This is a genomic window from Mesorhizobium sp. P3_A8, from assembly GCF_056402995.1.
This window is the reverse complement of the sequence record NZ_JBFUGI010000004.1, coordinates 225050-449420: the sequence shown is the minus strand read 5'-3', so window position 1 is coordinate 449420 and position 224371 is coordinate 225050. Positions and strand designations below refer to the sequence as shown.

The 224371-nt window shown below is 61.4% G+C and carries 228 protein-coding genes, 2 tRNA genes and 1 pseudogene (2 of these 231 cut by a window edge); 115 read left to right on the top strand and 116 right to left on the bottom strand.

Annotated elements, in window-relative coordinates:
• Positions 1–504: the 3' end of an MFS transporter gene (locus AC1DX4_RS12930; protein ID WP_477220677.1), read on the top strand. It extends 1383 nt beyond the left edge of the window; only the last 504 of its 1887 coding nucleotides appear in the window; its start codon lies beyond the left edge, outside the window; its stop codon occupies positions 502–504.
• Positions 505–585: 81 nt separating this feature from the next.
• On the opposite strand, the gene AC1DX4_RS12925 is transcribed toward AC1DX4_RS12930, so the two are convergent.
• Entirely contained in the window at positions 586–777 is a 192-nt protein-coding gene (locus AC1DX4_RS12925; protein WP_258583893.1) for a DUF2735 domain-containing protein, read from the bottom strand.
• 316 nt (positions 778–1093) lie between these two features.
• Between AC1DX4_RS12925 and AC1DX4_RS12920 the strand changes: the two genes are divergently transcribed.
• Positions 1094–2134 carry a glutamine synthetase beta-grasp domain-containing protein gene (locus AC1DX4_RS12920; protein WP_477220676.1) on the top strand — a complete coding sequence of 347 codons (1041 nt, stop codon included), beginning with the start codon at positions 1094–1096 and terminating at the stop codon, positions 2132–2134.
• Between the two features lie 117 nt (positions 2135–2251).
• On the opposite strand, the gene AC1DX4_RS12915 is transcribed toward AC1DX4_RS12920, so the two are convergent.
• Positions 2252–3415 (bottom strand): DmpA family aminopeptidase, encoded by a 1164-nt coding sequence (locus AC1DX4_RS12915; protein ID WP_477220675.1) that lies wholly within the window; start codon positions 3413–3415, stop codon positions 2252–2254.
• Between the two features lie 32 nt (positions 3416–3447).
• A complete protein-coding gene (locus AC1DX4_RS12910) occupies positions 3448–4050 on the bottom strand; it encodes a TetR/AcrR family transcriptional regulator (RefSeq protein WP_477220674.1) in 603 nt (200 codons plus the stop codon).
• 147 nt (positions 4051–4197) lie between these two features.
• Here AC1DX4_RS12910 and AC1DX4_RS12905 point away from each other — a divergent pair, with 147 nt between their 5' ends.
• Positions 4198–5619: an APC family permease gene (locus AC1DX4_RS12905; RefSeq protein WP_477220673.1), complete on the top strand. Its 1422-nt coding sequence runs from the start codon at positions 4198–4200 to the stop codon at positions 5617–5619.
• Positions 5620–6290: 671 nt separating this feature from the next.
• Here the strand turns inward: AC1DX4_RS12905 and glnA are convergent.
• Both glnA and AC1DX4_RS12895 read right to left on the bottom strand, forming a co-directional pair.
• The gene (gene glnA / locus AC1DX4_RS12900) at positions 6291–7700 is read right to left on the bottom strand and encodes a type I glutamate--ammonia ligase (RefSeq protein WP_477220672.1); all 1410 of its coding nucleotides are present in this window, start codon (positions 7698–7700) and stop codon (positions 6291–6293) included.
• Positions 7701–7761: 61 nt separating this feature from the next.
• Positions 7762–8100, bottom strand: a complete 339-nt coding sequence (locus tag AC1DX4_RS12895) for a P-II family nitrogen regulator (protein WP_006205430.1) — start codon at positions 8098–8100, stop codon at positions 7762–7764.
• A 357-nt stretch (positions 8101–8457) separates the two neighbouring features.
• Here AC1DX4_RS12895 and AC1DX4_RS12890 point away from each other — a divergent pair, with 357 nt between their 5' ends.
• The gene (locus AC1DX4_RS12890; RefSeq protein ID WP_477220671.1) at positions 8458–9996 is read left to right on the top strand and encodes an NAD(P)H-hydrate dehydratase; all 1539 of its coding nucleotides are present in this window, start codon (positions 8458–8460) and stop codon (positions 9994–9996) included.
• Complete coding sequence (locus AC1DX4_RS12885) at positions 9993–11999, top strand: hypothetical protein (protein WP_477220670.1); 2007 nt, start codon at positions 9993–9995, stop codon at positions 11997–11999. Before AC1DX4_RS12890 ends, AC1DX4_RS12885 begins: the two co-directional genes overlap by 4 nt.
• A 40-nt stretch (positions 12000–12039) precedes the next feature.
• On the opposite strand, the gene AC1DX4_RS12880 is transcribed toward AC1DX4_RS12885, so the two are convergent.
• The 3 genes from AC1DX4_RS12880 to AC1DX4_RS12870 form a co-directional block, all read right to left on the bottom strand.
• Positions 12040–13572: an acyl-CoA carboxylase subunit beta gene (locus AC1DX4_RS12880; RefSeq protein WP_477220669.1), complete on the bottom strand. Its 1533-nt coding sequence runs from the start codon at positions 13570–13572 to the stop codon at positions 12040–12042.
• A 121-nt stretch (positions 13573–13693) separates the two neighbouring features.
• The gene (locus AC1DX4_RS12875; protein ID WP_477220668.1) at positions 13694–14002 is read right to left on the bottom strand and encodes an addiction module antidote protein; all 309 of its coding nucleotides are present in this window, start codon (positions 14000–14002) and stop codon (positions 13694–13696) included.
• Positions 13999–14289, bottom strand: a complete 291-nt coding sequence (locus tag AC1DX4_RS12870; RefSeq protein WP_477220702.1) for a type II toxin-antitoxin system RelE/ParE family toxin — start codon at positions 14287–14289, stop codon at positions 13999–14001. Before AC1DX4_RS12870 ends, AC1DX4_RS12875 begins: the two co-directional genes overlap by 4 nt.
• Before the next feature lie 445 nt (positions 14290–14734).
• Between AC1DX4_RS12870 and AC1DX4_RS12865 the strand changes: the two genes are divergently transcribed.
• Entirely contained in the window at positions 14735–16159 is a 1425-nt protein-coding gene (locus AC1DX4_RS12865) for a DEAD/DEAH box helicase (RefSeq protein ID WP_477220667.1), read from the top strand.
• Between the two features lie 106 nt (positions 16160–16265).
• Here AC1DX4_RS12865 and AC1DX4_RS12860 read toward each other — a convergent pair whose 3' ends face one another.
• Positions 16266–17240, bottom strand: coding sequence for an alpha/beta hydrolase (locus tag AC1DX4_RS12860; protein ID WP_477220666.1), 975 nt, complete (start codon positions 17238–17240; stop codon positions 16266–16268).
• A gap of 93 nt (positions 17241–17333) precedes the next feature.
• Positions 17334–18155, bottom strand: a complete 822-nt coding sequence (locus tag AC1DX4_RS12855) for an SDR family oxidoreductase (RefSeq protein WP_477220665.1) — start codon at positions 18153–18155, stop codon at positions 17334–17336.
• Positions 18156–18481: 326 nt separating this feature from the next.
• Here AC1DX4_RS12855 and AC1DX4_RS12850 point away from each other — a divergent pair, with 326 nt between their 5' ends.
• The gene (locus tag AC1DX4_RS12850) at positions 18482–19516 is read left to right on the top strand and encodes a cysteine synthase A (protein ID WP_477220664.1); all 1035 of its coding nucleotides are present in this window, start codon (positions 18482–18484) and stop codon (positions 19514–19516) included.
• Positions 19516–20259, top strand: coding sequence for an alanyl-tRNA editing protein (locus AC1DX4_RS12845; protein WP_477220663.1), 744 nt, complete (start codon positions 19516–19518; stop codon positions 20257–20259). Before AC1DX4_RS12850 ends, AC1DX4_RS12845 begins: the two co-directional genes overlap by 1 nt.
• A 51-nt stretch (positions 20260–20310) precedes the next feature.
• Here the strand turns inward: AC1DX4_RS12845 and AC1DX4_RS12840 are convergent, their stop codons facing one another.
• Together AC1DX4_RS12840 and AC1DX4_RS12835 are read right to left on the bottom strand one after the other, a co-directional pair.
• Positions 20311–21168, bottom strand: coding sequence for an alpha/beta fold hydrolase (locus AC1DX4_RS12840; protein WP_477220662.1), 858 nt, complete (start codon positions 21166–21168; stop codon positions 20311–20313).
• A gap of 51 nt (positions 21169–21219) precedes the next feature.
• The gene (locus AC1DX4_RS12835) at positions 21220–22158 is read right to left on the bottom strand and encodes an Lpg1974 family pore-forming outer membrane protein (RefSeq protein WP_477220661.1); all 939 of its coding nucleotides are present in this window, start codon (positions 22156–22158) and stop codon (positions 21220–21222) included.
• Between the two features lie 221 nt (positions 22159–22379).
• Here AC1DX4_RS12835 and AC1DX4_RS12830 point away from each other — a divergent pair, with 221 nt between their 5' ends.
• Positions 22380–23582 (top strand): cytochrome P450, encoded by a 1203-nt coding sequence (locus AC1DX4_RS12830; protein WP_477220660.1) that lies wholly within the window; start codon positions 22380–22382, stop codon positions 23580–23582.
• A gap of 9 nt (positions 23583–23591) precedes the next feature.
• Here the strand turns inward: AC1DX4_RS12830 and AC1DX4_RS12825 are convergent, their stop codons facing one another.
• The 3 genes from AC1DX4_RS12825 to AC1DX4_RS12815 are packed head-to-tail and all read right to left on the bottom strand — an operon-like array spanning position 23592 to position 25711.
• On the bottom strand, positions 23592–24398 hold the full coding sequence (locus AC1DX4_RS12825) for a Stf0 family sulfotransferase (protein ID WP_477220659.1): 807 nt from the start codon (positions 24396–24398) through the stop codon (positions 23592–23594).
• A 15-nt stretch (positions 24399–24413) separates the two neighbouring features.
• Positions 24414–25280, bottom strand: a complete 867-nt coding sequence (locus AC1DX4_RS12820) for an alpha/beta fold hydrolase (RefSeq protein ID WP_477220658.1) — start codon at positions 25278–25280, stop codon at positions 24414–24416.
• Complete coding sequence (locus tag AC1DX4_RS12815) at positions 25280–25711, bottom strand: hypothetical protein (protein WP_477220657.1); 432 nt, start codon at positions 25709–25711, stop codon at positions 25280–25282. Before AC1DX4_RS12815 ends, AC1DX4_RS12820 begins: the two co-directional genes overlap by 1 nt.
• A 195-nt stretch (positions 25712–25906) precedes the next feature.
• Between AC1DX4_RS12815 and sseA the strand changes: the two genes are divergently transcribed.
• From sseA to AC1DX4_RS12795, 4 genes and pseudogenes are all read left to right on the top strand, one after another.
• Complete coding sequence (gene sseA / locus AC1DX4_RS12810) at positions 25907–26788, top strand: 3-mercaptopyruvate sulfurtransferase (protein WP_477220656.1); 882 nt, start codon at positions 25907–25909, stop codon at positions 26786–26788.
• A 5-nt stretch (positions 26789–26793) separates the two neighbouring features.
• Positions 26794–27357 (top strand): GNAT family N-acetyltransferase, encoded by a 564-nt coding sequence (locus tag AC1DX4_RS12805; RefSeq protein WP_477220701.1) that lies wholly within the window; start codon positions 26794–26796, stop codon positions 27355–27357.
• 116 nt (positions 27358–27473) lie between these two features.
• The gene (locus tag AC1DX4_RS12800; protein WP_477220655.1) at positions 27474–28031 is read left to right on the top strand and encodes an OmpA family protein; all 558 of its coding nucleotides are present in this window, start codon (positions 27474–27476) and stop codon (positions 28029–28031) included.
• A 183-nt stretch (positions 28032–28214) separates the two neighbouring features.
• Positions 28215–28681: pseudogene (locus AC1DX4_RS12795) on the top strand (DUF1203 domain-containing protein).
• A 218-nt stretch (positions 28682–28899) separates the two neighbouring features.
• On the opposite strand, the gene ald reads toward AC1DX4_RS12795, so the two are convergent.
• Positions 28900–30015 (bottom strand): alanine dehydrogenase, encoded by a 1116-nt coding sequence (gene ald / locus AC1DX4_RS12790; protein ID WP_477220654.1) that lies wholly within the window; start codon positions 30013–30015, stop codon positions 28900–28902.
• 156 nt (positions 30016–30171) lie between these two features.
• Between ald and AC1DX4_RS12785 the strand changes: the two genes are divergently transcribed.
• Positions 30172–30645 carry an Lrp/AsnC family transcriptional regulator gene (locus AC1DX4_RS12785; protein ID WP_013531467.1) on the top strand — a complete coding sequence of 158 codons (474 nt, stop codon included), beginning with the start codon at positions 30172–30174 and terminating at the stop codon, positions 30643–30645.
• On the opposite strand, the gene AC1DX4_RS12780 is transcribed toward AC1DX4_RS12785, so the two are convergent.
• Both AC1DX4_RS12780 and AC1DX4_RS12775 read right to left on the bottom strand, forming a co-directional pair.
• Positions 30642–31052 (bottom strand): hypothetical protein, encoded by a 411-nt coding sequence (locus AC1DX4_RS12780; RefSeq protein WP_477220653.1) that lies wholly within the window; start codon positions 31050–31052, stop codon positions 30642–30644. The genes AC1DX4_RS12785 and AC1DX4_RS12780 overlap by 4 nt on opposite strands.
• 190 nt (positions 31053–31242) lie before the next feature.
• Positions 31243–31893, bottom strand: a complete 651-nt coding sequence (locus tag AC1DX4_RS12775) for a 5-formyltetrahydrofolate cyclo-ligase (protein WP_477220652.1) — start codon at positions 31891–31893, stop codon at positions 31243–31245.
• A 164-nt stretch (positions 31894–32057) separates the two neighbouring features.
• On the opposite strand from AC1DX4_RS12775, the gene AC1DX4_RS12770 reads away from it, so the two are divergent.
• Positions 32058–33323, top strand: a complete 1266-nt coding sequence (locus tag AC1DX4_RS12770; RefSeq protein ID WP_477220651.1) for an NAD(P)/FAD-dependent oxidoreductase — start codon at positions 32058–32060, stop codon at positions 33321–33323.
• A 150-nt stretch (positions 33324–33473) separates the two neighbouring features.
• Positions 33474–35453: a bifunctional 2',3'-cyclic-nucleotide 2'-phosphodiesterase/3'-nucleotidase gene (locus tag AC1DX4_RS12765; RefSeq protein WP_477220650.1), complete on the top strand. Its 1980-nt coding sequence runs from the start codon at positions 33474–33476 to the stop codon at positions 35451–35453.
• 74 nt (positions 35454–35527) lie between these two features.
• On the opposite strand, the gene AC1DX4_RS12760 is transcribed toward AC1DX4_RS12765, so the two are convergent.
• Positions 35528–35842 (bottom strand): hypothetical protein, encoded by a 315-nt coding sequence (locus AC1DX4_RS12760; RefSeq protein ID WP_477220649.1) that lies wholly within the window; start codon positions 35840–35842, stop codon positions 35528–35530.
• 211 nt (positions 35843–36053) lie between these two features.
• Positions 36054–37310, bottom strand: a complete 1257-nt coding sequence (locus AC1DX4_RS12755) for a class I SAM-dependent methyltransferase (protein ID WP_477220648.1) — start codon at positions 37308–37310, stop codon at positions 36054–36056.
• Between the two features lie 331 nt (positions 37311–37641).
• Between AC1DX4_RS12755 and AC1DX4_RS12750 the strand changes: the two genes are divergently transcribed.
• Positions 37642–37776, top strand: coding sequence for a hypothetical protein (locus AC1DX4_RS12750; protein ID WP_258583856.1), 135 nt, complete (start codon positions 37642–37644; stop codon positions 37774–37776).
• 165 nt (positions 37777–37941) lie between these two features.
• Positions 37942–38232: a Dabb family protein gene (locus AC1DX4_RS12745; protein WP_477220647.1), complete on the top strand. Its 291-nt coding sequence runs from the start codon at positions 37942–37944 to the stop codon at positions 38230–38232.
• Here AC1DX4_RS12745 and AC1DX4_RS12740 read toward each other — a convergent pair.
• From AC1DX4_RS12740 to AC1DX4_RS12725, 4 genes are read right to left on the bottom strand one after another with little or no spacing between them, the layout of a single operon-like run.
• Positions 38202–39212 carry a glycosyltransferase family 2 protein gene (locus AC1DX4_RS12740; protein ID WP_477220646.1) on the bottom strand — a complete coding sequence of 337 codons (1011 nt, stop codon included), beginning with the start codon at positions 39210–39212 and terminating at the stop codon, positions 38202–38204. The genes AC1DX4_RS12745 and AC1DX4_RS12740 overlap by 31 nt on opposite strands.
• A complete protein-coding gene (locus AC1DX4_RS12735) occupies positions 39209–40222 on the bottom strand; it encodes a GNAT family N-acetyltransferase (RefSeq protein WP_477220645.1) in 1014 nt (337 codons plus the stop codon). The genes AC1DX4_RS12740 and AC1DX4_RS12735 overlap by 4 nt, the downstream gene beginning before the upstream one ends.
• Positions 40215–41192 (bottom strand): hypothetical protein, encoded by a 978-nt coding sequence (locus AC1DX4_RS12730; RefSeq protein WP_477220644.1) that lies wholly within the window; start codon positions 41190–41192, stop codon positions 40215–40217. Before AC1DX4_RS12730 ends, AC1DX4_RS12735 begins: the two co-directional genes overlap by 8 nt.
• The gene (locus AC1DX4_RS12725; protein WP_477220643.1) at positions 41189–42523 is read right to left on the bottom strand and encodes a glycosyltransferase family 4 protein; all 1335 of its coding nucleotides are present in this window, start codon (positions 42521–42523) and stop codon (positions 41189–41191) included. Before AC1DX4_RS12725 ends, AC1DX4_RS12730 begins: the two co-directional genes overlap by 4 nt.
• Positions 42524–42725: 202 nt before the next feature.
• Here AC1DX4_RS12725 and AC1DX4_RS12720 point away from each other — a divergent pair, with 202 nt between their 5' ends.
• Together AC1DX4_RS12720 and kdsA are read left to right on the top strand one after the other, a co-directional pair.
• Positions 42726–43610 (top strand): VOC family protein, encoded by an 885-nt coding sequence (locus AC1DX4_RS12720; protein ID WP_477220642.1) that lies wholly within the window; start codon positions 42726–42728, stop codon positions 43608–43610.
• Complete coding sequence (gene kdsA, locus AC1DX4_RS12715) at positions 43607–44452, top strand: 3-deoxy-8-phosphooctulonate synthase (protein ID WP_477220641.1); 846 nt, start codon at positions 43607–43609, stop codon at positions 44450–44452. The genes AC1DX4_RS12720 and kdsA overlap by 4 nt, the downstream gene beginning before the upstream one ends.
• 124 nt (positions 44453–44576) lie before the next feature.
• On the opposite strand, the gene AC1DX4_RS12710 is transcribed toward kdsA, so the two are convergent.
• On the bottom strand, positions 44577–45134 hold the full coding sequence (locus AC1DX4_RS12710; RefSeq protein ID WP_477220640.1) for a hypothetical protein: 558 nt from the start codon (positions 45132–45134) through the stop codon (positions 44577–44579).
• Between the two features lie 195 nt (positions 45135–45329).
• On the opposite strand from AC1DX4_RS12710, the gene AC1DX4_RS12705 reads away from it, so the two are divergent.
• Together AC1DX4_RS12705 and AC1DX4_RS12700 are read left to right on the top strand one after the other, a co-directional pair.
• On the top strand, positions 45330–45533 hold the full coding sequence (locus tag AC1DX4_RS12705; protein WP_195174839.1) for a dodecin family protein: 204 nt from the start codon (positions 45330–45332) through the stop codon (positions 45531–45533).
• Between the two features lie 83 nt (positions 45534–45616).
• Positions 45617–45982 (top strand): PRC-barrel domain-containing protein, encoded by a 366-nt coding sequence (locus tag AC1DX4_RS12700; RefSeq protein ID WP_477220639.1) that lies wholly within the window; start codon positions 45617–45619, stop codon positions 45980–45982.
• Between the two features lie 57 nt (positions 45983–46039).
• Here the strand turns inward: AC1DX4_RS12700 and AC1DX4_RS12695 are convergent, their stop codons facing one another.
• Positions 46040–46165: a hypothetical protein gene (locus AC1DX4_RS12695; RefSeq protein WP_477220638.1), complete on the bottom strand. Its 126-nt coding sequence runs from the start codon at positions 46163–46165 to the stop codon at positions 46040–46042.
• 200 nt (positions 46166–46365) lie between these two features.
• Between AC1DX4_RS12695 and eno the strand changes: the two genes are divergently transcribed.
• The 12 genes from eno (at position 46366) to AC1DX4_RS12635 (ending at position 56908) form a co-directional block, all read left to right on the top strand.
• Positions 46366–47640, top strand: coding sequence for a phosphopyruvate hydratase (eno, locus tag AC1DX4_RS12690; protein ID WP_477220637.1), 1275 nt, complete (start codon positions 46366–46368; stop codon positions 47638–47640).
• 158 nt (positions 47641–47798) lie between these two features.
• Positions 47799–48122 carry an FtsB family cell division protein gene (locus AC1DX4_RS12685; RefSeq protein ID WP_477220636.1) on the top strand — a complete coding sequence of 108 codons (324 nt, stop codon included), beginning with the start codon at positions 47799–47801 and terminating at the stop codon, positions 48120–48122.
• 192 nt (positions 48123–48314) lie between these two features.
• Complete coding sequence (gene pdhA, locus AC1DX4_RS12680) at positions 48315–49352, top strand: pyruvate dehydrogenase (acetyl-transferring) E1 component subunit alpha (protein ID WP_477220635.1); 1038 nt, start codon at positions 48315–48317, stop codon at positions 49350–49352.
• Positions 49353–49367: 15 nt separating this feature from the next.
• Entirely contained in the window at positions 49368–50768 is a 1401-nt protein-coding gene (locus AC1DX4_RS12675) for a pyruvate dehydrogenase complex E1 component subunit beta (RefSeq protein WP_477220634.1), read from the top strand.
• A 4-nt stretch (positions 50769–50772) separates the two neighbouring features.
• Positions 50773–51066, top strand: coding sequence for a DUF5076 domain-containing protein (locus AC1DX4_RS12670; protein WP_477220633.1), 294 nt, complete (start codon positions 50773–50775; stop codon positions 51064–51066).
• 9 nt (positions 51067–51075) lie between these two features.
• Positions 51076–52449: a pyruvate dehydrogenase complex dihydrolipoamide acetyltransferase gene (locus tag AC1DX4_RS12665; RefSeq protein ID WP_477220632.1), complete on the top strand. Its 1374-nt coding sequence runs from the start codon at positions 51076–51078 to the stop codon at positions 52447–52449.
• A 14-nt stretch (positions 52450–52463) separates the two neighbouring features.
• Positions 52464–52877: a hypothetical protein gene (locus AC1DX4_RS12660; RefSeq protein WP_477220631.1), complete on the top strand. Its 414-nt coding sequence runs from the start codon at positions 52464–52466 to the stop codon at positions 52875–52877.
• 4 nt (positions 52878–52881) lie between these two features.
• Positions 52882–53520, top strand: a complete 639-nt coding sequence (locus tag AC1DX4_RS12655; RefSeq protein ID WP_477220630.1) for an SGNH/GDSL hydrolase family protein — start codon at positions 52882–52884, stop codon at positions 53518–53520.
• A gap of 15 nt (positions 53521–53535) precedes the next feature.
• Positions 53536–54981 carry a dihydrolipoyl dehydrogenase gene (gene lpdA, locus AC1DX4_RS12650; protein WP_477220629.1) on the top strand — a complete coding sequence of 482 codons (1446 nt, stop codon included), beginning with the start codon at positions 53536–53538 and terminating at the stop codon, positions 54979–54981.
• A gap of 99 nt (positions 54982–55080) precedes the next feature.
• Positions 55081–55338, top strand: coding sequence for a GlsB/YeaQ/YmgE family stress response membrane protein (locus tag AC1DX4_RS12645; RefSeq protein WP_477220628.1), 258 nt, complete (start codon positions 55081–55083; stop codon positions 55336–55338).
• Positions 55339–55475: 137 nt separating this feature from the next.
• Positions 55476–56441: a lipoyl synthase gene (lipA, locus tag AC1DX4_RS12640; RefSeq protein WP_477220627.1), complete on the top strand. Its 966-nt coding sequence runs from the start codon at positions 55476–55478 to the stop codon at positions 56439–56441.
• Between the two features lie 8 nt (positions 56442–56449).
• On the top strand, positions 56450–56908 hold the full coding sequence (locus AC1DX4_RS12635) for a type II toxin-antitoxin system RatA family toxin (RefSeq protein ID WP_475450858.1): 459 nt from the start codon (positions 56450–56452) through the stop codon (positions 56906–56908).
• Positions 56909–57030: 122 nt separating this feature from the next.
• Here AC1DX4_RS12635 and AC1DX4_RS12630 read toward each other — a convergent pair whose 3' ends face one another.
• Together AC1DX4_RS12630 and AC1DX4_RS12625 are read right to left on the bottom strand one after the other, a co-directional pair.
• Complete coding sequence (locus tag AC1DX4_RS12630) at positions 57031–57519, bottom strand: CinA family protein (protein ID WP_477220626.1); 489 nt, start codon at positions 57517–57519, stop codon at positions 57031–57033.
• The gene (locus tag AC1DX4_RS12625) at positions 57516–58739 is read right to left on the bottom strand and encodes a bifunctional 2-C-methyl-D-erythritol 4-phosphate cytidylyltransferase/2-C-methyl-D-erythritol 2,4-cyclodiphosphate synthase (protein ID WP_477220625.1); all 1224 of its coding nucleotides are present in this window, start codon (positions 58737–58739) and stop codon (positions 57516–57518) included. Before AC1DX4_RS12625 ends, AC1DX4_RS12630 begins: the two co-directional genes overlap by 4 nt.
• A 232-nt stretch (positions 58740–58971) precedes the next feature.
• Between AC1DX4_RS12625 and dusB the strand changes: the two genes are divergently transcribed.
• From dusB to hflX, 8 genes are all read left to right on the top strand, one after another.
• Positions 58972–60000 carry a tRNA dihydrouridine synthase DusB gene (gene dusB / locus AC1DX4_RS12620; RefSeq protein WP_477220624.1) on the top strand — a complete coding sequence of 343 codons (1029 nt, stop codon included), beginning with the start codon at positions 58972–58974 and terminating at the stop codon, positions 59998–60000.
• Positions 59997–61139, top strand: a complete 1143-nt coding sequence (locus AC1DX4_RS12615) for a two-component system sensor histidine kinase NtrB (protein WP_477220623.1) — start codon at positions 59997–59999, stop codon at positions 61137–61139. Before dusB ends, AC1DX4_RS12615 begins: the two co-directional genes overlap by 4 nt.
• Positions 61136–62596 carry a nitrogen regulation protein NR(I) gene (ntrC, locus tag AC1DX4_RS12610; protein ID WP_027045043.1) on the top strand — a complete coding sequence of 487 codons (1461 nt, stop codon included), beginning with the start codon at positions 61136–61138 and terminating at the stop codon, positions 62594–62596. Before AC1DX4_RS12615 ends, ntrC begins: the two co-directional genes overlap by 4 nt.
• A gap of 151 nt (positions 62597–62747) precedes the next feature.
• Positions 62748–65033, top strand: coding sequence for a sensor histidine kinase NtrY-like (locus AC1DX4_RS12605; RefSeq protein WP_477220622.1), 2286 nt, complete (start codon positions 62748–62750; stop codon positions 65031–65033).
• Complete coding sequence (gene ntrX, locus AC1DX4_RS12600; protein WP_095091615.1) at positions 65023–66384, top strand: nitrogen assimilation response regulator NtrX; 1362 nt, start codon at positions 65023–65025, stop codon at positions 66382–66384. The genes AC1DX4_RS12605 and ntrX overlap by 11 nt, the downstream gene beginning before the upstream one ends.
• Before the next feature lie 97 nt (positions 66385–66481).
• Entirely contained in the window at positions 66482–67345 is an 864-nt protein-coding gene (locus AC1DX4_RS12595) for a D-amino-acid transaminase (protein WP_477220621.1), read from the top strand.
• A gap of 145 nt (positions 67346–67490) precedes the next feature.
• Positions 67491–67736, top strand: a complete 246-nt coding sequence (hfq, locus tag AC1DX4_RS12590; RefSeq protein ID WP_006202172.1) for an RNA chaperone Hfq — start codon at positions 67491–67493, stop codon at positions 67734–67736.
• Complete coding sequence (hflX, locus tag AC1DX4_RS12585; RefSeq protein ID WP_477220620.1) at positions 67737–69128, top strand: GTPase HflX; 1392 nt, start codon at positions 67737–67739, stop codon at positions 69126–69128.
• A gap of 55 nt (positions 69129–69183) precedes the next feature.
• Here hflX and mazG read toward each other — a convergent pair whose 3' ends face one another.
• Both mazG and AC1DX4_RS12575 read right to left on the bottom strand, forming a co-directional pair.
• On the bottom strand, positions 69184–70008 hold the full coding sequence (gene mazG / locus AC1DX4_RS12580; protein ID WP_477220619.1) for a nucleoside triphosphate pyrophosphohydrolase: 825 nt from the start codon (positions 70006–70008) through the stop codon (positions 69184–69186).
• An 80-nt stretch (positions 70009–70088) separates the two neighbouring features.
• Positions 70089–71273 carry an amino acid aminotransferase gene (locus AC1DX4_RS12575; RefSeq protein WP_477220618.1) on the bottom strand — a complete coding sequence of 395 codons (1185 nt, stop codon included), beginning with the start codon at positions 71271–71273 and terminating at the stop codon, positions 70089–70091.
• 185 nt (positions 71274–71458) lie between these two features.
• Between AC1DX4_RS12575 and AC1DX4_RS12570 the strand changes: the two genes are divergently transcribed.
• The 6 genes from AC1DX4_RS12570 to AC1DX4_RS12545 all read left to right on the top strand — a co-directional run bounded on the left by AC1DX4_RS12570 (position 71459) and on the right by AC1DX4_RS12545 (position 76081).
• Positions 71459–72052: a histidine phosphatase family protein gene (locus AC1DX4_RS12570; RefSeq protein WP_477220617.1), complete on the top strand. Its 594-nt coding sequence runs from the start codon at positions 71459–71461 to the stop codon at positions 72050–72052.
• A gap of 107 nt (positions 72053–72159) precedes the next feature.
• Entirely contained in the window at positions 72160–72693 is a 534-nt protein-coding gene (locus tag AC1DX4_RS12565) for a sigma-70 family RNA polymerase sigma factor (protein WP_477220700.1), read from the top strand.
• A complete protein-coding gene (locus AC1DX4_RS12560; protein WP_477220616.1) occupies positions 72690–73463 on the top strand; it encodes an anti-sigma factor family protein in 774 nt (257 codons plus the stop codon). Before AC1DX4_RS12565 ends, AC1DX4_RS12560 begins: the two co-directional genes overlap by 4 nt.
• A 23-nt stretch (positions 73464–73486) precedes the next feature.
• Complete coding sequence (locus AC1DX4_RS12555; RefSeq protein ID WP_477220615.1) at positions 73487–74203, top strand: Bax inhibitor-1/YccA family protein; 717 nt, start codon at positions 73487–73489, stop codon at positions 74201–74203.
• Positions 74204–74373: 170 nt separating this feature from the next.
• Positions 74374–75258, top strand: coding sequence for an aldose 1-epimerase family protein (locus tag AC1DX4_RS12550; protein ID WP_477220614.1), 885 nt, complete (start codon positions 74374–74376; stop codon positions 75256–75258).
• 43 nt (positions 75259–75301) lie between these two features.
• Positions 75302–76081 (top strand): pyrroline-5-carboxylate reductase, encoded by a 780-nt coding sequence (locus AC1DX4_RS12545; protein WP_477220613.1) that lies wholly within the window; start codon positions 75302–75304, stop codon positions 76079–76081.
• Between the two features lie 7 nt (positions 76082–76088).
• On the opposite strand, the gene AC1DX4_RS12540 is transcribed toward AC1DX4_RS12545, so the two are convergent.
• Positions 76089–76994, bottom strand: a complete 906-nt coding sequence (locus AC1DX4_RS12540) for an agmatinase (RefSeq protein ID WP_477220612.1) — start codon at positions 76992–76994, stop codon at positions 76089–76091.
• 237 nt (positions 76995–77231) lie between these two features.
• On the opposite strand from AC1DX4_RS12540, the gene AC1DX4_RS12535 reads away from it, so the two are divergent.
• Positions 77232–77993 (top strand): GNAT family N-acetyltransferase, encoded by a 762-nt coding sequence (locus tag AC1DX4_RS12535; RefSeq protein ID WP_477220611.1) that lies wholly within the window; start codon positions 77232–77234, stop codon positions 77991–77993.
• Between the two features lie 10 nt (positions 77994–78003).
• Here the strand turns inward: AC1DX4_RS12535 and AC1DX4_RS12530 are convergent, their stop codons facing one another.
• From AC1DX4_RS12530 to AC1DX4_RS12500, 7 genes are all read right to left on the bottom strand, one after another.
• The gene (locus tag AC1DX4_RS12530; RefSeq protein ID WP_477220610.1) at positions 78004–78825 is read right to left on the bottom strand and encodes an MBL fold metallo-hydrolase; all 822 of its coding nucleotides are present in this window, start codon (positions 78823–78825) and stop codon (positions 78004–78006) included.
• 3 nt (positions 78826–78828) lie between these two features.
• Entirely contained in the window at positions 78829–79623 is a 795-nt protein-coding gene (locus tag AC1DX4_RS12525) for a TatD family hydrolase (protein WP_477220609.1), read from the bottom strand.
• Positions 79623–81176 (bottom strand): methionine--tRNA ligase, encoded by a 1554-nt coding sequence (metG, locus tag AC1DX4_RS12520; protein WP_477220608.1) that lies wholly within the window; start codon positions 81174–81176, stop codon positions 79623–79625. Before metG ends, AC1DX4_RS12525 begins: the two co-directional genes overlap by 1 nt.
• A 139-nt stretch (positions 81177–81315) precedes the next feature.
• Positions 81316–82371 (bottom strand): DNA polymerase III subunit delta', encoded by a 1056-nt coding sequence (locus AC1DX4_RS12515; RefSeq protein ID WP_477220607.1) that lies wholly within the window; start codon positions 82369–82371, stop codon positions 81316–81318.
• The gene (gene tmk, locus AC1DX4_RS12510) at positions 82368–83042 is read right to left on the bottom strand and encodes a dTMP kinase (protein WP_477220606.1); all 675 of its coding nucleotides are present in this window, start codon (positions 83040–83042) and stop codon (positions 82368–82370) included. The genes AC1DX4_RS12515 and tmk overlap by 4 nt, the downstream gene beginning before the upstream one ends.
• Before the next feature lie 82 nt (positions 83043–83124).
• Positions 83125–84291, bottom strand: coding sequence for a D-alanyl-D-alanine carboxypeptidase family protein (locus tag AC1DX4_RS12505; protein WP_477220605.1), 1167 nt, complete (start codon positions 84289–84291; stop codon positions 83125–83127).
• An 83-nt stretch (positions 84292–84374) separates the two neighbouring features.
• On the bottom strand, positions 84375–85592 hold the full coding sequence (locus AC1DX4_RS12500) for a septal ring lytic transglycosylase RlpA family protein (protein WP_477220604.1): 1218 nt from the start codon (positions 85590–85592) through the stop codon (positions 84375–84377).
• A gap of 299 nt (positions 85593–85891) precedes the next feature.
• On the opposite strand from AC1DX4_RS12500, the gene AC1DX4_RS12495 reads away from it, so the two are divergent.
• From AC1DX4_RS12495 to AC1DX4_RS12475, 5 genes are all read left to right on the top strand, one after another.
• Entirely contained in the window at positions 85892–86050 is a 159-nt protein-coding gene (locus tag AC1DX4_RS12495; protein WP_477220603.1) for a hypothetical protein, read from the top strand.
• 57 nt (positions 86051–86107) lie between these two features.
• Entirely contained in the window at positions 86108–86251 is a 144-nt protein-coding gene (locus AC1DX4_RS12490) for a hypothetical protein (protein WP_477220602.1), read from the top strand.
• 253 nt (positions 86252–86504) lie between these two features.
• A tRNA-Ser gene (locus AC1DX4_RS12485) sits at positions 86505–86594 on the top strand.
• A gap of 408 nt (positions 86595–87002) precedes the next feature.
• A complete protein-coding gene (locus tag AC1DX4_RS12480; RefSeq protein WP_477220601.1) occupies positions 87003–87470 on the top strand; it encodes a hypothetical protein in 468 nt (155 codons plus the stop codon).
• 89 nt (positions 87471–87559) lie between these two features.
• Entirely contained in the window at positions 87560–87895 is a 336-nt protein-coding gene (locus tag AC1DX4_RS12475; RefSeq protein ID WP_477220600.1) for a hypothetical protein, read from the top strand.
• Positions 87896–87901: 6 nt separating this feature from the next.
• Here AC1DX4_RS12475 and AC1DX4_RS12470 read toward each other — a convergent pair whose 3' ends face one another.
• The 10 genes from AC1DX4_RS12470 to AC1DX4_RS12425 all read right to left on the bottom strand — a co-directional run bounded on the left by AC1DX4_RS12470 (position 87902) and on the right by AC1DX4_RS12425 (position 97367).
• On the bottom strand, positions 87902–88393 hold the full coding sequence (locus tag AC1DX4_RS12470; protein WP_477220599.1) for a hypothetical protein: 492 nt from the start codon (positions 88391–88393) through the stop codon (positions 87902–87904).
• Positions 88390–88710 carry a hypothetical protein gene (locus AC1DX4_RS12465; RefSeq protein ID WP_477220598.1) on the bottom strand — a complete coding sequence of 107 codons (321 nt, stop codon included), beginning with the start codon at positions 88708–88710 and terminating at the stop codon, positions 88390–88392. The genes AC1DX4_RS12470 and AC1DX4_RS12465 overlap by 4 nt, the downstream gene beginning before the upstream one ends.
• Positions 88694–89113 carry a hypothetical protein gene (locus AC1DX4_RS12460; protein WP_477220597.1) on the bottom strand — a complete coding sequence of 140 codons (420 nt, stop codon included), beginning with the start codon at positions 89111–89113 and terminating at the stop codon, positions 88694–88696. The genes AC1DX4_RS12465 and AC1DX4_RS12460 overlap by 17 nt, the downstream gene beginning before the upstream one ends.
• Position 89114: 1 nt before the next feature.
• Positions 89115–89357, bottom strand: coding sequence for a hypothetical protein (locus AC1DX4_RS12455; RefSeq protein WP_477220596.1), 243 nt, complete (start codon positions 89355–89357; stop codon positions 89115–89117).
• A 1-nt stretch (position 89358) separates the two neighbouring features.
• A complete protein-coding gene (locus tag AC1DX4_RS12450; protein ID WP_477220595.1) occupies positions 89359–90108 on the bottom strand; it encodes a hypothetical protein in 750 nt (249 codons plus the stop codon).
• Between the two features lie 626 nt (positions 90109–90734).
• Positions 90735–92852, bottom strand: coding sequence for a VapE domain-containing protein (locus AC1DX4_RS12445; protein ID WP_477220594.1), 2118 nt, complete (start codon positions 92850–92852; stop codon positions 90735–90737).
• Between the two features lie 169 nt (positions 92853–93021).
• Positions 93022–93216 (bottom strand): helix-turn-helix transcriptional regulator, encoded by a 195-nt coding sequence (locus AC1DX4_RS12440; protein ID WP_477220593.1) that lies wholly within the window; start codon positions 93214–93216, stop codon positions 93022–93024.
• A 252-nt stretch (positions 93217–93468) separates the two neighbouring features.
• A complete protein-coding gene (locus tag AC1DX4_RS12435) occupies positions 93469–94767 on the bottom strand; it encodes a tyrosine-type recombinase/integrase (protein WP_477220592.1) in 1299 nt (432 codons plus the stop codon).
• A 218-nt stretch (positions 94768–94985) separates the two neighbouring features.
• Positions 94986–96500, bottom strand: coding sequence for a TadE/TadG family type IV pilus assembly protein (locus AC1DX4_RS12430; RefSeq protein ID WP_477220591.1), 1515 nt, complete (start codon positions 96498–96500; stop codon positions 94986–94988).
• A 324-nt stretch (positions 96501–96824) separates the two neighbouring features.
• On the bottom strand, positions 96825–97367 hold the full coding sequence (locus AC1DX4_RS12425) for a DnaJ domain-containing protein (protein WP_477220590.1): 543 nt from the start codon (positions 97365–97367) through the stop codon (positions 96825–96827).
• Positions 97368–98779: 1412 nt separating this feature from the next.
• Here AC1DX4_RS12425 and AC1DX4_RS12420 point away from each other — a divergent pair.
• From AC1DX4_RS12420 to rimO, 8 genes are all read left to right on the top strand, one after another.
• Positions 98780–98941, top strand: a complete 162-nt coding sequence (locus AC1DX4_RS12420; protein WP_477220589.1) for a hypothetical protein — start codon at positions 98780–98782, stop codon at positions 98939–98941.
• Between the two features lie 925 nt (positions 98942–99866).
• Complete coding sequence (locus tag AC1DX4_RS12415; protein ID WP_477220588.1) at positions 99867–100403, top strand: DnaJ domain-containing protein; 537 nt, start codon at positions 99867–99869, stop codon at positions 100401–100403.
• Between the two features lie 358 nt (positions 100404–100761).
• Entirely contained in the window at positions 100762–101559 is a 798-nt protein-coding gene (locus AC1DX4_RS12410; protein WP_477220587.1) for a sterol desaturase family protein, read from the top strand.
• A gap of 138 nt (positions 101560–101697) precedes the next feature.
• Positions 101698–102504 carry an alpha/beta fold hydrolase gene (locus tag AC1DX4_RS12405; protein WP_477220699.1) on the top strand — a complete coding sequence of 269 codons (807 nt, stop codon included), beginning with the start codon at positions 101698–101700 and terminating at the stop codon, positions 102502–102504.
• A 69-nt stretch (positions 102505–102573) separates the two neighbouring features.
• Positions 102574–103272, top strand: coding sequence for a DUF2161 domain-containing phosphodiesterase (locus AC1DX4_RS12400; protein WP_477220586.1), 699 nt, complete (start codon positions 102574–102576; stop codon positions 103270–103272).
• A gap of 56 nt (positions 103273–103328) precedes the next feature.
• On the top strand, positions 103329–103736 hold the full coding sequence (locus tag AC1DX4_RS12395; RefSeq protein ID WP_181173525.1) for a DUF930 domain-containing protein: 408 nt from the start codon (positions 103329–103331) through the stop codon (positions 103734–103736).
• A gap of 191 nt (positions 103737–103927) precedes the next feature.
• Positions 103928–104614: a TerC family protein gene (locus tag AC1DX4_RS12390; protein WP_477220585.1), complete on the top strand. Its 687-nt coding sequence runs from the start codon at positions 103928–103930 to the stop codon at positions 104612–104614.
• A 165-nt stretch (positions 104615–104779) separates the two neighbouring features.
• Positions 104780–106093 carry a 30S ribosomal protein S12 methylthiotransferase RimO gene (gene rimO, locus AC1DX4_RS12385; protein WP_477220584.1) on the top strand — a complete coding sequence of 438 codons (1314 nt, stop codon included), beginning with the start codon at positions 104780–104782 and terminating at the stop codon, positions 106091–106093.
• Positions 106094–106167: 74 nt separating this feature from the next.
• Here the strand turns inward: rimO and AC1DX4_RS12380 are convergent, their stop codons facing one another.
• From AC1DX4_RS12380 to AC1DX4_RS12345, 8 genes are all read right to left on the bottom strand, one after another.
• Positions 106168–107235, bottom strand: a complete 1068-nt coding sequence (locus AC1DX4_RS12380) for a BMP family ABC transporter substrate-binding protein (RefSeq protein WP_477220583.1) — start codon at positions 107233–107235, stop codon at positions 106168–106170.
• A 50-nt stretch (positions 107236–107285) separates the two neighbouring features.
• Positions 107286–108206, bottom strand: a complete 921-nt coding sequence (locus AC1DX4_RS12375) for an ABC transporter permease (RefSeq protein ID WP_477220582.1) — start codon at positions 108204–108206, stop codon at positions 107286–107288.
• Positions 108206–109336 (bottom strand): ABC transporter permease, encoded by a 1131-nt coding sequence (locus AC1DX4_RS12370; RefSeq protein ID WP_477220581.1) that lies wholly within the window; start codon positions 109334–109336, stop codon positions 108206–108208. The genes AC1DX4_RS12375 and AC1DX4_RS12370 overlap by 1 nt, the downstream gene beginning before the upstream one ends.
• Positions 109333–110910: an ABC transporter ATP-binding protein gene (locus AC1DX4_RS12365; RefSeq protein WP_477220580.1), complete on the bottom strand. Its 1578-nt coding sequence runs from the start codon at positions 110908–110910 to the stop codon at positions 109333–109335. Before AC1DX4_RS12365 ends, AC1DX4_RS12370 begins: the two co-directional genes overlap by 4 nt.
• A 133-nt stretch (positions 110911–111043) precedes the next feature.
• Positions 111044–112021, bottom strand: a complete 978-nt coding sequence (locus AC1DX4_RS12360; protein WP_477220579.1) for a quinone oxidoreductase family protein — start codon at positions 112019–112021, stop codon at positions 111044–111046.
• A 27-nt stretch (positions 112022–112048) separates the two neighbouring features.
• Positions 112049–112855 carry a phosphatidylcholine synthase gene (pcsA, locus tag AC1DX4_RS12355; RefSeq protein ID WP_464614770.1) on the bottom strand — a complete coding sequence of 269 codons (807 nt, stop codon included), beginning with the start codon at positions 112853–112855 and terminating at the stop codon, positions 112049–112051.
• A 38-nt stretch (positions 112856–112893) separates the two neighbouring features.
• Positions 112894–113508, bottom strand: coding sequence for a DUF1326 domain-containing protein (locus AC1DX4_RS12350; RefSeq protein ID WP_477220578.1), 615 nt, complete (start codon positions 113506–113508; stop codon positions 112894–112896).
• A 14-nt stretch (positions 113509–113522) separates the two neighbouring features.
• Entirely contained in the window at positions 113523–114410 is an 888-nt protein-coding gene (locus AC1DX4_RS12345; RefSeq protein WP_477220577.1) for a DUF2182 domain-containing protein, read from the bottom strand.
• Positions 114411–114522: 112 nt separating this feature from the next.
• Here AC1DX4_RS12345 and AC1DX4_RS12340 point away from each other — a divergent pair, with 112 nt between their 5' ends.
• Together AC1DX4_RS12340 and hspQ are read left to right on the top strand one after the other, a co-directional pair.
• Positions 114523–115737 (top strand): UbiH/UbiF family hydroxylase, encoded by a 1215-nt coding sequence (locus AC1DX4_RS12340; protein WP_477220576.1) that lies wholly within the window; start codon positions 114523–114525, stop codon positions 115735–115737.
• Between the two features lie 149 nt (positions 115738–115886).
• Positions 115887–116210 carry a heat shock protein HspQ gene (hspQ, locus tag AC1DX4_RS12335; protein ID WP_027027770.1) on the top strand — a complete coding sequence of 108 codons (324 nt, stop codon included), beginning with the start codon at positions 115887–115889 and terminating at the stop codon, positions 116208–116210.
• 109 nt (positions 116211–116319) lie between these two features.
• Here the strand turns inward: hspQ and AC1DX4_RS12330 are convergent, their stop codons facing one another.
• Positions 116320–116949, bottom strand: coding sequence for an invasion associated locus B family protein (locus tag AC1DX4_RS12330; RefSeq protein ID WP_477220575.1), 630 nt, complete (start codon positions 116947–116949; stop codon positions 116320–116322).
• A 232-nt stretch (positions 116950–117181) separates the two neighbouring features.
• On the opposite strand from AC1DX4_RS12330, the gene AC1DX4_RS12325 reads away from it, so the two are divergent.
• A complete protein-coding gene (locus AC1DX4_RS12325) occupies positions 117182–119002 on the top strand; it encodes an extracellular solute-binding protein (RefSeq protein ID WP_477220574.1) in 1821 nt (606 codons plus the stop codon).
• A gap of 16 nt (positions 119003–119018) precedes the next feature.
• Complete coding sequence (locus tag AC1DX4_RS12320) at positions 119019–119699, top strand: DsbA family oxidoreductase (protein ID WP_477220573.1); 681 nt, start codon at positions 119019–119021, stop codon at positions 119697–119699.
• 28 nt (positions 119700–119727) lie between these two features.
• Here AC1DX4_RS12320 and AC1DX4_RS12315 read toward each other — a convergent pair whose 3' ends face one another.
• Positions 119728–120162 carry a hypothetical protein gene (locus AC1DX4_RS12315; protein WP_477220572.1) on the bottom strand — a complete coding sequence of 145 codons (435 nt, stop codon included), beginning with the start codon at positions 120160–120162 and terminating at the stop codon, positions 119728–119730.
• 275 nt (positions 120163–120437) lie between these two features.
• Between AC1DX4_RS12315 and AC1DX4_RS12310 the strand changes: the two genes are divergently transcribed.
• The 3 genes from AC1DX4_RS12310 to mgtE all read left to right on the top strand — a co-directional run bounded on the left by AC1DX4_RS12310 (position 120438) and on the right by mgtE (position 124734).
• Positions 120438–120839, top strand: coding sequence for a DUF6252 domain-containing protein (locus tag AC1DX4_RS12310; RefSeq protein WP_477220571.1), 402 nt, complete (start codon positions 120438–120440; stop codon positions 120837–120839).
• A gap of 372 nt (positions 120840–121211) precedes the next feature.
• Positions 121212–123098 carry an ABC transporter ATP-binding protein/permease gene (locus tag AC1DX4_RS12305; protein ID WP_477220570.1) on the top strand — a complete coding sequence of 629 codons (1887 nt, stop codon included), beginning with the start codon at positions 121212–121214 and terminating at the stop codon, positions 123096–123098.
• A 271-nt stretch (positions 123099–123369) separates the two neighbouring features.
• A complete protein-coding gene (gene mgtE / locus AC1DX4_RS12300) occupies positions 123370–124734 on the top strand; it encodes a magnesium transporter (protein WP_477220569.1) in 1365 nt (454 codons plus the stop codon).
• A 146-nt stretch (positions 124735–124880) separates the two neighbouring features.
• Here mgtE and AC1DX4_RS12295 read toward each other — a convergent pair whose 3' ends face one another.
• The 4 genes from AC1DX4_RS12295 to rpiA all read right to left on the bottom strand — a co-directional run bounded on the left by AC1DX4_RS12295 (position 124881) and on the right by rpiA (position 128950).
• A complete protein-coding gene (locus tag AC1DX4_RS12295) occupies positions 124881–126044 on the bottom strand; it encodes a serine hydrolase domain-containing protein (RefSeq protein WP_477220568.1) in 1164 nt (387 codons plus the stop codon).
• 40 nt (positions 126045–126084) lie between these two features.
• Complete coding sequence (gene gor, locus AC1DX4_RS12290) at positions 126085–127473, bottom strand: glutathione-disulfide reductase (RefSeq protein ID WP_477220567.1); 1389 nt, start codon at positions 127471–127473, stop codon at positions 126085–126087.
• Between the two features lie 120 nt (positions 127474–127593).
• On the bottom strand, positions 127594–128232 hold the full coding sequence (locus AC1DX4_RS12285; RefSeq protein WP_477220566.1) for a DUF2059 domain-containing protein: 639 nt from the start codon (positions 128230–128232) through the stop codon (positions 127594–127596).
• Positions 128219–128950, bottom strand: a complete 732-nt coding sequence (gene rpiA / locus AC1DX4_RS12280) for a ribose-5-phosphate isomerase RpiA (RefSeq protein WP_477220565.1) — start codon at positions 128948–128950, stop codon at positions 128219–128221. The genes AC1DX4_RS12285 and rpiA overlap by 14 nt, the downstream gene beginning before the upstream one ends.
• Before the next feature lie 151 nt (positions 128951–129101).
• Here rpiA and AC1DX4_RS12275 point away from each other — a divergent pair, with 151 nt between their 5' ends.
• On the top strand, positions 129102–129785 hold the full coding sequence (locus tag AC1DX4_RS12275) for a phosphoglycolate phosphatase (protein WP_477220564.1): 684 nt from the start codon (positions 129102–129104) through the stop codon (positions 129783–129785).
• 138 nt (positions 129786–129923) lie between these two features.
• Positions 129924–129998 (top strand) — tRNA-Val (locus AC1DX4_RS12270).
• Between the two features lie 104 nt (positions 129999–130102).
• Here AC1DX4_RS12270 and AC1DX4_RS12265 read toward each other — a convergent pair.
• From AC1DX4_RS12265 to AC1DX4_RS12250, 4 genes are all read right to left on the bottom strand, one after another.
• Entirely contained in the window at positions 130103–131110 is a 1008-nt protein-coding gene (locus AC1DX4_RS12265) for a hypothetical protein (protein ID WP_477220563.1), read from the bottom strand.
• Positions 131111–131251: 141 nt separating this feature from the next.
• On the bottom strand, positions 131252–132331 hold the full coding sequence (locus AC1DX4_RS12260; protein ID WP_477220562.1) for an MrcB family domain-containing protein: 1080 nt from the start codon (positions 132329–132331) through the stop codon (positions 131252–131254).
• 368 nt (positions 132332–132699) lie between these two features.
• Positions 132700–133044, bottom strand: coding sequence for a hypothetical protein (locus AC1DX4_RS12255; RefSeq protein WP_477220561.1), 345 nt, complete (start codon positions 133042–133044; stop codon positions 132700–132702).
• A gap of 170 nt (positions 133045–133214) precedes the next feature.
• Positions 133215–133388: a hypothetical protein gene (locus AC1DX4_RS12250; protein ID WP_477220560.1), complete on the bottom strand. Its 174-nt coding sequence runs from the start codon at positions 133386–133388 to the stop codon at positions 133215–133217.
• A 59-nt stretch (positions 133389–133447) separates the two neighbouring features.
• On the opposite strand from AC1DX4_RS12250, the gene AC1DX4_RS12245 reads away from it, so the two are divergent.
• On the top strand, positions 133448–133741 hold the full coding sequence (locus AC1DX4_RS12245; protein ID WP_477220559.1) for a hypothetical protein: 294 nt from the start codon (positions 133448–133450) through the stop codon (positions 133739–133741).
• 556 nt (positions 133742–134297) lie between these two features.
• Here the strand turns inward: AC1DX4_RS12245 and AC1DX4_RS12240 are convergent.
• The 3 genes from AC1DX4_RS12240 to AC1DX4_RS12230 form a co-directional block, all read right to left on the bottom strand.
• Entirely contained in the window at positions 134298–135164 is an 867-nt protein-coding gene (locus tag AC1DX4_RS12240; RefSeq protein WP_477220558.1) for an ATP-dependent DNA ligase, read from the bottom strand.
• A 109-nt stretch (positions 135165–135273) separates the two neighbouring features.
• Positions 135274–135849 carry a hypothetical protein gene (locus AC1DX4_RS12235; RefSeq protein WP_477220557.1) on the bottom strand — a complete coding sequence of 192 codons (576 nt, stop codon included), beginning with the start codon at positions 135847–135849 and terminating at the stop codon, positions 135274–135276.
• Positions 135846–136886 (bottom strand): hypothetical protein, encoded by a 1041-nt coding sequence (locus AC1DX4_RS12230; RefSeq protein WP_477220556.1) that lies wholly within the window; start codon positions 136884–136886, stop codon positions 135846–135848. The genes AC1DX4_RS12235 and AC1DX4_RS12230 overlap by 4 nt, the downstream gene beginning before the upstream one ends.
• 304 nt (positions 136887–137190) lie before the next feature.
• Here AC1DX4_RS12230 and AC1DX4_RS12225 point away from each other — a divergent pair, with 304 nt between their 5' ends.
• Positions 137191–138549: a hypothetical protein gene (locus AC1DX4_RS12225; RefSeq protein WP_477220555.1), complete on the top strand. Its 1359-nt coding sequence runs from the start codon at positions 137191–137193 to the stop codon at positions 138547–138549.
• 32 nt (positions 138550–138581) lie between these two features.
• Here AC1DX4_RS12225 and AC1DX4_RS12220 read toward each other — a convergent pair whose 3' ends face one another.
• Both AC1DX4_RS12220 and AC1DX4_RS12215 read right to left on the bottom strand, forming a co-directional pair.
• Positions 138582–139274, bottom strand: coding sequence for a DUF7002 family protein (locus tag AC1DX4_RS12220; protein ID WP_477220554.1), 693 nt, complete (start codon positions 139272–139274; stop codon positions 138582–138584).
• Positions 139267–140868 (bottom strand): adenylosuccinate synthetase, encoded by a 1602-nt coding sequence (locus tag AC1DX4_RS12215; protein WP_477220553.1) that lies wholly within the window; start codon positions 140866–140868, stop codon positions 139267–139269. The genes AC1DX4_RS12220 and AC1DX4_RS12215 overlap by 8 nt, the downstream gene beginning before the upstream one ends.
• A 188-nt stretch (positions 140869–141056) precedes the next feature.
• Between AC1DX4_RS12215 and AC1DX4_RS12210 the strand changes: the two genes are divergently transcribed.
• A complete protein-coding gene (locus tag AC1DX4_RS12210) occupies positions 141057–141614 on the top strand; it encodes a hypothetical protein (RefSeq protein WP_477220552.1) in 558 nt (185 codons plus the stop codon).
• A gap of 165 nt (positions 141615–141779) precedes the next feature.
• On the opposite strand, the gene AC1DX4_RS12205 is transcribed toward AC1DX4_RS12210, so the two are convergent.
• From AC1DX4_RS12205 to AC1DX4_RS12165, 9 genes are all read right to left on the bottom strand, one after another.
• Positions 141780–142532: a recombinase family protein gene (locus tag AC1DX4_RS12205; RefSeq protein WP_477220551.1), complete on the bottom strand. Its 753-nt coding sequence runs from the start codon at positions 142530–142532 to the stop codon at positions 141780–141782.
• 155 nt (positions 142533–142687) lie between these two features.
• A complete protein-coding gene (locus AC1DX4_RS12200) occupies positions 142688–143416 on the bottom strand; it encodes a competence protein CoiA (RefSeq protein ID WP_477220550.1) in 729 nt (242 codons plus the stop codon).
• A gap of 38 nt (positions 143417–143454) precedes the next feature.
• Positions 143455–143892, bottom strand: a complete 438-nt coding sequence (locus tag AC1DX4_RS12195) for a terminase small subunit (protein ID WP_477220549.1) — start codon at positions 143890–143892, stop codon at positions 143455–143457.
• A 231-nt stretch (positions 143893–144123) separates the two neighbouring features.
• A complete protein-coding gene (locus AC1DX4_RS12190) occupies positions 144124–145671 on the bottom strand; it encodes a DUF3987 domain-containing protein (protein ID WP_477220548.1) in 1548 nt (515 codons plus the stop codon).
• Positions 145668–146201, bottom strand: a complete 534-nt coding sequence (locus tag AC1DX4_RS12185) for a hypothetical protein (RefSeq protein WP_477220547.1) — start codon at positions 146199–146201, stop codon at positions 145668–145670. Before AC1DX4_RS12185 ends, AC1DX4_RS12190 begins: the two co-directional genes overlap by 4 nt.
• 385 nt (positions 146202–146586) lie before the next feature.
• Entirely contained in the window at positions 146587–146817 is a 231-nt protein-coding gene (locus tag AC1DX4_RS12180) for a hypothetical protein (RefSeq protein WP_477220546.1), read from the bottom strand.
• A gap of 83 nt (positions 146818–146900) precedes the next feature.
• Positions 146901–147557: a hypothetical protein gene (locus tag AC1DX4_RS12175; RefSeq protein WP_477220545.1), complete on the bottom strand. Its 657-nt coding sequence runs from the start codon at positions 147555–147557 to the stop codon at positions 146901–146903.
• Positions 147554–148882, bottom strand: a complete 1329-nt coding sequence (locus tag AC1DX4_RS12170; RefSeq protein WP_477220544.1) for a tyrosine-type recombinase/integrase — start codon at positions 148880–148882, stop codon at positions 147554–147556. Before AC1DX4_RS12170 ends, AC1DX4_RS12175 begins: the two co-directional genes overlap by 4 nt.
• A 243-nt stretch (positions 148883–149125) precedes the next feature.
• Positions 149126–149584 carry a hypothetical protein gene (locus AC1DX4_RS12165; RefSeq protein ID WP_477220543.1) on the bottom strand — a complete coding sequence of 153 codons (459 nt, stop codon included), beginning with the start codon at positions 149582–149584 and terminating at the stop codon, positions 149126–149128.
• On the opposite strand from AC1DX4_RS12165, the gene AC1DX4_RS12160 reads away from it, so the two are divergent.
• From AC1DX4_RS12160 to AC1DX4_RS12150, 3 genes are all read left to right on the top strand, one after another.
• The gene (locus AC1DX4_RS12160) at positions 149583–149840 is read left to right on the top strand and encodes a PepSY domain-containing protein (protein ID WP_477220542.1); all 258 of its coding nucleotides are present in this window, start codon (positions 149583–149585) and stop codon (positions 149838–149840) included. The genes AC1DX4_RS12165 and AC1DX4_RS12160 overlap by 2 nt on opposite strands.
• Before the next feature lie 147 nt (positions 149841–149987).
• Positions 149988–150728: a lysozyme inhibitor LprI family protein gene (locus AC1DX4_RS12155; RefSeq protein ID WP_477220541.1), complete on the top strand. Its 741-nt coding sequence runs from the start codon at positions 149988–149990 to the stop codon at positions 150726–150728.
• Between the two features lie 118 nt (positions 150729–150846).
• Positions 150847–151323, top strand: a complete 477-nt coding sequence (locus tag AC1DX4_RS12150; RefSeq protein ID WP_477220540.1) for a hypothetical protein — start codon at positions 150847–150849, stop codon at positions 151321–151323.
• An 83-nt stretch (positions 151324–151406) separates the two neighbouring features.
• Here AC1DX4_RS12150 and AC1DX4_RS12145 read toward each other — a convergent pair whose 3' ends face one another.
• Positions 151407–153302 (bottom strand): L,D-transpeptidase family protein, encoded by a 1896-nt coding sequence (locus tag AC1DX4_RS12145; RefSeq protein ID WP_477220539.1) that lies wholly within the window; start codon positions 153300–153302, stop codon positions 151407–151409.
• 210 nt (positions 153303–153512) lie between these two features.
• Positions 153513–154259: a 3-oxoacyl-ACP reductase family protein gene (locus tag AC1DX4_RS12140; RefSeq protein ID WP_477220538.1), complete on the bottom strand. Its 747-nt coding sequence runs from the start codon at positions 154257–154259 to the stop codon at positions 153513–153515.
• Between the two features lie 100 nt (positions 154260–154359).
• Here AC1DX4_RS12140 and AC1DX4_RS12135 point away from each other — a divergent pair, with 100 nt between their 5' ends.
• Together AC1DX4_RS12135 and AC1DX4_RS12130 are read left to right on the top strand one after the other, a co-directional pair.
• Positions 154360–154974 (top strand): TetR/AcrR family transcriptional regulator, encoded by a 615-nt coding sequence (locus AC1DX4_RS12135; RefSeq protein WP_477220537.1) that lies wholly within the window; start codon positions 154360–154362, stop codon positions 154972–154974.
• A 146-nt stretch (positions 154975–155120) separates the two neighbouring features.
• A complete protein-coding gene (locus AC1DX4_RS12130; protein ID WP_477220536.1) occupies positions 155121–155516 on the top strand; it encodes a rhodanese-like domain-containing protein in 396 nt (131 codons plus the stop codon).
• Positions 155517–155529: 13 nt separating this feature from the next.
• Here the strand turns inward: AC1DX4_RS12130 and AC1DX4_RS12125 are convergent, their stop codons facing one another.
• Positions 155530–156435: an alpha/beta hydrolase gene (locus tag AC1DX4_RS12125; RefSeq protein WP_477220535.1), complete on the bottom strand. Its 906-nt coding sequence runs from the start codon at positions 156433–156435 to the stop codon at positions 155530–155532.
• Positions 156436–156482: 47 nt separating this feature from the next.
• On the opposite strand from AC1DX4_RS12125, the gene AC1DX4_RS12120 reads away from it, so the two are divergent.
• Positions 156483–156935 (top strand): MarR family winged helix-turn-helix transcriptional regulator, encoded by a 453-nt coding sequence (locus AC1DX4_RS12120; protein ID WP_477220534.1) that lies wholly within the window; start codon positions 156483–156485, stop codon positions 156933–156935.
• A 16-nt stretch (positions 156936–156951) separates the two neighbouring features.
• On the opposite strand, the gene AC1DX4_RS12115 is transcribed toward AC1DX4_RS12120, so the two are convergent.
• Together AC1DX4_RS12115 and AC1DX4_RS12110 are read right to left on the bottom strand one after the other, a co-directional pair.
• A complete protein-coding gene (locus tag AC1DX4_RS12115) occupies positions 156952–157563 on the bottom strand; it encodes a pyridoxamine 5'-phosphate oxidase family protein (RefSeq protein ID WP_477220533.1) in 612 nt (203 codons plus the stop codon).
• A 63-nt stretch (positions 157564–157626) separates the two neighbouring features.
• A complete protein-coding gene (locus tag AC1DX4_RS12110) occupies positions 157627–157980 on the bottom strand; it encodes a gamma-butyrobetaine hydroxylase family protein (protein WP_027045107.1) in 354 nt (117 codons plus the stop codon).
• Positions 157981–158182: 202 nt separating this feature from the next.
• On the opposite strand from AC1DX4_RS12110, the gene moaA reads away from it, so the two are divergent.
• From moaA to AC1DX4_RS12050, 12 genes are all read left to right on the top strand, one after another.
• Positions 158183–159178: a GTP 3',8-cyclase MoaA gene (gene moaA / locus AC1DX4_RS12105; protein ID WP_477220532.1), complete on the top strand. Its 996-nt coding sequence runs from the start codon at positions 158183–158185 to the stop codon at positions 159176–159178.
• A 55-nt stretch (positions 159179–159233) separates the two neighbouring features.
• Positions 159234–159707: a hypothetical protein gene (locus tag AC1DX4_RS12100; RefSeq protein ID WP_477220531.1), complete on the top strand. Its 474-nt coding sequence runs from the start codon at positions 159234–159236 to the stop codon at positions 159705–159707.
• Between the two features lie 119 nt (positions 159708–159826).
• Positions 159827–160186 carry a hypothetical protein gene (locus AC1DX4_RS12095; protein ID WP_477220530.1) on the top strand — a complete coding sequence of 120 codons (360 nt, stop codon included), beginning with the start codon at positions 159827–159829 and terminating at the stop codon, positions 160184–160186.
• 303 nt (positions 160187–160489) lie between these two features.
• Entirely contained in the window at positions 160490–161410 is a 921-nt protein-coding gene (locus AC1DX4_RS12090; protein ID WP_477220529.1) for a DMT family transporter, read from the top strand.
• 43 nt (positions 161411–161453) lie between these two features.
• Entirely contained in the window at positions 161454–162080 is a 627-nt protein-coding gene (gene mobA / locus AC1DX4_RS12085) for a molybdenum cofactor guanylyltransferase MobA (RefSeq protein WP_477220528.1), read from the top strand.
• Positions 162077–162586 carry a molybdopterin-guanine dinucleotide biosynthesis protein B gene (gene mobB, locus AC1DX4_RS12080; RefSeq protein WP_477220527.1) on the top strand — a complete coding sequence of 170 codons (510 nt, stop codon included), beginning with the start codon at positions 162077–162079 and terminating at the stop codon, positions 162584–162586. The genes mobA and mobB overlap by 4 nt, the downstream gene beginning before the upstream one ends.
• 158 nt (positions 162587–162744) lie before the next feature.
• Positions 162745–163530 carry an ABC transporter substrate-binding protein gene (locus AC1DX4_RS12075; RefSeq protein ID WP_477220526.1) on the top strand — a complete coding sequence of 262 codons (786 nt, stop codon included), beginning with the start codon at positions 162745–162747 and terminating at the stop codon, positions 163528–163530.
• A gap of 82 nt (positions 163531–163612) precedes the next feature.
• Positions 163613–164332, top strand: a complete 720-nt coding sequence (locus AC1DX4_RS12070; RefSeq protein ID WP_477220525.1) for an ABC transporter permease — start codon at positions 163613–163615, stop codon at positions 164330–164332.
• Positions 164329–165150 carry an ABC transporter permease gene (locus tag AC1DX4_RS12065; protein WP_477220524.1) on the top strand — a complete coding sequence of 274 codons (822 nt, stop codon included), beginning with the start codon at positions 164329–164331 and terminating at the stop codon, positions 165148–165150. The genes AC1DX4_RS12070 and AC1DX4_RS12065 overlap by 4 nt, the downstream gene beginning before the upstream one ends.
• Before the next feature lie 103 nt (positions 165151–165253).
• The gene (locus AC1DX4_RS12060) at positions 165254–166123 is read left to right on the top strand and encodes an NAD(P)-dependent oxidoreductase (RefSeq protein WP_477220523.1); all 870 of its coding nucleotides are present in this window, start codon (positions 165254–165256) and stop codon (positions 166121–166123) included.
• Positions 166124–166129: 6 nt separating this feature from the next.
• Entirely contained in the window at positions 166130–166834 is a 705-nt protein-coding gene (locus AC1DX4_RS12055) for a DNA alkylation repair protein (RefSeq protein WP_477220522.1), read from the top strand.
• A gap of 105 nt (positions 166835–166939) precedes the next feature.
• The gene (locus AC1DX4_RS12050) at positions 166940–167506 is read left to right on the top strand and encodes a DUF3299 domain-containing protein (RefSeq protein ID WP_477220521.1); all 567 of its coding nucleotides are present in this window, start codon (positions 166940–166942) and stop codon (positions 167504–167506) included.
• A 6-nt stretch (positions 167507–167512) separates the two neighbouring features.
• On the opposite strand, the gene AC1DX4_RS12045 is transcribed toward AC1DX4_RS12050, so the two are convergent.
• The 4 genes from AC1DX4_RS12045 to AC1DX4_RS12030 all read right to left on the bottom strand — a co-directional run bounded on the left by AC1DX4_RS12045 (position 167513) and on the right by AC1DX4_RS12030 (position 169996).
• Positions 167513–168004 (bottom strand): Lrp/AsnC family transcriptional regulator, encoded by a 492-nt coding sequence (locus AC1DX4_RS12045; protein WP_006205209.1) that lies wholly within the window; start codon positions 168002–168004, stop codon positions 167513–167515.
• Positions 168005–168112: 108 nt separating this feature from the next.
• Positions 168113–168787: a uracil-DNA glycosylase family protein gene (locus AC1DX4_RS12040; protein WP_477220520.1), complete on the bottom strand. Its 675-nt coding sequence runs from the start codon at positions 168785–168787 to the stop codon at positions 168113–168115.
• Positions 168727–169338: a glutathione S-transferase gene (locus tag AC1DX4_RS12035; protein ID WP_477220519.1), complete on the bottom strand. Its 612-nt coding sequence runs from the start codon at positions 169336–169338 to the stop codon at positions 168727–168729. Before AC1DX4_RS12035 ends, AC1DX4_RS12040 begins: the two co-directional genes overlap by 61 nt.
• 34 nt (positions 169339–169372) lie before the next feature.
• A complete protein-coding gene (locus tag AC1DX4_RS12030; RefSeq protein WP_477220518.1) occupies positions 169373–169996 on the bottom strand; it encodes a thermonuclease family protein in 624 nt (207 codons plus the stop codon).
• Between the two features lie 76 nt (positions 169997–170072).
• Between AC1DX4_RS12030 and AC1DX4_RS12025 the strand changes: the two genes are divergently transcribed.
• Both AC1DX4_RS12025 and AC1DX4_RS12020 read left to right on the top strand, forming a co-directional pair.
• A complete protein-coding gene (locus AC1DX4_RS12025) occupies positions 170073–171593 on the top strand; it encodes a sensor histidine kinase (RefSeq protein WP_477220517.1) in 1521 nt (506 codons plus the stop codon).
• 52 nt (positions 171594–171645) lie between these two features.
• Positions 171646–172173, top strand: coding sequence for a GNAT family N-acetyltransferase (locus AC1DX4_RS12020; protein ID WP_477220516.1), 528 nt, complete (start codon positions 171646–171648; stop codon positions 172171–172173).
• 20 nt (positions 172174–172193) lie between these two features.
• Here AC1DX4_RS12020 and AC1DX4_RS12015 read toward each other — a convergent pair whose 3' ends face one another.
• Complete coding sequence (locus tag AC1DX4_RS12015) at positions 172194–173192, bottom strand: nicotinate-nucleotide--dimethylbenzimidazole phosphoribosyltransferase (RefSeq protein WP_477220515.1); 999 nt, start codon at positions 173190–173192, stop codon at positions 172194–172196.
• A gap of 197 nt (positions 173193–173389) precedes the next feature.
• On the opposite strand from AC1DX4_RS12015, the gene AC1DX4_RS12010 reads away from it, so the two are divergent.
• Positions 173390–173620 (top strand): DUF1289 domain-containing protein, encoded by a 231-nt coding sequence (locus AC1DX4_RS12010; RefSeq protein ID WP_477220514.1) that lies wholly within the window; start codon positions 173390–173392, stop codon positions 173618–173620.
• A 108-nt stretch (positions 173621–173728) separates the two neighbouring features.
• Positions 173729–174436, top strand: coding sequence for a TIGR02281 family clan AA aspartic protease (locus AC1DX4_RS12005; protein ID WP_477220513.1), 708 nt, complete (start codon positions 173729–173731; stop codon positions 174434–174436).
• A gap of 103 nt (positions 174437–174539) precedes the next feature.
• Here AC1DX4_RS12005 and dusA read toward each other — a convergent pair whose 3' ends face one another.
• The 6 genes from dusA to AC1DX4_RS11975 form a co-directional block, all read right to left on the bottom strand.
• Entirely contained in the window at positions 174540–175538 is a 999-nt protein-coding gene (gene dusA / locus AC1DX4_RS12000) for a tRNA dihydrouridine(20/20a) synthase DusA (protein WP_477220512.1), read from the bottom strand.
• Positions 175539–175919: 381 nt separating this feature from the next.
• Positions 175920–176906, bottom strand: a complete 987-nt coding sequence (locus tag AC1DX4_RS11995; RefSeq protein WP_477220511.1) for a 2-hydroxyacid dehydrogenase — start codon at positions 176904–176906, stop codon at positions 175920–175922.
• Positions 176907–176934: 28 nt separating this feature from the next.
• Positions 176935–177891 (bottom strand): cyclase family protein, encoded by a 957-nt coding sequence (locus AC1DX4_RS11990; protein WP_477220510.1) that lies wholly within the window; start codon positions 177889–177891, stop codon positions 176935–176937.
• Positions 177888–178940 (bottom strand): ABC transporter permease, encoded by a 1053-nt coding sequence (locus AC1DX4_RS11985; protein WP_477220509.1) that lies wholly within the window; start codon positions 178938–178940, stop codon positions 177888–177890. Before AC1DX4_RS11985 ends, AC1DX4_RS11990 begins: the two co-directional genes overlap by 4 nt.
• Positions 178937–180463 (bottom strand): sugar ABC transporter ATP-binding protein, encoded by a 1527-nt coding sequence (locus AC1DX4_RS11980; protein WP_477220508.1) that lies wholly within the window; start codon positions 180461–180463, stop codon positions 178937–178939. The genes AC1DX4_RS11985 and AC1DX4_RS11980 overlap by 4 nt, the downstream gene beginning before the upstream one ends.
• Before the next feature lie 101 nt (positions 180464–180564).
• Entirely contained in the window at positions 180565–181686 is a 1122-nt protein-coding gene (locus AC1DX4_RS11975; protein WP_477220507.1) for a substrate-binding domain-containing protein, read from the bottom strand.
• A 203-nt stretch (positions 181687–181889) separates the two neighbouring features.
• Between AC1DX4_RS11975 and AC1DX4_RS11970 the strand changes: the two genes are divergently transcribed.
• A complete protein-coding gene (locus AC1DX4_RS11970) occupies positions 181890–182912 on the top strand; it encodes a LacI family DNA-binding transcriptional regulator (protein ID WP_477220506.1) in 1023 nt (340 codons plus the stop codon).
• Positions 182909–183937 (top strand): CobW family GTP-binding protein, encoded by a 1029-nt coding sequence (locus AC1DX4_RS11965; protein WP_477220505.1) that lies wholly within the window; start codon positions 182909–182911, stop codon positions 183935–183937. Before AC1DX4_RS11970 ends, AC1DX4_RS11965 begins: the two co-directional genes overlap by 4 nt.
• Before the next feature lie 26 nt (positions 183938–183963).
• Here the strand turns inward: AC1DX4_RS11965 and AC1DX4_RS11960 are convergent, their stop codons facing one another.
• Positions 183964–184332 carry a hypothetical protein gene (locus tag AC1DX4_RS11960; RefSeq protein WP_477220504.1) on the bottom strand — a complete coding sequence of 123 codons (369 nt, stop codon included), beginning with the start codon at positions 184330–184332 and terminating at the stop codon, positions 183964–183966.
• A gap of 403 nt (positions 184333–184735) precedes the next feature.
• On the bottom strand, positions 184736–185176 hold the full coding sequence (locus AC1DX4_RS11955) for an Lrp/AsnC family transcriptional regulator (protein WP_091582685.1): 441 nt from the start codon (positions 185174–185176) through the stop codon (positions 184736–184738).
• A 136-nt stretch (positions 185177–185312) separates the two neighbouring features.
• Here AC1DX4_RS11955 and rocF point away from each other — a divergent pair, with 136 nt between their 5' ends.
• The gene (gene rocF, locus AC1DX4_RS11950; RefSeq protein WP_477220503.1) at positions 185313–186245 is read left to right on the top strand and encodes an arginase; all 933 of its coding nucleotides are present in this window, start codon (positions 185313–185315) and stop codon (positions 186243–186245) included.
• 2 nt (positions 186246–186247) lie between these two features.
• Positions 186248–187303, top strand: coding sequence for an ornithine cyclodeaminase (locus tag AC1DX4_RS11945; protein ID WP_477220502.1), 1056 nt, complete (start codon positions 186248–186250; stop codon positions 187301–187303).
• 72 nt (positions 187304–187375) lie between these two features.
• On the opposite strand, the gene AC1DX4_RS11940 is transcribed toward AC1DX4_RS11945, so the two are convergent.
• Entirely contained in the window at positions 187376–189421 is a 2046-nt protein-coding gene (locus AC1DX4_RS11940) for an SPFH domain-containing protein (protein WP_477220501.1), read from the bottom strand.
• Between the two features lie 304 nt (positions 189422–189725).
• Positions 189726–190631, bottom strand: coding sequence for a LysR family transcriptional regulator (locus AC1DX4_RS11935; RefSeq protein WP_477220500.1), 906 nt, complete (start codon positions 190629–190631; stop codon positions 189726–189728).
• A 120-nt stretch (positions 190632–190751) separates the two neighbouring features.
• Here AC1DX4_RS11935 and AC1DX4_RS11930 point away from each other — a divergent pair, with 120 nt between their 5' ends.
• From AC1DX4_RS11930 to AC1DX4_RS11915, 4 genes are all read left to right on the top strand, one after another.
• Positions 190752–192086, top strand: coding sequence for an amidohydrolase family protein (locus tag AC1DX4_RS11930; protein ID WP_477220499.1), 1335 nt, complete (start codon positions 190752–190754; stop codon positions 192084–192086).
• 67 nt (positions 192087–192153) lie between these two features.
• Positions 192154–193353, top strand: coding sequence for an arabinose transporter (locus AC1DX4_RS11925; RefSeq protein WP_477220498.1), 1200 nt, complete (start codon positions 192154–192156; stop codon positions 193351–193353).
• A 57-nt stretch (positions 193354–193410) separates the two neighbouring features.
• Positions 193411–194181: an SDR family NAD(P)-dependent oxidoreductase gene (locus AC1DX4_RS11920; RefSeq protein WP_477220497.1), complete on the top strand. Its 771-nt coding sequence runs from the start codon at positions 193411–193413 to the stop codon at positions 194179–194181.
• A 105-nt stretch (positions 194182–194286) separates the two neighbouring features.
• Positions 194287–194652, top strand: a complete 366-nt coding sequence (locus tag AC1DX4_RS11915) for a YybH family protein (protein ID WP_477220496.1) — start codon at positions 194287–194289, stop codon at positions 194650–194652.
• Positions 194653–194773: 121 nt separating this feature from the next.
• Here the strand turns inward: AC1DX4_RS11915 and AC1DX4_RS11910 are convergent, their stop codons facing one another.
• The 8 genes from AC1DX4_RS11910 to AC1DX4_RS11875 form a co-directional block, all read right to left on the bottom strand.
• Positions 194774–195076, bottom strand: a complete 303-nt coding sequence (locus tag AC1DX4_RS11910) for a DUF982 domain-containing protein (protein WP_027051844.1) — start codon at positions 195074–195076, stop codon at positions 194774–194776.
• 112 nt (positions 195077–195188) lie between these two features.
• Entirely contained in the window at positions 195189–196169 is a 981-nt protein-coding gene (locus AC1DX4_RS11905; protein WP_477220495.1) for an ABC transporter ATP-binding protein, read from the bottom strand.
• A gap of 8 nt (positions 196170–196177) precedes the next feature.
• Positions 196178–197137 carry an ABC transporter ATP-binding protein gene (locus tag AC1DX4_RS11900; RefSeq protein WP_477220494.1) on the bottom strand — a complete coding sequence of 320 codons (960 nt, stop codon included), beginning with the start codon at positions 197135–197137 and terminating at the stop codon, positions 196178–196180.
• Positions 197134–198105, bottom strand: coding sequence for an ABC transporter permease (locus AC1DX4_RS11895; protein ID WP_477220493.1), 972 nt, complete (start codon positions 198103–198105; stop codon positions 197134–197136). The genes AC1DX4_RS11900 and AC1DX4_RS11895 overlap by 4 nt, the downstream gene beginning before the upstream one ends.
• Positions 198105–199121 (bottom strand): ABC transporter permease, encoded by a 1017-nt coding sequence (locus tag AC1DX4_RS11890; protein ID WP_477220492.1) that lies wholly within the window; start codon positions 199119–199121, stop codon positions 198105–198107. The genes AC1DX4_RS11895 and AC1DX4_RS11890 overlap by 1 nt, the downstream gene beginning before the upstream one ends.
• Positions 199122–199160: 39 nt before the next feature.
• Positions 199161–200822 carry an ABC transporter substrate-binding protein gene (locus AC1DX4_RS11885; protein ID WP_477220491.1) on the bottom strand — a complete coding sequence of 554 codons (1662 nt, stop codon included), beginning with the start codon at positions 200820–200822 and terminating at the stop codon, positions 199161–199163.
• A gap of 18 nt (positions 200823–200840) precedes the next feature.
• The gene (locus AC1DX4_RS11880) at positions 200841–201737 is read right to left on the bottom strand and encodes a proline iminopeptidase-family hydrolase (protein ID WP_477220490.1); all 897 of its coding nucleotides are present in this window, start codon (positions 201735–201737) and stop codon (positions 200841–200843) included.
• A 55-nt stretch (positions 201738–201792) separates the two neighbouring features.
• A complete protein-coding gene (locus AC1DX4_RS11875; protein ID WP_477220489.1) occupies positions 201793–203301 on the bottom strand; it encodes a leucyl aminopeptidase in 1509 nt (502 codons plus the stop codon).
• 264 nt (positions 203302–203565) lie between these two features.
• On the opposite strand from AC1DX4_RS11875, the gene AC1DX4_RS11870 reads away from it, so the two are divergent.
• Together AC1DX4_RS11870 and AC1DX4_RS11865 are read left to right on the top strand one after the other, a co-directional pair.
• On the top strand, positions 203566–204468 hold the full coding sequence (locus AC1DX4_RS11870) for a LysR substrate-binding domain-containing protein (RefSeq protein WP_477220488.1): 903 nt from the start codon (positions 203566–203568) through the stop codon (positions 204466–204468).
• A gap of 202 nt (positions 204469–204670) precedes the next feature.
• A complete protein-coding gene (locus AC1DX4_RS11865) occupies positions 204671–206128 on the top strand; it encodes an NCS1 family nucleobase:cation symporter-1 (RefSeq protein WP_477220487.1) in 1458 nt (485 codons plus the stop codon).
• Between the two features lie 165 nt (positions 206129–206293).
• Here the strand turns inward: AC1DX4_RS11865 and AC1DX4_RS11860 are convergent, their stop codons facing one another.
• The 5 genes from AC1DX4_RS11860 to tpiA form a co-directional block, all read right to left on the bottom strand.
• On the bottom strand, positions 206294–206833 hold the full coding sequence (locus AC1DX4_RS11860) for a DUF1697 domain-containing protein (RefSeq protein WP_477220486.1): 540 nt from the start codon (positions 206831–206833) through the stop codon (positions 206294–206296).
• Positions 206834–206856: 23 nt separating this feature from the next.
• Entirely contained in the window at positions 206857–208494 is a 1638-nt protein-coding gene (locus AC1DX4_RS11855; protein WP_475450740.1) for a CTP synthase, read from the bottom strand.
• A gap of 183 nt (positions 208495–208677) precedes the next feature.
• Complete coding sequence (locus tag AC1DX4_RS11850) at positions 208678–209805, bottom strand: L,D-transpeptidase (RefSeq protein WP_477220485.1); 1128 nt, start codon at positions 209803–209805, stop codon at positions 208678–208680.
• Positions 209806–210016: 211 nt separating this feature from the next.
• Positions 210017–210490: a preprotein translocase subunit SecG gene (secG, locus tag AC1DX4_RS11845; protein WP_477220484.1), complete on the bottom strand. Its 474-nt coding sequence runs from the start codon at positions 210488–210490 to the stop codon at positions 210017–210019.
• Positions 210491–210657: 167 nt separating this feature from the next.
• Entirely contained in the window at positions 210658–211428 is a 771-nt protein-coding gene (gene tpiA, locus AC1DX4_RS11840) for a triose-phosphate isomerase (RefSeq protein WP_477220483.1), read from the bottom strand.
• Between the two features lie 143 nt (positions 211429–211571).
• On the opposite strand from tpiA, the gene AC1DX4_RS11835 reads away from it, so the two are divergent.
• Genes AC1DX4_RS11835 through AC1DX4_RS11815 form a run of 5 tightly spaced genes read left to right on the top strand, consistent with a single transcriptional unit; the run spans position 211572 to position 216977 of the window.
• Positions 211572–213464, top strand: a complete 1893-nt coding sequence (locus AC1DX4_RS11835; protein WP_477220482.1) for a SurA N-terminal domain-containing protein — start codon at positions 211572–211574, stop codon at positions 213462–213464.
• Positions 213461–214471 (top strand): anthranilate phosphoribosyltransferase, encoded by a 1011-nt coding sequence (gene trpD / locus AC1DX4_RS11830; protein ID WP_477220481.1) that lies wholly within the window; start codon positions 213461–213463, stop codon positions 214469–214471. The genes AC1DX4_RS11835 and trpD overlap by 4 nt, the downstream gene beginning before the upstream one ends.
• A 3-nt stretch (positions 214472–214474) precedes the next feature.
• Positions 214475–215287 carry an indole-3-glycerol phosphate synthase TrpC gene (trpC, locus tag AC1DX4_RS11825; RefSeq protein WP_477220480.1) on the top strand — a complete coding sequence of 271 codons (813 nt, stop codon included), beginning with the start codon at positions 214475–214477 and terminating at the stop codon, positions 215285–215287.
• Between the two features lie 2 nt (positions 215288–215289).
• Entirely contained in the window at positions 215290–215772 is a 483-nt protein-coding gene (gene moaC, locus AC1DX4_RS11820; RefSeq protein ID WP_477220479.1) for a cyclic pyranopterin monophosphate synthase MoaC, read from the top strand.
• Entirely contained in the window at positions 215772–216977 is a 1206-nt protein-coding gene (locus tag AC1DX4_RS11815) for a molybdopterin molybdotransferase MoeA (RefSeq protein ID WP_477220478.1), read from the top strand. The genes moaC and AC1DX4_RS11815 overlap by 1 nt, the downstream gene beginning before the upstream one ends.
• A gap of 45 nt (positions 216978–217022) precedes the next feature.
• Here AC1DX4_RS11815 and AC1DX4_RS11810 read toward each other — a convergent pair whose 3' ends face one another.
• Complete coding sequence (locus tag AC1DX4_RS11810; RefSeq protein ID WP_477220477.1) at positions 217023–217853, bottom strand: alpha/beta hydrolase; 831 nt, start codon at positions 217851–217853, stop codon at positions 217023–217025.
• A 314-nt stretch (positions 217854–218167) separates the two neighbouring features.
• Between AC1DX4_RS11810 and AC1DX4_RS11805 the strand changes: the two genes are divergently transcribed.
• Positions 218168–219793: an AMP-binding protein gene (locus tag AC1DX4_RS11805; protein WP_477220476.1), complete on the top strand. Its 1626-nt coding sequence runs from the start codon at positions 218168–218170 to the stop codon at positions 219791–219793.
• Positions 219790–220626: a tryptophan 2,3-dioxygenase gene (gene kynA, locus AC1DX4_RS11800; protein ID WP_027044534.1), complete on the top strand. Its 837-nt coding sequence runs from the start codon at positions 219790–219792 to the stop codon at positions 220624–220626. Before AC1DX4_RS11805 ends, kynA begins: the two co-directional genes overlap by 4 nt.
• Positions 220627–220630: 4 nt before the next feature.
• On the opposite strand, the gene kynU is transcribed toward kynA, so the two are convergent.
• Positions 220631–221878: a kynureninase gene (kynU, locus tag AC1DX4_RS11795; RefSeq protein ID WP_477220475.1), complete on the bottom strand. Its 1248-nt coding sequence runs from the start codon at positions 221876–221878 to the stop codon at positions 220631–220633.
• Positions 221879–222045: 167 nt separating this feature from the next.
• Here kynU and AC1DX4_RS11790 point away from each other — a divergent pair, with 167 nt between their 5' ends.
• Both AC1DX4_RS11790 and lexA read left to right on the top strand, forming a co-directional pair.
• Complete coding sequence (locus tag AC1DX4_RS11790; RefSeq protein WP_477220474.1) at positions 222046–222780, top strand: GntR family transcriptional regulator; 735 nt, start codon at positions 222046–222048, stop codon at positions 222778–222780.
• Positions 222781–223161: 381 nt separating this feature from the next.
• Positions 223162–223899: a transcriptional repressor LexA gene (gene lexA, locus AC1DX4_RS11785; RefSeq protein WP_477220473.1), complete on the top strand. Its 738-nt coding sequence runs from the start codon at positions 223162–223164 to the stop codon at positions 223897–223899.
• On the opposite strand, the gene AC1DX4_RS11780 is transcribed toward lexA, so the two are convergent.
• Positions 223893–224371, bottom strand: partial view of a ComEC/Rec2 family competence protein gene (locus AC1DX4_RS11780; RefSeq protein ID WP_477220472.1) — the 3' end only. The gene runs 1972 nt beyond the window's last position; only the last 479 of its 2451 coding nucleotides appear in the window; its start codon lies beyond the right edge, outside the window; it ends in the stop codon at positions 223893–223895. The genes lexA and AC1DX4_RS11780 overlap by 7 nt on opposite strands.

The following is a 224371-nucleotide window of genomic DNA, read 5'->3' as shown; positions in this document are numbered from 1 at the left end:
GTCGCGGCCAATCCCGAACTGAAGCTCGACGCGGCAGCTATCCGCGCCGGCGAAAAGACCGCGGTGCCTACCGAGCAGGCAATCAAGGACAAGGTGCTGACGAAGGACGAAGCCGCCGGCGCCACCGAGGTGACCGTCTACAGCGTTCCGGGATCGGGTGCGTTCTCGATGTTTGCCGACCCTGCCCAGGTCAACTGGGCCAAGGTCATCGGTATCCTGTTCATCCTCGTTCTCTACGTGACCATGGTTTACGGGCCGATCGCGGCGATCCTGGTCGAGATGTTCCCGACCCGCATCCGCTACAGCGGGATGTCGCTGCCCTACCACATCGGCAATGGCTGGTTCGGCGGTCTGCTGCCCGCGATCGTGTTCGCGTTCAGCGCCTACAAGGGCGATATCTACTATGGCCTGTGGTATCCGGTGGTGATCGCGGCGATGACGCTGATCATCGGCATGATCTTCGTCAAGGATACGCTTGGCACCGATCTGCACTCGAAGGAGTAGCCGACGGATCATCGGTCAACAAGAAAGCCCGGCGTGATCGCTCACGCCGGGCTTTTCGTGTCTGAGACCTGAAGAAGCGGATCAGCTCTTGCGCTGATTTTCTTCCTCGACGGCCGCTTCGTGATACCAGCCGTCAAAATCGGCGTGCGTGTTGCGCAACGAGGCCAGCTCTGCCGCGAATTTCGCCTTAACGCCTAAATTTGAGGCAGAGTTGCGCGCTGCCAGAGGGAACATCAGAATTTTTGCCGACGGACGGGAGTGGACGACTTCCATGAGCGGTCTCCTTTCTTCTTCTTGAGCTTTTCGATTCAGCTTTCCCAGAAGATAGGTCCTGCGAGTCATTTAGGCAATATGCCTACGAAAAGATCATTAAATGCCTAATATTTATGCATTATCTGGGTTTGATCGATATGGACCCAGTGATGAGACGGCTGAGTAAATTCAGCGCAATATCGTGGCCATTTTGCCGCACCCGTCGACACCGGAGTGGCACACGAATTGCATTTTATCAATCGGCAGCGCCGGCTGCTGACGGCAGACGCGTGTCGACGCCGTTTGGTGTTCGGTGAACAAGCAACGAGAGGCTAGAATGACGAAATACAAGCTCGAGTACATTTGGCTCGATGGGTACACCCCGGTCCCCAACCTTCGCGGCAAGACGCAGGTCAAGGAATTCGCCGAATTCCCGACGCTGGAAGAGCTGCCTCTGTGGGGCTTCGATGGTTCCTCGACGATGCAGGCCGAGGGCCACAGCTCCGACTGCGTCCTGAAGCCGGTCGCGGTCTATCCGGACCCGACCCGCACCAATGGCGTGCTGGTCATGTGCGAAGTCATGATGCCGGACGGCGTCACGCCGCATGCCTCCAACAAGCGCGCAACCATCCTCGACGACGAGGGTGCCTGGTTCGGTTTCGAGCAGGAGTATTTCTTCTACAAGGATGGCCGCCCGCTCGGCTTCCCGGAGACCGGCTATCCCGCACCGCAGGGCCCGTACTACACCGGCGTTGGCTACAAGAACGTCGGCGATGTCGCCCGCCAGATCGTCGAGGAGCATCTCGACCTTTGCCTCGCCGCCGGCATCAACCATGAAGGCATCAACGCCGAAGTGGCCAAGGGCCAGTGGGAATTCCAGATTTTCGGCAAGGGCTCCAAGAAGGCCGCCGACCAGATGTGGATCGCCCGCTACTTGCTGCTGCGGCTTACCGAAAAATACCGCATCGACATCGAGTTCCACTGCAAGCCGCTCGGCGATACCGATTGGAACGGCTCGGGCATGCATGCCAACTTCTCGACCGCCTATCTGCGCGAAGTCGGCGGCAAGGCGTATTTCGAATCGCTGATGGCGCAGTTCGACAAGAACCTGATGGACCACATCGCCGTCTACGGTCCGGACAATGACAAGCGTCTGACCGGCAAGCACGAGACCGCGCCATGGAACAAGTTCAGCTATGGCATCGCCGACCGTGGTGCGTCGATCCGTGTGCCGCACTCCTTCATCAAGAATGACTACAAGGGCTATCTGGAAGACCGCCGCCCGAACTCGCAAGGCGACCCCTACCAGATCGCTTCGCAGATCCTGAAGACCATCTCGGAGGTTGCGACCGACGCGAAGGTCTCGGCCGCCGCCTGATTGTTTCGCGGCGCGGATCGCAAGGTCCTCGCCGCAACCGGAACTCGATAACAAAAGCCCTGGCGGGAAGTCGCCAGGGCTTTTTCGTGCTTGTGAGGGCTGGTCCGTCTGCCGATGTCAGTCGGCGATGACGCCACGCGCCTTGAGCGCCGCCAAAACCTTGGCATGCGGCAAGGCAGGGCTGCGGTTGCCGTCGCGGCCGGTCATGTCGCTGTTGGCGACCAGCGCGTTGAGCACGGCCTCCTCGGTCGCCTGCACGACGGCTGCATAGAAATCGTCCATGCGCCCCCAGGGGATGAAGTCCATGCGGCTGTAGCTCTCCTCGCTCGCTGGACCTTTCGGGAAGCGACCGTTGAGCGCGTCGCGGTTGGCGGTCGAGAATGCGAGAAAGATGTCGCCGGAGAAATGCGAGCCGGTGGTGCCGGTCCGCGCCAGGCCGAGCGGCACGCGCCTGGCCAGCGCCTTGCATTGGCCAGGCAAGAGTGGCGCATCGGTGGCGATGATGCCGATGCAGGAGCCAGCGCCCGTCGGGCCGTCGCGAAAATACGACTCCATCGGGTTGTCGTCTGCCAACTGGTCACCCAGCGGTACGCCGGCGATGGTGAGTTCACGGCGCGAGCCGAAATTGGCCTGCAGGAAGACGCCGACCGTGTAGGAGCGATGGCCGTCGTCGACGATCCGCGAGGCCGTTCCCGAGCCGCCCTTGAAGGCATAGCAGTTCATGCCCGTGCCGCCGCCGACCGAGCCTTCCTCGATGCGCCCGCTCGCGGCATTGTCGATCGCGGCAATAGCGTGATCGACCGTGACATGCGAGCCGTTGATGTCGTTGAGATAGCCGTCCCAGGTTTCGGCCACCACCGGCAGCAGCCATTGCTTCGCGACGTCGGGCTTGTTCTGGGCCACCCAGTCGATGACGCCGCGGTGGCAGGGGCCGATCGCATGGGTGTTGGAGATCAGGATCGGCAGGCTGATGCTGCCGGCCTCCTCGATCCACGATGCGCCGGTCATCTCGCCATTGCCGTTGAAGGAATGATAGCCGGCGGCGCAGGCGACGCCGACGCCGTCATGGCCGAACGGCAAAATGGCCGTCACGCCGGTGCGCACCGGTCCTTGTCCATCGAGCTTGCCTTCACCCTTGATGATCGTGGAGTAGCCGACCAGGACACCGTCGACATCGGTGATGGCATTGGCGGGGCCGGGCGTCCCTTGCAAGGGAATGGCGAGCGCGCGGGCCCGCGCCTTGCCCGCTGGCGTGGTGGTGTGGGTCGGCAATTGGTCCATGCTTGGGGTTTGCTCCGTTGATGTAAGCCGGCTCAGCGAAGGCTGGAGCCGGTCGCAAGCTCGGCGTAGCTGGTCAGGATTGCCAAGGCCGAAGATTGATCGACTGCAGGCACAACGTTGACGAGATGCAGCCCCAGGCCGTCCTCGAGCACCACCAGGCTGCGCGCGATCGTCTCGCTGGTCGCCGCCAGTTTGAAGATGCCGGTGGCCGCGCCCGCTTCCAGGATGCCGACATAGATCGACACCTGCCGCTCGAACAGCGTGATCTGGCGGGCGGCATAGCTCGGATCCGAACGCGAATACGCGCCGAGCTCGAGCAGTAGACGGCAGAGCTGGTCGTCCGTGTCGGTTGGCAGTCCGTTCTCGATCATCGTTTTCAGCCGCAGCCTGGGATCGGCGATCTCGGCGACCGACGCCGCGCGTATCGTGCAAAACCGCTCGACAGCCTTGCGCTGCACATCGTCCAGCAGGTCCTTCAGGCCGGGATAATAGTAGAGCAGGGCGCTCGAACTCATCCCTGCTTCATTAGCGACGTCGCGCAGCGTGACGCCGGCAAGGCCGCGCCTGGCGATCATCGATTCTGCCGCCGCGACCAGGGTAAGGCGGCGATCGGTCTGAGTTTTGGGTCGTCCCATTTCTGTTTCCTGAATGTAGTTCAGTTTAAAACTGGCGTACGAAATTTTGCAAGCACCGATGCCCCATATTTGTTGACGATATCTGACTCCATCGATAGGTTTCGCCGCGGAGAGTAATTTTTATCATATTAAAAAAAGGGGAGGACGATGTCTACAAACGAAGCAACAACAGGGGCGGCCGCCAAGGCTGCGCCAACCGCCAAGGGACTGGACCGGGCGCTCAATGCGCTGGGTACGCTGATGATCGTGCTGTCGGCCGTGACACCGGCATCCTCGGTGTTCATCATCGTGCCGGGCGTCATCGCGCTGGCCGGCACCGGCTCATTCCTGAGTTTCGTCATTGCCGCCGTCATCGGGCTGTTCATGGCTTTCGTCTATGCCGAACTGTCATCGGCCTATCCGATGGCCGGCGGCGAATACACCATGATCGGCCGCACGCTCGGCCGCTTCTGGGGCTTTGTCACGCTGGTGCTGGTGTTCGTCTCGATTGTGCTGATCGTTGCCGTCATCGCGCTCGGCGTCGGCACCTATCTCGGTGTGCTCATTCCCAATCTCAGCCCGCAATGGGTCGGCGTGGTGACGATCGCGCTGGCCGGCACGGTCGCGGCAATGCGCATCAAGCTCAATGCCTTCGTCACCGGCATCTTCCTCGGCATCGAAATGTTGGCTCTGTTGGTCCTGACCGGGCTCGGCTTCGCTCATGTCGAGCGGCCGTTGTCGAGCCTGTTCACGTCGCCGCAATTGCTCGATGCCACCAACACGCTGGTGCCGGCGTCGGCCGGGGTCATCCTTGCGGCCACCGCTGTCTCGCTCTTTGCCTATAATGGCTATGGCGCGGCCGCCTATTTCGGCGAGGAGACGCAGGACGCCAAACGCAACATCGGCAAGGTTGTTGTCTGGGCGCTGTTGATCACCGTCGCCGCGGAACTGATACCGCTGACCGCCGTGCTTCTGGGTTCGCCCGACCTGGCGGGACTGCTCGCAGCGCCCCAGAAAATAGAATACTTCCTCGAAGCGCGTGGTGGCCATGCGCTGACGGTGATGATCAGCCTTGCCATCGCGGTCGCCATTTTCAACGCGGTCATCGCTATCATCCTGCAGGCGGCGCGGCTGCTGTTCAGCTCCGGCCGCGACAAGACCTGGTTCGGCCCGATCAATGCCGCGGTCGCTTCCGTCCATGGCAGCTACGCCTCGCCATGGATCGCCACCATCGTCGTGTCGGTGCTGGCGGCGGTCGCCTGCTTCATCGACATCAACCTTTTGCTGGTGGTCAGCGGCACGTCGCTGGTGGTGATCTATGCGCTTCTGTGTGTGGCGGCGTTTGCCGGGCGCCGCAACGGCACCACGGCTGGCGGACACTACCGCATGCCCTTGTTTCCGGTGCCGGCCATCCTCGCCTTCGTGGCGCTGGTCTATGTCGCCTATCAGAACCTGCTCGACGCCGCCTTCGGCCGCCCGAGCCTGATCGCGACGCTGCTGATCATGGTCGTGGCGGCGATCTACTATGTGCTGGTGCTCGCCAGGCGAACGGACTGGAACCTGCACGGCCCGGACGAACTTGCCGGATAGGCGTCACCCTCCGACGATCTGTCCGTGCGAGAACCCCGGCCTTCGTCGGGGTTCTTTTTGCCATGCTGGCCCGGCGGACCGAATTCCCCCAAAAAAAGTCAGGTTGAAAAGGATCCGACAAATTCACCAGGCTGAGAGGCTTTTGGTTGACACCAATAGCCGCCACGGGTGGCATGCTGTTCCGCGTTCCCCGAAAAAGCCCGGAAAACGGCCTGTTTCAGCTCGTCCGTACACCAATGATCAGTTATATAAGCCCCTGTTCATACATCGAAATTGGCGTTCGATACCTACGGCCCGCGGCGTTGACAGATTGCACCGCAGCATGCGTATTCGGGCCTTGGGGTTACGCCAAAGCGATGCTGTTCGAACGGGGCGGGGTTTCTTGAACGACGGCATTGGCGGGGGCGCCGGACGAGCGGGCATTGCAGCCTGAGGCAGTGTGCCGCTCGCTCCTGGCTTTTTGGCGCGCTCAAAATGCCCACCCGTTTGCCGTGATTTGCGGCTTCTGCCTGCGGCCACGGCCCCAGCTATAAACGGTCCTTAAAATCAGAAGAGATTGCCAGCTTGCTGTGTGGCCGGCGCGCGCTATCCATCGCAAGAGCCGTGGGCAGCAAAAAGCCCTTGAAGGCGGAAATCCTTCAAGGGCTTTTCGACGCTATCCGTCCGGGATCTTAGACCGAATAGTACATGTCGTACTCGACCGGATGCGGGGTCATTTCGAAGCGCATCACCTCAGCCATCTTCAGTTCGATGTAGCTGTCGATCTGGTCGTCGTCGAAGACGCCGCCAGCCTTCAGGAAGCCGCGGTCCTTGTCGAGGCTCTGGAGGGCTTCACGCAGCGAGCCGCAGACGGTCGGGATCTTCTTCAGCTCCTTCGGCGGCAGGTCGTAGAGGTCCTTGTCCATCGGCTGCCCCGGATGGATCTTGTTCTTGATGCCGTCGAGACCGGCCATCAGCAAGGCGGAGAAGGCGAGGTAGGGGTTCGCGCCCGGATCGGGGAAGCGAACCTCGACGCGCTTGGCCTTCGGCGACGAGCCGAACGGGATGCGGCAGGAGGCCGAGCGGTTGCGTGCCGAATAGGCGAGCAGCACCGGCGCTTCATAGCCAGGCACCAGGCGCTTGTAGGAGTTGGTCAGCGGGTTGGTGAAGGCGTTGATCGCCTTGGCGTGCTTGATGACACCGCCAATGAAGAAAAGGCAGCTCTCCGACAGGCCGGCATATTCATTGCCGGCGAAGGTCGGCTTGCCGCCCTTCCAGATCGACATATGGACATGCATGCCCGAGCCATTGTCGCCGAAGATCGGCTTCGGCATGAAGGTTGCCGTCTTGCCATAGGCGTTGGCGACCTGGTGCACGACGTATTTGTAGATCAGCATCTTGTCGGCATTGCGCACCAGCGCGTCGAACTTGATGCCAAGCTCATGCTGCGCTGCGGCCACCTCGTGGTGATGCTTTTCGACGCGCACGCCCATTTCGGCGAGCACGGTCAGCATCTCGGAGCGCATGTCCTGCGCGCTGTCGATCGGCGGCACCGGGAAATAGCCGCCCTTGACGCGCGGGCGGTGGCCGAGATTGCCGGTCTCGTAGTCGGTGTCGTCATTCGACGGCAGTTCGGTGGAGTCGAGCTTGAAGCCGGTGTTGTAGGGATCGGCCTTGTACTTGACGTCATCGAACACGAAGAACTCGGCTTCCGGGCCGACATAGATGGTGTCGCCGATGCCTTCGGCCTTCATGTAGGCCTCGGCCTTCTTGGCCGTGCCGCGCGGGTCGCGGTTGTAGGATTCGCCCGAGACCGGGTCGAGGATGTCGCACAGGATGACCATGGTCGACTGCGCGAAGAACGGGTCCATGTGGACGGTGTCAGGATCGGGCATCAGCACCATGTCGGACTCGTTGATGGCCTTCCAGCCGGCAATCGAGGAGCCGTCGAACATGACGCCATCGGCAAACATGTCTTCCTCGACCTCGACGACATCCATCGTCACGTGCTGCAGCTTGCCCTTCGGGTCGGTGAAGCGCAGGTCGACGAATTTCACGTCGTTGTCCTTGATCTGCTTCATGATGTCTTTGGCTGTCGTCATGTCATGTATCCCTGTTTGATGACGTTTTTTGATGGATGACGTTTCTCAGAGGATGGCCGCGTCAGACGGCGTCCATGCCGGTTTCGCCGGTACGGATGCGTACGACTTCCTCGATATTGGAGACGAAGATCTTGCCGTCACCGATGCGGCCGGTCTGGGCCGCCTTGCGGATGGCTTCGATCGCGCCTTCGACCGCGTCGTCGCCGAGCACGACCTCGATTTTCACCTTGGGCAGGAAATCGACGACGTATTCGGCGCCACGGTAGAGTTCGGTATGGCCTTTCTGGCGTCCGAAGCCCTTGGCCTCGGTGACGGTAATGCCTTGCAGTCCGGCCTCCTGAAGCGCTTCCTTCACTTCGTCCAGCTTGAATGGCTTGATGATCGCTTCGATCTTTTTCATGTAAAAAGTGGCCTCCACTGCCAAAAAAACGGGTTGTGAGCCCCCGCTTGCGCCTCAATCAAGCACGAACTGTGCCAATCCGAGGGATTCGAAGCGGTCTCATACGATTTCGAAGCCATGCCGCACCTGGATGCAAATTCGCGTCATTCACTGCAACGGATGCGGCATGGGCTGCAAGAGCCTATACAGTGCCGTCATTTGCATCCGCGCAAAAACCAGGCAAGCTGCTCATATAATGGGCAATCTTGCGCCTGCGACGTGCATCCTGACGGTCTGGCGTCGGATCGCAACAACTCCTCCCCGTTTGCGTCGAGCCGAAAACTGGACAATGCTTGATCGAATGCGGATCGGCAATCCATGAGCGATGAACTTCTTACTTCCGCCGAAATGGGCGAGGCGGATCGGCTGACGATTGCCGCCGGCCCGCTCAACGGTTATGGCCTGATGCAGCGCGCCGGCGAGGCGGTAGCAGCGGTGGTCCTGGCGCGCTATCCCGCGGCGAGCCGCGTGCATGTGCTGTGCGGTCCTGGCAACAATGGCGGCGATGGCTATGTCGTGGCGCGCCTGCTGGCCGAAGCTGGCGTCAATGTCGCCGTATGGGCCGAGGGCAAGCAGAAGCCTGGGAGCGATGCGGCACTGGCTTCCGAGGCCTGCAACCTGCCGGTCAACCATCTGAATGATTTTCATCCTACAAAAGGCGAGGTCGTTGTCGACGCGCTTTATGGCGCCGGACTTTCGAAGAACCTCTCTCCTTACGCTCAGGCGGCTTCAGGAATTTGCGGAGCGGAGCAGGTACCGGTCGTGTCGATCGATTTGCCATCGGGCGTGTCCGGTGACACCGGATGGACCAGGGCCTATTTCCAAGCCGCAGTGACGGTGACTTTTGTACGGAAAAAGCACGGCCATCTGTTGATGCCAGGGCGCAGCCTGTGCGGCGAGATCATCGTCGCCGACATTGGCATACCGAATACGATCGTCGACCGGCTTAAGATCACGACATTTGAGAACACGCCGGACCTCTGGCTGCGATGGCACTTCCCGAGAACGGCGACCGACACACATAAATACAAACGCGGCCATGTGGGCGTTTTTTCCGGCGGACCATCGGCAACCGGTGCGGCGCGGCTGTCGGCGATGGCGGCGGCCAGAACGGGGGCAGGGGCGGTGACCGTGCTATCGCCCGCCAACGCCATGCACGTCAACGCTACGCATCTGACCTCGATCATGCTGCGCGCGGTGGATACTGTGGCTGACGCAGGCGAGTTCATTGACGAAAAGCGGCATACGGCGTTCGTTCTCGGCCCCGGATTTGGAGTCGGCGAAAAAACCCGCGATTTTGCCTTGCGGTTGCTCAAGCAAGACGAAGCCTACGATTTCGAACGCATGGGCTTGTTTGGAGGCATTGTACTCGACGCCGACGGTCTGACTTCGTTTCGCGACGCTCCAGATGCTCTTTTCGAAGCGGCACATCGAACCTTCGCACCTGCCTTGGTGCTGACGCCGCATGAGGGCGAATTCGCCAGGCTTTTTCCCGACATTGCCAAATCGAAGAAGCAGTCCAAGCTCGCCAAGGCCCGCGCCGCCGCAGCGCGTGCCAATGCAGTCATTGTCTACAAGGGCGCCGACACGGTGATCGCGGCGCCCGACGGCCGGGCGGCGATCAACGCCAATGGTGCGCCGTGGCTTGCTACAGCCGGCTCGGGTGACGTGCTGGCGGGCGTCGTTGCCGCACTACTGGCGCAGGGCATGCGGGCTTTCCAGGCTGCCTGTGCCGCCGTCTGGATCCATGCTGAAGCCGGCAGCCGGTTCGGGCCAGGATTGATTGCCGAGGATCTGCCGCTGGCCCTGGTGCCGGTGCTGCGCGAATTGATCGAAAGCCAGCCGGACCTTCGATGAGACGACTTGCTCTCCTTCTCACCACGCTCGTCATGGTCACCCTAGCGGCACAGTCGGCGAATGCCGCCGAAAATCCGGTGATGATCGTCGATGATCCGGCGGTGCTCGCCGCCCTCGATGCCAAGGGCTTTGGCTTCGCCGGCATTTTCGACGTCGATGGCGAGGACAACCTGAAGACACTCTATGACAAGGCGCCGGCCTATCATGCGATCGTCGATACCGTGGCATCAGACATCGCCGCGCTGCGCGCCGAGATGAAGGCCGGCGGGCGCACGCTCTATGAGGTGACCGACGGCAATGTCGGCCGCATCATGGACATGCGCTGGCTGAAGACCGGGGCGGCGCGCTTCCGGCTGGTCGGCGTCGTCAACCGGCTCGACCGGCATGATTTCGCTGCCCTGGAGGGCGACAAGAGCTGTGGCGAGGTGCGTTTCATCTATCGCCTGGCCTATAGTTTCAAGAAGGGCGGCAAGGTTCTGGCCTCGCGGCTGCCGTTCAACTTCAACGCCGTCTACAGTGCGGCAGCCGATGCCGATGGCGGCTGCGTCGGCGTAGCCGGGCGCTGGACGCCGCAGCTTGACGAGACCGTCGATGCCGGCTGGCTGACCGGCGGGCCGCTGGAGCGGGCCGGGCTCACCTTCAAGCAGCTCGAACTCAATGCGCAAGTGGTGCGCTTTCCCTCCGGTCAGGAGACTGAATTCGGTGGGCAGGCGGCCTATCTCATGCGGATCTTCGGCATCGAAGGCGCTGCGGTCAGCGAGAAGCCGCTGGAGAACACGCCGGACACAGCGCGGCTCTCGCAAGACGCGGCGCTGAAGAAAGAGCTCGCCGATTATGTCAGCGCCAACGTCGCGGCGATCGATCTCGGAGTCTACGAAATCCCCGACGCATTTCTGGCGAAAAAAATCATCTCATGGTCGACGTTCGGCAGCGCAAGACAGGCCAATCATCCGTTTACGCAATTATTCCAACCCAAGGAATTCGCATCGCTCGATTATTCCTCGCCGAAACTTGTGCGCACGCCGGAGGCGCTGGTCGAGCGCTTGGACAATGGCGCTTGCCAGGGCTGTCACCAGGCGGGTTCCACCGCCGGGTTCCACTTCATCGGCCTCGATGACAAGACGACATCGCCGCTCAACCGCATCGAAGTCGGCATCTCGCCGCATCTCCATGCCGAAATCCCCCGGCGCCAGGCCTGGCTGCGCGCAACGCAGGACGGCAAGCAGCCGAACCGCTACCGGCCGCTGTCCTTCGCGCCGCCTGCGACGTGGACCGATACCGGCGATGTCGATTACGTGCCGGCCGAGATGGCGATGCCATGCCTGATGCCGGACGACGCCAAGCGTTTCGGCGCGACCTGGCAATGCGGTGGCGGCACCGTCTGCACGCCGCTGGCGACAGCATCAGGCGTGCGCACCACGCTGGCGCAATGTCTGTTGCCCAAGGACAGCCCAAAAATGTTCTCCGGCCATCCCTGCCTGACCGGGTCGATTGCCAGCAATGCGACGCAGCCTTTCAATGACCGCTACAGCATCACGGGGCAGTTCGCGGCCTTTGCGCCGGATGTCTCGCGCGCCGCCTACACCTGCCGTCCGCCGAAGATCGGTGTGCCTGCAGGCATCGCCTATCGCGGTTGTGACGACAAGGACCGTGCCTTCACGGCCTTCAAGCCAGGCAAAGCGATGCCTTCCGAAATCTGCGGGATGGTCGGCGGAAAAAAATTCGACATCTGCGTGGCGACCAACAATTTCGACCAGTGCCTTGGCGGCGCCGTCAATCGCGGCAACCGGCCGGCCTGTGATGCCGAGCATTTCTGCCGCGAGGATTATATGTGCCAGTCAATGCCACCCGACACGCCGGGCATTTCGAAAGTGAAAGGCATCGGCTTTTGCTCGCCGACCTATTTCATTTTCCAGATGCGCATCGACAATCACGCAACACCTTGGGCGAGCCCTACCAGCGCCTCCAAGGACGCGGGATTCGGCGCGGCGGAGGAGAAGTGAGGGCCCGACAGCTACCTCTGACAGACGCCCATCGGCCGCCTCACAGCGGGATGTTGTCGTGCTTCTTCCAGGGGTTCTGCATGTCCTTGTTGCGCAGCATCCTGAGCGCGCGCGCAATGCGGCGGCGGGTCGAGTGCGGCATGATCACGTCGTCGACATAGCCGCGCTCGGCGGCAACGAATGGCGATAGGAAGCGATCCTCGTAAGCCTTTGTATGGGCTGCGATTTTTTCCGCGTCGCCGATGTCCTTGCGGTAGATGATCTCGACCGCGCCCCTGGCGCCCATCACCGCGATCTGCGCCGTCGGCCAAGCATAGTTCATGTCGCCGCGCAGATGTTTCGACGCCATCACGTCATAGGCGCCGCCATAAGCTTTTCTGGTGATGACGGTGATCTTCGGCACGGTTGCCTCGGCATAGGCAAAGAGCAGCTTCGCACCATGCTTGATCAGCCCGCCATATTCCTGCGCGGTGCCGGGCAGGAAGCCTGGGACATCGACGAAGGTGACGATCGGGATCGAAAAACAGTCGCAAAAACGCACGAAGCGCGCCGCCTTGCGGCTGGCGTCGGAATCGAGCACGCCGGCCAGCACCATCGGCTGGTTGGCGACGAAGCCGACCGTGCGGCCCTCGACGCGCCCGAATCCGGTGACGATGTTTTTGGCAAAGCTCTGCTGGATTTCGAAGAAGTCGCCTTCATCGGCGACCTTCAGGATCAGTTCCTTGATGTCGTAAGGTTTGTTGGCGTTGTCGGGGATCAGCCGGTCCAGCGACGGATCATGGTCGGTGACCGACTGGTAGCATTCGATCTCAGGGGTTTCCGATGTGTTCGATGCGGGCAAGAAATCGACCAGCCGGCGCATCTGCAACAGTGCCTCGACATCATTGTCATAGGCGCCGTCGGCGATCGAGGATTTCGTCGTGTGCACGGAGGCGCCGCCAAGGCTCTCGGCCGTCACCGTCTCATTGGTGACGGTCTTCACCACATCCGGCCCGGTGACGAACATGTAGGAGGTATCGCGCACCATGAAGATGAAGTCGGTCATGGCAGGCGAATAGACGTCGCCGCCGGCACACGGGCCCATGATCACCGAAATCTGCGGAATGACGCCGGAGGCCAGCACGTTGCGCTGGAAGATTTCGGCGTAGCCGCCAAGCGCCGCCACGCCTTCCTGGATGCGCGCGCCGCCGGCGTCGTAAATGCCGATGATCGGCGCACGGTTGCGCAGCGCCATCTCCTGCACCTTGATCACTTTTTCGGCATGGGCTTCCGACAGCGACCCGCCGAACACTGTAAAATCCTTGGCGAAGAGGTAGACCGGACGGCCATTGACCGTGCCCCAACCGGTGACGACACCATCGCCGGCGATCTTGGTCTTCTCCATGCCGAAATCGGTCGAGCGGTGCTCGACATACATGTCGAATTCCTCGAAGGAGCCTTCATCGAGAAACACCTCGATGCGCTCGCGCGCGGTGAGCTTGCCCTTCTTGTGCTGAGCGTCGATGCGCGTCTGGCCACCACCCATGCGGGCGATGTCGCGCCGGCGCTCGAGTTCCTTGAGTACATCCTTCATGGCCGATCTCCCGAGCAGGCTGCATTTCGTGGTAATGGCACCCGCAGGAGAGTGCAAGCGCAGCGGATCGATGCTCAAACGCTAGTCAACCCACGAACGCCTCAAGCAACTTGTTGGCGTATTAACCGGCTAGCCTGGGCTCTGCAGATACGGCCTCCGCCGTCAATCTGAGCCCGAGCGCCTTCATGACGCCAAGCAGCGTTGACAGCTTCGGATCGCCCTTGTCGCTCAGCGCTTTGTATAGCGCCTCACGCGTGACGCCGGCATCTTTGGCGATCGATGTCATGCCTCGTGCCCTGGCAACGTTGCCGAGTGCATGGGTGATGATGGCAGGATCACCGTCTTCGAATGCCGCTTCGATATAGGCAAAGATAGCTTCCTCACTGTCGAGGAATTCAGAAGCGTCCCATTTGGTTGTATCGATGATCATTTGACCCCCTTCGCCATGCTGATGGCTTTTTTGATGTCAGCTTTTTGCGATGACTTGTCGCCGCTGCAGAGCAGAATGATAATCGTGTTGCCGATCTTTACGAAATAGACGCGGTAGCCTGGGCCATAGTCGACCCGCAATTCCCCGATGCCATCGAAAAACTTGGCATCGCCGAGATTGCCAAGCTCAACGCGGTCGATCCGAATCTGAATGCGCGCCTTGGCCCGGGTGTCCTTGAGAGACTTGAACCAGTCGGCGAACTCGGCAGTTTTGCGAACTTCGATCATCGGCATTTGTAATCCAAAGTTCACAATCAATCAAATGAAATGTGAATTGTAGTTCACGGATTGCTCATATGCGTGTGCGTCGCCCGTCGGGTATGACGACGAACTCCCTTCATATCAGCTTATCAAGGGCCGTTTTGCTGCGCTGCAACATGACGCCCCTTGCATTCGGGGGCGAACTCAGCCATATGCAGCCCATAGGCGCTTGGGCCGGGAGATTCCGGCCTTCTCGACAAATGAGACTGGTTGCGTCTGTTTTCCCTCTTCCCGACAAATCGGTAAGGCGGCGAAAAAGCCCCGTGGCATGACGCCTGCGGGCACGACAGCGCAGCCGAGTGGACGTTGACGTCCGCCCGCCTTGTCGTTTCATATCAAATTTTTCGACGGCAGGTTGCGCCCTGCCGCCATCGATGTTTGCGGCCACGGAGCCGCGTGAAAGAAGATTATTTTGACCAACGAAAACACATTGCCCGGCAACGTCACTACGGAACTCACCGGTTTCGCGGCGCTGGGAATTACGGGTGCGCTGCTCAAGGCCACCCACAATGCCGGCTTCAGCGAACCGAAGCCGATCCAGATGCAGGCGATCCCGCCGCAGCTGGAAGGCCGTGACATTTTCGGCATCGCGCAGACCGGCTCCGGCAAGACCGCGGCCTTTGCGCTGCCGATCCTGTCGAAGATCATCGCGCTCGGCACCAAGCGGCGCGCCAAGACGGCCCGTGCGCTGATCCTGGCGCCGACGCGTGAGCTTGCCGTGCAGATCGAAGACACCATCAAGATCCTAGCAAAAGGCCAGCATGTCTCCACCGCACTCGTGCTGGGCGGCGTCTCGCGCTTCAGCCAGGTGAAGAAGGTTGCGCCCGGCGTCGACATCCTCATTGCCACACCCGGCCGGTTGACCGACCTGGTGCGCGAGGGCGACCTCATACTCTCCGACACCAAATGGCTGGTGCTGGACGAGGGCGACCGCATGCTCGACATGGGCTTCATCAACGACGTCAAGCGCATCGCCAAGGCGACCGCGCCTGATCGCCAGACGGCGCTGTTTTCGGCCACCATGCCGGACGAGATCGCGGAACTGGCCAAGGGCCTGTTGAAGAACCCCGTCCGCATCGAAGTCTCGCCGCACAGCACCGCGGCGGTCGAAATCTCGCAGGGCGTCGTCTTCGCCCGCACCAAGCAGAAGCGCCAGGTGCTGTCGACGATGCTCGCCGACGAGGCGATGAAGTCCGTCATCATCTTTTCGCGCACCAAGCATGGCGCCGACCGGGTGACTAAGGACCTCGAGCGCGACGGCTTCAAGGCCGCCGTCATTCACGGCAACAAGTCGCAGAACGCCCGTCAGAAGGCGCTCAACGATTTCCGTGAGGGATCTGTGCGCATTCTGGTCGCGACCGACATTGCCGCACGCGGCATCGACGTCCCCGGCATCAGCCATGTCGTGAACTTCGACCTGCCCGACGAGGCCGAAAGCTACGTCCACCGCATCGGCCGCACCGGCCGCAACGGCATGGACGGCATTGCGATCACGCTTTGCGATCCTTCGGAAAACAGCAAGCTGCGTCAGGTCGAGCGCATCATCCGCACCAAGCTGCCGATCGTTGCCGACCATCTCGGCAGCCCCGATCCGCAGCGCAATCCGGCTGAAAAGAACGAGCGCTTCGAGCCCGCCAATGATCGCAACGACCGTAACGGCCGTCGCGACGGCAGGCGGCCGGGCGGAGAGAACAAGGGCAACGGCTTCGGCAAGAAGCGCTTCGGCGACAAGCCGGCCTTCGCCGGTGAGCGCAAGCCGGAAGGCGGCAAGCCAGCCTTCAAGGGCAACAACAAGCGCCGCTTCGGCGGCAAGCGGCCGGCGGCGCGGGCTGCGTAAGCCAGACCGCGTTGTCATCAGCCAAGCCTTTGGGCCTGGCTGGTTGCCGTGATTGATAAGAAGAGGGCGGCTGAAGCGATGCTTCGGTCGCCCTTTCGTTTGACCCTTACTTCGCCACCGCCTCGACCCAGACGGCGATTCTCTGCGCCAGGAACGCCGTGGTCGATGGCGACAGCACATCGCCGGCAATGACATGGTTGTCCGGGTCGCCGGTGCTTTCGATGGGCACCAGCTCATGCGCGCCACCCCAACGCCCGGCGATCTCACGTGTGCGGTCGGGCCGGACCACCCTGTCCATATCCGAGAAGATGAACAAAGCCGGGATGGTTGCCTTCTCCACCGGCGCCCCATAGGCAAGTTCCGTCAGCGCCTGCATCGGCAGCGTCGCGGCAACCGGATATTTGGTGGTCCAGAATTTTTCGTGCAGTGCGTTGCGCGCCACGAAGCTGCGCTCCTTGCCGATGACGAGTTCGGCGATCTGTTTACCCCACGGCATGGTCAGGAGCTCGGCGCCGGAGGCCTTGACGCCGAAATTGGGTGAGATGAACGCGATCGCGGCCACGCCATCCGATGCGCCCGGCTGCGTTGCCGCCCATACCGCCAGCGAGCCGCCGGTCGAGGTAGAGATGACGATCACCTTGTCACCGATCGCCCGGCCGATGGCGAGCGCCTCCTCATAATCGTTGATCCAGGCATTGACGCTGCCTTGCGTCATCGCCGCGCCGTCCTGCCCGTGGCCGGTGAGACGGGTGTAGAACAGGTTGGCGTCAAGCTGGTCGGCCACCTCATCGGGCAGGGGGCGGACCTCGCCCTTCGAAGCCGAAAAGCCGTGGATGTAGACGATCGACAGCGGCGTCCTGGCGTGCACCATCGGGTTGGCCCAGACGATCTCCTTCTCCAGCCCGTCGCGGATACCGGGAACGGCGGCTTCCACCTTTGCCACATAGGCCTGCGGATCGTCACCGATGACGGAAGGATCGAAACGGATCGTGGTGTCGACGGGAACGCGGGGACCAAGGACGAAGGCCAGAGCAAGGACGGCGATCAGGCCCAGCACAGCAAGCACGATCCGTCGCCCCATCGCAGACTCCACGCAACAACAACGAACCTATGGCGGCGGCCATGAACAGGCAACGGCCGCTTAGGCAGCCAACCCACCAATCCTGTGCGCATCCTATTCGTTGGGCAGCTTACGCTCGTAATGCAGCGGTCGGGCCTTCCAACTGGTCATCAAGATGATCACCCATCGGGTGACCGGCCTCGGCAACAGGCTGAGAAATTTCAGCGGCCAGCTCGTCCGGTACGGAAAGGTGACTTCGAAGCCGCCGGATTTGATTGCCTTCACCATACGGCGTGTCGCTCGACTGACCGGCATCAGGCCTGGCATTGGCAGCATGTTCTTTTCGGTCAGCGGCGTGTCGACAAACCCGGGGTTTATCACCTGGACTCGGATGTTCATCTTGTCGAAATCATACTTCAGCGACTCGGCCAGGATGTTGATTGCCGCCTTGGTGCCGCCATAGGCGGCAGTGGTCGGCCAGCCGAAATAGGCGGTGACCGATCCGACCAGCACGACATGGCCGCGCGCCCGCACGCGCATATATTCCACGACCGGCACCAGCCCGTTGATGATGCCGAAATAATTGACCTCGAAGGAGCGGCGAAAGTCCTTGACGACGAGAGCCTCTCCAGGCGTCGAAATGTAGTTTCCGGCATTGAAGACGGCGAGAACGATGGGGCCGAGTTCCTTCTCGATCGCGGCCACCGTCTTTTCCATGCGCGGCGCGTCGGTGACGTCGCAGGGAAATGCCGTGACGCTGCCCGGCATCTGCGCGGTCTCGACGATGAGCGTGTCGATAGGATCGTCGTCCAGCGCCGTTACCGCCACCGCATAGCCTTGAGACGCCAGGTCCCTGGCCAGCGAGCGGCCAATGCCGCTCGAGCCGCCCGTGACCCAGGCGACGCCGTGTTTCGGATCGGCCCGATAGAGTGTCATGCTGCGCCCTGCCGAGTTTGTTGGTGCCTTGCTCTAGAGCGGTTCACCGTTTCACGGAAACGTTGAACAGCTCTATTCTTTGTTTGGAGCAATTCCGGACGGAAAACCGCTACGCACTTTTCCTGGAATTGCTCTAGCGGTGAAGAAATCGAATGAAAAGAGTGCTTTTCGACGTTGGGTGCAAATGAACTGTAGGATATTCGTCCGCTCGCGAGGACGCCCATGCACCGTGGTGCCGGAAATGCGACTGGACCAGACGAATTCTTGCCTTGAAACCGAAGCTTCGGGTTTCTAGGGTTTCGGCGTACGCACACAAGGAATCCTGAATGCCCCGTTCTGTGATCGACGCGATCGGCAACACGCCTCTGATCCGCCTCAACAAAGCTTCCGAAGAAACCGGTTGCGAGATCCTGGGCAAGGCCGAATTCATGAATCCGGGGCAATCGGTCAAGGATCGCGCCGGCCTGTTCATCATCCGTGACGCCGAACAGCGCGGCCTGTTGAAGCCGGGCGGCRTCATCGTCGAGGGAACGGCCGGCAACACGGGCATCGGGCTGACGCTGGTCGCCAAAGCGCTGGGCTACCGCACTGTCATCGTCATCCCTGATACGCAGAGCCAGGAAAAGAAGGACACGATCCGGTTGCTCGGCGCCGAGCTGATCGAGGTGCCGGCGGTGCCCTACAAGAACCCCAACAATTACGTGAAATTGTCGGGACGGCTGGCCGAACAGATGGCCAGGAGCGAGCCGAACGGCGCCATCTGGGCCAACCAGTTCGACAATGTCGCCAACCGCGACGGCCATATCCGCACCACGGCGCAGGAAATCTGGGCCCAGACCGGCGGCAAGGTCAACGGTTTCGTCTCGGCGGTCGGTTCCGGCGGCACGCTTGCCGGTGTTGCCATGGGGCTGAAGGCCAAGAGCAACAATGTGAAGATCGCGCTTGCTGATCCGCTTGGGGCCGCGCTCTACAGTTTCTACACCAGCGGCGAATTGACGTCCGAGGGCAGTTCGATCACCGAAGGCATCGGGCAGGGGCGCATAACCGCCAACCTCGAAGGGTTCACGCCGGACTTCTCCTTCCAGATCAGGGATGAGGACGCGCTGCCGATCGTCTTCGACCTGATCCAGGAAGAGGGCCTTTGCGTCGGCGGTTCGACCGGCATCAACATTGCCGGCGCCATCCGGCTGGCCAGGGAATTGGGCCCCGGCCACACCATCGTGACCATTCTTTGCGACTATGGCACGCGCTATCAATCGAAGCTGTTCAACCCGGAATTCCTGCGCGAGAAGGGCCTCCCGGTGCCGGGCTGGATGGAGCTGAAGAGCAAGATTTCGGTGCCTTTCGAAAAGGTCGCGTGATGGCGCACAAGACCGAAGCGCTGTTTCGCGACGATGCTTATCTCAGCACGGCGGATGCGACAGTCATTGCCATCAATGATCGTGGCGGCATCATCCTCGACCGCACGATCTTCTACGCCACCTCGGGTGGCCAGCCGGGAGACGCCGGCTATTTCGAGCGCGCCGATGGCAGCCGCATCGCCATCGCCGCCACCATTACCGGTGAAACCAAGGACGAGATCATCCATGTGCCGGCGCCGGAACAGGCGGCCTTTGCGGTTGGCGAGAAGGTGAAACTCGCCCTCGACTGGGAGCGTCGGCATCTCCTGATGCGCATGCATGCGGCCTGTCACCTGCTTACAGTCGTTTGCCCGTTTCCAATCACGGGTGCTGCTGTTTCCGAGGACGACAGCCGTGTCGATTTCGACATTCCGGACGCCAGCTTCTCGAAGGAAGAGGTGACCGCGGGCCTGATGGATTTGGTGCGCGCCGATCATCCGATTTTCACCAGGCTTATCAGCGACGAGGAACTCGCCGCGAACCCTGGCCTGGTCAAGTCCAAGAACGTCCGGCCGCCGGTCGGCACCGGCAAGATCCGCCTGGTCTGCATCGGTGAGAATGGCGCGGTCGATAGCCAGCCCTGCGGTGGCACGCATGTGAAAAGCACTGGCGAAATCGGCGAAATCCACATCGGCAAGATCGAAAAGAAGGGCCGTGAAAACAGGCGCTTCCGCATTCGCTTCGGCCCGATGCCGGCGGTTTGACGTCAGACAGCACTCGGCTTTCTGTAGTTGCTCAGGCGATCCTGAGACACCTTACGCAAGGTGGCGGAAACTGGAAAGTGGTCGCTCCACCCACGCTTCGATCTGCTCGGTGACAAACTTGGCTGCCTGATGGTGGATAAAGTGACCGGCGCCGGGCAGCGCCACCAGTGCGGTCACGTTATCGACCTCGCGAAAGGTCCCATCGAAAGCGCTGACCGGAACATAGGGATCGTCGGTGCCAAACAGCACCAAGGTCGGCGCCTTGACGAGTGGCAGTTGCCCCAGGCTCGGCACCTTGCCGAGCGGTATGTTAGCCCTGTAGTAGCCCAACATTGCTTCCGGACTGGATCGCCTGAGCGAGTCTGTCAGCGCCTGCCGGTCCTGCGGATCTGCGACCCAGGTGGCGAGCTCGTCGATGTCCAGCATCTGGGCTGCGCCCGGAGCCTGAAAGTGGCGTATGTATGCGATGATCTCGGCATTGGCAGGATCGGCAATGGAGTTCAGATGATTGCGCGGGTGCGGCGTCGAAAGCAGGACCAGATGGCGCACGACTTGCGGCGCGCGTATAGCCAACCACCACGCAATGATGCCGCCCCAGTCGTGGCCGACAATCGCGGCCTGGGTCAGCTTCTCCGCTGCAAGAACGGCCAGCACGTCGTTGACCAGGTCTGTCAGCACGTAGTTGCCATAACCTTGCGGCGCATCGCTTTGCCCAAAACCCCGCAGGTCGGGCGCGATCACGCGGTAGCGGCCGCAAAGCGCTTCCATCTGCCGACGCCAGCCCATCCCGTGATCCGGAAAGCCGTGCAGAAACACAATCGGCGGGCCTGAGCCCGCCGCCGTGTAGTGCAGTTTGACCGTGCCGTTTACGGCAAACTTGGATTCAAACGCCACTTCCCGTTCAGTCAATTGCAATCCATTCGACGCTGCAGTCCGAACCGAGTAGCCCGGACGGCTGGGCTACATCTTGACTTCGAGGCGCAGGAACGGCCCGTTGAACGTTTGGCTGCTTTTTTCGGAGAACTCAAGCAGGTTGTGCCACTGCTCGACCCGGTAGCCCGCAGTGAACGTCGTGTTGTCCCACGGCCTGAAGGTCACGCCACCGGAAAGGTCGATATTCGTTACAACCTCGCTGGAATGCTGGCTAATGCTGGCACTCTGAGTTTGATCGACCGGATCGCCGGGGGCTGGGGTCGGATCGTGCTCGGTTGCGGTGAAGCTGAGCTTGTCAGTCCGGCGGCCCCACATGGCCGAGCCAGAAACCGCCCCTGTCAGACCCCATGTCTCACCCAACGGATAATAGACTTCAGCCCCGACGCGCGGGCCGATGCCGTAGAATTCGGACGAACCAAGCTTGTCGACGCTGCCAGCCTTATCCGTCGCCGGATCAGTCGGCGTAATGCCCTCGTGGAGATCCAGCTTTTCTTTCGAGTGCAGCAAGCGCAGGCCGCCGAAGAAGCGGATATCGGCGCTTTGTGCCTGGACGTGCTTGCCGATGTCGAAGTCCAGCGTCTGGAAATTGTAGCTGTTGCCGAACGACAGGTCGACGGCACCGCTACCTGTTGGGACATTAAAACTGAAGTCGTTGTCCTGTCCGGCATGGATGGCGCCAGCAAGCCGCCAGTCGACATCCGGAGAAATCGCTTTGGTCAGAGCGACCGACCCATAGAGATCACCAAAGCCGTTGTTTTCACCCAATTTGTCGGTGGTGTCACCAAGCTTGTCGACGTTGGACTGATAGACTGCGCCTTCGAAGGCAATCTTGATGCGGGAATCGACCACTGCCGGATCGATCACCTGCGCATCGGCGGCATGGGCCGCAACCACACCAACAGATGTCACCGAAGCAGCAGACGCCGCAACAGTAGCAAGAAGCTTGCTTGAAACGTAATTTCGCATTTTTTCCCCGCCTGGAATCGAACTGAATAGGTATTAGCCCACTCGCACATTACCGCAGCGGTACCTGACGAGATAGCTGTTATAATAATTTGCCCGGGCAGTGTTACGTCTTTGCCACAGACGGCTTTTTATCCCTGCGAATCAAATAAGATAGCGGCGGGTTTTGTAGTCGAAATATCAGCGCGACGCCTTGTGGCGTTCGGGGTTGCCGAGGAGCATTGATGGACAGTCAGACGCAAATCGAAAGCGTTCTCAACAACCTTGTCTATGCGCTTTTTGCCCAAAGCGGGCAGATGGAAACGAATAGAAAGACTGGCAACCTCGGCAACATGATTGTCTTCGACAATCCGGAAGCCGTAGACACCATCGTCAAGGCGCCGGAGCTCTTCCGCAAGAACTTCTCGCTGATTTCGGCACTCGGTTTCAGCCGCTTCAACACCAATGGTGAGGATTGGTCGGTTCGGCGTGCCATCACCCAGGACACCTACCTGGCGGCAGCCAGGCCGGCGCAGCAGCGTCCCATGGCGGAACTCTACGCCGCCGCCCTTACCGGGAGTGACGCAACGCTGCCTGCCATCCAGCAAGCTTTGTTCTCGGCATCGATGACGATATTTTACCGTGCTTTCGGCCTGGTTCCCGACATGGCAGCGACGCTCTTGCTGCTCGACAGGGTCCGCGACGTGCTGAGGCGCCTCCAATATTATTCCTGGGTGTCGCCGACAAGCGCCGAGCGCGCGAATGTTATTCAGGACGCCCGCGCGGTGGTTGCCGAGTTCACATCGCTGCTGATGGCGGACCCACGGGCGGCGGCCGAGATGGACCGCTTCAGGGATCTGGCTTCCGACCTGGAGGGCTTCTCGCCGGTAGAGGAGTTCGTCATGAACTTCTTCGCTGGCGTCGAGACGACGGTGACCACCGCGCTTTGGGTGATCGACCGGCTGGGGGCCAACCAGCCGGTGCAGGAGCGTATCCATGCGGAGGTTCTCTCGGGCGAGGCGCAAACGCCGTACACCGACTGCATGATCAACGAGACGTTGCGTTATTTCCCTCCGATACCGTTCCTGACCCGGGAAGTCGGCGCCGATACGGTTCTCGACGGCCAGAAGCTCCATGCCGGGCAACTGATCATGGTATCGATCGTCGGCGTGCACCAGAATCCGGCCTTCTGGTCAAACCCGCGTGTCTTCGACGCCAGCCGGAAGGAATTCCTCGAGAACAGCTTTGATCGACGGGCCTTTATTCCCTTCCTTACCGGACCGCGCATGTGTGGTGGCGCGCGTCTCGGTCGGCTGGAAGTCAGGGAGGCGGTCCTGGCTATTGTGCGCCAGTTCGCTTTCAGCCGGGCCGACGATGTGATCCGGTTCGACTACGCGCTGGCGTTGCGCCCGGCGCAGGGGTCTTCGGTCGGTGTTTCGCGTCGATGAAACGCCAGGTCAGGTATGGTCCTGCCAAAACCGCCTGACATAGTCCCCAAATTGTCTTTTTATCATGGTCTTGAGCTCGGCATCATGCGCATAGCGCGTGCTTGCCGAGATGGCTTTTGATTTCAGCTCGAAGCCAGAGAACCAGTTGCTCATTGTGGCGGAAGCGTTTTCCTGCTGGTTCGCGATAAAGTCCTCATAGCAGACCTCCGCCACTCTGCGCCGATCAAGCGTGTTCAGGTAATTTTTCCACCTGATCTCGCTGTCGAGAATGTACTGGGCGGTATCCCTGACCACCCTTTCGGTCAAAATTGTCACCGTGGGAATTCCAGGCAGCGTCGCCTGGCTGTCGAACGGTTGGCCCGTATGCAGCATCGAGAGCAGGCTTATGGTCTGATCGACCTTGTTTCTCCTGGAGAGGAAGACATAGAACGAGTTGCCGTCGTCATCGCCGATCGAACTGCGCGCGAATGGCAGGTTTTCAAAGAAGATCTTGGCGGCAAATACGCCGTTCTCAGTCCTTTTTGCCAGGAGACAGCGACCATAGGCGGACGCCTGCTGATTGAGTTTTTCAAGGTCAATGGTGTCGTCTGCCGACCACCGTCTCATCAGCGGCAACGCATATTGCCACTGAAAATACTCCGTGGGTATTCCGAAGCCGAACTGCTGCAGGACCTGACAATAGGAATGCCCAGCCGTTCGCGGAGTCGTGCAAATCAGGATTTTGGCTGGGCTTTCGGTAGAGCTTCGGCGATCATGGGTCGCGGCGATATAGTCACTGTACAGATCGTCGAAATGCATTTCCGGAACCAACCCCACCACGACATCCAGTTTTCAGGTAGCAGACAGGAACCCCAGGATGAGCAGAGCCTGGTCCAGTGTCATGAGTGATGGCGGATCGCCGGCATCGAGGTTGTCGACAAGCCACAGATCAGGCCGTGCCAGCCGTGTGCGCTCGATAGCCTGCCGGTCAATGACCTGACTGTCGCGGCCGTACATCAGCAGGATGCGGGCGTCGATCTTGGCGGCGATTGGGAAAAGATCGTATTCGCGGCCGGCCAGGGCGCCGAAATTTCCCGTCGTGGCAGGGTCATAGGCAAGCCGGAAGCCATCGGGGCCGGCGGCGATCCTGTTCTCGACATAGCGGTTGAACACGGCGTCCTCGACCGGGCCCATGGCAGCTCTGGTGCCGCTTAGATAGTCCTTGGCCGCCGCGCGGGTTTCGAACGCAAGCGTACTTTCTCCGAGGACTTCGTCTCTCATCGCGTCGACCTTCGGCCCGCCGAGCATGGGGACGTCGTTGAGAATGATTCGAGTGGCCTTGGAGCGGGTCATCTGCAGAAACAGCAGCAAAATCGTGCCGCCCCAAGACGTGCCGATAAAGTGGTTCTCCGTACCGGCGAACTCGCCGAGCGCGCGCAGGCATTTGGAGTAGACATTGATGTCGTAGCCCGACCCCAGATAGGCGCTGCGCCCGCGCCCCAACAGATCGGGACAGATAACCAGGAAGCCATTGCGGCACAGGAAGGTGGCGAGATAATCGAAGTCGGCTCCATTGCCGGTGAAGCCGTGCAGGCAGAACACCGTTGCGCGCGGCGTGCCGGCCGGCCGCCAGATGCGCACGAACATCGCGGCATAGCGGTCATCCAGCCGGATGAGGATCTCTTGCGTCAGTGCCTCGGCGGGCGCGACCGTATCCATCAGGCGTCGCGCTTGCGGACGGCACGCTTGACCGAGCCGCGGTTATCGATGAAGTCGCGCTTCCAGAATACCGACTTGTCCAGGTTGATGCGCTTGGCTTCCTTGATCATCGGCAGGATGTGGGACGAAGACCGTGTCGCCAGTACCGTCACCGCAGTGGCGTCGCCGCCGGGGAAGGGGTTGAGCGGCCCGCCATTCGTCGCCCAGGCCTCGGCTATCTCGCGGCTGGTCTGGATCCAGCCGACGTAAGCAACGATGGAGTCGTCGATCGAGCCGATCATATGGGTCTGCTGATCCAGCTGGTAGCGCAGTGTCTTCACCATCAGGCCGAATTCGTAGCCGTCAAAAGGCGGATAATGCGCGATGAAGTTGCAAACAAGCCCAAGCGAAACCGGATTGCTGGGAATACGCGAAAACAGAAGATTGCTCATGCCGAGATTGTTGACCCCGCCCACCCCAGATCATAACGATCAATCCGTACTCGCCACGAAACACGAAAACAATCGGAATTAGCGGACCGCCGCGGCTGGCCGCGCCGCGTATTCAAAGCGAATGTCGTGCGCTCTGAACGCATTCGAATTGCCAAGCCAAACAAAATTTTGCGAAGACGAAGCAGGAGATCAAGAATGGCCCAGGACAGCCCTTTCACAGTCGACGCGGATTGGCTGCAGACGCGCCTCGGCGAGCCGGGCCTGACGATCATTGACACGTCCTGGTATCTCCCGGCACAAAAACGCAACGCGCGTGCGGAATATGAGGCGGCGCATATTCCGGGCGCCCGATTCCTGGATCAGGACGCGGTTTCGGATCCCGAGGCCGCTTTGCCGCACACGCTGCCATCACCTCAGCATTTTGCCCGATATGTCGGCGCGATGGGTGTTTCGGCCGACGACACCATCGTCGTTTATGACGGTCCGGGGTTCTTCTCGGCGCCCCGGGCATGGTGGATGTTCCGCATCATGGGCGTTTTCCAGACCTATATTCTGGATGGCGGCTTCGACGGCTGGAAAGCGGCCGGCCGGCCGGTAACGGCCGAGCCGACGAAGATCGCGCCGAGCGTGTTCCATGCCGATTTCGACGCCGGTCGCGTCGCCAGCTTGGCCGACATGCGCCGGATCGTCGAGACCAGCGCCAGCCAGATTGCCGATGCCCGTGGACCCGGCCGCTTCACCGGTGCCGAGCCCGAGCCCCGTGCGGGCATCCGCTCCGGCCATATGCCGGGCGCGCGCAATGTGCCTTATTCCGCGCTGTCGGAAAACGGCATGCTGTTGTCGAAGGACCGTTTGCGGAGGGTGATCGAGGAGGCCGGCATTGACCTGTCGAAGCCCGTCGTCACATCTTGCGGCTCAGGGGTCACCGCAGCGGTGATCACTCTGGCGCTGGAGACGCTTGGCCACACTGACAACAGGCTCTATGACGGCTCATGGACCGAGTGGGGCGGGCTCTCCGACACGCCCGTCGTGACTGGCCCAGCGAAGACCGGCCCCAATACGACCGGCAAGGAATGAAGACGATGGAAAACGGCGTGCTGCAGGACATTGAAGTCACGGTGACTTTTCTCGAAATGCATGCCCCTCCTGCCGTCTCGCCGCCAGTGCCCTACAATCGCCAGGTCGCGCTGCTGAAAACCAGGGAAATTCCCTTGCATTTCTACCGCTATTTGATGGACCGGGTCGGGCGCAAATGGCATTGGGTAAATGTTCTCAGGCTGAATGACGACGAGCTTTCAGCCGGCATCCACCGTGAGGATCGCGACATCAGGGTGCTCTATCTCGACGGCGCGCCCGCCGGCTTCTTCGATCTCAAGCCGCATCTGCCTGATGAAGTCGAGCTCGCCTATTTCGGCATGATGGAACATGCCACCGGGCAAGGCATTGGCCGCTGGTTCCTGGGTTCGGCGATTTCAGCCGCCTGGTCGCACGGGCCGAAAAGGGTGACGGTGCAGACCTGCACGCTTGACCATCCGGCGGCTCTGCCGCTCTACCAGAAGCTCGGTTTCAAACCGGTCGCGCAGAAGAAAGAGGTCGTGCATCCGCTGGCTTTCGCCGAGCGCTCGGCCAGCGTCATGCGGCCCTGATTTCAGCCGGAATCCGACACCAGCGCGAACCTGAACCACTCGTTCATCGGCGCTTCAGCCTGCCTTTGGCATGTTGCCGGCATCATCAATGCGGCAGAGGCCGAAGGAGAAAAGACATGCTGACACGCCGTACCCTTGCCGCCGCGCTGATTGCAGCGATTGCCATGCCGAGTCTTGCCGCCGCCCAGGCGACGACGCCTTCGGCCGCGACGATCGAGCGCAAGCTCGAAGCCGCACCCCGGGTGAAGTTGCGGCCGAATGAGCGCGTCACCATCCGAGAATTCAAGCGCCGGCCCGATCTGCGCCGCATGGCGCGCTCGATCGACATCCAGTCGATCAATTTCGCCTTCGGCTCGGCCGCCATTTCCAATTCGCAGTACGACAAGATCGAGACCATCGCCGATGCACTACAACGCATCCTGCGTCGCGATCGCGGTGCTCGTGTGCTGATCGAGGGGCATACCGATGCCGTCGGCTCCTTCCAGTCGAACCAGATCCTGTCCGAACAGCGCGCCGCCTCGTTGAAGCGCACGCTGGTGCGTGAATTCGGCGTACCCGGCTATGCCTTGGAGACGGTGGGTTACGGCGAGGAGTTCCTCCTAGTGCCGACGCAGAACGAAAACTGGCAGAATCGCCGGGTGACACTGCGGCGCTTTGACGACTTCATCCGCTGATTTGGGGCTCGGCCGGTATTTTATTAGCCGGCTTATTTCACTGAGTTGGCGCTGCTGATTTTATCTATATGAGGGACTGACCGCCGACATCGGATCGGTCCCTCGATCCCCTTGGCAGGAATCGGGTGGGAGGCATTGGCCTGTGCACGTAATTTCCGGTCGACAACACCGGAGGTTTTCACGATGTCCATTCAGTTCAAGGCGCTTCCCACCGAACATGTCAGAGCCCTGCAGCGTGGCGGATCCGATGCTTACGGCCACACGCCCGAGCGGAAGATCTCTGACGGCGACGGCATGCCTTGCCGGCATTGTCTGAGGAACATCGCAGACGGCGATGCCTACCTCATTCTCGCCTATCGGCCGTTCCCGAACCTTCAGCCCTATGCCGAAACCGGGCCGATCTTCCTGCATGCCGAAGAATGTGAGCGCGCCGCGAGGCCGAGGCGCTTCCCGAAATTCTTGAAAGCCCGGACTATATTGTGCGCGGCTATGGCGGGGATGACCGCATCGTCTATGGCAGCGGCGGGGTCATCCCGACCAAGGCAATTGCAGCGCGGGCCGAGACGCTGTTCGAACGTGACGACATCGCCTACGTGCATGTCCGCTCGGCGCGCAACAACTGCTACCAGTGCCGGATTGAACGGGCCTGAACCGCAAGGGATTGCGGTCAGGGAGCCTGTCGTACTCCCGTCGCATAGATGCGGTAGAAAGCGAGTGTCGATCGATTGGCCGACCGCGGATGAACCGGCGGCAATCTCGATATCGAGGAAGCGGGGCTTTGGCTCCGCTTTTTTGTTGCCTGTGCTTAGGCAAGAAAAAACCCGCCGGCATGGCCGGCGGGCTGACGGGAGAAAGAATCCAGACGAAATCAGGCGGCCAGAACAGCTTTCGGCTCGACCAGTTCGTAGCCGAGCGCATCTGCAACCGCCCGGTTGGTGATCTTGCCCTTGTGGACATTGAGGCCATTGCGCAAATGATGGTCGTCGATCAGCGCCTTGAGGCCCTTGTCGGCGAGCTGCAGGCCGTAGTGCAGCGTCGCATTGTTGAGGGCGTGGGCCGAGGTGACGGGCACGGCGCCTGGCATATTGGCGACGCAATAGTGGATAACGCCATCGACCTCGTAGGTCGGCTCGGCGTGAGTCGTCGCATGCGAGGTCTCGAAGCAGCCACCCTGGTCGATGGCGACGTCGACCAGCACCGAGCCTTTCTTCATGCCCGACAGCATCTCGCGACTGACGAGCTTGGGTGCCGCGGCGCCCGGGATCAGCACGGCGCCGACGACGATGTCGGCCGAGAAGCATTCTTCCTCAAGCGCCTCGACGGTCGAATAGCGGGTGTGGACACGGCCGGCGAACAAGTCGTCGAGCTGGCGCAGGCGCGGGATCGAGCGGTCGATGATGGTGACGTCGGCGCCAAGACCGGCGGCCATGCGGGCCGCGTGCAGACCAACGACGCCGCCACCGAGCACGGTGACCTTGCCGGGCAGCACGCCGGGCACGCCGCCGAGCAGCACGCCACGGCCGCCATTGGCCTTCTGCAGCGCCGTGGCGCCGGCCTGGATCGACAGCCGGCCGGCGACTTCCGACATCGGCGCCAGCAGCGGCAGGCCGCCGCGATCGTCGGTCACGGTCTCGTAGGCGATCGCGGTCACGCCCGAAGCGAGCAGGCCCTTGGTCTGTTCCGGATCCGGAGCCAGGTGAAGATAGGTGTACAGGATCTGGCCGTCACGCAGCTGCACCCACTCATTGGGCTGCGGCTCCTTGACCTTGACGATCATGTCCGACTTGGCGAACACGTCGGCGGCGGTCTTGGCGATGGTGGCGCCGGCGGCACGATAGGCGTTGTCATCGGCGCCGATGCCGGCGCCGGCGCCGGTCTCGACCAGCACTTCGTGGCCGTGCGCCACATATTCGCGGACCGCGCCTGGCGTAAGGCCGACGCGATATTCGTGGTTCTTGATTTCCTTGGGGCAACCGACGCGCATTGTCTTCTCCTGATCCGGGCCCTTTGGGCTCACTCCCTGTATTGGTGAAGTGAACCATGAATCGGCTCGCAAGTGTTTGCGAATGCGCTTGCGCGGACGGGCAGGTTTCGATAATTGTTGCGCGAAATAGCAAGATATTCGCAGGATTCACGAAAAATGCCGCTCGACAGGATCGATATCGCCATTCTCGAGGCTTTGCAGAAAGATGGCAGGATACCCAATGCGGCACTCGCCGAGAAGGTCGGCCTGTCGCAGTCGGCCTGTTCGCGCCGGCTCGACAATCTCGAGAAATCCGGAACCATTCGCGGCTACCACGCCCGGCTGTCGAATGCGGCACTCGGTCATCAGATGACGGCGATCGTCCATATATCGCTGTCGGGCCAGTTCGAGAAAACGCTGTCGGATTTCGAGGCGGCGATCAAGCGCTGCCCCAACGTGCTGTCCTGCCACCTGATGTCGGGCGAATACGACTACATCCTGCGCATCGCGGCCAAGGATCTCGTCGACTATGAGCGCATCCACAAGGAATGGCTGTCGGCGATGCCGCATGTGACGAAGATCAACTCGTCATTCGCCTTGCGTGAGATCGTCGACCGTACGGCGATGGGCATGAAGCCGGAAATGGCTTAGCGCCAAAGGCACACCCGGACGTCCTTGCCTATATAGCATGCGCCTTCGCGGCGAAGTGCTTCCCAACGTTCATCACCGTGCGTTTCGTCGATTTCGGAGTTGCTGTAGCCGGCCCAAACATCACCGTCCTTATAGACATCTGCCCAGTAATCCCGGGACATTTCACCGGCCCCACTATGCGTATCAGGATAGTCGATACCTGCAAAAACCTGCCGAGGCCCCTGGATATTAAAATCGCCACCCGCCTCGATTTGATAGGAGCATCTTCCGGATATGCGGGTCTGACCGCTGACAACAAGCAGGCAACGGCCCCATTTGTAATCGCTCGGCAAACGATGTGGTTTCGCATGCGCAGGCGACAAGGAAAACGCGATGGCGAGGGCAGCTACTGCAGTTCGTCCGATCATCTTTTCACCCGTTGTGAAACAGCCAGTCTAAGAGCGACCGTTGGATCCACCGAAAGCGCATGTCGAAACGGTCCGCCGCAGGATAGTCCGCTTGAAGGTCAGATTATTTATCGACCAAGTCGGATTTTTGTCACGTGACATCTGCGCTGCCGCTCGGCGGAAGTATGGATAATTTTCCGGAAACAGGCTCTCAGGCCTCGGTGACGACCAGATCCATCGGAATGTCATGCGGCTGCGGGTAAATGGTGGCGATGCGCTGCAGTTCGTAGCCGACGCCTATGACCAGCGGCTTGAACGGCATGGCGGCCAGCGTGCGGTCGAAGAAGCCGCCGCCATAGCCCAAGCGATAGTTTGCCGGATCAATGCCGACGATCGGCGAGATGACGATGTCGGGCAGCACCGGATCGCCCTCGGCCGGGATCGGGATATTCCAGATGCCTTTTTCCAGCCGGTCGCCGGATTTGTAGGCTCGGAAGATCAGCGGTTGCCCTTTCTCGACGACGATAGGCAGCGCCGTGCGGCCGCCGCGCTCATTGACGGACGCCATCCATGGCCGCAAATCCGGCTCGCCGCGAAACGGCCAATAAAGACTGACCATGCGGCCGCCGATCTCGCCGATGATCGCGTCGAGGCCCTCAGCAATGCGCTGCGACATCACCGTTCGCGCGTCGGCTGAAACGGCGAGGCGAGCCGCGATCAGGCGTTCGCGCTCGGCCTTGCGCCAGCGCCGGACATCAGTCCAGTCGGATAGCGGCGCCCGGAATTCCGGATCGAGTTCATGCATGAAGCAGGGCGGCGAGGAATACTGCGCCGGACCCTGGTCGTCATGATCGTTGGCCATGCTTTACCTCATAAGCGTGTTCGATAACGCTATACCTCGCGACACGATACATCTTGTGCGTTCACGACATAAGACGACGAGTCCCGGGCACTGTCCTTCTGTTGCTGCATTGCACAAAAATACCTACATCCAGGATAGGCAATCTTACCGCTGGGGTGAATGAGATGAATGAAGCCAGCCATCATGTCGTCGTTGTCGGCGCGGGGTTCGGCGGCTTCGAACTCACCCGCGGGCTGTCAGGCGCTCCGGTGCGCATCACCATGATCGACAAGCGCAACCATCATCTTTTCCAGCCGCTGCTCTACCAGGTGGCGACGACCGCGCTGGCAACCTCCGAAATTGCCTGGCCGATCCGCCATCTCCTGCGCCAGCGCAAGGATGTGACGACGCTGCTGGCCAACGTCATCGGCGTCGACCGCGCCGGCAAACGCGTATTGCTCGACGACGGCAGCGCCGTTGCCTACGACACGCTGGTGCTCGCCACCGGCGCACGCCATGCCTATTTCGGCCACGACGAGTGGGAGCCTTTCGCGCCAGGTCTGAAGACGCTGGAGGACGCCACCACCATCCGGCGGCGCATTCTCCTGGCCTTCGAGCAGGCGGAGCGGGAAACCGATCCCGCCAAGCGCCAGGCGTTGCTGACCATTGCGATCGTCGGCGGCGGGCCGACTGGCGTGGAACTGGCCGGCACCATCGTCGAACTGGCGCACGACACGCTGCGCGGCGAGTTCCGCAACATCGATACGCGGCAAACGCGCGTGGTGCTGATCGAGGCCGGTGACCGCGTCCTTGCCAATTTCGCGCCAAAACTCTCCGATTATGCCAACAAGGCGCTTGAGCGGCTCGGCGTGACGGTCGAACTCGGCCGCGCCGTCACGCGCTGCGATGCCGAAGGCGTCGTCTTTGGCGACAAGCAATTGGCGGCCAAGACAATCCTGTGGGCTGCCGGTGTTGCCGCTTCGCCCGCCGCCGAATGGCTGGGAGCGAAGGCAGACCGCGCGGGCAGGGTGCTCGTCGAGCCTGACCTCAGCGTGCCCGGCAGTCCGGAGATTTTTGTCATCGGCGACGCCGCCCTTGTGCTGCTGTCCGATGGACGGCCGGTCCCTGGCGTGGCGCCTTCCGCCAAGCAGGAGGGCCGACATGTCGCGGCGACCATCAAGGCCAGGCTCGGCGGCGACAACACCGCGCGGCCGTTTCACTACAAGCATGCCGGCGACTTGGCGACGATCGGCAAACGCGCCGCTGCGATCGACTTCGGCTGGATCAAGCTGACGGGTTGGCTCGCCTGGTGGCTCTGGGGCATCGCGCACATCTATTTTCTGATCGGCTTCCGCAACCGGCTTGCGGTTTCCCTGAGCTGGCTATGGATCTACGTCACAGGCCAGCGCAGCGCCCGGCTGATCACCCAGGGCGACGACGACAAGACCTGACTTTTCTTCACTGTCGCATTCATCCGCGCGTCATCTGTCGCTGATCGACTGATGTCCGGATGCGCGCGACTTCTTGAGTGGACTTGAGCCGATTTCAGCGCCAAGTTCGCTTCGGGGCAGGGCGTGTCACGTTGTCTATGAGGAGAAAACATGTCGCAACTGCTCCATCCAGTCTCCCGCCGCGGTTTTCTTGCGGGTGCCGCAGCCACAGGGGCGCTGATCGTGCTTCATCCCTTCTCCGCCCGTGCGCAAGCCAACCAGGCGCATCTTCGCATCATGGAAACCACCGACATCCATGTGAATGTGCTGCCTTATGATTACTACGCCGACAAAGCCAACGACACGATGGGCCTGTCGCGCACGGCGTCGCTGATCGACGCGGTGCGCAAGGAAGCCGTCAATTCGATGCTGATCGACAATGGCGACCTGCTGCAGGGCAACCCGATGGGCGACTACATCGCCTACGAGAAGGGCCTGAAGGATGGCGATGTGCATCCGATCATGAAGGGCATGAACCTGCTCGGCTACGAGTGCTCGACGCTCGGCAACCATGAGTTCAACTACGGCCTGTCCTTCCTGGACAAGGCGCTGGCCGGCGCCAATTTTCCGTTCGTCTGCGCCAATCTGATCCGCGGTACCGAGCTCGCCGCCAACCCGCGCGACGACAAGCTCTATCTCAAGCCCTATGTGATCCTCGACAGGAAGATCAAGGACGGTTCGGGCGCCGAGCAGCCGATCAGGATCGGCATCATCGGTTTCGTGCCGCCGCAGATCATGGTCTGGGACCTCAAGAACCTCGAGGGCAACGTCAAGACGCGCGACATCGTCGAGGCGGCCAAGGCCTGGGTGCCGCAGATGAAGGAGGAGGGCGCCGACATCGTTATCGCGCTCTCGCATTCCGGCATCGACGTCAAGCAGGGCGACATGATGGAGAACGCCTCGTTCTTCGTCGCCGGCGTTCCCGGCATCGATGCCGTGTTCACCGGCCACCAGCATCTGGTGTTCCCCGGCAAGAAGGATTTCCAGTCGCTCGAGGGCGTCGACACGCAAAAAGGCACGCTGCAGGGCAAGCCCGCCGTCATGGGCGGCTTCTGGGGTTCGCATATGGGTCTGATCGACCTGATGCTGGAGCGCGACGGGTCGAAATGGAAGGTCGTTTCCGCGACCTCCGAGGCGCGGCCGATCTTCGAGCGCGTCGACAACAAGAACAAGCCGACTGTTCCCGACGACAAGCGCATCATCGCCGCCCTCGAGCAGGACCACCAGGCGACCCTGGCCTATGTGCGCCGTCCTGTCGGCAAGACTTCGGCGCCGCTCTATTCCTATTTCTCGCTGGTTGCCGACGATCCGTCGGTGCAGGTCGTCAGCCAGGCGCAGACCTGGTACTTGAAGGACATTCTCAAGAGCACGCAGTGGAAGGATGTGCCGCTGCTGTCGGCCGCCGCTCCCTTCAAGGCCGGTGGACGCAACGGCGCCGACTACTACACCGACGTGCCGGCCGGCGACATCGCCATCAAGAACGTCGCCGACCTCTATCTCTACCCGAACACCGTGCGCGCCGTCGAAATCACCGGTGCGCAAGTCAAGGAATGGCTGGAAATGTCGGCCGGCATCTTCAACAAGATCGAGGTCGGGAAGGCCGACCAGGCGCTCATCAACACCGATTTCCCATCCTACAATTTCGACGTCATCGACGGCGTCACCTACAAGATCGATGTGTCGCAGCCGCCGAAATACGATGCCAAGGGCGGCGTGGCGAATGCCGGCGCCAATCGCATCGTCGACTTGATGTTCGGCGGAAAGCCTATTGATCCCAATCAGAAATTCGTCGTTGCGACCAACAATTACCGGGCCGGCGGCGGCGGCAATTTCCCTGACATCAATGCCTCGAAGATCATTTATGAGGCACCGGACACCAACCGCGACGTCATCGTTCGCTACATCGTCAGCCAGGGCACCATCAACCCGTCCGCCGATGACAACTGGTCGTTCGCGCCGCTGCCGGGCACCAGCGTCGTGTTCGAGACCGGCGTCAAGGCGAAGGACTTCATTGCCGATGTGAAGTCGCTGAAGATCGAACCGGCGGGCGAGGGCGAAGCCGGTTTTGCCAGATACCGCATCCTGCTCTGATACGGCTTCACACTTTCCAGGGTCCGCGTCGCGACAGTGATGCGGACCATGTTCAACGCAGAACCCGCGCGGCTTCAGTTGGTTGCAGGCACCGGCGTCAGCGGCAAGGCTGTCGCGGGGGCTTGCGGGCTGACTGGCTGCGTCGGCTCGAGCGATATACCCGTCGGGTCGCTGGGCACGGTCAAGGGCGTCATCCCGGCCGGGGCATGCACCCCGTGGATGGTCGAGGTCGGTGTGTCGTCGATGAGATCGCTCGCACCCGGCGTCAAGGTTGGGCTGATGCTGTGGCCCAGCGGATCGTTCATGACGGTGGGTGGAGCTATGCGCCGTGCGTCGGCTGCGGATATGGCGGCAAGCAAGATGGCAATGGCGGCAACGGTTCGCTTCAAGGAAGCCTCCTATGGTCAGAGGCGCTCGGCGTAGGGGATTGGGCGCGGGCGTCGGATGCGGCAGAACGCCGGCCAAGCGCTCACGGTTGCATCACGTTGGCATCAGGAAATCGCGATCGAAAGGGCGAAGCGCGCCAACCGGCAATCGACCCGGTCGTCATGCCCAGCAGTGCTGCCTTGCACCGGCAACGAAATCGAAGAGCGTATCGACCTACGCCTTGTAGACCACCTGGCGCACGTCGATGTAGCTGGCGCGGAAGCCGGCCTCGCAATAGTGCAGGTAGAACTCCCAGAGCTTCTTGAAGCGATCGTCGAAGCCGAGCGGCACGATCTTCTCCCACGACGCCCAGAAGCGCTGCCGCCATTCGGCGAGCGTGCGCGCATAGTCGTCGGGAAACACGCGCTCACGCAGATGCGCAAGGCCATGATCCGCGCCGAGCGTCTTCAGGATCGACGGTGTCGGCAGCATGCCGCCCGGGAAAACGTAGCGCTGGATGAAATCCGGCCTGGCGCGATAGGTGTCGTAGGCAGCCTCGTTGATGGTGATGATCTGCAGGCCCGCTGTGCCGCCGGGCCTCAGGCAGGCCTTCATCTTCGAGAAGAACACCGGCCAGTATTTCTCGCCGACCGCTTCGAACATCTCGATAGACGCAATGCGGTCGTAAGTCCCTGTTTCGTCGCGGTAATCCTGCAGCTTGATATCGACCTTGTCGGCAAGCCCGGCCTTGGCGATGCGTGCCTTGGCGAAATCGTGCTGTTCGCGGCTGATCGTCAGTCCGGTAACGCGGCAGCCGATTTCGCGTGCCGCGAATTCGGCAAAGCCGCCCCAGCCACAACCTATCTCCAGCACATGGTCCTTTCTGCCGATACCGATATCCCTGGCCAGTGCCCGATATTTGGCGGCCTGGGCGCTTTCCAGGTCATTGGCGCCATTCGCGTAAAGCGCCGAGGAATAGGTCATGCTCGGGTCGAGCCACTCCTTGTAGAAAGCGTTGCCGAGATCGTAGTGCGCCGAGATATTGCGCTTCGAGCCGGTGCGTGTGTTCTCGTTGAACCAGTGGCGGATACGCTGGACGGTGTTGATGAGCCAGCTGGCACCGCCGGCGACGCGTTCGCCGATCGCCGAATTGACCACGAACAATTCCAGGAAGCTGGTGACGTCGGGGCTTTCCCAATCGCCGTCCATATAGGATTCGGCAACGCCGATGGTGCCGCCGGAAAAGGCGCGGCCTGGCAGGCGCCAGTTCTTGAGCACCAGTTCGGCGTCCGGGCCAGGCCCCTTGCCGCCGACGAGAACGGCGCGACCATCCGGCATCCTGACCTTGAGCGTACCACGCGGCAGGTTCATCGCCGCCGACAGCACCATGCGCGCCTTGGCCGGCAGGCCTTTGACGATCTCGGCGAAATTGAACTCGTCGAGCCTGACCGCTTCGCCCGGCGCTACGCTGTGATGTTCTCCGTCTGCCATTTCATGCCCCTGGATTTCCGTGGTACCGGCGCAATTGCCGAACCACGGTTCTCTTGGATCATCCGCCAGGTTCGAACACCCTTGCCTGGTCCCGTTGGCGCACGGATTAGGCTACAGGCGGGTCGAACGAAAGCGCGCGCCCGTTAACCGGAGCTTCCGCGCTTTCCCAGCGAATGCCAATCACAATCTTCCACGTCATGAGGGGGAACTTCAAGAGGCAGGCTGTTAGCTGGGCTGTGCCACGTTGCGTTCGGCATTTTCGTCGGGGCGCTGCTGCCCAAAATCAAAAAACGTCTATGGCTGCAGTCGCGCTTGTGCGATAGCTTTAGCCATGCGTTATGTAGTCGTCATTGCCGCCATCGCGTTCTTCCTGATCTGGGACGGCCTCTACAATCAGGGCCGGTATCTCGACATATCGGTCAGGGAGCTCTCCCATGCCGTGCGCTACGTCACCGGCAAGGCATAATATCCCCTTCAGAGATAGCAGCCCGGCGCTTCTGCGAGGTCTTCGTTGCGAGATGAGGTCCGGCCCCATCCGGGGCGCGTCGCAAGGACGCGTGGCGCCATGAACGGTTGACGCGAGGGGACCGCCGTCACTAAAGACCCCGACATTCAGATCGAGGAGGCGGGATTGATCCGGCATATCGTTTTCTTCAGCGCGCGGCGCAAGGAGGATGTGGAGGCGGTGCGCACCGGGCTGCTGGCGCTCGGCAACATTCCGCATTCCAGTCTCTTCGAGGTCACTTTGAACACCAAGGTCGACCCGCTGTCGGATGAAGTTGATGTCGTCGTCTACGCCGAGTTCGCCGATGACGCGGCACTGGCCGCCTACAAGGCGCATCCGCTTTATGCGCAGACCACCAGCAAGGTCAAACCATTGCGCGAACTGCGCTATTCCGCCGATGTGGTGGCAGGCAGCTGATCCAGCGCCTGAGGCAGCTGATCCAGCGCCTGCGGTTGCTGACCGAGCGCCTGCTCTAGCATGTGCCGTTTTCGACGCCCCATGAAATAGCCCGGCAGCACGTGGAGGCCGCCAGGCAGATGGTTGGCCTGCCGCCAGGCCTTCAACTCGGCCAGCGCGACGCCGAAATGGCCCTGCGCCGCCGCTTTCAGCGTGCCGCGCACCGTCAGGTAGCTGAGGATCGACCCATAGCCGATTGATCGATAATCGGGACAGCGGCCGACGAAATCGTCCAGACCCTTGATATAGCCGGCATGGTTGCGCGAGATCGAGTTCGCCGATCGGTATTTCCACACGTCGGTGGCGGTGCCGAAGGCGATGCGATGCCGCCTCGCCAACCGCAGCAGCAACTCACGATCCTGATGTCGGCGCAGGTCCGGATCATAGCCGCCGATCGCGTCAAAAGCCGTGCGGCGAACCGTGACGGTCGAATTGGTCAATGGAATGCAATGGCAGAGCAGGAGCTGCCGCAGTTTCTCTCCACCGGGCGTCATGCCAGGCAAGCGGTGGATGCGTTCACCGCTGTCCGAAATGTCGCTGAAGCCGTCTATGCTGCAGTCGATATCGGGGTTCTCATCGAAGAAGGCGATCAGCCGGTCCAACCGTCCGGGGCGGAAGGCGTCGTCCGAATCGAGAAAGGCGATGAGCGGCGCGGTGGACAGGGCCGCACCTTCATTGCGGGCCTTGTTGGCGCCGGCCGGCAACGGCATGCGGCGCCATTTCAGGCGCACATCGTCGAGCGAGGCCAGATAGCTGTCGGTCCCGTCCGCCGACCCGTCGTCTATCACCACCACCTCGATATCCATTCGGAGGCTGCCGAGGACGGACGCCAGCGTGCGTGGCAGGCTTTCGCGGCGGTTTTTCGCTGGAACCACGACGGCAAGGCGCGGCGTGACTGCGCGCCCGATTTCCCTGGGAAAGGATGCTGGAAGGACTGTCACAGGCGAAACTCGTGCATGGTGGTGCGGATGCAGCCGAAGTCGGCCTTGAAGGGTTCGTCGCCGATGGTGAAATCGAAGGCTGTGCCGCCCTCGGCAGCCCAGGCCGCCATGACCCGGTCGAGCGCTACGCGACCGGGGGAATGACGGGCGTGGGAGACGTAGTTGCAGGCCAGCAGAATGTAGCGGAAGCAGTCGCCGTCGACCAAGCCGAAGACAAAGGCAACCGGACCATCCCTGGAGGCGAGGCGCCAGGTTCTTGCAAGCCCGGAGCGTGCGCCGTTGGTGGCGACATCGATGTAGAATTCGAGACCATGCGCCGTCTGCAGCGGATCGTCGGGAAAGCGACCGGCGCGGAAGTCGCGCGCGGCAACCATGGCCTGACGCACACCGTCCGGGTCGACCAATTCCAGCGTCAGCCCACCAGCCTCGGCAAGCCTGTGCGCCTTCCGGTCAAGTCTGGCGGCGTCCCGGCAACCGAGATTCGCCCTGCGCCATTCAGCATAGGGATTGCCGTAGCGCACGGCGTGCGCGCCGAAGTCGAGCGGGGAAGGCTCGACCCCCAGCAGAGAACGCCATTGATGCAGATGGCTATGGTGGACAGGTCCGATTCGCAAATCCGCATGAAGCCCAACGACATCGCGAAAATGCCGCGCGGTTTGCGCGCCAAACCCTATGCCTCTGGCCACGACAGGGCAGGCATAATCGGTGACGCCCAAAAAGGCATACTCGATCGACCCCACACCATCACCGCTCTTGCGGCGGACCAGGGGAACCAGCAGCTGCGGGTCGCCCTCGTGGTCCCGGCCTATGACCACCAGCGGCTCGACATCATGGGCCGGAGCGATGTTGCGATAGAAGGCCGAAAGCCAGTCGGGATGCTGGAAGGCCGATGCCGATGCGCTGGCATACAGCCGTCGATACGCCTCGGAACCGAAATCGAAGCGATCGGTCGCCTCAAGCAGGATCGGCCGTTTGGAAAGCGGATGCTCCGGTGCGGCGAGGTCAAGCACGTTTCAGCCCCGTGAAAAGACGTCTGAACGCCTGTTGCGGGAGAAGCGCGGGATCGTCGAGGCCGATGCGGGGTCCAACCGGCAAGTCGACGGCGCGCAAGGCGGCGTACAGTCGGTCCTCCGAAAGTCTCTGGGTTTCGACCCGTTGGGGGAGTGTTTCCTTATAGATCGTGCTGTGGGAACCGTGCGCCGGATTGGTGTTGATCTCAAAGATCTGCGGATGCCCGTCGACCAGCGAGAAATCGGCACGCCCGTAATCGATGCCGGCAAGGTCGAAAGCCCGGCGCAGCACGTCTTCATACAGATTGCCTTCGACAAAGCGGCGCTCGTTTTCGAGGAATGTCTCCAGCTTCGGATGGGCGAGGAGTCTCTGTTTGTCCTGCACGTCCTTGGCCGCCCAACGGAAATCGACGGCATTGTGATGGGCGATCAGCCGATGGCCGACGCGGTAGGTGGCAAAGCGCTGCCAGACGCCGGGGCTGACCTCCTGTCCGGCATATTCGATCACCAGCTTGCCGGCCAGCGGTATGCCGTTGACCTTCATCCGGCTCAGTGTTGCCTCAAGCGCCGGCTGGTCCGCGATCAACTCGAGCCCGGCCGAGAGGTGGTCGAACTCGTTGCGGATGAAGACGGGAAAGGAGTTCGGGCGTGGCCGGCTTTCGCAACGCCATGCCGAGAAGCGGTTGATACCCGCCGCATTCAAGGCTTTCAGCAGATCATGGCGGCCAAGCACATGGGCGGGATGGTTGAGAATGCGGGCGCCGCCGTCTTCGAGCCGGTTGGCGACCCTGGCAGCGAGTGTGATCTCGAAGTTCGAAAGCCGCTCATGATCCGTAAAGACCCAGGTGCCGGAGCGCAGTTCCCTCTGCCGGAAGAGGCGCTCGTAGCTCCAGTGGCGTGCATTGCCCAACTGATGAACCAGGTGCCGAACGGTATAGGCGTGGCTGCGCGTGGTGACGAAATTAATCAAGCGCCGTCCGGCGAACCGCCGTCCTCCTGCAGCGCCAGAATTCTTTTCGAGGAGCGCGACCCGGTCTTCGAACTCGTGAGAACCGACGCATAGAGGGCAAGGTTCAGTGTGACCGCGCGATCCAGCGAGAAATCTCGTACGCGCCGGCGCCCTCTTGCAACGAGCATTTCGCGTGCGCGGCCGTCGGCAAGCATCTGAAGCGTTCGCTCGACAAGCTCTTCGCTTCGTCCTTCGGGCACGAGCGCCAATGCTTCCGGACGACCGGCCACGTCAGTTACGCCGCCGACGGCATAGGCAACCGTCGGCACGCCGGCTGCCATCGCTTCGAGCAGGACGCTGCCGAACGCTTCACGTCTTGAGGGCAGGATCATGAGGTCGGATATCTTGAGCGCCTTCTTGACCTCGGCCGGTGAGACAAATCCGGTGATGGTCCACCAACCCTGTCGCGAGATCGCGGCGAGCGCCGCTTCAAGCTTGCCTCGATCGGGGCCATCTCCGCAGATGAGAAGGAACACGCCTTTTTCGGACAGGCGCTCGACAAGAGCGGGCAAATCCTGCCAACCCTTTTCTGCACTGATACGGCCGATAAAACTGACGATTGGTCGCCTGTCCGGGATGCCGTGATCGCCGCGAAAGACCCGAAGCGCCTCTGGAGCGATCGGGCGCTGGAAAGCTTCAAGGTCGACGGCGTCGGGGATCACGTCGACGCGCGAGGCATGAAACCCCAACGCGCCCGCCGCGCTCCGGCCATATGACTCGGTCAGCGCAACCACCCGGGTTGCCGACTTCAAGGCCATCCGTTCGATCCAGCGAGTGACGTCATATGGTTTGCCCTCGAGCCGGAGCGCATCCCGAAACCCGGACCACAAAGGCGTGTTCATCGAAACGACAAGCGGTATCTTCAGTCTGCCGACAATGATGGCGATGATCCTGCACCAGATCGAATGGTTGAAATGGATGTGGACGACATCGTAGCGACCCCGGGCGCGAAGCAGCTCCGGTATCGCGCCCAGAAACCAGCTGAAGCAGAGCATTGGGCCGGCGAGGAACGCGGGCAGCCAGAAACCTGTGCATTTGACCCGCATCGCTGGGGATAGTTGCACGTGCCTCGGGCTGCCGGGAATATAACTGGTCAGGATCGTCTGGCTTGCGCCGGCCTTGTCCATGCCTTGCGCGATCGTCCATGTCTGGTTCTGCAATCCACCGACCGGATCGAACGCAACCGGCCAGTTGCCGGGTCGGTAGAAATGCGGCGTGATCCGCAAGATCCTGAGCATGCTGTTGCCCGTCATCCGTCGTTCCAGCCATGCACGCAGGGCAGTGAGCGCCATTCGACGTCGAATCGCGACGCCGTGACAATCGTCCAAGACGGAATTCGCAGCATCCCCCATGCGGGGGATATTGTTACGTCAAATCCCGCGGCGGCAGAAGAGAAAACGCGCGACCATTTCTGGTGGCAGTGCGCCGCCGCTGGCGGCGAGGATCGCAATCACGTCTTGAACCGTGTTGCGGAATGATGCACATCGCGCCTCAATGACCAAAACAACAGCAGCTGGCATTCATCCGCTCGATCATCTGGTGCTGCCGACGCAGAACCTCGATGTGGCGCGAGCCCGGCTCACTTCGCTTGGCTTCGTCGTTGCCCCGACCGGCATCCATCCCTTTGGAACGGAAAACTGCTGCGTTTTCCTCGCCGACGGCACTTATCTGGAGCCGCTCGCAATCGGTAATGAACAGGCAGCGATCAAGGCCAGCGCCGAGGGGAATGTCTTCGTCGCGCGCGACCGCCTCTATCGCGAAAGCCGCGGCGATGAGGGATTTTCCGCGGTCGTTCTCGGCACGGACAATGCCGACACCGATCATGCGCGCTATGTCGAGGCCGGCCTGTCGGCAGGAGACACGCTGAGCTTTTCGCGCGCTTTCACCGACACGGCGGGCAAAAGCGACCTGGCGTCGTTCAAACTGGCCTTCGCCTCGGCCGGCGGCGCAACTGATGCGTTCCTCTTCGCCTGCCAGCGGATCAACGCACCGAAAGTGGACCGTACGGCTTTGCAGACCCACGCCAATGGCGCCACGGGCATTGTGGAGGTGGTGGCGGTCAGCGACCAGCCTGCCGAACAGATCAGGCTGATCTCGGTGGCGGTGAACGATCCTGCCGCCGACGGCGAGGCGTTTCTCCTGCCGAATGCAACCTTGAGCGTGCTTGATCCCAAATCCTTCACCGCCCGCTTTGGCATTCCGGCCGGGTCATCGACGAAACTTCGCTTCGCGGCGATCGTCTTTGCCGTCCGAAGCATCGATGTCACATCACGGCTGCTTGCAGCCAATTCCATCCAGCACGATATAGCGGGCAATGACATTGTCGTGCAGCCGGCATCCGGACAGGGCGCGGCTTTCATCTTCCGGGAGATCCCATGAACAAGCCCCTGATGCCCAATTCGGCCGTAACTGTCGGCAATGTCGTGTTCGACAACAATGCGGCTTTGGCGCTGATCGCCGGCCCGTGCCAGTTCGAATCGCGCCAGCATGCCTTCGACATGGCCGGCGCGCTGAAGGAACTGACCGGCAAGCTCGGCATCGGCCTCGTCTACAAGACGAGCTACGACAAGGCCAATCGCACCTCGCTGTCGGCAACGCGCGGCGCCGGCATGGATGCGGCACTTCCGGTCTTCGACGAACTGCGCAAGGAATTTTCGCTTCCCATTCTGACCGACGTCCACACTGAAGAACAATGCGCGATCGTCGCGCCGCATGTCGATGTGCTGCAGATTCCGGCCTTCCTGTCGCGCCAGACCGATATGCTGGTTGCCGCCGCGAAAACGGGCAAGGTGATCAACGTGAAAAAAGGGCAGTTCCTCGCACCCTGGGACATGAAGAACGTGGTCGCCAAGATCACCGGGTCCGGCAACGCCAATGTCTTGACCACCGAGCGTGGCGCATCCTTCGGCTACAACACGCTGGTGTCGGACATGCGCGCGCTGCCTGTTATGGCGGAAATCGGCGCGCCGGTGATCTTCGACGCCACGCATTCGGTGCAGCAGCCGGGCGGGCAGGGCGGTTCCTCGGGTGGCGAGCGGCGCTTTGTCGAGACCTTGGCCCGCGCGGCTGTCGCTGTCGGTGTCGCCGGCGTGTTCATCGAGACCCATCAGGATCCGGACAATTCAACGTCTTCCGATGGCCCGAACATGCTGCCGCTGAAGGATATGCCGGCTCTGCTCGAGAGGCTGATGGCATTCGATCGCATTGCCAAGGGCCGCTAAAGCGCCCTGAGGAACGCTGCAAGCGCCTGCATGTCAGTTGTTCTGGCCTGACCGCTTCATGACCGCCTCACGTCGATCGCGAAGACCGCATAATAGTCGACGCCCGGCATCGGCGCGGTGACGGTCAGGATCCAGCGCACATTGCCATGCTGGCGCTCGTAAACCGGCGGGCCGTTCGCGGGCAGGGCATCGGCCGGGATTGCAAAGGCGAAGGGGATGCCCACGCTCGACTGCACGGAACCACGCGGCACGGCGAGCTTTCCTCGTATCTGAGCTCTTCCTTGTAGGTCGATTTGTCCCCCGCGGTCGTATTCACGGCCGGTCCGCCGACGCGGTAGGTTCTGATACATCGCAATTTGACGACATAGTCACCGGAAGGAGCCAGATCGCGGCTCGACCGCAGCCGGCCTTCGAAGCGTCCGCCGGGTTTTGCCGGCCCCGCCTCCAGCGTCGTTGCGCCGAACTTGCGCACGCGCAATGTGTCACGCATCGCCTTCAGCAATGCGTAGAGCCCGATGACGGCAAACACGACCGGGACGAAGACCAGTGGATTGAATTCGCGGTCGTTAACGTTGAAGTTGAGGGGCAGCTCGAAATACCAGGGGATCAGGACGGCGATCAGCACCATGGCGCCGGCAAAGAAGTAGCCGCTGGACGCATTCGCGGCATTGGCATCGACCACAGGTGCCGGCGGCTGCGCCGCTGCTGGCTGCTGACTGCGCCTTCGGGCCATTGCCGCCTCACAAAACGACCGGACGCTCTCTCAATGCCACGCTGGACGGCGGCATGACAATGGCCCCGGCGGGGCCGCGCTTGTGGAAGCCATAGACCGGCTGTACGCTTGGCCGGCAAATGAGCTTTTTGGCAGGAGGAAGCCATGTCCGTCGCCCGCGTCACCGAAATCACCTCGTCGTCGAAGAAGAGCTTTCAGGACGCCATCGAAAAGGGAATCATGCGCGCATCGAAGACCCTGAAGAACGTCGAAGGCGCCTGGATCCAGGATCAGAAGATCGTCGTCGAGGACGGCAAGATCGCGGCCTATCGCGTCAACATGAAGGTCACCTTCATCCTGGCGGAATGACCTTCTGCCATCGAAAAAGTCGGGAACTTTCGATCCCGCACCTCATTGTCAAAGCAGAGTTCAACGACAACGAGGAGCAGATCATGACAACTCAGACAGGTCACACCGAAGCCATTGCAGCTTCGCGCGTCATCGGTACGTCGGTCTACAACACCGAAGGCGATAGCATCGGCAGCATCGAGGACATCATGCTCGACAAGACGTCTAACGGCATCATGTTCGCGGTGATCGGCTTTGGCGGCTTTCTCGGCATCGGCGAGAAGTATCACGCCGTTCCATGGGCAAGTCTCGATTATGACGAGGACAAGGGCGGCTATGTCGTGCCCTTCTCGAAGGAGCAGCTGAAGGCAGCGCCTGCTTATTCGATCAACGAACTGGCCGGCGCGGACGGCGAGACCGCGCGTGACGCGTCCTATGAATATTACAAGGTCACGCCCTACTGGCACTGACGCGACTACAAAAAGAAGGGCCTCGTTTCGACGAGGCCCTTTTGATTCAAGGCAATGCTATTCGCTGATGTGCAAGGCCGGCAAAGGCGCGAAAGCCTTCGGTGGCGATTGCTGAGTATCGCACGACGTCAGGAACGCCGCCGCGATCAGGAACAAACTCACGATACCGCTCAACTCGGACATGGCGAAACTCCTCCTGTTTCGCCCCGCGCGGCAATAGCCATAACCCGGAACGCGTGTCCGAGTGGCATGACTTATGATGACAGAAATTTGCGCTTCGTGAATCGGGCCGCCGGCACTATTCGGCCATGGCCGGATTGCCTTTTGCGTCGCTTTGGCTAAGACGGGCGCGACCTTTCGTCAGATCAATCGGGGACATCGCAATGACCGCCATCATCGACATTGTCGGACGTGAAATCCTGGACAGCCGTGGAAACCCGACCGTCGAGGTCGATGTCGTGCTCGAAGACGGCTCGATGGGCCGCGCCGCGGTGCCGTCGGGCGCCTCGACCGGCGCCCACGAAGCCGTCGAGCTTCGCGACGGCGGCGCCCGCTATCTCGGCAAGGGCGTGCTCAAGGCCATCGAGGCGGTCAATGGCGAACTGTTCGAGGCGATCGGCGGCATGGAAGCCGAAAACCAGATCCATATCGACCAGACGATGATCGAACTCGACGGCACGCCCAACAAGAGCCGGCTCGGCGCCAACGCCATTCTCGGCGTTTCGCTGGCGGTGGCCAAGGCCGCGGCGGATGCCTCTGGCCTGCCGCTCTATCGTTATGTCGGCGGCACCAAGGCGCACATCCTGCCGGTGCCGATGATGAACATCATCAATGGCGGCGCCCATGCCGACAACCCGATCGACTTCCAGGAATTCATGATCCTGCCGGTCGGCGCGCCAACGCTGCGCGAAGCCGTGCGCTGGGGTTCGGAAATCTTCCACACGCTGCGCAAGAAGCTGAAGGATGCCGGCCACAACACCAATGTCGGCGACGAGGGCGGCTTTGCCCCGAACCTGAAGAGCGCACCGGTGGCGCTCGATTTCATCATGGAATCAATCGAAAAGGCCGGCTTCAAGCCGGGCGAGGAGATCGCGCTCGGCCTCGATTGCGCCGCGACCGAGTTCTTCAAGGACGGCAATTATGTCTATGAAGGCGAGAAGAAGACGCGTGATCCCAAGGCGCAGGCCAAGTACCTCGCCAAGCTCGCGGCCGACTATCCGATCATCTCGATCGAGGACGGCCTCGCCGAGGACGACTGGGAAGGCTGGAAGTACCTGACCGACCTGATCGGCAAGAAGACCCAGCTGGTTGGCGACGACCTGTTCGTCACCAACACGGCGCGGCTGCGCGACGGCATCCGCATGGGCGTTGCCAATTCGATCCTGGTCAAGGTCAACCAGATCGGCTCGCTGACCGAAACGCTCGACGCCGTCGAGACCGCGCACAAGGCCGGCTACACCGCCGTCATGTCGCACCGTTCGGGCGAAACCGAGGATTCGACCATCGCCGATCTCGCCGTCGCCACCAATTGCGGGCAGATCAAGACCGGTTCGCTGTCGCGCTCCGACCGCATGGCCAAGTACAACCAGCTGATCCGCATCGAGGAAGAACTCGGCAAGCAGGCACGCTACGCCGGCAAGTCGGCGATCAAGGGCTGATCCGAAATACCTACTCGGACATTGTGCGAAGGGCGGGATCATTCCCGCCCTTTTTCATTTCGCGGGTCGCGAGGGCCAGTCTCCGTAACCGTCCGTTAAGCACAATGAGGTGAAAAAGGGTCCGGGTCGTTTGAGTTTGCGGCCATGGGGAATCGGTCATGTGGACGCGTCAGCACAAGCAGAGAAACACCGGGCGGCTGATCATTCCCTCGCTTTGCGTCCTGTTCCTGGCCTATTTCGGCTTTCACGCCTATCACGGCGAATTCGGCATCAATTCGAAATATCAGCTGGAAGCCCAGACGGTTGCGCTGCAGGCCCAGCTCGATGCCGTCAAGGCGCGCCGGATGGAGCTCGAACGGCGCGTCCGGCTCATGCATGACGGTACGCTGGAGAAGGACATGCTCGACGAGCAGGCGCGCAGGGCGCTCAATCTGTCCCAGGCTGATGAAATCACAATCATGTTGCCGGCTTCTGCGAAATAACTGACTTTCAGTTAATCGCCAATATTTTCAATGATTTTAATCGCTTAGGCGCATGCCAGCTATGCAAATTCGTCATGGCGCAACGCTCTGACGCGTGTTAGCCTTGCATAAATCGGTGGGGAGAGCTGATCTTCCCAGGGCAGATTTCATTCTGCCCTAATGTCCGCAAAGAGACGCAACAGGGAGTGATGCATGGCCACCGCAGCCAGAAAAGCGCCTGCCAAATCGAAATCCGACGGCAAATCAGGGCTTTCCGCGCCCAAGCCTACTGAATTCACCAAGGACGAAGAGCTTGCCGCCTACCGGCATATGCTGCTTATCCGTCGCTTCGAGGAAAAGGCCGGCCAGCTCTACGGCATGGGCTTTATCGGCGGCTTCTGCCATCTCTATATCGGCCAGGAAGCAGTCGTCACCGGCATGAAGATGGCGCTGATCGACGGCGACCAGATGATAACAGCCTATCGCGACCATGGTCATATGCTGGCGATGGAGCTTTCTCCGCGCGGCGTGATGGCCGAACTGACCGGACGCCGCGGCGGCCTGTCGAGGGGCAAGGGCGGCTCCATGCACATGTTCTCCAAGGAGAAGCATTTTTACGGCGGCCACGGCATTGTCGGCGCGCAGGTGTCGCTCGGCACGGGCTTGGCCTTCGCCAACCGCTACCGTGACAACAACAATGTCTCGCTGACCTATTTCGGCGATGGCGCCGCCAACCAGGGCCAGGTCTATGAAAGCTTCAACATGGCCTCGCTATGGAAGCTGCCGGTGATCTACATCATCGAGAACAACCGCTACGCCATGGGCACCTCGGTATCGCGCTCGTCGGCGGAAACCAATTTTTCGCATCGCGGCGCCTCGTTCAAGATTCCCGGCATCCAGGTCGACGGCATGGATGTGCGCGCGGTCAAGGCGGCTGCCGATCTTGCCACCGAATGGTGCCGCGCGGGCAACGGGCCGATCATTCTCGAAATGCAGACCTATCGCTATCGCGGTCACTCGATGTCCGACCCGGCGAAATACCGCTCGAAGGAAGAAGTGCAGAAGATGCGCTCCGACCATGACCCGATCGAACAGGTCAAGGCGCGGTTGACGCAGAAGAAGTGGGCGACCGAGGACGAACTGAAGACCATCGACAAGGAGGTGCGCGACATCGTCGCCGATGCCGCCGAGTTTGCCCAGAACGATGCAGAGCCGGATCCGTCCGAGCTCTGGACCGATATCGTATTGTAAGGGAGGGCGAGGAACATGCCGATCGAAATTCTCATGCCCGCTCTCTCGCCGACCATGGAAGAGGGCAATCTTTCCAAGTGGTTGAAGAACGAAGGCGACAAGGTCGTCGCCGGCGATGTTCTCGCCGAGATCGAAACCGACAAGGCGACGATGGAAGTCGAAGCCGTCGATGAAGGCACGATTGGCAAGATCGTGGTGCCTGCCGGTACCGAAGGCGTCAAGGTCAACGCGGTGATCGCCATCTTGCTGCAGGAAGGCGAAAGTGCCGCCGATGCCGGCAAGGCTGCGGCGCCCGCGAAGGCAGAAGCGTCGGCAAAGGCGGAAGCCCCGGCCGCGGCTGAAGACGCCACTCCGGCGGCTAAGCCGGCTCCTGTCGCAGCTGCTCCGAAAACGGAAATCGCCGCCGATCCGGACATTCCGGCTGGCACCGAGATGGTCTCGACCACGGTGCGCGAAGCGCTGCGCGATGCCATGGCCGAGGAAATGCGCCGCGACGGCGATGTCTTCGTCATGGGCGAGGAGGTCGCCGAATATCAGGGCGCCTACAAGATCACGCAGGGCCTGTTGCAGGAATTCGGACCTCGGCGTGTCGTCGACACGCCGATCACCGAGCACGGTTTTGCCGGTGTCGGCGTCGGTGCGGCGATGGCCGGGCTGAAGCCGATCGTCGAATTCATGACCTTTAACTTCGCCATGCAGGCGATCGACCAGATCATCAATTCGGCCGCCAAGACGCTCTATATGTCCGGCGGCCAGATGGGCGCACCGATCGTGTTCCGTGGACCGAACGGGGCTGCGGCCCGCGTCGCCGCCCAGCACTCGCAGTGCTATGCCGCCTGGTACAGCCACATTCCGGGCCTGAAAGTCGTGATGCCTTACACGGCCGCCGACGCCAAGGGCCTGCTCAAGGCAGCGATCCGCGATCCGAACCCGGTCATCTTCCTCGAGAACGAAATCCTCTACGGCCAGTCCTTCGACGTGCCGAAGCTGGATGATTTCGTGCTGCCGATCGGCAAGGCGCGCATCCACAAGGCGGGCAAGGACGTCACCATCGTTTCGTTCGGCATCGGCATGACCTACGCGGTCAAGGCTGAGGCGGAATTGCGCGGCATGGGCATCGACGCCGAGATCATCGACCTCAGGACCATCCGCCCGCTCGACCTCGACACCATCATCGCTTCGGTCAAGAAGACCAACCGGCTGGTCGTGGTCGAAGAAGGCTATCCGCAGAGCTCGGTCGGCGACCATATCGCCAACCAGGTCTCGCAGCGCGCTTTCGATTTCCTCGACGCGCCGGTGATCACCATTGCCGGCAAGGACGTGCCGATGCCTTATGCGGCCAACCTCGAAAAGCTGGCATTGCCGAATGTCGGCGAGGTCATCGAGGCGGTCAAAGCCGTCGCGTATCGAGGCTAACGAGATGGCGCGCGAACTCGAAGTTCCCGCAGCGGTAGCCGAGAGTAGCGAATTTGATGAAGTACTCCGCGTCTGGATTGGTTCGGACGCGGTTGTCACGATGCAAGACCTCTTTGGATCAAATGCTCACAACTGGGGCATGGTGCTCGCCGATGTCGGGATGCACATAGCCTGGATGAGACTGGAACAAGATGGCATCCCTGAAATCGAGACGCTTCAGGCATTGGAAGACGGCTATCGCGGCAGAATGTCGGATCAGTTCAATATCCAGCACCGTTCGCTGACAGGACGGAACTGAGGAGGAAAAATGCCAATCAACATTACCATGCCGGCGCTCTCGCCCACGATGGAAGAGGGCAATCTTTCCAAGTGGTTGGTCAAGGAAGGCGACAAGGTTTCGCCGGGCGATGTCATCGCCGAAATCGAGACCGACAAGGCGACGATGGAGGTCGAGGCCGTCGATGAAGGCACGGTGGCGAAGCTCGTCGTTCCCGCCGGCACCGAAGGCGTCAAGGTCAATGCCCTGATCGCCGTGCTTGCCGCCGAGGGTGAGGATGCGGGTGCTGCGGCGAAGAGCGGCGGCGACGCCGCGCCGGCAAAAGCCGAGGCTCCGAAGGCTGAAGCTCCCAAGGCTGAGGCGCCAAAGGCCGAGGCACCGAAGCCTGTTGCTGCGGCCGCACCCAAGGCCGAGGCGGCTCCGGCCGCCAATGGTCATGCGGCTGGCGAGCGCACTTTCGCCTCACCACTGGCCCGCCGTATCGCCAAGGACGCCGGCGTCGATGTTTCCGCCGTGACCGGCACCGGCCCGCACGGCCGTGTAGTGAAGGCCGATGTCGATGCCGCGATCGCCGGCGGCGGCGCCAAGGCAGCACCCGCGGCCAAGGCTCCTGCCAGTGCGCCGGCTGCTGCTGCCGCTCCCGCCGTGAAGGCGATGTCGGATGATCAGGTGCTGAAGCTGTTCGAGCAAGGCTCCTACGACCTCGTCCCGCACGACAATATGCGCAAGACCATCGCGCGGCGCCTCGTCGAGGCCAAGACCACCATCCCGCATTTCTACCTGACGCTCGACTGTGAGCTCGACGCGCTGCTGGCGCTGCGCACGCAGATCAATGCGGCAGCCCCGGTGAAGAAGACCGATAAGGGCGAGGCTCCGGCTTACAAGCTGTCGGTCAACGACATGGTCATCAAGGCGATGGCGTTGGCCCTGAAGGCGGTGCCGGATGCCAATGCCTCCTGGACCGAGAGCGCCATGGTCAAGCACAAGCACGCCGATGTCGGCGTTGCCGTGTCGATCCCCGGCGGTCTGATCACGCCGATCATTCGGCATGCGGACGAAAAGACGCTGTCGACCATCTCCAACGAGATGAAGGATCTGGCCAGCCGCGCCCGCAGCCGCAAGCTGAAGCCCGAAGAATACCAGGGCGGCACCACGGCGGTGTCGAACCTCGGCATGTTCGGCATCAAGGACTTTGCCGCCGTCATCAACCCGCCGCATGCGACCATCCTGGCGGTCGGTGCGGGTGAAGAGCGGGCTGTGGTCAAGAATGGCGAGATCAAGATCGCAACGGTTATGTCGGTGACGCTGTCGACCGATCATCGTGCCGTCGACGGCGCACTGGGTGCCGAGCTGCTGGTCGCCTTCAAGCGGCTGATCGAGAACCCGATGGGCATGTTGGTCTAGGAAAGGAAAAGGCTGTGCGGACATTCTTCACCAGCCTTTTTGCTTTCATCCTTTCCGGCTTTGCCGGCGGCCTGGTCGCGCAGTGGCTGGCTGTCGCCACCGACGATCAGGGGGCATACATCGTCGCCTTTGCAGTCTCGATGCTGGTGACGTTCGTCGTCACCTTTGTCTTCTTCATCGCTCAGTTGATGAATGATCCCGTCACCGCAGTGGCCAAAACTGGCAAATGGACGCTGATCGTGTTTGCGGTGCTGCTTGTCCTGCTGGTCGCGTTGACGCTCTATAGCGACAGCAGTGCGGCCGTCGTCAAGAAAGACATGCCATTCATTGCAGGCCTTGGCTTGCCCGGGCTGGTGACCATCATCGTGCAGTGGCTTTTCGTGCGCTGGCGGGTGAAGCGCGGCTTAGCCGCCACAAAGGCAGGTTGAGCGCATGAAGACGGTGCTTTGTTACGGCGACTCGCTGACCTGGGGACACAACCCTGACACTTTGGGTCGACATGAACATGAAGACCAGTGGCCAACCGCACTGGCGACAGCGCTCGGACCGGGATTCCACGTCATTGCCGAGGGACTGGGCGGTCGCACCACGGCCTATGACGACTTCCTGTCGGGCGCGGACCGAAATGGCGCGCGGATATTGCCGACGATCCTGAGCACGCACTCGCCGATCGACCTGATCGTCATCATGCTTGGCTCGAACGACATGAAGCCGTCGATCCACGGCAGCGCGGTCATAGCGTCCTATGGCATGCGGCGCCTCGTTGAGATCGTCCGGGGGCACGCCTATCCATTCGGCAGTGTCGCCCCCGAGATTATTCTGGTTGCGCCGCCGCATATCGTGGAAACCCGCAAGGCGGACTATGCCGAAATGTTGGGAACGGGCTCAATCGAGTCGCCCAGGCTCGCCGGCTTTTATCAAACCGCCGCCAACGAGATGGGCTGCGGCTTTTTTGATGCCGCGAGCGTCGCCAGATGCACACCGCTCGACGGCGTCCATCTCGATGCCGAAAACACGCGCAACATCGGCAAGGCGTTAGCGCCTGTCGTGCGCGGCATGCTGGAACTGTGAATAAGGAGAAAATCCGTGGCTGAGAACTACGACGTCATCATCATCGGCTCCGGCCCCGGCGGCTATGTTACGGCGGTGCGTTCCGCCCAGCTCGGCTTCAAGACGGCGATCATCGAGCGCGAGCATCTCGGCGGCATCTGCCTCAACTGGGGCTGCATACCGACCAAGGCGCTGCTGCGCTCGGCCGAGATCATGCATTATTCGGATCATTTGAAGGACTATGGCCTGAAGCTCGACGGCAAGGTCAGCGTCGACACGGCGGCCGTGGTCGACCGTTCGCGAAAAGTTTCGCTGCGGTTGAATGGTGGCGTTGCCTTCCTGATGAAGAAGAACAAGGTCGACGTCATCTGGGGCGAGGCAAAACTCTCGAAGCCCGGCGAGATTGTCGTCTCCAAGACAGCCAAGAAGCCGATGGAACCGCAGCCACCAGTGCCGAAGGGCGTCAAGGGCGAGGGCACCTACACCGCCAAGCACATCATCCTGGCGACTGGTGCCCGGCCCCGCGCGCTGCCTGGCATCGAGCCGGACGGCAAGCTCATCTGGACCTATTTCGAGGCCATGGTTCCGCCGGAAATGCCGAAGTCGCTGCTGGTGATGGGGTCCGGCGCCATCGGCATCGAATTCGCTTCCTTCTACCGCACCATGGGCGCTGACGTGACGGTCGTCGAGCTGTTGCCGGCGGTGATGCCGGTCGAGGATGCCGAAGTCTCGAAATTCGCGCAAAAGCAGTTCGAGAAGCAAGGCATGAAGATCATTCTCGAAGCCAAGGTGACCAAGGTCGAGAAGGGTGCCAACTCGGTCACCGCGCATGTCGAGATGAAGGATGGCAAGGTCGAGAAGATCACTGCCGACCGCATGATTTCCGCCGTCGGTGTGCAGGGCAACATCGAGGGCCTCGGGCTTGAAACACTCGGCGTGAAGACCGAGCGTGGCTGCGTCGTCGTCGACGGTTACGGCAAGACGAACGTAGCCGGCATCTACGCCATCGGCGATGTCGCCGGCCCGCCAATGCTTGCCCACAAGGCCGAGCATGAGGGCGTGGTGTGCATCGAAAAGATCGCCAGCTTTCCCGGCGTGCACGCCATCGACAAGCTCAAGATCCCCGGCTGCACCTATTGCAACCCGCAGGTCGCCTCAGTCGGCCTGACGGAGGCCAAGGCCAAGGCCGAGGGCAAGGATATCCGCGTCGGCCGCTTCCAGTTCGCCGCCAACGGCAAGGCGATCGCGCTTGGCGAGGACCAGGGCTTCATCAAGACCATCTTCGACAAGAAGACCGGTCAGCTGCTCGGCGCCCATATGGTCGGTGCCGAGGTGACCGAACTGATCCAGGGTTTTGTCGTGGCGATGAACCTCGAAACGACCGAGGAAGAGCTGATGCACACCATCTTCCCGCATCCGACCCTGTCGGAGATGATGAAGGAAAGCGTGCTCGACGCCTATGGCCGCGCCTTGAACGCATGATAGATTTGCCGCAAGAGACTCAGCCGCGAAAGCCCTGGGAACTCAACGGCAGCGGTGTTCGTTTCCGGATGCATTTTTACGTGCGCAAGGAGAAGACATATGCACTTGAACGGCGTGGGCTGGATCGCAGCCATCATTATCGGCGGCCTGGCAGGCTGGTTCGCCGAAATGTTCATGAAGAGCAACACCGGCATATTCATGAACATTATCATGGGTATCGTCGGTGCAGTCGTGTTGAACGCCATCCTGCAGGCGCTCAATTTCGGTCCATTCGGCGTCGGCTGGATTGCTTATCTGATCACCGGCTTCATCGGTGCCTGCCTGCTGATCTTTGTCGGTCGCCTGGTGCGCCGCTAGTCGATATCGTTGCCGGCTATGCGAAAACGGTTGTAGCGGCATGCGCCGCTGCAGCCTTTTTCTTTGTGCCGAAAAGTCCTAGATGACGTAAAAGTGACGATCGCCGGCAGGCGGTCGCAAGAAAAGCCAAGGTTCAGATGGTCACTGTCCTCGACACAATCGCCAACGCGCCGCGGCTGCGGCACCCCGAGAAGGCGCACAAGCCTGACCAGGAGGTGTTGCGCAAGCCGGACTGGATTCGCGTCAAGGCGCCGGTCTCGAAGGGCTATGCCGAGACACGCGAGATCGTGAAATCGCACAAGCTGGTGACCGTTTGTGAAGAGGCTGGCTGCCCCAACATAGGCGAGTGCTGGGAGAAGAAGCACGCCACCTTCATGATCATGGGTGAGATTTGCACCCGCGCCTGCGCCTTCTGCAATGTCGCCACCGGCATTCCGACCGCGCTCGATGCCGATGAGCCGGCCCGTGTCGCGCATGCCGTCAAGCAGATGGGCCTCAGCCACGTCGTCATCACCTCGGTCGACCGTGACGATCTCGCCGATGGCGGTGCACAGCACTTCGCCGAAGTCATCCGGGCGATCCGCGCGGCAACGCCTTTGACGACAATCGAAATCCTGACGCCCGATTTCCTGCGCAAGGACGGAGCGCTGGAGATCGTCGTGGCGGCCAAGCCCGACGTCTTCAACCACAATCTCGAAACCGTGCCGTCGAACTATCTGACGGTGCGGCCGGGCGCCCGCTATTTCCACTCGATCCGGCTGTTGCAGCGGGTCAAGGAACTCGATCCGTCGATCTTCACCAAATCCGGCATCATGGTCGGCCTGGGCGAGGAGCGGAACGAGATCCTGCAACTGATGGACGATCTGCGCTCGGCCAATGTCGACTTCATGACCATCGGCCAATATCTGCAGCCGTCGAAGAAGCACCATCCGGTGATCCGCTTCGTCACACCGGAGGAATTCAAGTCCTTCGAGACGATCGGCCGGACCAAGGGTTTCCTGCTGGTGGCATCAAGCCCGCTCACACGCTCATCGCACCATGCCGGCGACGATTTCGCCCGGCTGCGCGCGGCGCGGGAAGCGCAGCTCCAGAAGTCGCTCTAGCCGATTTTATGCCCAAATTCGAAGCCACCCGCCGCGTTGCCCACACGCCGCAGCAGATGTTTGCGCTGGTTGCCGATGTCGAGGCCTATCCACAATTCCTGCCGCTTTGCGAAGCGCTGACGGTGCGCTCGCGCAAGGAGCGTGACGGACGCACCGTTCTCCTGGCCGACATGAGCATCGGCTACAAGGCCATCCGCGAGACCTTCACCACGCAGGTGCTGCTGAAGCCCGACGAGAACGCCATCGACGTCAAGTACATCGATGGCCCGTTCAAATATCTGAGCAATGTCTGGCGTTTCGAGCCCGACGGCGCCGGCTGCGCCGTCCGCTTCTTCATCGACTATGAGTTCAAGAGCCGCATCCTGGGCGCGCTGATGGGCACCATGTTCGACCGTGCCTTCCGCATGTTCGCCGAGGCTTTCGAAAAGCGCGCCGACGTCATCTATGGTGTCGCACCGCAGGCTTAGAGCATTTCACCGTTTCACGGAAACGGCGAACTGCTCTAACTCTTTGTTTTGACGCAATTCCCAAGGGAAAGCGCTATGCGCTTTTCCCGGGAAAACAGCTTCACACTTTTCCTGGAATTGCTCTAATTCTGGCTGAGCGCTTGCAGGCCCAACTTCAGCGCGTGTCTCACAGTCTCGTGGCGGATGAATTCGCGGCCCTTGTGGCCGAACAGCTGGCGCTCGGCGGCAACCGGCTGGCCGGCCAGGGCAAGGCCGAACCAGACGAGACCGATCGGCTTGTCGGCCGAACCGCCGCCTGGACCGGCAATGCCGGTAACGGCAAGAGAAAGGCTTGCGCGTGAATGCGCCAGCGCGCCGGCCGCCATCTCCAGCACCGTTTCGCGCGACACAGCTCCATGCGCGTCGAGCGTTTCGGCGGAAACGCCGAGCATCTCCATCTTGGCTTCGTTGGAATAGGTGATGAAGCCGCGGTCTACCACGGCGGAGGAGCCGGCAATGTCGGTGAGCGCGGCGATGATCAGGCCGCCGGTGCAGCTTTCCGCCGTCGCCAGCATGATGCCACGTTGCTGGCAGGCCAGCAGCAGGGCGTTTGCGAGTTCGGCGTTGCTCATTCCGGCACCTCGCCCGGAAACACCACGCTGGCCGTAGCGATCGCCGCAATGCCTTCCTCGCGGCCGATGAAACCGAGCTTCTCGTTGGTTGTCGCCTTGATCGAGATGCGGTCGGCGGAAATGCCTAGCATCTGCGACAGGGCTGATGTCATTGCCTCGCGGTGTGGGCCGACGCGCGGCGCCTCGCAGATCAGCGTGATGTCGGCATTGGCAATGCGGCCGCCGCGCCCGCGCACCACCTTTGCCGCATGCTCGACGAAGATCCGCGACGCAGCACCCTTCCACTGCGGATCGGACGGCGGAAAATGCGTGCCGATGTCGCCGGCGCCGCAGGTCGCCAGCAGCGCGTCGGTCAAAGCGTGCAGGCCGACATCGGCATCGGAATGGCCCGACAGTTTCCTGTCATGCGGAATGACGACGCCACACAGGGTGACATGATCGCCAGGCTCGAAGGCGTGGACGTCGTAGCCGTTGCCGGTGCGGATGTCGGGGAAGAGTGTGCGTTCGCTGGAAAGCCGCTGGTGCGCCATGGCGATGTCCCGTGCCCAGGTGAGTTTGACGTTGTCCGGCGAGCCGGGAACCAACTTGACTGGAATATGCGCCCATTCGGCGATGGCCGCGTCGTCGGTGAAATCCAGCCTGCCCAGCTGATGGGCCTTGTCATGCGCGGCAAGGATCGGCCCGTAGGGGAAACCTTGCGGCGTTTGCGCCGCATGCAGCCCGCTGCGGGAAACGGTTTCCGCGACCACGCCTGACGCCGACTCGCGCTTCAGCGTGTCGGCGACGGGCAGGGCAGGCAACGCCCCCTCGTTCTCGCCGATGGCGGCGATGGTGCGGTCGATCAACTCCGCGTCGACGAACGGGCGGACAGCATCGTGAATCAGAACCTGACCCGGCGCGTGGTCTTTCAGCGCCAGCAAGCCGAGCCGGACGGACTCCTGCCTGGTCGGCCCGCCAATGACGGCGATGACACGCTGGGCCTGGGTGCCAGCTGCTTGCCGAAACAGTTCATGGTCATCGGCATGGATGGCGACAACGATCTGGCCGGTGCGCGGATGGGCAAGAAACATCTCCAGCGTATGCGCAATGACGGCGCGGCCGCCGATGTGTTGGTACTGCTTGGGTCCGTTGGCCTGCCCGGCACGAGCGCCGCGGCCGGCGGCGACGATCACCACCGCAACCCCGCCCGTCGCGCTCGCGTTTTCACTTCCGTCAGTCATGGCGATTGGCTTAGCGCACGATCCCCAAAAGTGTAATTGGTTTTCCGAAAAGATCGTGCGTCAAATATGAATTCCAAAGCGTCTTGAAAGGACGCGCCAGGCCCTGGTCGGGGTAAAAGCCTAAGGCCGGCATTTTCCCAATTGCGCCTTAATGTGGCGTCATTCCGCGTTGCACATTGCGGCCGATATGGCTAGAGAATGTGCAACGAATGGACGTGCTTGGTTTTTGTGCATGGTTAACTCAGCCAAATTGGCCGCGCCTCTCGACGTCGGCGGCGTGGAAATCCGCAATCGCGTGTTCCTCGCGCCGATGTCGGGTATCACCGACGAGCCTTTCCGCAAGCGCGCCCATGCGCATGGCGCCGGCCTTGTCGTGTCCGAAATGGTGGCAAGCGGCGAACTCGCCAAGGGCAGGGCCGGCTTCGACCTGCGCATACGTCATTCCGGCCTGCCCGTCCATATGGTGCAGCTAGCCGGCCGCGAGGCGGCACATATGGCTGAAGGCGCGCGCATCGCCGCCGGCGAGGGCGCCGACATTATCGACATCAACATGGGCTGCCCGGCCAAGAAGGTCACCGGTGGTTATGCCGGCTCGGCATTGATGCTGGATCTCGACCATGCGCTGTCGCTGATCGAGGCGGTGGTTGGCGCGGTCAAGGTGCCGGTGACGGTCAAGATGCGGCTCGGCTGGGACGAAGGCGCACTCAATGCGCCAATCCTCGCACGCCGTGCCGAGCAGGCGGGCGTCAGCATGGTGACGGTACACGGCCGCACGCGCTGCCAGTTCTATCAGGGCAAGGCCGACTGGCGCGCCATCGCCCGCGTCAAGGAAGCCGTTTCCATCCCGGTCGTTGCCAATGGCGATGTCTGCAATCCCGCCGAGGCAGCCGCCATTCTCGACCAATCCGGCGCCGATGCGGTGATGGTCGGCCGCGCCCATTATGGCGCGCCCTGGATCGCCGGTGGCATCGCAGCCGCGGCCGCAGGCGAAACGGCGGCCAAGATGCCGCAGAATCCCGCGGCACTGGCCGACTATGTCGTCGCCCACTACGAAGACATGCTGGCGCTTTATGGCGTCGAGAGCGGCTTGCGCCAGGCGCGCAAGCATCTGGGCTGGTATCTCGATCGCCATGGCGTTGGCGCTGCCGACGACGACCGAAAAGCCATCCTGACCGCGTTCGAGCCGGCCCGCGTCATTGCCCTGCTGCGAAATGTATTCTCGCGCGATCCGCAACCCCTGAACCTGCGGAGTGCGGCATGAACGCCAACGTCTCCCGTGGCACCGATATGGCAGAGGCCGCCCATATCGTGCTCAACACCATCCGCCGTCCGGTGATCATGGTCGATACGGACGGATTCATCACCTACGCCAATGCCGATGCCGAGGACTTCTTCCGCTCGAGCGCGAATATGCTCGCCCGCAACACGCTGTCGAAACTCATTCCTTTCGGCAGCCCGCTGCTGACGCTTGTCGACCAGGTGCGCGAGCGCCGGGCTCCGGTCAACGAGTATCGGGTCGATGTGTCGTCGCCACGCCTCGGCATCGAGAAGGTCGTCGATCTCTATGTCGCGCCGGTGCCGGAATTCCCGGGCTCCGTCGTGGTCATGTTCCAGGAGCGGTCGATGGCCGACAAGATTGACCGGCAGATGACGCATCGCGGTGCCGCGCGCTCGGTGACCGGCCTGGCGGCGATGCTCGCCCATGAAATCAAGAATCCGCTCTCCGGCATTCGCGGCGCCGCGCAGCTGCTCGAACTGTCCGCTTCCGACGAGGACCGTGCGCTGACCCGGCTGATCACCGACGAAACGGACCGCATCGTGTCGCTGGTCGATCGCATGGAGGTGTTTTCCGACGAGCGACCGATCGATCGCTATCCCGTCAATATCCATGTCGTGCTTGACCATGTGAAGGCGATCGCCAAGAACGGTTTTGCGAAGAAAGTCAGGATATTGGAGGACTATGATCCTTCATTGCCTCCGGTGTTCGCCAATCGCGACCAGCTGATCCAGGTGTTCCTCAACCTGGTCAAGAACGCCGCCGAGGCGATCGGCAGCGATCCGCATGGCGAGATCGTGCTATCGACCGCCTTCCGGCCGGGCATTCGCGTTTCGGTGCCAGGAACGCAGGACCGCGTATCGCTGCCGCTGGAGTTCTGCGTGCGCGACAATGGCTCCGGCGTCTCCGAGGATATCCTGCCGATCCTGTTCGATCCCTTCATCACCACCAAGCCGAACGGCTCGGGGCTGGGGCTGGCGCTCGTCGCCAAGATCGTCGGCGAGCATGGCGGCATCATCGAATGCGAATCGACCCCGCGCGGAACCACCTTCCGCATCCTGATGCCGGCCTGGAAGGAAACGCCGTTCGGCGCTGAAGAAGACGGTGAAGGAGACCGCAAATGACGGTTCGCGGCAATATTCTCGTCGCCGACGACGATGCGGCGATCCGCACGGTGCTCAATCAGGCGCTCTCGCGCGTCGGCCATGAGGTGCGCGTCACCTCCAATGCCTCGACCCTTTGGCGCTGGGTGGCAGCGGGCGAGGGCGACCTCGTCATCACCGACGTGGTGATGCCCGACGAAAACGCCTTCGACATGCTGCCGCGCATCAAGAAGGCGCGGCCGGAACTGCCGGTCATCGTTATGAGCGCCCAGAACACGTTCATGACGGCGATCCGTGCATCCGAGACCGGCGCCTATGAATATCTGCCGAAGCCGTTCGACCTGACCGAGCTCCTCAACATCGTCAACCGGGCGCTGTCTGAGCCGCGCCGGCCGAAGATCGATGCGCGGCCGGAAGAACAGCCCGATGCGATGCCGCTGGTCGGCCGCTCGGCGGCCATGCAGGACATCTACCGCATGCTGGCGCGTATGATGCAGACCGACCTGACGGTGATGATCTCGGGCGAATCCGGCACCGGCAAGGAACTGGTGGCGCGCGCGCTGCATGAATATGGCCGTCGTCGCGGCGGCCCGTTCGTCGCCATCAACATGGCGGCAATCCCGCGCGATCTGATCGAATCAGAGCTGTTCGGCCACGAGAAGGGCGCTTTCACCGGTGCCCAGAACCGCTCCACCGGCCGTTTCGAGCAGGCTGAGGGCGGCACGCTGTTCCTCGACGAGATCGGCGACATGCCGATGGAGGCGCAGACGCGCCTGCTGCGTGTCCTGCAGCAGGGCGAATACACGACGGTCGGCGGCCGCACGCCGATCAAGACCGACGTGCGCATCGTCGCCGCCACCAACAAGGATCTGCGCACGCTGATCAACCAGGGGCTGTTCCGCGAGGATCTGTTCTATCGCCTCAACGTCGTGCCACTGAGATTGCCGGCATTGCGCGAGCGTTCCGAGGACGTGCCCGATCTCGTGCGCCACTTCTTCAAGCTTGGCGAGATGGAAGGGCTGCAGACCAAGCGCATCTCATCCGGCGGCATCGAGCTGATGAAGCGCTACCCGTGGCCGGGCAATGTGCGCGAACTGGAAAATCTCGTTCGCCGGCTCGCAGCGCTTTATTCGCAGGACGAGATTTCCGCCGAGATCATCGAGGCGGAGCTCAAGACCGGCGAGCGCCCCGTGGTCCCCGGCGGCGGCAACCTCATTCCCGACGACCTCTCCATCGGCCAGGCGGTCGAGCATTTCCTGCAGCGCTATTTCGCCTCGTTTGCCGGCGAACTGCCCCCCGCCGGGCTCTACCAGCGCATTCTGTCCGAAGTCGAATATCCGCTGGTCCTGGCCTCGATGACGGCAACCCGCGGCAACCAGATCAAGGCCGCGGAACTGCTGGGGTTGAACCGCAACACGCTGCGCAAGAAGATTCGCGAGCTGGGCGTCAATGTCTACAAATCATCGCGGCCGGGCTGAGCGCCGATCCGACGTCGACTTTTTTTCACGAGACTGAGCGTCTTTTCAGGGGACTGAGTGGCGAAAGATTTCCGCCATTGTCACACTTGTTGCATAATCGCCACAATGCGTTGCATAGATCGGACGCAATCATTGGCTCCCAGACGGCGACATGGCTCCGCAGGCACCTGTACTCAACCAACCGCTTTTCAGCGAACCCGGCGCACGCGACGGACGCCGCCTGCTGGCGCTGCCCGGCGTGGTGGCGGTCGTCGGCGCGCTGGTCATGGCGGCCATTTCATTCACCATCCTGGTGGGCGCGACGCCGATCGCGCCTGACGCCAGGACGACCTGGGCGCTGATCGCGCTCAACGCCGCCTTCGTGCTTTTCCTCAGCGCGCTGGTCGGACGCGAGGTGCATCGCATCGTCATGGCGCGCCGGCATGGCAAGGCGGCCTCGCGGCTGCATGTGCGCATCGTCGCCATGTTCGCGCTGGTTGCCGCCATCCCCGCCATCATGGTGGCGATCATCGCCTCGATCACGCTCGATATCGGCCTCGATCGCTGGTTCGAGATCCGTACCAAGACGATCGTCAACTCCTCGCTGTCGATCGCCGATGCCTATGTCCAGGAAAACGCCCGCAATCTGCAGGGCACGACGCTGTCGATGGCCTATGATCTCGATGCGTCGCGCACGCTCTACGGCCTTGATCGCACAGGCTTTCTCGACCTCATGAACAAGGAGGCGGTGGGCCGGTCTCTGGCCCATGCGGCGCTGATCAAGCCCGACGGCTCGTTCGTCATGAGCGCGCAGACCGATGCTGATTTCTCCATGCCGGAACCGCCGGAAGGCTCGGTCAGCAGCGCCACCGACGGCAAACCGGTGCTGATCGAGCCGCGCACCCGCAACATTATGGGCGCCATCGTCAAGCTGCGTGAGATTGAGGGCCTCTACCTCTACACCATCCGCCTTGTTGATCCCGAGGTGATCAAGGCGCGGCAGATCGTCAGGTCCAACACCGACGAATACCGCAACCTCGAAGACAACAGGCGCACGTCGCAGGTGGCCTTCGCGCTGCCCTATCTGTCGCTGACCCTGATCATCATCCTGTCGGCGATCTGGACCGGCATTGCCGTCGCCGACCGTCTCGTACGGCCGATCCGCCAGCTCATCGGTGCTGCCGACGAGGTGGCGACCGGCAATCTCGACGTCGCGGTTCCCGTCAGGCCTTCCGACGGTGATGTCGCCTCGCTTGGCGACACCTTCAACAAGATGCTGCTGGAGCTCAAATCGCAACGCAACGAGATCCTGTCGGCAAAGGACCTGATCGACGAGCGGCGGCGCTTTTCCGAAGCCGTGCTTGCCGGCGTCACCGCCGGCGTCATCGGCGTCGATCCCTACGGCATCGTCACCATCGTCAACCGTTCGGCCGAATCGATGCTGGCGATCTCCGCCAGCGCCGCGCTCGGGCAGAATCTGTCCGCTCTTCTGCCGCATGTCGGCCGTGTCTTCGAGATCGGCCGCCAGTCGGGCAAGCCTGTCTACCGCGAGCAGGTGACGTTCTTCCGCGCCGGCACCGAGCGCACCTTCAACGTGCAGATCACCATCGAAGCGGGCGACGACGGTTCGGAGGAAAAATCCTACGTCGTGACGGTCGACGACATCACCGATCTGGTGCAGGCCCAGCGTTCCTCCGCCTGGGCCGATGTGGCGCGCCGCATCGCCCACGAAATCAAGAATCCGCTGACGCCGATCCAGCTTTCGGCCGAGCGCATCAAGCGACGCTTCGGCAAGGTCATCACCGAGGACCGCGAGATTTTCGATCAGTGTACCGACACCATCATCCGGCAGGTCGAGGACATCGGCCGCATGGTCGACGAATTCTCCGCCTTCGCGCGGATGCCGAAGCCCGAGATGAAGGCCATCGATCTGCGCGAATCGCTGCGCGAGGCCTCATTCCTGGTCGAAGTCAGCCGCGCCGACATTGGCTTCGAACGTGTGTTCGGCAACGAGCCGCTCAAGGGCACGTTCGACAGCCGCCTGATGGCGCAGGCATTTGGCAATGTGATCAAGAACGCCGCCGAAGCGATCGACGGACTGGAACAGAAGGACGGTTCGCACGGCATAATCCGGATTCAAGCCGGGCGCCAGAATGGCGCGATTCGAATCGACGTCATCGACAATGGCAAAGGCCTGCCGCGCGAGAATCGCCAACGGCTGCTCGAGCCCTATATGACCACACGCGAGAAGGGCACCGGGCTTGGTCTCGCTATCGTAAAGAAGATCGTGGAGGACCATGGTGGCAGGCTGGAACTTCATGATGCCCCTGCGGATTTCCACAACGGGCGTGGCGCGATGATCAGTATCATCCTGCCGCCTGTGGCTGCCACGCCGTTGCGCGGTGAAGCCAAGACGGAAAACGAAAGAGAAACTGAAAAGGTCGGTAATGGCGTCTGATATTCTCATCGTCGATGACGAGGAAGACATCCGTGAGCTCGTCGCGGGCATCCTGAGCGATGAAGGTCATGAAACCCGTACGGCATTCGATGCCGACAGCGCGCTCGCTGCTATAGCTGATCGTGCGCCGAGGTTGATTTTCCTCGATATCTGGCTGCAGGGCTCGCGCCTGGACGGCCTGGCGCTGCTCGACGAGATCAAGACCATGCATCCCACGCTGCCGGTGGTGATGATCTCCGGCCACGGCAACATCGAAACGGCGGTCTCGGCCATCCGTCGTGGCGCCTATGATTTCATCGAGAAGCCGTTCAAGGCCGACAGGCTGATCCTCATTGCCGAGCGTGCGCTGGAAACCTCGAAATTGCGGCGCGAGGTTTCCGACCTCAAGCTGCGGAGCGGCGAGACCTTCGATCTCATCGGCATGTCGTCGGCGATGAGCCAGCTGCGCCAGACCATAGAGCGCGTCGCGCCGACCAACAGCCGTGTCATGATCATCGGCCCATCGGGATCCGGCAAGGAACTGGCGGCGCGCGCCATCCACACGCTGTCGGCCCGCAAGGGCGCGCCGTTCGTGACGCTGAGTGCCGCCAACATCACCCCCGAGCGCATGGAAATCGAGCTGTTCGGCACCGAATCGAATGGTGTCGAGCGCAAGGTCGGTGCGCTGGAAGAAGCCCATCGCGGTATCCTCTACATCGACGAAGTGGCCGATATGCCGCGTGAGACGCAGAATAAGATCCTGCGCGTGCTGGTCGAGCAGCAGTTCGAGCGGGTAGGGGGCACCAAGCGGGTCAAGGTCGATGTCCGCATCATCTCCTCGACCTCGCAGAACCTGGAAGCGATGATTGCCGACGGGCGTTTCCGCGAGGATCTCTATCATCGCCTGGCGGTGGTTCCGGTGATGGTGCCGGGGCTGGCCGAGCGGCGCGAGGATATTCCCTATCTCGTCGACAACTTCATGAAGCAGATCGCCCGCCAGGCCGGCATCAAGCCGCGCCGCATCGGCGACGACGCGCTGGCCGTGCTGCAGGCGCACAACTGGCCGGGCAACGTCCGCCAGTTGCGCAACAATGTCGAGCGCCTGATGATCCTGGCGCGTGGCGACGACGTCGATGCGCCGATAACCGCGGACCTTCTGCCGTCCGAGATCGGCGATGTCATGCCGCGCACGCCGAACCAGTCCGACCAGCACATCATGGCGCTGCCGTTGCGAGAAGCGCGTGAACAGTTCGAGAAGGACTATCTGATCGCCCAGATCAACCGCTTTGGCGGCAACATCTCGAAAACCGCCGAGTTCATCGGCATGGAGCGTTCCGCCTTGCACCGCAAGCTGAAGTCGCTGGGCGTCTGACGCACACAAAGTCAGCCTGGCCGTGGCCTACGCAATTGTCGGTTACGGGTGCGGCGGAATCGCATAAGAAAGCCGGGACTTTTCTGAGGGATCACCCATGCCGCGCATTGCCTATGTGAACGGGCGCTACGTCGTCCACGCGGACGCTTCCGTGCATATCGAGGATCGCGGCTATCAATTTGCCGACGGTGTCTATGAGGTCTGCGAGGTGGCGCGAGGCTTCATCGTCGACATGCCGCGCCATCTTGCCCGGCTGAACCGCTCGCTCACCGAACTGTCGATCGCCTGGCCGGTCGCGCGCAACGTGCTGCCGCTCATTCTGCGCGAAGTGGTCAACCGCAACCATGTCGCCAACGGTCTGGTCTATGTCCAGGTGACGCGCGGCGTCGCCAGCCGCGATTTTGTTTTCCCGTCGGCGGACACCAAGCCCTCCTTGGTGGTCACGGCCAAGAAGGCTGATCCGGCGGCTGGAGCAAAGCGGTCCGAGACCGGCATAGCGGTCATCACCGTGCCCGAGAACCGTTGGGACCGCGTCGACATCAAGACTGTCGGACTGCTGCCCAATGTACTGGCCAAGCAGAAAGCCAAGGAAGCCGGTGCCCAGGAGGCATGGTTCGTCGACACCGACGGCAACGTCAAGGAAGGTGGCTCGTCCAACGCCTGGATCGTCACCCGGGACGGCGTCCTGGTTACGAGGCCTGCCGAGCACGGCATCCTGCGCGGCATCACCCGCACGACCATGTTCGAAGTGGCGGCAAAGCTCGGCCTGAAGATCGAAGAGCGCGGTTTTTCCGTCGCCGAGGCCAAGGCGGCGCGCGAGGCGTTCATCAGCTCCGCGACGACGATTGCCATGCCTGTCGTGGCCATTGACGGCGATCCGGTCGCCAACGGCCACCCCGGCTCTGTGACACTTTCGTTGCGGCAGGCCTTTTTTGACATTGCGGAAAAAAGTCCAGCCTGATAACCGCTCAGGTGGAATGAACATCAATATATCTCGTTCTGCTTGTCGTTACTGACGACAAGACGGTGTTTGCGTGCTTGACATGTGCCCGACAATTTGGCGCATTGGCTTGCAAACCGAAGGGGATCGGCGAAAGACAAGAACAATGGCGGAACGATCGCAAAACCTTCAGGACCTGTTCCTGAATTCAGTTCGCAAGAGCAAGAACCCGCTCACCATCTTTCTCATCAACGGCGTGAAGCTGACCGGCGTCGTCACTTCGTTCGACAATTTCTGTGTGCTGCTGCGCCGCGACGGTCACTCCCAGCTCGTCTACAAGCACGCCATTTCCACGATCATGCCGAGCCAGCCGGTTCAGATGTTCGATGGCGAGGAAAGCCAGGGCGCCTGATTGGCACGTGAGAAGGACGCGGACGCCACCGTTCGCGGAAAACCAGCGCATCATCCCGGGACGCAAGCCAAGGGTCCGACCCGGGCTGTCGTCATTGTGCCTGTGCTTACCCGCCAGCCGCGCGGCGACGACGATACGAACCGCCCGCGGCTGACGCGATCAGCTGACGCACGCCGCGACGAGGCCGTCGGCCTTGCCCGCGCCATCAACCTTGATCCGATCCATACGGCGGTGGTGACCGTCAACGACCCGCGGCCGGCGACCTTGCTCGGCAGCGGCAAGGTCGAGGAGTTCGCCGAGATCGTCAAAGAGGGTCATGCGGAACTGGTCATCGTCGATCATCCGCTGACGCCAGTGCAGCAGCGCAATCTCGAAAAGGAATTGAACGCCAAGGTGCTCGACCGCACCGGGCTGATCCTCGAGATCTTTGGCGAGCGCGCCCGCACCAAGGAAGGCACGCTGCAGGTCGAACTCGCCCATCTCAACTACCAGAAGGGCCGCCTTGTGCGCAGCTGGACCCACCTTGAGCGCCAGCGCGGCGGCGCCGGCTTCCTCGGCGGCCCCGGTGAAACCCAGATCGAATCCGACCGGCGGCAATTGCAGGAAAAGATCATCAAGCTGAAGCACGAGCTGGAAACGGTTCGCCGCACCCGCGACCTGCATCGCGCCAAGCGCAAGAAGGTGCCGTTCCCGGTGGTGGCGATTGTCGGCTACACCAATGCCGGCAAATCGACGCTGTTCAACCGGCTTACCGGAGCAGACGTGCTGGCGCAGGACATGCTGTTCGCCACGCTCGACCCGACGCTGCGCCGCGTGCGCCTGCCTCATGGCACGCCGATCATCCTGTCGGACACGGTCGGTTTCATCTCCGACCTGCCGACGCATCTGATCGCGGCTTTCCGCGCCACGCTGGAAGAGGTGGTCGAGGCTGATCTCGTCCTCCATCTGCGCGACATTTCCGATCCCGACACGGCAGCGCAGGCCGAGGATGTCGAGCGCATCCTGGCCGACCTCGGTGTCGACGCCAGCGATACCAAGCGTGTGATCGAAGTCTGGAACAAGGTCGATCTTCTGGACGAAGGCAACCGGAGCCGGCTGCTCGCCGATGCCGCCGACGGCAGCAAGGGACCGCCGATCGCCGTATCGGCGGTGACCGGCGAAGGCATCGATGCGCTGAAGGCGGTCATCGAGACACGCATGGCGGGCGAACTCGAAGACCTGACGGTGACGATCGAGCCGGCGCAGTTCGGCCTTGTCGACTGGCTTTATCGCAATGGCGATGTCGTTTCTCGCACCGACAATGACGACGGTAGCGCCACCATCTCGCTCAAGGCGACGCAAAGCGCCCGCGAAGAGATCGAAAGCCGATTGCGCAGGAAAAACCAAGGGTAACCCAAGGCAATTCCAGCAAGAGTCTATAGCGGTTTTTCAGCCGGAACTGCCGAGGTTACTTCGCGGTTTTTGCTTCCTGCCACAGCGCTTCCATTTCGGCCAAAGTGGCATTCTCCAGCGTGTTGCCGGACATCTCCAGGGCCTGCTCGACATAGTGGAAGCGTGAGCGGAATTTTTCGTTGGTGCCGCTCAGCGCGGCTTCCGAATCGAGCTTCAGGTGACGGCCGAGATTGACGACGGCGAACAGCATGTCGCCGAATTCGTCCTTGATCGACGCGGTATCGTCCTTGGCCAGGGCCTCGCGCAATTCGCCGATCTCTTCCTCGATCTTGTCAAGGATCGGCGCCGCCTCGCTCCAGTCGAAGCCGACACGCGCAGCCTTCTCCTGAAGTTTGAGCGCCCGCGTCAAGGCCGGTAGGGCAACCGGAACACTGTCCAGAAACCCTTTGCCATTGTCTTCGGGATCGAGACCGCGCGCGAGGCGGGCGCTTCGTTTCTCGGCCTTCTCCTGCGCCTTGATCTTTTCCCACATGCCCTTGGCCATGCCGGCGCTGCGGGCTTTTTCGTCGCCGAAGACATGCGGGTGGCGACGGATCATCTTGGTGGTGATCGCCTGGACCACATCCGGGAAAGCAAATTCACCGGCTTCCTCGGCCATTTGCGCGTGATAGACGACCTGCAGCAGGAGGTCGCCCAGTTCGTCACGCAGATCGTCGAGATCCCCGCGCGCAATGGCGTCCGCCACCTCATAGGCTTCCTCGATCGTATAGGGCGCGATGGTCGAGAAATCCTGCTCGATGTCCCATGGGCAGCCGGTCTTGGGCGCACGTAGCGCTGCCATGATCTCGATCAGGCGCGAAATGTCTTTCGATGGCGTCATGCGGCGGATGCTATCCTGGGACCCGACGCGCGGCCAATGCTGTCAGCCGGCGAGGGCGCCTTGTCCACAGCTGAGCCGCTTTAGTCGAGCACCGAGACGATCGCCTTGGCGAGGTCGTCCATGCCGTCTTCAGGCAGCCCGGCGACGTTGATGCGGCTGTCGCCGACCATGTAGATGGCATGCTCGGCGCGCAGCCGCTCGACCTGAGCTTCCGTGAGGCCTAGCCTGGAGAACATGCCGCGATGGCTGGCGACAAAGTCGAAGCGGTCGGAATTGGACTGCCGGCGCAGTGCCTCGGCGAAAGCCACGCGCAGCCTCAGCATGCGCAGGCGCATCTCTTCCAGCTCGGCTTCCCAGTCGGCGCGCAGGCTAGCGTCTTCCAGCACGATGCGCACCGCAGCGGCACCATGATCCGGCGGCATCGAATACATGGCGCGCGCCGCCGACAGCATCTGGCTCATCGCCACATCGGCCTGTGCGCCGTCCCTGGCCAGGACCATCGCCGCACCGACACGATCGCGGTAGACGGCGAAATTCTTCGAGCAGCTCGAGGCAACAACCATTTCCGGCACTTTCGCCGCCAGCAGACGCAGGCCAAGCGCATCGGCCTCGAGCCCGTCGCCAAAGCCCTGGTAGGCAATGTCGACGAACGGCAGCAGGCCGCGCTCGACGACCAGATCGGTGACGGCCTCCCACTGAGCCGCGTCCAGGTTGGCGCCGGTTGGGTTGTGGCAGCAGCCATGCAGCAGCACCACGTCGCCACTCTTGGCCGTCCGCAACGCCGCCAGCATGTCGTCGAAACGAACGGCACCCGAGGCCGCATCGAAATAGGGATATTCGCGGATCTGCAGGCCGGCGGCACGCATCACCGGCATATGGTTCGGCCAGGTCGGGTCCGACAGCCAGATGGTGGCATCCGAACGCGTCCGCTTGAGCAGCTCCGCCACCAGCCGCAACGCGCCGGAGCCGCCAGGTGCCTGTGCCGCCCGGATGCGCGTCATGTCGGCGCCTGGGCCGAAAGCGAGCTTGGCCATCACCGCGTTGAAGCCGGTATCGCCGGCCAGCCCGAGATAGGTCTTAGTGTCTTGGCTGTTCAACAGCCGCCTTTCAGCCTCACGCACGGCGCGCATGACCGGCGTCTTGCCGTCACGATCCTTGTAAACGCCGACGCCGAGGTCGACTTTGTTGGGGCGCGGATCGGCGCGATAGAGGCCGATCAGGGCCAGGATCTTGTCGGCGGGAGCTGGCTGCAGGTCTTCAAACATCGTTATAGTTCCGTTGGCGCGGCGGAGTGATACGCAAATAGAACGTGATGCACCAGCGGTTTTGGTTGCTTCAACGCAAAAGGCGGCACCCCAAGAGGGACGCCGCCTTTCGATCGAAACGGTAGCCGCTATTCTATTCGCAGCGTATGCATCGCTTCGAATGCGGTTCAAGGGATGACTGCTTCATGCTCGTACGGCTGACGATGATCTGCAACGGCGCCACGGCCGCGACCCGGCAGGGGGCATTCCCGTCGGACGAGCCGTTGGAGCCGCGATCACTGACGCTGGCGAAGGCGATGCGCGGGGCGTTGCGCCGTGCCGACCGCGTGTGGACGGCGCCTTCGCTTCGCGCCCGGCAGACCGCCGAGGCACTGGCGCTGGACGCATCGGTCGAGCCGCTTCTGGCGGACCAGGATCATGGAAGCTGGGCCGGCAAGAGCTTTGACGACGTGCGGGCGGAGCAGCCCGAGGGGATCGCTGCCTGGCTAAGCGACCCAAATGCAGCGCCGCACGGCGGCGAGTCGCTGGCCGACGTTGCTCGCCGGGCCTCCGACTTGATAGACCGGTTGATCACCGAGCGTGGCCACACCATCGCCATGACCCATGCCAGCGTCATCCGCACCGCGATCCTGCATGTTCTCGGCGCACCGCTTGCCGCCTCCTGGAAGATCGACATCGAGCCGCTCAGCATCACCGATTTTCGCAGCGACGGCCGCAGATGGGTGTTGCGTGCCTGCGGTGTACCCGCTCCGAAGCCGGCAAAATCACTTCACACCTGAGAGCCAGACTGGGCGAGGGTACTGCGAACGATACCCTCCGGCGAACCCGGCAAAGAAAAAACTGCAAGGGTTGGGATTAAAATCCCCACATGCTCCGTAAACAGGGCATGAAACGGTCGATGCCACGCTTTGACATCATAGGACAGCTCGGGTCGCTGCGGCGTTACGCGCAGTCGCTGACGCGCGACAGTGCCGACGCCGAGGATCTCGTGCATGACGCGCTGGTGCGTGCCTATGAGCGGCGCGGCACCTTCCGCTCGGGTGGAAACCTGCGGGCCTGGCTGCTGTCGATCGTCCACAACGCGTTTGTCGACCGGCTGCGCTCGCGGCGCTCAGAAGCGGCGCGCATCGAACAGGCCGGATACCTCGCCGATGCCAGCACACCGGCGCCGCAGGAGCATTCGGTGCGCCTGGCGCAGGTGCGGGAGGCCTTTTTCACTTTGCCGGAAGAGCAGCGTTCGGCGCTGCATCTGGTCGCCATCGAAGGGCTTTCCTACAGCCAAGCCGCCGATGCCACCGGTGTGCCGCTGGGCACGCTGATGTCGCGCATTGGCAGGGCGCGCGCCGCCTTGCGCCAGATGGAGGATGCTGCCCCGGCACGTGGCAAAAATCATCTCAGGGTTGTGGGAGGTGAGCAATGACCGCTCTTGTCGACCCCGTGACCGACACCGACCTCGACGCCTATGTCGACGACCAGTTGGATGTCACGCGCCGCATCGAGGTCGAAGCATTCCTGTCGACCCGGCCGGAGGCCGCAGCACGCGTGATGTCGGATCTGCGGACGCGCGACGAACTGCGCGTGGCGCTTGCCGGTTCCAAGGGCATGGCGCGGCCGGCGACGGCTGATGCTGCGCGGCGGCTGGAGAGGGGGCTTGTCCGCGGCCGCATCTTCGGCGTCTTGCAGCGCGCCGCGGCCGTTGCCGCCTTCATTGCCGCCGGCTGGCTGGCGAACGGCATCATCGGGCCGATGTCGGTGACCAAGGTCGTCGCTTCGCCGCAGCCGCCCGCCTATGTCGACGAGGCGGTGCGCGCGCACAGGACGACGCTGGTGCGCGAAACCATGCCCTCGCAGCCGGAAGCGCCCAACTACAATGCCGGCGAAATCCGCGCCGCGACCGCGATCGTCATGCCGTCGCTGCCCAAGGACTGGAAGGTGCGCGACGTGCAGATCTATCCGTCGCGCTTCGGCCCGAGCGTCGAGGTGGCCGTTGACACCAAGGACATGGGCCTGGTGTCGCTGTTTGCCATCCGGCCGGGAAACTTCGACGTGGTCAAGCCGACCGTCGCGCCCTCGGGCGACATTTCCTCGGCCTATTTCCAGATCGGCGAGGTCGCCTATGCGGTGGTCGCCAAGAGCGGGGTTCGTGACCTCGACCGCGCCGCCGAGGCGCTCGCCAAAACGCTTTACTGACCGATTCACAAAGGAGACTGCAAATGAACACGCCCAATCTGGGATATCGCGTCGGCACCAGCGCCCAGGCCGGAGCCGTCTTCGACGAGGGCCTGCGCCAGCACATGCTGCGCGTCTACAACTATATGGGCCTTGGCCTCGTGGTCACCGGCCTGGTCGCCTTCATGGTGTCGTCGACGCCGGCGCTCTATGTGCCGATCTTCTCCAGCCCGCTGAAATATGTGGTGATGCTGGCGCCGCTCGCCTTCGTCTTGCTGTTCTCGTTCAAGATGCAGACCATGTCGGCGTCAAGCGCCCAGATGATGTTCTGGGCCTTCTGTGCGGTGATGGGCCTGTCGCTCGCCTCGGTGTTCCTGGTCTTCACCGGCACCAGCATCGCGCGCACCTTCTTCATCGCCGCCACCATGTTCGGCGCCACCAGCCTCTATGGCTACACGACCAAGCGTGACCTGACGCAGTTCTCGTCGTTCATGATCATGGGCCTGATCGGCGTGATGATCGCCAGCATCGTCAACATCTTCCTCGGTTCGACTGCGCTGCAGTTCGCTATTTCGGTGATCGGCATCGCCGTCTTCATCGGCCTGACCGCCTGGGACACGCAGACGATAAAGGAACAGTATGCCGAGAATTTCGACGCGGAATCGCGCCAGAAGCTCGCCGTCTTCGGCGCCTTCTCGCTCTATCTGAACTTCATCAACATCTTCCAGCTGCTGCTGAACTTCACCGGCGAGCGCGAATAACCACTGTCCGCTGTGGGCAAGGGCGAGCATATCGCCCTTGATGCGGAGAGGTGGCCGGAGGAGAGATCCTCCGGCCACAATTCGTTTCGGCAAGAACCGTCCACACCTTGAGTCCCCTAGAGCTTTTGCTAGTCTGCCCGCCGAACCAGCATCCAACACTGCGAGGACATGTGGCACAGGACAGCCAGACGCTTCATAGCGACGGCATAACGGCTGTTGTAACAGGGCAGGGTGCCGAACTGGTCTCGCTCCAAGACGCCCAGGGATTTGAGTACCTGTGGCAGGCCGGACCGGCCTGGCGGCGCCATTCGCCTGTGCTGTTTCCGATCGTCGGCCGGCTGAAGGGCGACCAGCTGCGCCATCGCGGCCGGACCTATCCGATGACGCAGCACGGTTTCGCCCGTGACAAGCCTTTTGTGTGGGAGGAGAGGGGGTCTCGATCCTGTACGCTGGTTCTCACCGACGACGCCGAGACGCGCGCGCACTACCCCTTCGCCTTTCGCCTTGCCGTGACCTACACGCTGGAGCGCCAGCAGCTTGGTGTGGTCCTGGAGGTCACCAACGTCGGCGACGAGACGTTGCCGGCCTCGGTCGGCGCGCATCCGGCATTCAACTGGCCATTGCTGTCGGGATTGCCCAAGCAGGCATATCGGTTGACCTTTGCCGACGATGAGCCGGCGCCGATCCGCCGCCTCAAGGACGGCCTTCTGCTCGCCGAGACGCGGGCGACACCGATCGAAGGCAGGACGCTCGCATTGTCCGAACGGCTGTTCGATGATGACGCCGTCATCCTGGATCGGCCCGCCAGCACCAGCGTGCGCTACGCCGCCGACCATGGTCCGGCGATCGAAATGTCATGGCAGGGGGCAGAGCAGCTGGGCATCTGGTCCAAGCCCGGCGGCGCGCCGTTCCTGTGCCTCGAGCCCTGGCACGGTATTGCAAGCCCGGTCGATTTCGATGGCGAATTCACTGACAAGCCTGGCGTGATGCTGATCGAACCGGGGGCGAAGCGTTCGCTGAACTACCGGATCAGCCTGGAGCAGGGGCCGCGGTGACCAGCGGACGACCAGCCGGAAAATCAACGTCATGGGATACCTAATGAAACTAGGCTTCATCGGCACGGGTGCGCTTACCTCAGCCATTGTCACCGGGCTCAAATCCCTCGAGGGCGACCCGGTATCGGTTGTGTTATCGCCGCGCAACGAAGAGATCGCAGCGGACCTCGCCTCCCGCTTTGCGAATGTGGATGTCGCCGCCGACAATCAGGCGGTCCTCGATGCGTGCGACACCGTCATGCTGGCGGTGCGGCCGCAAATTGCCCCTCAGCTCTTGCCCGAATTGCGGTTTCGGCGCGACCACCACCTCATCAGCCTGATCGCCACGCTGTCGCGCGAGGAAATAGTCGGCCTGACCGCGCCCGCGAGCCGCGTGACGAAAGCGCTGCCCATGCCGATGATCGCCCACCGGCTGGGGGCGACGATCATCTACCCGCCTGATCCGGAGGTGACCGCATTGCTGGCTGGACTGGGGAAGGTGATCGAGGTCGAGAGCCCCAGCGAGTTCGACGCCTTGAGCGTCGCGACAGCGACCTATGCCACCTACTTCAAATACCTCGACACGATCCACCGCTGGCTGAAGGCGCATGGCGTTCCGGACACGAAGGGGCGCGACTATATCGCAGCGCTCTTCACGGCGCTTGGACATGCTCCGGAAACAGCGCCCGATGCGGACTTCACACATCTGGCGCAGGATTATGCGACCCGCGGCGGCATCAATGAGCAGGTCCTGAACGAGCTCACGGCCCGCAACGTCTTCGATGCGCTGGCGGAAAGCCTGGATGGCGTGCATCGGCGCATTTCAGCGGCTGGCGCGACATAGCCGGGTCTCAAACGTGCCGGACGATGGTGCCGATCACATTGACGAGAAGGCGCGCGGCGGTGAGGGACGACAGGCCGTCCATGTCGGCGGGTGGGTAGAGTTCGACAAGGTCAAATCCCGCGATCCTGGCCCGCTTGTCGAGGCCAGCGACCAGGTCGATCGCCTGCGTGTAGGTGAGGCCGCCTGGCGTACGCGCCGCCACGCCTGGCATGATGCCGGGATCGAGGCTGTCGCAGTCGAAAGTGACGACGACGCGCGCGCCGTCCGGAATATGCCTGAGCGCCGCTTCCACGCCTTGAGCATGAACCTCGCGCGCGGTCACGAAACGGCTGCCATAGTGCTGCGCCGCTTCGATTTCGGCGCGGCGCGCGCTGCCGACGCTGCGCAGGCCGACCTGCACCATGCCGGCGACATGCGGCATCTCGCTCGCCCGCCGCATCGGGCTCGAATAGCCATAGCGTTCGCCATGCACCTCGTCGCGCCAGTCGATATGGGCGTCGATCTGCAGGATCCAGATCGGTCCGTGGTCAGCAAAGCCAGCAAGGAACGGAATGACGACGGAATCGTCACCGCCAAGCAGGATCGGTATGGCCGGCAAAGCCAGGACCTCGCGCGTCTTCGCCTCGATCCGGGTCCGGTTGCCGGCATTGTCGTGCAGGGTGGTCGAAATCTCGCCGGCGTCAACGCAGCTAACCGGCTTGCCGTCGAACAACGGGCCGCCGAGATCGAAATCCCAGTGCTCGACGAGCGGCGCATCGCCCTGGCTGGCTGCGCGGATGGCATCGGCGGCCAAGGCATAGCCGCTGCTGTCCTCGCCGGGATAGGTGCTGCCGTGGCTGGCTCCGAAGATCACTGCGCGAGGCGTGCGGCCATCGGCAAGGCGATCGGGAAGGCCGAGAAACGATGCGGTCATTTTCTTGAGGTCCTGATGATGTGTCGACAGGGAGGTTATCGCGTCACACGGGTGGGAGCAAAGTAGGTCGCCATCTCGATGCTGCTTCGAGCCAAAACGTGCGCATCCGAAAGTCGCATAAGATAGATTATGGAACTTGCGTATTGGCCAGCAGTTGGAAATTACTGCTGCATTTCATAGGCTTGAGACTCTCGATGTCTGTTGCCTCATGTGGATTGCCAACGCTACGCTGCGTGGATGACAGCAGCAAAGCGTGAGATCGAATCGGCGATCGAGGTGTTCGTACATGGCTACAGCACCGACAAAAGCCGCACCTTTCCTTACGAGGTCAGCCGCGTCGGGCCATTGTGGGCGATGCGTGATGCGCCGCGCAGGAATGCTCGCGACTACCGTGGCGAGGAATGGGTCGTCCATGATGTCGCTGCCCAGGAAGCCGATGCGATCGTGCGGCAGCATGCGCGACCGGGTTTCGCCATTTCCGTCGTGATCGCAAACGACGAACCGGATGGACCGACGCGAACCGCATACAAGGCTCTCGGCTACCGGCTGCTGCGGACGGAAGGTTTTTTCGTCCAGCCATTGCGTCAGATTCCAAGCCCGCCGGCGGCCGTCTCGATTGAGCGCGTCCAGACGGTCGACCGGGCGGCGCAATTTGCAAAGATCATTCGCAGGCGGCCGATCGCGGCCGATCTGCTTGGCGACGGCGCGCCGTTCCGCCAATATGTGGCGGTCGATGGTGACGAGATTGTCGGGCGTGTGCGCAGCATAGACGCCGTGGGCGCCACGTGGTGCGCGGCCATGTATGTCGAGCCTTCGCACCGGCGTCGCGGTATCGGCCAGGCGCTGATGGCTAAAATGCTGCAGGACGACCAAGCTCGTGGAGCGCGATGCTCGATGCTGTTGGCGACGCATGCCGGAGCGTTGCTTTATCCCCGCATGGGCTATGAGCGGATTGGAACGCTGCTGATATTCGGGCCAAGGAAGCGAACGGCACAATGAACAGGCGTGTTTATCGCGCTGATTCAAAAGGAATTTCGATCACCATGCCGTCATAGGCCGGCATCACCTTGTCAGGCGTCTCGGCCATCACGGTCGCATAGTCGAGCGGCACGTGCATATGGGTCAGCACGGCACTCTTCGGCGCCAGCTTCTCGATCCAGTCGAGCGCCTGGCCGAGCGACAAATGGCTGGGATGGGTGTTGTACTGCAGTGCGTCGATGACCAGCATCTCCAGGCCGCGCAACCGCTCGGCCGTGGCGTCGGGAAAGCCGCTGATATCAGGGCAATAGGCCAGGCCGCCGATGCGGAAACCGAGCGAGATGATGTCGCCATGGAACTGCGGCAACGGCTCGAGGGTGAGGGCACCCCCCTCGCCTTCGATCACCACCGGCTTTGCGTGGTCGATGATATGCGCCCGCACGATCGGCGGATAAGAACTGCCCGGCGGCGTTTCGAAGCAATAGCCGAACGCCTGCCGCAGGCGCAGCATCGTCGGTTGGTCGGCATGGATGTCGATCAGGTGGCGCTGCTCGAGCACGTAGCCGCGCAGATCGTCGATGCCATGGATATGGTCGGCATGCGGATGGGTGTAGACGACCGCATCGATGCGTTTGACCGAAGCGAGCAGCATCTGCTCGCGGAAATCCGGCCCGGTGTCGATGACCACGGTGGTACGACGGCCATCGGCGGCGATCCGTTCGACCAGCGCTGCCGTGCGCATGCGCCGGTTCCTCGGATTGGCCGGGTCGCAATTGCCCCAGTCGCCGGTGATGCGCGGCGTGCCTGGCGACGAGCCGCAGCCGAGAATGGTGAGGCGCAGCCGGTCAGTCATCGTTCAGGCGCTCTGCTCGGCAGGCCGCGGCATCTTGCCGAACAGCCGGAAGAAATTGTTCGTCGTCAGATCAGCGATTTCGGCCTCGCTGACGCCAATCGTCTCCGCCAGCACTCGTGCCGTGTGCGCGACATAGGCCGGCTCATTGCGCTTGCCGCGAAACGGTATCGGCGCCAGGTAGGGTGCGTCTGTTTCGACGAGCAGCCGGTCCTGCGGCACATCGGCGGCGATGGCGCGCAATTCGGCCGAATTCTTGAAGGTCAGGATGCCCGAGAACGACACATAGCCGCCGAGCGACACACCGATTTCGGCCAGCCGGCGTCCCGATGAAAAACAGTGCAGGATGAAGGGGAAGGCGCCCTTCCCTGTTTCGTCCTCGAGAATAGCTGCCATGTCGTCATCGGCATCGCGCGAATGGATGACGAGGGGTAGGCCGGTCTCGCGAGCGGCGGCGATGTGATTGCGAAAGCCCTGCGCCTGCGCATCGCGCGGCGCTTTGTCGTAGAAATAATCCAGCCCCGCTTCACCGATCGCCACCACCTTCGGATGAGCCGACAGGCGGGCAAGCTCTGCGGCGGTGATGTCGAGTTCCTCGGCGGCATTGTGCGGATGGGTGCCGACGGAGCAATACACTTCGTCGAAACTCTCTGCGATTTCAATGATTTGCTGAAAGCGCTTCACACGGGTCGATATCGTCACCATGCGGCCGATTCCGGCCGCTTTGGCGCGGGCGACAATGGCCGCCCGCTCCTCGGCGAAATCTGGAAAATCCAGATGGCAGTGGCTGTCGACAAGCATCAGGCGTTCGCGCTCGGCTGTTCGACATAACGCGGAAATACGCCCTCCGGCACGGGCAATGCTGTGCCGGGCACAAGCGCATAGTCGGCGTGGACATGCTCGAAGTTACGTTTGTCCGCCGGCACCGCCAGCAGGTCGAGCAGCTTCGTGGCCGACTCCGGAACAAAGGGCTGGCACAGCACGGTGACGCGTCGAACCACCTCCGCGGTCGTCCACAGCACCGTTTCCATGCGCTCCGGATCGGTTTTCTTCAGTGCCCATGGTGCCTGTCCAGCGAAGTATCGATCGGCTTCCGCCACCACATCGAAGATCGCTGCGACTGCCAGGTGAATGCCTTGCCCGGCCATTGCTTTGCGCGCGGTGGCCAGAGCCGCCACAGCCTGATCCAGGATGGCGCTGTCGGCTTCCGTCAAATCGCCGCGCTTCGGCACCACGCCGCCGCAGTTTTTGGCGATCATCGACAGCGAGCGCTGCGCCAGATTGCCGAGGCCGTTGGCGAGATCGGCGTTGGTGCGGTTGACAATCGCTTCATGGCTGTAGCTGCCGTCCTGGCCGAACGGCACTTCGCGCAGGAAGAAGTAGCGCACCTGGTCGAGACCGTAATGTTCGACCATGCTGAACGGGTCGATGACGTTGCCGACCGATTTCGACATCTTCTCGCCGCGGTTGAACAGGAAGCCGTGGCCGAAAACGCGCTTCGGCAACGGGATGCCGGCCGACATCAGGAAGGCCGGCCAGTAAACCGCATGGAAGCGCACAATGTCCTTGCCGATGATATGCGCATCGGCCGGCCAGAAGCGCCATTTCTCATCGTTTTCATCGGGATAGCCGACGCCGGTGATGTAATTTGTCAGGGCGTCGACCCAGACATACATCACATGCTTCTCGTCGCCAGGAACCGGCACGCCCCAGTCGAAGGTGGTGCGCGAGATCGACAAATCCTTCAGTCCGGATTTGACGAAGCTCATCACCTCGTTGCGGCGCTCGGCCGGGCCGATGAAGTCGAGCTGGCTTTCATAAAGCGCGATGAGCTTGTCCTGGTAAGCCGAGAGGCGGAAGAAATAGCTCTCTTCCTCGACCCATTCGACCGGCGTTCCCTGCGGCCCATAGCGGATATTGTCGGGACGGACCTCCGTCTCCTCCTCGCCGTAATAGGCTTCGTCGCGCACCGAGTACCAGCCGGCATAGCCGCCCTTGTAGATGTCGCCATTGGCGTCCATCGCTTTCCAGATCGCCTGCGAGGCCGCGTAGTGCCGCTCTTCGGTGGTGCGGATGAAATCGTCGTTGGAGGCGTTGAGCGCGGTTGCCATGCGCTTGAAGTCGGCCGAGTTGCGATCGGCCAGTTCGCGCGCCGAAATGCCTTCGCGCTTCGCCGTCTGCAGCATCTTGATGCCGTGTTCATCGGTGCCGGTGAGGAAGAACACCTGCTTGCCGTCGAGCCGCTGGAAACGTGCAAGCGCGTCGGTGGCGATCAGTTCGTAGGCATGGCCGATATGCGGTTTGCCGTTCGGATAGGAAATCGCGGTCGTGATGTAGAATGTGTCGCGTGACATGAATGAACCATCATGAATGTCTGAATGGAAGCCGTGGCGGTGGATATCGCATCGGAATGGCGATTGCCATCCCGAGGCTAGTGCATGCCGCCCAAAAGTAGCCCCGGTCTTGGGGCAACGGCATGCACCAAGAAGTCCGTCACATTCGCATCGCAGAATTCAGGCGGTCGATCATGGTCAAGGCGTGCTGCTTCTTGTCGAGATTGTAGGTATCGGTCTCAGATATAGCGTCCAGCGCCTCATGCCAAGTGTCCGACAGGGTTTTGGCCCGCGCGAGATCGCCCGACCGCGCCGCCTGGCTCGCGGCGTCCGACAAAAGATCGAGCGCCCGGCGATTGAAGATATCGAACTGGATCGCCTGGTCGCGGCCGGCGACGGCTTCCGCCAGCCGATAGGATCCGCCGATGTCGCTCTTTCCCTTCGCCACCAGCGCATCGAGCGTCTGGGCGATCTCCAGCCCGCCATATTGCGTCAAAAGGATCGCGTTGCGCGCGCTGCCCCCTGCCCGTTCGACCAGCGCCGCCCGCGCGGCCGGATCGTCCGGCGGCGGCGGTTCGGCGGTCTGCAGCACCGCCAGCAAATCGTCGGCGTCGAGCGGCGTCAGGCGTATCACCTGGCAGCGCGAGCGGATCGTCGGCAGCAGACTGCCCGGCGCGTGGACGATGAGAATGAACAGCGTTCGCGCCGGCGGTTCCTCAAGGTTCTTCAGCAAGGCATTGGCGGCATTGGCATTCATGTCGTCGGCCGGATCGACGATGACGACCCGGTAGCTGCCGTCATGCGAGGTCATCGACAGGAAGCGGCTGACCCTGCGGATCTCGTCGACGGTGACGACGGTCTTGAAGCTCTTGGTCTTGTCGTTCATCGGCCGCGTCAGATGCAGGACGCCCGGATGCGCCCCGGTCGCGATCTGGCGAGACAGCGACGAGGCGGGATCGGGCACGGCAAGACTGTCCGGCGCCTGCGCGAAGGCCGGGTGCTTCAGCAAATGATGCGCCAGATGAAAAGCCAGCGTCGCCTTGCCGATGCCTACGGGGCCGGCGAAGATCAGCGCATGCGGCAGCTTTCCCGATCGATAGGCGGCGGCAAGCATCTCGGCCGCCTGCCGGTGCCCGACCAGACGGGGCGTTTCCGACGGTTCCGGCACGCCGTCCAGCGTGTCATGCTGTTCCGGCGCAATGCGTTCGAAGATCATACCGGTGCGGCCTGCCTGTTGCGCGCGGGTGCCCTCGCCTCCAGAGCCGCGAACACGGCCGCGGTGACGACGTGCTCCACCGTGTCGGGATCGGCGGCCGCGTCGATGACGATGCAGCGTTCCGGTTCGGCCGCGGCGATCGCCAGGAAGGCCTCGCGCCGAGCCTGATGGATGGCCAGCGTTTCCTTCTCGAAGCGGTCGGCGTCGGCATCGCTGCCGCGCCGCAGCGTCGCGCGCCTGAGGCCTTCGGCCGGATCGATATCGAAAATCAGCGTCATGTCTGGCATCATGCCGTTGATGGCGACCTGTTCCAGCGCATCCATGAAGGCCGGGTCGATCCCGCCGGTGACGCCCTGGTAGACGCGCGAAGAATCCAGGAAACGGTCGCAAAGCACGATGGAGCCGCGCTCGACCGCCGGCCGGATGACCTGCTCGACATGGTCCGAACGCGCGGCGGCGAAGAGCAGCGCTTCCATCTTCGGCCCGAATGGCTCGGCAGCACCCGAAAGCAGCACATGCCTGACCGCTTCGGCGCCTGGCGAGCCGCCCGGTTCGCGTGTGAGCAGGACATCATACTTCTTGGCGCGCATCTTCCTCGCCAGCCGCTCGATCTGCGTCGACTTGCCTGCGCCCTCGCCGCCTTCGAAGGTAATGAAAAATCCGCGCGCCAATCGAAAGGGCCTTTGTCCAGGTTGGAGTGGATTGTTGCGCTCTAGATAGTCCGCGTTCGGGAAAACGTCCATGCCGTCGGTGTTATCGCAGCCAGCCGATCGCCAGTTCCTTGACCGCATCGAGCGCGCGCTGCGGCAACGTGCCGACACCGATCGACTCAGCAGCGAATAGCGGTGTCTCCTGGCTCAGCGTGTCGCCGATCCAGACGCGCAGCGCACCCACAGGCTGGCCCTCCTCCACGGGTGCTGCAACCGGGCCGCTGTAGACGATTTTGGCGGTCAGCTTGTCGCGGTTGGTGATCGGCAGGAAGATGTCGATCGGCCCTTTTGCCTTCAGCGTGACGCCGGATTTCGCACCGCCAAAAACCTGGGCCTCACCGACCACCTCGTCCTTGGCGAAGATCTCGGTTTTCTGGAAGGACCGCACGCCCCAGTCGAGAAGCTTGCGCGCCTCTTCGGCGCGCTCCTTGTCGTTGGCCAGCCCGCTCATGGCCACGATTACCCGCGTGCCGTCATGGCTGACCGAAGCGACGATGCCGAAGCCGGCCGCCTCGCTCGCGCCGACAGCCAGGCCGTCGACGCCGATGTCCATGGCCAGCAGCGGATTGCGGTTCCTCTGCGAGATCTTGTTCCAGGTGAAATCCTTCAGGCCGTAGTAGCGATAGAAATCCGGATAATCGCGCCACAGATGCAGGGCCAGCTGCGCCAGTTCGCGCACCGTCGTCTGCTGGCCGTCGGCCGGGAGGCCGGTCGAATTGACGAAAGTCGATGTTTTCAGGCCAATCTGCCGGGCGCGCTCGGTCATCTCAGCGGCAAAATTGTCCTCGGATCCGGCCATGCCCTCGGCAATGACGATACAGCCGTCATTGGCCGCCTGCACGGTCACGCCCTGGATCAGGTCCTCGAGGCGGATCGCCGATTTGAGCTTGGCAAACATCGTCGATGTTCCCGACGGCGCGCCGCCCTTGCGCCAGGCGTTTTCGCTGACCACGAAGGTGTCGTCGAGTTTGAGGCGCCCTGATTTGATGGCGTTGAAAACCACTTCCATGGTCATCAGCTTGGCCATCGAGGCCGGCGGGATCGGCTTGTCGGCGTCTTTCGAAAACAGCACCGTGCCGGTGTCGGCATCGATCATGAACGCCTGTGTGGCCTTGGTCTCGAAAATCTGCGCATGGGCTGGAGCGAGGCAAAGCAGCAGCAAAGCCAGTCCCAGGAAGCCGGCAAATGGCGGAAAGGCGCGCAACTGCATGAAATCTCGACCCGTTTGCCGGTTTTGGCACAACCAAGCTATCAGGGTTTTTTCCGCCGGATCAACCGCGCGGGGAAAATAGATCAGTTGCGCACAGCCAGAGCGTCCGGCGCGCCGTGCGACCATGCCGCCTGCAGCAGATCATCCAAGCCGCCATGGCCGTTGGGGTAGAGGTTGACCGCGTACCAGTCATTGCCGTCGAGATCGGAACGCTGGATCTCGGTCCGGCCGTAGGGCGCGAGCGCGGTTGCGACGCGTTTGGCCTCGGCGGCGCTGTCGAAGGTACCGGCCGCCACATAGTCAGGCGACGGCGCCTGCTTGTTGGATTTTTTCCACGATTGCAGGATATCGGCGGGCGACATCCCGTCGTCGTCGAGCGCGGCGAAGACATCGGCGCGGCGGACACGCTCGTCGGCATAGGAGAGCGACGCCACGGCGAATGGCGATTGCGGCGGCAGCTTGATGTCCGGCCGCTCCGGTACGATCGGCCCGAAGTCGGGCAGCGACAGATCGCCGAAGGCCGGCGACGGCGCCGACATCTGTGCCTGAACCGGGGTGGCGGAATCGATCAGCTGACCAGGGAACGGTACGGCGGCTGCGCCCACCGGCACGCTTGGCGACGGTCCGTTCATGGCCACCATGACACCGGTCGGCAAGCCATCCGACGGATCCGGTATCCTGTTGCCTGGATGGTAGGATGCCATCAGATACTGGTCGTCATTGCCATCGAGCGGCGCGCGGCCGACATATTCGACCTTGACCTTCGCGGTGCCGACCTTGGCGTAGTCGAGCATCTGCGCCGCGCGCTCCGAGACATCGATGATGCGGCCCTCATGATAGGGGCCACGGTCGTTCACGCGCACGATGACCGAACTGCCGGTTTCGAGGTTGGTGACACGCGCATAACTCGGCAACGGCATGGTGGGATGCGCGGCCGTCAGTTGCGCCGTGTCATACACTTCGCCATTGGCGGTCAGCCGGCCATGGAAGGCGTCGCCATACCAGGAGGCCAGGCCGACCTTGGCGTAGCGCTTGTCTTCCTTCGGATAATACCACTTGCCGCGCACCTGGTAGGGCTTGCCGAGTTGGTCGCGGCCGCCGCCGCGGCGCATGAATTGGACGCGCGGGCTCGCCTTCACGCCATATTCGGTTTCGGCGAAATATTCCTTGGAACGAGGCTTGGGATTGACCATCCCCTTCGGCTCAGGCTGCGACGCGCAAGCCGCCAGCAAGGCAGCCGACGCCGCAAGCAGCGTAAGCGTGGAAGCGCGACGAAGACGCTGATGCGTCGTAGCCTGCATTTTTCCTGAAATCCCCTACAGTCTCAATCAAGACGCCGTGGTTTGAACAGCAGAGGAGCCAAAGCACTCACTCGACAACACCAACGGCGCCCTGAACCCCGATCCTTTGTGCACAGGAATTGTTTATCACGATATTAACCGATTGTGGCCGGAACCGGGCAAGATTGTGACGCCGCCCTGCCGCGCTCGGTGCGCTGCGTCTCGTATATTAGCAATCTCTTGAATTTCTCCCAAATCAGGATCATTCTTGTCGATGGGTGTGGTTCGCCGTTCGTCAAGCGTTGAAGGGGTAAAGCGTGATGGAATTCGCAAGCTGCTACGACCAGAGCGCGAGCATTTTTGCGTCGACGATGTTCCTGAACATCACGGCGTTTTTCATCGTTTTGGCCGCTTTTGCCATGTTACGGCTGGTGGCAATATCCGGCGAAGGTTCCGTGTACCGGCTTCAGGCCGCGTAAAGCCTCGGGCACATGGCCGGGAAGAAGGTGATCGCAGTCAAGGACTGGACGTGCGGCATGAGCGACGAACTCGGCCGTGTGGCCCTGACGATCAACCCGACAGAGGGTGAGCCGATCCTCGTTCTGATGACAATTTTCCAGGCGGCAAAAATGGCCCAGGAACTGCGAACGCCCAAATTCGTCCCCTTGTCCCCTCTGTGACGCGATTGAAGGGTCCCCACCTCGTCGTTGAGGGGGCCACCTCAGAGGATCGCTCAACCCTCCCCCAAACCTAAAATTGAGTCGGCGCTTGCCCGGTCAACAGGAAGGCGCCGCAGCGGTGGTTGACGCGGGCCTCAATGCCGCTTTACAGGAATGAACAGCGAACCGGTCGGGAACGCCTTCGGTGCCAATCCGGCGCCAACGGCGAAAACCCTTCGGAAGCGCACGATCCAAGTGATTGAAAAATCACGACGGAGGGATGGCCGAGCGGTTTAAGGCACCGGTCTTGAAAACCGGCGTGGGCGCAAGTTCACCGTGGGTTCGAATCCCACTCCCTCCGCCAAGTCAACCCCTAGAAAGCCCGGAAAACATGGGGTTTGGCGGTTTTCGGTTAGTGCCCAACTAACCAAACTACTAACCAATCGGGCCGCATAGCAGGGTCAAACAATGTGGCTGTGTCGCGGTTTGACCTTTGCGCTTCGATTGTCGCGTGTCCCCCCGAAGTCCTATATGCTTAGGAAAGCATGGGGGGAGCGACAATGGGGAAATCCAAGGCGAAATTTGCTTTTGCAATAGCCGGGATATTAGCGGGTGCCATCACAATTTGGCTGTGGGATCATCGTGGTGATTTTTATAGCTGCATGATTCGCGAAATGGTGGGGCAACCCGACTCAATGCGACAAATCGCGGCAAGGAAATGTCTCCAAACTTATGAAATGCCACCGGTCTCATCTCAATGAGACCGGTGGCTATGTTCAATTGGACAGCGATCATACTAGGTTTCGTTGCTGTGGCGACGACCATCGCTACATCGGCTGCTGCGGGACAAGCTGACTTTCGGGCGCTGGTAGCGTGTCAAAAACAGTCCAAGGTGTTTACAAAGATCGCCGAATGTCTTCCCGAAGCAGATGTGGCGGTAAAGACGTTGGACGCTTTCTCAATTATCTACCCGCTTACTGCTTCCCCCCTTAAAGCCAAATGCTTGGAACTGAACGGCGACAGCCTTCCGGGTGCAGCATCATGTGTGACCGAAGCGATCAAAGACGGTCTGAATTTGCAAAAGTCGCTTCCTGCCGGAACTGACTTGAGTGATCCAATTTTCGCAGCCGTGGCCGATGATGGCCGATGGGCAAAGCTTGAATCTGCTATCAAGAGTGCGCAAGCAGCCTACCCAGACCAGACGATTTGGGGAATGACGCTTTATCAGCCGTATCGTTGAGAATGCGCCCCTTTCTCCTGATAGATCAACTGATTCGACAACAAAACTCAAAGCGTGCATGATGTATTCTGGTATTGGGGGATACTTTCATGCATTGGCGTTTGTTTTTAATCGCTACAATTGCGGCCCTAATTTCGGGTTGCGCTGCCGACTATTTGAACCATTACGATTCTGTGACGCTAGCGTCTGGCGATGCCAACCGATCGAATTCGCTCTTGCAGACTGTTGATCCGTTCAATCCGAACAGCCAAAACACGCATATTGAAAGCGATGGCGCACGCGTTGTTGCTGTCGTTAATGGGGCCAAAGGCGGTGGCGCGGCCCCCTACAATGGCAATTGCCCGACTGATCAAAGCACGGCGTCAGATGGCTCCCGTTGCGGCGGGCGTTCCGCTGACAGCCGTCCAGGCGGCGCGACTCCCTAGGGTCTTTTAGCGAGCGAACGCAGTGGCAACGGCTGCTTCGGCGGCCTCACGGATTATCCACGCGGGCGGATTGAAGCCCATCACTTCATAGATCGGCTTGCCGCGTAACCACATCAGATGCAGCGCGGCGCGCGCCTCCGGTGCTACCGGCTCGGTCGCATTCCACAAATGGCTAAGATTGACTGTCCATTCCCACCAGTTGGCGCGGTCGCTGCCGTTGCCGCCTTTAAATAAGTGATCCACATCCTTGTCAGTCATTTGTTCGGCTGCGATCAGAACCGCGAATGCACCTGATACGCCCAAGTCCAGACACTTCCTGTTGTTCATCCAGACAGCTTGCATCTGTGGTCGGTCAGCGCTGAATAGGACGCGATCGAATTGCGGTAAGACGTGGAATGCCGGCTTGCCAAATTTGTTGGTGTACGCCTGTCGCGTCATCAAGCCGTCGCGGAATACGAAACAGGCGTCAGGTTCGATGAGGTAACATGCGTCGATCATTGTTGGCACATCCTCATGTATTTCTGTTGCGCGATCGTAGCGGTATCGCCGCTGACGACTGCTAGCTCGCCTAATAAATCGCGTTCGATATCAGGGCGAAGTTTTGGGCAATCGCCGTCCTGATCGATGGTCGCTGCATAAAGCGCTGTAGGGTCGTCTTTGATGGTCGCCGCATACGCCTTGCAGTCCATTTTCCATCTGGCATGAGCCGCGCGTTGCTCGTCGTTCAAACGGTCCAAGCCCGGACTGCGAAACGTTCGGCGAATGGCCGCTGTGAGCGCGTCTAGTCGCTTGGTGATTTCAAGTCGGCGCGCCATTCAACATACGCTCCAATTCGTCTAGGCGGCTGCGCAGTTCTTCGATGGCGTCCACATCGGCCAATCGAGCCAGTGCGGCGGCAACGTCTTTCGCTTCTGACGCAGTGATGTCGCCATTGCGGAGCGCTTCGCGAACGTCATCGGGCGTTGCATCTTCGAACTCGATTGTTCGGCCGTCTTTCGGCAGCACATGAGCCAGGACGATTTCAACCGCCCAACGCTCGCCCTTCCCTAATGCTTCCTGCAATTTGGCGATGGCATCCGGTCCAAGCGCCTTCACTTGGGCTAACAATTCGCGGCTGACTTTGGCTTTTGCACCTTTGGGCCGTCCGCCAGAACCGGGCGCAAATTTGCCGCCCGCCAATCGAACGACGCTAAAATTAGTGTTGGCATGCGTCGTCATTTTAGACGTGCTCCACATGGATGCCGTTGGCGATGCACCAACGTTCGAGACTTTCGGTCAGGGTGTAGCTGTTGCCGTCCCGGCGATATGCTTTTGGGAACGCTCTTGTGCGGCGGTAGTACGCCAACAACTGACGGCTTGGATTTCCCATGAGGATCAACACGCTCAAGTGATCCAACAGAGGAGTTGCTGCCGGCGCAGGAAGGCACACCCGCGCCGGCAGCTGGAAAGCGCGCTTGGTCATCTCAAGCTGCTTCCGATAGAGCGATGCTCATCACTTCGTGAGGCGTGATGTTGGCTGCAACGCTGATGTGTTGGACCGCATCGCCAAACCAATTGCGAACGGCGTGGATTTCGTCCGTGGTATTATCAAGATCGCGAATTGCGGCATCTGCCATTCGCGTTGCGGTCTCAATATCTGGACCGTCAGCAAGGATGTCTTGTGGAGTAGGCTTTCGCAGCGCTGCCGTTTGCGCAAAGCGGTTCACGGCGTTTGTGCGCGCAATGCTCTTCTCAAGCTCAGGGCGCATCACATCGGGCATTTCCAGCACGTCCCAATTGTCAAACATGATTGCGCCGATTTCGCCGGTAGCGTCCCTGTGAGCGAGTTCGATGATCTTCGCCGGCTTTTTCCCAATCAGCATTTGCATCTTTATGCTGGCGCGAAGAGGATCGATCGGGTTTCTCGGCAGCAACAGATTGGCCTTTGCCGCTTTGTTCGCGGTGTTCGCTGCACGTAGTGCCACGATACACGCTTTGGCTGGTGGGACTATGCTTGATGTTAGCGTCTTGCGATAAGCATCATGTATTTGAGGAAATGGGTATTCCATCTCCTGCATCTTGATAATTGATTCCGCCCCAATGCGGATTGCACTGTATGCCGATGATACGCCGGATCGAAGTGCTGTGTTGTTTATCCTGTCAGCGATTGAAACAAGAGCGCTAGTCCTGTCGCCAGATCGCGAGATGATGTGGTTGCTGTGTATATCGATCATTCTTAGCATCGGCTTACTCCCAAATCAGCTTCATGTGACAGGGAGCTTTTACGAGCCAGTAAGCACTGGTCAAGGGGGTAAGGTGGTAAATCGCAGATTTATTAACTTATCCTCTTGGAATAGATTTGTATTTATTGAAGTCATCGCAACTCTATACTATGACGACCACGCAATCAATTCGCGATCGTTCATCGCCTCGACCACAGCGACAATCGCATTTCGGTTGGTGAAATCGGTTGGTGAGTGATCATCGCAACCGATCATCGCAATAAATTCAAAAGCTTAGATGCGATGATAGGCGGAGCTTTCGTCCGCTGCACTCGGCGCGCCGACCGGGCCAACGGGCCGCTATAGCGCTGCGAGACAATGCTTTCGTCAGTTGTTGCTGCGCTCGACCTCCCTCCCACTATGTCCCACTATTGTCCCGCTAGGACGGAAACCGTAAATCATTGTTTTATTGTGCTTTTCCTCACTTGTCCCACTATGTCCCACTAGGTTGGGGAAAGTAGTAGAAGAGTGTTGAAGAGCCCGTCCAACGCGTAGGAACCCTTCAACGCAATATAGGCCGTCCCATGGGACATAGCGGGACAAGCGGGACGAAACGGCGTTGTTGAGATTTTTGGAGATTATTGGCGTCGTCGTTGTTCATAGTGATAAGATCGCTTCCCGTCCGGGCCGGGCCATGATGATCGTTTCCGCTGATACCCAGCTAGGATCAGGCATCGAGCAATTCGACCGTTCACCGATGCGTTTTGACGTTCGAAGGGAATTTCGAGCAGCCTGCACACGAGTTCAATCGTTGTCGGCATGCCGGCCATCACCGCAACGTGCGCCTTAATCCGGTCCTCCCAAGGGTCAACCTCACGCCTGTCCTCTTGCTCGGCTTCCGCAAGCGCCGTCTCGTCGCGGTCGAGCCACCAGCGCTCGCCGGCTCGATACCGCGTTAGAGCTTCGGCCCAAAGCTGGTCGCGGTCCCGCCTGATCGCCTCAACGTCGATCGTACAGCACCTCAAAGGCCAAAAGCGCCGGTTACCCGTTTGGTCCTTAAGGTAGTGTTCGTCGTTCGTCGTCGCGATAAACACGCATTGCCGGGGATGATCGATTGCGATCTTGCCATATGGCGTGCGGTAACGGTCGGTTGATCTGGCAATGAACCCTTTAACGGTTTCAGCATCCGACCGTTTCACATTTGCCAATTCAGAAAGTTCGATGATCCATTTGCCTGCCAGTTGGATTGCAGCGTCTGGTGTGTGCAAATCGGGCAATCGGTCAGTGAACCATTGCGCGCTGGCAAGAGCTTCAATTGCGGATGACTTCCCCTGTCCCTGCGGTCCTTCGAGGACAAGCAAATTATCCATTTTGGAACCTGGCCACATGATGCGCGCAACTGCACCAATCATAAATTTGGTTCCAACGATGCGAGCATATGGCGTATCGGACGCGCCGAAATATGCGGATGCCAGTTGCGGCAGACGTTCTGTGCCGTCCCATACGAGGTTGTTGAGGTAGTTGCGAACCGGATGCTGTTTGCGCGCGTTCGCGATCATCGCTACGCTATCAAACACATTTTCTTTAGCTGGCTTCCTGCCCACACTTTCGACAAGAGCTTTACAGTGCGTGGTGTCTAGATCAGCCCACTGACGTGGAGATGATGCGCGCTTGTCCCAAGGTAGCGTATCCGTCACCACTATCGTTTGCGCAAATTCATCGAATGCGACGGGTAAGCCGGCATCACTCAAAATTTTTGTAATCTCGACGGTCGAATTCTTCTCTACGATTGCCGTCGAGATGATGTTGTCGATCCCGTCGAGTTCACGTGGCACCTGCCTGCCCGGTTGCGGCACGTTTCCGTTGCTGCCGAATATCTTCGTTGGATCGGGCTGCGGTGGTCTGCCGTAAGCTTTCCAATGCAATGAAATCCAGCCGACCAATGTTCCGGCATCGATCGACCGCCACAGCTTTTCGTTGTCGGCAGAGTTGTTTTTGGCGTAACCGCCGCACCAGCTATTCCATCCCATGCGCACAAGATCGTCGTGGACAAGGCCTGTCGCTGCCTGCCGATATGAGCATGTGACGTTGCGCCATTCGTCGTATGTCAAATCTTCTGGGTTGATTTCGTTCAGCGCTGCGAGCGCCTGTGTGATCGTCGGTGCTCGATCAGTGCCGAGTGGCTTGCGGTCGCCGTTGGCACGCGGTGCGCCGGCCGCCAACAGCCATTCGGGAGCCATCGCAACAGGTGCGGCAAGGTCAAAGCCATAATCGACAATGTAGCCGCCATCGCCGCGCCGATCTAATCCCTCTCCTAGCTCGCCTACATCGGTCGGCAATCGCTGCCCGGCTGGAGAGCGGTACAAGTAGTGATAACCGCCTGATGGGGTTTGCTGCCAGGCTGTCGCCGGTGGCCACAAATTCAATGCGGCGAGAGATCGCAAACCGTCTTTCCCATTCTTCCGGTCAACGTCCAGGGCGATTAGGTCGCCCGATGGCGTTCCGGTCGCAATACCGATCAGGGCGTCTGGAAACGCCGTCCAGAGCCGCGCAATTGCGGTCTGGTCTCGCGTTGCCAGCTTAGCGCCACCCTGCCCTTTTTGGGGCTGTGGGACACCTAGGGCGGTTGCAACGCTTTCATTCGAGAACGGAAGCCGATTGGCGGTGAGAGGAAAGACCGCAAAGCCGCTGCCAACCAGCGCGGCGGCGCGGTTACTATTGCCAGCGGGACTGGCTGGCGTTATATAGGTATTCATTCCTAGTACCTTTCAGCCCGGCTTTCGCGCATCCAACGCGAGCCGGGTTTTTCTGGGTGCGACGGAGCGTTGCTCCTTCGAACCGTGGATCATTATGTCATTGAAACTGTGCGATATTCCGGGCGCAGGCTGTTCGCCTGATCGCCGTGCTAATCATTCGAACTAGCCATTAAGCTGCGTTTGCTCGCTGCTTTTGCAGATAGTCGAGCACATCAGTGCGCAGATAGCCGACTTTGCGCGTCCCAATCTTCAACTTGGGTGGAAAAGCGGGATCATGTTTTTCGAGCCGCTGGCGCGAAGTATCGGAAATGTGGAGCAATGCGCATAGCTGATCGCGCGTGAGTAGAACCAAGGCATCCTGCATGGGTGCGTTCCAATTTATCTATGAAATTGAAGGATTTGCAGGCATCCACCCACGGTCACCCTGTCTAAGGGCTGGGCCATCCGACCCATGCGCCCATCGCGTATCCTCGCTCTGGCGCACTTGGCTGCGCGTGTCCTCGACGCAGCAACCGCAATCGATCACGGCTAGGCATGTATAGTCAAAAAAAATGGCCCGAAAGGCGGGCCATTCTAAAGGTTATCCACAGCAATAGTTATTCGCGATAAACGGTTATTAGGCAACAAATCTTTCCCATTGTGTGCGGTATTCGTTGTCGTTGGCGATGATCAGGAAGTCTGTCCATTGCTGCATTATCTGTTTGCGGCGTTCAAAGGCGTCGCCTCTCCGGTATGCAGCGATGGTCTTATCTTTCTGCACGTGCGCAAGCGCTTGTTCAACGATAGTATCTGGGTGGAGCGTAGTTTCTGCGGCCCAATCGCGGAAGCTGGATCGAAATCCGTGAACGGTTAATCCCGGTCGCATTCCTCGCAATTGCTCCAGCATGGCCATATTGCTCAAGGGTTGGTTGCGTTTGGCTCCAGGAAAAACATAGGGATTATCCTTGAAGCGGGGCAGCCCTTTCAACAACTCAACTGCGGCGCTGCTCAACGGAATGCGGTGCTCAATCTCGGCCTTCATTCGTGATGCTGGAATAATCCAGATGGAGTTGGCGATATCGAACTCATCCCAAGTTGCGAGCAAAGTTTCGCTAGTGCGAGTTGCGCATAGGATCGTCAGCACAAGCGCCTTGGCCGAATAATCTGTCTTGCTACGCAACGCCTGCATAAAGGCCGGCACTTCCGTAAAAGGCATTGCCGCATGATGGCCTTTGGATTGCTTGCCTTTCTTTCCTAGCCAGTGCTCCAGCCCATCTTCCCATTTGGCAGGGTTGGAATGGTCCTTCCACAGAGCTTTGATTTGCGTGTTCGCACTTCCAAGCGCCTTGGACTTCGCTGCGGCGATCACAGTTTCAATTCGCATCCGAACGCGTGAGGCTGTCTCCGGTACAGCGTCCCAGAGCGGCAAGCGTTTTCCGCGTCGGATGTGCGACTGCTGCAAAACCACCAACACGTCATCAACGCCGATCTCATGTGGCAGCTTACGTCCAATCTTCGGGTATACGTAGGTTTCGAGCGTGCTGGACCATTGGGCCGCGTGCTTGTCGTTGCGCCAATTAGCGGTATGCGTTGTGATGTAGTCGCGTGCCACGCTTTCAAACGTGTCGTCGCCAGTCGTCTTCGACGCCTTGGGCTTGGACGCTGTGAGCGGGTCAACGCCGGCTTTCAGTTGGTCGCGCTGTTCGATCGCAGCCATTTCCAATTCTTTGAATTGCCGGTCGCTGATAGGATCATTGTGCGGTGCAAGTGTCATCACGCGGCGACTGCCAGCGAAGGTGTATCGGAAAACCCAAGTGGCCTTTCCATTCTTCGCCAGGGCAAAGCACAGGCCGTTACCGTGGGACCACATGTTTGCCGTCCCGGATTTAATGCGCTCGCGTAGCTCGCGGTTGAGATTGTCGATTTTCGATGCCATTGCGGAGGCTCCTTTGGTTAGTGCGGTTGTCCGAACTAACCTTCTTGAAGCCTTCCGCAGATTTGTTGGCTAGGTATGGCTAACCGAAATGCAGCGAAATCAACAGGTTGGCTACTAGTGACTAGTCAGGACTAGGCACACCATCGGCCACTCCCTCCGCCACGGGTCTCATGCGGGTGTTGAACTTAGCGGATCAGGCCGAACGCTCTCCGCTGCCCTTACCTGTACAACTGCGCCTCGTTGCGGAATGCCTTGTCGACAAGGGTATTGTTGGCAAATGCCCCATCGACGTCAGCTATCTCCAAACTGATAGGCTTCTCGCCGGCCGAAGTGTCATCGGGATCCTTCGTGTTGTCCTGCTTTTGGACGGGGGTGTTGATGAACACGCTGACATACCCATCCGGTTTCAATTGGACGTGCCCATTGATCTTGTCTTGGTTCGCTATGCAGTTGACGATCGCCATATTGAGCAGCCGACGATCAGGATCGGCTGTCGTGGCGTCTCCTTTGTAGCAAGATGGCGTGCCGGTTTCTTTCGTCGGAGCCTGCGATTTGTCGCCGACCAACCCTTGGGAAATCTCGTATTTGTATACGTCATACCTAGACGCCGGCGCTGTCTTGGTGCCGGTCGGGTTGGTGGCGCTCGGGACATTCGGGTAAGCCCCACCGTGGTTGGCCTGCCAGTAACTTGTCCAAAATCCTTGCGAGCCAATCGCGTCGGACATTCCTTTTGAGTCGACGTAGTTGACTCCGGGCGGCAGAGGCAGCGCGGTTCCATCGGTTACGGGATCGTATTTGCTGCAGCCGGTCTTCTGCCCTTTTCGAACGTTGCTTGCGGGCCGGTAATTGAAGTCCCTGTTGTCGTTGTTCAGGGAGCCACTATAGAGATCGAACCGGACATTGAGGCCGGTATTGACCTGGCCAAGGGTGACACCGGTCTTCGTCGTCAGCGCGTTGCGGTTGTAGCAGGTGCCAGAGTTTCCGATCGCGATTGCATCGCGCAGCGAACTCAGATTGTTGTCGATCAACCCAAAATTGCCGGGGCCCGGGTTGGAATCGACCTTTAATATCCGGAACTCCCGGCCGTAGGTGTCTCCCGAGGCAAAGGACTGCTGGATCGTCTTGCTGGTCAGCGGGTCAGTCGTCTCGAACGGGTTGCACATGAATAGCGGGACGGTTTCGCATATCGACTGAACGAAACCGGCCACCGCCTGGGGCCGGATGTCCATTGTGTCGGTGCTGCCGAGGAGGCTTGCCGGAAAGATGGTTGCGAATGCCCCAGCGCCCTTCGCCACGCCGGACGCGTTTATAGTCACTTCGGCCAAAGACACCGCTTTGGGATCGGTGCTGGCCCAGTTTACGCTGTTGGCATCGACGCCTGCTGCGGTCAATGTCGTCTCGTCGCTGGCCGGTATTCCGGTCAAATACGTGACGGTTACGTCTGCTAGAACGAGTGTATGACCGGCCACGTCCGAATACAGGGTCTGGTTGGCAATAAGGGTCGTCACTGCACGGTTGGCCCGCGTGATCGAATCCGATCTGCCATCCAGTTCCGCGGCAGCGGCCAGAGCGATGGCGTCGATACCCTTCTGGAGCTGTTGTTGAAGCCCGGTAGCCCGGCTCATGTCGATGGCCAGCAAAGAAAAGCCTATGAGAACAGGTATCATAATTGCAACCAGCAGCATCGCGATGCCGCGTTGATCATTCCAAAAGTCACGGAGAATACGATACATCGCGGCCCCCCGATCTTGTCTGAACGTATTCTGATCACTCGGTTTGCAGACAATTGACCGAAAGTACCTGACTTCCAACAAGAGAATCCTTTGAAGAGGGCGGCGTCGGACCTTTGCGTTACTTACTTGAGACTTTAGGCCCTCTCACAAGCAACAGGATTTGCCCTTGGTCTGCGCATGTCCCGTTTTGGACCATCCAAACTGGCCTTGAATTTGCACTGCCGTTTTCAGCAGGGGCAAACCAACACCTCAGCAAGTCCCGTTAATCCCTAGGGACGGCCCGCCGTTGCCGTGAATGGGGCGGCGGGCTTCTATAGCAATCCGTCAGTGCTGCGCCGCATGATCTAGTAGCCGAACAGTCGGATCACGGCGCGGTTCGGAGCTGGCGCGGTCGACCCCTTCAACGGTGATTGCAATCGTTCCGTTCTCGATCCTGGATATCCATCCCTTTGCTTTCATGTACCAGAGGTGAAACTCGAGATGCTCGCGGGGGCAGCCTAACAAGCGCTCTATCTCCACGTCACCAATTCCGGGATTGCCGACCTCCTGCCTGCGTTTCACGTAAAGCAGCGAAAGCAGTTTGGCCTGGACCACAGCATCCTTCTCGACGCCTTTGACGTCGCTTGCTTCCTCGGCCAATTGAAGCCGCAGACCCGCATGCTCTCTATATAAGATGTCGTATTGGGCGCGCTTTACGGGATCCTTGAGGACGTTATGCGCTTCCACGACTTCACTGAACCGGGCTTCATTGCCCGTCTGCTGATTGTCCGGATGATAGCGCATCGCAAAATAGCGAAATATGCGTTCCAGCGTTTCCGAATTGGCGTTCGGGCTGACTTCCAAAACTTCGTAATAGTCAACGAACATGCTGCGCTCCCTCTCGGGCGACAGTATATTCATGATAGCTAAAATAACAGAACACCCAAAGAATGTTACCGGAACCAAACCGGTAACGTCAGACCTTCGAAAGCGGCCCTTAAGACCTTGGTCCTACCAAAAAAGCCCGCCGCGTGGCCTTCGCGACGGACTTTTCATTGGGGGCGGCTACATCCTGGGAATCGACCGCCGCACCCACAACTCGCGATGGTACGGATCGTTCCCCAAGACTGGGTGGAACATGCGGCCGATTGCGCGTCTGCTAAAACGCCCATAGCTTAAGGCCGCGGGCGCTTTCCCCGCCCAAAAGCGGCCGGTGTGGTCAGTGCCCCAAGGCGGTGGGTTCCTCACTGCACCGGCCATTCACTACCTACGAGCGCGCGCCGGAACGGTTCAATGCAATCGGCTCGGAGCACGAGTGTGCGGAACATTAGATACCGCTAATTGTTTAAAGGTCGCCTATACCGGCAAGCCCTTCGGCAAACGAGCGGACGCATATAAATGAGCACAGCCCAGCGCATCAATTCGTGGATCACCACTCAGAAACCGAACGCCGTATGCGATAGTTGTATCGTGGATGAACTGAATATAACCCCAGCTCATGTCGGCCAGATCACGGGGGCACTTGGAACCACGTCCGACTTCGGCCGTGACAAGGGAGTTTGTGGTCGCTGCAATCGCGACCGGACCGTTATTCGCGCGACATAAATTCATAGTCGGGATAGGCGCCATCGCGCTTATAGCTACGGGACGACTTTAGGCCGGTCTGTCAGGCAACCGTTCCTATGAAAATAGCCGACACCAGGGTTGGTGGGATCGCGTTGCCGAAACACAGCCTTTTGGACGATGGCGTGCGTGGTTCCTCATTTAATTAGAGGATGCTAAAATATCCTTGATACCGGAGGTGTCAGATTGGATGCTTCACGCATTAGCTTTGACGCCAGGCGACGGGCAGACTTAGTTGCCCCGCCGCCTAGATATGATCCTTCCCGGGCAAGTGTCACCGGGGCAGCTATAGCTGGCGGAGCGGTTGCTGTTTTTTGTTTGCTTGCCGACAGCCAGCACGTAACGGGTACGATCACCACAACCATGATACTGGCGTTTGCGCTGTTGTATTTCCATCTGCGGAGCAAGCAGCGCAAGAACGTAGAGGCGTTTGACGCCTCATACGTCGACCTCCTGGAACTCGAGAGAGCAAGAGAGAAATTGGACCTGGAGAGGGCAAGAGAGAAAAGCTTGCCTGCATCCAAACCAAAGTCGCTTTCTGTAACAAAAGCTCGACTCACGATAAGAAGTTCCCGAGTGCCGGTACGAAGGGCCGAGCGATCGGGCAACTCGCCACCGCTTGGCCCGCGCGGTCTCCGCCAACAGAAATTGCGGGCTTTCAATCATCGAAGGAAGTGATGTTCGACAAGCCGGCCACAACCAGCATCGTCTCAATTTTCGAGAAGCCACATTGGCGCACCGTCCTGACCACCAAGGACAAGGCCAAAGCGCTGGCGATGACCAAAGAGATCGGCGACAAGGTGAGGGTCGAGGAGATCACGCCGAAGGAGAAGCGTTAGCTGACAATCGCGGCGATCTCATGTTCCTACGGCCGGTTCCCAAGTGCCTCAAGTTCATCAAGCGTGAACTCAATCTGGTATCGGTATTGCGAACCTTTTGCATAGATACCAGCAGCATCTATCGAAAGGACGACCGCCCCATCCGTTTCGGATCTGAAATCGCCATCGCCCAACGGTCGATGGAAAATCGTCCGAGAAGCGCCTTCTCGTTTCGCAGGTCTTACCAGTATCCGCATTGCCTACCTCCTGTTGCCTCGCAAATAGGAAGTAGCGCCCTCACGCCACAACAGAGGGCTCGGAGCAATTGCCGTGCCAAACCATGCGCCCCAATATGGGACAGCAGGATCGATTGTCCGGCGCGCTTGCTCAACGCTAAAAACAAAAATGGCCGGCGCCAGTTGGGAGCTGGGTGGCTTTGGGGATGACGCCGGCCAGACGAACCGTCAGGTCCGCCGCACCTCAGGCATGACGGATTCGCGGGCGCGTCGGTATGGTGCGATCACGTATCCGCTACAGGCCATAATATTCGCTTTCGCTAATATAAAAGTGACGTAACGTCACGCCCCAGCATCTTGGGGATGCACAACCGTGGGGAAGTACGATGAGAGTGGCTATGTTTTGCGCGGCGATCGTCATAGTTTTGTAGCGGTCGACTCCAAGGCGATTCTCATTGCCTAAGGCACGCAAGACCTTGGTCAAAATATAAAAACCCGCCGCGTGGGCCTCTATCGACCCAACGCTCCCATCCGGCGAGCGGCGACCATTTCTCCTCCCACCAGACAGTAACCGACCATCGACGCCGGACCAAAGTCTTGGCCGCCGCAAGCAATGGTCTGACGTAACCGCTTTGGTTCCGTGCTTGTCCACTGGATGTTCATTATTTTAGCCGATATGAATATATGATTGCGTTTGAGGGAGCGCCGCGATGTTCGTTGACTACTACGAAGTTCTGGAAGTTAGCCCAAACGCCAACTCCGAAACGTTGGAACGGGTGTTTCGTTATTTTGCCATGCGTTACCACCCCGACAATCAAGCCACCGGCGATGAATCCCGCTTCAGCGAAATCGTGGAGGCTCACAATACGCTCAAGGATCCTGTCAAACGGGCGCAATACGACATCCAGTACAAGGACCATGCGGGTCTGCGTCGGGAGCTGGCCGAGGAAGCCGCAAACCCCAAAGGCATGGAGCGCGACGTCGTAATTCAAGCAAAACTGCTGGCGCTTCTCTATGTAAAACGCAGACAAGACGTCAACAATCCCGGCATTGGAGACGTAGAGCTTGAGAGATTGTCAGGCTGCCCGCGCGAGCACCTTGAGTTTCATCTCTGGTATCTCAAGGCAAAAGGTTGGATAGCAAGGATCGAGAACGGGACGATCGCGATCACCGTTGAGGGTGTCGATCGCGCCAATTCCGAACATCGCCGCGACCCGACCACCAAACTGCTGGACCATGCTTCTTGACCGCATGCTCGCTTGTGGCCGGTCACCCGTCGAAATGATTCGCTGGCTGGCGCCCATCCAAAGACAATTCGCGGCTGCCAGAGGCGGCAGCTGAAATAGAAAACCCCACCGGCAGGGAACCGGAGGGGTTAGTCCTGGGAGGACGCGCGGCACGCGCTGCGTTCGTCGACCGCGCATCGCTGAGATATCGCCCGGTTGCGACACCGATGTGACAGACAGGTGCGCGTCTCGAGGATATCCCGGCCGTGAGCGCAACCGGGGGACCCGCATCAAGCCTTTGGAAAGGAGAAATGTGGTTCTGTCCGGAAGCTGAGGCGCGAGCGCGTGCTGGCCAAGGCAAGGCAACAGAGGCGGGCGAATGGACATATTTGGCATCAAGGCGCTGTTGATCTCCGCGTTGATCTTCATTCCGTTCGAACATCTGTTCCACGAACGGCCGCAGAAGACCCTGCGCAAGGGCCTGGGTGTCGATCTGATCTATGTGCTGTTCAACGGCCTCATCATAAAAGTGGTCATCGTCCTGATCGCCGCCAACACCCTCGACGCCGCCGCAATCCTGGTCCCGCAATCAATTGCGCACGCCGTTGGCGGCCAGCCCATCTGGCTGCAGGTCGCGGAAATCATCTTGATCACCGATATCGGCGTCTACTGGACGCACCGGGCCTTCCACGAAATCCCCGCGCTTTGGAAATTCCACGCCGTTCACCATGGCATTGACGAGCTGGACTGGCTCGGCGCCTTCCACTCCCATCCGGTCGACGCAATCCTCACAAAGGCAATATCGCTGACGCCGATCTTTTTCCTCGGCTTCTCCGAAGCCTCGATCGCCGTCTTTTCATCCATCTATTTTGGACACACGCTGCTTGTTCATTCAAACCTGCGGATCCCGTTCGGCCCCTTGAAGTGGCTGATCGCCAGCCCGCAGTTCCATCATTGGCACCATGCCAACCAGCGCGAAGCCTATGACAAGAACTTCGCCGGGCAGCTGCCTGTCCTCGACATGGTGTTCGGCACCTACAATGCAACCGGCAACAAGGTGCCGGAAAAATACGGCGTCGATGATCCGATCCCCGCCAGCTATTTCGGCCAGGTCAGCTATCCGCTCCTGCCCCGCGAGAAGTCATCAACCCGTCCAGTGCCGAGCACCGAAGCCTGACATCGGCAGCGCAGGATCTTTTGCCGCTCGAAATTGGCGGTGTCGCCTGATGGCAGCAGACTTCCCGTCGCGGGTTGGTTTTGGCGGATACCAGCAATAATCGTAGGCCCTGCGCATTCGCCTCGAGGCTTTCCCGGCATGGACTATCACGACGACGATCTCAGGAAATTCGAAACGCATGGCGCAACGCCTCTGCCTGCCACGAGAGACGAAGGTCGGGTGGAGCATGAGGGCGCAAAAATCTGGTACGCCACGTTCGGCGCCGGCCCTCCGGTGATCTTGTTGCATGGCGGCCTCGGTCATAGCGGCAATTGGGGATTTCAGGTTCCCGCGCTGGTCAAGCACGGCTACCAGGTCGTGGTGATCGACAGCCGTGGCCACGGGCGCAGCACCCGCGACGAACGGCCGTACAAATACGAACTGATGGCTTCCGACGTCCTGACCGTGATGGACGCCCTGCACTTGAAAAAGGCGGCCGTGGTGGGTTGGAGCGATGGCGCCTGCGTTGCCCTGATCCTTGGCATGAAAGCCGCCGAACGCGTCACGGGCGTGTTCTTCTTCGGCTGCAACATGGATCCGAGCGGCACCAAGGAATTCGCGCCAAGCCCGGTTGTCGAGCGGTGTTTCGGCCGGCATGCCAAGGACTATGCCGAACTGTCGGCGACACCGGACCAGTTCGATGCATTCGTCAAAGCCGTCGGCGTGATGATGAAGACCGAACCCAATTATTCCGCCGCCGACCTGGCACGGACGCGCGTGCCCGTGGCGATCGTTCAAAGCGAGCATGACGAGTTCATCAGAGACGAGCACGCGGCCTATCTGGCCCACAGTATCCCGGGGTCGGAATTGATCACCCTGCCCGGCGTCAGCCATTTCGCGCCGCTGCAACGGCCAGAGCAGTTCAACAGCTTGCTTTTGTCCTTCCTTGGAAAAATTCATTCTTGAGAGTTCGGGGGGCGCCGCGCGCCCCGAAGCCGGAAGGCTTTTCTCTTCGAATCGGCTAAGCCTTGAGGCATGAACGAGACCTCACTCTATGCGCCGGTGAAGCGGTTCCTCGAAAATCTCGACTTCGTCGTAAAGGGCGAAATCGGCGGCTGCGACATCGTCGCGCTGCGTGAAGGCGAGCCGCCGGTCGTCGTCATCTGCGAATTGAAGCTGCAGTTCAATCTGGAACTCGTGCTGCAGGGCGTCGATCGTGCCGCCGCTTGCGACGAAGTCTGGCTGGCGGCGCGCATGTCGGCGCGCGGCAAGGGGCGCGAAAGCGACGCCCGGTTCCGCAATCTCTGCCGTCGGCTTGGCTTCGGCGTGCTTGGCGTGACAGCCAGTGACAAGGTCGAAGTGCTTATCAGTCCTGCCGCGCCGGAGCCGCGCAAGAATGCGCGGAAGCGATCCCGTCTTGTCGACGAGCACCAACGCCGCCGCGGCGATCCTGTCGCGGGCGGCGGATCGCGCAATCCGATCATGACCGCCTACCGCCAAAGCGCCCTCATTTGCGCCGCCGCGATGGTTGACGGACCCAGACGGCCGCGCGATCTGAAGGCCTTGACGCCTATCGCGCCGAAAATTCTGCAGCATAATGTCTATGGCTGGTTCGCGCGCGTTGACCGCGGCCTCTACGATCTCACGGATGCCGGCCGCGCATCGCTGGTCCGTTGGCCGCAGACGGCGCACGATGCGCCTCGACACGAGATTTTGATTGCGCCGACCCCCTGAAAGCTGGGGCTTGCCGAGCATGACGCGCCCCTCTTGGTTGATTTTTCAGACAAAACATGCTGCTTGTCGCGCCCATGAAGACACTCTGCATGATGGCCATTGCGTCCCTGACGCTGGCTTTCCCGGCCAGCGCGATGGACAACGCATTGCGTGCCGGGCTGATGAAACTTGATCCCCAAACACGCCTCGAGCAGCGTTGCGATGCCGAAATCCTGGACCGGATCACCCACGATGATCGCAAGTTCAAGGCCGACCGGGTCGTCGCTTACGCCTTCGCCACGCCCGAGATGAGCGCCGATGCGATCAGGAGCCCTGGCGCGGCGTTCCGCAGCAAGGGACAGTGGTATCGGCTGAAATTCAAGTGCCAGACCGGGCCGGACCATATGGAAGTCCTGCAGCTGCGCTACCGGATCGGCGACGAGATTCCGGAAGCCGACTGGGCGAAGTACAATCTCTACGACTAGTTTTTCCACACGCGCAGCGGCGCAAGCGTTCGAGCTGCGAGAACTGAAAATCCCCCGGTAATCCCACTGTAACAAAAGTGGTTTCCCAACGTTGTCCGATGCAGCGTCTTGACGCCAGCGGACCATGCCTTTAGGCCCGTTTGGATAGTCGACGACGAACACTCGGCGAACAGGCAAGGGCTTCCAGATCCATGGAAATATTCACTGCCACCGGCCTATCGGCTCTTCTTCAGGTCATAGCCATCGATCTTGCTCTCGCGGGCGACAATGCAATCGTCATTGGCCTCGCCGCGGCCGGCCTGCCGGTAAGCCAGCGCAAGCGCGCCATTCTCGTCGGCATCGCGGCGGCAACCGTGCTGCGCATTTTCTTCGCCCTGATCACGCAATGGCTGCTCACCATTGGACCCATGCTGCTTATCGGCGGCGGCCTGCTGCTGTTGTGGGTCTGCTGGAAGATGTGGCGCGAATTGCGTGTCAGTCATGAACAAGAGCGCGACGCGACGGAAGCGCTGTCGAATGGAGATTTCGACAAGGACGGTGTCATCGGCGGCAAGGGGCCGCGCAAGACCTTCTCGCAGGCTGCCTGGCAGATCGTCATCGCCGACGTTTCGATGTCGCTCGACAACGTTCTTGCCGTAGCGGGAGCGGCGATGAACCATCCGACCGTGCTGATTGTCGGACTGGCCTTGTCGATTGCCTTGATGGGCTTTGCTGCCTCGTTCGTCGCGCGCCTCCTGCACAAATATCGCTGGATCGCCTATCTCGGCCTGGCGATCATTCTCTACGTTGCGGTGAAAATGCTGCTGGACGGTGCGGTACAGCAGTACCCCGAGCACTTCGCTTTCCTGGCACCCTGGTTCGGTTCCGGAGGCCACTGAGCCACTCCGATGGCGCGCGGCGGCCTGTCGGCCGGTTTGCTTGATTGCCGAAGCCATGCTATTGCGCCGCGCGTATTGGCTCCTGCCACGCGCCACAGACCGACATTTACAGCGACTTGAGGCCGGACCAGCGTTTCGGCCCGTGCCCCCATTGGAAACTTGCCTATGTCCGCCCCTCGCGTCAGTTTCGTCAGCCTTGGATGTCCGAAGGCGCTCGTGGATTCCGAGCGCATCATCACGCGCCTGCGCGCCGAAGGCTATGAGATCGCCCGCAAGCATGACGGCGCCGATCTCGTCGTCGTCAACACCTGCGGCTTTCTCGATTCCGCCCGCGACGAGTCGCTCAATGCCATCGGTTCCGCGCTTTCGGAAAACGGCAGGGTTATCGTCACCGGTTGCCTCGGCGCCGAGCCGGACGTGATTCGCGAGAAGCACCCCAACGTGTTGGCGATCACCGGGCCGCAGGCCTATGAGAGCGTGATGGCCGCCGTGCATGAGGCCGCCCCTCCTTCGCACGATCCCTACATCGATCTCCTGCCGCCGCAGGGCGTCAAGCTGACGCCGCGCCACTATGCCTATCTCAAGATCTCGGAAGGCTGCAACAACCGCTGCACCTTCTGCATCATCCCCGCGCTGCGTGGCGATCTCGTTTCGCGGCCCGCGGCTGATGTGCTGCGGGAAGCCGAAAAACTGGCAAAGGCCGGCGTCAAGGAGTTGCTCGTCATCTCGCAGGACACCAGCGCCTACGGCATCGACATCAAGTACCAGACGTCGATGTTCGGCGATCGTGAAGTGCGGGCGAAATTCCTCGATCTTTCGGAGGAGTTGGGCAAGCTCGGCATCTGGGTGCGCATGCACTATGTCTACCCCTACCCGCATGTCGCCGACGTCATCCCGCTGATGGCCGACGGCAAGATCCTTCCCTATCTCGACATCCCGTTCCAGCATGCCTCGCCGCAGGTGCTGAAGAACATGCGCCGGCCCGCGCACGGCGAAAAGACGCTGGAACGCATCCGCGGCTGGCGCGACGTCTGCCCGGATCTCGCGATCCGCTCGACCTTCATCGTCGGCTTTCCCGGTGAGACGGACGAGGATTTCGAGATGCTGCTCGACTGGCTGGACGAAGCCAAGATCGACCGTGCCGGCTGCTTCAAATACGAGCCGGTCCGGGGCGCCCGCTCCAACGATCTCGGCCTCGAGCAGGTGCCGCAGGAAATCAAAGAGGCACGCTGGCACCGCTTCATGCAGCGCCAGCAGAAGATTTCGGCGACGCAGCTGGCCAGGAAGGTCGGCAAGCGCCTGCCGGTGCTGATCGACGAGGCGCACGGCACCTCGGCAAAGGGCCGCACCAAATATGATGCGCCGGAGATCGACGGCTCGGTCCACATCCAGTCGCGCCGTCCGCTGCGCCAAGGCGACATCGTCACCGTCAAGATCGACCGTGCCGACGCCTATGACCTCTACGGTTCGGCTGTCTGAACCTTCAGTCAATTCTCCAGACAAATGAAAGGGCGCCTCGCGGCGCCCTCTCCATATTCGGTACGTGATGTGCCTTACTGCGGCAGCTTGTCGTCGACGCCCTTGACGTAAAAGTTCATGCCGAGCAGCGTGCCGTCATCGGCGACTTCACCGTCCTTCAGCCATGCCGAGCCGTCCTGCTTGGCGATCGGTCCGGTGAAGGGGTTCCAGCCGCCGGCGATCTTCTTCGAGGTTGCCTCGGCCATCGCCTTCACGTCGTCGGGCATGTTGGTGAAGGGCGCGAGCTTGACCGCGCCGTCCTTGATGCCAAGCCAGACATTGTCCGGCTTCCAGGTGCCGTCGATGGCTGCCTGCACCCGGCTGATGTAGTACGGACCCCATTCGTCGGTCAGCGAGGTCAGCTGCGCGTTCGGCGCGAACTTGATCATGTCGGACGACTGGCCGAAGCCGTGCAGCTTGCGCTCCTCTGCCACCTGCAAGGCGGCGGTCGAATCGGTGTGCTGGACGATGATGTCGGCGCCCTGGTCGAACAGCGCCTTGGCGGCGTCTGCTTCCTTGCCCGGATCGAACCACGAATTGACCCAGACGATCTTGGCCTTGAAGTTCGGATTGATGGACTGCGCGCCGAGCATGAACGAGTTGATGCCCATCACCACTTCCGGGATCGGGAAGGAGACGATGTAGCCGGCAACGCCGGACTTCGATTCCTTGGCGGCGATCTGGCCGAGCACGTAGCGGCCTTCATAGAAGCGGGCATTGTAGAGGCCGAGATTGTCGCCGGACTTATAGCCGGTGGCGTGCTCGAACATCACTTTCGGAAATTTCTTGGCGACCTTCACTTCGGCGTCCATGAAGCCGAACGAGGTGCCGAAGATCAGCTTGCAGCCTTCGCGCGCCAGGCGCTCGAAAGCACGGTCGGCATCGGGCCCCTCGGAGACGTTCTCCAGATAGGCGGTCTCGACCTTGTCGCCGAGCGCCTTTTCGACTTCGAGCCGGCCCTGGTCGTGCTGGTAGGAGTAGCCGAAATCGCCGATCGGGCCGGTGTAGACCCAGCAGGCCTTCAGCTTGTCGGCGGCCTCTGCGGACGCGGCCAGCGACAATGCCGCTGTCGTCGTCATCAGGGCAATAAGCAGTTTTTTCATTGTGTTACCTCTCTGTGTTAAGCCTTGGAGCTTCCCGTTTGTTATTATTGTCAACGATCCGGAACGAATGGCTGCCCCAGGGATGCCGGCGTGTTCATCATCGTCAGACGCTTGTTGCGCGAGATTAGAACGAGAACCACGACGGTTGCCAGATAGGGCAGAGAAGAAAGCATCTGCGAGGGCACCGGAATGCCAAAAGCCTGTGCATGAAGCTGGCCGATCCAGACCGCGCCGAAGATGTAGGCGCCGGCCAACACACGCCACGGGCGCCACGACGCGAACACCACCAGCGCCAGCGCGATCCAGCCGCGGCCCGCGCTCATGTTCTCGACCCATTGCGGCGTGTAGACGAGCGACAGATGGCCGCCGGCCAGACCGGCGCAGGCGCCGCCGAAGATGACCGAGAGATAGCGGTAGCGGATGACCTTGATGCCGAGCGCATGCGCCGACGTGTGACTGTCGCCGATCGAGCGCAGTGTCAGTCCGGTACGTGTCTTGAACAGGAACCACATGACGGCGGCGGTCAGCGCGATCGAGATGTAGAAGATCGGATCCTGGCCGAACAGAAGCTTGCCGATCACGGGGATCTCGGTCAGGACCGGGATGTCGAGATTGGGCAGCCTGACACCGGGCTGGCCGACGAAGCTCGTGCCGATCATACCGGAGAGGCCGAGGCCGAGCAGCGTCAGCGACAGGCCGGTTGCAACCTGGTTGGTAGCCAGCGACAGCGTCATGACGGCAAACAGCAGCGAGAACAACGCGCCCATGACGATTGCCGCCAAAAGGCCGATCCAGGGCGAGCCGGTCAGGTAGCCGGCGCCGAAGCCGCCGACCGCGCCCATGATCATCATGCCTTCGACGCCGAGATTGAGCACGCCGGAGCGCTCGACCACCAGTTCGCCGATCGCCGCGATCAACAGCGGCGTCGCCGCCGTGGCGATGGTCAGGAGGATGTTGACGGTGATGTCCATCAGCGGGCTTCCTTCAACTTCGGCGCGGCCTCGAGCTTCGCCGCGCCTTCTGGTTTCGTCAGCGCCAGGCCGATCAGGCGGATGCGGTAGTGAATGAGCGTGTCGCAGCCGAGCACGAAGAACAAAAGCATGCCCTGGAACACCCTTGCCACCTTGTCGGAAATGCCGAGCGCGCTTTGCACCGCCTCGCCGCCGAGATAGGTCAGCGCCAGCACCAGACCCGCCGCGATGATTCCAAGCGGATTGAGACGGCCGAGGAACGCCACGATGATGGCGGTGAAGCCGTAGCCGGGCGAGATGACCGGCTGCAACTGCCCGATGGCGCCGGAGACTTCCGAGATGCCGGCAAGGCCGGCCAGTGCGCCAGACAGCAGCAAGGCGAAGAACACCATGCGGTTGAGGCCGAAGCCGGCGAAGCGCCCTGCCCGTGGGCTGGAGCCCAGCACGCGGACCTCGAAGCCCTTGAGCATGCGGCTCATCAGGATCCAGACCAGGACCGCGGCAACCAGCGCAAAGACAAAACCCCAGTTGGCGCGTCCGGCATCCGGCATCAGTTCCGGCAGCACGGCCGAGTCGCCGAACTGGATTGTCTGCGGGAAACCATGGCCCTGCGGATCGCGCCATGGGCCGCGCACCAGCCAGTCGAGGAAGAGCTGGGCGACATAGACCAGCATCAGGCTGGTCAGGATCTCGTTGGTGTTGAACCGGGTTTTCAGAAACGCCGGGATTGCCGCATAGGCCGCACCGCCGACCATGCCGAGCAGAAGCATCAGCGGCAGCACCAGCGGGCCTTCGAATTGCGGAAATAGCACCGGAATGGCGGAGCCGAAGATGGCGCCGAAGACGAACTGGCCCTCGGCGCCGATGTTCCAGATGTTGGCTTTGTAACAGACCGACAGGCCGACCGCGATCAGGATCAGCGGTGCTGCCTTGATCGCCAGCTCATGCAGCTGCCAGACTTGGCTGATCGGCTCGATGAAGTAGATCCGGAACGCGGTCAGCGGATTGACGCCGAGCAGCGCGAACAGAACCGCGCCGGCGATGATGGTCAGCGCGAAGGCGATGAACGGCGACAGGGCCGAAAACAGCACGGAACGCTGCGGGCGTTTGACGAGTTCGAGGCGCATCATGCCGTCTCCAGCGTATGTTCGGCGTGGCCAGGCTCGGCGCCGCCCATCAACAGGCCGACCTTCTCGAAGGTTGCTTCGGCGATCGGCATCGGCTTGGACAGCTCGCCATTGTGCATGACCGCGATCGCGTCCGAGATCTCGAACAGCTCGTCGAGATCCTGGCTGATCACCAGCACCGCCGATCCGCTGCGCGACAGTTCGATCAGTGCCTGCCTTATATGGGCGGCGGCACCGGCATCGACGCCCCAGGTCGGCTGATTGACCACCATGACGCTTGGGCGGCGGTCAAGTTCGCGGCCGACGATGAATTTCTGCAGATTGCCGCCCGAGAGTGCTGCCGCTTCCGGATCCGGCGCGCTCTTGCGCACGTCCATCGCCTCGATGATGCGTTGTGAGGCGGCATAGATCGCGGCGGCCCTGACCATCCCACCGCTGCTGACGAAAACCTTGCCGTCGGTGGCATGGCGCGAGAGCAAAAGGTTTTCCGAGAGTTTCATGCGCGGTGCGGCACCATGTCCGAGGCGCTCTTCCGGCACGAAGGCGGCACCCAGCAGGCGCCGTCCGGTGATGGTGAGGCCACCGGCATCCTTGCCGCAGATGCGCACCGAGGCGGCATCCTGCTGCAACACTTCGCCGGAGACGGATTCGAAGAACTCGCCCTGGCCGTTGCCGGCGACACCGGCAATGCCGATCACCTCGCCGGCTCGGACATTGAGGTTGATATTCTTGAGCGGAATGGAGAACGGCGTCGCCGGCTTGCGGCTGAGGCCGCGGATTTCGAGCAGCGGCAGCGCGGTTTCGATCCCCGCGACCGGCGCACGCACCACGGCCTGCACCTCGTTGCCGACCATCATGCGGGCAAGCGAGGCGGCTGTTTCCTCGCGCGGATTGCAGTGGCCGACCACCTTGCCATGCCGCAACACGGTTGCGCGGTCGCAGATGCGTTTGACCTCTTCGAGCCGGTGCGAAATGTAGAGGATCGATTTGCCTTCCGCGCGCAGCCGCTCCAGCGTCTCGAACAGCTTGTCGGCTTCCTGCGGCGTCAGCACCGAGGTCGGCTCGTCAAGGATGATGAGTTGCGGAGTCTGCAGCAGGCAGCGGATGATCTCGATGCGCTGGCGCTCGCCGACCGACAGGTCGCCGACCAGCGAGTCCGGATCGAGCGGCAGGCCGTAGCTGTAGGAAAGCGCCCTCGCCTTCGCGGCAATGCTGCTGATCGGCGCGCCGTCATCCAGGGAGAGCGCGATGTTCTCGGCCGCGGTCAGTGCTTCGAACAGCGAAAAGTGCTGGAACACCATGCCGATGCCGAGCTTCTTCGCAGCCCCCGGATTGGTGATCCGCACCGCCTGGCCGTTCCAGGAAATCTCGCCGGAATTGGGCTCCAGCGAGCCGAACAGCATCTTGACCAGCGTCGACTTGCCGGCGCCGTTCTCACCGAGCAACGCGTGGATTTCACCCCTGGCGATGTTGAGGTCGATATGATCGCACGCCGTCAGCGTGCCGAATATCTTGGTCAGGCCACGAACCTCAAGCAGGTTCGCCCCGTCATGATCTGCACTCACAGTGCCTCCCATCTGGTTAGCCAGATATGTTCTGTGTTCCCGCAAGCATGGTAGGCGCCGCCGGCTCTCAACGGAAAGCGGCACGCGTCTTGAAAGAGCTTCAAGAATTTCAGCGGAAATTCAAGGGATAGCAAGCCTGGCGGGACTAAGGGATGAGAATGGTCGTCCCTGTTGTCCTGCGACCCTCGAGGTCGGCATGCGCCTTGCCGGCATCCTTCAGCGCATAGCGCTGGTTGATCTGGATTTTGACGACGCCGCTGAGCACCACCTCGAACAGTGCAGCGGCGGAGGCATCAAGGTCCTCGCGTTTTGCATTGTAGACGAACAGCGTCGGCCGGGTCGCGAACAAGGAACCCTTCTGGGCCAGCAGCGACATCGAGAATGGCGGGATCGGTCCCGAGGACTGTCCAAAGCTGACGAACATGCCGAGCGGCTTCAGGCAGTCGAGCGAGGCCGGAAAAGTGTCGTTACCAACCGAATCGTAGACGACGTCGCATTTTTTGCCGCCGGTGATGGCGGCAACGCCGGCGACGAAATCCTGCTCCTTGTAGTTGATGACATGGTCGAAGCCGTGTGCCTTGGCGAGCTCGATCTTGTCGGTCGAGCTTGCCGTGCCGATGACGGTTGCGCCGAGATGTTTCGCCCATTGGCCGAGAATGAGGCCAACGCCGCCGGCCGCGGCATGGAACAGGATCGTGTCGCCGGCCTTCACCTTGAAGGTGCGGCGCAAGAGATATTCGGCGGTCATGCCTTTCAGCATCATCGCGGCGGCCTGTTCGTCGCTGACGCCTTCAGGAATCTTCACCACGCGGTCGGCCGCGATGACACGCTCCTCTGCGTAGGCACCGACATTCGTCGAATAGGCGATGCGGTCGCCGGGCTTCAGCCAGTCAACATCTTGGCCGACCTCCTGCACCACGCCGGCAGCTTCGCTGCCGGGAATAAGCGGAAAACCGCCAGGCGGCGGATAGAGCCCGGAGCGATGATAGACATCGATGAAGTTGAGGCCGATCGCGGTATGCCTGACCAATATCTGCCCGGTACCCGGCTGGCCGGGATCGGTGTCCTCATAGGTCAGAACTTCCGGGCCGCCATGGGCGTGGATGCGGATCGCTTTGGACATGGATTGGCTTCCTGTGGGAGTGGCTGATCAGGCCTTTTTGGCACCGAGATTTGGAAAGAACTGCATGATGCCACCGATGGAGGCGAGGTAAAGCCCGCTGATGGTAATGCCGATCTTGATGAAAGTGCTGACCTGCTCGCCCAGCACGCCGATCTGATCATAGAAGGCTGCCAGAGCCGCCTGCGCAAGCGCAAGCGCGCCGAAGGCGCACCACAAAAGCGTCATTGTGAGATTGATGCGCCGCAGCCGCACCACCCGCACCGGATGAATGAAATTGATCGGCACGAACGTCAGGATGCCGGCCACCACCACCACCGCGAACGAGACCCATTGTCCCGGCTCGATGACAAACAGCGTGAACACCACCATGTTCCAGACAACCGGGAATCCCTTGAAGAAATTCTCCTTCGTTTTCATCCCGGTGTCGGCATAGTAGATCGCGCTGGAGACGACGATGATCGCCGCCGACAGGAACGACAGGCCCTCGCCCATGAAGCCGCGCTGGTAGAGCGCGAAGGCCGGGATCAGAACATAGGTCACGTAGTCGATAATGTTGTCGAGGAGCTCGCCCGACCAGGTCGGCAGGATTTCCTTGACCTCGAGCTTCCTGGCGATCGGCCCGTCGATGCCGTCGACGAACAGCGCCAGCCCAAGCCACCAGAACATTGCCGTCCAGCGTTCCTCACTCGCCGCCACCAGCGACAGGAAGGCGAGGAACGAGCCTGACGCCGTCAGCAGATGGACGGAGAACGCCCTCGCCTGCGGCCATGTGACTTTCTTCTTCGGTCGCGGAATCCGGTCGGTGATCTTCTTGGCAGCTTTCCGTGCCGCCATATTCCTGGCCGCCATGCTCCTGGGCGTTGTGTTCTTGCTCACGGCCCCCGCCAATCCAGCTTGCAGATTTCGGCCGAGCGGCCAGCAAAGTTCCAGTTGCGGCCAAAGGCCCGCATCTTGCTCTTGTCGGACTTGGCCACGATGATCTCCGGCGCGATCCAGTATTCCGAATTCGTGATCACCGTATCCTTGTCGCGATCCTTGCCGGCGATTGGCGTCACCGCGCCGTCGATGATCTTCGGTATCTGGAAGATACGCGTCTTGTCCCGCGTCTCATAAGTGATCGGCACCTGTTCGACACCCAGGAATTTTCCGACCAGGATCGACAGCAGCGACGTCGTCCCACCGGCCTTGCCGGTGAAAATCTTCGTCAAAGCCTTGACCGCGTAGATCGAGGCGCGTTTGTCGATGAATAGACCCGCGGTCCAGTTGCCGCGGCTCATATAGCCGGGTATTTCCATGATCAGCCCAAGGTTGAGGCCAGATAGGTCGACCTCGCCGAAGTGGCCGGCATCAATGCGGAATCCCGCCCAGGTCTGGCAATAGCCCTCGGTCGGAGGGTGACTGCCGAGCGACAGCACGCAAGGACAAAAAACCGTGCAATTGCAGGAGAGTACGAGCTCTCCTTTCATTGCCCAGCTCTGATCTGTCATCGAATTTCCCCCACTCACAACGAGACTACTAGCAGCGCGGCTGCCCAGACAAGCAGTATCGCACCGGCCAGCCGGGTTGGAAGACTGCCCGTCGTCTGTTTTTCAATCAGGGTGAACACGCCGATCAGCGCCATCCAGAAGATGTTCATTACGCCGACGGCAAACATCACCAGCATCAGCGCCCAGCAGCAGCCGAGGCACCATATGCCTTGCACAACGCCGAGCCGGAACACGCGGATCGGTTTGGCGCTCCAGTTCGAAAACAGGATCGAGAACGGGTTGCGGCATTTCTTCAGGCAAGCCTCCTTGAGGCCGCTGAACTGGTAGAGGCCGGCAATCAGCAATGTGAGCGCGCCGGCAATGCCAAGCACCGGATCGTACAGTTCACCGGACGCGGCGAAAGTGTGCACGCAGAGCGTCAGTGCCGCAAACAGCATCGAGGCGGCGAGCCAGACGCCGAGATAGCCGGCAACCAGCACCAGCGGGTGGGCGACCGGCTCGCCCTTGATCCGGGCCGTATCGGCGATCTCGCAATAGGTGCGGATCATCGGTGCCGCGGACGGCAGCATCGCTGCGATCGCCATCAGGAACCACACCAGGACAAGCGCCAGGGCGCGCAAGCCGATGCCTGCGTCCAGCGGCGCCGGCGACAGGCAGAGCGCGAAGAACCGTTCCAGGAAATCGGGCAGCGGCATCTGTGGCAGGCCGCGCAGGAAAGTATCGCCGGGCGCGCTGCCCCGGGCCTCGGCACCGCGAATTGCCATCGCGGCCAGCGACAACCAGGCGAGCGCGATGCCCGCGCCGACAACGACATTGACCGTCAAGCGCGGGTTGCGCGCAATATCAGCCGTGGCGCGGCCGGCGCGGTCGAGATGGCTGAAATCGTCCTGGTGGCCGGTCATGCCTCCGAATGGGCCGAATCGCCGCGTTGATCAAGCCGCATGATCTGACCTATATGCTCCTTGACTGGCAGGTCTGGTGGCCCGCCTCGCATCGCAAGCCGGAAGCCGATCCTTGGAGCATCAGGAAACAGCGCCGATACTGATTGCCGGCACCGGACCGGCAGGGCTGATCGCGGCGCTCGCTTTCGCTGATGCCGGCTTCCCGGTGACGCTTGTCGGGCCTGAGGCGTCGGCCCCCGATGGCCGCACCACGGCGCTGATGAACCCTGCCCTGAAAGTGCTTGAGCGGCTTGATGTCCTCGAAGACATCAAGCCCAAGGCCGCCCCCTTGAAGGTCATGCGCATCGTCGATGCGACCTCGCGGCTGATCCGCAGCCCCGTCGTCACCTTCCGCGCCAGCGAGATCGATGAGGACCAGTTCGGGCTGAACCTGCCCAACAGCGTCTTTGGCCCTGCGCTTGCCAGCAAGGTGGCCGCGCATTCCGGGATCGAATGGCTGAGGTCGATGGTCAAGACCTGGCGTCTCGATGCCGACAAGGCTTATGCCACCCTCGCCGACGGCGGTGAGGTTGGGGCGTCGCTGGCGGTCGCCGCCGATGGGCGTCTGTCGCCTGCACGCGAGGCGGCGGGCATTTCGACCGCTGCGCGCTCCTATCCGCAGGCGGCACTCGTGCTCAATTTCGGCCATAGAAGCGAGCATGCCTTCACCTCGACCGAATTCCACACCGAGACCGGACCGTTCACGCAGGTTCCGTTATCAGGCAATCGCTCAAGCCTCGTCTGGGTGGTCAAACCCGAGACCGCCAAGGAGCTTGCCGCACTGGATGATGCAGCGCTCTCGCTGCGGGTCGAGCAGCAGATGCAGTCGATGCTGGGCCGGGTGACGGTAGAGCCTGGCCGCCAGATCTATCCGCTTTCGGCGGTGACGCCCTTGCGTTTTGCACATCGGCGGGTGGCGCTTGTCGGCGAAGCCGCGCATGTATTCCCGCCGATCGGCGCACAAGGTCTCAACCTTGGCATCAGGGATATTGATGATCTGGTTGGAATTGCTGCTGAAAATCGTGGCGATCCCGGTGCGGCCAAGGCCCTTGCCGCCTACGATTTCAAGCGCCGCCCCGACATTCTGGCGCGCAGCAGCGCTGTCAATCTGCTCAACATGTCGCTGCTCTCCGATATGCTGCCGGCGCAGATGGCACGCGGCGCTGGTCTCGGCGTGCTCGGTGGCTTTGCACCGCTGCGCGCCTTCTTCATGCGCGAAGGGCTTCGTCCCGGCAGTGGTTTTGCAGCACTTGCCGGCGGCCTGCGAAAACCGATGCGGCAGCAGTAGTAATCTTGCGGATTTTATCGCGACGTCGCGACGTCAATCAAAAACCTTTGCGCCGTATTCTGCGTAGCTTGAAGACGCTCAAACGCTTCGGGATTGAATTGACTCGGAGTCTGCGCCAAATAAAGCCAAGGAATTCAGTGGTGAGTACGATGAAAACGGCCAAATTCGCGATCGGACAGGTGGTTCGCCACCGGCTGTTTCCGTTTCGAGGCATCATTTTCGACGTCGACCCGCAATTCGCCAACACCGACGAATGGTACGAAGCCATCCCCGCCGACGTGCGGCCGCGCAAGGATCAGCCGTTCTACCACCTGCTCGCCGAGAACTCGGAAACCGAATACATCGCCTATGTGTCAGAGCAGAACCTGCTTGAGGATCAGTCGGGCGAACCGGTCCGCCACCCGCAGATCAAGGAGATGTTCGACAAGAAGCCGGACGGACGCTACGAGCCGAAACGGCAGTCCAGGCACTGACGTCCCGGCATTCCGGCCATCCATCAGGATATCCAGGCCATGGCCAGGAACGAAAAAAGCGGGGCATGACCCCGCTTTTTCTTTGACTCGAGAATGCCCGAGCCGGTGATCAGTTGGCGGTCTTGGCCTTGTCCTGCTCTTCCTTGAGCTTCTTGGCGAAGTCCTGGTTGTTCTTGGCGACGAAGTCCTGGAGCTTCTTCTGCCGGTCCTCGATGTCCGACTGCTGCAGCGGCGGGCCGTCATAGGCGCCGCTGAAGCCCTGCAGCGCGATCTTGATCGGGTTGGCCTGGTTCTGGAAATTGATCGAGGTCAGCGTGATCCCCTGGCCTTTCTTGAATGCGGCGACGAGCTGGTCGGTCAGCGGCACTTCGGCCACGCAACGATCCGGGAAGCAGATCACATAGTCGAGCTTTACGGCCTTGCCGGTGTCGATCTGCAGGCCGATGCCGGGAGGTACGAGGCGGCCGGTCGGGACCGTCACCTGGAACACCTTGCGGTTCACCTTGCCCTTGAGTTCGATCATGCTCACGCCGGTGACGAGCTGGCCGTTGCCGGCAGTGACGATGTTCTGGACATTGCAGATGTCGACGTCTTCCTGCTTGGTGCAGGCCTTGAACCAGCCCTGTGGAATCTGCGGCTGCTGCTGTGCGGAAGCGGTGGGAAGTCCTGCGCCCAGAAAGCCGACCACGCCCGCGGCCATGACCGAAAGGCGGTACGCATTGCTGTTCAGGCTCGTCATATCGTGCACTTCCTCTCAAATGATCCCGGAACCGGCTTCTCTGCGCCGTGTGGTCCAGCTACCTGTTGCCGAAATGAGGCAACAGAATGACTTCGGTCGGCGTGTTACACTGCAAGCGGTGCCGAATCCAGCCCGCCTCCTGTAATTCTTGATGACACCATTGGCCGGCTCGCAGCTGCCTCATGCTAGGGTGCGCATCGAATCATCAAGCCGACCTGTTAAGGAGACGGTCATGGGCCGCGTTCTTGTTTGGCTGATCACCGCGACATCGCTTTTTACCCTTTCGCCGCGGCCGGCCATGTCGGAACCGAAGCACGCTATTGCCATGCAGGGCGAGCCGGCACTGCCGCCCGACTATACCCACTTCGACTACGTCAATCCTGACGCGCCGAAGGGCGGCAACATTACCTATTGCGTCGTCGGCAGCTTCGACAACCTCAACCCGTTTATCCTGAAAAGCCTGCGCACCACGGCGCGCGGCATGATGGATCTGAACTACGGCAACCTCGTTTTCGAGCCGTTGATGCAGCGCAACTACGACGAGGCCTTCAGTCTCTATGGCCTGCTCGCCGACAGCGTGGACATGGACCCCGAGCGCAAGTCGATCGAATTCCATCTCAACCCCAAGGCAAAATGGTCGGACGGCGAACCGGTGACGCCGGAGGATGTGCTGTTCACCTACGATGTCTTTACCGACAAGGGCCGCCCACCCTACAACGCACGCATGAGCCTGATCGCCAAACTTGAAAAGACCGGCGATCACAGCGTGCGCTTCACCTTCAATGACAAGGCCAATCGGGAAACGCCCCTGATCATCGCGCTGACGCCGATCCTGCCGAAACATGCCTTCAACAAGGAGACTTTCGACAAGACAACGCTGAAGCCGCTGATTGGCAGTGGACCTTACACCATTGCCCAGGTGGCGCCCGGCCAGCGCATCGTATTCAAGCGCAACCCCGATTATTGGGGCAAGGATGTCCCGGCCAAACGCGGCTTCGACAATTACGACCAGATCACCATCGAATACTTCCTCAACGCCAACGCCAAGCTCGAGGCCTTCAAGAAAGGCCTCTGCGCCCTCGACGACGACAGTGATCCGGTCAAGCGTGAGCGCGATCTGGATTTCCCGGCCTTCCACAGGGGGGACGTGGTCGCCGAAACCTTCGACACCGGCATTCCGCCCGTCGTGACCGGTTTCCTGTTCAACACGAGGCTGCAGAAGTTCTCCAATCCGGAGGTTCGGCGCGCGCTCGGCATGCTTTACGATTTCGAATGGGCCAACAAGAACCTGTTCGGCGGCAAGTACACACGCTCGATGAGTTATTGGCAGAACTCCGAGCTTTCCGCGCTCGGCCATCCGGCCGACGACAGGGAAAAGGCGTTGCTCGCCCCCTACCCCGGCCGTGTGCCGCCTGACGTCATGGACGGCACCTGGAAACCGCCGGTGACCGACGGTTCGGGCCAGGACCGCAAAGTGTTGAAGACAGCTTTCGATCTCCTGAAAAGTATCGGTTACCACGTCCAGGACGGGACGATGCTCGATCCCGAGGGCAAACCTTTCGGATTCGAGATACTGACCGCTTCGCAGGACGAGGAGCGCCTGGCCGGTATCTACCAGCGCACACTGGCGAAGATCGGCATCGACGTCAGCATCCGCAAACTCGACGGCGACCAGATCCAGTCACGCAAGCAGCGCTTCGATTTCGAGGCTCTGATCGGATCCAGCGGCTTCAACAATTCCCTGTCGCCAGGCTTCGAACAGCTCGGACGCTGGAGCTCCGAGGCGGCCAAGGCCGAAGGCTCGTTCAATCTCGCCGGCGTTGCCGATCCGGCGGTCGATGCGGCGATCGAAGCGATGCTGCGCGCCCAATCGAAGGAGGATTATGTCGCCGCCGTTCGCGTTCTCGACCGGCTGCTGATCTCGGGCTACTACATGGTGCCGATGCAGTACAACACGCAGCAGTGGCTTGCTTACTGGAATTATCTGGAACATCCGAAGAAGACGCCCATATTCGGCTATCAGCTGCCGACATGGTGGCGCAAACCGAACTGACAATCCGGAGATCGAGATGAGCGAAGCGAATGCCATAACCGTCGATGTGGTGTCGGATGTCGTCTGCCCCTGGTGTTTCATTGGCCAGAAGCGGCTGGACAAGGCGGTCGCCGCGGTCGGCGATGTCGATGTGCATATACGCTGGCGGCCGTTCCAGCTCGATCCGACCATTCCGCCGCGAGGCAAGGACCGCCGCGAGTACATGCTTGCCAAGTTCGGCAGCGACGAGCGCATCCGAGAGATCCATGCCCGCATCGAACCGCTTGGCGAAGCCGAGGGCATTTCTTTTGCCTTCGATGCCATCAAGGTGGCGCCGAACACGCTGGATGCGCATCGGCTGATCCGCTGGGCGGGTGCCGCCGGCGAAGCCATCCAGAACAGGCTGGTCCGTCGCCTGTTCCAATTGAATTTCGAGGAGGGCGTCAACATCGGCGACCATGCCGTGTTGGTCGAAGCCGCCCGCGAGGCCAGCATGGATGCGTCCGTGGTCGCCACGCTCCTGCCGACCGACGCCGATGTCGAAGCGGTGCGCACCGAGATCGCCACGGCGTCGCGCATGGGCATATCAGGCGTGCCCTGTTTCCTCATCGAAGGCAAATACGCAGTCATGGGCGCACAGGACGCCGACACGCTGGCGGATGCCATCCGGCAGGTGGCTGTGGCCAAGGCCCGCGGCGAGTTGGACAAGGTCGGCTGAGGCAGGCTGCATCCGCGGGCGGTGCAGCCTATTGCACCATCACCTTGGCTTTGCTGACGAAGAACCCGTGACCATTGCTGCCGGTGCAGGTCAGTCCCTTGGTCGACGACTGGCAAGTGAACGGCCCCTGGCTCCAGCTGTTGCCATAGTCAAGCTTGTCTACGTCACTGCAACAGCTCTGCTCACCGGGGTTCTTGATTAGGGTGGCCGGCCCTTTTGGGCCGAGGATTACGGTCACGTAGCTTGGTTCAACCCGCGAGCAGCTCAGTTCCGGACCGCCGTCCTGTGGTGAATAGGTGCTGGTGCCGCCTTTCGGCGTGTAGATACAGCCGATGTTACCAGAGGGAGCATTGAACTCGACTTGCCCTTCCGAACTTGCCGGAATGGATTGACCGCCAGCATGCGCCAGAGGGAGCCAAGCGAAAAGCAACAGGATTGCGGGTGCGGCTGCGCGTGCAAGCATTGGGAAGCTTCCTTGTTGGAGAACCTGATATGCATTRGTGCCGACAGCCCCGGACTAGGTTCAACCTCATGCACGTATTTTGTCAAACGGCACGCTTCGCATGACGATGTGGTGAATCGCCCACAGCCAAGGTCTGCGCTATTGTCCCAAGCCTAGTCGATCGATGGGGGACGTTCATGCTCACGGGACTTCGTGGCGTTTCATTCTTGCTGCTTTGCCTCACAGCCCTGACAGGCCCGTGGTTCACATCGGCGGCAAACGCCGGGGACGCGGTCATGACCGCCAGTTTCGACGGCAAGCCGTGGACGGCATCATTCGCCCAGGGCACGACGCTGGAGATGGCAGGCAAACCGGTGCTGAACCTGTCGGGGACCCAACAGGGCTCGCCGACGATGACATTCAATTCGATGCTGGTGCTGAAAACGCCAGGCGATTATGTCGGCACCTACCCGTTCGGCGGCGGCTTTCCCGCCAATGGCGCCAACTTCAATATCCTCGATTCCGCCGCCACGGTCGGGCATGTCAGGTCCAAGAGCGGTGAAGTGGTGATCGACAAGTACGACCCTGCCGCAAAGACCATTTCCGGTCACTTCTCGGCCTCCGGCAAGGACGATGACGGCAAGGAAGCAGACATCAAGGACGGTCTGTTTTCGGGAGTTTTGGTTAGCCCGCAATGAAAATTCGACCCGCCCGGCAAGCCAAAATGAGTCACAAAATCGTGTGAGAACCTTCCCTAAGGGAAGGTTGAAGCGTCCTACAAAATTCCTATCAAGTATATGACATCATTGCATTAAATCGCGTTTTCGCTGGCTTCCGCGCGACGCTCGGAAAGGCTGGTCTGTTGCCTTGCCGACACGGCCGGCACTTCAATCCCGCCGACCCCCTACAAAAAGTAATGGAAAATGATCAATTGGTGTTACCATCCGTAACAAAACAAAAAAGGTTTGGGCGGGATCGTGATTCGGATCGGCAAACGATCGCAGGAGTCAGTACCGGATAGACTACACAGCGACGCCTCGGGGCCGTCGCCTTTGACGCCGGTATCCTCGATGCGCAGCTTCTGGGGCTTGATGCGGGCCTACTGGGTCTCGGATCGGTGGAAGGAAGCCTGGACCCTCACCCTGGTGATTGCCCTGCTCACCGCGCTCTCCAGCAAGGCCGATGTCTGGTTCACCGTGGCGGCGGGTGAACTAGCGGCCTCAATCGCTTTTTTCCACGACGCCGCGAATACCGCACCACTTGAATCGCTGTTGACCAATGCCGGCCTGCTTGTGTTGCTGGTCGTACTCAAGGACATGGGAATCGTAGGAGCCTGCAAGTTTGTATCTGCGACATTGCATCGCAAATGGCGCGCATGGCTAAACAGCCGCTTCAATGAGGCGCTGCTCGATTCCAATCATTCACACTACCACGTCCAGCATGGCTCGTCCGGCACGGCAGCGCCCGACAACGTCGACCAGCGTGTGCAGGAATCGATCAAGGATATGGCAGGCGGTGCCATCGGTCTGGCCATGGGCGTATTCGGTGTCTTCACCTCGTTCTACTTTGTTGGCGGCGAATTGCTGAAAAACTCGGTGGAGGTGAAGGGACTCGAGGTTTTAGGAGGCTATGGCAGCGCCGCCCTTGCTCTCTTGGCGGTTGCCATTTACGTACCCGTCAACACTTGGATCGCGATCAAACTCGGCGGAATGCTGGAGTGGCTCAACATCAGGATGCAGAAGGCTGAGGGCACCTATCGCGGCGAACTGATCACGTTATTGCGCCGCAGTTTCCACGTGGCGGCGTCGCGAGGCGAAGACGTGCAGAAGACGATGCATGGCCAGCTCTATCTCGACATCGACAGCACTTGGTCGAAGTTCAACATCGTCAACACCATCTATGCGGGATTCGAATCGGTCTATAATTTTGTCGGTGCCAAAGTTGTGGCCTACGGACCTGGTCTGGTGCCGTTCATCCACAACGGCCTCGACCTCAAAGGTTACATAACCGGTTCCGAACAGGTGAACGCGCTGATCAGCAAGTGTTCGTGGTTCATTCATGTCATGCCCGCAATCGCCACGTTGCGCGCCAACAGCCAGCGTGTCACCGAGCTGGCGAATGCGATCGAGAATGTTCAGCATCCGCAGGAGTTCTACAGCCAGACCGGCCGTTCCGACTTCCACTATGCCAGTCAGAACCCGGTTTTCGGCCTGACCATCCAGAGGCTCGAACTGGCGCATCAGGGCGAGGACGCGACGCCCTTCCTCAGCGCCGCCAATTTGCGCTTCCGGCGCGGCGAGTGGACCTTCCTGAAGGGCGAATCCGGTTGCGGCAAGACTTCGCTGATCAAGGCGATCAACGGGCTCTGGCCATACGGCCACGGCACCATCGTCTTCCCGGACGGGGTGAAGAGTTTTTATGCCGCCCAGGAGGTCAAGCTGCAGCAGGTGTCGTTGAAACAGCTGGTCTGCCTGCCGGGTTCGGAGCACGACCATGGCGATGCCCAGGTCGCCGCGGCGTTGCACAAAGCTGGCCTTGGCGACTTCATCGAGCATATGGCCAATGAAAGCCGCGAGGGCAAAAGCTGGGATCAGGTTCTGTCGGGCGGCCAGAAGCAGAAGCTGGTGGTGGCTCGCATCATCCTGCAGCAGCCCGGCCTCCTGTTCCTCGACGAGGCCACCGGCGCCCTCGACCCGGAGGGCAAGATTGCCTTCCATCAGGCGATCAAGGACAACTGCCCCGATGTTACGGTGATCAGCGTCATGCACGAAGCGGTGGCGCCGCGATCGGCTGCCGGCACCGAGTTCTACCACTCGATCGTCCTGATCGCCGACGGCGTCGCCACCAAGAAGCCGCTGGTTCCGATGCTGCCTGTCGAACTCACCACGATCCTGGCCCAGCCAAGGCCGGTCGAGGACAAATGGCTGCGTTTCTCGCGTCGGCTGAAGCAGAAATAACGGTGATTTCACCGCGACTTGCCGGGTAGAACGGCAGTCGGCGATCACAGTGTCGCGATCGGAGCTATCAGGCGCCGATTTCCTTCCTCACAACGATTGACTCGGCAAGGTGCGCTCCTATGTTGCGCCCGCTTGCTGACAGTCAAATCAGAACCCGCAAGCGGAAAGGTCACCGCGCCATGCCTGGCGACAGTATTAGTCGAACGCAACCGCCGTCCGCCTAGACGTGACCTGAATGGCTCATGTCCTGCCGGACGGCAAGGAGTGAGCCATGAACGATTTTCCCACTGTAGCGGACGACGAGGCCGTCGCCATCGCCCGCATCCTCGCAAACGACCACGTTGCCGACGTGGTCGAGGCGCTCAATCATGAATCGCGCGAAACCGCGACGGATCTGCTTTGCGCCGTACCCTTCGAGCGGCTGGTCGAGATTTTCGATCAGCCTGAACTCGAAGCCGCGCCAGAACTCGTAGACGCCCTGCCCCGCCCCAAGGCAAGCAAGCTGCTCACCGCCATGTCGGTCGACCGTGCGGCCGACATTTTGCGCGAGCTCGAGGAGCCGGCACGTTCCGAACTGCTCGGTGCGCTGGCGCCGCCGCTACGTGCGACCTTGCTTTCCATCCTGGGCTATCCCGAGGGCAGCGCCGCATCGATCATGACGACCGAATTCGTCAGCGTTCCTTCGGACTGGACCGTTGGGCGCACGCTCGACTACATCAGAAAGGTCGAGCGGACGCGCGAAACCGTCTACGCGATCTACATCGTCGATCCCGAAACTCACCTGCTGGTGCGCTCGACCGGTCTGCGTCGGCTCATCACCGGGGAACCGGACGACCCGATCCTGTCGGTAGCGCCGGACCGCGTGCCGGTCACGGTCACGCCGCTGACCGATCGTGAAACCCTGGCGCAGACGATCTCCAAATACGACCTGCTCGCCGTTCCGGTGGTCGACCACGGCAAGATACTGGGCATCGTCACCATCGACGACATCATCGACACGATGATCGAGGAGACGACCGAGGACGCGCACCGCTTCGGTGGCATGGAGGCGCTCGACGAGCCCTACATGAAGATAAGCTTCCTCTCCATGATCAAGAAGCGGGGCGGCTGGCTATGTGCGCTGTTCATCTCAGAAATGCTGACCGCCAACGCCATGCAGAGCTACGAGGGTGAGCTGCAGAAGGCGATCGTGCTGACGTTGTTCATCCCGTTGATCATGAGCTCCGGTGGCAATTCCGGCTCGCAGGCGACCTCGCTTGTCATCCGGGCGCTGGCGCTGCGCGAGATCGGCCTGCGCGACTGGTGGCGGGTGGCGCTGCGCGAACTGCCGACCGGTCTGGTGCTGGGCGCCATGCTCGGCGTGGTCGGCATCTGCCGCATCGCGCTCTGGCAATATATGGGCTTCTACGACTATGGCCCGCATTGGCCGCTGATCGCCACGACGGTCGGCGCGGCACTGGTTGGCATCGTCACCTTTGGTTCCCTGTCAGGGTCGATGCTGCCGTTTGCCCTGAAGCGCATCGGTTTCGACCCGGCCAGCGCTTCGGCGCCGTTTGTCGCCACCCTGGTCGATGTCACCGGGTTGGTGATCTATTTCTCGGTGGCGATGGTCATTCTGCGCGGAACGCTGCTTTGAGCAATTCCAGGAAAAGTGTGAAACGGTTTTCCGTCCGGAATTGCGTCAACAAAAGATAGATCGGTTCTGAGTTTCCGTGAAACGATGAGCCGATCCAGCAGCGTCTGTATCTGCCGCCGGCTGTGGCCGGCGGCGATCTACCCTACTCAGGCCTGCCTGCCATAGATGGCGTCGCGGAGTGCATCGGGAAAGGCGCCGGTCATGCCGGCGACGGCCGTATTTGTCAGCGCCACCACCGTCAGCTCCAATGCCGGATCCACGAACCAGGAATGGCCGTAGACGCCGCCCCAGCGCCAGGCGCCGGCCGTCTGCGGCGTTGATGCGGCGAGCGGGTCGCGCAAAATGCTGAAACCGAGACCCCAGGTCCAGCCAGGCATGCCGGTTTCCAGGCCCGGTATCGCGTCCGTGGTCATCGCCGCGGCCGTTTCGCCGCGGATGACTGGCCCGCCGCCCGAACGCAGCGCCTCGAGCAGCTTGAGGACATCGCCGGCGGTGCCGTTCATGCCGGTTCCGCCCGAGGCGAAGGAAGCAGGATCGAAAACACGTCCGGGGGAGTATGAAATGAAACCCTCGCCATAAGGCACGCGGTGATGTTCCCCCATGAGAATGGCCTTGCCTGGCCCGTCGGCGTAAGGCGTCACCAGCCGGGATCGATCGCGCACGGTAAAGGCCGCGTCTTGCATGCCGAACGGCTGAACGACCAGGCGATCGACCAGTTCCGGCAAGGAGGCGCCGGTGGCTCTCGCCATGGCCTCGCCCAGCACATCTATCGCCATCGAATAGCCCCATCGCGTTCCCGGTGCATAGGACAGCGGCACAGAGGCGATGCGGCTGAGATTCTCGGCCATCGAGAGGCCGGGCTGGTCGAGACCGTCGGAGATACCAGCGCGAATGTAGGGTCCGTCGGCCGCCTGGCCGAAGCCGTAGCTCAGGCCCGCAGTGTGCGTCATGAGCTGTCGGATGGTGATGACGGGTTCACTGCCATCCCCGAGCTTCGGCCGGAATTCCGGGATGAATTTCGCCACGGGATCGTCAAAGCCGATGATGCCTGCTTCGATAAGGGCAAGAGCGGCCGTCGCGACGACAGGTTTGGTGACCGACGCCAACCGGAAGATCGCGTCCGGCGTCATCGGTTTCTTCGCTTCGCGGTCGGCAAGGCCGGCGGCGCGGCTGTATAGGATTTCACCGCGCTGGGCGACAAGAATCACGGCGCCGACAATGCGCCCCTCCTCGACGGCCGTGTCGATGACCTGGTCGACACGGCCGCCGAACCCATGATCAAGCGGTGTGGAATTGGTGGTGGCGGACATCGAGCTCCCTCTACGGCAGGCGCTGGAAACAGACGAAAGGCTAGATGCGCTGGCCGTCCTTCACGCGGTAGGTCGGCTTGTACATGGTGACGAGTTCTTCCGCCGCGGTCGGGTGCACGGCCATTGTGCGGTCGAAATCATCCTTTGTCAGTCCGGCCTTCAGCGGAATGCCGAGCAGCTGCGCCATTTCGCCTGCATCCGGCCCCAATATATGGGCGCCGAGCACTTTGCGGGACGCGCCATCGACCACCAGCTTGATCAGCATCTTCTCATCGCGGCCCGACAGCGTATGCCGCATCGGCCGGAAGCTGGCGCGGTAGATCTCGATATCGGCGAAACGCTTGACGGCATCATCTTCCGAGAGACCCACAGTACCGATTTCCGGTTGTGAGAAGACCGCCGTCGCGATCGTCTCGTGGTCGGGTGCGGTCGGGTTGTCCTTGAAGGCCGTCTCGATGAAGCACATCGCTTCGTGGATCGCCACCGGTGTCAGCTGCACGCGGTTGGTGACGTCGCCGATTGCCCAGACATTGTCGATGTTGGTGCGCGAATACGCGTCGACCTTGATCGCGCCGGCGGCGGTCATCTCGATGCCGATGCCTTCCAGGCCCATATTCTCGGTGTTGGGGATGCGCCCGATGGCCAGCATGACCTGGTCCACCGTCAGCGTCTGGCCGCTGGTGAGAACGGCGTCGAGCCGGCCGTCCGGCCGTTTGCTCACCCGCTCGCTCACCGAATGGCAGAGTATCTTGATCCCCTTCTTTTCCATCGTCTCGTGCAGCGTGCGGCGCAAGTCCATGTCGAAGCGGCTGAGGATCTCCTTGCCGCGATAGACCAGCGTGGTGTCGACGCCGAGGCCGTGGAAGATGTTGGCGAACTCGACCGCGATATAGCCGCCGCCCTCGATCATGATCGCCTTCGGCAGCTCCTTGAGGTCGAAAGCCTCGTTGGAGAAGATGCAGTGTTCATGCCCGGGCAGCGCTGGATGCGCCGCCGGCCGGCCGCCGGTGGCAACCAGGATCTGATCGGCGGTGACGGTGCGGTCCTCGCCCAGAAGATGGATCACGTGCGGGTCGACGATCATCGCCCGCGAATGGAAGGTCTCGCCGCCGGAGCCCTCGACATTCTTCTTGTAGATCGCCTCCAGCCGGCTGATCTCGCGATCCTTGTTGGCGACCAGTGTGCGCCAGTCGAAACTGGCTTCCGGCACCGTCCAGCCATAGCCGGCGGCGTCGGCGAAATGCTCCGGAAATTGCGAGGCGTAGACATAGAGCTTCTTCGGCACGCAGCCCCTGATAACGCAGGTGCCGCCAAAACGGTATTCCTCGGCGATGCCGACGCGCTTGCCGAGTGCCGCGGCAACGCGCGCCGCCCTCACCCCGCCCGAGCCGCCGCCGATGACGAAGAGATCGTAGTCGTAAGCGGTCATGATGGGACTCCTGCGGAGGGAAAGTTCAAGCCAGAGGTAGGATGCGAAGCGCCAAAAGAAAAGCCCGGACAAAGCCGGGCTTTCTGGTCCAGAGGCGGCTATGCCGCCCGAAAAATGAAATCAGTTCTGCGTGCCGTCGGCGGGAGCCGAGCCGTCGGCGGGTGCGGCACCATCGGCCGGAGCCGCGCCATCTGCCGGAGCCGCATTGTCGGCCGGAGCGGCGCCATCAGCGGGCGCAACCGGAGCCGGAGCCGCAGCCTTGGCGGCCGCCGCAAGCGTCTCGCCGACCTGCTGTGCGAGATCGCGGGCGACGCCGTTTTGCCAGATGTCGGCTGCCTTGACCAAATCACGCGTCACGGTCGGACCGCTGTCGAGCAGCTTCTTGCCGGAGTCGGAGCTGTAGAAGGCCGCGATGTCGTTGAGTTCCTTTTCGGAAAACACCTTCGCATAGGCAAGGGCTGCTTCCTTCTCGAGATCGGCGCGGCGCGCGGCCATCGCCATCGCCTTCTCGTTGATCGTCTTGCCGATCAGCTCCTGCATGTCCGGGTTCTTCTGGATGAGCTGCGATTCGAGCGCGGCTGCCGCCTGCGGCAGGATGCTGTCGAACGGGTCGGTCGCATGGATCGCCGCGACCGCAGCGCGTGCGGCCTTCAGGTGCGAATCGGTGACATCCTGCGAAAACGCTGGCGACGACAAGGCGAAAACGGCCGAAGCCGCCAGAACGACACAAAGGCCGCGAACCCGGTTATGCAACATCATGATCGGTAGAACTCCCTGGTTTTCGGGCGGCATGGACGGTTTGGATACCGTCGCCGCCGGCGATGATGGCCGCTGACGCCAGCCCGATGAAAAGACCATGCTCGACCACGCCCGGAATGGCATGGAGAGCATTCGAAAGCGCTCTTGTATCCGGAATGCGGCCAAAAGATGCATCGAGGATAAAATGGCCGCCGTCTGTAACAAAAGCCTGGCCTCCCGTCATCCTCAATGTAATCGGACCGGAAAGGCCGAGTTTTGCAGCCGCCTTGGCTATCGCGATCTCGGTGGCGCGCAGGCCGAACTGGTTGACTTCGATCGGCAGCGGAAACCGGCCGAGCGTCTCGACCATCTTCGACCGGTCGGCAATGACGATCATGCGTTGCGAGGCCGCGGCCACGATCTTTTCGCGCAGCAGCGCGCCGCCGCCGCCCTTGATCAGGGTCAGTTCCGGGTCGACCTCATCGGCGCCGTCGACGGTGAGATCGAGTTCGGGCGTTTGCTCCAATGTCGACAATGGCACGCCAAGCTCTCGGCAAAGTGCGGCCGTGCGCTCCGACGTCGGCACACCAATCACTGTCATGCCGGTGGCGACCTTGTCGGCGAGCAGCCGTACGAACTCTTCCGCCGTGGTGCCGGTGCCGATGCCGAGCCGCATGCCGTCTCTGACATGGGCAAGGGCGGCCCGCGCGGCCTCGACCTTCAACTGTCTTGCATCCATGCCGCTTGCTGCCCCGGGAAACTGGTGTTCGGGCTCCTAGCATTTTTGCCGGCGGGGTCAAAGCCCTTGGACGCCTGTCCACCGGTCTGCTTGCCTTGACGCGCCGCAGCCGCTATCGCCTGCCGATGCACAAACCTGCGCAGGATGGATCATGACCCGCCCGATCATCGTGTTCGACCTCGACGGAACGCTTGTTGACACGGCGCCGGACCTGCTCGACAGCCTCAACCACAGCCTGGCCGCCAGTGAACTCCAGGCCGTCGACGAGGCCGGCTTCAAGCGCTTCGTCGGCCATGGCGGCCGGGTGATGATAGAGCGGGCGCACGCCGCCCAGCAGCGCTCGCTTGACGTCGCCGAGCATGACCGGCTGCTACAGCTGTTCCTCGATCATTATACCGACAACATTCCCGGCAAATCCCGCCCCTACCCCGGTGTCATCGAGGCGATCGCGCGTTTTGAGAAGGCGGGCTATCTCCTGGCCATCTGCACCAACAAATACGAGGCCAACTCGCTGGCACTGATCGAAGCGCTTGGCCTGACCAAGCATTTCGCGGCAATCGCCGGCCAGGACACCTTCGCCTTCCGCAAGCCCGATCCACGCCACCTGACCGAGACCATCAAACTGGCCGGCGGCGATCCGCACCGCGCTTTGATGGTCGGCGATTCGCAAACCGACATCGACACCGCCAAGGCCGCCGGCATCCCCGTCGTCGCGGTCGATTTTGGTTACACCGACCGCCATGTCCGCGAATTCGAACCCTCGGCGGTGATTTCGCACTTCGATGCGTTGACGCTGGACCTGGCGGAAAAGCTGATCAAGGCTGCGGGACACTGATCGGATGCGGCCGGCGTCGCGCCGGAAACAGACTCGAAAGTGCGGCAGTCCGATCCTCGGAAGAACGCCAGACAGCGCCTTGACTTAACCGGCCGGCCTCCCTTATATCGCGGCTCGCTTGGCCTTCGGGCAACGAGCGGGCGATTAGCTCAGCGGGAGAGCACACCCTTCACACGGGTGGGGTCGCAGGTTCAATCCCTGCATCGCCCACCAAATCTCTCAACAAAACCAAGACGTTACAGCAATATAGGCGAAAGATTGCGATCCGCTCTGGCCTGGGTCGTCACCGGGTCGTCACCGGGTGTGCCTGCAGCCGGCTATTTTGAGTCGGCAGTCCCACTGCTGCGTTTGGGTCTGCGACGATCTGAAATGGATTTCGCTTTTTGTACGAAATAGAGCCAACCATAATTGTCGGTCAGCTTCGCCTGATGCCGCAGCTCCAAGATCTCACCAATCAGCGACAATGGATTTGGGAAGGGGCCAGTCGGAATCTGCCCGATAAGCAGGCTGATAATGGACTTGCTGACACTTGGCTTAACCTGCTTCGATAGCTCCTCCAGCGTTCTGAGGTAATGCTCGCCGAGGACCATTTTTTCGTCTGACCAAGGGCTGAGCCCTGATACAAGCCGAGTCATCTCCGCTCTGAAGGCTGATATATGTGGGTCCCGCCGTAACTCAATGATCTCGTCCCAACTGAACTCACTGAAGTCGGGAAACGAACTCGTCTCCTGTGACCGGCCAAGCAAAATTGTAAGTTCTTCAGTCTGTTGCTCCGGGCGTCTATGATCGTTTTCTATCTCCAACAAGGTAGCGTGAGCTTCTGAAAAGACTCCCATGATTGACGGATCATACCTTCGAACCTCCGCCAGCAGAGCTGCGTCTTGAGCGACAATCTGAGGGATGTTCGACCACGTGTTGCCAATTCGCCCGGCTTCAACTTCCTCCTCGGTGACACCGTATGTACGCGAGACGATTGTCCGTGTGACGCTTAAGGAGTGCTTCGATTCAGCCAAGCGTCGAGAGTATTCAGACGCTCGAAAAGGATTGAAATCGGAAAAGCTGGCAGACAGCTCGCGCACGTCTGGGAAGAGCGATACGAACGAGTGATTGGTGGCGAGCTGCGACGCCACATCTCTGTCCATGGACGCCCAAGAAGCAGCGAGCTCGGCATTGGTGAAGTTCAAGCTATCACCCAGCCCGCCGTAAAGCCCAGAGTGAAAAAATACGTATTCGTGCAATACAGCTGCATTCTTGAGCAAAGACGAAGGAGCGACCCCACATTTTCCCGCAATATCAATGCCTATATTCGTAAGAAGCCCGTTCATCATATTCCCCCGCCAACGCCACTTGCCGCTTTACAATTTGTCAGTGACAGCGCCGCACATGCCCAAATCGAAAGGCCGGTTTCGTTTCGCCCGCACGCACCTTCGCAGTGCGCCCCATCGGTTGGCGTGGCACCTCAAAATCTAAAGACGGTACTCGAAGGCGAGCGCATTCAATCGATCTTCCTCGACTTGCCAAGGCGAGAAAGCGGTCAACTCACCACCTCTCGGGCTGGTTTCTCCTTCCAACAGCTGTATCCCATGCACCACCAGCAGGGCGTTGCGCGGATGGCAGGTTCGATGGAGTGTTACTTCATTGCGGGTAAGAAGCACGCTGATCAATCCTCCTGTGGTTCCCTTGACTTCAATCGCCCAATCTTCGCCACCACGTTGCGCGCGGAAATCACAGCTGTCAGTAGCCGACACGTTTTTGTACGTGAAGCCTTCGTCCTTCAGCCATCGCTCAGCAAATTTCATAGCGTGGAGTTCGACGAGCTTTCGCATCGGAGCGCTCATGCGTCCCTGACCCTTAGGTCGCTCCTTAAGCGGCGAGGACGTCCTTTCGAGCTCATCATAGAGCCCCAGCATTTCGGCGCTTATGCTGCCAGGGGCAATGCCAGACTCCTGTGCCTCGTAGAGCTTGGCCAACGGTCCCATAAAGCGCACGAGGTCGGCGAACAGGATATCTTCGGTCGGGATGCGTCCTTTCGGATAGAACTTGGAGGCAACAGTTGTTCGCTCATAGCCGCGTGCAAGGTCGAACGCGCCAAGGTCGACACCGAGGCGGATACCAGAATCCGCCGCAAACTCAGACCCAAGGACGCTGGCAGCCCAACGCATAAGCTCGGCAACCTCGGCGTCGCTCCGATTTACGAAGCCTGTTCCAACGATTTGCGTCGAGCCATGGCTCAAGCAAAGAGACGCACCCGACCCGTCGGGATGGAAGAGATAAACTACGTACCAGCCACCGGTAGCAGAGGGCGACCGAGATTCCGAGAACCAACGTACCCATGGAATGCGAGACATTTGGCCTTGATTGTCCTTACCCTCTGATCTGGCGTCTGTGCCGTACTTGCCGAGTGCTGCTCTGAGCACGTTACTGCGGGACGCCAACTCTGCCGGGAGAGCCCTCCGAATAAGAACACCGCGCCGGTCCATATCCGGCGTCTTACTCGCGCTGTAGTTTGCCTGCAGCGACACTATTTCTTGAATTGTCTCTCGCATCAATTTTTCCAAACCGCTTGCTCGCCTACTATCAGATTCGGCCTAGGATCCGGCGCATCAAGGATCGACCAAGCAGCCCAGCGTCTCAGCTTCGCCGCGCCACCATGTTGCCGCATATTAGACAATTCCGAGCGACTATTTTTTCTAACTACGCGCTTTTGGCGAACTGGCAGGCGGAAATCGACAGCTCAATTCCTCGGCACCTTGTGAATTTCCAGCCTAACAGGGCCACCTCTGTCGCAGCTGGTACATAGCAGGGATCTTTCGAGCGAACTAAACAGTGCGCCTTTGCCGTACCTGCGGATAAGGGGGGCAGGTTTTACTTCCGCGTGATGCGAGCAGTTTCTGCACCAAGCCCGCAGACTGTGTCACTCGCGTAGATCTCCCAGCGACACATCCAGTCCAGCATGCACGCTCCCGTCGACAATGGTCTGAGGCGGGATAGTCACCTCGCCGGGCGTGATGATTTTCTCCATCACATGCCGGCTGTTGTAGTGGATAAGGAGCATGCCCGGCCGCCGTCTGATAGCTGCCTGCCACGCTGCTTGGCTGACGCTCGAGTCCGGGGATCGGCAAATCGTCTCGACACACACCTTTTCCTCGCGGTCCCAAACCTCGATCCGGAAATTGTCCTCCGCTGTTTTTGCCATAGCTTCGCCGGCGAGCGCTTTTGGCGCTTTGCCAAAGTTCCTTTCCACCTCTGAAAGAGCCACAAATAAGGAACATATTCCTCTCTGGTCAAGCCCCCCTTGACTCTAATGTTCTTATTTTGTTCACTGCGCCTGACACAACAGGAGGCCGAGACGAAGCTGCTTTTTGCGGATCAAAGTGTCTTACCCAACAGATTGCCCGTGGGACAGCGGCGGCCGAAGCGAGCTAACGATTATCCGAGCATGGTCGAACCGGTTGCATTGCTATGAGCGAAGAATTTATCCGTCTGCCGCAAGGCCCGGAGCCACCGCAATCGCGCGGCTTGATTGAGAACCATGATTGCGAGCATCGGGGCTGCGGAAAGCTTGGCGGTTTTGGCTTCGCTCGGCCCCATCAGCAGTCGCATTGGTTTTGCCTCGTCCATCGTGAGGACGGCGAACGATATCTTTTGGGAGGAAGGCATCCATGACCCGCTCGACCTTCGCAGGAGAACTCCAAAGCGCGTCCGACCGAATTGCGGAGGTATCCCGCGCCGATCTTCAGGTCATGCTTCGGCGGGCCGCGTTGATGATCAGGAACACTGACGGCATCGACCTCGATCCTCGGGTGGAGGAAGCGCTATTGGGCATGGCAGCTGAGATGAGAGTCTCGAAGTCTGATCTCATCAAAACGGTCATTGCCGATTGGCTCGTTGCCAATTCCTATTTGCCCGTGTCGGTGGCGCTTGACGAAGACTGCGAGACCAGCGGCAGCGCGTAGGCCTGTTTGGCCGCGTCCTTGCCGGATAAGCGCCACACTACACCTTAGCCTTACGCCAGCCGGCCCACCACGCTTCCCACTGAGAACAGAACCAGCGTTCCCCACGGGCCGGATCTATACGCGTTGCCAAATAATATTTTTGGCCCGACATATGATAGATATGCTCGCCCCACTCATTGATGTTGCCCTTGATATCGCATCCCGGCTGGTGGGTAGCGCTTCTATGGTTCGTTGACGAACCGACATAGTGAACGCGCGGCAGATCGTGTCGATCTTCGAACCCCAAGTAGGCTGCGGTGGCGACCCCAAGCATCATCAGAACTGTCATGAGACGATAGTGGAGAAGCAAACGCCACCAAGGCCTTCGTCTCCTTGTCCACCCGGCAAGAACATTGTTGCCCATGATCCTTCCCCCAAAGGGAAGAATGCGTCGTTTGAAAACTGGAGTCCAGTTAACTGGGGTCTGGCGTAGGCGGGGTCCATGCTTCCGCCCAATCTGCCGGCCAGCTTGATCATGCCCCGGCGCTTGGCATTTTCCCGCCCCTTACGCGTAATCTTAGTATCCCGGTTCTTCCCGGAAATCCTGTAGCGACGCATGCCGCAGGTCTTCCTCGCCACGCAGGTACTTCACTGTGGCCACGAGCCCCGGCTTGACCCACTGCGTCGCCGGCCGCTTCATGCCCTTCGGAGGAGGCCCTGCATGGTCCTGCACACGCTTCCAGAGCCTCTCACGTAACTCCCGGTTCAATGTGATGAAGGCCGATCCGACATATCGGCCAGTCCCTCGCTCCGCCATCAGAGCGAAGGCGGGCTTGCCGGCCTCCCGTTCGACGCCAAGCACGTCAAACTCACCGACTGAATAGCACTTCGTCTTAAGCCAGTTGGTCGATAAGCCACTGCGATATTTGCTGCCCCGACGCTTCGACACCATTCCTTCAAGCCCGGCTTGGTCAACAAGGTGAAAGATCGCCCTCGCCTCCCCCGGTAGCGCTTGGCTGAACTGAATGCGGATGTCGGGTGGAATCAGGCTCTCTAGGACCTCGCGGCGGTCCTCCAGCGCCATGTCGCGCAGATCGTGGCTGTTAAGGTGGAGAAGGTCGAAAGCGACGAAATAGAGATCATGCTGGCGCTGCGTTATGGCTGATCGGAGTGCGCCGAAGTCCGACAGGCCTGCTTCATTTAGGACGATGATTTCACCGTCGACGATGGCAGTTTCGGCTCCAAAGGACCTCGCGGCGGCGGCGAGGTCGCGGTACTTGGAGGTCCAGTCGAGACCGCGACGGGTGAAAATTCGGATGTCAGATTTTTCGACTATGATTTGAGACCGGTAGCCATCGAATTTGACTTCGTGAATCCAGTCGTCGCCCGCCGGGGGCTTCTCTATCATTTCGGGCATCAACGGCGGAATGAACTTCAAACGCATGAACGGACCTACAAAACCCACGATTCAATCCGTTGGGGTATATTAGGTTCCAATAACGTTCCGGTCCACGCCTGAACGCCGCACCGAAATATCCAAGAGAGCGGCTACGCTATTTTTTTGGGTCCCAGTCTGACACCTTGGTCGGTTCCAGCGGACGCAGACCACCCCTCATTGAGCCGAGTGCCACTGCAGCCGTGGCTTCTTGCGCCGCTTGGAATTCTTTGTCGGCGGCAGTGTCGATAAGCAATTTCTGAAGCCTCACGATGTCATAGTCTCGCCAAACCACGAGCGCCATGCGCGCCAAGGCCAAGACCATACCACCCGCTAACCCCCCTGAGACCGACCGCCGCACCCATTCGGGCCAAAGAGCGGTCGCCGGTGGTGTTACAACAACTAGATAAATCAGGGTCCCAACGAGGGCCACATTGATCCCAAGGATGGACAAGTACTCTTGTTGCAATTTTACGATCTTGGCTGTGAGGGTCTTCCGCCCCCTCGGTTCAAGGCTTTTCCAATCGAGCGTTGGCATGCCTCGATTGAGCCTCACCAAAACAGCGGCAGCCATTATGGAGAGTGCAACTGTGGTGGGTTGAAATGCCGTAAATAGATATTGCAGATCAACGCGCCATGCGGCCAAACCGATGGCGGCGGCGAGTGCGAGGACCGTGATTATCCTGAATGTCATGCGATGATCTTACCATCACGAACAAATCGTGAATACACTTCCTGCAGTTGGTCGGCAACATTGTTGAAATCCAGTAGGTTAGAGCCGTCGTGGGGAAGGTCAAAAGGCATGTTCGTACGCAGAATTGCGTCGCCATCCGAGAGTTTTCCATCCCGCCCCTCAACTTGGACGGTTCCGTCGGTTATGTCCGCCAAATCGTTAGCAAGCTTCTTCAAATTTGCCTTCGATTCCTCGGTTCTTCTGCCGCGAACCTTCACCGATGCGTCAACGGTGAGATATTCGTCCGGCCCTAGGCTTGCGACCAATGACTCCGTCCTAGCCGGTCCGAGCAGCGCCTCTACTATGGGCAACGCTTGCTGAAACTGCACCAATCTGTCCGTCACCGTCCGCATCGTTCGACGAAAGCCTGATGGTTGGTCAGATTCTACCGTATCGACTCTGAAAGTCGGAACCGCACTGCCTTTGACGCGTAGGTTTCGAATATCGCCTATGTCGCCCGAAAGCTGAGATCGATCAAATTCCGATTGAAGGGAAAAACTCTCCGTGCTTGCCATTCCATTGGGATGGCTTTTGAGCAGCCATTCGAAATGACCTTTGATTAAATCGGCCGTCATCCCACCGCTTGTTTTGACGAAGAAGAGGTGGTTCCCGATAGCCAGCCAGTAGGCCATTCCTCTCAAGAACTGGGACCCGGCTGGCGCTAGGCGCTCGTCCAAATTGAACACTTCGGCTTGGGTTTTGTCAGAGAGTGCAACGGTGGAGCGCTGTAGTTGCAGCAGGGCTTGAAGACCCCTGGTGTCTACCAGACAGACCTCTCCAAAAACGGCTGTAGACAGATCCGCCACTTTATTCAAGACAAGTTGCCGAGCGCCGCCAGTATCAATATTTTGTACACGGTCAAGAACACGCGCCCAGAGCGCCGATCCTTGCTGGTCCTTCTGATCCAGTACTGATCGACATAGATATTCCAATCTCACTCCGTCGCCGCCAGAAGAAACGAAGTTTCTGTAGTGAACCATGTGATAAGCTGTTGGCATCGGCTGTCCCTTCCCCGCAAGAGTCGGGAGTAGACATTCACATCACATTGTTTGGCAATGCCTGCCAAACAGGATGGCGCAAATTGGTCGCGTGGGATCGAGCTTTCAGCTAGCCCCGATCCGGCGCAATTGCCGCGCTGTAGGGTCTGGCCGCGAGGCGACAATGCGCTTACAGGTGGCCAAAATTGGGAAGCAAACTTCGCCTCGTTCTGGGTAGATAAACAAGCTCTCTGCAGGTATGTCAGCTCGCGCTGCACGGCATTGCCACGGGCATCGGACCGAGCAAGAAAAGGAATAGAGTCGTATGCTGCTACAGAAGGACGAAGTGCTCGACGGGCTGGCAGCTGTCGGCAACGTGGCGCAGTTCGTCGCTCTTCGCCCAGACGCAGGAATGCTCAAGCAGTCCTACAGCCGAATCGCTGGCCACTCGCCGAACCATCACTTCGCGACGACCAACGAGGCGATAGCCGAATTGATAGCGCGAAGTGGCGAAGGCAAGGTGAATGTGCGCAGCTACCGCCCGCACGACCCCCGCAGCCGTGAGTTCGTTTATGGGCTGGAATTGCTCGACGACGTGCTGGCTCACGCAAACCGGCTCGCCGCCGACGGGCTCCACCTAATCGTCAATGAAACCATCGACGTTCATGACGGGGGTGTATCGGGCGTCTTGCAGGGTGACACTGTTGAGTTCGCGCCGGATGACACGCCGAGATGTGTAGAAAAGCCGGGTGTAGCCTCGCTGCCATTCGGCCAAGCGATGGACATCCTCACGACGGTCTATGGTTTCAAGCCCCAACTCCGCGCCGCTCTGGGTGAACGGACGGAATTCAGCATCCATCCGATCAAAAGGGGATGGCAGCGGGCTCATACCCTGCTCTGGGAACACGAGACTAACGTTCCCAACGCCACCACTGCGGCACAACGTTGGCCCAATCACTTCAGCCGTTTTCTGGGCGACAAGACGTTCGGCCTGCTCATGGCGCAGACATTGGGAATGCCGGTCCCGCGCACCGTGGTAATTAACCGGCGGGTCGCGCCGTTCGTCTTCGGCACACCGACAGGGTCCGCTGAAGTATGGACGCGGACTTGTCCCATAGAGCCACACCCCGGTCTCTACACAACCGTCAAGGGTTGGACGGATCCTTTCGCGCTGCTTGCAGGCGAAGACCCTGAGGGAAAGATTATCGCCTCTGTGTTGCGGCAGGACGCCGTTCCCGCCGGCCATTCTGGAGCGGCAATCGTAGATGCTGAAAGCAAACTCATAATCGAAGGGAGGTCCGGCGAGGGCGACCGGCTCATGCTCGGCATCGATCTACCTGAGGTGCTGCCCACCAAAGTCACCGACGACGTTCGATCAATCTACAACTTGCTGCGTGACAAGCTCGGGCCGGTGAAGTTCGAATGGGTGCACGACGGTGAGCGCGTATGGGTGGTACAGTTGCACCGGGGGGCGACGTCCAGCTCTGCGACAATTATTGTCCCCGGCGAAGCGCAAACTTGGGCGGAATTTAGGGTCGAGGATGGTCTAGACCGTCTCCGCGTCCTTCTGGACCAACTGCCGCCCGACGGAGGTGTAAGTCTTATCGGCGATGTCGGACTGACCAGCCACATCGCAGACGTGTTGCGCCGCGCTGGCCTGCCGGCCAGATGGCCTGCACGATGACCACTTCACGGACTGTGCTGTCCAGCTCAACGTCACGGCCTATCGGCCGGTCCACTGTCAGGAGCTAGCCATATCTCGGATAGAATCTCGTCGTTGCGGACTTCGTGTACCGCCAACACGAAGTCCGCAACGTCTGGGACCGAATGGTCGACCAACAGTTCAACAACGTTATTCTCGGGGCGTCGGGTCTCGGCACGCTGGTCGAACGGGAAGTCAATAATCCGACGAAAGGTATCGAGGCCCCTCCTTTGCGGCTTGAAAAGCGTGGCCCCGCTATTGATTGGGCTGAGCCAGATGCGATCTCGATGCGCCGCCACCAGCCTCTCCGTATCAAGCGTCAGTACCGTCTGGGGGACATTGCGATAGGCTCTGGCGCGGAGGAGCGTCCATATGCGCGAGCGCGAGAGCCAGAAGAAGGTGCGCGAGTTAAGCAGTTCATACCAGTCGCGCGGGGTCAGCCCGTCGTCGAGGCATCCTGCCAGCCGACCGTCGTCCATCGGCTTCTGGTCGCGCAGGACGGTCCCCGGCCGGCCCTCGGCTTCCAGCGGGACGGAGTGGGGCCGCCTGAGAGAGCCTAACTGATGACGTCGGTCGCCCTCGACACCATAGTCGTCCAGCAAGGCCGCCGCGCTCATAAGGCCGTGGTCCCGTATCGCAGGCCACGCGCCCGAATGCGCCATGTGCCAGAGCCGCGGATATTGCTGGACGAGTTCCTCTTCAGTCATGTTCGAAACCCTTGCTGAGGACACCGTCGAGGGCAAACTCCTTTGAGACGAGCGTCACTGGCGCGCCTGCAACGCGTTCAACACGTGCAATGAACGTTCGCGTATTTTCATTCAATTCGTCGAACGAAGTCGCGTCGCGGTTACCTATCCCCAGATAGTCTGCGAAAGTGACAGCCACGTCGGTGGCCCCATTAAGAACCGCAGAGCGGCGCAGTTGCGCCCAGTCGAACTCGGCCATGCGGCGCTTGTTGCCGGAAATAGTCCCCTTCTCGACTCGTAAGAACTCGTCGATGGGGATGCCGGAGCGCGCAGCGACGACCTCCATGTCTATTTCCCGCCCCATCCAACCTGAAGTTCCGCCCACGCGGATTGGGTAAGTACGCAGAACCAGAATGACGCGATTTACGCGCGCGGATGCGATGCCAGCGTCTGAAAGACACCCGGCAGCGGATGTCTCGCGCGAGGTGACGCTTGGCCAGAAACCGTGATGGATGCTGAGCAATGTTCCCTGCGTGCCTTCCAGCAGCACCCGTGTTCCAGCGGCGAAATGGCCGTCAAGTTCAGCGCGGACGTCGCGTACAAACTTGGCGAGCTGAGGGACGTCGCGCGCCAGCTTTACAGGTGGTCCAAAGACAGGCACGTCACCCCGATTTACAATCTTACGCGCGGTCGCAGAACCTACTCCCTGCTTGGTGGATGCGATGGAAGTCAGCGCACCGCTTTCGATGCGACGGTCCTCGTCGTCGATCACCATCGCCTGCGGGTCAATTGATAGACGCTCTGGCGTTAGCTCTTGCTCCATGATTTCTAGCATCAATTGAGGCAGCCACAGGGTAGAGCCGGCACCGATCAGGATCGCCGCCTTCTTGTTAGTCCCTGTGCCGGAGGGTAGCTGGACATATTTGTAGGGCGGATCTTTCACTAGGTGGCCGGCGTTTGGGCCACCAATGCGCATCAAAACTCCGTAGCTGTTAGCCAAGTATGCGCAGATGTTGCCCTTCCCTTCGCTGCCGTACTGGCCGCCGACGATGACGTCGACAAGGCGCTGAGGTTGTGGAACCGTCTCGCCTCGGAAAGCCATCGCCGATACGGCCAATGTGCGTGCGTCGGCATAATCAGCGTCCAGCACAAGGTCTGCGATTTCGGCAAGGCTACCAATAGCCGCTTCGGTACCATTAGCCCGCACCTCGGCGTAGGTTGCAAACTCCTTGTGCTCAGGATCGCGCGCGAGGTATCGCCGCTCCAGCAAATCATCATGTGCGTGGAGATGAACATGGAAGACGCGGTCGCCGAATCGCACACGAAGTTTTTCAACTTGGGCCGCAATTCGCGCTGAATCGACCAAGAGTATGGCGTCCTCGCCCATCGATGAGGCCTTCTCGGCAACCGCGTCCGCGACCCAAGCGCCGCCTGTCTCGATATCGAGAATTTCTCCCGCAGCCTGAAGCTCGCCCCGCTCGCGTGCAACACCGCGATGTTCTACAATCCAACTGCTGGTTGACACCCGGTCTGCGCCAAAAAGAGCTTGCAGTTGATCGCCGAACGACGACTTACCGACCCCAACAGGGCCGGAGAGAACTATCACAAGACGCATATGCCCCCCCACATCGCCCAAAATGGCGCGTCAGTTAAAAATAGTGATCGTTGCAAAAACTACAAGCAAAACAACTACATGATTTGCCGTATAATATCAGCCAGCTTTTGAGACGTCAATTTCTACAGTTATCCACCGCGCGTTGTTGGCTCTACGCCCACATTGTGTAAGGATGGGAGATGAACTTTATGCGCAATAACATCTTGGCCGTGAATGTCGCGCGAGGCCCCACCATCACGCTGGCCAGCGGTAGGGTCTTTGATTTTCTCGATCCTCACGGGAGCGACTTCACCATTGACGACGTGGCCCACGGCTTGGCGCACATCTGCCGCTACGCCGGACAATGCCGCGACTTCTATTCGGTTGCTGAACATAGCCTGCTGGTAAGTGACGTCACTGCTGAATATCCGTATGAGGCCCTTCTACATGACGCGGCCGAGGCATTCATTGGCGATGTCACCCGTCCGCTGAAACAACTTCTGCCAGAGTATAAGGCCATTGAGGCTAACGTGGAGGATGCGATAGCGAAGCGCTTCGGGCTCAGCAGCGCCTACCGTAACGCAGTTAAGGTTGCCGATCTGAGCGTGCTGGCCGCTGAGCAGGCACAGGTGATGGCTCCGGGAACTGACAGTTGGGCTAAAGAGGCAGGTATTATCCCTGCAGACGTGACGATCCGTCATCTCAGCCCCCCAGCCGCACGCCGGGAGTTTCTCAAGCGCTTCGAGGCGCTTCGACCGCGACAATAGCAACCGACCGACCTGTTTCATGCTGCGACGGGCGTCGCTTATATGCCCATGACGGTAGTTGGTCCTCCTCGCCTTCAATGGGGAAGCTGACCGGGTGCGGATCAGCGGGGCCCCACAAGTTCCCCCCCATACCCCGCCATCGGCAAACCCCGGTGGGTGCCGGGGCTACCAGCGCGACCCGAGCGGTGTCCTCGATCCTTCTGCCGCCACATCTTGTTTGTTTTCCACCGCGACTGGCTGCTTGAAATTGGCCCTCAAGCGAGCTCCGCGATTGATGATGTCCGTCACCTGAACAGCCGTCCACGTTCCGCCACGCGCCGAAGTGATGCCGCGCGCATTGAGTGCCACAGCGATCTGCCTCAGGGATTTGACCCCGCTCGTTTGGATGTCGCGGATGATCGGGAGGATGTTGGCAGCGAAGGCGGCGGCTTGTGCCATGCGAACCTCCATCGATTTTTGTTGAGCTTCGGCAAGCTTCGGGCCGCCAAGTTTGACACCACGTTTCTTGGCCTCCTGCAGTGCATGTCGCGTACGCTCGGAAATTAGCGTGCGCTCCTTTTCGGCGAGGCTCGCATAAATGTGGAGCATGAACGGGTCGACGTTCGGGCCGAGTTCCGCAACGACGAAAGGCACGCGATTTGCCATTAAACCGCTGATGAAGTGGACGTCGCGGCTCAATCGGTCGAGCTTGCTAACGATGACCGGGCAGTTGCTGTTCTTTCGGGCCGCCGCCAGTGCCTTGGCGAGCTGCGGACGCTTGGTGAGAGCATCCGCACCCTTGCCGGTCTCAACATCGGTGAACTCGCCGACGATCTCGAAGCCCTCGGCCGCGACGAAACGGGCGACAGCCTGACGCTGAGCATCAAGGCCAAGGCCGCTCTTTCCCTGCTTGTCGGTCGAGACGCGAAAATAGGACATTGCGGGTTTCACGGGCGGATCCTTGTGCGTAAGGATTATATACGCTCGTTTGTAAACTTTACAGTGAGTCAGATCAACAGGGAATTTCAAAATCACGGTCCGCGACGCGGCCTATGGGACATCAACCAACCCGAAGGGTTGCGTGTTTGTTGTCCTCACGCGATTAGCTCATTGCGCAGGAAATTTGCCACTCGCTGCTCAATCTCTTCGGTCGGAACGACTTGCCGGTTGTTCAAAGCTTGATCGACGAAGTCTGGCCGCGAATGCGCGAAAACCATGGCATAGCCGCGTACCCTGCCGGGCAGCATACACCACAGTGGATGGCGACGAGCATCGGGCAGTTCCGCGATGGGCGTTGTACCTGCGAAGTCAAAAAAAACGGGAACACGGCAATTTGCCCAGGCCTCACCAAAACAAAGTGCTGGGAAGGGTGTGATGAAGAAGTCCGGTTTGATGATTTGGCGTCGCGCGGTGTAGCCCTTCTCGAACCTCGGCCAATCGCCCAATAGGCGCGTCCCATCCACGACCCAAACCATGTTTCGGTAGAAAACCTCGCGCGAGATGCGCTCGTCGGGCGTGATGTGAGAGCGCTGAAATTCTAGAACCAATCCATGGTCTGTTTTGACATCGGCGACATGACATTCGCTGTTTGGGGCGACGCTCCTGACTTCCCGCCAAGCAGACGGAAAGAGGCCCTTCCACTGGCGATGCCAAAGCGTCTCGGTCTCTCGCCAAGGATCACAGTCTGGGCGACCTTGATGTGCCCAATGCCAGATGCGACTTGTCCCGCACTTAGCAATCACCGTAGCCTTGCATGTTTCGCATTCGCCGACTTGCTTAGGCGCAGCTTCCTGTCGAACACCATCGATCAACGCGTACTGCAAGACACCCCTCCGAGACACAAACTGCCAGCTTCCTGCCGTCAATGACGCTGCGGCGCGAAACGCCTCTGCCACTCTTCAAGGGACATCTGACCGCCGTCGTACGGCTCGCGCATTGGCTTCCGCTGCGTTGCGGTGATTTCAGCTTTATCGACGATTAGGCCCAACAATTTCGCTTTGCCCATGATGGCCGACACGCCGGCAGAGGGGTTTTTGGTGGCGAGCGCCAGCTCAAGCATGTCATTGAGGTCGTCAACCAGATCGTCGACAGTAATCTCAGACCGTCTTGCGGCCTGCCCTTGTAACTCGGCAACGCGGGCGGCCACCTTAGGCAACCTGACCATCTTCGATGCCTCCACCTCAGCAGCATTGCCGCGCGACGCATAACCAGCCTCGATATACGCGCGAGATTGGGATAGGCCCTCGGCCAGGCCGAGGCAAAACCGCTCCTGCCGTATGTTCAATTTGGCATGTGGCATGGTGGGATCAGAATACAGCACTCGTCGAACCAGTGCCACAAGGGATCAAAGCCGGTGGTGGCGATCCGACCTATCAGGTGCCGTCTCCTAGCAGTGTGACCAACGTGACCTCGCGCGTGTGGGGCAAAGGCGCCCGAAAGAAGAAAAAGCCTTTTAAGATTTCCCGATTTCTCTCGCGCGAGGTCACGTTGGTCACATTTCGCACTACAGGTTGCATTTTTCTCGCCAGACTTACCTCGCGTTGCGGGTTATCCGCTCTATGACCCATTGTGCGCGGCGCGCTTGTTCTGCCAGTTCGCTAGCAAACCGACCTGCTAGCTGCGGATTGATCGACCAGTGTCGGTTGGTTGGCGACCAGTCTTCAGGCACGACCCAGCCGTTGACATCGAAGGGGACAAGTACCCGCTGAACCTCTTGCAGGCTCATGCCTCGAACGGCGCGGCAGGCGTGATGGAGGTTGGTCGGGCTGATCCGCTTGACCCCCTGCCCAGCAAGCTTGACCAGTGCGCCTGCAATTGCTTGCACGTCCTGCAGTGCCTTGCGGTTCATCATTGCGTAGAAGTGCCATGCATGCGGAATGATGAAACCCTCAATGATCTCCCGCGCCTTTTCCACCGTTTCGGCTTGAACGTCATCGTACGAGCGACACTTGCCTTCAGTGACATCGACGGCGTGAAACAGCAGTGAGAGCGCGCCGAGCGTGCGCGCTTGTTTGCCGAGGAAGGTTCCGAAATCTGGCGAGGGATCCGAGAGTGTCGAAACCTCGGTCATCTTCCGAGCGAAATCGAGATAAGCCCGGCTGGCATCGGTAGAAAGGCAAAACGTAGTGGGGATAGCCATTCGCCCAAGTTGTGCCAGCACATCACCAAACCGGTCGCGTGCAGCCGGATCAATTGGATCGTCCCGCTCGATCCCAGCCGGCGACATCATGACCGGAAGGAACCGCTGCAGCAGACCATCGCTTTCCAATTGTGGCATTTCCTGCAGGCGAGCCGGCTGGATTGCGCCGAGGATTGAGGCCGACATCATGCTGATATTGCGTGTCTCGGACTTGCGATCCTGCATGTAGGGTTGGGAGGCGAAAGCCTTCAGCCACACCGAACGGTCCTGTGCCGCTCCGACGCCGCGACCACCATATTTTTCCATTGCCCCGATCCAACCGGACAGTTCGTCACGGAAGAGCCCTATGCCGCAATCCTGGTGGGAAAGGATGTCGCAAAGCTTTTCGGTCGTGACGTCAGCTATCACCCGCCGTCGCGACGGCGGCAACTCTGCTTCCGCTTCCGCCTTATCCTTTCCATCGGCAACTAGCATTGACACCCTGTCGGCACGCGTCTTGGCATCGAGCCTATCCAGCCGCATGAGCATCGCCTCGACATCGCCGATGGGAGCCGATTTGCGGGTCGAGGGATCGCCGCACAGCAAGCACCAAAGGACCGGGTGAATTTGATAGAACTGGTCGTGCTGTTTCGGTCTGAGTGTCACCCGATGATCGAGCGCCGCCGACACGCCGAGGAGGGCCGACATTGCCCATGCCGAAACATCGGAACCGGTCATTGCACCGCGCTCCACGACATAATTGCGGATGAGGTCGGGCAGAATTTCGACTGGGAATTTTGGCGCGCCGGTGCTGCGCCACGGGTTCCACTCTGTCAGTTCGAACGTCGTCGACCGGATCGTATTCTGTTGTGGGGAAATGAGCGTTTTGCCATCGCCACCCGGTGGTGCCGCGCCTGACAGCGTCTTCTTGGCCTCTTCGAGCGAAACTTCAATCATCATGCAACCTCCGGCAAGACAACGCTTACCTCTGGCAGCGAAGGCGGCCTCATCCACCGTTCGTAGAGCGGGATCATTGCCGGATCGGCAAGCCGGATGCTCGGTTTGTCGAACAGCCGCCACCACAAGCGCGGCCAGTCGAAGATCACTGCGCCAAACAGACGGCCCGCCTTGAGCAATGCGAGCGGATCGGGATAGAGGGTGAGCGCGTTGTCGAAGCTGTATGTGGCGGCTTCGTAGAAAAAAGTTTCACCGAGCGCGATTGCGCTACCGTTCTGCGTTGCGAAGCGATTGCCTTGTGGCGACCAAAACACCACATCACCCGGCAATGCTTCCTCAAAGGCAAACCATGCCTCTCCCGCCTCTCCGGGTGGCGGCGGATCAAGCCGTCCATCTGCATGATGCACGCCGAAAGCCAGTTTAACCGGCACTGGGGAGATCAAGCTTTTGATGCCGATTCCGTGGCTAAGCAGCCAATCAATTTGACATTGAAGCAACGGCCCCAGCGGGATGTCGGAGCGGGAGCTATCCATTGCACTTCACCGCAGCTTCCATCGTGGCGCAACCGCGACCAGACGGGACGGCAACTAGGCGATGATCGCGCCGCCAAGCGCGGGTAGCAGCAGCTTCGATAGAACGCCCTTCGCGTACCAGACTGGCGAGCGACGATGCTGGGTGCACTGGCACCAGACCAAGCGCAGCACGGCGGGCGTTCAGAGCGCGAAAACTCGCCGCAGTTGATTGATGAATGACATGGCGCGGTTCGCCATCGATAGCATCGTACGGGGCGCGCATTTGCGACCTCCTGAAAGGGGTCGGCGGCTTGACGACGTATAAGGCGGGACTTATATTCCGGGCGTCCAAGCCCCGAGCCGAAGTCCCAACCCGCTGCGAGCGACAAGCTCCGGCGGGTTTCGTCTATACGGCGTGGTCGGGCAACTCACTGGTCGAGCGCAGCGGCCGCGACAGACGGCCTTCCGCCCATTCGCTCAATTCCTCGGGCCGATAATATACGGAGACGCCGAGCTTCCTAAAAGTCGGACCGCCGCCGAGCGTCCGCAACTTTTCCAAGGTAATCGGCGCACGCTTGATGCCGTGCCGTTCCCTGAGGTAGGCCGATGCTTCGCGGGTGGTGAGCAGCAGGGTCACGATATCCTCCCGGATTGGACCGCGTTTCTGTTTCGAGAAGCACCCTTTCCTTTCTTTGGCCTGCCCGCATGATGATGCCAAACCTATTTTTTGGGCATCGGCATCACCTTTTTCGGACGCTTCGGCCTCACCGCCCTGAAATGCCGAATAACCGTTGATGATTGGATTGGCCCTCGTCGTTTTCGATGTTCATCCCTGATCCGGGCCTTGTCGAGAACGGCGAGCGCAAAGGCGACGAAGGGGCTCACCTTGTCAGGATTGGTCACGGATTGCGAAGCCGTGGCGTCTATCCCGAAATGACGTTCATATATCTCCGCGAGGTCTCCGATCAGGCTTTCAAGCGCGGTTTCCGGCCCGAGGATGTCTCGGACTCGCCTCTTGCCAAAGTCGATCCCCTGTTCGTCCGGCGACAGCTGTTCCGCCATCAGTCTGCGGATAAACTCTTCGTAGCTTCGCATCGCCTTTGCAACGTCGGGAAAGCGTCGCAACTGCTGGCGCCACCATTGACCGGGCTTGTCCCGCCTCGAATGCACGACGGCGAAGGCGTTCGCCGCGTAGATGTATTCCTCGCCGCGCTTCCAATATTCGGCCCACGGTTGTGCCGGACTCATCGCATTGGCGGTCGCATACCGGCGGATGGCGCGATCCAGATCGCGCCCGAACAGCTTCATGTCGGAGATCGGCTTGTCCGGCCTGGCGGCTTTGACGATCTCGCCGAGCGCCTTGGCCGAAAAGATCATCTCATACTCCGACGCATCGGCGTCACCTTCCCGGTCGGCTTGCCGCTGAGCGCCGCAGCGATGCCGGCGGTCCCGCGATTCGCGGCCTGCACCGCCGGACTTTGTTGCATGTGCGCATATATGGCCGTCGACCGTGTGTCCTTGTGGCCGAGAATGGCGCCTACCATCGGTAGCGCTTGACCGCTCGACACCGAATGCGAGCCGATGGTGTGTCGCAACGTGTGCGGCGTCACGCCGGGCAAACCAGCCGCCTTGATGATCGCTGGCCAAATCCGCTTGGTGCCTTGAAAATATCCGCTGCCAGTCGTGGCGGGGAATACCCACGGCGACAATCCGTTCGGGGCATCGCTGTCAGCATAGCGCGGCAGCGATGCCAGCAGCGCAGCCGCTGCAGCGCTGAGGGGTCGCACGCTGCGGCCTGTCTTGCTTGCGTCAAGTACGAGGCAGCCGAGGTCGAGCCTGATTTCCAACCATTTAAGCCCGGCGATCTCGTCGCGACGGCAGCCGGTCAGCGCCCAGAGACGCGTGATGTCGAGCGCCTTCGGGTTGATGCCTTCGGCCTCAAGTTCATCAAGCGCCTTGCCGAGCCGGCGCACCTCATCGAGAACGAGGTACCGCGTGCGCTTGCCGTCAACCTTGTTGACGGCTGCTTTCCCGACTGGGTTCTCCGTCACGTTGAAGGCGGAATGGCGGATGGCGAAGGTGAAGACGCTGGACAGGTCGCGCGCCACCTTGCGGGCTTGACCGTCGCCGCCCTTGACGATGATGCGGCGGCGCGGCCCGACCTTCTCATCCTTCGCGGTCTTGCCTGCCGCGATGTCCTTTACCATCCGCTCAATATTGGTGGGGGTCACTTCGGAAACGCGCATGCTGCCGAGCAAGGGTACAACATGGTGACGAAGCCGGTTCATCATCCACTGCTTGTTACGCGGCTTCATTGGCTGACCGATGCGAACACCGCGCAGGATGGTGCCGCCCTCCCGCTCAAAGGTGTCAATCAGATCGGCGACAACCGGTTCGTCGCGTTTGGCGATCCTGACGGCAACCGGGTCTTCGCCCCTGCCGACCGCCGCCAAGGTCTCCTTCGCCTGATCGTACGCCTGATCCGGCGTCAGCACGTTGGTCGCGCCGAGCGTCACACGCTTAATGGCGACGCCGCGTCCGCCGGGAAAGGGTCGATACTCGACCTGCCAACGCTTGTCGCCAGAGGGGCCGATGCGCACGCAAAACCCCTTCAGACGGGTATCGAAAACTCGGAAGATTTTGCCTGTGGGATGGATGGCGTCGACCACCGATTTGGTGAGTTTTTTGGTTCTGGCGCTCATCGGGGCTTTCCTGGCGTTACTGTCCGGGTCGTCACCGGGTCGTCACCCGGAGGATGGTTCCAGAAAACACAATATGGCGCTATATAGAAAAAAGCAATGAAAACGAAGGCTTGGGAGGAAGTTGGTGATTTCGAGAAAGCGGGAGAAAGCCGCAGAACCACCCTTCACACGGGTGGGGTCGCAGGTTCAATCCCTGCATCGCCCACCATTTCCTCACTGAAATCGCACCCCAAGCCGGCACAGCTAGCAACCACAATCAGCCCCTTCCCCACCAAAATTCTTCTGCGCGAAATTCAACGCGCTGCTGTAGCTCGTATAGCTCTGGAATTGGCAGACGTCGGAGCCGTTTCGGACCTTCATCTGGTCGAGATCCCAGAACGACACCTCGATGTGGTCGTTGGCGCAATAGACCGTGTATTTTTCAGGTTCCAGCGCCCTGGCTTTCTGCACGGGCATGGAAACGGCCGGGATGGCAAGCACTGACAGTGCAAGCATGACGAGATGACGTGTGCGCATATGCACCCCCAAGTAAACCGCCAGCAATATGGCAACGAATAGTGAAGCGGCGCATCGTGGCTTTTTTGGCGGATTTTTTCTTCCGGGCGTCTGCAAATCGATGGACTGAATGGTCCCGCATTCCAGATACGGAACAAACCGGAGCACCAACGAGTTTCTGTCGACCGAAACTTGAGGGAAAGCCATGTCCAGATTGCTGCTGGCGACGAGCGTCGCCGTTCTTCTCGCCGCCGGGCCGGCCTTTGCCGCGGATGAAGCGCCTCTGCCGCCGCCCAATGCCAAGAAGCTGTCGGAAATCCTTGCCAAGGTCGAGCAGCGCGACGGCTTTCGCTACGTCAAAGAGGTCGACTGGGACAAGGACTCCTACACCGTCACCTACTACACCTCGGACAAGGCAAAGGTCGAAATCACCTATGATCCGGTGACGGCCGAACCCAAATAGGGCGCCGGCAAATACTCTCTATTCGACCGGTCTACCCGTTTTTTATCCGGGCGCCGCGATGACCAATCGGATTGCCGCAAATTGTCCATCCTTGGCATGTGATATGCACCCCATGGCGCGGGCAGCGCCTTTGGCTTGGGGGCAGTCATGAGATTTTCCGTTCGAACCGACGTCTTACTTGTGCTTGGCATCATCCTGGCCGGCGGCATTCTTGCGGCACCTTCGGCTTGGGCCGACGGGCCGTCCTTCGACTGCACCAAGGCAAGCCTGCCGGCGGAGAAGGCGATCTGCGCCGATCCGCAGCTGTCGGCCATCGATCTGTTGGTTGCCAAGGCCTACGAAGAATTCGAGCCGGCATTCGGCGGCGACAAGCGCAAGATCGCCCGCGGGCTGATTGCCGACCGCAATGCCTGCAAGAACGATACCGCCTGCATCGTCAGCGCGCTGAACAATGCCTTGCAGACCTATGGCAATGCGCCGTCATGGGTGCAGGATTATAACATCGCGCTGATCGGCAAGAAGGCGCTGGACGCCGCGGCGCGCAATCCCGGCAACAAGGATCAGCCCCTACCCTCGGCCGTCGGCCAATGCGCGACCACGCATATCAAGACGCTGACCACGCGGCTTGGCGACGACCCGCTCGAAACGGCCCCGCCTGAGGGCGGCAGCGCCGCGACCTTCACCAATGGCGGCGGGTCTGTCTCCTATGATCGCGAGCCTGGCCTGGCCGCCTCGAAGGTTGGCGAACCCGTCGAGATGTGCCTGATCGCGATTCCCAGGGATTGCCCCAAGGACGATGACCGCGGCCGGGTTTTTTACGCCCTGGACCTTGTCGCAAAAGGAAGTTGGGCTCTGCCGGACTCCGAACATCTGTGCGGCGGCGCTTGATCTGCCCTGCTCCTTCACGAAGACCCGCCAAAACTGCGCCGCTCGGGGCCTCCCCTTGCGCCGGATCGTCTTTGATGGCTGACTGCAACGGTTGACTGCGCCGCATGGGGGGATTGGCATGGCGACGGCTAAGCATGTGTTGAAGCGCATATTGATGATGTTAGCCGGATATCTCGTCGCCTTGCTGGTCGGCCTGGTCGCCGTGGTGGCGATCTACGCCGCGCTCAGTTCCCTGCCAAACGCGCCGGAGTATTTCGGCCTCATGAGCATCTCGCCGATCGCGGTCCTGCTGATACCGCCGCTCGGCATGTTCATCTACTTTCTGACGATTGTGGTGACCGGACTGCAGACGCTGATCTTCGCGCTCATTGCCGAATCCTTTTCGCTGCGCAATGTCCTGTTGCACACGCTTTTCGGCGCCGCTTCCGCGGTGGGCGGCTTTGCCCTGATGTGGCCGAGTTCGCCGGAAGACATGGATCCGGAGCGATGGGCCGACATCGGCATCATCGCTGCCGCCGGCCTCGTCGCCGGCTTGATCTACTGGCTGATCGCCGGACGGGAGGCGGGTTTCCGCCGCCCGTTGTCGGAGCGATAGTGCTTGTCGCCCAAAAATGCGTAGCGGTTTTGGGATAACGACACGCCCAAAACAGAGACTCAAAGCGCGTTGACGCGCTTTGATCAGCTAGACGGCGAACGGACCGCCTCGGTGGCGTCCAGGGCCTGCTTCAGCCGCGAATCGCGATCATAGACGTCATTGAAATACTCGACCTTGCCGGACATGTCGGGCCATGCGGTGAAATAGGCGACATAGACCGGGATCTTGCGCGTCACATCCTCGGTCGAGTGCCCGTGCTTCAGCTTCTCGGCGATGTAGTCGACCGAGGTGCCGAGCACCGCCGCCGCCATGCCGCGCGGATCCTGCAGGCGCACGCAGCCATGGCTGAGCGCACGCATGTCCTGCTTGAAGAATGATTTCTGCGGCGTGTCGTGCATGTAGATCGCGTGCTTGTTGGGGAACAGGATCTTCAACTCGCCCAGCGCATTGGCCTCGCTCGGCTGCTGGCGCACATTGTAGGGAATGTTGGCGCCATAAGCGCCCCAATTGACCGCCGACGACGGAATGCGCTTGCCCTTCGCATCCGTCACCTCGTAGCCGGCGCGGTCGAGATAGCCGGGGTCATTGCGCAACCGGGGCAGCATCTCGTTGACGATGATCGACTGCGGCACGCCCCAATAGGGATGGAAGTCGACCTGCTTGATCTGGTCGTAGAAGAATGCCGTCTGGTTGGTGACCCGGCCGACGACGGCGCGCGTCTTCAGCTTCTCCTCGCCATTGTCGATGTAGCTCGCGGTGAAAGCAGGCTGGTTGATGAAGACGCGCGGGCTGCCGAGATCGGAAGGCAGCCAGCGCAGTTCCTCCAGCGCCACCTGTACCTTGAGCAGCCTGTCGGCCTTCGACGTACCGGCCAGCAAGGCGACGGTGCGCGGACCGATGACGCCGTCGCCCTTCATGCCTTCCTTCACCTGCACCGCCTTGATCAGCGGAACCAGCTCGGGGACGTAGACCTCGCTGGTCGCCAGCCGCGACAGGACCTCGCCATAGGTGCCGCCCATATCGTCATCGAGACTGCGTGCGATCAGCGTCAGCAGCTTCGGCAGTTCCGAGCTGGTTTCGCCTGGCTTCAGCAGCAGCTTGGGATCGACGACGACCTCGTTTTCGGCGCTCGCCTGCAGCGCTTCCAGTTCGACGCGCAGCGCCTGATATTCGGCATTCTGCGGATGGCGCGATTCGAGGTAAGTGCGCACTTCCTGCGTATGCGCCAGCGTCTTCAGCACGCCCACCAGGTCGATCGGCTTTGCCGGGAAATCATAGTAACCGGTCATCCGGTTGGGATCGACGCGGCCGTTCTGGGCATCACGGGCATAGCGCAGCACCCGGGCCGACAGCGCCATCTCGAAGCGGACGAACTCTTTCACCTGCGCATTGGCGTCGGAGGACGCCGACGCGCTGGTGGCAGGAACTTCGACCGTATAGTCGGCGGGCGTCAGGCCATAGCTCGCTGCCTCGCCAAGCACGCGCACGGCGTCCTGCGCGCGGCTGTTGGTGCTGGTTCCGCTCACCCAGATGAAGTCCGGATTGGCGGAGTAGTAAGCGATCAGCGCCTTGGCGATGTCGGGCTCGGCATAGAGCTCATAGTCGCTCAGACCGGCAATGGCGTCGTGGAAGGCAGCCCCTGTTGCCGACGGAACAAACGCGGCGTCCTGCGCCGTCGCCGTCGCCGGCTGCGGTGCCGCGGACAGCGTCGAGAAGTCGACGCGCACCAGCTTGTCGGCCTTGTAGGTGTAGTAGGACGGGCTGCTGATCTTTACGCCGCCACCACCACCGCCGGCCGGGGCCTTGGGTCTGTGCTTTGGCGGCGGAGGCGGAAACTCGCCCTGCGGCTGGTGCTTGATGCCGCCGCCGAACAGCATGTCGAAGAGCCCTTGCGCGCCTGCCTGGGGCGCGCCCAGGGCGAGCGTTGCCGCGATCGCCATCAGCGGCATTGCGGTTGCATTTTTACCGAGGAATTTCATGGATCACCCGCTCCGGTCGCAACCGGTTCCCGTTCCGCACGCTAGACCGTCTCGCTCACCGCATGGCGGATGTAAGGCGTGACTATACCGATTCATACCGATTTCGTTAAGCTTTCATAAATTTCGGAAAGCCTGTTGCAGAACGGTTTCACAACATCGTGACGGCTGGAGCGAGGGTGCTTTCGCTCCAGCCTGCGCAACTCCGGGAAATCAGGCGTTGGCGCCGCCGTCGATGGTCAGTGCGGCGCCAGTTACGAAACGCCCTTCCGGACCGGCGAGCCAGGCAACCATGCCGGCGATGTCGTCGGCCTTGCCGAATCGCGGCGTCGCCATCTTCTGGCGCTGGTGTTCGGCATGCGGCCCATCAGCCGGGTTCATGTCGGTATCGGTCGAGCCGGGATGGACGACATTGGCGGTGATGCCGCGCGGACCGAGATCGCGCGCCAGAGCCTTGGTCAAACCGACCAGCGCCGCCTTGCTGGCGGAATAGGCACCGAGGCTGGTGTCGGTGACGCGTTCGGCGAGATTGCTGCCGATCGAGATGATCCTGCCGCCCTCGCCCATATGCGTCGCTGCCGCTTTCGAGGCGATGAACGGAGCCCTCAGATTGACCGACATGGTCTCGTCAAAATCGGCAAGCGACAGCGTATCGATGGGGGCCGCGCGCCAGATGCCGGCACTGTTGACCAGGATGTCGAGCCGTCCAAATTCGGCCACGGCCTCATCGATGGCCTTTTCGATTGCCTCGGCATCGCGGTTATCAGCCTTGATCGCGATGGCGCGGCCGCCCTTGGCCTCGATCTCGGCAACGACCGAGCGGGCCTGTTCCTCGCCATGCACATAGGTCAGCGCGACATCGGCGCCATCAGCCGCCAGGCGCCGGGCAATCGCCGCCCCGATGCCGCGACTGCCGCCGGTGACAAGCGCCGCCTTGCCGTTCAAATTGCTGGAAGACATTGGTTTCTCCATTTGTGTAGTGATCGATACATAAATACCTGTCAGGCTTGTCTGGTCGCGTCAACTGATTTATGTAGCGATCAACACAGAAAAGAGCGCCATGTCGGAAAGAGGCCGTCCCCGCACCTTCGATCGAACCGCAGCCCTGCGGCGCGCGATGGAGCTGTTTTGGGCCAGGGGTTATGAAGGCGCGTCGATAAGCGACCTCGCCGCCGCTATGGGGATCAATTCACCCAGCCTTTATGCCGCCTACGGCAGCAAGGAGGCTCTGTTCCTCGAGGCTGCGGATTTCTATTCGCGCGTCGAGGGCCCGGATATCTGGCTGGCGCTGGATGAGGCGCCGACCGCGCGCCTGGCGATCGAGCTTTTTCTGAGCCGCACCGCCAAGGCCTATTCGCAGACCGATCGTCCGCAAGGCTGCCTGATCACGCTTGGCGCGCTGCATCAGGATTCAACGAGCGGCCCGATCTGCGCTGACCTGCGCCGCCGCCGCGCCGAGAACCATTCTGCTTTGCAGAAGCGCCTCGAGCGGGCCGTTGCCGAAGGCGAATTGCCTGTCGACTTCGACTGTGGCGCCGCCGCGACCTTTTACGCCACGGTGCAGCACGGCATGTCGATCCAGGCGCGCGACGGCGCTTCATGCACCGCGCTAATGGCGACGGTCACTGGCGCCATGGCTGCCTGGCAGACGCTGGCGGGCACCGACAGAGCGTGACAAACGCTGGCCATTGTGGTGGAAATTCAATGCATGTCGCCCAAAAGTGATCTCGGTTTTGGGAGAACGACATGCATAAAACAAAGACCTGAAGCGCGACGCGCTTCAGACAGCCAGCCAATGCGCGGGTGGAGGGGAACAAGCCTGTGAAAAAAGGGTATCGCGAACTGCTGGACGAGGCCAACGCCGAGATCGAAGTGGTTTCACCGGAGGAGGCCGCAGGGTTGCTCGATGACGATGGCACGATCTTCGTCGACCTGCGCGATCCACGCGAGGTAGAGCGCGACGGGAAAATACCCGGCGCCAAACATGTCACACGCGGCATGCTGGAATTCTGGATCGATCCCGAAAGCCCCTATCACAAGCCGTTCTTCGCCTCGGGCAAGAGCTTTGTTTTCTTCTGCGCCGGCGGCTGGCGCTCGGCGCTGGCCACCAAGACCGCGCAGGATATGGGACTTGCACCGGTCAAGCACATCCTTGGCGGCTACACTGCCTGGAAGGCGGCCGGACTGCCGGTCGAGCCCGGCGAGAAGAAGAAATAACTTAGACCGCGCCTTAATGCAGCAGCGACGACTCGCGAGCCACGAAAGCGACGGCACGTTCGACTACGCCTTTGTCCGCGAGAATGCGTCGGTGGCCGAGCCCGTCCGCCCAATGCAACCTCACGTGATCGCCAGCACCGGCATAGCGTCTAGCATGATCGGCCGGCACTTCGCGGTCATCAGGCGCGTGAATGACCAGGGTCGGCACGGGCGCCTGGGCGAGTTGGCGGTCGCCGGTGAATTCGTGCAGCGGCCGGCCGGACAGGTGTTCGACACGCTCCGCCATTGCGACCTGCGAACGCGGCCCGACATTGAGCATGCGGCTGAAGTCGGCAAAGATCGCCGGCAAGGAGCTGGGTGCCGCGATCAGCACAAGACGTCCTGCCGCCAGCGGCGGGATGTTCTTGACCGAACCGGCAATAGCATTGGCGGCAACGGCTCCACCGAAGGAATGACCCACGGCCGCGACAAACGGACCGAACCATTCGCCGGCGACCCTTACAGCCTCGACAGCGTTGACCATGTTCAGGTGTCGGCCCTGTGATTGGCCGTGGCCCGGCAGGTCAAGGGAAACGACCCTGTAGCCGGCCGCACGATAGCCCTCGATCAAGGCGCGCATATACTCGGTGCGCGAACGCCAGCCATGAACGACAAGCACGGTGCCGGCAGCCGCCCTGCCCGGCTCCGGCCGGAATTCGTGCACCATGACGCAGCCGGTCGCCGTCTTCAGCCGATGATGGCGCGCCTCGGTCATGAACTCCGCGGCACGGCCGATGGCGCGGCGCTCACCGTCGGTCAGCGCTTTGGCGCTCGGCGTACGGCAGAACAGTTCGAAAGCCGCGCGCCCGGTGATGCGTGGCGCAATATGTTCGGCCGCACCAAATACGCTCCGGATGACCTTCAGCCCGATTGATGCCATAGTGAGAATCCATCCATACGTTCAAGCATGAACATAATAGTTCAAAGATGAACAATAAACAAGAGCTACCCTGGGACAACCCGCGTTTTCGCAACTGGGTCGCGGTGGCGCGCGCCTGCCATGTGCTGGAGCGCACGCTGGCGGTGAAACTCGCGCCGCTCGACCTGAAGCCGGCGCAGCTCGACGTGCTGATGAACCTCTATCGCCATCCCGGCATGTCGCAGCACGACCTGGCCCGCAAGCTGCTCGTCGGCCGCTCCAACATCACCATGCTGTTGCCGCAGCTGGAGACGCGCGGCCTGCTGCGCCGTGAAGGCGATGAGAAGGACAAGCGCATCCTGCGGCTTGCCCTCACCGAAGCCGGCGAGACGCTGCTGATGCAGGCGCTGAAAGTGCATATGGCGCTGATCGAGAAGGCGATGAGCCAGTCGACACCGGAACAATGCGACATGATCGGCGAACAGATGCGCAAGATCTATGAGGTGCTGAAGGAAGCCTAGCACCAAGGTGCACCGGCTACCACATCGTCTTCTTCGCCCGCTCCGGCCATTCCTTGTCGTAGGCATCGCCGTCGATGTTCTTGCGGCTGGTGATTTCCAAGATCTGTCCCGGCGTCGGCAGCGATTTCGGGTCGACATGCCTGGCTGGGTTCCAGAGCTCCGAGCGGACGATGGCGCGGGCGCACTGAAAATACACCGAATCGACGTCGATGACGGTGACCGAGCGCGCCGGCTTGCCGTCGACCATGAACGATGCGCACAGCGCTGCATCCGTGGTGATATGCGCCCGGCCGTTGATACGCAGCGTCGTGCCGGAGCCCGGCACCAGGAACAGCAGGCCGACACGCGGATCCTTGATGATGTTTTTGAGCGAATCGGCGCGGTTGTTGCCACGCCGGTCCGGCATCATCACTGTTTTCGGATCAACGATACGCACGAAGCCGGCGAGGTCGCCACGCGGCGAACAGTCCAGCCCCTCCGGGCCGCTTGTGGCAAGCGCGACAAAGGGCGAGGCCTCGATGAAGGCGGCATATTCGGGAATGACGTGGTCGAGTTCCTTGACCAGCGAGGCTTCGCCTGGAACACCGTAGAGCGCTTCCAGCTGTTCGACCGTGGTGATGAGCGACATCTTCTTTGTCTCCGAACCTTTGCCGGCGCTACTCCAGATGTGTGACGCCTTTACGACGTCGGGTTAGCGGTCGCGGCTCAAGCCTTTTTCCGCAAGCTCCGCCAGGTAGGCATTCCAGCGCTCGTCCTTCTCGTGGCCGAGCGTGTGCAGGTAATTCCAGGTGAAGATGCCGGTGTCATGGAAATCATCGAAGGTGATGCGCACCGCATAGTTGCCGACCGGCTCGATCTTCAGGATCGCCACGTTGCGCTTGCCGGGAACCGTCACCCGCTGTTCGGGCGAATGACCCTGCACCTCGGCCGATGGCGAGGCAACGCGCAACAGCTCCGCCGGCAATTCGAATGGATGGTGATTGGGAAAGGTGACCGACAGCAGCTTGCGGTCCTTGGAGACCCTGAGTTCTTTTGGTGCGGTCATGCTCTGTTTGATCCCGTATCGATTGCCCTTCCCTACGCCGCTTCGCCGAATGGGAAAAGGCCCGATGAAACCGGCCGACATGGGATGTCGGCCCGGGGATGTTACCAAAGATCGAGAAGCGGTATCTTGAATGGTGGGCTGCTTCGTATCACATAGCAGTATATAACGAAGCCGCCTCACTGCTATGGGAAGCGCTTGAAGCATGGACATGATCGACCCCTTCGGTCGCACGATCAATTACCTGCGCGTGTCGGTCACCGACCGCTGCGATTTCCGTTGCACCTATTGCATGGCCGAGGACATGACCTTCTTGCCGAAGAAGGACCTGTTGTCGCTGGAAGAGCTGGACCGGCTCTGCACCGTCTTTATCGAAAAAGGTGTCAAAAGGCTGCGCCTCACCGGCGGTGAGCCGCTGGTGCGCAAGAACATCATACATCTGGTGCGCCAGCTGTCGCGCCACCTCGACAGCGGCGCGCTGGAAGAACTGACGCTGACCACCAACGGCTCGCAGTTGTCGCGCTTCGCCGCCGAGCTCGCCGATTGCGGCGTCAAGCGCATCAACGTCTCGCTCGACACGCTCGATGCCGACAAGTTCCACAAAATCACCCGCTGGGGCCATGTCGACAAAGTCATGCAAGGCATCGATGCCGCGCAGGCAGCCGGGCTGAAGGTCAAGCTCAACGCGGTGGCGCTGAAGGATTTCAACGACGCCGAACTGCCCGATATGATGCGCTGGGCGCATGGCCGCGGCATGGATCTGACGGTCATCGAAACCATGCCGATGGGCGAGATCGATGCCGACCGCACCGACCAGTATCTGCCGCTGTCGCTGCTGCGCGCTTCGCTGGAGCGCCAGTTCACGCTGACCGATATCCCCTTCAAGACCGGCGGCCCTGCCCGCTACGTCCACGTCGCCGAGACCGGCGGCAAGCTCGGCTTCATCACGCCGATGACGCATAATTTCTGCGAAAGCTGCAACCGCGTCCGGCTGACCTGCACCGGCACGCTCTATATGTGCCTCGGCCAGGAAGATGCGGCCGATCTGCGCACGCCCTTGCGCGCATCCGAAGGCAACGAACTGGTCGCCGACGCGATCGACGAAGCCATCGGCCGCAAGCCGAAAGGCCACGACTTCATCATCGACCGCCGCACCCGCCGTCCCTCCGTGTCACGGCATATGAGCGTGACTGGCGGCTGATTTTTTCGAAGATTCATGCAACATCGCTTCTGGCTCTATTGGCTTGGAGGCGAGCATGCGGCGACGTTCTTCGTTCCTGGCAACTGTCGTTATCATTGCGGCGACCAACGCGATCGCCGCGCCGTCCACCTATGTGAACGAGCGTTTTGGCACCGTCTGCACCTTTCCCGACGAAATTTTCACCGATCGTCAGCCTGAACCTGACAATGGCGACGGGCAGGTTTGGCTGAGCGCGGATGGCGCCAGCCTGACCTGCTCCGGCATCCTCAACGTCGACGACGACACGCCGAAAGGCTTTGTCGCGGATGAGAAAGCGAGCAAAGAGCCCGGCTACGCCATCACCTACAGCAAGGCCGGCAAGAACTGGGCGGTGCTGTCGGGCATGAAGGACGGTAAGGTCTTTTACGAGCGACGTCTGTTCGGCCAGGATGGCGTCATTCGAACGGTCTGGATCGATTACCCGCCGGCCCTGAAGTCGAAATACGACCCTCTGATTGGGCCGATCGCCGGCAGCCTCAAGGGACCATGAGCATTTTCGGTCACATCCCAAAAAAAGTCTGATCCGCAAACGGTTGCCCGATTTACCGCCAGCATGTTCCGGCCTAGCTTTCCCAGCAGCGGAATCGTCGCTCACAGGGGGAATAAATCATGCGCAAACTCATTCTTTCTCTTGCATTGCTTGGCCTCACGGCCCTGCCCGCGGCTGCCCAGTCGATCGGCGGCACTTATACCGTCGCCGGCACCAATTTCGACGGATCGAAATACGATGGCGAAGCCACCATCACGCTGACCAGCGGGACGACCTGCACGATCCACTGGGAGACGGGCGGCTCTTCCTCGGATGGCATCTGCATGCGCAACGACGACGCGTTCTCCGCCGGCTACGTCATGGGCAAGGATATCGGCCTCGTTGTCTACAAGGTCGAGGATGACGGGTCGCTGCGTGGTCTGTGGACCATCGCCGGCAAGGAAGGCAACGGCGCCGAGATCCTGACGCCGAAGAAATAGACATCGCCGAGGCTGTACAGCTTCCGGGAGGCGGAGCCGCCTCCCGGTCGGGCTGCATGGTCTGTGGACCATCGCCGGCAAGGAAGGCAACGGCACCGAGATCCTGACGCCGAAGAAATAGACATCGCCGAGGCCATACAGCTTCCGGGAGGCGGAGCCGCCTCCCGGCCGGCGTAGTGCCGAATCCAGGACGTGATTTCACGCCCGCGTTGACAAATGCCCCGGTCCTGGCCCAGCCCTTTGCCGTTGCTGTTTCGTGGCGGGCTGTTACAGGCTTGCTTGCCCAAGCAACCGGTAGATGTCTTGCCCCTTTCTCCAAATCTTCGCGGCGCATTGTTCATGATGGTGGCGATGGTTGGCTTCACGCTCAACGACGCCATCACCAAATACTCTTCGCAATCGATGAACATGGCGCAGGTCATGCTGATCAGAGGGGCATTCGCCTCGCTCTTCGTCGGCCTGCTGGCCTGGCAACGCGGCGCGCTTTCGCGGCCGCGCTTGATGCTGCAGCCGCTGGTGGCAATGCGTGTCCTGGGCGAAGCGGGCGGCACCGTGTCCTTCCTGGTGGCGCTTGCCCATTTGCCGATCGGCAGTGTCTCAGCCGTCCTTCAGGCGCTGCCGCTTGCGGTGACGATGGGTGCCGCGCTGTTTTTCGGCGAAAAGGTCGGCTGGCGGCGCTGGCTGGCGATCGCCATCGGTTTTGTCGGCGTGCTGATCATCGTCCGGCCGGGCTTCGACGGCTTCAGCCTCTATTCCCTTTGGGCGCTGGCCAGCGTCGCCTGCTGCACGGTGCGTGACCTCGCCACCAAGCGCATCCCCCAAGCCGTACCGACGATGCTGGTCTCGACCGCCACCGCATTGGCAATGACCGTCGTCGGCGCGGTGCTGTTGTCGCCGATAGGTGGCTGGACACCGATGACCGGCAAGAGCACCGCCCTGCTGGCGCTGGCGGCGGTGCTGGTGCTCATCGGCTATCAATTCATCATCATGGCGATGCGCTCGGGCGAAATCTCCTTCATCGCGCCGTTCCGCTACACAGCACTCCTCTGGTCCATCCTGCTTGGCTTGTTCGTCTTCGGCGACATACCGGACATGCCGATGATTGTCGGCGCAACAATCGTCGTCTGTTCGGGTCTCTATGCGCTGTATCGCGAGCGGGTGGTCGGTCGGCGACGGATTGTCGCCGAAACCACCGGGCCGGCCATGGCGCCGGATGGAATTTAGCCAGGTCTTGTGATTTCCGCCGGCTGGCGTACAGGCTCGATGCATGAGACGAGATATTGCAGGGATCGTCCTGGCCGGTGGCCAGTCGAGGCGGATGGGAGGCGGCGACAAGAGCCTGTTGCCGCTTGGCCGCGGCAGCGTGCTTGACCAGGTCCTGTCGCGCTTTGGCCCACAAATTGAAACGCTGGCGCTGAGCGCCAATGGCGATCCGCAACGCTTTTCCCGGTTTGGACTGCCTGTGCTTGCCGACACTGTGGAAGGCTTTGCCGGACCGCTTGCCGGCATTCTGACCGGCCTCGAATGGACTATAGCCGGCACGCCATGCAAGGCGGTCGTTACCGCTGCCGGCGACACGCCTTTCCTGCCGCTCGATCTGGTCGACCGCCTGGCAGCCGCTGCCGGCGAACATCCCGGTTCGATAGCCGTCGCCTCTTCGGCCGGCAGGCGGCACCCGACCTTCGCGCTGTGGCCAACCGACTGTCGCGACGCGCTGCGGCATTTCCTGGTCGTTGAGGACAACAGGCGGGTTTCGACCTTCATCGAGCGCCATGGCCATGTCGAGGTGGAATTCCCGGTCCTGCAATCCGCGGGACTCGATCCTTTCTTCAACATCAACGTGCCGGACGATCTTGCCGAGGCCGGGCGCCTGTTGCAGAGCATGACATCATGAATAGACGCGTCTTCGGCATCACCGGCTGGAAAAACTCCGGCAAGACCACACTGACCGAAAAGCTGGTCGCCGAGCTTGTGCGGCGCGGCCGGAAGGTCTCGACGGTCAAACATGCCCATCATGATTTCGACATCGACAAGCCCGGCGCCGACAGTTTCCGCCATCGGCAGGCCGGCGCCACCGAGGTGGCGATCGTGTCGGGCAATCGCTGGGCGCTGATGCACGAGTTGCGCGGCGAGGATGAGCCGCCGTTGGAGGGCATCCTCTCGCGGCTCGCCCCATGCGACATCGTGCTGATCGAAGGCTACAAGCGCGAATCCCACCGCAAGATCGAAACGCGGCGGCTGGAAGCGAAGGACCGGGCGCCGCTTTCGGCTGATGATCCTAATATTGTCGCCATCGCCGCGGATTTCGCCGTCACCGACGAGAGCCTGCCGGCATTCGACCTCGACGACGTAAAATCGATAGTCGACTTCATCGAGCGCGCCACCGGCCTCGTTGCTTGAGATGTAACCTAACGGCAGAACGCCATTACCGATTTCGGTGGTTTTGCAGTTGCTTTTTTCTTGGAAAGAGTGGGAGTATCGCCTCAGCGGGCGGTCAAAAAGCACCGCCCCACAGAGCCGTTCGGAACGACGGCCGGGACCATAAAGAGAGGACTATCATGCGTATTGCACTGCGTATCGCGCTCGCCGCATCGGCTGCGCTGCTGACGCTCGGCGTAGCCCAGGCCCAGGAGAAGACCCTGCGGATCGGCACCGAAGGCGCCTACCCCCCTTTCAACAACCTGACCTCCGACGGCAAGCTCGTCGGCTTCGACATCGACATCGCCCAGGCACTTTGCGATCAGATGAAGGTCAAGTGTACCTTCGTCGCCCAGGATTGGGACGGCATCATTCCGGCACTCCAGGCCGGCAAGTTCGACGCCATCGTCGCTTCGATGTCGATCACGCCGGAGCGCAAGGAGAAGGTCGACTTCTCGCACAAATACTATAACACGCCGTCGGCGCTCGCCGTGCCGAAAGACTCGACCCTGAAGGGCGTGACCAAGGAAGATCTCGCTGGCAAGACCGTCGGTGTCGCCACCACGACCACCCATTTCAACTATGCCTCAAAGACCTACACCGACAGCACCGTGAAGGGCTATCCGAGCAGCCCAGAGGAGCAGGCAGATCTTGCCAATGGTCGTCTCGACGCCATCGAGGACGATATTGTCGTGCTGCAGCAGTGGCTGGATTCGCCTGATGGCGCCTGCTGCAAGATTCTCGGCCAGCCGTCGCCTCAGCCGGTCGATATCTTCGGGCCGGGCGCCGGCATTGCCGTACGTAAGGGCGAGACCGACCTGGTCAACAAGCTCAATGAGGCCATCGACGCCATCCGCGCCAATGGAAAGTACAAGGAAATCAACGACAAGTACTTCAAGTTCGACGTCTACGGCGCCGAGTCCTGATCAATACGGCCAAGACGGCGGGGCAATCTCCGCCGTCTTTCTATTCGTCGTCCTGGAAATGCCGTGGAGATAAGATCCGTCAATGCCAGCCCAAAGCATATGGACACTTCTCAGTTGGGGACCCGATGGCTGGAGTGACGATATTGCCTATGGCGTCATTGTAACGGTTCTGCTTGCGCTGGCGACGCTCCCCATTGGTTTGACGATCGGCTTTTTCATTGCGCTCGGCAAACAATCCGAAGAGCCATCGCTGCGCGTCGCCGCCAATATCTACACCACGGTCTTTCGTGGCTTACCGGAACTGGTGACGCTCTTCCTGTTCTTCTTCGGCGTGCCGATCCTGCTGCAGCACCTCATCCGATATTTCCGTCCAGACGCGACCATCGACGTCAACAGCTTCGTCGCCGGGATGATCGTGCTCGCGCTGATCTTTTCGTCCTATGCCAGCGAGGTTTTCCTCTCGGCCTTCCGTGCCATCCCGAAAGGCCAGTATGAGGGTGGTTATGCCATCGGTCTTTCCTATGCGCAGACAATGCGCCTGGTGATCTTGCCGCAGCTGTTGCGCATTGCGTTTCCCGGCCTCGAGAATTGCTGGCTCAGCCTGTTGAAGGACACCTCGCTGGTGTCGGTCGTCGGTCTGGCAGAGACGTTGCGCAACGCCGGCGTGGCCGCTCGCGTGACCAAGCATTCCTTCCTGTTTTACGGTGTGGCGGCCTTGGTCTTTCTTGCTCTGGCCATCGTGTCATCCTTCGCCACCAGCGCCATTTTGCGCTCGCTCGGCAAACGGGAGGCACAACGATGAGCGCCACGGCCACCTTGGTCGAACGGCCACCACCGCGGGCCCGCGGCTGGCCGCGAAGCCGCGTCGTCGGCTACGCGCTGGTCTGCCTGTGGGTAGCCTTCGGCCTCGGTATCGTCGCCTACCTCTTCTTTGCCTGGAACGCACCCTTCTTCGCCAAATATGCGCCGGCCTATATGCGCGGACTTGGCGTCACCCTGTCGCTGGTCGCCATTTCGATGGTGCTTGGCGCCGTTATGTCCTTGCCTGTCGCTTACGGGCGTATGTCCAGGAACCGGATCCTGTCCGGTCTTGCCTATTGCTACGTCTATTTCTTCCGCGGCACGCCGCTGCTGGTTCAAACATTTCTGGTCTATTACGGGCTGGGGTCGTTCCGACCGCAACTCCAGATGATCGGGCTCTGGGATTTTTTCAAGGACGCCTTCAACTGCGGCGTCTTCGCCTTTGCGCTCAACACCGCCGCCTACCAGGCCGAGATCCTGCGCGGCGCCATCGAAAGCGTGCACAGGGGCCAATGGGAAGGGGCTGCCTCGCTCGGCCTGCACAAACTGCAGACGCTGCGCAAGATCATCCTGCCGCAAGCCCTGATCGTCGCCTTGCGGCCTTACGGCAATGAGCTGATCCTGATGGTCAAGGCTTCGGCGATCGTCGCCATCATCACCGTCTACGATCTGATGGGCAATGCAAAACTCGCCTTCGCCAATTCCTTCGACATCCAGGCCTATATCTGGGTCGCCCTGGTGTATCTTGTGATGGTCGAGTTGTTGCGCCATGCGATCGAATGGATCGAGCGCCGGATCACCATCCACCTGAAACGCTGATCCGTTCTCTGCTGTGCCAGCCGATCGGACCACGCGCGTCTTGACGAATTGAGCGCAGGGCCTAGAGCTTGCGCAGCAAATTTCCATTCTGAAGGGCAAGCTTATGGCATCTGTGGCATTTCTCGGTCTTGGCGTGATGGGCTATCCAATGGCCGGTCACTTGAAGAACAAGGGTGGCCATGACGTCACCGTCTACAACCGCTCCAAGGCCAAGGCCGAGCAATGGGTCGGCCAGCATGGCGGCGGCTTTGCCTTGACCCCGGCAGAGGCAGCCAAGGACAAGGACTTTGTCTTTTCCTGCGTCGGCAATGACGATGATCTGCGCTCGGTGACGACAGGTCCGGAAGGCGCCTTCAAATCGATGAAGACAGGTTCGGTCTTCATCGACAACACCACGGCATCGGCCGAGGTCGCGCGTGAACTGGCGGCCGCCGCGCAAGCTGGCGGATTCTCATTTCTCGACGCGCCGGTCTCCGGGGGCCAGGCCGGTGCCGAGAACGGCGTGCTGACCGTCATGGTCGGCGGCGATCAGGATGCTTTCGACAAGGCGAGGCCTGTTATCGACGCTTATGCCCGCATGGTCGGCCTGATGGGATCGGCAGGCGCCGGCCAGCTGACCAAGATGATCAACCAGATCTGCATCGCCGGACTGGTGCAGGGACTGTCGGAAGGCATCCATTTCGGCAAGCAGGCCGGGCTCGACATCGAGAAGGTGATCGAGGTGATTTCCAAGGGTGCCGCCGGTTCCTGGCAGATGGAGAACCGGCACAAGACGATGAATGCCGGCAAATATGATTTCGGCTTCGCCGTCGACTGGATGCGAAAGGACCTCGGCATCTGCCTGGCGGAGGCCGACCGCAACGCTGCCAGGCTGCCGGTGACGGCGCTTGTCGACCAGTTCTACAAGGATGTGCAGGCGATGGGCGGCAAGCGCTGGGACACGTCCTCGCTGCTGGCGCGCCTGGAGAAGTAGGCTGGGATGGCCGAGCTGTCGCCCCAATCCAGTGCCGGCGAAATCATCGCGCATTTGCGCTCGATCGGTTCGGAGGAAAATCGCCTTGGCATGCTGCGCTACGGTATCAAGATCGACCGGGCGCTTGGAATCCCGCATGGCGTTCAGCGGCAGATTGCCCGCAAGATCAAACGCAACCACGAGCGCGCTTTTGAGCTGTGGGAGTCAGGCATCATGGAGGCGCAGTTCATCGCTTCCGTCACGGCCGACCCAGAGCGGTTTTCCGCAGCGGATGCAAGGCAATGGGCGTCGAGTTTCGACTCCTGGGATATCGTCGATGGCGTGTCTGATCTCTTCGTCGACACGGACGCCTGGAAAGACCTGATAGGCGAGTTCGCGGCTGATGAACGGGAATTCGTTAGACGCACGGCTTTTGCCATGATGGCATGGTCCGTCGTCCACCGAAAGAAAGAGCCGGAGGCAACTTTTCTTGCCTTCCTGCCGATCATCGAAGCGCACGCCACCGACGGCCGCAATTTCGTGAAGAAGGCTGTGAACTGGGCGCTTCGTTCGATCGGCAAGCGATCGATGGAGATGCACGGCGCTGCCCTTGCCGTCGCCGAAAGGCTCGCGCGATCACCCGACAAGACGGCACGCTGGAACGGCAAGAATGCGGTGAGAGAATTGACCAATGCCAAAACGCTCGAGCGGGTCGCCGCCAGAAAAGGCTGACGGACAGCTTCCGCGAGACGAGCGCGGCCCTCGCCGACATGTGATGCGGCTCGAGCATTGACGCCATTGGTCCCGGCGTCTTTACTCGCCTGCAAAGGAAGCGGCATGAGCATCCACCTCAAATCAATCCTGGCGCTCGCGGCCGCGCTGTCTCTCACCGCTGCCGGCGCCTCGGCCGAGACGATGCACATCTTCTGGAAGGATTTGCGCCCCGCGACCCAGGCGGTTGCCGAAGACGCCGGGCTGCCGATGATCGCGGCAAAATTGCCCGATCATGGCGAGACGCTGTCCCTCGATCTGCAGGATAAGACCATACAATTAGCCGGCTATGCATTGCCGGTCGATCGTGACGGCGACCTTGTCTATCAGTTCCTGCTGGTGCCGTGGACGGGCGCATGCAGCCACATGCCGACACCGCCGCCCAACCAGATCGTGCTGGTCACGCCTGCCCATCCTTACAAGATGTCGCAAGCCTACCAGTCGGTCGCCGTCACCGGCGCCTTGAAGCCGGACATGGAAAAGAGCCAGCTGTTCATTCTCGACGGCGTCAGCGTCATCCAGTCCGGCTACACCGTGCGCAAAGCGGATGTAGTCGGTGTCGACACCGTGCCGGACACCGTTACGCTGCCGGTGAACTCGCCCTGGAGTTTCCTCAACAAGAAGAAGAATTGATCGCGCTCAGGCGGCGTTGGCACCCGATTCCTTGTCCAGCACCATGTAGTCGAGCGGGATTTCGGTCGTGTACTTGATCTGCTCCATGGCGAAGGACGACGACACGTCACGGATCTCGATCTTGGCGATCAGGCGCTTGTAGAAGGCATCGTAGGCGGCGATGTCGGGCACGACGACGCGCAGCAGGTAATCGACGTCGCCGCTCATGCGGTAGAACTCGACCACCTCGGGAAACTCCTGGATGACCTCGGAAAACCGCCGCAGCCACTCATGGCTGTGTGAGTTGGTGCGGATCGAGACGAAGACGGTGACCCGCACATTGACCTTCTCATGGTCGAGAATGGCGACGCGCCGCTTGATGACGCCCTCTTCCTCGAGCTTCTGGATGCGGCGCCAGCAGGGCGTCGTCGACAGGCCGACTTTCTTGGCGACATCGGCCACCGCGAGCGTCGCGTCCTCCTGAAGGAGGCGTAGGATCTTTCGGTCAAGGCGGTCCATTAGAGGCTCCTAGGGGAATAGTTTGTCTATATTCCCTCTTATTCGAGGCTTTCACAAGAAAGAAATTCTGCCAATCGCCACGAAAGCGAGTGATTTCTTGCAGAATGCCTAGCCGATGCGATAGCGGATTTCCGAGCGCAGGAAAGGCAGCAATTCCATTTCAAACCACGGATTCTGCTTCAGCCAGCCGCTGTTGCGCCAGGATGGATGCGGCAGCGGCAGCACTTTCGCTCCGACGGAATTCTCCCAGATGGCGCGCCAGTCCATCACCGTTTCCGTCAGCGAGGGTCGGCGCGCGGCACCCATGTGCCAGGACTGCGCATAGATGCCGATCGTCAGCACCAGGTCGATCCGCGGCATCAAGGCCATCAAGGGCGTGCGCCAGGCCGGCGCGCATTCGCGCCTAGGCGGCAGGTCGCCGCCCTTGGCGTCCTGGCCGGGAAAGCAGAAGCCCATCGGCACGATGGCGAATTTCTCGATGTCGTAGAATTCGTCGCTGGTCACACCGGGCCAGCTGCGCAGGCGGTCGCCCGAAGCATCGGTGAACGGCATGCCCGACAGGTGCACCTTGGTTCCCGGCGCCTGGCTGGCGATGAGGATGCGCGCGCTGGACGATGGCCGCAGCACCGGTCGCGGCTCATGCGGCAGCGGCTTGCCGATAGGGTTTTCGACACAGATGCGGCAGGCCCGGACCTCCTCTGCAAAACTGTCCAGTTCCACACTCAAGCGGCGGCACTCGGCCGGCTGGAGACCGCCTGATGCCAACGCAGCACATTGGCGCATTCTTCCGGCACCTTGATGCGTGCCGGCTTCATGAAATCGATCGCGATCAGGCCGGTGATATCGGCAATCGAATAGCTGTCGCCGGCGACGAATTCCCGGCTCGCCAGCTCGTCGTCGAGGATTTTCAGGAATGCGACCGCCTTCGGCTTGTTGGCCTCGCCCCATTCGGGGATCTGCGGAGTTTCCCAGTCCTTCATGGCCGGATGGACGTGGCGAAAGGCCTGGGCGACGCAGCTGAGCAGGTTGAACTCCATCCGTCTCTGCCACATCTCGACCTGTGCCTTGCCGAGCGCGCCGCGTCCGAACAGGGCCGGCTCGGGGTGCAATTCCTCGAAATAGCGGCAGATGGCGACGGATTCGGTGATGACGGTGCCATCGTCAAGCTCCAGCACCGGCAGGCGTTGCAAAGGATTGCGAGAGCTAACCGTTTCGCCCTTGTGCTCGAAAGCGCCCATGTCGACAGACACCAGAGGAACAGCGATCCCCTTCTCGGCGAGGAAAACGCGAACCCGCCGTGGATTGGGCGCCCGGCCGCCGTCATAGAGTTTCATTCGATCCTCCCTTTTCCTTCTGAGCCAATGCGCGTCACCAGAAGCGAAAAATCTCCCGCACGGCATCGCCGATCGACGCCAGTGTACCGTGCTTTCGCTCCACGACCTCGCCGTGATGGCTGTCGCGCCAGTCCTGCGGCTGGTCGAACGTACCTGCCCAGATACCGGCCTTTGCCACGCGGGCAGTCGCTTCCTCACTTTCGTAGTCGCCGAAGGCAACGGCCCAGCCCGCCTCGACCTGGGCGCGGTTGAGATCGGTGCCGCCGGCCTTGCAGTCGCCAAGCAGCCGGCCATAGCGATCCCGCTGCCAGCCGCTGCAGGTGACCGGCCTGCCGGCAATCAGGCGCACCAGCGCCTGGCGCGCCAGCGTGCCACAGGCATAATCCGCACCGTTCCTGCGGCAGGTCTGGGTGTATTCCGGGGCATCGATGCCGCGCATGCGGATGCGCTCGGTGCCGAGTGTGATGGAATCGCCGTCATTGATGATGGCGGCACCTTGCGTCTGTGGCGTTTCCACCCGATCGAGGCGCGCCGCCAGCAGCATCAGCAGTCCCAGAATGATGGTGGCCAGCCCGTAGTCCAGCACTTTGCGCCACAGGCTTCTCGGGGGCGGCGCCGCGTACCGCCGGCGCGATCTTGGCGACCATGAACGACTCATATGGCAAACGGTTGGTTAATCATTCGAACGTAGCTTAACACCTTGAAACCGCTGCCCGTATAAATCGAAGTTTTTGATGCCCTTGCAACGCTCGAACACAGCGGACAAGTTCATTGTGGACCGCAGGAAACCCCATCGCAACAGCGATGTGGCGCGCGCGGTGCGCAAGACGCGCGACCGTCTTTCGCAACAGGCCGGCAATCCCGATTTCGACCGCGAACTGCTAAAACTCCACGCGCGCGCCATGACAAGCGGCGCCGTGGTCATCCCGCTGCTCGTCCTGGCAATCGCAGCAGTCGGCCGGCTCACCGGAATCGGCAACGAGATCGGGCTCTGGGCGCTGTTCACGCTCACCTCCTATACGATCGTCGTCTTCATGGCGCGGCGGATTGAGCGTACGGAAGCTTCCGAACTCAACCCCTTGCAAGCGCAACGGGAATTCCTGGCCGGCCATTTCCTTTGCGGCCTCGGCTGGGCCTGGTTCGTCTGGCTGGGCTGCGGTGCCTGCGAGGTCGACCAGTTCCAGGTGATCAAGGCGGTCGTGCTGCTGTTTGCCATGGCCGGGACCGCTCTGATGGCTTCATCCCTGAGCGGCGCGCTGCTGGCGACCTTTGCCGTGCCGGTGGCGCTCTATGCCTATGCCGGGATCAAGCTGTGGATGCCGGTCGAGGCGATCATGGCCGGACTGCTCGTCGCGTCGCTGCCCTTCTTCGCCTATATCGCCCGTCACCTCAACCGCTTCTCCCTGATGCTGTTGTCGTTCCGCTCCGAAAAGGACGCGCTGATCGCCGAAGTGGAGACAGCAAAATCGATGTCGGACGAGGCGCGGCGGCGGGCCGAGGACGCCAATCTGGCAAAGTCGCGTTTCCTCGCGTCGATGAGCCATGAGCTGCGCACGCCGCTCAACGCCATTCTCGGCTTTTCCGAGGTGATGGCGAACGAGGTGCTGGGGCCGATGAGCAATCCCACCTATCGCGACTATGCGCACGACGTGCATGATTCCGGCCAGCACCTGCTCGACCTGATCAACGAGATACTCGACCTGTCGCGCATCGAGGCTGGCCGCTACCAACTCAACGAAGAGCCGGTGATGTTGCTCAACATCGTCGAGGACTGCTGCCATATGATGGAGCTGAGGGCGCGCAACAAGGATATCCGGGTCATCCAGGATTTCGAAGCGACATTGCCGCGGCTGTTCGCCGACGAGCGCGCCGTGCGGCAGATCACGCTCAACCTTTTGTCGAACGCCATAAAATTCACCGCCACCGGCGGCGAAGTGCGTGTCCGGGTCGGCTGGACGGCAGGCGGCGGACAATACATTTCGATCAAGGACAATGGCCCCGGCATTCCCGAGGACGAGATCCCGATCGTGCTCTCGGCCTTCGGCCAGGGCTCGATCGCCATCAAGAGTGCCGAACAGGGCACCGGGCTTGGCCTGCCGATCGTGCAAGGCCTGCTCGCCATGCATGGTGGCGAGTTCGAGCTTCATTCCAAGCTGCGCGAAGGCACCGAGGCGATCGCCATCTTCCCGCTGAGCCGGGTGATGGAAGAACTGCCTGCACTGCCGACGGCCGCGGTCGCGGCGCGAAGGCGCTAGGCTACCCCGGCGACCTGCCTCCACTCGGCCTCAAGGAGAAACGCGGACCGCAATGACCGGAGATTGGGATGCAAGCCGCGTCGAAATCAGATCGGAACGGCTTCGCCTTAGGCTGTTTATATCAGACGACGCTGACGAGGTCTTTGCCGCCATCACGCCCACCATCACCCGTTTCATGCAGTGGGAACCACCTCGATCATCAACGGCCTTTGCCGAGGTATGGCGATCCTGGCTGGCGCCGATCCTTGACGGATCGGATCTGCATTTCGTTGTGCGTTCACTGGCGGATGATCGCTGTCTGGGGCTTGTCGGCCTTCACGCGGCCAAGACGGCCTGCCCCGAGATCGGGATTTGGATAAGGCAGGACGTCCATGGAAACGGCATTGGCCGGGAGGCCGTCGCCGCTGTGGCGGCGTGGGCGTCCGACGAGCTCAATCCCGATTGCTTCGAGTACCCTGTCGCCGAAGAGAACCTGGCGAGCCGGCGAATCGCGGAAGGCCTCGGCGGGTCGATCGTCGAGACCCGCTCCAATCCGAAGTACAGCTCAGTCGTCTATCGCATCCCCAATCTCAGGCGTTGATACGCCGAGGACCAAGGATCCTAGCCCCGAACAGCCGCCGCCATGCCTGAACTGGTCAGCGCCGCCGCCTTGACCAGGCCAGCGCCAAGGGCTGCCCCTGCCCCTTCGCCATGGCTTATATCGAGGTCAAGCAATGGGCGGAAGCCAAGCAACTCGGCGGCCTTGGCGTGCGCGGGCTCCGGCGACAGGCTGGCGAGCAGACAATGGTCTAGCGCTGCGGGGGTCGCGACATAAAGCACCGCTGCGGCTGCCGTTGCCGCGAAGCCGTCGAGCAGCACGGGAATATTCTGCATCCGCGCGGCGAGGATGGCGCCGGCTATCGCCGCGAACTCGCGGCCGCCGACCCGGCGCAGCACCTCTAACGGGTCCTCGAGATGGCCCCCGTGAAAGGCCAGCGCCGCATCGACCACCTCCGCCTTGCGCGCCTGCATCGCTGCATCGGCGCCGGATCCCGGGCCGACCCAATCGGCACCCCTGCCCCCGAACAGTGCGGCAAGCAGCGCGGCGGCGACGGTGGAATTGCCGACGCCGAGATCGCCGAGGCAAAGCAAATCGGTGCCGCCCGCGATCGCTTCCATGCCGAAGGCCATGGTGGCCGCGCAGCCGCGTTCATCGAGCGCGTCGTCATCGGTGATGTCGCCGGTCGGTATGTGCAAGGCAAGATCGAACACTTTCAGCCCGAGATCGTTGGCGATGCAGATCTGGTTGATTGCCGCACCGCCGGCCGCGCAAAGCTCGACCGCGTTGGCGGTTGCCGCCACCGGTCGCGGCGAAATGCCGTGCCTGACAACACCATGGTTGCCGGCAAAGACAGCCATCAGCGGTCTTGTCACGGCAGGCGGAGCCCGGCCGCTCCAGGCGGCAAGCCACGCGGCGATGTCCTCGATGCGGCCGAGTGAATGCGCCGGCTTGTCGGCCTTGGCAAACAGTGTGCGCACGCGCGCTTCGGCTTTGAGGTCGGCTGCCGGCAGATTGTCGAGCAGGTTGCGAAAATCATCGAAAGGCAGAGCGCTGGTCATGTCGTGAGCAATCATTCCTGGAGTTGGTGAGCGGCATAGCCGCGTTGCGTGATCGGCACAACCTCTCGCAAACATCCGCCTTGATTGCCGCAAAGATGGCCTGGGAAGGCGCGAACGCGAGGGCTTGCATTGGCTTTGCCGTTGCACCATGTGGAGGTGAAAGAGCGGATTCCGTACGGATCCCTCAAGCGAAAGTCATGACCGTCATCGAATCTCCCTGCATCCTTGTCTGTTCGATCGATATGAAAACCGGCTTCTGCTTCGGTTGCGGCCGCACGCGCGAGGAAATCGGCGCCTGGATGGGGATGACGCCGGAAACACGCCGCAGTGTGATGGCCGAATTGCCGGCCCGGCTGGAAACGGTCGAGCGCCGGCCGCGCCGGGAGACGCGCCGCACCCGTATGGCCCGCGAACGCGACGCACTCTAGAGTTCACCCTTTCACGGAAACGGCGGACCGCTCTAACTCATTGTTTTAACGCAATTCCGGACGAAGAACCGTTCTACACTTTCCTGGAATTGCTCTAGCGAGGCACGGATGAGCAGTCGGCTGTTCTGGATTCTGATGGCGGTGATCGGCGTGGGAGCAGTCCTGCTCATGCTCAACGATTCCGCCGGCAGCACGCTTGGGGTCGAGAATTACGATTTCGGCAGGCTGATCTGGCTTGGCGCCTTCGGCGCCCTCATCGGCGCTGGCCTGCTGCGCTCGGGCCGCCCGTGGGGCGACATGGCTCGCAACCTCGGCGCCTGGGCGGCAATCGTGCTCGCGCTAATCGCCGGCTACCAGTATCGCTACGAACTGCAGGACGTCGCCAGCCGGGTGACCGCGGGCCTCGTTCCCGGCAGTCCGCTGGCGCTTGGCGTCGAGGACGGTCACGCCACGGTGACGCTCGACAAGGCCGACAATGGCCATTTCGAAGCGCGCATCCTGGTCAACGGCAATCCGGTTCGGGCTATTGTCGACACCGGCGCGACCAGCACCGTGCTGACATCGGAAGACGCGCAGGCCGCAGGCTTCAACCCGGCGGTGCTCAACTACACGATACCGGTTTCAACTGCCAACGGCATGGCGCGCGCCGCGGCGGTCAAAACCGACGCGGTGGCGATCGGCGGCATCGTGCGCAAGGACATGTCGGTGATGGTCGCAGCCCCCGGCATGCTGAGCCAAAGCCTGCTCGGCATGAACTTCATCGGCTCGCTTTCGGGCTTCGACGTGCGCGGCGACCGGATGGTCCTCAGGGATTAGAGCAATTCACCGTTTCACGGAAATGGCGAACTGCTCTAACTCTTTGTTTTGACACAATTCCGGACGGAAAACCGTTACACACTTTTCCTGGAATTGCTCTAGATCAGGCCGCTTCGGCCGCCCTTCCGCCGAATTCGACAGCCGCGAAAGCCGTCTTCAGTACGTCAGGCCCGGCGCCGGGCCGGTTTGCGTCGGTCGACAGGATCTGGCGATAGCGGCGTGCGCCGGGCAGCCCATGGAACAGCCCGACCATATGGCGGGTGACATGGCCGAGCCGCCCGCCCTGTTCGATGTGGCGCGCCACATAATCCGCCATCGCATCGATCAGCGCGGCGAAATCGAACGTCTCGGGCTTCGCGCCGTAGAAGGCGGCGTCAACACCGGCCAGAATGCCAGGCGTGTGGTAGGCGGCACGGCCAAGCATGGCGCCGTCGACATGATCGAGATGCGCCCGCGCCTCCTCAAGCGACTTAATACCGCCATTGATGCCTATGAATTCGTTCGGCTTTCTGGCCTTCAACCGATAAACCCTGTTGTAGTCGAGCGGCGGGATGTCGCGGTTTTCCTTGGGGCTCAGACCTTCCAGCCATGCCTTGCGCGCATGCACCCACAAGGCGTCGGCGCCAGCCTCGAAAACTCCATCAGCCAGCGCATCGAGCGCCGGCTCCGGATCCTGCTCGTCGACGCCGATGCGGCATTTGACGGTGACGGGAATGGTCACCGCCGCCTTCATCGCCGCGACGCAACCGGCAACGAGATCGGGCACTTTCATCAGGCAGGCGCCGAACGTGCCCGACTGGACGCGGTCTGACGGGCAGCCGACATTGAGATTGATCTCGTCATAGCCGAAGGCTTCGCCGATGCGCGCCGCCTCGGCAAGCTTTGCCGGATCCGAGCCGCCAAGCTGCAGCGCGACCGGATGTTCCACCACATCGAAACCGAGCAGCCTCTCGCGCGCGCCGTGGATGACCGCGTCAGCCACCACCATTTCGGTATAAAGCAGCGCACGGCTCGTCAGCTGACGATGGAAGAACCGGCAATGCCGGTCCGTCCAGTCCATCATGGGTGCAATAGACAATCTATGTTCTTGATAGTGCTTCATTTTTCTAACATCAAATCGCGCAAGGCCGAAGTTTCTTGCAAAGAACAATACGTAAGCGAGACGTTCTCGCGACGCGATGGTGCGCGGAGTTGAGCCATCGATGCTGAGCGCCAACTCGATCGCGGCGAGATGCAAAGCGGGTCACGTATCGCGGGGTTCAGGACCTTCGGCGAGCTTTCTGACCTTCATATCGACGACTTGTGCGATGTGGCAAGCCCCCTGTCCGGTCCGACTCTGCAAACTCGATATGCTGAGGCGGCAGCTTGGAAAATTGAACAGGGTGGCTGTCACCGTGAACGGTTCATAGGTCTGGATCCCGGCGCGTCCAGAACCGTATCCCCGAGGCATAGATATCGGCACCATAAAACTCGCCAGCTGGCCTCACTCGACCTGGGTAAGAAGCGCACGTCCTGCGAAGTATGCGTCCGCATTCTCGATCACCAGTCGTCCCATGGCCAGTCGCGTCTGTTGGGTGAAGCTGCCGATATGAGGGGTGAGCACGACGTTTTCCAACCTCAGCAACTCCGCCGGTACGTTGGGCTCGTCGGCAAACACGTCGAGTGCCGCGGCGCCCAGACTGTTCGATTCGAGCGCTGCAACCAGGCCAGTCTCATCCACGACGCTGCCGCGCGACACATTCACCAGCAAGCCTTCGGGACCAAGAGCATCGAGCACCGTGCGGTCTATCAAGCGAAACGTGCCTTCACCGCCCGGCACCGCAATGAACAGCACGTCGCAATACGCTGCAAGGGAGACGGGATCGGGAAAATATCGGTACGCAATGTCGCTCGCCGGCTTGGACTTGCAATAGGCGATCTCGGCATCGAACACGGCGAGGCGGTTGGCGATGGCTTTTCCGATCCGCCCCATGCCGACAATACCGACCTTGCGCCCCCTTGTGCTATGCGGAAGCCGCGACTGCAACGGCGCCGACCACTGTCCCGCGCGCACCGCACGATCCCCCGCCGCGATCAGCCGCGTTGCCGCGAGGAACAGGCCGATGGCGAGATCGGCGACGTCGTCGGTGAGGACATCGGGCGTATTTGTCACGCTGATGCCGCGTCGGCGCACGGCTGCGAAGTCTATGGCGTCGACACCGACACCGTATACGGTGATCAGTTCAAGGGCGGGCAAGCGATCGATGAGGTGTGCGTCGGCTCCGCGACCGCCGGTGGTCACAAGACCACGAATGGTTTGGCCATGTGCGGCAATCAGCGCCTCAAGTCCCGGACTTTCGAAGGCGTTGTAGCAAGTGAACCGGGCGTTGAGTTCAGCCATGGCGGCGGCGGGCTCAAGCTCCGACAGAACAAGGATTTCGGGAGCGCGTCCGGAGGCGTCGGCCGGCTGCGAAGGTTTGTGCGTCTGCATTACAGCGTCCAGGACGTGAGAGGGCCGATCAGATGATTGCAAAGGGCGTGCCGGGCGATCCGGTCGCCCCCACGATCGGCACCGGCGCGAACACATAGGCGAATTCGCTGACCCCGGTCGCCGCGATGGCATCGAGCGCAAGGCCTTCGTGCAGATGGATGCCATGCTGCATGATCAAGTGCTGATGGCAGGGGTGGAACACCTCCGGATCGACCGGCGGGACCACGTCGACGGCAAAATTATCGGCTCCGACTACCGATGGCTGGAACGGCGCCAGCCATTCGGCGGCCGCCAGCCCGAGACCGGGCGCGCCATCGTAGAAAGTCGCGGCCTCCGTGCGGAAGCGGCTGCCATGCCCCGTGCGCACCAGCACAGCATCGCCGGGAGTGAACGCCGCCTCGCTGAGGCCTTGCCGTTCGAGGCAGGCTTTGAGATCGGCGACGGTGATTTCCTCACCGGGATCGAGTACCCGCTCCTTGAGCGCCTGCACATCCAACAGGATCCCGCGAGTGACGAAGATCGGGGCATTCTCGATGCCGAGCCGGCGCAGTCCATAGGGCGACCAGATCTCGGAGAGCGGGTTGCCGTTGTAGAAAAGGATGTTGCCGTGATCGGCCGCATCGCCGACCTGCCGGCCGAGATGGCCGAGCGCGTCCATGTGCGTACCGATCTGGCCGATCTCGGTCGTCAGGAACTCGTCGTTCCAGACCGTCTTGCTGCGGGCGCCATGCGGACCACCGGTCGGCCCACCGGGCATGCGCAGGCCAAAGATGCGCCCCGGCGCCAGCGGAATCTGGGCATCATAGCGATGACCGAGGGAAACGATCGCTCCGGTCCTGGCCAAGGCGAGCGCTTGCATCACCTTGTGCGGTCCCTGCAGATTGCCGTTGCCGCGCTGGTCGTTCGCCCCCCAGCGAGAAGGGTACCAGTTCGCACCGAGCGCGGGACTGGCGTCGGCGGGTTCGTCGGATGATTTGCCGGTCATTTGCTTACTCCCTCGGCAGGCGTGGCCGGCACACTGGCGCTGCTGCGCGCCGCGGCGTCGGCGGCGGTGCCCGCCACGGTCCGACGCTTGCTGGCGGTTACGGCCAGGCCCACCGCGATGATCAGGGTTGCGCCGTTGAACAGCGATTCCACGAAGAATGGCGCTCCCAGTTGATTGAGGCCGGCGACAGTGACGGCGAGCACCGCCACGGCCAGCACGGTACCCCAGACATTGACCCGTCCGGGCTTGATGGCCGTAGCGCCCAGCAGCGCGGCGGTGAAGGCGGGAAGCAGGTACTCCTGGCCGACCGAACTCTGGCCGACCTGCAATTGCGACTGCAGCACAATGCCGGCGAATGCCGAGAGCACGCCGGCAGCGACCAGCGCTCCGGTGACGTACTTCTTTTCCGAGATGCCGTTGAGCTGGGCGGCACGCGGATTTATGCCGAGCACATAGACGAAGCGGCCGACAGGCAGGAATTCGAGCACGACCCAGAGAACGATGGTGATGACCAGGACGTAGACCGCCGGCAGCGGCACGCCGTAGACCACGCTGGACAGGGCAAGGAAGGAATCGGGCAGGTTGGCCAGCACCTGCTGGCCGCCGGTGTACCACTGGTTGATGCCGAGCAGGACCGTCCCTGTACCCAGCGTGGCGATGAAGCTGTCGATGCCGACCACGGTGACCAACAAGCCGTTGATCAGGCCCACCAGCGCCCCGAGCGCCAGGATCAGCACCACGACCACCGGCCAAGGTATGCCCATGCCTTGGAGGCCGATCGCCAGCACCTGGGCGATGCCAAGGACGAAGGCGACCGACAGGTCGAAGCGATTGGCGGCGATGGGGATCATCGCGGCGAGCGCCACGATGGCCTGGATCGATTTGCTGCCGGCGAGCGCCTGGAAGTTGAAATAGGTGAGGAAGGTGTCGGGCTTGAGCGCCGAGAACAGGGCGATAAGCGCGACGAGGACAATCAGGAGACCCCAGACGGAAACGAACCGGGTCGCCCGCGCCATCGCGGTTCCGCGCTGCGAAAGTTGTGCAGTCATGCTGTGACCTCAAAAGTTTCGGCGCCGGCCGCCAGCGCCGTCAGGCGTGACACAGTCAACTGGTCGCGGGGTATTTCGGCCGCCACTCTACCGCGATTGAACACGAGCGCCCGGTGACACACCTTGGCCACTTCCTCGAAATCCGACGAGACCAAAAGCACAGCCATGCCTTTGGCGAGTGACCTCTGCATCAGGGCATAGATTTCGGCCTTCGAGCCGACGTCGACGCCTGTCGTGGGTTCTTCGAGGATGAGCAGATCGACGGCACCCTCGAGCCAGCGGGCAACGATGACTTTCTGCTGGTTGCCGCCACTCAGCGTCGCTATGGCCCGTTCCGGGTCGGAGGGGCGGATCGAGTAGCGAGCGACAACGCCTGCGGCACGGGCGCGCTCTGCCGCCGGATCGATCCAGCCCGAGGGCTTTGTCCCCGTCAAGGTCGGGTTGAGGTAGAGGTTTTCGCGCACGCTGAGCGAGGCGGCCATGCTCTCCTCGCCCCGCTTGCTCGAGATGAACCCGATGCCGGCCGCCATTGCCTGCTCCGCGGTGGCCGGCGCGATTTGGCGATCACCCAGGGTCACTGTCCCGCCATCGATCGGGCGATCGCCGAACAGAGCGCGGGCGATGGTGTCATGGCCCGCACCGCGCAGGCCGACCAGCCCGAGCGTCTCACCGGCCGGCACCGAGAAACTCACGGGTCCGGCAGGTCCCGACTGCAGCTCCGACACCGTGAGCAACGGCCGCACGGACGCCGGCGGCGGCACGAGTTCGGTCTCGCCAAGCTCCCGCCCGACGATCATCGCGACCAGCCGGGCGGGCACGGTATCTCTGACGTCGGCAGTCGCGACCTTGCGCCCGTCGCGCAGCACCGTCACCCGGTCGGCGATGCGAAACACTTCATCCAGGCGGTGCGAAACGTAGATGATGCCGAGCCCGTTCGCCTTGAGGCGGGCAAGCGCCTCGAACAGACGGCCGACATCGGCCTCCGGCAGGGACGCGGTCGGCTCGTCGAGCACCAGAATATCGCAGCGCGTGGCAAGCGCGCGGGCGATCGCCACGATCGACTTTTCGGCGGCCGTCAGCGTTCCGACGCGAGCCTCGGGATCGATGTCGCTGGCCATTGCCATCAGCGCCCGGCGCGCGGCGCGATCGGTTTCACGCCAGTCGATCAAACCGCGACGGCGGGAATAGCCGGCGGCGATCGCGACATTCTCGCCGACGCTCATGCTGTCCACGAGCCCGAGGTCCTGGTGGATGAAGTTGATCGGCAGCCGCTCGGTGATCGGGTCGGCCAGGCGGCCTGCGACACGGATGTCGCCAGCGAGCGCCGGATAAACACCGGCAAGGATCTTGATCAGCGTCGACTTGCCGGCGCCGTTCTGGCCAAGCAGAGCATGTATCTCTCCACGCCGCAGGTCGAAGTCGACATTGTCGAGCGCGAGCGTTCCGGTAAACGCCTTCGAAAGACCGGTGATTGAAAGCACCGGTTCGTCGCCCCGGTGTGGCGAGGATGGCTCAAACGGCATGGGCGGTACTCAAGCTGGCCGCGCGAACCCGTGGTCCGCGCCTGCAGAAATACGCGGCGTCGTCCGAAGGAACGACGCCGCGCTTGTCGTTGCGAAGCAGTCTACTTGACACCCCAATTGCTCAGGTAGTGTTCCTTGTAGCCATTTGACGGCACGAAGTTGTTCTTGTCGCCGCCTTCCTTGTCGACGTTTTGCGGCGTCACCAGATAGGGCGGCTGCACGAAACCGCTCGGCGCCTGCTTGTTGAAGGCGCGGTTGAACTCGTCGACCGCCTGATAGGCCTGCAACTCGATTGGCTCGGAAACCGTCACGGTCTGGAAATTGCCTTTGCGGATGCGGTCATAGGCCGACCGGTTGCCGTCCGCGCCGATCAATTTGACGTCAGCCGGCTTGAGCCCGCCCGTGCGCAGCACCGGCACGGCGAAGTCGAAGTCGTTGTCGCCGACGGAGGTGATGTAGAGCGGCGTCCCGAAACGCTGGATCCAGCTGGTGGTCAACTGCGGCATGCGCTGAGCCGCCTCGGAGGCCGGCGAGTTCGCATATTCGACGACCTGACAGGTCGTGCACTTGGCGACCTGGTCGCGCGTCGCCTTCGATTTGGTCTCGGCGATCTGGTACTCGTTATGGGTCAGCACGACGACCTTGGCCTTCCCGTCGCTGTCGGCGATCGCCCAGTCGGCTTCGGCGGCGCCAATCTCGCGCGGGTCTTCCTGGATGTTCACGAACAGTCCGAGATCGGGCTGCGGTCCTGGCAGCGATGCGGCATGCATGCCGATCACCGTGATGCCGGCCTTGTTGGCAGCGGCAATCGGATCCTTGAGGCTCGCGGCGTCGGCGAAGATCGCGATGCCGTTGGGCTTCAGCGCGATTGCCTGGTTGAAGCCGGAGAGCCAGGAGGTCGGGCTGCCCTTGCCGTCGATGACCGTCACGTCCCAGCCGAGCTTGGTTCCGGCTTCCTTCATGAACTGACCATAGAGGTGCGAGATGTCGTTCTGCTCGTCACCCGACAGGAAAACCAGTTTCATACCTTTGGCGGGAGCGGGCGCACTGGTCGGTCCCTCCCAGGTGGTCTGCGGGCCGGCATATTTGGCGACCGCCGCCTTTGCATTCGCCACGGCGTCATCGGCATGAGCCAGGCTGGCGAATCCCGCCGCCTGCAGCGCCAGGAGGGCAACCCCTCCCCACCGCAGTGCCGGACCGCCTCGTCCAAAGCGCTTGTTCATTTCGTTCTCCATCCCATTGAACACCACCTCACCTCGGCGAACCGATCCCGCGGGTGGTACCGGCACGACAATTGCAAATCCTCAGGCAGGATGCAACAACTTTTGCATCGATCTAAAAGCTTGACCCCAAACGAACTGGGACCTATTGATCCAATCTTGACCTTGTGCGATAAAAATTTATGGATCGATCCAAGAAGAATCAGATGGATGGCCGCCTCCCGCCATCCGCCAGCGCTGACCAGCGCGTGACCCTCAGCGACATCGCTGATTTCGCCGACGTATCGCGCTCGACCGTGTCGCTGGTGCTTCGCGAGAGCCCGCTGGTGGCGGAAGTGACGCGGGTGCGGGTGCTCGAGGCGATTGCCGAACTCGGCTACGTCTACAATCGCGGCGCGGCCTCGATGCGTTCAGGGCGCTCGCAGACGGTGGGGCTGGTCGTTGCGGAAATCACCAATCCCTTTTACGCCGAACTCACTGCCGGCATCGAGCGCGTGCTCGAGGAAGCAGGGCTGCTGACCTTCCTTGCGAACACCAATGACAGCACCGAGCGACAATCGCGTTTCATCCAGCGCATGCGCGAACAGGGCGCTGACGGCATCATCCTCAGCCCCGCCGAGGGAACGGACCGCAAGGTCATCGAGGAGTTGCAGCGCTCGCGTGTACCGGTGGTGCAGATTCTCAGGCAGGTGGCCGGCACTGCCACGGACTATGTCGGCGCCGACTATCGGCTTGGGACGGAACTCGCGACCGAGCATCTCATCGAGCGCGGGCATACCAGGATAGCCTTCATTGGCGCGGACCGGCAGACCTCGGCTTCGGCGGAGCGCTTGGCTGGCTTCACCGGCGCCCTGCGACGGCACGGGCTGAATCCAGCCCATGTCATGCCCTGCCCGTCCCTTCGCGTTGAAGCTGCCGAGAGGGTCATGGCGCTGCTGGCCGGTCCGAACCGGCCGACGGCGCTACTCTGCCACAACGACGTCATTGCCCATGGCGCCCTCAGCGCGCTTTACCGTCTCAACCTTGAGCCGGGCCGCGACGTGGCGGTGATCGGGTTCGACAATGTCGCGGAATCGGCAATCAGCCAGCCGCCTTTGACCACAATCGCGGTCGGTACCAGCCATATCGGAGAGGTGGCCGCCCACCGCCTGCTGCAACGCATCGCCCATCCGACGGCAATGCCCGAACGGATCATTTTGCCACCGCGCCTCGTCATTCGGGCCACGTGAGCAGCGAACCGGACGGACCTCCGCGCTGGCCCGTCACACTGCTGACCGGCATGCTCGGCAGCGGCAAGACGACCCTGCTTCGGCACATTCTCCTTGACCCGGCCATGCGCGGCACTGCCGTGTTCATCAACGAGATTGGCGAGATCGGGATCGATCATCACCTGATCGAAAGGATCGATGGCGAAACGGTGCTGATGCGCAGCGGCTGCCTGTGCTGCACCATGCGCGCCGACCTGCCGCAAAGCCTCAACGCCTTGCGCCGCCGTTGGGTTGGCGACGATCGCCTGGACCTGCGGCGCGTGTTGATTGAGACAACCGGACTGGCTGTGCCCGGGCCGATCTTGCGCGAGCTTGCGACGAATCCGCTGGTTGCCGGCGATTTCCCGCTGTCTTCGGTGGTCGCGACGGTCGATGCCCAGCACGCCTTGCACCAGACCCATACCCGTGAGGAGGCCCGCCAGCAAATCGCTGTGGCCGATCTCGTCGTCCTGACGAAAACCGACCTCGCGAGCGAGACGACAACAGCGGCCGTTCGCGCTGAAGTCTCGGGACTCAATCCACACGCACCAGTCATCGCCGTGACGTCAGGTGTCGTGGACGCAAAGCGTCTCATGATTGCCGACGATGACCGCAAGAAAGACTTCGGAGCGTGGGCCGATGTCGACGGCGTTCCCGACCGGCTTCGCCATGCGCCCCATGCGCACAACGGCATCGGCACCCTGTCGCTCGAGGCCCGGGATCCGGTCGCCTGGGCCGCACTTACCGCCTTCCTATCCGGCCTCGTTGGCGAGTTCGCGCCATCCCTTTTGCGCTTCAAGGGCATCCTCAACGTGGTGGGGTCGGACCTGCCGGTGGTCGTGCACGGGGTCCACGATGCCTTTTACCCCGCCGAAACGCTGGCGGCCTGGCCAACGGAAGACCACAATTCCCGGCTGGTCATCATCCTCGATCACATGGCACAGCAGCGCGAAAACCTCGCCCGGCTGATAGGCTCGAGCGGCATCGACTGGTCTATCGCCGGCTGACTTGGCGCAACGGCAGCCGACCCAAGTCAGATTGCAAGACTGGCGACGCCCTCGAAGGCATGCTGGGCACCGGCCCCTTCCGCAGGCTCGCAAATATGGTGGCGTATCCGGCCATCGAACAGCTTCAACAACTCGGCAGTGACGCCTCGGCTAACGGTTCGAACCTCCGACTGCAGCGACATGCGCAGGGTCTCCAGATCCGGATAATGGAACGAGAGAACCATGGGGCAGGACGGCACTCCGTCGTCATGCTCGACTTCGAACGAGACCGTAACGTTCTGGCATCCCGGAAACGTCGTCCAGAGCGGAATGAGGCGCTCCTGGACGATGCTCCTGAACTCGGCCTCCCGACCCGGGTGGATGGTGCCTTCGAAGAACGCGTAACGAACCGTCATGCTGCTGCAGCCCCATGGACATTGCCGCCTGCCTCGAAACCGCCAGGGCCGCCATCCGGGACAGGCCAGTCCTGCGAAGCGCAATCCAGGCACGCAGTCGCTTCTATCTCCCCCTTTGGCCGCCTGACAAGCCGCGCCGAGTTCACGTTGACGAATGCGGACAGTTCGCGCAAAGCCGTTGATGACGCGGCTCACCCACCTGGGCAGCCCTGGCTTCATCCTCATGCCGGGTTCCGGATGCTCCGGCGAACAACCTCCTGGGTGAGGTAATTTCCGTCGGCAGGCAGCGCCCGAAAAGGAGCAGCGCGGGTGAACCGTCTTTGGTGCAGCAGGGCTGTTTTAGCGGATGGTAAAGCGACACTAAGGGCGACCAGACCATCGATCCTTCTGCTCGTCGCAAGAGCTAGGTCAGTCGTGCTCGCGTCGTGCGTGGCGTCGCCAGCAGTAGACTGGTTTCGCTGCCCGTTATGCCGGCTATGAGGCGGATGCGCCGTAGCACCGCATCGAAATCAGTCAGCGAGGCCGTGCCGAGTTCAACCACCAGATCCCATCGACCATTGGTGGTATGGATGGTCGAGACTTCAGGGAAGCCACCCAGCGCCCGGACCACGCGGTCGGCGGCATGGCCCTCAATTTCGATGAGCATGATACCGCGAATGCGCTGATCGACCGCGTCGGCGCGCAGCACCACAGTGTAGCCGATGATCTCGCCGGACCGTTCGAGCCGCTCCATACGCGCCCTGACCGTGGCACGCGAGACGCCGAGATCGACGGCGAGATCCGACACGCTGCGCCGCGCGTCATGCCGGAGCAAGGTCACGAGCCGTTCGTCCAGTGCATCCATGACGGGTTACCATTTTGATCAATTTCGCTGCCATTACGATAAACGATGCTTTTCGAATTGCCAATTCTGCCTGTTCATATCGCCGGCTCGCCATGATCTTCTCGCGCTCATTCGAACTTGGGCCGCGGGAAAAAGAATGCGTTGCAGAATCGTCGGGGCGCCGGTGCAGGACGGCGCAGGCAGGATGGGATGCGAAATGGGGCCGAGTGCGCTTAGGACCGCCGGACTTGCCGATGTGCTGTCAGGCCTCGGCCACGATGTCGAGGACATGGGCGCCGTTCAGCCGCTTCCAGCAAGGCGCCTTGTGCATGGCAATCTGGCGCTGAAGGCCCTGCCCGAGATATCGGCCTGGACATCCGCCATTGCCGCGGCCGCCTACGCGGCGAGCGAGGACGCCATGCCGATCTTTCTCGGCGGCGACCATTCGATCTCGGCGGGAACCGTGTCGGGCCTCGCCCGCCGCGCCGCAGAGGCCAGGCGCCCACTGTTCGTATTGTGGCTCGACGCGCATCCGGACTTCCACACGCTCGACACCACCGCCAGCGGCAATCTGCACGGTGTCCCGCTCGCTTACGCCAGCGGCCAGCCGGGTTTCAGCGGCTATTTTCCGGATCTGCCGGCAGCGGTCGACCCCAAGCGTATCTGCACCATGGGGCTGCGCAGTGTCGACCCGGCCGAGCGCAGCGCGCTCAATCAGGCGGGCGTGACTGTGCACGACATGCGCGCCATCGACGAGTACGGCATCGCGCCGCTGCTGCGCGCCTTCCTGGCGCGTGTGTCGGAGGAAGACGGGCTGCTGCATGTCAGTCTCGACGTCGACTTCCTCGACCCATCAATCGCGCCGGCAGTCGGCACCACGGTCCCCGGCGGCGCGACGTTCCGCGAGGCGCATCTGGTGATGGAGATGCTGTCCGACAGCGGCCTCGTCTCCAGTCTGGACCTTGTCGAGTTGAATCCCTTTCTGGACGAGCGCGGCCGCACCGCGACTCTGATGGTTGACCTGACGGCGAGCCTGATGGGGCGCCGCATCATGGACCGTCCGACCCGCAGCCATTCCGGGAGCTTTTGATAATGACCACGGCCAAGCTGAACATCGTCCCCTTCGTCAGCGTCGACCGCATGATGAAGCTGGTGATCGCCATCGGCGTCGAGCGCTTCCTGACCGAGCTCGCCGGCTACATCGAAGAAGACTTCCGTCGCTGGGAGCTTTTCGACAAGACGCCCCGCATCGCCTCGCACAGCCATGACGGCGTCATCGAACTGATGCCGACAAGTGATGGGCGCCTCTATGGCTTCAAATATGTCAACGGGCATCCGAAGAACATGCGCCAGGGCCTGCAGACGGTGACCGCCTTCGGCGTGCTCGCCGATGTTGGAAGCGGCTACCCAATGCTGCTCACCGAAATGACCATCCTGACGGCGCTGCGCACCGCCGCCACTTCAGCAGTCGCGGCCAAGTATCTGGCACCGCGCGGTGCGCGCACCATGGCCATCATCGGCAATGGCGCGCAGTCGGAATTCCAGGCGATCGCCTTCAAGGCGCTGACCGGCATCGATCGGCTCAGGCTCTACGACATCGACCGCTCAGCCTCGATGAAATGCGCGAAGAACCTGGCTGGCATGGGATTTGACATCACTATCTGCGCAACCGGACAGGAAGCGGTTGAAGGCGCCGGGATCATCACGACCGTTACCGCCGACAAACAGTGCGCCACCATCCTCACCGACAACATGGTTGGCTCCGGCGTCCACATCAACGCGGTTGGCGGCGACTGCCCCGGCAAGACCGAACTCCACAAGGACATCCTGCTGCGCTCCGACATTTTCGTAGAGTTCCCGCCACAGACACGCATCGAGGGCGAAATCCAGCAGCTGGATCCCGACTATCCGGTGACAGAACTCTGGCAAGTGATCGCCGCCAAGGCGCAAGGCCGCCGAGACGGCAAACAGATCACGCTGTTCGATTCTGTCGGCTTCGCCATCGAGGATTTTTCGGCGCTGCGCTATGTGCGCGACCAGTTGCAAGCAACCGGCCTTTATGAAGAACTTGACCTTCTGGCTGACCCCGACGAACCACGCGACCTGTTCGGCATGTTGCTGAGGGCGGCCATGCAACCGGCTGCCTGAGGCGGCCTGCATCTCGCCGCGGTATGTTTCGGCAGAGCGCAAAATGGGCCGGTACAACCGGCCCATCCCTAGTCATTCCTCCTCAACGGGTGCCGGGATCTCATCCGGTACGGTCTGCGGTCCAACCCGGTCGGCGACGAGCATCGAGAGCATCATCTCGACAAGGCCATTGGCGGCCCCCTTCTCGCCACCTGTCGCGCCGATCTGGATCTGCGGCACGAGCGGTATCCTGCCATTTTCGATTGCCTCGGCGAAGCGCATGAGAACCTGCGAGTTGAGCTGATAGTCCGGGCCGCCGAAGGCCGCGACCTTCTTTTCGGTGGCTTCGGCCTCCGCCAGACCGATGGCGCGCACCCTCTCGGCATCCGCAAAACCGGTCGCCTTGATGCGTTCGGCATCGGCATACGCGATAGCCTTGATCATGTCGGCCTCGCCCTGGCCGCCGAGGCGCACCTTCTCGGCCTCCGCCTTGGCAGTGACCTGAATGGTTTCCGCCTGCTGGCGGGTGCGGGCGAGTTGCGCCTTGCCCTCGTTCTCGCTGATCTCGATGGTAAGCGCCGACGTCGTGATCTTGGCTTGCTGTTCGGCGAGCGCCTCCTTCTCACGCAACGTGCGTTCCTGAATGGCCGCCTTCTCCTGCAATTTATAAGTCTCGACCTTTTCCACAGCGATCTGGCGCTCGCGCAGCTGGATCAGGATCTGCTCTATGCTGTTCTGGCCATTGGCGGCTCGGGGCGTACCAATCAACACTTCCTGCAGCTCAAGGCTGTAGGTATTGAATTTTTCGCGCATCTCCTCGCCCGATTTGCGCTGGATGTCGCTACGCTCCTGCAAAAGCTGGATCAGCGTCTTTGTCTGGGCGATATTCTTGAAGTAGGCAGAAACCATCGGGTCGAGCGTTTGTTCGACCAGCCGCTTGATGTCACCGAAACGCTGCACCACCAGCGGCGCCTTCATATAGTCGATATGCACGACGACGGAGAGCGGCAGCACCGGCTCGAACGCATCCTTGGTGATCAACGACACTTCAGACAGGTTCTCGTCCAGCCTGTGTTCGCCAAACTGTTCCTTCGTCCATTTGAGCACGAAGTTGGTGGTCGGCACGGTGATGATTTTGCCGGCATAGGTATTGAACGCATACTTGCCTGGCAGTAGCGGCGTTGACCAGACACCGCGTGCGCCGATTTCTACCAGCTCGCCGTGACGGTATGCCTGCCCGGATATATCCGTGCCGTGGCGGCCGTTATAGGAGACAACGACACCCACCGTGCCAACGTCAATGATCGTCTTCTCGACCAGTTCGACGGTCGCGAAGATACGATTGAGGAAGTAGCTGCCGTCGGCTAGCACCTGCAGCTGCCGGCCACGGTAGCCACCGGCATTGAGAAACTTCTCCGGGTCCTGAAAATTGTTGTGGAAGTTCGGGTCGTTCGGATCGTTGGCGACGGTCGGTGCGATGATCTCGCCGTCCGGCAGGGCCGGACCGTCATGGATGGTGACGATACCGATCATGTCCTCGGCATTATGGATGACGACTGGCTCAAAGCCGCCCCGCTCCGAGATCATGCTGGACATATTGGAAAAAAGGTTTTGTTCCGACACGCTCAGATTAACGGAATAGATCGACTGGGCGGTCAGCACGATGAATTGTGCGAGATTGATGGCGTAAGTGCCTTCACGCAAGATCTTGCGTTGCGGTCCTTTCTGTCCGCCTTTTTCGAGAAAGCCGCGCACATCCTGGAAATCGTCGGCGTCGGTGTTGCAAGCAAGTGTCTGCGTCGGAGGCAGCGGCTTGCCATCACGGGCAAACACATAGCCGATCTGACCCTGCGGGATGGTGACAAGATTGGCGCGATGCATCGAATATTGGAACGGCATGAAGAAGTGCAGGCCACCGCGCACGACTTCCGGCTGGTAGCCTGCCTCACGGTTGAGCGCGATGAAGCCATTGCTAACGGAGCCGCGAAAACTCCATAGTTTTTCCAGGATGCCGAGCCTGTCGTTTGGGATGTAGCGGACCACACCGCTCCACCAGAACAGGATTGCCAGCACGACGACCAGCACGGCGACCTCGATCGCCGTCCATTCCATCGGGCCGAGATATTGTAGGGCTTCCATTTCTTCTCTCCTATGGGCGCGCGGGTTCGTTCACCCGACGGCCACCCGGTTGGTGTTGATTGATGAAGTGGGGAGATCGCGCACCGACACGCTCGACGCGCTAAGGGCGAGTCGAACGTTTGGGCTGCTCATTGGATGGGGAAATGACCGCGCGTCCCGAGTCCCCAGTGAGGGGTGGCGTGGCCGTGAACGATGTCACATCGGTTTTGCCTTGATAGACATAACGGAAGATGACGTAGGGAGCGCGCCAACAGGTTTAAAGATATTCCGCGCGGGAATAGTATAAATATTTCCAACGCTTTCGTTACAACTCCCGACACACCTCGACGCAGAAATCGACGAAGGCGCGCACCTTGGCAGGCGGATGCTTGCGCGACGGGTGAAAGGCAAACAGCGGGAAGAGCTCGCCATGCCAGTCCGGAAAGAGATCGATCAGCGCCCCATCCGCCAACAATTCCCTGACGCCCCAACTGATGACTTGGGTGACACCCGTTCCGGCGATGCATTCCTCCAGCATCGATTTGGGGTCGGTGAAGGTCAGAGGTCCGCTGGTCGGAACCTCGATCGTTTCCTCGCCGCGCACGAACGCCCAGTCGAATGGCGTGCCGCTGTGTGGGTCCAGGAATTGCAGGCATCGATGCGCCGGGAGGTCGGTGGGCTGGCCCGGCCGTCCATGGCGCACGATATAGCGCGGAGATGCGACGGTCAGGATCGGCGCCTCGATCAACTTGCGCGCAACCAGCGTCGAGAAACGTGGCTGTCCGAAACGGATCGCAAGGTCGATGCCATCGGACACCAGGTCGCCGAACTGCTCTTTCGAGACGAACTCGATCGTCAGGTCGGGATAGCGATCACAAAAGGCGCCGAGCCGGCCTGCCAGAACCAGCGGCAGAAAGAAGGGGTCGATGTCCACCTTGAGGCGGCCGCGCACAGCTGACGCGGTACCAGAGGCGACAACCGCCGCATCCTCGATCGCATTCAGGTGCGGCTTCACCTCCTCGTAAAAGCGCCGGCCTTCATCGGTCAGCGACAGGGATCGCGTGGTTCGATCGAACAGCCGCACACCCAGACGCGCCTCGAGCCGTCCAATGGCCCGGCTGACGCCTGAATCGGTGATGCCGATCAGCTCGGCGGCTTTGACGAAGGTGCCGCCTTCGACGACCGCCGCCAGCACGCTGACCCCGGACAAGATCCTGCCATCGAACGCCATAACTATTCCTGATTTTCAGTCAGGAAGCATCGGACATATCAGCACTTAATTCAAGTTCGTCCAGGAGCGATAAGGCTGGCCATACGCAACCCACCAGCACGCATCTGGAAGGAACAGGCCATGAGCACTCAGAACAATCCCCGCACACTATTCAAGGGCGGCACCGTCATCACGATGGATGCCGCCGTCCCCAATCTCGCGACCGGCGACGTTCTTGTCGAGAACGATCGCATCGTCGCGATCGGTGCAAACATCCAGGCGGATGGCGCCGAAATCATCGACGCCTCCACAAGCATCGTCATGCCGGGGCTGGTCGATGCGCATCATCACATGTGGCTCGGCGTGATGCGCCGTCTGATGCCTGACGTCGACGACCTCTTTGCCTATATCGGCGCCGTCGCCGAAACGCTCGGCGCGCACTACCGCCCGCACGACATGTCTATCAGCACCAGCCTGACGGCCGCCGCCTCGCTCGATGCCGGCATAACGACGATCATCGACGCTTGCCACAGTTCGCGCAGCCCCGAACACACCGATGCGGCGCTCGACGCGCTCAAGGGCTCCGGCATCCGCGCGCTGCACCTGGCAGGTGCCGCCATGGACAAGAAGGCGTCCAGCGCGCACCTGCCTGGCGATCTCGAACGCCTCGCCCGCAACTGGAATGCTGGCGGTCTGGTGCAGGTTGGACTGTTCGGCCAGTTCAATCTCGACTGGTGGAAGGTCGCGCGCGACCTCGACATGCGGATACTGACCGAGTTCATCGGCGATCTCGCGAAACTGCCTGCGGAAGTGACCGAAAATGGCTTGTTGGGTCCGCACAACATTTTCAACCATTGCACCCGCCTACCCGAAGACACCTGGAAGCACTTTGCCGACGCCGGGGTCAACGTGACCGTCAATCCGCGTTCCGACGCGCTGTTTGGCTTCGATGACGACCGCTTCGCCTATCAGCAGGCCATCGACCATGGTCTGGCGCCAGCGCTTGGCATCGACCTCGACACCGCCTTCGGCAGCGACCTGTTCGGCGAAATGCATGCATTGTTTGGGCAGCAGCGTTCGGCAATGCGCTACCGCCGCTTCCGCGGCGAAACCAACGTGCCGGGGCCGATCTCGGTCGAAGCGGTGCTGCAAGCCGCCACCATCAATGGCGCCCGTGCCGCCGGCCTTGAAGCCGCCATCGGCACTCTCACATCAGGCAAGCAGGCCGACATCATCATGGTCCGCACCAACGATGTCGCCGTATTCCCGGTCTCCAACGCGATCGGCACGATCGTCCAGGCGGTCGAACGCTCCGACGTCGACACCGTGATGGTCGCCGGCAAGATCCGCAAACGCGCCGGCAAGCTGGTCGACGTCGATCTGGCCAGGCTGGCGTCCGAGGCAACCGCCTCACGCGACTATCTGCTCGAAACCAGCGGTTATCGCTCCAGTCTCTTCGGAGCCTCTGCGAAGTAATCCGTCTGATCTGGCTGGTCGCCCAACAAGTGACGATCAGCCCCCCAACCCACTCATGGAGGCTGTCATGTCAGCACTCGCCAGCTCTGCGGCGAACCGGTCGAATGCCGCGCCGGCTCATCTTTCCCGTCCCGCGCCCAGCATCATCGCGGCGCTGTTCTGCGGCTATCTCTGCGTCGGTCTGCCGCTTCCGGTGCTGCCACTGTTTGTCCACGACAAGCTCGGTTTCAGCAGCCTGGTCGTCGGGCTGGTCATCGGCATCCAGTTCCTGGCCACGGTGCTGACGCGCGGCTATGCCGGGCGTGTCACGGATCAGCAAGGCGGCAAGCGCGCGGCGATCCAGGGTGCGGTCGTCTGTGCGTGTGCCGGGCTCCTCTATTTCGTCTCCGCGCTGCCCGGCCTGTCGCCTGCAACCAGCCTCGCCATCGTAATTGTCGGCCGCCTGACGGCCGGGTTTGGCGAGAGCCAATTCGTCACCGGCTGTGTCTCATGGTCGATCGCCTCTGTCGGTCCGCAGCGCGCCGGCATGTCGATGTCCTGGACCGGCATTGCGATGTTCGCGGCCCTTGCCGTCGGCGCGCCGGTCGGCATGGCGCTCTACCATGCCTATGGGCTCGATGCCGCCATGGTTGCCTGCATCGTGGCGCCACTTGTCGCCGCCACTGTCGCCTTTGGCTCGACATCCTACATGACGCCCGGCGGCCAACGACTGCCCTTCTACCGCGTCGTCGGCCAGATATGGCGCGAAGGTCTTGGCCTCATGCTGCAAGGCGTCGGTCTGTCCGGCCTCACCGCCTTTGCCTCGCTCTATTTCGCCGCGCATGGCTGGAACCACGCCGGCCTGGTGATGACCGCTTTCGGCATCGGCTTCATTCTCATGCGGGTCTTGCTCGGACATCTGCCCGACAGGATCGGCGGCTATCGCGTCGCTTTGTGGTCCATGGTCATCGAGGCGATCGGACAGCTGATGATCTGGAGTGCCCCGCATGAGAGCCTCGCACTGGCTGGCGCCCTGGTCACCGGGCTGGGCTGCGCGCTGATCTTTCCGGCTCTTGGTGTCGAAGCCCTGAAGCGCGTCCTGCCGGCAAACAGAGGCAGTGCGATGGGCGCCTTTGTCGCCTTCCTCGATATCGCCTACGGGCTCGCTGGACCTGTCGCGGGGTTCGTGGCCGGCCAGTTCGGTTATGCTGCCGTTTACCTGCTTGGCGCGGCCAGCGCGTTGCTTGGCGTGGTGTTGGTCTCCACGGCTCGCAGCCGCGAAAACTGATCGTCGAACACCCATCATCGCCGCGCACCAATGCGGTCCGTTTCAAGGAGAACCGACATGTCTCGCATCTTCATTTCCGGCTCGTCCGCCGGCCTCGGCCTGATGGCGGGCGAACTGCTGATAAGCCAGGGCCATCAGGTCGTCCTTCATGCTCGCAACGCAGTTCGCGCCAGCGACGCCCGTCGGGCGTTGCCTCAGTCCGAAGCGATCGTGGAAGGCGACATCGAGACAGTTGCCGGTGCCAGGCAAGTTGCCGCGCGCGTCAATGAACTTGGCCGCTTCGATGCGGTGATCCACAACGCTGCCGTTGGCTATTGCGAAAGCCATCGCCTGACGGCCGACGGTCTGCCGCATGTCTTCGCCATCAACACCCTGTCAGCCTATATCCTGACCGCATTGATCGAGCGACCACACCGGCTCGTCTACCTCAGCTCAGGCATGCACCATCACGCCGATGCCAATCTCGACGACATCCTGTGGCGCATGCGCCGCTGGAACGGTTCGACCGCCTATGCCGAGAGCAAGCTGCATGACGCGATGCTGGCATTCGCAGTGGTCCGTCGCTGGCCTGACGTGTTGTCGAACGCGCTCGAACCGGGCTGGGTGCCGACAAAAATGGGCGGCCCCGGGGCGCCCGACGATATGAAGCAGGCGCACCTGACTCAGGCTTGGCTCGCCGCCAGCAACGAGCCACAAGCCAATGCAACCGGTCGCTATTTCTATCATCTGCGCCCGTTGGCCGCCAACCGCCAGGCCGACGACAAGGCGCTTCAGGATCGTCTGCTTGAAATCTGCGCCGAACTTTCCGGCATCACGCTGCCTGCCTGAGCCAGAATGCGGGCCCGAAGCTGATCCAGAACATTCCGTGAGCTGTCACGAATACAAAAGGGCATTCTACGGTAGGATCTGGTCGAAGCAGAAGCGAAGGCCAGCATGGGCGATTCAGTCGCAAGAAAACCTGTCTACGATCCGCAGGATCTGGAGCCGCTGCTGATTTCGCGGCAGCATGCCGGCGATGTCGACGGCATGGTCGCGCTGTTCGAGGCGGATGCGATGATCGACTGCGGCGGCGGACGTTTTCTGCGCGGCCGTGAAGCCATTCGCGCCTACTATGCCGAGATTGTCGCGTCCGGACGGAAGTTTGCGGTCGGCGAACAGCGCCCCGCTCTGATTTGCGGTGACCTCGCGCTCACCTCGACCCGGCTTCCTGACGGTGACATCACCAGCGAGGTTGCCCGGCGGCAAAGCGACGGCTCCTGGCTTTGGGTGATCGATCGCTATTCCGTCGCTTGGGATTAAGGCATTGGCCCCGGACCAACCGGTTGCGCCGTCCGGAAAGCCCGGCCGGCGCTGCCACCGCAGACACATCGAACGTCCACCGCGACCACTACGGACGCAGTCCTTCAGCAATCCGGTGCGGCTAGCGCCGCAGCGCGTATACGCCCGCCATGGTTTCGCCGGCGACCGGCAGCGCCATGTCGTCGTCCAGAAGCCGCGTGATCCGGGCAAAGCCGGTGAAAGCCTTCCGTGCCTCCTCCGCCGACATCTGACCCGACAAAGCTGCCGAGCAGCAATTCAGCGCGCACTGATACACTGGCCCACGTCGTCCCGTCGGCCATTTACGCAAGAAAACCATCGCCTCGGCGACACTATCCACTTCTTCTACAGGGTGTCCCTGCCCGCGCGAGATCCGCACGGGCGAAAAGAAATGCAGGTAGTCCATCGTTTCCTCCCGGTCGATCGCGATGCCGCTCGATCGAACCTTATGAAACGCACCTTCTGCCGGTTGGTTCCAGGCAGAAAACAGAATCTTTGAAAAATCTTTTGGTCACCGGCTAAGCCGTCGGGAAGTGGCAGGCCACTTTGCGGCCGGGTTTATACTCAATCAGTTCCGGCCGCTCCGTGCGGCAGCGCTCAACGGCGATCGGGCATCTCGGGTGGAAACGGCAGCCGAATGGCGGCTTGAGCGGGCTCGGCACGTCGCCGGTCAAGATGATGCGCTTGCGCGTCCCGCTCGGCGTCGTCTCCACGACCGGAACAGCCGAGATCAGCGCCTGGCTGTAGGGATGAGCCGGGGCTGCAAACAACTCCTCCGCCGGCCCTTCCTCGACGATCGAGCCAAGATACATCACCGCGATGCGGGTCGACACCTGACGCACCACGGACAGGTCGTGGGCGATGAAGATGTAGGTGAGGTTCAGTTTTTCCTGCAGATCGGCAAGCAGGTTGACGATCTGCGCCTGCACCGAGACGTCTAGTGCCGAGACCGGTTCGTCCAACACGACGAGATCAGGGTTCAATGCAATGGCCCGCGCTATGCCGACGCGCTGGCGCTGGCCGCCGGAGAATTCATGGGGATAACGCATGACATGGTCGGGCAGCAGTCCGACGAGGTCGAACAGTTCGGCGACGCGCGCGGTGATCTCGCGGGACGACAGCTTGCCATGGATGCGCAGCGGCTCGGCCACGAGGTCGCCGACGCGCCGGCGCGGATTGAGCGAGGCCGACGGGTCCTGGAACACCATTTGCAGGCGCCGCCGCAACGGCCTGAGCTCGGACAGCGACTTCGAAGTGATGTCTTCGCCTTCGAACAGAAGCTCACCGTCGGTTATGTCGTAAAGCCTCACCAGGCAGCGCGCCAGTGTGGACTTGCCGCATCCGGATTCGCCAACCAGCCCGACGGTCTCGCCACGCCGCACGGTGAGCGAAACATTGTCGACCGCATGGACGGTTCGCTTGCCCTCGGCGGAAAAGCGGCTGCCGATCGAAAAGCGCTTTCCCAGCGAACGCGTCTCGAGGATCGGGGTATCGGTCATCGGTCCGCTCATGCCTGTGCTACCCGGTAGCACGCCGCGGCATGAGTGCCGATGCCAAGGTCGGGCTTGCCGGTCACGCAGGGCTCGTATTGAACCGGACAACGCGGACCGAAGGCACAGCCTTGCGGCAAGCGCAGCAGCGACGGCGGCGAGCCGGGAATGGCCGGCAAGCGGCGCGGCTTTTCGCCGGTCAGCGGCGGGATCGAGCCGAGCAGCGCACGCGTATAGGGATGTTGAGGATCGGAAAACAGCTCCATGCGGCTGCCGCGCTCCACCACGCGGCCGGCATACATGACCATGACCCGGTCGGCGAGTTCGGAGACGACGCCCATGTCATGCGTGATGAAGACCACAGCCGATTTGTGCGTCGCGCGCAGCTTGCGCACGAGATCGAGGATGCCGGCCTGCACCGTGACGTCGAGCGCCGTGGTCGGCTCATCCGCCACCAGCAGCGCCGGATTGCACGACAGCGCCATCGCAATCACCGCCCGCTGGCGCATGCCGCCGGACAGCTGGTGCGGATAGCGCGACATCGCCTCGTGCGGGTTGGGAAAATTCACCTCGGCCAGCAATTCTTCGACGCGCTCCATCGCCTTGGCTTTGCTGATGCTGCGATGCGCACGGATCTGTTCGGCGATCTGCCAGCCGATCGTGTAGACCGGCGTCAGCGCCGTCATCGGATCCTGGAAGATCATCGCGATCTCGTTGCCGCGCAGGCGCCTCAGTTCGCGCGGTGGCAGCCCGACGAGCTCGCGGCCCTTGTAGCGGATCGAGCCTTCGATGACCGCGTTTGGATCGGTGATGAGGCCCATCACGGCCAGCAGCGACACCGTCTTGCCCGAACCGGATTCGCCGACGACACCGAGGATCTCGCTTTCTTCGAGGTCGAAGGAAACACCATCGATGGCCCGCACCAGGCCGTCATTGGTGCGGAAGGATACTTTGAGGTCGCGCACCGACAGTATCATGATGTCCTCAGGCGCGGATCGAGCAGGATGTAGACGAAATCGACGACCGCATTGGCGACCACCACGAACATGGACGCATACATCACCGTCGCCATGATCATCGGCAGATCGAGGTTCTGCAGCGCGTCATAAGTGAGCTTGCCGATGCCGTTCAGCCCGAACACCACCTCGGTCAAAAGGGCAGAGCCACCCACCAGGGCACCGAAGTCGAGACCGAACAGAGTAACGAACGCAATCAGCGACGTGCGCAAGGCGTGGCGCAGCAGGATGCGCGTCTCCGACAGGCCCTTGGCTCGGGCCGTGCGGATGAAGTCTTCCTGCATGGATTCGATGATCGCCGCGCGCAACACGCGCCCGTAAATGCCGATGTAGAGAATGGCCAGCGTGATCCACGGAATGACCAGGGTCAGGAACCAGCCTTTCGGATCGTCGGAGAAATTCTTGTAACCGAGCGGTGGCACCCAGGAGAACGCCCAGCTGTCGTGGTAGCGGCTTTGGGTGATCAGGTTCATCACCTCGCCCAGCCAGTAGACCGGCATGGAAATGCCGAGCAGACCCAGCGCCATCAGAAGCTTGTCCAGCCAGCTGCCGCGGGTGGCGGCGGCAACGACGCCGATGATGATGGAGACGACCACCCACAGGATCGCCGCCCCGAACACCAGCGACAGCGTGACCGGTATCGAATCCATCACCGCCGGCACCACCTTCCAGCCGCGATTGACGAAGGAGGTCAGGTCGCCGGTGACGAAGATCTTCTCCATCATCTTCACATATTGCACGTAGAGCGGCCGGTCGAAGCCAAAGCTGTGGCGCACGGCTTCCAGCACTTCGGGCGATGCATTGCGGCCGGCGATGCGCGCCGCCGGGTCGGCGCCCGGCGTCGCGAAGAAGATCAGGAAGACGATGACCGAGATGCCGAACATGACGAACAGCATCTGACCGAACCGGCGCAGGATGGCGTAAAACATCAGTCGCGCCCCAGCCGAACCTTGGAACGCGGATCGAGCGCGTCGCGCAGACCGTCGCCGAAGACATTGAGAGCCATGACCGAAACCGCGATCGCCAGGCCCGGCACCAGCGCCACCAGCGGCCTGGTGTAGAGCAACGCCTGCCCGTCCTGGATGATGGTGCCCCAGCTCGCGGCGGGTGGCTGCACGCCGATCGACAGGAAGGAGAGCGCTGATTCCGTCAGCATGTTCAGTGCCATCATCAGTGGCACGAAGACGATGAGCGTGGTGGTGATGTTGGGCAGGATGTCGCGCCACAGGATGCGCCACCCGGGTACACCCAGATTGATCGCGGCGAACACGAATTCGCTATGGCGCAGCGACAGGACCTGCCCGCGTATAGGGCGCGCCACATAAGGCACGTAGACGATGCCGATGATGATGACCGGCAGCCACAGACTGCCGGACTCGATCTCGATCGGCCCGATCCTGATGCCTTGCGCGATGGTGACGATGGAAAGCGAGATCGCCAGCAGATAGATCGGAAACGCCCACAGCACGTCAAGCAAGCGCGACAGCACCGTATCGGTGATGCCGCCGAAATAGCCGGCGATCAATCCCGCCGCCGTGCCGATGATCAGCGTGAAGATGGTGGCTGCCCCGGAGATCAGCAGCGAGCTCAGCCCGCCATAGAGCATCCTGGCCATGACATCGCGCCCCTGGCTGTCGGCGCCGAGGAAGTAATTGCCGAGCCGCCAGGTCGGGCCGAGCGGCGTGTAGCCAAGCCCTAACCCCTCGGTCGACTGTTCCATCACCGGAACATCGACGCCGTCGATCTGGATGACGGCGTCGAGCGTCGAGGCGAACGGGTCCACGCCTGCCCATTTCGCGTAGAGAGGCGCACTGAGGCAGGCAAGCACGATGAGGAGGAACACGGCCAGGGATGCCATGGCAGCCCTGTCCGTTGCCAGCTTCGCAAACGCGACGGCCCAGGGGCCTCGCGTCTTGCGCGGCATGGCGACAGCTTGGTTCGACACGGACGTGTCCCTCCGCCGTTCGTTACTGCACCCAGGCCATTACTGTACCCAGGATTGGGTGATCATCCAGTTGAACTGCCGGTTGAACTTGAAATTGCCAACCCGTTTGCTGACGAAGTCAAGCCGCTTCGGCGTGAAGAGGCCGACGGCAGGTGCCTTGTCCGTGACCTGCCTGTCGATTTCGGCCCACATCTTGTCGGCGGCTTTCTGGTCGGTCACGCCGAGGTCCAGCGCCTTCTGCATCTTGGCGTCGATGTCCTTGTCGCAGAAGCCGGCGATGTTGATCGAAGCATCCGAACCTTCACGGAAGGAGGCGCAGCTGAACAGGATGTTCAGGAAGTCGGATGCCGCAGGATAGTCCTTGTACCACTGGGTGACCGACATCTGCACCTTGTTGTTGGTGTTCTGGATGTAGGTGAACTGGATGTTGGACGAGATCGGCTTGACGTCGGCGACATAGCCGATGGTGGTCAGCACGCTCTGCAGGTAGACGCCGATCGAGCGCGAAATGGCGGTGTCCTCGACGATGATCGTCACCTTCTGGCCCTTGGTGCCGGATTCCTCGACGAGCTGCTTGGCCTTGTCGAGATCCGGCGCCGACCATTTTTCACCGGGGTTCTTGGTGAAGGGGCAATAGTCTTCATGGCCGGGGAAATCCGGCGGCAGGACCTGGCAGACCGGCGAAGCCAGCACCTTGCCGCCGAACAGCTTGACCAGCGTGTTGCGGTCGATCGCATAGGCAACGGCCTGACGCGCCTTTTCATTGTCGAACGGCGCGAGGCGGTTGTTCAGCGGCGCGTACCACCATGCCGAAAGCGGCGAGATGTGCAGCTGGTCCATGGACTTGCTGCCAAGTTCGCCCAGGCGGTCGCTCGGCAATGCGTCGAACATCCAGTCGGCTTCGCCGTTCTGGATCGCGGTGACGGCTGCTTCCTCGGACAGGCCGAAATCATATTGTACGACATCCGGGTAGCCGTCCGGCTGCGCATCCTCGCTCCACTGCTTGAAATTGGGATTACGGGACACCGTCATGCCCTTGTTGGGGTCAAAAGCGGAGATCATGTAGGCGCCGGTGCTGGGGATGGGCTTGGAGCCCATGTCTTCGGCAGGCGTGTCCGCCGGCAGCACCACGGCATGCGGCAGAGCAAGCTTATAGAGGATCTCTGCATCAGGCTTAGTGAGATTGAGGGTGATGGTGCCGGCGGCTTCATCGCCGACAACGCCACCGTCCAGCGTGCAGCTCTTGGTGTCGGCCAGGCATTTGTCGGCGCCGACGATGCCGGCATAGAAGGTGCCGGAGGTCGGCCCGGAAATCTTGAAGATGCGCTGGAAGGAGGCGACGACGTCCTTCACGCCAACATCCTGGCCGCTGGAGAACTTGATGCCCTTGCGCAGCTTGAAGGTGAAGGTCTTGCCGTCATTGCTGACTTGCGGCAGCGCCTCGGCGAGATCGGGAACGATGGTGAAGCCGTCCATGCCCTCAGCCTTGCGGAAGGCCACTAGGCCGTCATAGATCGGCTGGTATATCTGCCAGCCCTGGTCGGTATAATTGATGTGCGGATCGAGCGTACCCGCCGCCGAGCGGGCCAGAAGACGGATGGTGCCGCCTCGGTGTTCTTTCAGATATTCGGCCTGTGCCGGAGCCAGCCATGAGCCGGCCAGCAATGCCGCGGCTGACGCCGCAAAAAGCAGTTTCTTCATGTCTTAGTTCCCCTTTTCTCAGTTGTCGTCCAGGAAGTCTCCCACCACCCGCATGCACGCCTCTTGCTCCTCGACATGCGGCATGTGGCTGGAATGCTCGAATATCTCCCAGTGCGATCCTTTGATGCCGTCCTTGAACGGCTGCACGGTCGCTGGCGTGGCCTCGTCATAGCGACCTGATATGATCAGTGTCGGAACATCGATGGCCGGCAAGCGCTCGACGATGCTCCAGTTCTTCAGGGTTCCGATGACGTGGAACTCGTTCGGCCCGTTCATCAGATGATAGACGGTCGGATTGCGTGCGATCTGGGCGAAGGTCTCCGTCACTTCGGGCGGGAAAGGCACGCGGCAGACATGCCGTTCGTAGAACCGCATCGTCGCTTCCTGGTAGGCCGGATCGTCCGTCGTGCCGGCCTGTTCGTGGCGGGTCAGTGTCTCCTGCACATCCCCAGGCAGGTCGGCGCGCAACCGGTTGGCCTCCTCGACCCACAGCTTCATCGAAGCCGGCGAGTTGGCGATGGTCAGCGACTTCAGGCCCTTCGGTCGCGTCACCCCATATTCGGCGCCCAGCATGCCGCCCCAGCTTTGGCCCAGCACGTGGAAACCCGCGCGGATGCCGAGATGGTCGACGAGGTTTTCAAGCTCGTCGATGAAAAGCCGGGGCGTCCAGAAATCGGCACCTTTCTCAGGCAACAAAGTGGAGTTGCCGCATCCCAGTTGATCGTAGTGGATGACGGCGCGGCCTCGTCGGGCGAGCAGCTTGTAGGCATCGACATAATTGTGGGCGGCACCCGGCCCGCCATGCAGGATCACGACCGGTGCCTTGTCGGCATCGAGTTCGCCGCTGATCCGATACCAGGTCTCGTAGCCGCCGAAGGTGGCCCGCCCCTCCCTGCCAATGATCTCAGACGACATCCCGATTTCCCATCCCGTTTGAACGCATCTCGTTGTTGTGCCTGACTGCAGGCGCCTAGTTCACCCTGGCCTGCACCCACTCTTCCAGCATCTGCACGCCGAAGGCTGTGGCGCCTTGCCTGCCGAGCGGCCGATCGGTGTCGGCCAGTTCCTTGCTGGCGATGTCGAGATGCACCCAGGGCCGGTCTTCGGTGAAATGGCGCAGGAAGGCCGCCGCATAGGGAGCGTCACCATCTTCCATGTCCTTGGCATGGTGCCGCAGATCCGCGAATGGCGATTGCAGCCCCTCATCGTAGGCACGGTCGAGCGGCAGTCGCCAGAATCGCTCGCCGACCGTTTCGCCGGCAGCGATCATCTGCGACGCGATGGCATCGTCGGTGCTGAAAAGGCCGGCGAAAATCGAACCGAGGCCGCGCGTCACCGAATAGGTCAGCGTCGCCAGATCGACGATCACCGACGGATTGAAACGCGTAGCCGCATAATGCAGGCAGTCGGCCAGAAGCAGGCGTCCTTCCGCATCCGTGTCGAACACTTCCACGGTCTGACCCGAGGCGGTCGTGATGATGTCGCGCGGCTTGAGCGCAGTACCCGACGGCATGTTCTCGGCAATGCCAAGCACGCCGATCGCATGCACCGGGCTGCCTTGGCGGGCGAGCGCGATCAGCAGGCCGACGACAGCCGCCGCACCGCCCATGTCGGCCTTCATGTCGAACATCTGCTCGCCGCGCTTGATGCAGAGGCCGCCGGAATCGAAACAGACGCCCTTGCCGACGAAGACGAGTGGCTGGGAGGGAGCCCCCTTGCCGCGATAGCGCAGGACAGCGACCCGTGGCGGCCGCACCGAGCCGGCACCAACCGCCAGCAGCGCGTTCATGCCGAGCTCTTTCAGCTGCGCGGCATCGAGCATTTCGACATCGATGCCGGCTTCGCGCAGCGGCTCCAGATGATCGTGGAAGTTGTCGGGATGGAGATGGTTCGGCGGCAGATTGACCAGCGTGCGCGCATATTCGACGCCGTCCGCAATGGCATTGATCCGCGCCAGCGCCGGGGCCAGATCCGCACCGCTTGCTCCGACCAGTTGTATACGCAAAGTCCGGTCCGCACCCGCGCCTTGGCGCCGGTTGCGCATGTCGAAACGATAGCGCCGCAGCCGCATGCCCAGCGCAACCCGCGCCAGGATTTCCGCACCCGGCAGATCAACGCCGGTAATGGGGTCGAGGACAAGCGTCGCCGCGCATTCGCATTTGCTTTCCAGATGCGCTGCAAGCAAACCGCCGGCGCGCGCCAGCGACAGGGCGCTTACGGCTTCGGCTTTGCCCAGGGCGAGGACGATCACGCGCCGAGCCGATACGCCCTGGGGTGCTATGAGATCGATGCAGGTGCCGGATTCAACCAAGGTGGCAGGATCGGAACAGGCACGGGAGAGAATGCCGCTCATTTCAGCGTCCAGTGCCGCTGCCCGCGGGCCAAAGCCTGTCTGGGCAGTCTGCAAGATCACGACGACAGAGGTTTCCGCGGAAATCTCGTCCGTCGCTTCAAAGACCGGCACTGGYGATTGAGGCATAGACTGGCATTCTCCCATTTGCGGGTGACCTCCAGCCTCGGCGCAGTGTCCATCACGCGCAAAGCTTCTCCCGCCAATGGCGGAGACCGGTTTGGCTGGCCTCTGCCCTTGGTGGAATGGTGCCGGAGGCTCCAAATAAATTGTTTTCAGATGGCGACTTGGTCGCTCTTACCTTTTGGGTATCCCTGAACAGGGCGGGTGATCAAACGCCAATTTTGCCCAAGTCGATTGACAAAAACTCAACCGACAATTCATGATCGGCCAATGGCCCTACCCTCACTCAACGGCATGCGCGCTTTCGAGGCCGCCGCACGTCTCGGCAGCGTCAAGGATGCAGCCGAGGAATTGCACCTGACACCCTCTGCCATCAGCCGCCACATCCGTGCACTGGAAAGAAATCTCGGCCAGGATCTGTTCGAGCGCGGCTTTCGCCAGATAACGCCGACCATCCGCGGCTCTTACTATGCGCGCAGTCTCTCCGAAGCATTCGAGGCCATCTGGCGCGCCACCGACGATGTCAGCCTCGCTGACGGCCCGAGCCATGGCAGGACCCAGCGTGTCCGGGTCTTGTGCGTGCCGGCCGTTCTGAACCTTTGGCTGGCGGACCGGCTGCCGAACTTTCGCAAGCTGCATCCGGCTGTGGAACTGGAGATTTCAACATCGGGCAAGCGCGCCAACTTCGATTTGGCCATTGTCGACGAGTTTGTCTATAAGGCCGGCCCAGCCTTGACGCTGCTGATCCCGCTGGTTCTGACGCCGGTCTGCGCGCCAGCGCTGCTCGATGGGCCGGTACCGCTGCGCTCGCCCGCCGATCTGGTCAATCATCACCTGATCCATGAATGCGAGACCATGAGATGGAAGCGTTGGCTGGAGCAGGAAGGCGTTTTGGACACGACGCCGAAATCCAGCACGACGCTGGATGACTGCACACTAATCATGCGCGAGGCTATCAATGGCGCCGGAATAGCACTTGCCGACACGATGATGGCACAGGATTTTCTGCAGCAAGGCAAACTTGTCGCGCCGTTCGACGCCCGCCACACCTATCCGGCCGGCATCTACCTGCACCAGCGCCGCAGCATCGGCAACAAGCCGGGCACCGGCCTGTTTCAGGATTGGCTGTTGTCGGAAGTCGAGGACCACAAGCGGGTGATGGCCATAGCCTAGGCGGAATCGCCGAAATTCGAATCACCTGACAGGTCGGTCCAACAGCGACCCACCGTTGCGCCCCCTCGATAATCGCGGTTCGCATTGAATATCTTTAAGGCCAAAGCCGGCAAATGGATCCGTTGCCGGTTCCCCTGCGTCAGGCTTAACCTGCACCGTCACCGCGTGGAGGCGCGTGGCCAATCAAGGGGAGGATATTGCAGTGACTATAGAAGGCGCATCGCCTGATCTGTACAACGAGGATCTGGCTCCGGCCAAGGTTCGAAACTGGGGACCGTTTTCGATCTTCAACGTCTGGACGTCGGACGTCCACAGCCTGTGGGGCTATTATCTCGCCGCCAGCCTGTTCCTGTTTTGCGGCGGCTTCGTCAACTTCATCATCGCCATCGGCATCGGCTCTCTGATCATCTACGTGCTGATGAACATGGTCGGCTATGCCGGCGTGAAGACAGGCGTGCCCTACCCCGTGCTGGCCCGCGCTTCCTTCGGCATCTGGGGAGCCAACATACCAGCGCTGGTGCGCGCCATCGTCGCCTGCTTCTGGTATGGCGCACAGACGGCCGCCGCATCGGGCGCCATCGTCGCGCTGCTGATCCGCTCGCAATGGTTCGCCGATTTCAACGCCAACACGCATTTCCTCGGTCATTCCGGCCTGGAAGTGATCTGCTTCGTCGTCATCTGGGCGCTGCAACTGCTGATCATCCAGCGCGGCATGGAGACGGTGCGCCGCTTCCAGGATTGGGCAGGGCCCGCGGTCTGGGTGATGATGCTGCTCCTGGCCGTCTATCTCTGCGTCAAATCGGGGACCTTCGCCTTTACCAGCGACATCCCGATGGACGTGCTCTTGGAGAAGACCAAGGATGCCGGCGTGCCGGGCACGCCGGGCTCGTGGACCGCGCTGTTTGCCGTGGCCGCGATCTGGGTGACCTATTTCTCGGCGCTCTATCTCAACTTCTGTGATTTCGCCCGCTATGCGCCTGACCAGGCGTCGCTGCGCAAAGGCAACATCTGGGGCCTGCCGGTCAACCTCATCCTGTTTTCGATGGTCGCCGGCGTCACCACCATTGCCGCCTACGATGTCTATCATGAAGTGTTGCTGCACCCCGACCAGATCTCGGCCAAGTTCGACAGCTGGTTCCTGGCTGCCCTCGCCGCCCTGACCTTCGCGGTTGCCACTCTAGGCATCAACGTCGTCGCCAACTTCGTCTCGCCGGCCTTCGACTTCTCCAACGTCTTTCCCAGGCAGATCGATTTCAAGAAGGGTGGTTATATCGCCGCCGTGATCGCGCTGCTGCTCTACCCCTTCGCGCCGTGGGATGGCGGTGCCGCGCATTTCGTCAACATCATCGGCGCGACGATGGGACCGATCTTCGGCGTCATGATGGTCGACTACTATCTGATCCGGAAGCGTGAGGTCGACGTCGAGGCGCTCTATCGCGAGAACGGCGAATTCCGGTTCCAGGGCGGCTGGCACGTCAATGCCTTCATCGCCGCCGGCATCGGCGCCATCTTCTCGTCGATCCTGCCCAACTTCACCAACTGGCTGCCGTCCTGGTGGGGCGTCTATGGCTGGTTCTTCGGCGTCGCCATCGCCGGCATCATCTACTACGTGCTGCGCACCGCCGCCGTGAGTGCCGGTGCCAGGACGGCGAAGGCCTGAGGCCCTTTTTCCCTACTCCCCCTTGTGGGAGAAGGTGGATCGGCGCGCAGCGCCGAGACGGTTGAGGGGTGCGTGACGGATCACCGTCATTGCCAAGCTGGAGCACCCCTCATCCGACCTCGCTTCGCGAGGCCACCTTCTCCCGCAGGGGGAGAAGGGAAGACGCTATCCGCCAACCATCTCGGCCAATCTGCGCACCGTGTTCCAGTTGCGCGACGTGCCTATGCCCATGCGCTTGTGGTTAGCGGCGGCAAGCAGCCGCGAGCTTGGCCTTTCGCGCGAAAACACGAGCCATATGTCACCGCCGACCAGGAGCACCTTCTCGTCCTCGTCGGCATAGGCCTGAAGTCCCGATAGGGCATCTTCGGCCACAGCTTTGCGCATCACGCGCACCGCGACCTGGTCGCCAGCTTCTACCGATTCGGCCGGAAATGGATTGCAGTTCGCGAGTTTCAGCCAATCTCCGGCGCCACGGACAATGATGTCGACGTGGCGGCCAAAGGCCGTTTCGAAGGCTGCCTCCAACCGTCTTTCAAGCCCGGCAATCGAAGTCTTCTCAGCCTCGAAAACCAGATTGCCGGTCGCCACCAGCGTGCGGACATTCCTGAGGCCGAGGCCATCCGCCATCGCCTTGAGGTCCGACATGACGACCCGGCGCCCCTCGCCCAAGATGATACTGTAGAGGAGCGCGACATAGGTCTGCATGAAAGGCCCTGCCTGGCGGACGCTTAGACCAGGCGTGACTGCTCGACCGCCGCCTCGATGAAGCTGGCGAACAGCGGGTGCGGATCGAGCGGCCGGCTCTTCAGCTCGGGGTGATACTGCACGCCGATGAACCAGGGATGGTCGGGATACTCGACCGTTTCCGGCAGCACGCCGTCGGGCGACATGCCGGCAAACACCAGGCCGCAATCCTCGAGCCGCTCCTTGTAGTCGATATTAACCTCGTAGCGGTGGCGGTGGCGCTCGGAAATCTGTGTGTCGCCATAGATGTCCGCGATCTTCGAGCCCTTGGCGAGCTCGGCCTGATACGCGCCAAGCCGCATGGTGCCGCCGAGATCGCCGGTCTCGCGGCGTTTCTCCAGCATGTTGCCTTTCAGCCATTCGGTCATCAGGCCGACGACCGGCTCGTTGGTTGGGCCGAACTCGCTCGAAGAGGCGTGCTCGACGCCGGCCAGCGAGCGCGCCGCCTCGATACAGGCCATCTGCATGCCGAAGCAGATGCCGAAATACGGCACCTTGCGCTCACGCGCGAACTTCGCCGCCAGGATCTTGCCTTCGGAGCCACGTTCGCCGAAGCCGCCGGGAACCAGGATGCCATGCACCTTTTCCAGCCACGGCGTCGGATCTTCCTTTTCGAAGATCTCCGATTCGATCCAGTCGAGCTTGACCTTGACGTGGTTGGCCAACCCGCCATGCGAAAGCGCCTCGATCAGCGATTTGTAGGCATCCTTGAGGCCGGTATATTTGCCGACAATGGCGATGGTCACCTCGCCTTCCGGATTGTGGATGCGGTCCGAGACCTTCTGCCATGGCTCCATGCGCGGCTTCGGCGCCGGGTCGATGCCGAACGCGGCCAGCACTTCCGAATCAAGCCCTTCCTTGTGGTAGGCCATCGGCACGTCGTAGATGTGCGGCACGTCGAGCGCCTGGATGACGGCACTTTCCCTGACATTGCAAAACAGCGACAGTTTTCTGCGCTCTTCCTTGGGAATGGCGCGGTCGGCACGGACCAGCAGGATGTCGGGCGCGATGCCGATGCCGCGCAGTTCCTTGACTGAATGCTGGGTCGGCTTGGTCTTCAACTCACCCGCCGTCGGGATGTAAGGCATCAGCGTCAGATGCACGTAGACGGCATTGTTGCGCGGCAGATCATTGCCGAGCTGGCGGATCGCCTCGAGGAACGGCATCGCCTCGATGTCGCCGACAGTGCCGCCAATCTCGCACAGCACGAAATCATAGTCGTCATTGCCGTTGAGGACGAAATTCTTGATCTCGTCGGTGACGTGCGGAATGACCTGCACGGTCGCGCCGAGATAGTCGCCGCGCCGCTCGCGTTCGATGATGTTCTTGTAGATGCGGCCGGTGGTGATGTTGTCTTGCTGGTTGGCCGAGCGGCCGGTGAAGCGCTCGTAATGGCCAAGATCGAGATCGGTTTCGGCACCGTCATCGGTAACGAACACCTCGCCATGCTGGTACGGCGACATCGTGCCGGGATCGACATTGAGGTAAGGGTCGAGTTTTTTGATGCGTGCGCGATAGCCTCGCGCCTGCAGGAGAGCCCCAAGGGCCGCTGCGGCAATGCCTTTTCCAAGTGAGGAAACCACGCCGCCTGTGATGAATACATATCGCGCCATGGGAGTCATCGCTTAACGCGGCCGGATTGATTCCGCCAGAGAAAAAACCACCGCGAAGGCTTTTTCCCAAGAAGGCGCTTGGACCAAGATCCCGAAACGTGGATCCGGTTTCACGACCGAACAGGCTTGATCGTAAACGGGCAAAACAAAAGGGCCGGCTGAGCCGGCCCTTTCGGCATGATGATAAAAACGTCAGATGATGACGACTTTGGTGCCGACCCTGACGCGGCTGTAGAGGTCCATGACGTGGTCGTTCATCATGCGGAAGCAACCATTGGAGGCACTGGTGCCGATCGACTGCGGCGCGATGGTGCCGTGGATACGCAGATGCGTGTCCTTCTTGCCGTCATAGAGATAGATGGCGCGCGCGCCGAGCGGGTTCTGGCCACCGCCGGGCATGCCGTCCTTGTACTGGGCGTAGTGCTTGGGCTCACGCTTCTGCATGTCGAGCGTCGGTATCCAGCGCGGCCATTCCTGCTTGTCGCCGACGGCAACCGTGCCCTTGAACTGCAGGCCTTCACGGCCGACCGCGATGGCGTAGCGACGCGCGGTGGTCGACGATTCGACGAGATAGAGCCGGCGCGCACTGGTGTCGATGACGATGGTGCCGGCATCGTAGCCGGTGAATTCCACGTCCTGGGGGACGAATTCCGGCTTCACCTTGAACGGCTTCTTGGCGTTCTTCTGGGCGAGTGCCTGGTCGAGCGCGCGTGTCTCGGGCAGATAGCGAATCGATGAGCCGGATGAGGTCCCGCCGAACAGGCCGGCGAACAGACCGCCACTTGGCTGCTTCTGGCCGCCGATGACCTCGCTGCGCAGTTCCCCATTGTTGCCGGTCAAGGCGACGTTCATCGCCTCGGCCGGGAGCGGCTCGGCCGACTGGATCGGTGTGACCGGTTCAACCGGCTCGATGATTTTGGTGGTCTTCTTGGCCGGCTTGGCGTCGGCCACGTCGGTCGCCGGTGCGCTCTTGCCCTTCTTGGCCAGGAAGGCCTGCCGTTCCGCGTCGGCCTTGGCCTTGGCAGCTTCACGCATCGCCAGCTTCCTGGCTTCGAGCGCCTTGGCCTTGGCGTCCTCCTTGTCGGCAACGATCTTGGCCTCGATCTTCTTGATCTGGGCGAGATCGTCCGGTGTCGGGTTTTTCTTCTTCTTGAGAAGCCTCAACTGCGCCGCATCACTCTTGGTGGCTGCGACAGGGATTGCGTCGGTTCTGTCGACCGACTGATTGGCGACCATATTGGCCGGCACACCGGCGAAAGCCGGGGAACTCAGGCCGAGTGCGGCGCAAAGTCCCAGGAAAATGAAGCTGCGAAGCTGCATGGCGAAGATCCGATCGTTCAATGCTTGTTGCCCACGGCGTCGCCCGGCGTCCCCCAAGGACACCGAAAATGCCGCGTGCAATCTATAGTCGAATAAGCGCGGACGCCTCAAGCGTGGGACCGCGCTACTGGGCGTCGAATCTTCGTGATCGCGCAGCATTTGCCGCGACTGTGTTCAAACGATCACAGATCGCGGCTTGGAAAAGTAGAGGTTACTGGTTCGGGACCTGCGGTGCGGCCGGCGCGGTGTTGGTGCCGTTGCTTGCCGGCGGCGTCGCACCAGAGGCGGGCGCGGTGGCCGGAGCGGCCGGCGCAGGCGTCGTTGCCGCGCCATTGCCCGACGGCGGCGTCGGCGTGGTGGTGCCGGCGGGCGCCGGGGTCGTCGTGCCCGGCAACTGGTTGAGCACGCCCTTGCCGGCGCCGTCCGAAGTCGCAGGAACGCGGTCGAGAATGTCGATCGGCTTCTCGCCGTAGCGGGCAATGATCGACAAGGTCAGCGACGTGACGAAGAATGCCGCCGCCAGAATAGCCGTCGCCCGCGTCAAAGCGTTGGCGGCGCCACGTGCCGTCATGAAGCCCGATCCACCACCAATGCCAAGGCCACCGCCTTCGGAGCGTTGCAGCAGCACCACGCCGACGAGGGCGAGCACGACCATGAGATGGATGACGATCAGTACGGTTTGCATAGTTTATCCTGGCAAGGCCTTGCCCGGCCGCGGACACGACCGGTGAATTGGAGGCGGCTCAATACAATGCTTTCACGGCATTTCCAAGCCCGTGGCCGGAATATGGGAAGCAACGCGCCCTTTGCAACGAATTTGGACGGGATGAGCCCCGTCCATTGTCGTGGATATCAGCCTGAAATGCTGCGATAGGCTTCGGCGATACCGAGGAAATCAGCGGCTTTCAGGCTGGCGCCGCCGACCAGCGCGCCATCGACATTCCTGACGCCCAGCAGTTCCACCGCGTTGGACGGCTTGACCGAGCCGCCATAGAGAATGCGCATTTTGGCAGCGATGGCGCCGAGCTTTTCCGCCAGCTTTTCGCGGATATGCGCATGCGCTTCGGCCACATCGGCGGTGGTCGGCGTCAGGCCGGTGCCGATCGCCCATACCGGCTCATAGGCAATGATGGTGTTGGATGGCGTGGCACTCGGCGGCACCGAGCCGGCGACCTGGCGCGCCAGCACGTCGAGCGTGGCGCCTGCTTCACGCTGTTGCTGTGTCTCGCCGATGCAAACGATGGCCACCAGCCCGGCACGCCATGCGGCGGCGGCCTTGGCCTGGACCGTCGCATCGTCCTCGCCGCGTTGTTCGCGGCATTCGGAATGGCCGACAATGACGTGGCTGGCGCCGGCGTCCTTCAGCATCTCGGCCGAGATGCAGCCGGTGTAGGCGCCGCTCTCCTTGGTGTGGCAATCCTCGCCGCCGGCATGGACCGGCGTGCGCGACAGAATCTCCGCGGCATGGGAAAGCAGCGTCGCGGGAACGCAGACCAGGGATTCGGTCTCCGCGTCGAGCCCGCTCATGAAGCCGTTGCCGATCATCCTGAGCTCGTTCAGGGAGGCGCTGGTGCCGTTCATTTTCCAGTTGCCGGCGACAAGCGGGCGAATTCCTGGCGTCATGGTCTGCTTCTCCGGGCAATATCAAGCTCTGGCCCTCACTACCAAAATCAGGCCACAAAGCAATCGACAGTGGGCCGGAAGGGCGCTATTGCGCTTGTTTCAAACTCGGCGCATCCGAAAATGCGCATAAATCGGAAGTAACGATGCTTGGTGTATTGAGAAGCGCGGCGGGTACCTGGGTCGCGAAGACATTGCTTTCGCTGTTGGTGGTCAGTTTCGCCGCCTGGGGCATCTCCGGGAAGCTGATGGGCGGCTTTGCCGGCCACGATTCGGTGATTACTGCGGGTGGCACCAAGGTATCGATCAACGAATATCGCCTCGCCTATGATCGCCAGTTGGCTGTCATGTCGCAGCAGTTCGGCCAGCGCCTCACCCATGAACAGGCAAAGGCGCTCGGCATCGACAACACGGTTCTGTCGCAGCTCGTCTCCGGTGCCGTTCTCGACGAGCAGGCGCGCAAGCTTGGCCTCGGCCTGTCCAAGGATCGGCTGGCCGAGCTGACGCGTGAGGATCCGGCGTTCAAGGGCCCAGGCGGCCAGTTCGACAGAAGAACATTCGAGTACATGCTGCGCCAGGTCGGCATGCGGCCCGAAGATTACCTGAAGAATCGCGCCCAGGTGGCGGTGCGCCAGCAGATCGTCGAGGCGGTCTCGGACGGCCTCAAGGCTCCGGACACTTTCTTCAAGGCGGTCGCGCTCTATCGCGGCGAGGATCGCACCGTCGACTATCTGCAATTGCCAAAGACGCTCGTCGAGCCGATCGAGGCGCCGAGCGACAGCGTGCTTAAGGCCTATTTCGAGGCCAACAAGAAAACCTACGCAGCACCTGAATACCGCAAATTCTCCTATGTCCGCCTCGAGCCGGTGGACATCGCGGATCCGACCGCCGTTACCGATCAACAGGTCAACGACGACTACAACAAGAACAAGGGCCGCTACACCACGCCCGAATTGCGCACCATCGAACAGCTTGTGTTCAAGACGCCGGATGCGGCCAAGGCAGCGCTTGATTCGCTCAAGGCCGGCGCCACCTTCGAAAAGCTGGTGACCGCCGAAGGCAAGACCCCGGCCGACACGCTGCTTGGCACGCTCGCCAAGGACAGGATCGCCGACAAGGCGGTTGCCGATGCCGCTTTCGCGCTCAACGCCAATGAAGTCAGCCAGGTCGTTCAGGGCACCTTCGGTCCGGTGCTGCTGCGCGTCACCGAGATCAAGCCCGAGGTGGTCAAGCCACTCACTGAGGTCTCCGACCAGATCCGCAAGGACCTGGCCCTGGGCGAGGCGAGCCGCATCCTTCTGGATGTGCACGACAATTACGAAGACACCCGCGCCTCCGGCAGTTCGCTGGCCGACGCGGCCGCCAAGCTGAAGTTGAAGGACATCACCCTCGACGCCATCGATCGCAGCGGCCTCAGGCCGGACGGCTCCATCGTCAAGGACCTGCCGGAATCGCCGGAACTGATCAAGGCGGTGTTTGACGCCGAACCCAAGACCGAAAACGAAGCGCTGACCACGGCTGACAACGGCTTCATCTTCTATGAGGTTGCTTCGATCACGCCGGCGCGCGACCGAACGCTGGATGAAGTCCGCCAGAAGGTCGTGGCCGACTGGACGGCGGCGGAGACGACCAAGCGGCTTGCCGCCAAGGCGGACGAACTGGAAAAGCGGCTCAAGGCTGGCGCCACGCTCGACGTCATCGCCGGCGAGCTCAAGTTGGAGAAGCAGACCAAGCGCGGCCTGAAGCGCGAAGCCGACGATGCCGATTTCGGCAAGGAAGGTGCTGCCGTGATGTTCGGCGTCGGCGAAGGCGGCACCGGCCTGATCCCCTCGCCCACCGGCGACGGGCAGATCCTGTTCAAGGTCGCCGAAGTGTTCGAACCCGCCGGGGCCGATGCCAGCTCGGTGCCGGAGGACGCGCAGAAATCCTTCACCTCCGGTATGTCGGACGATCTGCTCGACCAGTTGGTGGCGCAGTTGCAGACGCAGTACGACGTCCGCGTCGACCAGGCCGCCGTTGCCCAAGCCTCGACAAGATGAGCGCGCTGAAAACCCATATCGCCAAGGTTGCGGGCGGCAGTGCGCTTTCCTTTGAGGAAGCGCGCGAGGCCTTCGACATCATCATGTCGGGCGACGCGACCCCAGGGCAGATCGGCGGCTTCCTGATGGCGCTGCGCGTGCGCGGCGAGACAGTGAGCGAGATTTCAGGCGCTGTCGCCACGATGCGCGCCAAGATGCTTCGCGTCGAGGCGCCCGCCGGCGCGATCGATATCGTCGGCACGGGCGGCGACAATTCCCACAGCGTCAACATTTCGACCGGGTCGGCCTTCGTCATCGCCGGTAGCGGTGTCCCGGTCGCCAAGCACGGCAATCGCGGCCTGTCCTCGCTGACCGGTGCCGCCGATGTCCTGATCGCGCTCGGGGTCAAGATCGACATTCCGCCGGAAACGATCGGTCGCTGCATCCACGAAGCCGGCGTCGGTTTCATGTTCGCGCCCGCGCACCACCCGGCGATGAAACATGTCGGCCCGACCCGCGTCGAACTCGGCACCCGCACCATCTTCAACCTGCTCGGCCCGCTTTCCAATCCAGCCGGGGTCACGCGGCAGATGGTCGGTGTGTTCCTGCCGGAATGGATCATGCCAGTGGCCGAGACATTGAAGGCGCTGGGCACAGAGCATGCATGGGTCGTCCATGGCGACGGCTATGACGAAATCACCACCACCGGCGAGACCCATGTCGCCGAACTGGTTGGCGGCGAGATCCGCAGCTTCACGCTGACCCCGGAAGAGGTCGGGCTGAAGCGCCATGCCAAGGACGCGCTGCGCGGCGGTGACGCCGCTTACAATGCCAAGGCCCTGCGCGATATGCTGGGCGGCGCTGCCGGTGCCTATCGCGACACCGTGCTGATGAATGCCGGCGCTGGACTGGTGGTGGCGGGCAAGGCGACGACGCTTGGTGACGGCATCGCGCTCGCCGCGCAGGCCATCGACAGTGGCCGGGCACTGCAGGTACTCGATCATCTGGTCGAGATTTCAAACGGGTGACCCGTGTCTGACATTCTGCGCAAGATCGAGGCCTACAAGCGCGACGAGATCGCCGCTGCCAAGGCACGCGTGCCGCTGGCCGAGATCAAGGCGCGGGCGAAGGACGCCGACGCACCGCGCGGCTTTCTCGCCGCACTCGAGGCGAAGCGCAGGTCGGGCAACTTCGCCCTGATCGCCGAAATCAAGAAGGCAAGCCCGTCCAAGGGGCTGATCCGTGCCGATTTCGATCCACCGGCATTGGCGCAGGCCTATGAGAAAGGCGGCGCCGCCTGTCTTTCGGTATTGACCGATGCACCGTCCTTCCAGGGCGCCCCGGAATTTCTCACCAAGGCACGGGCAGCCGTCGCCCTGCCCGCGCTGCGCAAGGATTTCCTGTTCGACCCCTATCAGGTCTATGAGGCCCGCGCCTGGGGCGCTGATGCCATCCTGATCATCATGGCCAGCGTCGATGATGGCCTGGCGAGCGAATTGGAAGCGACGGCATTCGAACTCGGCATGGATGCGCTGATCGAGGTCCATGACGAGGCCGAGACGCTGCGCGCGGTAAAGCTGTCGTCGCAGCTGATCGGCATCAACAACCGCAATCTGAGAACATTCGAAACCAGCCTTAAAACCTCGGAACGGCTGGCGCCGATGGTGCCGGGCGGCCGCTTGCTGGTCAGCGAGAGCGGTATTTTCACCCATGACGACTGCCTCAGGATGCAGAAGACCGGCATCGGCACCTTCCTTGTCGGCGAGAGCCTGATGCGGCAAGAGGATGTCACCACTGCCACGCGTCTGCTGTTGACGGGCAAGGTATCGGCCGAGGCCGTCTGACGATGACGTCAGCCCTCACCCATCTCGGCGCGCAGGGCGAGGCCAACATGGTCGATGTCGGCGGCAAGGAAGAGACGACTCGAACCGCGATCGCCGAGGGTTTCGTCTCCATGCAGCCCGAGACCTTGAAGACCATTCTCGCCGGCAACGCCAAGAAGGGCGATGTACTCGGCACCGCGCGCATCGCCGGCATCATGGCGGCGAAGAAGACGCATGAGTTGATTCCGCTCTGCCATCCACTGCTCCTCACCAAGGTTTCCGTCGACATCGAGCCTGACCATGCGCTGCCCGGCCTGAAAGTCACCGCGCTGGCGCGTGTCACCGGCAAGACCGGCGTCGAGATGGAAGCGCTGACCGCCGCTTCCGTGGCCTGCCTGACCATTTACGACATGGCCAAGGCCGTGGACCGCGCCATGGTCATCTCCGGCATCCGGCTGGTCGAAAAGACCGGCGGCAAGTCCGGCGATTACAAGGCTGGCGCCTGATGGCGCTGGTTCCGGTCGCGGAGGCGCTCGAACGCCTGCTGGATGGTGCAGCACCTCTGGCCGGCGAAAGCGTTTCCCTGTTCGAGGCGGTTGATCGTGTGCTGACGGAGCCTGTCGCGGCGCTGCGCACCCAGCCGCCCTTCAATGCCTCGGCCATGGATGGCTATGCCACCCGCGCAGCCGATGTCGCGTCGGCACCGTCGCGACTCTCGGTGATCGGCATGGCGCCCGCCGGGCGTGGCTTTGACGGCACGGTCGGCGAGCGCCAGGCAGTGCGCATCTTCACCGGCGCGCCGCTACCCGACGGCGCCGACACCATCGTCATCCAGGAGAACGTCCGCGATCTCGGTGGCGGCCATATCGAAGTGATCGAGCCCACCGCGGAGTGGCGCAACATCCGCCGCATCGGTCTCGACTTTTCCAAAGGCGACGTCTTGCTGGATAAAGGCCGCTTGCTCGACCCGGCGGCGCTTTCACTGGCAGCATCGGCCAATCATCCCACTGTAAACGTGGTGAAACGGCCGCTGGTCGCCATCATCGCCACCGGCGACGAGCTGTTGCCGCCGGGCAGCGAACTCGGGCCGGACCAGATCATCTCGTCCAACGCTTACGGCGTCGCCGCTGCCGCGCAATCGGTCGGCGCTCGTGCCCTCGATCTCGGCATTGCCGCCGATCGCAAGGAGGCAATTGCCGCGCTGGTGCAAAAAGCGGTCGCGGCCGGTGCGGATATCATTGTCACGCTCGGCGGCGCCTCGGTCGGCGATCACGACCTGATCCATGACGTGCTGACCGGCGAAGGCATGACGCTCGGCTTCTGGAAGATCGCCATGCGCCCCGGCAAGCCGCTGATGTTCGGCCGCCTCGGCGCTATCAGGTGCATCGGCCTGCCCGGCAACCCGGTGGCGAGCCTGGTCTGCTCGCAATTGTTCCTGAAGCCGCTTCTGGCGAGGCTCGGCGGTCGCAATCATCGCCAGGACATCCGTCCGGCCCGATTGGGCGCGGCAATGCACGCCAACGATCTTCGCCAGGATTATGTGCGGGCGGTGGTCAGGGAAGACGATGGCGGGCTGGTGGCGACGCCGTTCAGCATCCAGGATTCTTCCATGCTGAGGATGCTGGCCGACGCCAACGGACTGATCGTGCGCGCCCCGTTTGCCCCTGCTTCCGCTGCAGGAGACTCCTGCAACGTGCTGATGTTGCGCTGAAGAACTGCCACATAAGCCGCTGATAACGTGGAAAAATGATCTCGGCTATTCCGAGAGCAAGGCCCGCGTCAGCGCATGCGCCGGATCGGCAAGCCCGTCGACAATGTCGTAGTGATGCCGGTCGGGCTCGACCACAGCGCTGGTGGCGGCGCCAAGACCGGTCCAGATGTTGGCCAGCAGCGCAGTCTGGCGCAGGAACTCCGAACGCTCACCACCGCCGACCCAGCAAGTGATGCGAACACCATCCATGGGGCGCAGCAGCGCCGGGCTTTCCGCCAAGGCTTCGGCCTCATCGATTGCCAATGCCGCATTGTGCCCGGTGAACATAAGTGGACGCAGGTCATGCAGGCCTGAAATCGAGACGACATGGCGTATGCGCCGGGCAACATCGGTGGCCAGCGGCGTTAATGTGGTCACCATGCGGCTGGCGAGATGTCCGCCGGCCGAATGTCCGGTGAGCATCAGCGGACCGTCAACCATGGCCGCCGCCTTGCCGATCGCCGCGCCAATTTCGCCGACGATGCCGGCGATGCGTATGTCCGGGCACAGCGTGTAGGACGGCATCGCCACGGCAAAGCCGCCGCTAACCGCGCCCTTGGCGAGGTGCGACCAGTCGCTCTTGTCGGACTCCAGCCAGTAACCGCCGTGGATGAACACGACGAGTCCCTTGGGCGCGGCATCGGGCAGGAAAAGATCGAACCGATTGCGCGGTCGGTCGCCATAGGCGATGTCGAGCCGTGCCCGGCCCCGGGCCGCCAACGCATCACGAAAGGCTTGCGCCGGTTCCGTCCAGGCAGCCGGCCAACGGTCGCTGCCGGCGATATTCGCGCCGTTGGCGTAGGCATTGTCCCAATCGGCAATGCGATGTCTAGGCATCGGCACCCTCCCCGAAGCGGCATCGTTTCGGCGCTAGCAATGGCCGCCACCATGCCATGCGTCAATGCTCCAGGCAAAACATTTTAGGCTTGAAACAAATTTCGACTGGTGCGATCCTGCCCGACGAACAGCTGACAATGGGAGGTCTGCTGTGCTGTCCCGAAACCTGCGGATGTTCATCCTTTCCGGGTGGCGTCGTCGAACAGGTGTAGCTGGCTGCACGAAGCCTCTCGCGAAAAGATGGGAACTTCAGATCCACCACCTCGGACACGTGCTTCGCGCACTGGCCAGGCAGCAAATGGGATGGCGGCGAGATGCTTGGGCCTTCAGCGCATATCGACACGTTCACGCGCGATCATCTGCCGCCGCCGGATCAATGGCCTGACTTCCTGCTCGACGGCTTCGACTATCCCGAACGCCTCAACGCCGGCGTCGAATTGACCGACAGGCTGGTCGAGAAGGGCCTCGGCGACCACACCGCCCTGATCGGCAATGGCCGCCGCCGCACCTACAAGGAACTGTCCGACTGGACGAATAGGCTGGCGCACGCGCTGGTCGAGAATTACGGCGTCAAGCCGGGCAACCGGGTGCTTATCCGCTCTGCCAACAACCCCGCAATGGTTGCCTGCTGGCTGGCCGCCACCAAGGTCGGCGCTGTCGTCGTCAACACCATGCCGATGCTGCGCGCCGGCGAACTTACCAAGATCGTCGACAAGGCGGAGATCACCACCGCGCTCTGCGACACCAGGCTGATGGACGAGATGACCGCCTGCGCCAAGGACAGTGCGTTCCTGAAGCAGGTCATCGGCTTCGACGGCACCGCCAACCATGATGCCGAACTCGATCGCGCCGCCCTCGACAAGCCGGTGATCTTCACCGCAGTCAACACCGGCCGTGACGACGTCGCCCTGCTCGGCTTCACTTCCGGCACGACGGGTGTGCCGAAGGCGACGATGCATTTCCACCGCGACCTGCTGATCATCGCCGACGCCTATGCCCGCGAAATTCTCCAGGTGACGCCGGACGATATCTTCGTCGGCTCACCGCCGCTGGCCTTCACCTTCGGCCTAGGCGGCCTCGCCATCTTTCCCCTGCGCTTCGGTGCAGCAGCGACACTGCTGGAACAGGCGACGCCACCCAACATGATCCATATCATCGAGACCTACAAAGCGACCGTCTCCTTCACCGCGCCGACCGCCTACCGCGCCATGCTGAAGGCCATGGATGAAGGCGCCGATTTGTCATCGCTGCGCGTTGCCGTCTCGGCCGGCGAGACATTGCTGGCTCCGGTCTTCGAAGAGTGGACGCGAAAGACCGGCAAGCCGATCCTCGACGGCATCGGCGCCACCGAAATGCTGCACATCTTCATCTCCAACCGTTTTGGCGACATGAAGCCTGCGTCGACCGGCAAACCAGTCGGCGGCTATGAGGCGCGCATCGTCGACGATGAGATGCGCGAGGTGCCGCGCGGCGAGACTGGACGGCTGGCGGTGCGCGGCCCGACCGGCTGCCGCTACATGGCCGACGACAGGCAGAAGGAGTATGTGCGCGACGGCTGGAACCTCACCGGCGACACGTTTACCCAGGACGAGGACGGCTTCTTCCACTTCGCCGCCCGCTCCGACGACATGATCGTCAGCGCCGGCTACAACATTGCCGGGCCGGAGGTCGAGGCAGCACTGCTGTCGCATCCCGATGTCGCCGAATGCGCTGTCATCGGCGCCGAGGACGGCGAACGCGGCCAGATCGTCGAGGCGCATGTCGTGCTGGTGCAGGGCGTGGCGCCAGACGCGCTGACCGTCAAACGCCTGCAGGACCACGTCAAGACAACGATCGCGCCCTACAAATATCCGCGCTCGGTAAAATTCATCACCGCCCTGCCCAAGACCCAGACCGGCAAGATCCAGCGCTTCCGGCTGCGCACGGAGAAAATCAATTGAGCGAGCCCTACGATCCAGCGTCCGAAGGCGCACAGATGTCGTTCAAGGAGCGCATGTCCTACAGCGACTATCTGCACCTGGAAAAAGTCCTGGAAGCACAAACGCCGCTGTCGTCGGCGCATGACGAGATGCTGTTCATCATCCAGCACCAGACATCGGAACTCTGGATGAAGCTCGCTCTGCACGAGATCGGCGCTGCGATCCGTTCCATTCGCGCCGATCGGCTCGAGCCGAGCTTCAAGATGCTGTCGCGCGTCGCCCGCATTTTCGAGCAGTTGAACAATGCCTGGGACGTGCTGCGCACGATGACGCCAAGCGAATACACCGAATTCCGCGACGCGCTTGGCCAATCCTCCGGCTTCCAGTCCTGGCAATACCGTGCCATCGAGTTCATGGCCGGCAACCGCAACCTCGCAATGCTCGGGCCGCACAAGCATCGGCCGGACCTGAGCGGCAAGCTGGAGGCGATCCTGGCGGAACCGTCGCTTTACGATGAAGCACTACTGCTTTTGGCACGCAACGGGTTCGACATCGGCGCCGATGCCAGGCGCACGGACTGGCGTGAGACGCGCACCGAGAACGAAGAAGTCCTGGTCGCCTGGCAGACCGTTTATCGCGACCCGCAGCGCTACTGGATGTTCTACGAGCTGGCCGAAAAACTGGTCGATTTCGAGGATTATTTCCGCCGCTGGCGCTTCAACCACGTCACCACGGTCGAGCGCATCATCGGCCTGAAGCGCGGCACCGGCGGCACATCAGGCGCGTCCTATCTGAAGAAGATGCTCGAGGTCGTGCTGTTTCCGGAACTGTGGACGGTCCGCACCCGGCTTTAATCTCTCAGGTCACCGCCGTCTTGACGGCGAAGCGGGCGTCCTGCCAGGCGCCGGTGCGCAGGATGTCTTCCAGCACCTCGACCGCCTGCCAGACGTCCCTGTAGCCGACATAAAGCGGCGTGAAGCCGAAGCGGATGGTCGAGGGTGCGCGGAAATCACCGATCACACCGCGCTCGATCAGGGCTCGCATCACCTGGTAGCCATGCGGGTGCAGGAACGACACCTGGCTGCCGCGCGCATTGCCGTCGCGCGGGCTTTCGAGTTCAAGGCCGTAGGCGCCGCATCTGGTTTCGACGAGCTGGATGAACAGGTCGGTCAAGGCGATGCTCTTCTTGCGCACCGCGGCCATATCGACCTCGTCCCAGATATCCAGCGCGCCCTTCAGCGCCCGCATCGACAGCACGGGCTGCGTGCCGCACAGAAACCGCCGAATGCCGCTGCCGGCCGCATAGCTTCGTTCAAAAGCGAAGGGCCGCGCATGGCCCCACCAACCGCTCAGCGGCTGATGGACATCATCGTGATGACGCTTTGCAGCATAGATGAAGGCGGGTGCGCCCGGACCTCCGTTTAGATATTTGTAGCTGCAGCCAATGGCGAAATCGGCATTCGCTGCATCGAGCTCGACCGGCAAGGCACCGGCGGTGTGGCAGAGATCCCAAACAATCAGCGCGCCGGCCTGGTGGGCCTTGCGCGTCAGCGCGGCCATGTCGCGCAGCTGCCCGGATTTGTAGTTGACGTGGTTGACGAGGATGACCGCGACGCGCTCGTCGATCAGCTCTTCAATGGTCGGTGCATCGACGCCCTCGAGCCGGAGCATCGTGCCCGGTCGCGTCGAGGCCACGCCCTCGGCCATATAGAGATCGGTTGGAAAACTGTCGCCCTCGGCGACGATGACCGAGCGGTCCGGCCGCATGTTGAGTGCGGCATGCAGCACCTTGTAGATGTTGATCGACGTCGTATCGCAGACCACCGTCTGGCCCGCCGCCGCTCCGATCAGGCGCCCCAGCTGGTCGCCAAGCGCGACCGGCATATCGAACCAGCCGGCGGTGTTCCAGGCGCGAATGAGGTCTTGCGCCCATTCCTGGGTCGCGGCCTTCTGCAGCTCGTTGAAGACGGCGGGCGCTGCGGCGCCCAGCGAATTGCCGTCGAGATAGATCACGCCTTCCGGCAAAATGAACCGGTCGCGCATGGCGCGCAGCGGATCCGCCGCATCCATGGCTTCGACTGCTGCGAGATCGAGCGTTGCATTCATGATCGATTGCCCTTCGCGCATAGGCGCGCCCAGATGAACACTTCAGGTGAAATCGGCTGGCCGATCATGGGCAGTCGGCCAGATCCTGTCAAACATTATATATAATTTACGCCAAAGAAGGCTTTCATATATAATCGTTGGCGTGGCAGTCTAAGGATGGGACATCGATGCTGGACGAAGGACTCTCGAAGACGGAAGCGGCCTACAGGCTGCTGCGTCGCGATATCCTCACGACCCGTCTGCGGCCCGGCGCGCCGCTCAAGCTCAGCGCGCTGCGTAACAGCTATGGCATTGGCTGGACACCATTGCGCGAAGCGCTGTCGCGACTGGAGGCCGAGCGCCTGGTGACGTCCATCAGCAATCGTGGCTTTGCCGTCGCTCCGGTTTCGCGCATCGAATTGGAAGACCTGTCGCGCGCCAGGTGTGTCGTCGAGCTGCCACTGCTCCAGGAATCGATCGAAAAAGGTGGCCACGATTGGGAAAACACCGTCGTCGCTGCGCATTACCGGCTGTCGCGCTGCAAGACCGCGGTCGACGATCCATCCGACGCGGTGGTCGACGAATGGGATGAAAAGCACGAGGCTTTCCACGCGGCCCTGCTCAGCGCGGCAGCATCGCCCTGGCTGCTGACCTTCCATTCCACGATCGTGGATCAGTTGCGTCGCCATCACCGTTTTCTCGGCCTGGCGCCAACGCTGCGGGCGGCCGCCGGCCTGCAGCATGGTTATGAGGAAGCCGTGGAAGCGTTGCGCCAGGCGGTCGCAATCGAACACCACACCGCGCTCATGGAGGCGGCACTGGATCGCAACATCGGGCGCGCGAAAAACCTGATGATCGCTCACATCGGCTATACGCTGCATGTCTATGTCCATGCCGGCGACGGCAGCATAAACAAACGGTAGCGCAACGAGGATCGTGGACCAAAGCCAGTGTGGCAATTTCTCGGTAAAGTTGGCATTTTGGCTTCGTTTCGTTCACGGCAGGCCAATGATCGGTGAAAGGGAGAAACACGCTCATCGAGCCTTATCGGCAACTGATGCCAGACCGCCGACTAGGATAGGCCACAGGCCATTAACCATAACAATTTCAAAGCCAGAGAGCGCCCCGCTGCGGCAGGCAGGCTTCGAACACGGCCCGCTGCCGGGCGCCAAATAATTTCAGCCGTCTTAACAAATTCACTAAACTTTAAACGGTTGCAGAACACAACTGGAACAGATAGTGTTTGTTCTGGGTTTGTTTTTCGATTCTGGTTCAGACCTTTTGTTCAAGCCTTGGGGGCTGCCATGCTGACGCGTAAGCAACATGAACTCTTGATGTTCATTCATGAACGGCTGAAGGAAAGCGGCATTCCGCCCTCCTTCGACGAGATGAAGGAAGCACTTGATCTCGCCTCCAAGTCAGGGATCCATCGCCTGATCACGGCGCTGGAGGAACGCGGTTTCATCCGCCGGCTGCCCAATCGGGCGCGCGCGCTGGAAGTTCTGCGGCTGCCGGATTCAATCGCGCCCGGCCTCAACGCGGCAAAGAAATTCTCGCCGAGCGTCATCCAGGGCAGTCTTGGTCAAGGTGGCCTTGGCCGCCAGATCAAGTCGGCGCCGTCGCGCTTGCCCTCGGCTGGCAATGATGACGATGCGGTTTCCGCCGTGTCGATCCCGGTGATGGGGCGCATCGCCGCCGGTGTGCCGATCGATGCCATCCAGCATCAGACGCATTCGATCTCTGTGCCGCCGGACATGATCATGGGTGGCGAGCACTATGCGCTGGAGGTCAAGGGCGACTCGATGATCGAGGCCGGCATCTTCGATGGCGACACCGTCATCATCCGCAACGCCGATACCGCCCAGCCTGGCGAGATCATCGTGGCGCTCGTGGATGAAGAGGAAGCGACGCTGAAGCGCTTTCGCCGCAAGGGCGCCTCGATCGCCCTTGAAGCCGCCAACCCGGCCTACGAGACGCGTATCTTCGGCCCCGACAGGGTCAAGGTACAAGGCAAGCTCGTCGGGCTGATCCGGCGCTACTGAGCAGGAGCGGCCGGCTTTTCGGGCTTGCGCCAGGGCGCCAGCCCCCTCGCCTCGCGTGAATATTTTCGCTGTGCGTGCCAGGGCCGATATGGTGTGTCCACCGAGAAGTTGACGGTTGGCGGACCGGTCGCCGATTGACGGTCGAAGAAGACGGCAGCACTGCCCTTGCGGGCGAGTTGCCGTTTGGTGACGACGAGAACCAGGGGATTGTGGCAGGCGTCGTAGCCGGTCGCGTCATTGACGACGATCAAATCGGCGAAACCGCAGGCTTTCCATGTGTCCTTGCGGTCTTCGACATGCGCGATGATCGCGCCGGACGGGTGCCTGGCGAGACAGACGCCGTCCGTGCAATAGAACGGCGCTCCCAGCGGCAGATCGACGGCATCGGCAATGTCGAATTGCCCATCCGCCTTGCTGAACATCTCCGGCACGACGATGGTTTCGGACGTCAGCGCGCGTTTCCAATTGTCGA

Coding starts and splice junctions, on each gene's coding strand:
- AC1DX4_RS12630 (WP_477220626.1), bottom strand. CDS start 57,519: ATGAGCAACGCCGAACTCGCAAACGCCCTGCTGCTGGCCTGCCAGCAA.
- AC1DX4_RS12065 (WP_477220524.1), top strand. CDS start 164,329: ATGAGCGCCACGGCCACCTTGGTCGAACGGCCACCACCGCGGGCCCGC.
- sseA (WP_477220656.1), top strand. CDS start 25,907: ATGGCCCAGGACAGCCCTTTCACAGTCGACGCGGATTGGCTGCAGACG.
- AC1DX4_RS11900 (WP_477220494.1), bottom strand. CDS start 197,137: ATGATACTGTCGGTGCGCGACCTCAAAGTATCCTTCCGCACCAATGAC.
- AC1DX4_RS12560 (WP_477220616.1), top strand. CDS start 72,690: ATGACCGCTCTTGTCGACCCCGTGACCGACACCGACCTCGACGCCTAT.
- AC1DX4_RS12345 (WP_477220577.1), bottom strand. CDS start 114,410: ATGACCGGCCACCAGGACGATTTCAGCCATCTCGACCGCGCCGGCCGC.
- mobA (WP_477220528.1), top strand. CDS start 161,454: ATGAGACGAGATATTGCAGGGATCGTCCTGGCCGGTGGCCAGTCGAGG.
- AC1DX4_RS12675 (WP_477220634.1), top strand. CDS start 49,368: ATGCCGATCGAAATTCTCATGCCCGCTCTCTCGCCGACCATGGAAGAG.
- AC1DX4_RS11910 (WP_027051844.1), bottom strand. CDS start 195,076: ATGGACTACCTGCATTTCTTTTCGCCCGTGCGGATCTCGCGCGGGCAG.
- AC1DX4_RS12015 (WP_477220515.1), bottom strand. CDS start 173,192: ATGACCAGCGCTCTGCCTTTCGATGATTTTCGCAACCTGCTCGACAAT.
- AC1DX4_RS11860 (WP_477220486.1), bottom strand. CDS start 206,833: ATGCAGACCTATGTCGCGCTCCTCTACAGTATCATCTTGGGCGAGGGG.
- AC1DX4_RS12445 (WP_477220594.1), bottom strand. CDS start 92,852: ATGAATACCTATATAACGCCAGCCAGTCCCGCTGGCAATAGTAACCGC.
- AC1DX4_RS12540 (WP_477220612.1), bottom strand. CDS start 76,994: ATGACCGCATCGTTTCTCGGCCTTCCCGATCGCCTTGCCGATGGCCGC.
- pcsA (WP_464614770.1), bottom strand. CDS start 112,855: ATGGCGGCACGGAAAGCTGCCAAGAAGATCACCGACCGGATTCCGCGA.
- AC1DX4_RS12260 (WP_477220562.1), bottom strand. CDS start 132,331: ATGCGAGAGACAATTCAAGAAATAGTGTCGCTGCAGGCAAACTACAGC.
- AC1DX4_RS12695 (WP_477220638.1), bottom strand. CDS start 46,165: ATGTCCGAGTTGAGCGGTATCGTGAGTTTGTTCCTGATCGCGGCGGCG.
- AC1DX4_RS12405 (WP_477220699.1), top strand. CDS start 101,698: ATGGACTATCACGACGACGATCTCAGGAAATTCGAAACGCATGGCGCA.
- moaA (WP_477220532.1), top strand. CDS start 158,183: ATGGACATGATCGACCCCTTCGGTCGCACGATCAATTACCTGCGCGTG.
- AC1DX4_RS12410 (WP_477220587.1), top strand. CDS start 100,762: ATGGACATATTTGGCATCAAGGCGCTGTTGATCTCCGCGTTGATCTTC.
- kdsA (WP_477220641.1), top strand. CDS start 43,607: ATGAACAAGCCCCTGATGCCCAATTCGGCCGTAACTGTCGGCAATGTC.
- AC1DX4_RS12800 (WP_477220655.1), top strand. CDS start 27,474: ATGCTGACACGCCGTACCCTTGCCGCCGCGCTGATTGCAGCGATTGCC.
- AC1DX4_RS12785 (WP_013531467.1), top strand. CDS start 30,172: ATGCCGCTCGACAGGATCGATATCGCCATTCTCGAGGCTTTGCAGAAA.
- dusB (WP_477220624.1), top strand. CDS start 58,972: ATGGTTAACTCAGCCAAATTGGCCGCGCCTCTCGACGTCGGCGGCGTG.
- AC1DX4_RS12060 (WP_477220523.1), top strand. CDS start 165,254: ATGGCATCTGTGGCATTTCTCGGTCTTGGCGTGATGGGCTATCCAATG.
- AC1DX4_RS12820 (WP_477220658.1), bottom strand. CDS start 25,280: ATGGATACGGTCGCGCCCGCCGAGGCACTGACGCAAGAGATCCTCATC.
- AC1DX4_RS12025 (WP_477220517.1), top strand. CDS start 170,073: ATGCCCTTGCAACGCTCGAACACAGCGGACAAGTTCATTGTGGACCGC.
- AC1DX4_RS12175 (WP_477220545.1), bottom strand. CDS start 147,557: ATGATCTTTTCGGCCAAGGCGCTCGGCGAGATCGTCAAAGCCGCCAGG.
- AC1DX4_RS11920 (WP_477220497.1), top strand. CDS start 193,411: ATGTCTCGCATCTTCATTTCCGGCTCGTCCGCCGGCCTCGGCCTGATG.
- ntrC (WP_027045043.1), top strand. CDS start 61,136: ATGACGGTTCGCGGCAATATTCTCGTCGCCGACGACGATGCGGCGATC.
- AC1DX4_RS12205 (WP_477220551.1), bottom strand. CDS start 142,532: ATGTCCTATTTTCGCGTCTCGACCGACAAGCAGGGAAAGAGCGGCCTT.
- AC1DX4_RS12465 (WP_477220598.1), bottom strand. CDS start 88,710: ATGGCGCGCCGACTTGAAATCACCAAGCGACTAGACGCGCTCACAGCG.
- AC1DX4_RS12880 (WP_477220669.1), bottom strand. CDS start 13,572: ATGAAGGATGTACTCAAGGAACTCGAGCGCCGGCGCGACATCGCCCGC.
- AC1DX4_RS12185 (WP_477220547.1), bottom strand. CDS start 146,201: ATGGATAGCTCCCGCTCCGACATCCCGCTGGGGCCGTTGCTTCAATGT.
- AC1DX4_RS12845 (WP_477220663.1), top strand. CDS start 19,516: ATGGCGCACAAGACCGAAGCGCTGTTTCGCGACGATGCTTATCTCAGC.
- AC1DX4_RS12150 (WP_477220540.1), top strand. CDS start 150,847: ATGGCGACGGCTAAGCATGTGTTGAAGCGCATATTGATGATGTTAGCC.
- AC1DX4_RS11935 (WP_477220500.1), bottom strand. CDS start 190,631: ATGGCGTTCGATGGCAGGATCTTGTCCGGGGTCAGCGTGCTGGCGGCG.
- lipA (WP_477220627.1), top strand. CDS start 55,476: ATGGTCACTGTCCTCGACACAATCGCCAACGCGCCGCGGCTGCGGCAC.
- AC1DX4_RS12305 (WP_477220570.1), top strand. CDS start 121,212: ATGCGCAGCTTCTGGGGCTTGATGCGGGCCTACTGGGTCTCGGATCGG.
- AC1DX4_RS12040 (WP_477220520.1), bottom strand. CDS start 168,787: ATGCGCCAATGTGCTGCGTTGGCATCAGGCGGTCTCCAGCCGGCCGAG.
- AC1DX4_RS12595 (WP_477220621.1), top strand. CDS start 66,482: ATGCCGCGCATTGCCTATGTGAACGGGCGCTACGTCGTCCACGCGGAC.
- AC1DX4_RS12325 (WP_477220574.1), top strand. CDS start 117,182: ATGGGCCGCGTTCTTGTTTGGCTGATCACCGCGACATCGCTTTTTACC.
- AC1DX4_RS12320 (WP_477220573.1), top strand. CDS start 119,019: ATGAGCGAAGCGAATGCCATAACCGTCGATGTGGTGTCGGATGTCGTC.
- AC1DX4_RS12395 (WP_181173525.1), top strand. CDS start 103,329: ATGCTGCTTGTCGCGCCCATGAAGACACTCTGCATGATGGCCATTGCG.
- AC1DX4_RS12875 (WP_477220668.1), bottom strand. CDS start 14,002: ATGATCATCGATACAACCAAATGGGACGCTTCTGAATTCCTCGACAGT.
- AC1DX4_RS12440 (WP_477220593.1), bottom strand. CDS start 93,216: ATGCAGGATGCCTTGGTTCTACTCACGCGCGATCAGCTATGCGCATTG.
- AC1DX4_RS12170 (WP_477220544.1), bottom strand. CDS start 148,882: ATGAGCGCCAGAACCAAAAAACTCACCAAATCGGTGGTCGACGCCATC.
- secG (WP_477220484.1), bottom strand. CDS start 210,490: ATGCAAACCGTACTGATCGTCATCCATCTCATGGTCGTGCTCGCCCTC.
- AC1DX4_RS12435 (WP_477220592.1), bottom strand. CDS start 94,767: ATGGCATCGAAAATCGACAATCTCAACCGCGAGCTACGCGAGCGCATT.
- AC1DX4_RS12035 (WP_477220519.1), bottom strand. CDS start 169,338: ATGAAACTCTATGACGGCGGCCGGGCGCCCAATCCACGGCGGGTTCGC.
- AC1DX4_RS11940 (WP_477220501.1), bottom strand. CDS start 189,421: ATGGAAGCCCTACAATATCTCGGCCCGATGGAATGGACGGCGATCGAG.
- AC1DX4_RS12505 (WP_477220605.1), bottom strand. CDS start 84,291: ATGCAGTTGCGCGCCTTTCCGCCATTTGCCGGCTTCCTGGGACTGGCT.
- AC1DX4_RS12635 (WP_475450858.1), top strand. CDS start 56,450: ATGCCCAAATTCGAAGCCACCCGCCGCGTTGCCCACACGCCGCAGCAG.
- AC1DX4_RS12240 (WP_477220558.1), bottom strand. CDS start 135,164: ATGCGTTTGAAGTTCATTCCGCCGTTGATGCCCGAAATGATAGAGAAG.
- AC1DX4_RS12860 (WP_477220666.1), bottom strand. CDS start 17,240: ATGGGGCGACGGATCGTGCTTGCTGTGCTGGGCCTGATCGCCGTCCTT.
- AC1DX4_RS12190 (WP_477220548.1), bottom strand. CDS start 145,671: ATGATGATTGAAGTTTCGCTCGAAGAGGCCAAGAAGACGCTGTCAGGC.
- AC1DX4_RS12515 (WP_477220607.1), bottom strand. CDS start 82,371: ATGATCTTCGAACGCATTGCGCCGGAACAGCATGACACGCTGGACGGC.
- kynU (WP_477220475.1), bottom strand. CDS start 221,878: ATGAATGCAACGCTCGATCTCGCAGCAGTCGAAGCCATGGATGCGGCG.
- AC1DX4_RS12115 (WP_477220533.1), bottom strand. CDS start 157,563: ATGTCGCTCATCACCACGGTCGAACAGCTGGAAGCGCTCTACGGTGTT.
- AC1DX4_RS11805 (WP_477220476.1), top strand. CDS start 218,168: ATGCTTGGGCCTTCAGCGCATATCGACACGTTCACGCGCGATCATCTG.
- AC1DX4_RS11885 (WP_477220491.1), bottom strand. CDS start 200,822: ATGAAGAAACTGCTTTTTGCGGCGTCAGCCGCGGCATTGCTGGCCGGC.
- AC1DX4_RS12570 (WP_477220617.1), top strand. CDS start 71,459: ATGCTCGTACGGCTGACGATGATCTGCAACGGCGCCACGGCCGCGACC.
- AC1DX4_RS12535 (WP_477220611.1), top strand. CDS start 77,232: ATGACAGCAGCAAAGCGTGAGATCGAATCGGCGATCGAGGTGTTCGTA.
- AC1DX4_RS12360 (WP_477220579.1), bottom strand. CDS start 112,021: ATGTCCAAAGCGATCCGCATCCACGCCCATGGCGGCCCGGAAGTTCTG.
- AC1DX4_RS12805 (WP_477220701.1), top strand. CDS start 26,794: ATGGAAAACGGCGTGCTGCAGGACATTGAAGTCACGGTGACTTTTCTC.
- AC1DX4_RS12365 (WP_477220580.1), bottom strand. CDS start 110,910: ATGGGAGGCACTGTGAGTGCAGATCATGACGGGGCGAACCTGCTTGAG.
- AC1DX4_RS12670 (WP_477220633.1), top strand. CDS start 50,773: ATGGCGCGCGAACTCGAAGTTCCCGCAGCGGTAGCCGAGAGTAGCGAA.
- AC1DX4_RS12400 (WP_477220586.1), top strand. CDS start 102,574: ATGAACGAGACCTCACTCTATGCGCCGGTGAAGCGGTTCCTCGAAAAT.
- rimO (WP_477220584.1), top strand. CDS start 104,780: ATGTCCGCCCCTCGCGTCAGTTTCGTCAGCCTTGGATGTCCGAAGGCG.
- AC1DX4_RS12210 (WP_477220552.1), top strand. CDS start 141,057: ATGCGCAATAACATCTTGGCCGTGAATGTCGCGCGAGGCCCCACCATC.
- AC1DX4_RS12050 (WP_477220521.1), top strand. CDS start 166,940: ATGAGCATCCACCTCAAATCAATCCTGGCGCTCGCGGCCGCGCTGTCT.
- AC1DX4_RS12725 (WP_477220643.1), bottom strand. CDS start 42,523: ATGGCGCTCACTGCCCTGCGTGCATGGCTGGAACGACGGATGACGGGC.
- AC1DX4_RS12375 (WP_477220582.1), bottom strand. CDS start 108,206: ATGGACATCACCGTCAACATCCTCCTGACCATCGCCACGGCGGCGACG.
- AC1DX4_RS12770 (WP_477220651.1), top strand. CDS start 32,058: ATGAATGAAGCCAGCCATCATGTCGTCGTTGTCGGCGCGGGGTTCGGC.
- pdhA (WP_477220635.1), top strand. CDS start 48,315: ATGGCCACCGCAGCCAGAAAAGCGCCTGCCAAATCGAAATCCGACGGC.
- mazG (WP_477220619.1), bottom strand. CDS start 70,008: ATGACGCCATCGAAAGACATTTCGCGCCTGATCGAGATCATGGCAGCG.
- AC1DX4_RS12890 (WP_477220671.1), top strand. CDS start 8,458: ATGAGCGATGAACTTCTTACTTCCGCCGAAATGGGCGAGGCGGATCGG.
- AC1DX4_RS12155 (WP_477220541.1), top strand. CDS start 149,988: ATGAGATTTTCCGTTCGAACCGACGTCTTACTTGTGCTTGGCATCATC.
- AC1DX4_RS12140 (WP_477220538.1), bottom strand. CDS start 154,259: ATGTCTTCCAGCAATTTGAACGGCAAGGCGGCGCTTGTCACCGGCGGC.
- AC1DX4_RS12910 (WP_477220674.1), bottom strand. CDS start 4,050: ATGGGACGACCCAAAACTCAGACCGATCGCCGCCTTACCCTGGTCGCG.
- AC1DX4_RS12100 (WP_477220531.1), top strand. CDS start 159,234: ATGCGGCGACGTTCTTCGTTCCTGGCAACTGTCGTTATCATTGCGGCG.
- AC1DX4_RS12380 (WP_477220583.1), bottom strand. CDS start 107,235: ATGAAAAAACTGCTTATTGCCCTGATGACGACGACAGCGGCATTGTCG.
- gor (WP_477220567.1), bottom strand. CDS start 127,473: ATGACCGCTTACGACTACGATCTCTTCGTCATCGGCGGCGGCTCGGGC.
- AC1DX4_RS12480 (WP_477220601.1), top strand. CDS start 87,003: ATGTTCAATTGGACAGCGATCATACTAGGTTTCGTTGCTGTGGCGACG.
- AC1DX4_RS12160 (WP_477220542.1), top strand. CDS start 149,583: ATGTCCAGATTGCTGCTGGCGACGAGCGTCGCCGTTCTTCTCGCCGCC.
- AC1DX4_RS11850 (WP_477220485.1), bottom strand. CDS start 209,805: ATGCAGCTTCGCAGCTTCATTTTCCTGGGACTTTGCGCCGCACTCGGC.
- AC1DX4_RS12475 (WP_477220600.1), top strand. CDS start 87,560: ATGCATTGGCGTTTGTTTTTAATCGCTACAATTGCGGCCCTAATTTCG.
- AC1DX4_RS12250 (WP_477220560.1), bottom strand. CDS start 133,388: ATGCGACTGCTGATGGGGCCGAGCGAAGCCAAAACCGCCAAGCTTTCC.
- AC1DX4_RS11945 (WP_477220502.1), top strand. CDS start 186,248: ATGACCACGGCCAAGCTGAACATCGTCCCCTTCGTCAGCGTCGACCGC.
- AC1DX4_RS12905 (WP_477220673.1), top strand. CDS start 4,198: ATGTCTACAAACGAAGCAACAACAGGGGCGGCCGCCAAGGCTGCGCCA.
- AC1DX4_RS12030 (WP_477220518.1), bottom strand. CDS start 169,996: ATGAGTCGTTCATGGTCGCCAAGATCGCGCCGGCGGTACGCGGCGCCG.
- AC1DX4_RS12685 (WP_477220636.1), top strand. CDS start 47,799: ATGTGGACGCGTCAGCACAAGCAGAGAAACACCGGGCGGCTGATCATT.
- AC1DX4_RS12225 (WP_477220555.1), top strand. CDS start 137,191: ATGCTGCTACAGAAGGACGAAGTGCTCGACGGGCTGGCAGCTGTCGGC.
- AC1DX4_RS12070 (WP_477220525.1), top strand. CDS start 163,613: ATGCCAGCCCAAAGCATATGGACACTTCTCAGTTGGGGACCCGATGGC.
- AC1DX4_RS12470 (WP_477220599.1), bottom strand. CDS start 88,393: ATGATCGACGCATGTTACCTCATCGAACCTGACGCCTGTTTCGTATTC.
- AC1DX4_RS12835 (WP_477220661.1), bottom strand. CDS start 22,158: ATGCGAAATTACGTTTCAAGCAAGCTTCTTGCTACTGTTGCGGCGTCT.
- AC1DX4_RS12500 (WP_477220604.1), bottom strand. CDS start 85,592: ATGCAGGCTACGACGCATCAGCGTCTTCGTCGCGCTTCCACGCTTACG.
- AC1DX4_RS12245 (WP_477220559.1), top strand. CDS start 133,448: ATGACCCGCTCGACCTTCGCAGGAGAACTCCAAAGCGCGTCCGACCGA.
- AC1DX4_RS12525 (WP_477220609.1), bottom strand. CDS start 79,623: ATGCTTGTCGACAGCCACTGCCATCTGGATTTTCCAGATTTCGCCGAG.
- AC1DX4_RS12350 (WP_477220578.1), bottom strand. CDS start 113,508: ATGACAGATCAGAGCTGGGCAATGAAAGGAGAGCTCGTACTCTCCTGC.
- moaC (WP_477220479.1), top strand. CDS start 215,290: ATGACGTCAGCCCTCACCCATCTCGGCGCGCAGGGCGAGGCCAACATG.
- AC1DX4_RS12755 (WP_477220648.1), bottom strand. CDS start 37,310: ATGGCAGACGGAGAACATCACAGCGTAGCGCCGGGCGAAGCGGTCAGG.
- AC1DX4_RS12575 (WP_477220618.1), bottom strand. CDS start 71,273: ATGTTTGAAGACCTGCAGCCAGCTCCCGCCGACAAGATCCTGGCCCTG.
- AC1DX4_RS12295 (WP_477220568.1), bottom strand. CDS start 126,044: ATGTCCGCCACCACCAATTCCACACCGCTTGATCATGGGTTCGGCGGC.
- lexA (WP_477220473.1), top strand. CDS start 223,162: ATGCTGACGCGTAAGCAACATGAACTCTTGATGTTCATTCATGAACGG.
- trpD (WP_477220481.1), top strand. CDS start 213,461: ATGAGCGCGCTGAAAACCCATATCGCCAAGGTTGCGGGCGGCAGTGCG.
- AC1DX4_RS12775 (WP_477220652.1), bottom strand. CDS start 31,893: ATGGCCAACGATCATGACGACCAGGGTCCGGCGCAGTATTCCTCGCCG.
- metG (WP_477220608.1), bottom strand. CDS start 81,176: ATGTCACGCGACACATTCTACATCACGACCGCGATTTCCTATCCGAAC.
- mobB (WP_477220527.1), top strand. CDS start 162,077: ATGAATAGACGCGTCTTCGGCATCACCGGCTGGAAAAACTCCGGCAAG.
- AC1DX4_RS12605 (WP_477220622.1), top strand. CDS start 62,748: ATGGCTCCGCAGGCACCTGTACTCAACCAACCGCTTTTCAGCGAACCC.
- AC1DX4_RS12215 (WP_477220553.1), bottom strand. CDS start 140,868: ATGCGTCTTGTGATAGTTCTCTCCGGCCCTGTTGGGGTCGGTAAGTCG.
- AC1DX4_RS12915 (WP_477220675.1), bottom strand. CDS start 3,415: ATGGACCAATTGCCGACCCACACCACCACGCCAGCGGGCAAGGCGCGG.
- AC1DX4_RS12425 (WP_477220590.1), bottom strand. CDS start 97,367: ATGTTCGTTGACTATTACGAAGTTTTGGAAGTCAGCCCGAACGCCAAT.
- AC1DX4_RS12545 (WP_477220613.1), top strand. CDS start 75,302: ATGAAACTAGGCTTCATCGGCACGGGTGCGCTTACCTCAGCCATTGTC.
- AC1DX4_RS12565 (WP_477220700.1), top strand. CDS start 72,160: ATGAAACGGTCGATGCCACGCTTTGACATCATAGGACAGCTCGGGTCG.
- AC1DX4_RS12165 (WP_477220543.1), bottom strand. CDS start 149,584: ATGGCTTTCCCTCAAGTTTCGGTCGACAGAAACTCGTTGGTGCTCCGG.
- rpiA (WP_477220565.1), bottom strand. CDS start 128,950: ATGGATGCAAGACAGTTGAAGGTCGAGGCCGCGCGGGCCGCCCTTGCC.
- AC1DX4_RS12045 (WP_006205209.1), bottom strand. CDS start 168,004: ATGGACCGCCTTGACCGAAAGATCCTACGCCTCCTTCAGGAGGACGCG.
- AC1DX4_RS12415 (WP_477220588.1), top strand. CDS start 99,867: ATGTTCGTTGACTACTACGAAGTTCTGGAAGTTAGCCCAAACGCCAAC.
- AC1DX4_RS11925 (WP_477220498.1), top strand. CDS start 192,154: ATGTCAGCACTCGCCAGCTCTGCGGCGAACCGGTCGAATGCCGCGCCG.
- AC1DX4_RS12720 (WP_477220642.1), top strand. CDS start 42,726: ATGACCAAAACAACAGCAGCTGGCATTCATCCGCTCGATCATCTGGTG.
- AC1DX4_RS12925 (WP_258583893.1), bottom strand. CDS start 777: ATGGAAGTCGTCCACTCCCGTCCGTCGGCAAAAATTCTGATGTTCCCT.
- AC1DX4_RS12895 (WP_006205430.1), bottom strand. CDS start 8,100: ATGAAAAAGATCGAAGCGATCATCAAGCCATTCAAGCTGGACGAAGTG.
- AC1DX4_RS12450 (WP_477220595.1), bottom strand. CDS start 90,108: ATGATCGATATACACAGCAACCACATCATCTCGCGATCTGGCGACAGG.
- eno (WP_477220637.1), top strand. CDS start 46,366: ATGACCGCCATCATCGACATTGTCGGACGTGAAATCCTGGACAGCCGT.
- ald (WP_477220654.1), bottom strand. CDS start 30,015: ATGCGCGTCGGTTGCCCCAAGGAAATCAAGAACCACGAATATCGCGTC.
- AC1DX4_RS12125 (WP_477220535.1), bottom strand. CDS start 156,435: ATGGCATCAATCGGGCTGAAGGTCATCCGGAGCGTATTTGGTGCGGCC.
- AC1DX4_RS11930 (WP_477220499.1), top strand. CDS start 190,752: ATGAGCACTCAGAACAATCCCCGCACACTATTCAAGGGCGGCACCGTC.
- AC1DX4_RS11915 (WP_477220496.1), top strand. CDS start 194,287: ATGGGCGATTCAGTCGCAAGAAAACCTGTCTACGATCCGCAGGATCTG.
- AC1DX4_RS11960 (WP_477220504.1), bottom strand. CDS start 184,332: ATGACGGTTCGTTACGCGTTCTTCGAAGGCACCATCCACCCGGGTCGG.
- AC1DX4_RS11980 (WP_477220508.1), bottom strand. CDS start 180,463: ATGCCGTTTGAGCCATCCTCGCCACACCGGGGCGACGAACCGGTGCTT.
- glnA (WP_477220672.1), bottom strand. CDS start 7,700: ATGACGACAGCCAAAGACATCATGAAGCAGATCAAGGACAACGACGTG.
- AC1DX4_RS12310 (WP_477220571.1), top strand. CDS start 120,438: ATGACCGCCAGTTTCGACGGCAAGCCGTGGACGGCATCATTCGCCCAG.
- AC1DX4_RS12095 (WP_477220530.1), top strand. CDS start 159,827: ATGCGCAAACTCATTCTTTCTCTTGCATTGCTTGGCCTCACGGCCCTG.
- dusA (WP_477220512.1), bottom strand. CDS start 175,538: ATGAAGCACTATCAAGAACATAGATTGTCTATTGCACCCATGATGGAC.
- AC1DX4_RS11895 (WP_477220493.1), bottom strand. CDS start 198,105: ATGTTTTACGCCATCCTGCGCCGGTTCGGTCAGATGCTGTTCGTCATG.
- AC1DX4_RS12005 (WP_477220513.1), top strand. CDS start 173,729: ATGAGCAGTCGGCTGTTCTGGATTCTGATGGCGGTGATCGGCGTGGGA.
- AC1DX4_RS12665 (WP_477220632.1), top strand. CDS start 51,076: ATGCCAATCAACATTACCATGCCGGCGCTCTCGCCCACGATGGAAGAG.
- AC1DX4_RS12235 (WP_477220557.1), bottom strand. CDS start 135,849: ATGACATTCAGGATAATCACGGTCCTCGCACTCGCCGCCGCCATCGGT.
- AC1DX4_RS11810 (WP_477220477.1), bottom strand. CDS start 217,853: ATGCCTAGACATCGCATTGCCGATTGGGACAATGCCTACGCCAACGGC.
- AC1DX4_RS12420 (WP_477220589.1), top strand. CDS start 98,780: ATGTTCGACAAGCCGGCCACAACCAGCATCGTCTCAATTTTCGAGAAG.
- ntrX (WP_095091615.1), top strand. CDS start 65,023: ATGGCGTCTGATATTCTCATCGTCGATGACGAGGAAGACATCCGTGAG.
- AC1DX4_RS12530 (WP_477220610.1), bottom strand. CDS start 78,825: ATGACTGACCGGCTGCGCCTCACCATTCTCGGCTGCGGCTCGTCGCCA.
- AC1DX4_RS12780 (WP_477220653.1), bottom strand. CDS start 31,052: ATGATCGGACGAACTGCAGTAGCTGCCCTCGCCATCGCGTTTTCCTTG.
- AC1DX4_RS11970 (WP_477220506.1), top strand. CDS start 181,890: ATGGATGGCCGCCTCCCGCCATCCGCCAGCGCTGACCAGCGCGTGACC.
- AC1DX4_RS12220 (WP_477220554.1), bottom strand. CDS start 139,274: ATGACTGAAGAGGAACTCGTCCAGCAATATCCGCGGCTCTGGCACATG.
- AC1DX4_RS12430 (WP_477220591.1), bottom strand. CDS start 96,500: ATGTATCGTATTCTCCGTGACTTTTGGAATGATCAACGCGGCATCGCG.
- AC1DX4_RS11995 (WP_477220511.1), bottom strand. CDS start 176,906: ATGCAGACGCACAAACCTTCGCAGCCGGCCGACGCCTCCGGACGCGCT.
- AC1DX4_RS11990 (WP_477220510.1), bottom strand. CDS start 177,891: ATGACCGGCAAATCATCCGACGAACCCGCCGACGCCAGTCCCGCGCTC.
- AC1DX4_RS12815 (WP_477220657.1), bottom strand. CDS start 25,711: ATGAGCAATCTTCTGTTTTCGCGTATTCCCAGCAATCCGGTTTCGCTT.
- AC1DX4_RS12455 (WP_477220596.1), bottom strand. CDS start 89,357: ATGACCAAGCGCGCTTTCCAGCTGCCGGCGCGGGTGTGCCTTCCTGCG.
- AC1DX4_RS12110 (WP_027045107.1), bottom strand. CDS start 157,980: ATGACCGCACCAAAAGAACTCAGGGTCTCCAAGGACCGCAAGCTGCTG.
- AC1DX4_RS11975 (WP_477220507.1), bottom strand. CDS start 181,686: ATGAACAAGCGCTTTGGACGAGGCGGTCCGGCACTGCGGTGGGGAGGG.
- AC1DX4_RS12920 (WP_477220676.1), top strand. CDS start 1,094: ATGACGAAATACAAGCTCGAGTACATTTGGCTCGATGGGTACACCCCG.
- AC1DX4_RS12705 (WP_195174839.1), top strand. CDS start 45,330: ATGTCCGTCGCCCGCGTCACCGAAATCACCTCGTCGTCGAAGAAGAGC.
- AC1DX4_RS12315 (WP_477220572.1), bottom strand. CDS start 120,162: ATGCTTGCACGCGCAGCCGCACCCGCAATCCTGTTGCTTTTCGCTTGG.
- AC1DX4_RS12490 (WP_477220602.1), top strand. CDS start 86,108: ATGAGCGACGAACTCGGCCGTGTGGCCCTGACGATCAACCCGACAGAG.
- AC1DX4_RS12370 (WP_477220581.1), bottom strand. CDS start 109,336: ATGATGCGCCTCGAACTCGTCAAACGCCCGCAGCGTTCCGTGCTGTTT.
- AC1DX4_RS12765 (WP_477220650.1), top strand. CDS start 33,474: ATGTCGCAACTGCTCCATCCAGTCTCCCGCCGCGGTTTTCTTGCGGGT.
- AC1DX4_RS12135 (WP_477220537.1), top strand. CDS start 154,360: ATGTCGGAAAGAGGCCGTCCCCGCACCTTCGATCGAACCGCAGCCCTG.
- AC1DX4_RS12870 (WP_477220702.1), bottom strand. CDS start 14,289: ATGATCGAAGTTCGCAAAACTGCCGAGTTCGCCGACTGGTTCAAGTCT.
- AC1DX4_RS12615 (WP_477220623.1), top strand. CDS start 59,997: ATGAACGCCAACGTCTCCCGTGGCACCGATATGGCAGAGGCCGCCCAT.
- AC1DX4_RS12010 (WP_477220514.1), top strand. CDS start 173,390: ATGACCGTCATCGAATCTCCCTGCATCCTTGTCTGTTCGATCGATATG.
- hfq (WP_006202172.1), top strand. CDS start 67,491: ATGGCGGAACGATCGCAAAACCTTCAGGACCTGTTCCTGAATTCAGTT.
- AC1DX4_RS12655 (WP_477220630.1), top strand. CDS start 52,882: ATGAAGACGGTGCTTTGTTACGGCGACTCGCTGACCTGGGGACACAAC.
- AC1DX4_RS11855 (WP_475450740.1), bottom strand. CDS start 208,494: ATGACTCCCATGGCGCGATATGTATTCATCACAGGCGGCGTGGTTTCC.
- AC1DX4_RS12495 (WP_477220603.1), top strand. CDS start 85,892: ATGGAATTCGCAAGCTGCTACGACCAGAGCGCGAGCATTTTTGCGTCG.
- AC1DX4_RS12460 (WP_477220597.1), bottom strand. CDS start 89,113: ATGACGACGCATGCCAACACTAATTTTAGCGTCGTTCGATTGGCGGGC.
- mgtE (WP_477220569.1), top strand. CDS start 123,370: ATGAACGATTTTCCCACTGTAGCGGACGACGAGGCCGTCGCCATCGCC.
- AC1DX4_RS12285 (WP_477220566.1), bottom strand. CDS start 128,232: ATGATGTTGCATAACCGGGTTCGCGGCCTTTGTGTCGTTCTGGCGGCT.
- AC1DX4_RS12265 (WP_477220563.1), bottom strand. CDS start 131,110: ATGAACGGGCTTCTTACGAATATAGGCATTGATATTGCGGGAAAATGT.
- AC1DX4_RS12750 (WP_258583856.1), top strand. CDS start 37,642: ATGCGTTATGTAGTCGTCATTGCCGCCATCGCGTTCTTCCTGATCTGG.
- AC1DX4_RS12390 (WP_477220585.1), top strand. CDS start 103,928: ATGGAAATATTCACTGCCACCGGCCTATCGGCTCTTCTTCAGGTCATA.
- AC1DX4_RS12055 (WP_477220522.1), top strand. CDS start 166,130: ATGGCCGAGCTGTCGCCCCAATCCAGTGCCGGCGAAATCATCGCGCAT.
- AC1DX4_RS11835 (WP_477220482.1), top strand. CDS start 211,572: ATGCTTGGTGTATTGAGAAGCGCGGCGGGTACCTGGGTCGCGAAGACA.
- AC1DX4_RS12830 (WP_477220660.1), top strand. CDS start 22,380: ATGGACAGTCAGACGCAAATCGAAAGCGTTCTCAACAACCTTGTCTAT.
- AC1DX4_RS12645 (WP_477220628.1), top strand. CDS start 55,081: ATGCACTTGAACGGCGTGGGCTGGATCGCAGCCATCATTATCGGCGGC.
- AC1DX4_RS11985 (WP_477220509.1), bottom strand. CDS start 178,940: ATGACTGCACAACTTTCGCAGCGCGGAACCGCGATGGCGCGGGCGACC.
- hspQ (WP_027027770.1), top strand. CDS start 115,887: ATGAAAACGGCCAAATTCGCGATCGGACAGGTGGTTCGCCACCGGCTG.
- AC1DX4_RS12330 (WP_477220575.1), bottom strand. CDS start 116,949: ATGACGAGCCTGAACAGCAATGCGTACCGCCTTTCGGTCATGGCCGCG.
- AC1DX4_RS12075 (WP_477220526.1), top strand. CDS start 162,745: ATGCGTATTGCACTGCGTATCGCGCTCGCCGCATCGGCTGCGCTGCTG.
- tpiA (WP_477220483.1), bottom strand. CDS start 211,428: ATGACGCCAGGAATTCGCCCGCTTGTCGCCGGCAACTGGAAAATGAAC.
- AC1DX4_RS12555 (WP_477220615.1), top strand. CDS start 73,487: ATGAACACGCCCAATCTGGGATATCGCGTCGGCACCAGCGCCCAGGCC.
- AC1DX4_RS12145 (WP_477220539.1), bottom strand. CDS start 153,302: ATGAAATTCCTCGGTAAAAATGCAACCGCAATGCCGCTGATGGCGATC.
- AC1DX4_RS12625 (WP_477220625.1), bottom strand. CDS start 58,739: ATGACTGACGGAAGTGAAAACGCGAGCGCGACGGGCGGGGTTGCGGTG.
- AC1DX4_RS12275 (WP_477220564.1), top strand. CDS start 129,102: ATGACCCGCCCGATCATCGTGTTCGACCTCGACGGAACGCTTGTTGAC.
- rocF (WP_477220503.1), top strand. CDS start 185,313: ATGCGTTGCAGAATCGTCGGGGCGCCGGTGCAGGACGGCGCAGGCAGG.
- AC1DX4_RS12885 (WP_477220670.1), top strand. CDS start 9,993: ATGAGACGACTTGCTCTCCTTCTCACCACGCTCGTCATGGTCACCCTA.
- AC1DX4_RS11955 (WP_091582685.1), bottom strand. CDS start 185,176: ATGGATGCACTGGACGAACGGCTCGTGACCTTGCTCCGGCATGACGCG.
- AC1DX4_RS11870 (WP_477220488.1), top strand. CDS start 203,566: ATGGCCCTACCCTCACTCAACGGCATGCGCGCTTTCGAGGCCGCCGCA.
- AC1DX4_RS12855 (WP_477220665.1), bottom strand. CDS start 18,155: ATGACACTCTATCGGGCCGATCCGAAACACGGCGTCGCCTGGGTCACG.
- AC1DX4_RS11880 (WP_477220490.1), bottom strand. CDS start 201,737: ATGTCGTCTGAGATCATTGGCAGGGAGGGGCGGGCCACCTTCGGCGGC.
- AC1DX4_RS12020 (WP_477220516.1), top strand. CDS start 171,646: ATGACCGGAGATTGGGATGCAAGCCGCGTCGAAATCAGATCGGAACGG.
- AC1DX4_RS11815 (WP_477220478.1), top strand. CDS start 215,772: ATGGCGCTGGTTCCGGTCGCGGAGGCGCTCGAACGCCTGCTGGATGGT.
- AC1DX4_RS12230 (WP_477220556.1), bottom strand. CDS start 136,886: ATGCCAACAGCTTATCACATGGTTCACTACAGAAACTTCGTTTCTTCT.
- AC1DX4_RS11790 (WP_477220474.1), top strand. CDS start 222,046: ATGCTGGACGAAGGACTCTCGAAGACGGAAGCGGCCTACAGGCTGCTG.
- AC1DX4_RS12195 (WP_477220549.1), bottom strand. CDS start 143,892: ATGCCACATGCCAAATTGAACATACGGCAGGAGCGGTTTTGCCTCGGC.
- AC1DX4_RS11905 (WP_477220495.1), bottom strand. CDS start 196,169: ATGACCGATACCCCGATCCTCGAGACGCGTTCGCTGGGAAAGCGCTTT.
- AC1DX4_RS12120 (WP_477220534.1), top strand. CDS start 156,483: ATGAACAATAAACAAGAGCTACCCTGGGACAACCCGCGTTTTCGCAAC.
- AC1DX4_RS12700 (WP_477220639.1), top strand. CDS start 45,617: ATGACAACTCAGACAGGTCACACCGAAGCCATTGCAGCTTCGCGCGTC.